Origin of the sequence: Nitrincola alkalisediminis (assembly GCF_009821115.1) — a bacterium.
Taxonomy (GTDB): Bacteria; Pseudomonadota; Gammaproteobacteria; order Pseudomonadales; family Balneatricaceae; genus Nitrincola; species Nitrincola alkalisediminis.
This window is the reverse complement of sequence record NZ_VYTY01000008.1, coordinates 1-221,924: the sequence shown is the minus strand read 5'-3', so window position 1 is coordinate 221,924 and position 221,924 is coordinate 1. Positions and strand designations below refer to the sequence as shown.

The 221,924-nt window shown below is 46.8% G+C and carries 194 protein-coding genes, 5 tRNA genes and 1 riboswitch; of the genes, 122 read left to right on the top strand and 77 right to left on the bottom strand.

What is annotated here, in order from left to right; translation table 11 throughout:
- A partial coding sequence (locus F5971_RS13655) for a choice-of-anchor K domain-containing protein (protein ID WP_193495420.1) occupies positions 1 to 2,921 on the top strand: 2,921 nt, incomplete at its 5' end.
- A gap of 112 nt (positions 2,922 to 3,033) precedes the next feature.
- On the opposite strand, the gene F5971_RS13650 is transcribed toward F5971_RS13655, so the two are convergent.
- The 4 genes from F5971_RS13650 to F5971_RS13635 form a co-directional block, all read right to left on the bottom strand.
- Complete coding sequence (locus F5971_RS13650; protein WP_193495418.1) at positions 3,034 to 4,755, bottom strand: proline--tRNA ligase; 1,722 nt, start codon at positions 4,753 to 4,755, stop codon at positions 3,034 to 3,036.
- A gap of 85 nt (positions 4,756 to 4,840) precedes the next feature.
- A complete protein-coding gene (locus tag F5971_RS13645) occupies positions 4,841 to 5,317 on the bottom strand; it encodes a 2-thiouracil desulfurase family protein (RefSeq protein WP_036510347.1) in 477 nt (158 codons plus the stop codon).
- Positions 5,318 to 5,416: 99 nt separating this feature from the next.
- On the bottom strand, positions 5,417 to 6,043 hold the full coding sequence (locus tag F5971_RS13640) for a response regulator transcription factor (protein WP_036510350.1): 627 nt from the start codon (positions 6,041 to 6,043) through the stop codon (positions 5,417 to 5,419).
- Positions 6,027 to 7,556, bottom strand: a complete 1,530-nt coding sequence (locus tag F5971_RS13635) for a sensor histidine kinase (RefSeq protein WP_036510353.1) — start codon at positions 7,554 to 7,556, stop codon at positions 6,027 to 6,029. The genes F5971_RS13640 and F5971_RS13635 overlap by 17 nt, the downstream gene beginning before the upstream one ends.
- A 122-nt stretch (positions 7,557 to 7,678) precedes the next feature.
- On the opposite strand from F5971_RS13635, the gene F5971_RS13630 reads away from it, so the two are divergent.
- Complete coding sequence (locus F5971_RS13630; RefSeq protein WP_193495417.1) at positions 7,679 to 9,322, top strand: acyl-CoA synthetase; 1,644 nt, start codon at positions 7,679 to 7,681, stop codon at positions 9,320 to 9,322.
- Between the two features lie 51 nt (positions 9,323 to 9,373).
- Here F5971_RS13630 and gdhA read toward each other — a convergent pair whose 3' ends face one another.
- On the bottom strand, positions 9,374 to 10,726 hold the full coding sequence (gene gdhA / locus F5971_RS13625; protein WP_036510357.1) for an NADP-specific glutamate dehydrogenase: 1,353 nt from the start codon (positions 10,724 to 10,726) through the stop codon (positions 9,374 to 9,376).
- A gap of 554 nt (positions 10,727 to 11,280) precedes the next feature.
- Here gdhA and nrdA point away from each other — a divergent pair.
- From nrdA to yfaE, 3 genes are all read left to right on the top strand, one after another.
- Positions 11,281 to 13,545, top strand: a complete 2,265-nt coding sequence (gene nrdA / locus F5971_RS13620; RefSeq protein WP_036510360.1) for a class 1a ribonucleoside-diphosphate reductase subunit alpha — start codon at positions 11,281 to 11,283, stop codon at positions 13,543 to 13,545.
- 112 nt (positions 13,546 to 13,657) lie between these two features.
- Positions 13,658 to 14,788: a class Ia ribonucleoside-diphosphate reductase subunit beta gene (gene nrdB, locus F5971_RS13615; protein ID WP_036510363.1), complete on the top strand. Its 1,131-nt coding sequence runs from the start codon at positions 13,658 to 13,660 to the stop codon at positions 14,786 to 14,788.
- 8 nt (positions 14,789 to 14,796) lie between these two features.
- Complete coding sequence (gene yfaE, locus F5971_RS13610) at positions 14,797 to 15,063, top strand: class I ribonucleotide reductase maintenance protein YfaE (RefSeq protein WP_036510366.1); 267 nt, start codon at positions 14,797 to 14,799, stop codon at positions 15,061 to 15,063.
- A gap of 234 nt (positions 15,064 to 15,297) precedes the next feature.
- On the opposite strand, the gene nth is transcribed toward yfaE, so the two are convergent.
- The 12 genes from nth to cysD form a co-directional block, all read right to left on the bottom strand.
- Positions 15,298 to 15,936, bottom strand: coding sequence for an endonuclease III (nth, locus tag F5971_RS13605; RefSeq protein ID WP_036510369.1), 639 nt, complete (start codon positions 15,934 to 15,936; stop codon positions 15,298 to 15,300).
- Positions 15,937 to 16,908 (bottom strand): sensor domain-containing diguanylate cyclase, encoded by a 972-nt coding sequence (locus F5971_RS13600; RefSeq protein ID WP_036510371.1) that lies wholly within the window; start codon positions 16,906 to 16,908, stop codon positions 15,937 to 15,939. It abuts the gene before it with no gap.
- On the bottom strand, positions 16,905 to 17,915 hold the full coding sequence (locus F5971_RS13595; protein ID WP_036510374.1) for a response regulator: 1,011 nt from the start codon (positions 17,913 to 17,915) through the stop codon (positions 16,905 to 16,907). Before F5971_RS13595 ends, F5971_RS13600 begins: the two co-directional genes overlap by 4 nt.
- A 96-nt stretch (positions 17,916 to 18,011) precedes the next feature.
- On the bottom strand, positions 18,012 to 20,282 hold the full coding sequence (locus F5971_RS13590) for a mechanosensitive ion channel domain-containing protein (protein ID WP_081763801.1): 2,271 nt from the start codon (positions 20,280 to 20,282) through the stop codon (positions 18,012 to 18,014).
- A 14-nt stretch (positions 20,283 to 20,296) separates the two neighbouring features.
- Positions 20,297 to 21,004, bottom strand: coding sequence for an electron transport complex subunit E (locus F5971_RS13585; protein ID WP_193495416.1), 708 nt, complete (start codon positions 21,002 to 21,004; stop codon positions 20,297 to 20,299).
- Positions 20,994 to 21,647: an electron transport complex subunit RsxG gene (rsxG, locus tag F5971_RS13580; protein WP_036510377.1), complete on the bottom strand. Its 654-nt coding sequence runs from the start codon at positions 21,645 to 21,647 to the stop codon at positions 20,994 to 20,996. The genes F5971_RS13585 and rsxG overlap by 11 nt, the downstream gene beginning before the upstream one ends.
- Positions 21,647 to 22,705, bottom strand: a complete 1,059-nt coding sequence (rsxD, locus tag F5971_RS13575; protein WP_193495415.1) for an electron transport complex subunit RsxD — start codon at positions 22,703 to 22,705, stop codon at positions 21,647 to 21,649. Before rsxD ends, rsxG begins: the two co-directional genes overlap by 1 nt.
- Complete coding sequence (gene rsxC / locus F5971_RS13570) at positions 22,705 to 24,408, bottom strand: electron transport complex subunit RsxC (protein ID WP_193495414.1); 1,704 nt, start codon at positions 24,406 to 24,408, stop codon at positions 22,705 to 22,707. The genes rsxD and rsxC overlap by 1 nt, the downstream gene beginning before the upstream one ends.
- Positions 24,405 to 25,004, bottom strand: coding sequence for an electron transport complex subunit RsxB (rsxB, locus tag F5971_RS13565; RefSeq protein WP_036510379.1), 600 nt, complete (start codon positions 25,002 to 25,004; stop codon positions 24,405 to 24,407). The genes rsxC and rsxB overlap by 4 nt, the downstream gene beginning before the upstream one ends.
- A gap of 12 nt (positions 25,005 to 25,016) precedes the next feature.
- Complete coding sequence (gene rsxA / locus F5971_RS13560; RefSeq protein ID WP_036510382.1) at positions 25,017 to 25,598, bottom strand: electron transport complex subunit RsxA; 582 nt, start codon at positions 25,596 to 25,598, stop codon at positions 25,017 to 25,019.
- A 168-nt stretch (positions 25,599 to 25,766) separates the two neighbouring features.
- Positions 25,767 to 27,434, bottom strand: coding sequence for a sulfate adenylyltransferase subunit CysN (cysN, locus tag F5971_RS13555; RefSeq protein WP_193495413.1), 1,668 nt, complete (start codon positions 27,432 to 27,434; stop codon positions 25,767 to 25,769).
- A 12-nt stretch (positions 27,435 to 27,446) separates the two neighbouring features.
- Positions 27,447 to 28,364 carry a sulfate adenylyltransferase subunit CysD gene (gene cysD, locus F5971_RS13550; protein WP_036510389.1) on the bottom strand — a complete coding sequence of 306 codons (918 nt, stop codon included), beginning with the start codon at positions 28,362 to 28,364 and terminating at the stop codon, positions 27,447 to 27,449.
- A gap of 458 nt (positions 28,365 to 28,822) precedes the next feature.
- Between cysD and F5971_RS13545 the strand changes: the two genes are divergently transcribed.
- The 8 genes from F5971_RS13545 (at position 28,823) to F5971_RS13510 (ending at position 36,070) form a co-directional block, all read left to right on the top strand.
- Positions 28,823 to 30,481 carry a nitrite/sulfite reductase gene (locus tag F5971_RS13545; protein WP_193495410.1) on the top strand — a complete coding sequence of 553 codons (1,659 nt, stop codon included), beginning with the start codon at positions 28,823 to 28,825 and terminating at the stop codon, positions 30,479 to 30,481.
- A complete protein-coding gene (locus F5971_RS13540; protein ID WP_193495408.1) occupies positions 30,465 to 30,950 on the top strand; it encodes a DUF934 domain-containing protein in 486 nt (161 codons plus the stop codon). The genes F5971_RS13545 and F5971_RS13540 overlap by 17 nt, the downstream gene beginning before the upstream one ends.
- A gap of 13 nt (positions 30,951 to 30,963) precedes the next feature.
- Positions 30,964 to 31,695 (top strand): phosphoadenylyl-sulfate reductase, encoded by a 732-nt coding sequence (locus F5971_RS13535; protein WP_036510398.1) that lies wholly within the window; start codon positions 30,964 to 30,966, stop codon positions 31,693 to 31,695.
- A gap of 55 nt (positions 31,696 to 31,750) precedes the next feature.
- A complete protein-coding gene (gene cysG / locus F5971_RS13530) occupies positions 31,751 to 33,160 on the top strand; it encodes a siroheme synthase CysG (RefSeq protein ID WP_193495405.1) in 1,410 nt (469 codons plus the stop codon).
- Positions 33,161 to 33,168: 8 nt separating this feature from the next.
- Positions 33,169 to 33,438, top strand: coding sequence for a GIY-YIG nuclease family protein (locus F5971_RS13525; protein ID WP_193495402.1), 270 nt, complete (start codon positions 33,169 to 33,171; stop codon positions 33,436 to 33,438).
- A 203-nt stretch (positions 33,439 to 33,641) separates the two neighbouring features.
- Positions 33,642 to 34,343: an MlaA family lipoprotein gene (locus F5971_RS13520; protein WP_246187807.1), complete on the top strand. Its 702-nt coding sequence runs from the start codon at positions 33,642 to 33,644 to the stop codon at positions 34,341 to 34,343.
- A 72-nt stretch (positions 34,344 to 34,415) separates the two neighbouring features.
- Positions 34,416 to 35,582: a PP2C family protein-serine/threonine phosphatase gene (locus F5971_RS13515; protein WP_193495395.1), complete on the top strand. Its 1,167-nt coding sequence runs from the start codon at positions 34,416 to 34,418 to the stop codon at positions 35,580 to 35,582.
- Between the two features lie 2 nt (positions 35,583 to 35,584).
- Positions 35,585 to 36,070, top strand: a complete 486-nt coding sequence (locus F5971_RS13510; RefSeq protein WP_036510406.1) for an STAS domain-containing protein — start codon at positions 35,585 to 35,587, stop codon at positions 36,068 to 36,070.
- An 84-nt stretch (positions 36,071 to 36,154) separates the two neighbouring features.
- Here F5971_RS13510 and uca read toward each other — a convergent pair whose 3' ends face one another.
- The 6 genes from uca to F5971_RS13480 all read right to left on the bottom strand — a co-directional run bounded on the left by uca (position 36,155) and on the right by F5971_RS13480 (position 43,938).
- Positions 36,155 to 39,745, bottom strand: a complete 3,591-nt coding sequence (gene uca / locus F5971_RS13505; RefSeq protein ID WP_193495392.1) for an urea carboxylase — start codon at positions 39,743 to 39,745, stop codon at positions 36,155 to 36,157.
- Between the two features lie 90 nt (positions 39,746 to 39,835).
- On the bottom strand, positions 39,836 to 40,480 hold the full coding sequence (locus tag F5971_RS13500; protein WP_036510408.1) for an urea amidolyase associated protein UAAP2: 645 nt from the start codon (positions 40,478 to 40,480) through the stop codon (positions 39,836 to 39,838).
- 11 nt (positions 40,481 to 40,491) lie between these two features.
- A complete protein-coding gene (locus F5971_RS13495; protein ID WP_036510411.1) occupies positions 40,492 to 41,211 on the bottom strand; it encodes an urea amidolyase associated protein UAAP1 in 720 nt (239 codons plus the stop codon).
- The gene (locus F5971_RS13490; RefSeq protein WP_036510414.1) at positions 41,204 to 42,007 is read right to left on the bottom strand and encodes an ABC transporter ATP-binding protein; all 804 of its coding nucleotides are present in this window, start codon (positions 42,005 to 42,007) and stop codon (positions 41,204 to 41,206) included. The genes F5971_RS13495 and F5971_RS13490 overlap by 8 nt, the downstream gene beginning before the upstream one ends.
- Positions 42,007 to 42,825 carry an ABC transporter permease gene (locus F5971_RS13485; protein WP_036510417.1) on the bottom strand — a complete coding sequence of 273 codons (819 nt, stop codon included), beginning with the start codon at positions 42,823 to 42,825 and terminating at the stop codon, positions 42,007 to 42,009. Before F5971_RS13485 ends, F5971_RS13490 begins: the two co-directional genes overlap by 1 nt.
- 60 nt (positions 42,826 to 42,885) lie before the next feature.
- Positions 42,886 to 43,938, bottom strand: coding sequence for a putative urea ABC transporter substrate-binding protein (locus tag F5971_RS13480; protein ID WP_193495389.1), 1,053 nt, complete (start codon positions 43,936 to 43,938; stop codon positions 42,886 to 42,888).
- Between the two features lie 55 nt (positions 43,939 to 43,993).
- Positions 43,994 to 44,095, bottom strand: a riboswitch (guanidine-I (ykkC/yxkD leader).
- A 425-nt stretch (positions 44,096 to 44,520) separates the two neighbouring features.
- Between F5971_RS13480 and dusA the strand changes: the two genes are divergently transcribed.
- The 8 genes from dusA (at position 44,521) to F5971_RS13440 (ending at position 53,662) form a co-directional block, all read left to right on the top strand.
- Complete coding sequence (gene dusA / locus F5971_RS13475) at positions 44,521 to 45,552, top strand: tRNA dihydrouridine(20/20a) synthase DusA (RefSeq protein ID WP_081763792.1); 1,032 nt, start codon at positions 44,521 to 44,523, stop codon at positions 45,550 to 45,552.
- 16 nt (positions 45,553 to 45,568) lie between these two features.
- Positions 45,569 to 46,519, top strand: coding sequence for a transaldolase (gene tal, locus F5971_RS13470; protein ID WP_193495386.1), 951 nt, complete (start codon positions 45,569 to 45,571; stop codon positions 46,517 to 46,519).
- A gap of 151 nt (positions 46,520 to 46,670) precedes the next feature.
- On the top strand, positions 46,671 to 47,621 hold the full coding sequence (gene corA, locus F5971_RS13465) for a magnesium/cobalt transporter CorA (protein ID WP_036510420.1): 951 nt from the start codon (positions 46,671 to 46,673) through the stop codon (positions 47,619 to 47,621).
- Positions 47,622 to 47,876: 255 nt separating this feature from the next.
- Positions 47,877 to 48,887, top strand: a complete 1,011-nt coding sequence (gene cysP / locus F5971_RS13460) for a thiosulfate ABC transporter substrate-binding protein CysP (RefSeq protein WP_036510423.1) — start codon at positions 47,877 to 47,879, stop codon at positions 48,885 to 48,887.
- Between the two features lie 24 nt (positions 48,888 to 48,911).
- The gene (cysT, locus tag F5971_RS13455) at positions 48,912 to 49,769 is read left to right on the top strand and encodes a sulfate/thiosulfate ABC transporter permease CysT (protein WP_193495383.1); all 858 of its coding nucleotides are present in this window, start codon (positions 48,912 to 48,914) and stop codon (positions 49,767 to 49,769) included.
- A 2-nt stretch (positions 49,770 to 49,771) separates the two neighbouring features.
- Positions 49,772 to 50,629 (top strand): sulfate/thiosulfate ABC transporter permease CysW, encoded by an 858-nt coding sequence (gene cysW / locus F5971_RS13450; protein ID WP_036510426.1) that lies wholly within the window; start codon positions 49,772 to 49,774, stop codon positions 50,627 to 50,629.
- Positions 50,626 to 51,777 (top strand): sulfate/molybdate ABC transporter ATP-binding protein, encoded by a 1,152-nt coding sequence (locus F5971_RS13445; RefSeq protein ID WP_193495380.1) that lies wholly within the window; start codon positions 50,626 to 50,628, stop codon positions 51,775 to 51,777. Before cysW ends, F5971_RS13445 begins: the two co-directional genes overlap by 4 nt.
- Positions 51,778 to 52,003: 226 nt before the next feature.
- On the top strand, positions 52,004 to 53,662 hold the full coding sequence (locus tag F5971_RS13440; RefSeq protein ID WP_036510429.1) for a methyl-accepting chemotaxis protein: 1,659 nt from the start codon (positions 52,004 to 52,006) through the stop codon (positions 53,660 to 53,662).
- 28 nt (positions 53,663 to 53,690) lie between these two features.
- On the opposite strand, the gene F5971_RS13435 is transcribed toward F5971_RS13440, so the two are convergent.
- Positions 53,691 to 54,632, bottom strand: a complete 942-nt coding sequence (locus F5971_RS13435) for a DNA/RNA non-specific endonuclease (RefSeq protein WP_081763793.1) — start codon at positions 54,630 to 54,632, stop codon at positions 53,691 to 53,693.
- A gap of 155 nt (positions 54,633 to 54,787) precedes the next feature.
- Between F5971_RS13435 and F5971_RS13430 the strand changes: the two genes are divergently transcribed.
- Positions 54,788 to 57,037 (top strand): bifunctional diguanylate cyclase/phosphodiesterase, encoded by a 2,250-nt coding sequence (locus tag F5971_RS13430; RefSeq protein WP_051514362.1) that lies wholly within the window; start codon positions 54,788 to 54,790, stop codon positions 57,035 to 57,037.
- A gap of 8 nt (positions 57,038 to 57,045) precedes the next feature.
- Here the strand turns inward: F5971_RS13430 and F5971_RS13425 are convergent, their stop codons facing one another.
- Positions 57,046 to 58,131 carry a GGDEF domain-containing protein gene (locus F5971_RS13425; protein WP_081763794.1) on the bottom strand — a complete coding sequence of 362 codons (1,086 nt, stop codon included), beginning with the start codon at positions 58,129 to 58,131 and terminating at the stop codon, positions 57,046 to 57,048.
- Positions 58,132 to 58,367: 236 nt separating this feature from the next.
- On the opposite strand from F5971_RS13425, the gene F5971_RS13420 reads away from it, so the two are divergent.
- A complete protein-coding gene (locus F5971_RS13420) occupies positions 58,368 to 58,919 on the top strand; it encodes a phosphoribosyl-AMP cyclohydrolase (RefSeq protein ID WP_081763795.1) in 552 nt (183 codons plus the stop codon).
- Between the two features lie 66 nt (positions 58,920 to 58,985).
- On the opposite strand, the gene F5971_RS13415 is transcribed toward F5971_RS13420, so the two are convergent.
- The 6 genes from F5971_RS13415 to F5971_RS13390 form a co-directional block, all read right to left on the bottom strand.
- A complete protein-coding gene (locus F5971_RS13415; protein WP_036510432.1) occupies positions 58,986 to 59,669 on the bottom strand; it encodes a response regulator transcription factor in 684 nt (227 codons plus the stop codon).
- A 3-nt stretch (positions 59,670 to 59,672) separates the two neighbouring features.
- Positions 59,673 to 61,280 (bottom strand): sensor histidine kinase, encoded by a 1,608-nt coding sequence (locus tag F5971_RS13410; RefSeq protein WP_036510435.1) that lies wholly within the window; start codon positions 61,278 to 61,280, stop codon positions 59,673 to 59,675.
- 224 nt (positions 61,281 to 61,504) lie between these two features.
- Positions 61,505 to 62,461, bottom strand: a complete 957-nt coding sequence (locus F5971_RS13405; protein WP_036510438.1) for a Bug family tripartite tricarboxylate transporter substrate binding protein — start codon at positions 62,459 to 62,461, stop codon at positions 61,505 to 61,507.
- Between the two features lie 46 nt (positions 62,462 to 62,507).
- The gene (locus F5971_RS13400) at positions 62,508 to 64,022 is read right to left on the bottom strand and encodes a tripartite tricarboxylate transporter permease (RefSeq protein WP_193495377.1); all 1,515 of its coding nucleotides are present in this window, start codon (positions 64,020 to 64,022) and stop codon (positions 62,508 to 62,510) included.
- On the bottom strand, positions 64,023 to 64,472 hold the full coding sequence (locus tag F5971_RS13395; RefSeq protein WP_036510442.1) for a hypothetical protein: 450 nt from the start codon (positions 64,470 to 64,472) through the stop codon (positions 64,023 to 64,025).
- Between the two features lie 291 nt (positions 64,473 to 64,763).
- Positions 64,764 to 66,197 carry an alanine/glycine:cation symporter family protein gene (locus tag F5971_RS13390; RefSeq protein ID WP_036510445.1) on the bottom strand — a complete coding sequence of 478 codons (1,434 nt, stop codon included), beginning with the start codon at positions 66,195 to 66,197 and terminating at the stop codon, positions 64,764 to 64,766.
- A 183-nt stretch (positions 66,198 to 66,380) separates the two neighbouring features.
- On the opposite strand from F5971_RS13390, the gene F5971_RS13385 reads away from it, so the two are divergent.
- The gene (locus tag F5971_RS13385) at positions 66,381 to 67,445 is read left to right on the top strand and encodes a GlxA family transcriptional regulator (RefSeq protein WP_051514363.1); all 1,065 of its coding nucleotides are present in this window, start codon (positions 66,381 to 66,383) and stop codon (positions 67,443 to 67,445) included.
- On the opposite strand, the gene F5971_RS13380 is transcribed toward F5971_RS13385, so the two are convergent.
- The 4 genes from F5971_RS13380 to F5971_RS13365 form a co-directional block, all read right to left on the bottom strand.
- The gene (locus tag F5971_RS13380; RefSeq protein WP_193495374.1) at positions 67,431 to 68,648 is read right to left on the bottom strand and encodes an FAD-dependent oxidoreductase; all 1,218 of its coding nucleotides are present in this window, start codon (positions 68,646 to 68,648) and stop codon (positions 67,431 to 67,433) included. The two genes, F5971_RS13385 and F5971_RS13380, sit on opposite strands and share 15 nt — an antisense overlap.
- Positions 68,645 to 69,364 (bottom strand): gamma-glutamyl-gamma-aminobutyrate hydrolase family protein, encoded by a 720-nt coding sequence (locus F5971_RS13375; RefSeq protein WP_193495371.1) that lies wholly within the window; start codon positions 69,362 to 69,364, stop codon positions 68,645 to 68,647. Before F5971_RS13375 ends, F5971_RS13380 begins: the two co-directional genes overlap by 4 nt.
- A gap of 208 nt (positions 69,365 to 69,572) precedes the next feature.
- Entirely contained in the window at positions 69,573 to 70,190 is a 618-nt protein-coding gene (locus F5971_RS13370; RefSeq protein ID WP_081763797.1) for a redoxin domain-containing protein, read from the bottom strand.
- A complete protein-coding gene (locus F5971_RS13365) occupies positions 70,153 to 71,073 on the bottom strand; it encodes a pirin family protein (protein WP_193495367.1) in 921 nt (306 codons plus the stop codon). The genes F5971_RS13370 and F5971_RS13365 overlap by 38 nt, the downstream gene beginning before the upstream one ends.
- Before the next feature lie 183 nt (positions 71,074 to 71,256).
- Here F5971_RS13365 and F5971_RS13360 point away from each other — a divergent pair, with 183 nt between their 5' ends.
- Positions 71,257 to 74,514, top strand: coding sequence for a putative bifunctional diguanylate cyclase/phosphodiesterase (locus F5971_RS13360; protein ID WP_193495364.1), 3,258 nt, complete (start codon positions 71,257 to 71,259; stop codon positions 74,512 to 74,514).
- A gap of 69 nt (positions 74,515 to 74,583) precedes the next feature.
- Positions 74,584 to 75,384: an enoyl-CoA hydratase gene (locus tag F5971_RS13355; protein ID WP_193495360.1), complete on the top strand. Its 801-nt coding sequence runs from the start codon at positions 74,584 to 74,586 to the stop codon at positions 75,382 to 75,384.
- 58 nt (positions 75,385 to 75,442) lie between these two features.
- Here the strand turns inward: F5971_RS13355 and F5971_RS13350 are convergent, their stop codons facing one another.
- The 6 genes from F5971_RS13350 to F5971_RS13325 form a co-directional block, all read right to left on the bottom strand.
- Entirely contained in the window at positions 75,443 to 76,627 is a 1,185-nt protein-coding gene (locus tag F5971_RS13350) for an MFS transporter (protein WP_193495358.1), read from the bottom strand.
- A complete protein-coding gene (locus F5971_RS13345) occupies positions 76,624 to 77,313 on the bottom strand; it encodes an aspartate/glutamate racemase family protein (protein ID WP_193495355.1) in 690 nt (229 codons plus the stop codon). Before F5971_RS13345 ends, F5971_RS13350 begins: the two co-directional genes overlap by 4 nt.
- A gap of 4 nt (positions 77,314 to 77,317) precedes the next feature.
- Positions 77,318 to 78,607, bottom strand: coding sequence for a TRAP transporter large permease (locus F5971_RS13340; RefSeq protein ID WP_193495353.1), 1,290 nt, complete (start codon positions 78,605 to 78,607; stop codon positions 77,318 to 77,320).
- Complete coding sequence (locus tag F5971_RS13335) at positions 78,607 to 79,128, bottom strand: TRAP transporter small permease (protein ID WP_036510469.1); 522 nt, start codon at positions 79,126 to 79,128, stop codon at positions 78,607 to 78,609. The genes F5971_RS13340 and F5971_RS13335 overlap by 1 nt, the downstream gene beginning before the upstream one ends.
- Before the next feature lie 23 nt (positions 79,129 to 79,151).
- Positions 79,152 to 80,150 (bottom strand): TRAP transporter substrate-binding protein, encoded by a 999-nt coding sequence (locus F5971_RS13330; RefSeq protein ID WP_193495350.1) that lies wholly within the window; start codon positions 80,148 to 80,150, stop codon positions 79,152 to 79,154.
- Positions 80,151 to 80,297: 147 nt separating this feature from the next.
- Positions 80,298 to 81,173: a MurR/RpiR family transcriptional regulator gene (locus tag F5971_RS13325; RefSeq protein WP_193495347.1), complete on the bottom strand. Its 876-nt coding sequence runs from the start codon at positions 81,171 to 81,173 to the stop codon at positions 80,298 to 80,300.
- A 397-nt stretch (positions 81,174 to 81,570) separates the two neighbouring features.
- On the opposite strand from F5971_RS13325, the gene codB reads away from it, so the two are divergent.
- The 3 genes from codB to codA are packed head-to-tail and all read left to right on the top strand — an operon-like array spanning position 81,571 to position 85,294.
- Positions 81,571 to 82,827: a cytosine permease gene (codB, locus tag F5971_RS13320; protein ID WP_193495343.1), complete on the top strand. Its 1,257-nt coding sequence runs from the start codon at positions 81,571 to 81,573 to the stop codon at positions 82,825 to 82,827.
- The gene (locus F5971_RS13315) at positions 82,824 to 84,032 is read left to right on the top strand and encodes a PucR family transcriptional regulator (protein ID WP_036510478.1); all 1,209 of its coding nucleotides are present in this window, start codon (positions 82,824 to 82,826) and stop codon (positions 84,030 to 84,032) included. The genes codB and F5971_RS13315 overlap by 4 nt, the downstream gene beginning before the upstream one ends.
- An 11-nt stretch (positions 84,033 to 84,043) precedes the next feature.
- The gene (codA, locus tag F5971_RS13310; RefSeq protein ID WP_036510481.1) at positions 84,044 to 85,294 is read left to right on the top strand and encodes a cytosine deaminase; all 1,251 of its coding nucleotides are present in this window, start codon (positions 84,044 to 84,046) and stop codon (positions 85,292 to 85,294) included.
- Between the two features lie 55 nt (positions 85,295 to 85,349).
- Here codA and F5971_RS13305 read toward each other — a convergent pair whose 3' ends face one another.
- A complete protein-coding gene (locus F5971_RS13305) occupies positions 85,350 to 86,234 on the bottom strand; it encodes a LysR family transcriptional regulator (RefSeq protein ID WP_036510484.1) in 885 nt (294 codons plus the stop codon).
- A 125-nt stretch (positions 86,235 to 86,359) separates the two neighbouring features.
- Here F5971_RS13305 and F5971_RS13300 point away from each other — a divergent pair, with 125 nt between their 5' ends.
- Positions 86,360 to 86,998, top strand: a complete 639-nt coding sequence (locus tag F5971_RS13300) for an NAD(P)-dependent oxidoreductase (RefSeq protein ID WP_036510487.1) — start codon at positions 86,360 to 86,362, stop codon at positions 86,996 to 86,998.
- A gap of 60 nt (positions 86,999 to 87,058) precedes the next feature.
- Here F5971_RS13300 and F5971_RS13295 read toward each other — a convergent pair whose 3' ends face one another.
- Positions 87,059 to 87,241 (bottom strand): DUF6435 family protein, encoded by a 183-nt coding sequence (locus F5971_RS13295; protein ID WP_036510490.1) that lies wholly within the window; start codon positions 87,239 to 87,241, stop codon positions 87,059 to 87,061.
- A gap of 173 nt (positions 87,242 to 87,414) precedes the next feature.
- Between F5971_RS13295 and F5971_RS13290 the strand changes: the two genes are divergently transcribed.
- Both F5971_RS13290 and F5971_RS13285 read left to right on the top strand, forming a co-directional pair.
- Positions 87,415 to 87,648 (top strand): hypothetical protein, encoded by a 234-nt coding sequence (locus F5971_RS13290; RefSeq protein WP_036510493.1) that lies wholly within the window; start codon positions 87,415 to 87,417, stop codon positions 87,646 to 87,648.
- Complete coding sequence (locus F5971_RS13285) at positions 87,635 to 87,898, top strand: type II toxin-antitoxin system RelE family toxin (RefSeq protein WP_193495340.1); 264 nt, start codon at positions 87,635 to 87,637, stop codon at positions 87,896 to 87,898. The genes F5971_RS13290 and F5971_RS13285 overlap by 14 nt, the downstream gene beginning before the upstream one ends.
- Positions 87,899 to 88,099: 201 nt before the next feature.
- Here F5971_RS13285 and F5971_RS13280 read toward each other — a convergent pair.
- Positions 88,100 to 88,175 (bottom strand) — tRNA-Ala (locus F5971_RS13280).
- Positions 88,176 to 88,288: 113 nt separating this feature from the next.
- Positions 88,289 to 89,779 carry a glutamate--tRNA ligase gene (gene gltX, locus F5971_RS13275; RefSeq protein ID WP_036510496.1) on the bottom strand — a complete coding sequence of 497 codons (1,491 nt, stop codon included), beginning with the start codon at positions 89,777 to 89,779 and terminating at the stop codon, positions 88,289 to 88,291.
- A 578-nt stretch (positions 89,780 to 90,357) separates the two neighbouring features.
- On the opposite strand from gltX, the gene F5971_RS13270 reads away from it, so the two are divergent.
- The gene (locus F5971_RS13270) at positions 90,358 to 90,885 is read left to right on the top strand and encodes a hypothetical protein (RefSeq protein ID WP_051514367.1); all 528 of its coding nucleotides are present in this window, start codon (positions 90,358 to 90,360) and stop codon (positions 90,883 to 90,885) included.
- A 47-nt stretch (positions 90,886 to 90,932) separates the two neighbouring features.
- Here the strand turns inward: F5971_RS13270 and F5971_RS13265 are convergent, their stop codons facing one another.
- The 6 genes from F5971_RS13265 to gloB are packed head-to-tail and all read right to left on the bottom strand — an operon-like array spanning position 90,933 to position 97,401.
- The gene (locus tag F5971_RS13265; RefSeq protein ID WP_036510500.1) at positions 90,933 to 91,400 is read right to left on the bottom strand and encodes a hypothetical protein; all 468 of its coding nucleotides are present in this window, start codon (positions 91,398 to 91,400) and stop codon (positions 90,933 to 90,935) included.
- A gap of 14 nt (positions 91,401 to 91,414) precedes the next feature.
- A complete protein-coding gene (locus F5971_RS13260) occupies positions 91,415 to 92,446 on the bottom strand; it encodes an ABC transporter permease (RefSeq protein WP_036510503.1) in 1,032 nt (343 codons plus the stop codon).
- A 3-nt stretch (positions 92,447 to 92,449) separates the two neighbouring features.
- A complete protein-coding gene (locus tag F5971_RS13255; protein WP_036510505.1) occupies positions 92,450 to 93,532 on the bottom strand; it encodes a microcin C ABC transporter permease YejB in 1,083 nt (360 codons plus the stop codon).
- Positions 93,532 to 95,334 (bottom strand): extracellular solute-binding protein, encoded by a 1,803-nt coding sequence (locus F5971_RS13250; protein ID WP_193495337.1) that lies wholly within the window; start codon positions 95,332 to 95,334, stop codon positions 93,532 to 93,534. The genes F5971_RS13255 and F5971_RS13250 overlap by 1 nt, the downstream gene beginning before the upstream one ends.
- A gap of 6 nt (positions 95,335 to 95,340) precedes the next feature.
- A complete protein-coding gene (locus F5971_RS13245; protein ID WP_193495333.1) occupies positions 95,341 to 96,564 on the bottom strand; it encodes a transglycosylase SLT domain-containing protein in 1,224 nt (407 codons plus the stop codon).
- A gap of 60 nt (positions 96,565 to 96,624) precedes the next feature.
- Positions 96,625 to 97,401: a hydroxyacylglutathione hydrolase gene (gene gloB, locus F5971_RS13240; RefSeq protein WP_036510508.1), complete on the bottom strand. Its 777-nt coding sequence runs from the start codon at positions 97,399 to 97,401 to the stop codon at positions 96,625 to 96,627.
- Positions 97,402 to 97,527: 126 nt separating this feature from the next.
- Here gloB and F5971_RS13235 point away from each other — a divergent pair, with 126 nt between their 5' ends.
- The 4 genes from F5971_RS13235 to nudC are packed head-to-tail and all read left to right on the top strand — an operon-like array spanning position 97,528 to position 100,120.
- The gene (locus F5971_RS13235) at positions 97,528 to 98,304 is read left to right on the top strand and encodes a class I SAM-dependent methyltransferase (protein WP_036510511.1); all 777 of its coding nucleotides are present in this window, start codon (positions 97,528 to 97,530) and stop codon (positions 98,302 to 98,304) included.
- 40 nt (positions 98,305 to 98,344) lie between these two features.
- Complete coding sequence (gene rnhA / locus F5971_RS13230) at positions 98,345 to 98,800, top strand: ribonuclease HI (protein ID WP_036510514.1); 456 nt, start codon at positions 98,345 to 98,347, stop codon at positions 98,798 to 98,800.
- 11 nt (positions 98,801 to 98,811) lie between these two features.
- Positions 98,812 to 99,537: a DNA polymerase III subunit epsilon gene (dnaQ, locus tag F5971_RS13225; RefSeq protein WP_036510517.1), complete on the top strand. Its 726-nt coding sequence runs from the start codon at positions 98,812 to 98,814 to the stop codon at positions 99,535 to 99,537.
- Positions 99,530 to 100,120 carry an NAD(+) diphosphatase gene (nudC, locus tag F5971_RS13220; RefSeq protein ID WP_157682294.1) on the top strand — a complete coding sequence of 197 codons (591 nt, stop codon included), beginning with the start codon at positions 99,530 to 99,532 and terminating at the stop codon, positions 100,118 to 100,120. The genes dnaQ and nudC overlap by 8 nt, the downstream gene beginning before the upstream one ends.
- On the opposite strand, the gene F5971_RS13215 is transcribed toward nudC, so the two are convergent.
- The gene (locus F5971_RS13215; protein WP_089503620.1) at positions 100,110 to 100,433 is read right to left on the bottom strand and encodes an SCP2 sterol-binding domain-containing protein; all 324 of its coding nucleotides are present in this window, start codon (positions 100,431 to 100,433) and stop codon (positions 100,110 to 100,112) included. The genes nudC and F5971_RS13215 overlap by 11 nt on opposite strands.
- A 97-nt stretch (positions 100,434 to 100,530) precedes the next feature.
- Between F5971_RS13215 and sohB the strand changes: the two genes are divergently transcribed.
- From sohB to F5971_RS13180, 7 genes are all read left to right on the top strand, one after another.
- Positions 100,531 to 101,598, top strand: a complete 1,068-nt coding sequence (gene sohB, locus F5971_RS13210; RefSeq protein WP_202806842.1) for a protease SohB — start codon at positions 100,531 to 100,533, stop codon at positions 101,596 to 101,598.
- 94 nt (positions 101,599 to 101,692) lie between these two features.
- Complete coding sequence (locus F5971_RS13205; protein WP_036510519.1) at positions 101,693 to 102,349, top strand: TetR/AcrR family transcriptional regulator; 657 nt, start codon at positions 101,693 to 101,695, stop codon at positions 102,347 to 102,349.
- Positions 102,349 to 102,831, top strand: a complete 483-nt coding sequence (locus F5971_RS13200; RefSeq protein ID WP_036510522.1) for a L,D-transpeptidase — start codon at positions 102,349 to 102,351, stop codon at positions 102,829 to 102,831. Before F5971_RS13205 ends, F5971_RS13200 begins: the two co-directional genes overlap by 1 nt.
- Before the next feature lie 24 nt (positions 102,832 to 102,855).
- Positions 102,856 to 103,842 (top strand): beta-N-acetylhexosaminidase, encoded by a 987-nt coding sequence (gene nagZ / locus F5971_RS13195; protein WP_193495330.1) that lies wholly within the window; start codon positions 102,856 to 102,858, stop codon positions 103,840 to 103,842.
- Positions 103,843 to 103,890: 48 nt separating this feature from the next.
- Positions 103,891 to 105,627, top strand: coding sequence for a thiol reductant ABC exporter subunit CydD (cydD, locus tag F5971_RS13190; protein ID WP_193495326.1), 1,737 nt, complete (start codon positions 103,891 to 103,893; stop codon positions 105,625 to 105,627).
- Entirely contained in the window at positions 105,624 to 107,270 is a 1,647-nt protein-coding gene (gene cydC / locus F5971_RS13185; protein ID WP_193495323.1) for a thiol reductant ABC exporter subunit CydC, read from the top strand. The genes cydD and cydC overlap by 4 nt, the downstream gene beginning before the upstream one ends.
- Positions 107,271 to 107,285: 15 nt before the next feature.
- Positions 107,286 to 108,101 (top strand): amidohydrolase, encoded by an 816-nt coding sequence (locus F5971_RS13180; RefSeq protein ID WP_193495320.1) that lies wholly within the window; start codon positions 107,286 to 107,288, stop codon positions 108,099 to 108,101.
- Positions 108,102 to 108,182: 81 nt separating this feature from the next.
- On the opposite strand, the gene mfd is transcribed toward F5971_RS13180, so the two are convergent.
- Positions 108,183 to 111,623: a transcription-repair coupling factor gene (gene mfd, locus F5971_RS13175; RefSeq protein WP_193495436.1), complete on the bottom strand. Its 3,441-nt coding sequence runs from the start codon at positions 111,621 to 111,623 to the stop codon at positions 108,183 to 108,185.
- A gap of 246 nt (positions 111,624 to 111,869) precedes the next feature.
- On the opposite strand from mfd, the gene F5971_RS13170 reads away from it, so the two are divergent.
- From F5971_RS13170 to sthA, 9 genes are all read left to right on the top strand, one after another.
- Entirely contained in the window at positions 111,870 to 113,306 is a 1,437-nt protein-coding gene (locus F5971_RS13170) for a glyceraldehyde-3-phosphate dehydrogenase (protein ID WP_036510533.1), read from the top strand.
- Positions 113,307 to 113,664: 358 nt separating this feature from the next.
- Positions 113,665 to 115,005, top strand: a complete 1,341-nt coding sequence (locus tag F5971_RS13165; protein WP_193495317.1) for a Na(+)-translocating NADH-quinone reductase subunit A — start codon at positions 113,665 to 113,667, stop codon at positions 115,003 to 115,005.
- An 11-nt stretch (positions 115,006 to 115,016) separates the two neighbouring features.
- Positions 115,017 to 116,225: an NADH:ubiquinone reductase (Na(+)-transporting) subunit B gene (locus F5971_RS13160; protein ID WP_036510536.1), complete on the top strand. Its 1,209-nt coding sequence runs from the start codon at positions 115,017 to 115,019 to the stop codon at positions 116,223 to 116,225.
- A complete protein-coding gene (locus tag F5971_RS13155; protein WP_081763800.1) occupies positions 116,215 to 117,051 on the top strand; it encodes a Na(+)-translocating NADH-quinone reductase subunit C in 837 nt (278 codons plus the stop codon). Before F5971_RS13160 ends, F5971_RS13155 begins: the two co-directional genes overlap by 11 nt.
- Before the next feature lie 2 nt (positions 117,052 to 117,053).
- Positions 117,054 to 117,713, top strand: a complete 660-nt coding sequence (locus tag F5971_RS13150; RefSeq protein WP_036510539.1) for an NADH:ubiquinone reductase (Na(+)-transporting) subunit D — start codon at positions 117,054 to 117,056, stop codon at positions 117,711 to 117,713.
- 3 nt (positions 117,714 to 117,716) lie between these two features.
- Entirely contained in the window at positions 117,717 to 118,325 is a 609-nt protein-coding gene (nqrE, locus tag F5971_RS13145) for an NADH:ubiquinone reductase (Na(+)-transporting) subunit E (RefSeq protein ID WP_036510543.1), read from the top strand.
- Positions 118,326 to 118,363: 38 nt separating this feature from the next.
- Positions 118,364 to 119,590 (top strand): NADH:ubiquinone reductase (Na(+)-transporting) subunit F, encoded by a 1,227-nt coding sequence (gene nqrF / locus F5971_RS13140; protein WP_036510546.1) that lies wholly within the window; start codon positions 118,364 to 118,366, stop codon positions 119,588 to 119,590.
- Between the two features lie 95 nt (positions 119,591 to 119,685).
- Positions 119,686 to 119,931: a (Na+)-NQR maturation NqrM gene (gene nqrM, locus F5971_RS13135; RefSeq protein ID WP_036510549.1), complete on the top strand. Its 246-nt coding sequence runs from the start codon at positions 119,686 to 119,688 to the stop codon at positions 119,929 to 119,931.
- A 95-nt stretch (positions 119,932 to 120,026) separates the two neighbouring features.
- Positions 120,027 to 121,427, top strand: coding sequence for a Si-specific NAD(P)(+) transhydrogenase (sthA, locus tag F5971_RS13130; protein WP_036510552.1), 1,401 nt, complete (start codon positions 120,027 to 120,029; stop codon positions 121,425 to 121,427).
- 51 nt (positions 121,428 to 121,478) lie between these two features.
- On the opposite strand, the gene F5971_RS13125 is transcribed toward sthA, so the two are convergent.
- Both F5971_RS13125 and F5971_RS13120 read right to left on the bottom strand, forming a co-directional pair.
- The gene (locus tag F5971_RS13125) at positions 121,479 to 121,796 is read right to left on the bottom strand and encodes a hypothetical protein (protein WP_193495313.1); all 318 of its coding nucleotides are present in this window, start codon (positions 121,794 to 121,796) and stop codon (positions 121,479 to 121,481) included.
- Positions 121,786 to 122,352 (bottom strand): PilZ domain-containing protein, encoded by a 567-nt coding sequence (locus F5971_RS13120; RefSeq protein WP_193495310.1) that lies wholly within the window; start codon positions 122,350 to 122,352, stop codon positions 121,786 to 121,788. Before F5971_RS13120 ends, F5971_RS13125 begins: the two co-directional genes overlap by 11 nt.
- Positions 122,353 to 122,456: 104 nt before the next feature.
- Between F5971_RS13120 and F5971_RS13115 the strand changes: the two genes are divergently transcribed.
- Together F5971_RS13115 and F5971_RS13110 are read left to right on the top strand one after the other, a co-directional pair.
- Positions 122,457 to 123,704 (top strand): lipoprotein-releasing ABC transporter permease subunit, encoded by a 1,248-nt coding sequence (locus F5971_RS13115; RefSeq protein ID WP_193495307.1) that lies wholly within the window; start codon positions 122,457 to 122,459, stop codon positions 123,702 to 123,704.
- Positions 123,697 to 124,395, top strand: a complete 699-nt coding sequence (locus F5971_RS13110; protein WP_193495304.1) for an ABC transporter ATP-binding protein — start codon at positions 123,697 to 123,699, stop codon at positions 124,393 to 124,395. The genes F5971_RS13115 and F5971_RS13110 overlap by 8 nt, the downstream gene beginning before the upstream one ends.
- Here F5971_RS13110 and F5971_RS13105 read toward each other — a convergent pair.
- A complete protein-coding gene (locus tag F5971_RS13105) occupies positions 124,380 to 124,916 on the bottom strand; it encodes a DUF2062 domain-containing protein (protein WP_036510566.1) in 537 nt (178 codons plus the stop codon). The two genes, F5971_RS13110 and F5971_RS13105, sit on opposite strands and share 16 nt — an antisense overlap.
- 78 nt (positions 124,917 to 124,994) lie before the next feature.
- On the opposite strand from F5971_RS13105, the gene F5971_RS13100 reads away from it, so the two are divergent.
- The 7 genes from F5971_RS13100 (at position 124,995) to murB (ending at position 131,371) form a co-directional block, all read left to right on the top strand.
- Positions 124,995 to 127,238: a DNA internalization-related competence protein ComEC/Rec2 gene (locus F5971_RS13100; protein ID WP_193495301.1), complete on the top strand. Its 2,244-nt coding sequence runs from the start codon at positions 124,995 to 124,997 to the stop codon at positions 127,236 to 127,238.
- 61 nt (positions 127,239 to 127,299) lie between these two features.
- Positions 127,300 to 127,920 (top strand): MotA/TolQ/ExbB proton channel family protein, encoded by a 621-nt coding sequence (locus F5971_RS13095; protein ID WP_193495297.1) that lies wholly within the window; start codon positions 127,300 to 127,302, stop codon positions 127,918 to 127,920.
- 12 nt (positions 127,921 to 127,932) lie between these two features.
- Positions 127,933 to 128,364, top strand: coding sequence for an ExbD/TolR family protein (locus tag F5971_RS13090; protein ID WP_193495295.1), 432 nt, complete (start codon positions 127,933 to 127,935; stop codon positions 128,362 to 128,364).
- Positions 128,364 to 129,389, top strand: a complete 1,026-nt coding sequence (lpxK, locus tag F5971_RS13085; RefSeq protein ID WP_036510572.1) for a tetraacyldisaccharide 4'-kinase — start codon at positions 128,364 to 128,366, stop codon at positions 129,387 to 129,389. The genes F5971_RS13090 and lpxK overlap by 1 nt, the downstream gene beginning before the upstream one ends.
- Positions 129,379 to 129,567, top strand: a complete 189-nt coding sequence (locus F5971_RS13080) for a Trm112 family protein (protein WP_036510575.1) — start codon at positions 129,379 to 129,381, stop codon at positions 129,565 to 129,567. Before lpxK ends, F5971_RS13080 begins: the two co-directional genes overlap by 11 nt.
- 5 nt (positions 129,568 to 129,572) lie before the next feature.
- Positions 129,573 to 130,346: a 3-deoxy-manno-octulosonate cytidylyltransferase gene (kdsB, locus tag F5971_RS13075; protein ID WP_193495292.1), complete on the top strand. Its 774-nt coding sequence runs from the start codon at positions 129,573 to 129,575 to the stop codon at positions 130,344 to 130,346.
- Positions 130,346 to 131,371, top strand: a complete 1,026-nt coding sequence (murB, locus tag F5971_RS13070) for a UDP-N-acetylmuramate dehydrogenase (protein ID WP_193495289.1) — start codon at positions 130,346 to 130,348, stop codon at positions 131,369 to 131,371. The genes kdsB and murB overlap by 1 nt, the downstream gene beginning before the upstream one ends.
- A gap of 103 nt (positions 131,372 to 131,474) precedes the next feature.
- Here the strand turns inward: murB and rne are convergent, their stop codons facing one another.
- Entirely contained in the window at positions 131,475 to 134,666 is a 3,192-nt protein-coding gene (gene rne / locus F5971_RS13065; protein WP_193495287.1) for a ribonuclease E, read from the bottom strand.
- 478 nt (positions 134,667 to 135,144) lie between these two features.
- Here rne and rluC point away from each other — a divergent pair, with 478 nt between their 5' ends.
- The 7 genes from rluC (at position 135,145) to F5971_RS13030 (ending at position 142,383) form a co-directional block, all read left to right on the top strand.
- On the top strand, positions 135,145 to 136,116 hold the full coding sequence (rluC, locus tag F5971_RS13060; protein WP_193495284.1) for a 23S rRNA pseudouridine(955/2504/2580) synthase RluC: 972 nt from the start codon (positions 135,145 to 135,147) through the stop codon (positions 136,114 to 136,116).
- Between the two features lie 28 nt (positions 136,117 to 136,144).
- Positions 136,145 to 137,758, top strand: a complete 1,614-nt coding sequence (locus tag F5971_RS13055; protein ID WP_193495282.1) for an ATP-binding protein — start codon at positions 136,145 to 136,147, stop codon at positions 137,756 to 137,758.
- Positions 137,755 to 138,456, top strand: coding sequence for a response regulator (locus F5971_RS13050; RefSeq protein ID WP_036510589.1), 702 nt, complete (start codon positions 137,755 to 137,757; stop codon positions 138,454 to 138,456). Before F5971_RS13055 ends, F5971_RS13050 begins: the two co-directional genes overlap by 4 nt.
- Positions 138,457 to 138,594: 138 nt before the next feature.
- The gene (locus tag F5971_RS13045; protein WP_425489348.1) at positions 138,595 to 139,599 is read left to right on the top strand and encodes a Bug family tripartite tricarboxylate transporter substrate binding protein; all 1,005 of its coding nucleotides are present in this window, start codon (positions 138,595 to 138,597) and stop codon (positions 139,597 to 139,599) included.
- Positions 139,600 to 139,667: 68 nt separating this feature from the next.
- Positions 139,668 to 140,144 (top strand): tripartite tricarboxylate transporter TctB family protein, encoded by a 477-nt coding sequence (locus tag F5971_RS13040; protein ID WP_036510592.1) that lies wholly within the window; start codon positions 139,668 to 139,670, stop codon positions 140,142 to 140,144.
- A gap of 46 nt (positions 140,145 to 140,190) precedes the next feature.
- A complete protein-coding gene (locus tag F5971_RS13035) occupies positions 140,191 to 141,681 on the top strand; it encodes a tripartite tricarboxylate transporter permease (protein ID WP_036510596.1) in 1,491 nt (496 codons plus the stop codon).
- A 75-nt stretch (positions 141,682 to 141,756) separates the two neighbouring features.
- Positions 141,757 to 142,383: a MiaE family protein gene (locus F5971_RS13030; protein ID WP_036510661.1), complete on the top strand. Its 627-nt coding sequence runs from the start codon at positions 141,757 to 141,759 to the stop codon at positions 142,381 to 142,383.
- A gap of 1 nt (position 142,384) precedes the next feature.
- Here the strand turns inward: F5971_RS13030 and F5971_RS13025 are convergent, their stop codons facing one another.
- Genes F5971_RS13025 through F5971_RS13015 form a run of 3 tightly spaced genes read right to left on the bottom strand, consistent with a single transcriptional unit; the run spans position 142,385 to position 144,987 of the window.
- Positions 142,385 to 143,131 (bottom strand): UDP-2,3-diacylglucosamine diphosphatase, encoded by a 747-nt coding sequence (locus F5971_RS13025; protein ID WP_036510599.1) that lies wholly within the window; start codon positions 143,129 to 143,131, stop codon positions 142,385 to 142,387.
- On the bottom strand, positions 143,131 to 143,631 hold the full coding sequence (locus F5971_RS13020; protein ID WP_036510602.1) for a peptidylprolyl isomerase: 501 nt from the start codon (positions 143,629 to 143,631) through the stop codon (positions 143,131 to 143,133). The genes F5971_RS13025 and F5971_RS13020 overlap by 1 nt, the downstream gene beginning before the upstream one ends.
- A 60-nt stretch (positions 143,632 to 143,691) precedes the next feature.
- A complete protein-coding gene (locus F5971_RS13015; protein WP_223116329.1) occupies positions 143,692 to 144,987 on the bottom strand; it encodes a BaiN/RdsA family NAD(P)/FAD-dependent oxidoreductase in 1,296 nt (431 codons plus the stop codon).
- A 251-nt stretch (positions 144,988 to 145,238) separates the two neighbouring features.
- On the opposite strand from F5971_RS13015, the gene F5971_RS13010 reads away from it, so the two are divergent.
- From F5971_RS13010 to F5971_RS12875, 28 genes are all read left to right on the top strand, one after another.
- Positions 145,239 to 147,326 (top strand): type VI secretion system Vgr family protein, encoded by a 2,088-nt coding sequence (locus tag F5971_RS13010; protein ID WP_193495280.1) that lies wholly within the window; start codon positions 145,239 to 145,241, stop codon positions 147,324 to 147,326.
- 3 nt (positions 147,327 to 147,329) lie between these two features.
- Positions 147,330 to 147,587, top strand: a complete 258-nt coding sequence (locus F5971_RS13005) for a PAAR domain-containing protein (RefSeq protein ID WP_036513591.1) — start codon at positions 147,330 to 147,332, stop codon at positions 147,585 to 147,587.
- A 41-nt stretch (positions 147,588 to 147,628) separates the two neighbouring features.
- Entirely contained in the window at positions 147,629 to 148,927 is a 1,299-nt protein-coding gene (locus F5971_RS13000; protein WP_051514612.1) for a DUF4123 domain-containing protein, read from the top strand.
- 108 nt (positions 148,928 to 149,035) lie between these two features.
- Positions 149,036 to 151,843 (top strand): toxin VasX, encoded by a 2,808-nt coding sequence (locus F5971_RS12995; protein WP_193495279.1) that lies wholly within the window; start codon positions 149,036 to 149,038, stop codon positions 151,841 to 151,843.
- Positions 151,844 to 151,862: 19 nt separating this feature from the next.
- Positions 151,863 to 152,819 carry a hypothetical protein gene (locus F5971_RS12990; RefSeq protein ID WP_193495278.1) on the top strand — a complete coding sequence of 319 codons (957 nt, stop codon included), beginning with the start codon at positions 151,863 to 151,865 and terminating at the stop codon, positions 152,817 to 152,819.
- Between the two features lie 329 nt (positions 152,820 to 153,148).
- Positions 153,149 to 153,562: a hypothetical protein gene (locus tag F5971_RS12985; RefSeq protein ID WP_193495277.1), complete on the top strand. Its 414-nt coding sequence runs from the start codon at positions 153,149 to 153,151 to the stop codon at positions 153,560 to 153,562.
- Positions 153,563 to 154,114: 552 nt separating this feature from the next.
- On the top strand, positions 154,115 to 154,615 hold the full coding sequence (locus F5971_RS12980) for a DUF2271 domain-containing protein (protein WP_223116328.1): 501 nt from the start codon (positions 154,115 to 154,117) through the stop codon (positions 154,613 to 154,615).
- Positions 154,612 to 155,433, top strand: a complete 822-nt coding sequence (locus F5971_RS12975; protein ID WP_193495276.1) for a DUF4198 domain-containing protein — start codon at positions 154,612 to 154,614, stop codon at positions 155,431 to 155,433. Before F5971_RS12980 ends, F5971_RS12975 begins: the two co-directional genes overlap by 4 nt.
- Positions 155,434 to 155,447: 14 nt before the next feature.
- Complete coding sequence (locus F5971_RS12970) at positions 155,448 to 155,750, top strand: hypothetical protein (RefSeq protein ID WP_036513610.1); 303 nt, start codon at positions 155,448 to 155,450, stop codon at positions 155,748 to 155,750.
- Entirely contained in the window at positions 155,737 to 156,264 is a 528-nt protein-coding gene (locus F5971_RS12965; protein WP_193495275.1) for a DUF6162 family protein, read from the top strand. Before F5971_RS12970 ends, F5971_RS12965 begins: the two co-directional genes overlap by 14 nt.
- The gene (locus F5971_RS12960) at positions 156,261 to 157,139 is read left to right on the top strand and encodes a metal ABC transporter solute-binding protein, Zn/Mn family (RefSeq protein WP_193495274.1); all 879 of its coding nucleotides are present in this window, start codon (positions 156,261 to 156,263) and stop codon (positions 157,137 to 157,139) included. The genes F5971_RS12965 and F5971_RS12960 overlap by 4 nt, the downstream gene beginning before the upstream one ends.
- Before the next feature lies 1 nt (position 157,140).
- The gene (locus tag F5971_RS12955) at positions 157,141 to 157,857 is read left to right on the top strand and encodes a metal ABC transporter ATP-binding protein (RefSeq protein ID WP_193495271.1); all 717 of its coding nucleotides are present in this window, start codon (positions 157,141 to 157,143) and stop codon (positions 157,855 to 157,857) included.
- Complete coding sequence (locus F5971_RS12950) at positions 157,857 to 158,735, top strand: metal ABC transporter permease (protein ID WP_193495268.1); 879 nt, start codon at positions 157,857 to 157,859, stop codon at positions 158,733 to 158,735. Before F5971_RS12955 ends, F5971_RS12950 begins: the two co-directional genes overlap by 1 nt.
- The gene (locus F5971_RS12945) at positions 158,732 to 159,502 is read left to right on the top strand and encodes a hypothetical protein (protein ID WP_036513619.1); all 771 of its coding nucleotides are present in this window, start codon (positions 158,732 to 158,734) and stop codon (positions 159,500 to 159,502) included. Before F5971_RS12950 ends, F5971_RS12945 begins: the two co-directional genes overlap by 4 nt.
- Positions 159,503 to 159,633: 131 nt before the next feature.
- Positions 159,634 to 161,316, top strand: a complete 1,683-nt coding sequence (locus tag F5971_RS12940; protein WP_193495265.1) for a glutamine--tRNA ligase/YqeY domain fusion protein — start codon at positions 159,634 to 159,636, stop codon at positions 161,314 to 161,316.
- 8 nt (positions 161,317 to 161,324) lie between these two features.
- Complete coding sequence (locus tag F5971_RS12935) at positions 161,325 to 162,353, top strand: hypothetical protein (RefSeq protein ID WP_193495263.1); 1,029 nt, start codon at positions 161,325 to 161,327, stop codon at positions 162,351 to 162,353.
- A gap of 99 nt (positions 162,354 to 162,452) precedes the next feature.
- Positions 162,453 to 163,847, top strand: a complete 1,395-nt coding sequence (cysS, locus tag F5971_RS12930) for a cysteine--tRNA ligase (RefSeq protein WP_193495260.1) — start codon at positions 162,453 to 162,455, stop codon at positions 163,845 to 163,847.
- Positions 163,848 to 164,011: 164 nt separating this feature from the next.
- Complete coding sequence (gene hemP / locus F5971_RS12925) at positions 164,012 to 164,206, top strand: hemin uptake protein HemP (RefSeq protein ID WP_193495258.1); 195 nt, start codon at positions 164,012 to 164,014, stop codon at positions 164,204 to 164,206.
- A gap of 221 nt (positions 164,207 to 164,427) precedes the next feature.
- A complete protein-coding gene (locus F5971_RS12920) occupies positions 164,428 to 166,584 on the top strand; it encodes a TonB-dependent hemoglobin/transferrin/lactoferrin family receptor (RefSeq protein WP_193495256.1) in 2,157 nt (718 codons plus the stop codon).
- A 56-nt stretch (positions 166,585 to 166,640) separates the two neighbouring features.
- Entirely contained in the window at positions 166,641 to 167,156 is a 516-nt protein-coding gene (gene hutX, locus F5971_RS12915; RefSeq protein WP_193495254.1) for a heme utilization cystosolic carrier protein HutX, read from the top strand.
- On the top strand, positions 167,146 to 168,054 hold the full coding sequence (locus F5971_RS12910) for a heme/hemin ABC transporter substrate-binding protein (RefSeq protein WP_193495252.1): 909 nt from the start codon (positions 167,146 to 167,148) through the stop codon (positions 168,052 to 168,054). Before hutX ends, F5971_RS12910 begins: the two co-directional genes overlap by 11 nt.
- The gene (locus F5971_RS12905; RefSeq protein WP_223116327.1) at positions 168,042 to 169,076 is read left to right on the top strand and encodes a FecCD family ABC transporter permease; all 1,035 of its coding nucleotides are present in this window, start codon (positions 168,042 to 168,044) and stop codon (positions 169,074 to 169,076) included. The genes F5971_RS12910 and F5971_RS12905 overlap by 13 nt, the downstream gene beginning before the upstream one ends.
- 1 nt (position 169,077) lies before the next feature.
- Positions 169,078 to 169,866, top strand: coding sequence for a heme ABC transporter ATP-binding protein (locus F5971_RS12900; RefSeq protein ID WP_193495250.1), 789 nt, complete (start codon positions 169,078 to 169,080; stop codon positions 169,864 to 169,866).
- 22 nt (positions 169,867 to 169,888) lie between these two features.
- Positions 169,889 to 170,410 (top strand): heme utilization protein HutZ, encoded by a 522-nt coding sequence (hutZ, locus tag F5971_RS12895; RefSeq protein WP_193495248.1) that lies wholly within the window; start codon positions 169,889 to 169,891, stop codon positions 170,408 to 170,410.
- A 232-nt stretch (positions 170,411 to 170,642) separates the two neighbouring features.
- Positions 170,643 to 172,856 carry a TonB-dependent receptor domain-containing protein gene (locus tag F5971_RS12890; protein ID WP_223116326.1) on the top strand — a complete coding sequence of 738 codons (2,214 nt, stop codon included), beginning with the start codon at positions 170,643 to 170,645 and terminating at the stop codon, positions 172,854 to 172,856.
- A 139-nt stretch (positions 172,857 to 172,995) separates the two neighbouring features.
- Positions 172,996 to 175,287: a TonB-dependent receptor domain-containing protein gene (locus F5971_RS12885; RefSeq protein ID WP_193495245.1), complete on the top strand. Its 2,292-nt coding sequence runs from the start codon at positions 172,996 to 172,998 to the stop codon at positions 175,285 to 175,287.
- 176 nt (positions 175,288 to 175,463) lie between these two features.
- Positions 175,464 to 176,723: an efflux RND transporter periplasmic adaptor subunit gene (locus F5971_RS12880; RefSeq protein WP_202806893.1), complete on the top strand. Its 1,260-nt coding sequence runs from the start codon at positions 175,464 to 175,466 to the stop codon at positions 176,721 to 176,723.
- A 4-nt stretch (positions 176,724 to 176,727) separates the two neighbouring features.
- Positions 176,728 to 178,665 carry a MacB family efflux pump subunit gene (locus F5971_RS12875; protein WP_193495243.1) on the top strand — a complete coding sequence of 646 codons (1,938 nt, stop codon included), beginning with the start codon at positions 176,728 to 176,730 and terminating at the stop codon, positions 178,663 to 178,665.
- 29 nt (positions 178,666 to 178,694) lie between these two features.
- On the opposite strand, the gene F5971_RS12870 is transcribed toward F5971_RS12875, so the two are convergent.
- The 5 genes from F5971_RS12870 to folD all read right to left on the bottom strand — a co-directional run bounded on the left by F5971_RS12870 (position 178,695) and on the right by folD (position 182,346).
- The gene (locus F5971_RS12870; protein ID WP_193495241.1) at positions 178,695 to 179,564 is read right to left on the bottom strand and encodes an energy transducer TonB; all 870 of its coding nucleotides are present in this window, start codon (positions 179,562 to 179,564) and stop codon (positions 178,695 to 178,697) included.
- On the bottom strand, positions 179,561 to 179,986 hold the full coding sequence (locus tag F5971_RS12865) for an ExbD/TolR family protein (protein ID WP_036513636.1): 426 nt from the start codon (positions 179,984 to 179,986) through the stop codon (positions 179,561 to 179,563). The genes F5971_RS12870 and F5971_RS12865 overlap by 4 nt, the downstream gene beginning before the upstream one ends.
- A gap of 3 nt (positions 179,987 to 179,989) precedes the next feature.
- On the bottom strand, positions 179,990 to 180,388 hold the full coding sequence (locus tag F5971_RS12860) for an ExbD/TolR family protein (RefSeq protein ID WP_036513638.1): 399 nt from the start codon (positions 180,386 to 180,388) through the stop codon (positions 179,990 to 179,992).
- Positions 180,378 to 181,298 carry a MotA/TolQ/ExbB proton channel family protein gene (locus tag F5971_RS12855; protein ID WP_193495239.1) on the bottom strand — a complete coding sequence of 307 codons (921 nt, stop codon included), beginning with the start codon at positions 181,296 to 181,298 and terminating at the stop codon, positions 180,378 to 180,380. The genes F5971_RS12860 and F5971_RS12855 overlap by 11 nt, the downstream gene beginning before the upstream one ends.
- Before the next feature lie 193 nt (positions 181,299 to 181,491).
- Positions 181,492 to 182,346, bottom strand: coding sequence for a bifunctional methylenetetrahydrofolate dehydrogenase/methenyltetrahydrofolate cyclohydrolase FolD (gene folD, locus F5971_RS12850; RefSeq protein WP_193495236.1), 855 nt, complete (start codon positions 182,344 to 182,346; stop codon positions 181,492 to 181,494).
- Between the two features lie 239 nt (positions 182,347 to 182,585).
- Here folD and F5971_RS12845 point away from each other — a divergent pair.
- The 6 genes from F5971_RS12845 to F5971_RS12820 all read left to right on the top strand — a co-directional run bounded on the left by F5971_RS12845 (position 182,586) and on the right by F5971_RS12820 (position 185,145).
- Positions 182,586 to 182,662 (top strand) — tRNA-Arg (locus F5971_RS12845).
- 30 nt (positions 182,663 to 182,692) lie between these two features.
- Positions 182,693 to 182,768, top strand: a tRNA-His gene (locus tag F5971_RS12840).
- Between the two features lie 19 nt (positions 182,769 to 182,787).
- Positions 182,788 to 182,872 (top strand) — tRNA-Leu (locus tag F5971_RS12835).
- 24 nt (positions 182,873 to 182,896) lie between these two features.
- A tRNA-His gene (locus F5971_RS12830) sits at positions 182,897 to 182,972 on the top strand.
- A gap of 251 nt (positions 182,973 to 183,223) precedes the next feature.
- Positions 183,224 to 184,486, top strand: coding sequence for a sensor histidine kinase (locus tag F5971_RS12825; protein WP_036513640.1), 1,263 nt, complete (start codon positions 183,224 to 183,226; stop codon positions 184,484 to 184,486).
- Positions 184,486 to 185,145: a response regulator transcription factor gene (locus F5971_RS12820; protein WP_036513643.1), complete on the top strand. Its 660-nt coding sequence runs from the start codon at positions 184,486 to 184,488 to the stop codon at positions 185,143 to 185,145. Before F5971_RS12825 ends, F5971_RS12820 begins: the two co-directional genes overlap by 1 nt.
- A 32-nt stretch (positions 185,146 to 185,177) precedes the next feature.
- Here the strand turns inward: F5971_RS12820 and F5971_RS12815 are convergent, their stop codons facing one another.
- Together F5971_RS12815 and F5971_RS12810 are read right to left on the bottom strand one after the other, a co-directional pair.
- On the bottom strand, positions 185,178 to 185,825 hold the full coding sequence (locus tag F5971_RS12815) for a pentapeptide repeat-containing protein (protein WP_036513645.1): 648 nt from the start codon (positions 185,823 to 185,825) through the stop codon (positions 185,178 to 185,180).
- 76 nt (positions 185,826 to 185,901) lie between these two features.
- Positions 185,902 to 187,764, bottom strand: coding sequence for a PQQ-dependent methanol/ethanol family dehydrogenase (locus F5971_RS12810; protein WP_281348322.1), 1,863 nt, complete (start codon positions 187,762 to 187,764; stop codon positions 185,902 to 185,904).
- A gap of 497 nt (positions 187,765 to 188,261) precedes the next feature.
- Between F5971_RS12810 and tig the strand changes: the two genes are divergently transcribed.
- The 3 genes from tig (at position 188,262) to clpX (ending at position 191,680) form a co-directional block, all read left to right on the top strand.
- Positions 188,262 to 189,581: a trigger factor gene (gene tig, locus F5971_RS12805; protein WP_193495234.1), complete on the top strand. Its 1,320-nt coding sequence runs from the start codon at positions 188,262 to 188,264 to the stop codon at positions 189,579 to 189,581.
- 116 nt (positions 189,582 to 189,697) lie between these two features.
- A complete protein-coding gene (gene clpP, locus F5971_RS12800) occupies positions 189,698 to 190,339 on the top strand; it encodes an ATP-dependent Clp endopeptidase proteolytic subunit ClpP (protein WP_036513650.1) in 642 nt (213 codons plus the stop codon).
- A 66-nt stretch (positions 190,340 to 190,405) separates the two neighbouring features.
- Positions 190,406 to 191,680, top strand: a complete 1,275-nt coding sequence (gene clpX / locus F5971_RS12795; RefSeq protein ID WP_193495232.1) for an ATP-dependent Clp protease ATP-binding subunit ClpX — start codon at positions 190,406 to 190,408, stop codon at positions 191,678 to 191,680.
- Between the two features lie 55 nt (positions 191,681 to 191,735).
- Here the strand turns inward: clpX and F5971_RS12790 are convergent, their stop codons facing one another.
- The 9 genes from F5971_RS12790 to F5971_RS12750 all read right to left on the bottom strand — a co-directional run bounded on the left by F5971_RS12790 (position 191,736) and on the right by F5971_RS12750 (position 201,711).
- On the bottom strand, positions 191,736 to 192,290 hold the full coding sequence (locus F5971_RS12790) for a DUF4124 domain-containing protein (protein WP_157682409.1): 555 nt from the start codon (positions 192,288 to 192,290) through the stop codon (positions 191,736 to 191,738).
- Between the two features lie 108 nt (positions 192,291 to 192,398).
- Positions 192,399 to 194,087, bottom strand: a complete 1,689-nt coding sequence (locus F5971_RS12785; protein ID WP_193495230.1) for an AMP-binding protein — start codon at positions 194,085 to 194,087, stop codon at positions 192,399 to 192,401.
- A gap of 66 nt (positions 194,088 to 194,153) precedes the next feature.
- A complete protein-coding gene (locus F5971_RS12780; protein ID WP_193495227.1) occupies positions 194,154 to 194,729 on the bottom strand; it encodes a peroxidase-related enzyme in 576 nt (191 codons plus the stop codon).
- Positions 194,719 to 195,630, bottom strand: a complete 912-nt coding sequence (locus tag F5971_RS12775; protein WP_193495225.1) for a hydroxymethylglutaryl-CoA lyase — start codon at positions 195,628 to 195,630, stop codon at positions 194,719 to 194,721. The genes F5971_RS12780 and F5971_RS12775 overlap by 11 nt, the downstream gene beginning before the upstream one ends.
- The gene (locus tag F5971_RS12770) at positions 195,627 to 197,621 is read right to left on the bottom strand and encodes an acetyl/propionyl/methylcrotonyl-CoA carboxylase subunit alpha (RefSeq protein WP_193495222.1); all 1,995 of its coding nucleotides are present in this window, start codon (positions 197,619 to 197,621) and stop codon (positions 195,627 to 195,629) included. The genes F5971_RS12775 and F5971_RS12770 overlap by 4 nt, the downstream gene beginning before the upstream one ends.
- Entirely contained in the window at positions 197,611 to 198,429 is an 819-nt protein-coding gene (locus tag F5971_RS12765) for an enoyl-CoA hydratase-related protein (protein ID WP_193495220.1), read from the bottom strand. The genes F5971_RS12770 and F5971_RS12765 overlap by 11 nt, the downstream gene beginning before the upstream one ends.
- A gap of 10 nt (positions 198,430 to 198,439) precedes the next feature.
- The gene (locus F5971_RS12760; protein WP_193495218.1) at positions 198,440 to 200,047 is read right to left on the bottom strand and encodes a carboxyl transferase domain-containing protein; all 1,608 of its coding nucleotides are present in this window, start codon (positions 200,045 to 200,047) and stop codon (positions 198,440 to 198,442) included.
- Positions 200,048 to 200,069: 22 nt separating this feature from the next.
- Positions 200,070 to 201,236 carry an isovaleryl-CoA dehydrogenase gene (locus tag F5971_RS12755; RefSeq protein WP_193495216.1) on the bottom strand — a complete coding sequence of 389 codons (1,167 nt, stop codon included), beginning with the start codon at positions 201,234 to 201,236 and terminating at the stop codon, positions 200,070 to 200,072.
- 22 nt (positions 201,237 to 201,258) lie between these two features.
- Positions 201,259 to 201,711, bottom strand: coding sequence for a MerR family transcriptional regulator (locus F5971_RS12750; RefSeq protein WP_193495214.1), 453 nt, complete (start codon positions 201,709 to 201,711; stop codon positions 201,259 to 201,261).
- Positions 201,712 to 202,062: 351 nt separating this feature from the next.
- Between F5971_RS12750 and F5971_RS12745 the strand changes: the two genes are divergently transcribed.
- The 8 genes from F5971_RS12745 to F5971_RS12710 all read left to right on the top strand — a co-directional run bounded on the left by F5971_RS12745 (position 202,063) and on the right by F5971_RS12710 (position 211,752).
- Entirely contained in the window at positions 202,063 to 203,709 is a 1,647-nt protein-coding gene (locus F5971_RS12745; protein WP_193495211.1) for an AMP-binding protein, read from the top strand.
- Between the two features lie 178 nt (positions 203,710 to 203,887).
- On the top strand, positions 203,888 to 204,661 hold the full coding sequence (locus F5971_RS12740; RefSeq protein WP_193495209.1) for an ABC transporter ATP-binding protein: 774 nt from the start codon (positions 203,888 to 203,890) through the stop codon (positions 204,659 to 204,661).
- Positions 204,661 to 205,383 carry an ABC transporter ATP-binding protein gene (locus F5971_RS12735; RefSeq protein WP_036513671.1) on the top strand — a complete coding sequence of 241 codons (723 nt, stop codon included), beginning with the start codon at positions 204,661 to 204,663 and terminating at the stop codon, positions 205,381 to 205,383. The genes F5971_RS12740 and F5971_RS12735 overlap by 1 nt, the downstream gene beginning before the upstream one ends.
- Positions 205,384 to 205,491: 108 nt before the next feature.
- The gene (locus F5971_RS12730; RefSeq protein WP_193495207.1) at positions 205,492 to 206,703 is read left to right on the top strand and encodes an ABC transporter substrate-binding protein; all 1,212 of its coding nucleotides are present in this window, start codon (positions 205,492 to 205,494) and stop codon (positions 206,701 to 206,703) included.
- 89 nt (positions 206,704 to 206,792) lie between these two features.
- On the top strand, positions 206,793 to 207,680 hold the full coding sequence (locus F5971_RS12725; protein ID WP_036513675.1) for a branched-chain amino acid ABC transporter permease: 888 nt from the start codon (positions 206,793 to 206,795) through the stop codon (positions 207,678 to 207,680).
- A gap of 79 nt (positions 207,681 to 207,759) precedes the next feature.
- Positions 207,760 to 208,677 carry a branched-chain amino acid ABC transporter permease gene (locus tag F5971_RS12720; protein ID WP_246187808.1) on the top strand — a complete coding sequence of 306 codons (918 nt, stop codon included), beginning with the start codon at positions 207,760 to 207,762 and terminating at the stop codon, positions 208,675 to 208,677.
- 55 nt (positions 208,678 to 208,732) lie between these two features.
- A complete protein-coding gene (locus F5971_RS12715; protein ID WP_193495203.1) occupies positions 208,733 to 209,911 on the top strand; it encodes an acetyl-CoA C-acyltransferase in 1,179 nt (392 codons plus the stop codon).
- Positions 209,912 to 210,015: 104 nt separating this feature from the next.
- Entirely contained in the window at positions 210,016 to 211,752 is a 1,737-nt protein-coding gene (locus F5971_RS12710) for a sensor domain-containing diguanylate cyclase (protein ID WP_036513683.1), read from the top strand.
- A 6-nt stretch (positions 211,753 to 211,758) separates the two neighbouring features.
- On the opposite strand, the gene F5971_RS12705 is transcribed toward F5971_RS12710, so the two are convergent.
- The gene (locus tag F5971_RS12705) at positions 211,759 to 212,658 is read right to left on the bottom strand and encodes an AraC family transcriptional regulator (protein ID WP_193495201.1); all 900 of its coding nucleotides are present in this window, start codon (positions 212,656 to 212,658) and stop codon (positions 211,759 to 211,761) included.
- Positions 212,659 to 212,886: 228 nt separating this feature from the next.
- Here F5971_RS12705 and F5971_RS12700 point away from each other — a divergent pair, with 228 nt between their 5' ends.
- The 8 genes from F5971_RS12700 to F5971_RS12665 all read left to right on the top strand — a co-directional run.
- Positions 212,887 to 214,380: a CoA-acylating methylmalonate-semialdehyde dehydrogenase gene (locus F5971_RS12700; protein WP_036513685.1), complete on the top strand. Its 1,494-nt coding sequence runs from the start codon at positions 212,887 to 212,889 to the stop codon at positions 214,378 to 214,380.
- Positions 214,381 to 214,424: 44 nt separating this feature from the next.
- Positions 214,425 to 215,579 carry an acyl-CoA dehydrogenase family protein gene (locus F5971_RS12695; RefSeq protein ID WP_193495199.1) on the top strand — a complete coding sequence of 385 codons (1,155 nt, stop codon included), beginning with the start codon at positions 214,425 to 214,427 and terminating at the stop codon, positions 215,577 to 215,579.
- A 9-nt stretch (positions 215,580 to 215,588) separates the two neighbouring features.
- Complete coding sequence (locus tag F5971_RS12690) at positions 215,589 to 216,365, top strand: enoyl-CoA hydratase (RefSeq protein ID WP_036513691.1); 777 nt, start codon at positions 215,589 to 215,591, stop codon at positions 216,363 to 216,365.
- 23 nt (positions 216,366 to 216,388) lie between these two features.
- Positions 216,389 to 217,492, top strand: a complete 1,104-nt coding sequence (locus F5971_RS12685) for an enoyl-CoA hydratase/isomerase family protein (RefSeq protein WP_036513693.1) — start codon at positions 216,389 to 216,391, stop codon at positions 217,490 to 217,492.
- 66 nt (positions 217,493 to 217,558) lie between these two features.
- Entirely contained in the window at positions 217,559 to 218,443 is an 885-nt protein-coding gene (gene mmsB, locus F5971_RS12680; RefSeq protein ID WP_193495196.1) for a 3-hydroxyisobutyrate dehydrogenase, read from the top strand.
- 72 nt (positions 218,444 to 218,515) lie between these two features.
- On the top strand, positions 218,516 to 220,432 hold the full coding sequence (locus F5971_RS12675; RefSeq protein ID WP_193495194.1) for an AMP-binding protein: 1,917 nt from the start codon (positions 218,516 to 218,518) through the stop codon (positions 220,430 to 220,432).
- Between the two features lie 34 nt (positions 220,433 to 220,466).
- Positions 220,467 to 221,228, top strand: a complete 762-nt coding sequence (locus tag F5971_RS12670) for an SDR family oxidoreductase (protein ID WP_036513698.1) — start codon at positions 220,467 to 220,469, stop codon at positions 221,226 to 221,228.
- A 65-nt stretch (positions 221,229 to 221,293) separates the two neighbouring features.
- Positions 221,294 to 221,924 (top strand): electron transfer flavoprotein subunit beta/FixA family protein (locus F5971_RS12665; protein ID WP_193495191.1); only part of this gene is annotated, 631 nt, incomplete at its 3' end.

The window sequence follows — 221,924 nt, the reverse complement described above, 5'->3', positions numbered from 1 at the left end:
AAGCGAGCAATGCATCGCCGATTAGCATCACCACACCAGAAGGTAACTTGGTTGAGATCGTTGGCTTTACACAAGTCAACGATAACGCTTACCAAGTTGATTACACGTTTGAGTTGTTAAACCCAGCGTCACATCCTGAACAAGGAACAGATGAGTTGGCCAAAGAGCCAATCAGCTTGTCAGTCACGGATCAACGTGGAAATGTGGAAGGTTCTGAGGTAGAAGTCTCTATTGTTGACGATATTCCTGCAGCGGAAGATGTAAAAGAAAACATCGGTGTAGCCCTGACTGAAGCTGGAATTTCTGGTTTCAAAGCAGGCTTCTTGCTCGAAGAAACTACCGCTGTTAATGGAAGAGTATCAGGTGAGGTCCTTGATGCAGATGCATACGCGGATCGCTTAACTTGGGGTACGCCTGCAAATGGTTCCCAAGGTTCGAACTATGTATTCGAGGATAATGAAGACTTCCGTACAGGTGACACGATTTTCACTGACCAATTGATTGAGTTGGGAACCTTTACCCACAACAACTTCCCAATTCTGTCGTCGGGCTCGATCCTGACAAGCACCGTATTGGAAGTTAAATTTACGTTGGTGATTGATGGTGTTGAACAAGAGATTTCGGGTCAAGTGTTCCTTGAGCACGATGAAACACCGAATACAAACTCGGATCCGCAAGCACCTGAAAATGATGACATCATCAAGATCACGAATATTGATTTTGTTCAAACTTATGAAATCAATGATCGCATCTACGAGTTCCGAATTAAGGGCTTCTTAGATCAAGACGGTAATATTGTTGATGAAATTAGAACAACCGAACAGGCGTCTAACTCATTTAAACTCTTTGCCGAATTGGCTTCAACGTCTGATCTCCCTGTGTTTGAGGGGCAGGTTGACTACTTCTGGGGTGCCGATGGCGCCGCTGATGAAGATCCCGTGATTTGGAAGGATATTGATGCTGCATCCGGTGTGATTGAAACGGATCTTGGTATTTTGACTATCAATCCAGATGGCAGCTACAGCTATGAAGTCAAGACGGAGGCTCGCAATAAGCTGCAGTTAGGTGAAGTCTTAGTTGATCGATTCACATACGTGCTGAAGGATGCAGATGGTGATTTGGTTGAGTCCTCATTGGAGATTCATCTAAATGGTGTTTCTAACTTCATCACAATGCAGGTTACAGCGCCAACGGTACAAGAGAAATTCTTGCCGGAAGGATCAGCGGCTGGTGAAGGGTCAACTTCAGCCAGTGGCCAAGTAGTGATCACATCTGCAAATGCAATTACGTCAATCTTGATTGATGGAGCTTTGTTGAATCAAGAGCAGCTAAATAACCTTGCAGATACACCTTTTGTGTTGACCACAGCGGCTGGAAACACGGTGACACTGACAGGCTTTGAAGAGGGGGCATCAGGTATCTACAAGTTAAACTACGAGTTTGATTTGACATCACCTGAAGCACATTCTGCACAAGGTGCAGACGAACTCTCTAAAGGGTTGTTCGACATTACCGTAACCAGTGCGAGTGGTGCTGAAGCGACGACTCAGCTTAAAGCCAATATCATTGATGATGTTCCAGTTGCAGCTGAAACTGAAGTATCACTTGACGTGAATCTCGTGGAGGCAAAAATAGGCTCCTTTGAAGCTGGTTTTGAGTCTTTCGGCGCAGCGACAGGTACAAATGTCGATCAAGATACTTTCGTTGATAAGCTTGAATGGGGTACACCAACGTCTGGTTCGCAACGCTCTGGTTATACCTTTGTCGATAATGAGGAGTTGCGTGTTGAGACTGATATTGCACTTGATCAGTTGATTACATTGGGTGTCTTCACACACAACAACTTCCCAATCTCGTCGGGTTCAAGCAACTTTACGGGTACGGATTTGATTGTTCGCTTTAATCTTGTTATCGAGGGAGAGCTGCAGGCAGTCGAAGCGAGAATCGTTTTGGATCATAATGAGACGTCAAATACGAACTCGACGCCAACACATCCGGATAATGATGATATTGTCACCATTACGAATGTGGATGCTACACAGACGTTTATCGTTAATGGTCGTGAATACCAGTTCCAAGTGAAAGGGTTTATTGATCAAAATGGAAATGTGGTTGAGCAAATTCGTACGACTGAGACTCGTTCTAACTCGTTTGAACTTGTTGGACAGCTCGTCTCAACCTATGCGCTGCCGTCGATTGAGGGTCAAGTTGACTACAACTTCGGTGCCGATGGTGCTGCCGTTGCAGATGCTGTGAAATGGTCTGGTATCAATGCCGCATCTGGCACAATTGATGGAGTGTACGGTAGCCTGACTATCCAAGAGGATGGTTCGTATACCTACATTGCTAAACCTGATGTGCTATCGACACTGAAGCCAAATGAGTTAGTTCAAGACTCCTTCACTTACGTCTTAACAGATGCGGATGGAGATCAGGTTCAGTCTGTACTTACCATTAACCTGAATGGTAAAACAGCGCAAGCCGGTGAAGTGTTCAGAGGGGATGAAGGCGACAACACGATTGTGGGTGGCAGCGGCAATGACCTGATTATCGGTGGTCAAGGCAATGACATTCTCTTTGGTGGGGAAGGCGATGATGTCTTCAAGTGGGAACTCAATGATCAAGGAAGTGTGGGTGCCCCAGCAGTTGATGTTGTTAAAGACTTCTCAACAGGCAACAATGTGTTGGATTTGAAAGATCTATTGTCTGGAGAGTCTGAGTCAACCATCAATGACTTTATCTTGGCAGAGCAGGACGGTGATTCTACGGTTCTATTCATCAAGACAGATGGAGGCTTATTAGGTAATCCAGAGAATGCCGATCAGAAGATTGTCTTGGAGGGAGTGCAAATGAACGGTGAAAGTTCGGCTGAATTCCTGAATGACTTGATTAGTAAAGGTATGCTAAATATCGATAACTAAGCTAGAGCAATCCGGCTACTCGATGGATCGAGTAGCCGATGTCTGATCATGAAGTTGGCATAAAAAAAGAGGCTCTAAATAAGCCTCTTTTTTTTGCTAAAGCGATATTAACTTATGCGTTGCGAATATTGTTAACAAGCAACTCAAAAATCTTGCTGAGATTGATATCCTGAGATTCCGCATCCTGTCGCGCTTTATACTCAACCATACCATTTGTTAAGCCGCGGTCAGAAATAACCACACGATAGGGAATACCTATTAACTCCATATCCGCAAACTTAACACCGGGTCTTTCTTTGCGATCATCTAACAGTACATCAATGCCTGCCGTCGTCAATTGCGCATAAAGTGCATCCGCTTGCTGACGAACATCTTCAGATTTGTCGTAGTTTAATGGCACGAGGGCAACGGAGAAGGGGGCCAGTGCAACAGGCCAAATGATGCCTTTGTCGTCGTGGTTTTGCTCGATGGCTGAAGCAACGACACGTGTGACGCCGATACCATAACAGCCCATCTCCATGATAACGGATTTGCCGTTTTCATCTAGGACGGTCGCATTCATGGCTGCAGAATAACTATTACCGAGCTGGAAAACATGACCTACTTCGATACCACGTTTGATTTCAAGCTGTCCTGTGCCACAAGGGCTTGGGTCACCGGGTACAACATTGCGTAGATCTGCGACTTCAGGTGTAGGCAAGTCTCTGTCCCAATTGATACCAAAGTAATGTTTATCTTCAATATTTGCACCAGCACCAAAATCAGACATACGCTCTACCGTGCGGTCAATGATGCACGGAATAGGGAGGTTGATGGGGCCTAAAGAGCCTGGGCCTGCACCGAGTAGTGCACGAATCTCATCTTCTGTTGCAAAGCATAAAGGTGCAGCAACGAGCGGATGTTTTTCCGCTTTTATTTCATTGAGTTCATGATCACCGCGAACCAATAGCGCTACAAACTCAGCATCGGTTTGATCGCTGGCTTTGACGATCAGTGTTTTCACCGTTTTCTCAATGGGGAGATTAAACTGCTCGACCAGTTGCGCAATGGTTTTTGCCTTAGGTGTATCGACTAAATGCATGTCTTGCGTGGCTTCTGCGCGAGGGTAGCTTGGAGCCAGAGCTTCGGCTTTTTCAATGTTGGCGGCATAGATTCCTGTATCGGAAAAAGCAATATCGTCTTCGCCCGATTCGGCAAGAACATGGAATTCATGAGATGAGTTTCCGCCAATAGATCCGTTGTCGGCTAAGACAGGTCTGAAATCCAGCCCCATACGCGTAAAAATACGCGTGTAAGTATCGTACATGAGCTGATAGGTGTCTTGAAGCGACTCTCTGTTTGAGTGAAACGAGTACGCATCTTTCATGATGAATTCGCGTGAGCGCATTACACCGAAACGGGGCCTGATTTCATCACGGAATTTTGTTTGAATTTGATAGAAGTTGGCAGGAAGTTGCTTATAACTTTTAATTTCACGGCGGATCATGTCCGTGATCACTTCCTCATGCGTTGGCCCTACGCAAAAATCACGGTTGTGGCGATCATTGACGCGCAACAGTTCTGGGCCATATTTTTCCCAACGTCCTGACTCCTGCCAGAGTTCGGCTGGTTGAATTGCCGGCATTAGCACTTCATGAGCACCCGATGCATCCATTTCCTCACGAACAATACGCTCTGCTTTGCGTAATGTACGAAGACCCATAGGGAGCCAAGTGTAAAGTCCAGAGGCAAGTTTACGTATCATGCCAGCTCTAAGCATGAGTTGATGGCTGATCACCTCTGCATCTGCAGGTGTTTCTTTTAGCGTTGAGATTAAGTATTGACTGGCACGCATAAGGCTGATGTTCCGTAGTTGACGAAAATAGCCACCATTTTAGGTGGCTATGCCAAGTGTAACAAGTATTGAGAGGGGATATTTGCTAAGCGGCGAAGCTTGCCTCTTCGACAAATTTAATTAACTCATCAATTTGGTGTTCATTAAAGACAGGGATGCCATTGCGAATGAGTTCATTCGCTGCAACGCCGGGTGACCTTATCAGAGTGTTAGAAAAGTTTCCGTCGTAAATTTCGTTATTGCCACAAGAAGGACTTTTTGATTTCATGAGTGCGCAGCATACGTGGTGCTTCTTGGCAATATCCAGCGTTGCTTCAGCCCCTGCTAAAAACTCAGGTGTTACATCGTCACCTTTATCCGTTGTAATCAGAATTGGAAATCTGGATTGGGTTTCTGCAGGAGGTCTTGGCGTTGGGAGACCTCCAAGCGTTTCGGGGCAGGCCATAACAAGCCTGCCTTCAGTTTGCCAAAGCCGTAACGTTGGATGTTGAAGAGGGCAGGTTTGGCCATCATAGCGAACTTTAGCGCCCAAAAGGCAGGCGCTTACAAGAATTTTTAACATATCGTAAACACTTTGGATGATTTATCGTTATTTTAGAGCGTGTATTTTACGATTTTTTGACACCTTTGACTAATCGGTTGCTTGCTAAGTTGATCAAAGTCAAGAAAGTAGAGATCCGTATTGTTTCAGCAAAGTGCTCATGTTCACCAGTTCTGGGAGATTCTCTGCATGCATTTTGCTCATAACTCTGGCCCTATGCACTTCAACTGTTTTGGGGCTGATTTTGAGAATCTCAGCAATTTCACGATTGGCATTGCCCGCCGTAACTAAGGACATGACCTCTTTTTCACGTCCACTTAGTTGATCATAGTGCTGAAAAATCTTTTGTTCTTCTTTGTATGAAGCAAAACGTTGCTGTGCTTCCGTGAGCCCTTTTTCGACAAGGCTTAATAGTAATTTGTCATCAAAAGGCTTTTCAATAAAGTCTAAAGCACCTGCTTTAATTGCGTTTACTGCCATGGGGATATCGCCATGGCCGCTAATTAAAATAATGGGCAGTGGAATGTGCTTTTCAGCGAGTATCTGTTGTAAGGCTAAGCCATTGGTTCCCGGCATGCGAACATCAAGCAATAAGCAACCCATGCTGAGGTCGTATTCATGTAGAAAACGATCAGCTGAATCATAGTGTTTAACGATATATCCGGCTGACTCAAGCAGCCAGCACATGGAGTCACGGAAATCTTGATCATCGTCGACTAAAAAAACCGTTTTATTGTTTTGGCTCATGTCGGGCCCTCGTAGGAAGTTTAAATAAGAAGTGACTGCCGGCAACGCCGTTAGGTTCTAACCAGAGTTGGCCTCCATGGCTTTCGATTAAGCTGCGAGCAATCGAAAGTCCCATGCCAAGCCCACTTGTTTTGCTCGTGGTAAACGGATCGAATAAAGTGCTTTGAAGGCCTGGATCAATCCCTCCCGCATTGTCAGAAACTTTGACTATTATGAAGTTTTTTTCAGTGAATGTGCAGAGTATGACATAACGCAATGCAATGTTCTTATGAGAGTAAGCTTCAATGGCATTTCGTACTAAATTCATAATGACCTGCTCAATTTGTACGCGGTCACCTTCAACCTTAGGTGCGCTTGCATCCAACTCAAAAATAAACTCAATTTTTTGATCAGTTGCCTCTTGTTTCAAAAACTCTGCCACCTCGTGACAGCAGTCGTTGATCGAAAAAAGGGTCCGCTGATAGTCTGTTCTTTGCACGAAACGACGAATACGTTTAATAATTTCAGCGGCGCGATGGGCTTGGCGCGAAATAAGCTTAAGCGCATGTTTAGCATGCTCAAGCTGAGTGATTTGTTGTTCCTCAATTTGTCTGAGCGTCCCGTTACTGTAATTTAAAATAGTAGCGAGCGGTTGATTGACCTCATGTGCAAGCTCAGTGGCCATCTCACCGACGGATAGTAGTCGTGACAAATGAGCCATTTCTGTTTGCTGTCGTTTTGCTTGCTCTTCCGCTTTCCTTTCAAGGGTGACGTCACGCCCAATCAGGGTATAGTACTCAACTTGAGTGCGATTGTTTCTGTCACGATGAGCAATGATCTCCCGTAACTCAGCCATGCATTGGCTGTCTTTTGGTAAGTCCAGTATTAGGGTGCCGTTCCAGTTGCCTGTGTTTGCAGCGCTTTCCAGTGCCGTTATCACCTGTGACTTGAAATAGTTAGGCTCAAAAAATAGCGATAAAGCAGGAAGGTGGCCTGTGTCCGCGTTGATTGATAAGGTGCGTTGTGCCGATTCATTTACATACGTGAGTTCAAGGCCTTGCTGGCTGCAAAATAGGATGATATCTGATGAAGCCTCAACGACGCGTGCAAGGCGTCTTGTGGCCTGTAAGGCCAACTCTCGCTCTGTTACATCTCTGGAAACGCAGATGACCTCGACGGGTTGATTGTCGTCGTCTTTGATGGTTCGACTGGTTGTCTCAAACCATACGTAATGCCCATCCTTATGGCGATAGCGATATACATTGGTGTATAGGCCGTCGCGGTATCTGACACTGTCCGCACGGTTTTTCAGGTTGTCAGCATCCTCGGGATGAAATAAAGCGTAGCCTGATGTGCCTATGATTTCATCTGCAGTGAATCCTAATAAGGGCTCAATTGCTGGATTAACATCAATAAAAACCCAATCCGGGGTTGCACTGTGGCGAGAAATTAAATCAGTCGACTGCTCTGCGAGTAATCGATAGCGGTCTGCTTCTTTGAGGAGTTCGTTATAGGTGTCTTGATTGGGGGTCATGCGAGCGTATCCTTATTGTTTTAAGCGCATGTCTCTATTTATAAGACTAACAGACGTCTTGTCAAATAAGGGAAAGTACGTATGATGAGAAAAGGATGTCAGGGATACTACCGGAGAATAAAATGTCCAATTCAAATCATAATCCTTATGTGTTAGGGCTTGAGCAAAACCAAGCCAACTATACACCATTAAGCCCTTTGAGTTTTATTGCAAGAGCTGCAGACGTGTATCCAAATCGGCTTGCTGTTGTGCATCATACCATACGCCGAACTTGGTCTGAGACGTATCAACGTTGTTGTCAGCTTGCCAGTGCATTACAGAAGAGAGGAATCGGTAAGGGAGATACCGTAGCGGTAATGGCACCTAACCTGCCAGAACTCTTTGAGGCGCATTTCGGTGTGCCAATGGTAGGGGCCGTACTGAATGCGTTAAATGTTCGTTTGGATGCAGAGGCCATTGCATTTATATTGCAGCATGGTGAAGCAAAGGTCGTGATTACCGACCGTGAATTCTCAGAAGTCATACAGCGTGCTGTACGAATGATTGCTCATAAGCCAATCGTCATTGATATTGATGATCTTTCATATGAAGGTGGAGAGCTGATCGGTGAAATGGACTATGAGGCCTTTATTGCTGACGGTGATACGTCATTTAACTGGGCGCTTCCTGAAAGCGAATGGGATGCCATTACGTTAAATTACACATCGGGTACGACAGGTGATCCTAAGGGAGTTGTATACCATCACCGTGGTGCGTATTTGAATGCAATCAGTAATGTGGTTTCGTGGGATATGGGAAGTCATCCGGTTTATTTGTGGACCTTGCCCATGTTTCATTGTAACGGTTGGTGTTTTCCATGGGCACTAGCTGCGACGGCTGGCATTAGCGTGTGTTTGCGTCATGTGAGAGCTGATGCGATATACGGCGCAATTAAGTCTGAGAAGGTCAACCATTTCTGTGGTGCGCCAATTGTGCTGAATATGTTAAACAATGCGCCAGACGAGATGAAAGAGGGAATTGCGCATCAAGTGAAAGTGATGACCGCAGGTGCCGCACCGCCAGCTTCGGTTATTGAAGGAATGGAAGCGATGGGCTTTAAGGTGACCCATGTTTACGGTCTGACAGAAACCTATGGACCCAGTGTTGTTTGTGCATGGCATGACGAGTGGGATGAAAAATCTGCAACGGATAAGGCTCGCTTGAAATCAAGGCAGGGCGTGAGAGCGCCAATGCTTGAGGCATTGATGGTGGCGAATCCTGAGACGCTTGAGCCTGTTGCTAAGGATGGTAAAACCCTCGGCGAAATTTTCATGAAAGGCAATTTGGTTATGAAGGGTTATCTTAAAAATCCTTCAACGACAGATAAGTCATTTGAAGGGGGGTGGTTTCACTCGGGTGACTTGGCTGTCTGGCATGAGGATGGCTATATCGAGATTAAGGATCGCTCAAAAGATATTATTATTTCAGGCGGTGAAAATATTTCCTCGATTGAAGTGGAGGATGTGTTATATCGTCATCCAGCGATTATGGAAGCGGCCGTTGTTGCGATGAACGATGAAAAGTGGGGAGAGGTGCCCTGTGCCTTTGTTGCACTCAAGCCATCGGCTTCAGTCGTGCCTACGGAAGAGGATGTGATTCAGTTTTGCCGTGAAAATATGGCAAGGTTTAAAGCGCCCAAAAAGGTTATTTTTTGTGACTTGCCAAAAACATCTACTGGAAAAATCCAGAAGTTTGTTCTTAGAGATCAGGCAAACCAGAAGGCTTAACTTGTTTGAGAGGTGTTCCACGAGCCCATTCAAGGGCTCGTGGAGTGGCGGTTACATCAGGCCTTGCTCAATCATGGCGTCAGCGACTTTTCTGAAGCCTGCGATGTTAGCACCGAGCACTAGATTGTGTGGGTGATCGAATTCACGCGCGGCTGAAACACTTCGTTCATAAATGCCGGCCATAATCCCTTTCAAACGCTGATCAACGTCTTCAAATGTCCATTGCGTCATGCTTGCATTTTGAGCCATTTCGAGCTGGCTGGTTGCAACGCCACCTGCATTGGCGGCCTTGCCTGGGCCATAGCAAATGCGCGCTTGGATAAAGCGATCAACGGCCTCAGCGGTTGATGGCATGTTTGCGCCTTCACTAATACAGGTGACGCCATTCTCTAATAAACACAGCGCATCGGCTTCTGTGAGTTCATTTTGTGTTGCGCTTGGGAAGGCAGCGTGAGCCTTGTAGCGCCAAACGGCATGCCCATCTTTAGGATAATGTGAGGATGGCGTGTATTCAGCGTCAGGGTGGAATTCAAGATAGTGCTCTAGGGAGACGCGGCGTTGTTCTTTGAGCTCTTTTAATGCAGCAAGGTCAATTCCATTTTTATCATAGATTGTGCCTTGCGAATCTGAGCATGTAACAGGAAGAGCGCCCAATTCATAAAGTTTTTCAATGGTGTAAATGGCAACATTGCCCGCGCCTGACACTAGGCAGACTTTGTCCTTTAAGTGATCACCTTTATCAGACAGCATGTTTTGCGCGAAATACACAGCCCCATAGCCTGTGGCTTCTTTGCGTGCCAATGAGCCACCCCATTTTAAACCTTTGCCAGTCAGAACACCTTCGTAGCTGCCTGTCAGACGTTTGTATTGTCCGTACAGGTAACCTATCTCACGCGCACCCACACCTATGTCGCCTGCAGGGACATCGACCGTTGCGCCAATATGGCGATAGAGTTCCGTCATGAAGGCTTGGCAGAATCGCATGATTTCATTGTCCGAGCGGCCTTTAGGGTTGAAGTCGGATCCACCTTTACCACCCCCAATAGGGAGGCCTGTCAGTGCATTTTTGAAAATTTGTTCGAAACCTAAAAACTTGATGATGCCAGCGTTAACACTTGGGTGAAAACGAAGACCGCCTTTATAAGGACCAAGAGCTGAATTAAATTGAATGCGGTAGCCTTTATTAACTTGAACGCGTCCGGCATCATCATGCCATACGACTCTAAACATGATTTGGCGCTCAGGCTCAACAATGCGCTCGATGATGCCTTCTTCTCGATAGTGCTTATCTTTATCGAGAAGTGGGCGAATTGAGTCTAAGACTTCTTCAGCGGCTTGATAGAACTCTGTTTGAGCTGGGCTGCTTCTTTGTAGGCGCTGGAGAGTGTCGTGTACGTAAGGCATGGTAAGAAAATCCTAAAGAGTTGATGCACTAAATTAGTACTAATGATATCGTTTGTGCACTAATTTGGTAAATGTCTATTGGTATGATTTTGATGAAAAGGTGCGCATAAACAGGATTTTTCTATATTTATTATTTGTTTGTGGTGTTTTTTATCGTTTTTGACTTGTTCCAATAGAGTGCGCTATTGGTTATTTTTTGTTTTATTTTAGTGCGAAATATCTGTTTTTGCTCCTTGTGGTGTTGTTGCTATTCAATCCTCGCGTTTTGTAGCGTGCAGCTATGCTCAGTTTATGATGAAAAAAAATCACCTAAGAATTCTGGCTATCGACGCGTTCTTCAAAGCCGCATAAACGCTGGTTTTCCGTTCTTTTTTACCCCGTCTCTACACCCTAATTGCTGCTAAATCAAGAGTTGAAAAAATCTTCAAAACAACTATATTTGGTGTCGTGTTTGTCCAAGCACACAATATATAGTGTTTTTAGTTTAAAAAATGACCAGGTGTTGTTCGCGTCTGGTGGTCTACAGTAATGATCAAAAACGGAAGAGTACGACGATGCAAAAAAATCTGATGGTGACTAAGCGAAACGGGCGGCAGGAACCTATAGATCTTGAAAAAATACACCGTGTGATCATCTGGGCCGCTGAAGGTCTACAAAATGTATCTGTCTCTCAAGTTGAGTTAAGTGCTCATATTCAGTTCTATGAGGGCATAAAAACCTCTGATATTCACGAAACCTTAATCAAGTCGGCAGCCGATTTGATCTCTGAAGAAGCGCCTGACTATCAGTACCTGGCTGCGCGTTTGGCAATCTTTCATTTGAGGAAGCGTGCATTTGGTTCATTTGATGCACCGGATCTTTACACTCATGTGCGCTCAATGGTTGAACTGAATCGTTATGATACTCATTTATTAGAAGACTATTCTCAGGCTGAGTTCGATGAGTTAAACGACTATTTAGACCATGGTCGTGATATGAACTTCAGTTATGCTGCGGTTAAGCAGCTTGAAGGTAAGTATCTTGTTCAGAATCGTGTGACGGGACAAATTTACGAGAGCCCACAGATATTGTATATGCTCGTGTCTGCGTGTTTGTTTGCCTCCTATCCTAAAGAGACACGTTTAGACTACGTTAAGCGTTTTTATGATGCGACGTCTTTATTTAAATTATCACTGCCAACACCGATTATGGCGGGGGTTCGTACACCTACGCGTCAATTCAGCTCATGTGTCTTGATTGAGGCGGACGACAGCCTTGATTCAATAAATGCGACGGCGTCGGCGATTGTTAAGTATGTATCACAACGTGCTGGTATTGGTATTAATGCGGGTAGAATTCGTGCGATAGGCAGTCCTATTCGTGAAGGTGAGGCCTTCCATACGGGTTGCATACCCTTCTATAAGCACTTTCAGACAGCGGTTAAATCCTGTTCGCAAGGCGGGGTTAGAGGGGGAGCAGCAACGCTGTTTTACCCTTTATGGCACTTAGAAGTCGAGTCTTTGTTAGTTCTTAAGAATAACAGAGGTGTTGAAGAGAACCGTGTTCGTCACTTAGATTACGGTGTACAGATCAATAAGCTGATGTACCAGCGTTTGATTAAAGGGGAGTTTATTACTCTTTTTAGTCCGCATGAAGTGCCAGGTTTATACGATGCTTTCTTTGCGGATCAAGATGAGTTTGAGCGCCTGTACGTTAAGTATGAGCAGGATCCGTCCATTCGTAAGCAGTCGATAAAGGCTGTGGAACTGTTTGGGATATTAGCCGCTGAGCGTGCATCGACAGGGCGTATCTATATACAGAACGTAGACCATTGCAATACTCACAGTCCGTTCGACCCTGCGGTTGCTCCAGTGCGTCAGTCGAATTTATGCCTTGAGATTGCATTGCCGACTAAACCATTGAATGACATTAATGATCCTAATGGTGAGATAGCACTGTGTACCTTGTCCGCGTTTAACCTAGGTGCACTTGAAAACTTGAATGAGCTTGAGAATTTATCCGATTTGATCGTGCGGGCACTGGATAATCTTCTTGATTATCAGGATTACCCCATTTTGGCCGCTAGAAACGCCACGATGAACCGCAGAACCCTAGGAGTAGGAGTTACGAATTTTGCCTACTACCTTGCTAAAAATGGTGTTCGCTATTCGGATGGTTCTGCTAACGGTTTGGTACATCGTACGTTTGAGGCCATTCAATATCACTTATTAAAAGCGTCAAATCAGTTGGCAAAAGAAAAAGGGCCCTGTCCGAAATTTAACGAGACAACCTATGCAAAAGGCCTTTTGCCGATAGATACGTATAAGCGCGATGTTGACAGTTATTGCGAAGAGCCGCTGCATTATTTCTGGGAAACACTGCGTGAAGATATACGTGAGTTTGGCTTACGCAACTCGACGTTGACCGCATTGATGCCTTGCGAGACCTCATCGCAAATTACGAACTCAACAAATGGAATTGAGCCTCCAAGAGGATTTGTATCCGTTAAGTCGAGTAAAGATGGCATCATGAAGCAAGTTGTGCCGGAGTTTGTTGAGCTGAAGTCTCAATATGAGTTGTTGTGGAATATTCCAAATAACGAAGGCTACTTGCAACTCGTGGGTATTATGCAAAAGTTTGTGGATCAGGCAATTTCAGCCAATACCAACTATGACCCGACCCGTTTTCCGGGCGACAAAGTTCCAATGAAGCAATTGCTTAAGGATTTGTTGACGGCGTATAAGTATGGTTTAAAAACACTCTATTATCATAATACTCGAGATGGTGCCTCTGATCAGCAGGATGATGCTGGGTGTGAAGGCGGTGCTTGCAAGCTTTAAACTCAAACGCTTAGCCAGGCTCTAAAGCTCAGCTATTTCCGTAACTGTGGTGTCTAACGACTCCGCAGTTTTGTACTTTATTGGTGACCACTTTTTCAAGGTTATTCACTTTATGTCTTATTCTACTTTTAATCCTAGCGACCATGATGCGACGATGGAACCGATGTTTTTCGGGCGGAGTGTCAATGTTGCTCGTTACGACAAGCAAAAGTATTCAATATTTGAAAAGTTGATTGAAAAGCAACTTTCGTTCTTTTGGCGTCCAGAAGAGATTGATCTTACAAAAGACCGCAAAGACTTTAATGATATGCCAGATCATGAGCGTCATATCTTTTTAAGCAATTTAAAATATCAGACGCTATTGGACTCTGTTCAAGGTCGTTCTCCCAATATCGCATTTTTACCCGTAGTTTCTTTGCCTGAGCTGGAAACTTGGTTTGAAACTTGGGCGTTTAGTGAAACGATACACAGTCGCTCTTACACCCATATCATCCGCAACATCATCACTGAGCCTTCGGTTGTGTTTGATCAGATTGTGACAAACCCAGAAATTGTCAAACGTGCAGAGTCTGTTACGCGTTTGTATGATGAGTTCATTGAGTTAGTCACTGTGTACAGTTTGTATGGTCCTGGTAAAAAGTTGATCGGTGACAGAGAGCTGGATGCGTCCATGTACAATTTAAAGCGAAAGCTTTATCTGACGTTGGTGTCAGTCAATGTATTAGAAGCGATACGGTTTTATGTCAGCTTTGCGTGTTCTTTCGCATTTGCTGAACGGGCTATTATGGAAGGCAATGCAAAAATTATTCGTTTGATTGCTCGAGATGAAGCGCTTCATCTGACCGGTACTCAGCAAATGTTGAATATCTTAGCGTCTGGACGTGATGATCCTGATTTCAAGGCAATAGCACAAGAGTGCAAGCCTGAGGTGTATGAGATCTTTAAGGAAGCTGCGCAGCAGGAAAAAGACTGGGCCGTCTATTTGTTCAGCCAAGGTTCTATGATTGGTTTGAATGCTAGAATTCTGGGCGATTATGTCGAGTACATTACAAATGTTCGGATGAAAGCGTTGAATCTCGATGAAATTTTTCCTGCCAGACAAAACCCATTACCATGGATGAATGCATGGTTGGTGAGTGACAATGTCCAAGTAGCGCCTCAAGAGTCTGAAATCAGTTCATATTTGGTTGGGCAGATTGATAATGATGTCGAAACTGAAGACTTTGATGGATTCGATCTTTAGGAGATAGAATGTCTGGGATTCCACGTATAAAAGTGAATAATTATCATACTTTTTATTATCAGTATGAGTATTCCTTACTCGATGCGTTAGAGGCTCAGTCTATTCCTGCACCTTACAATTGTCGCGGTGGCTACTGTGGTTGTTGCAGGGTGCGTTTGTTGGATGGAGAGGTTGAGCAAGTTCAAGATGCGTTAGTTGATGTGGCTGAGGGTGAGGTGCTTGCCTGTTGTTCTCGTCCGCGCACTCACATAGAGATTGAAATTCCAGATTCTTGATATCTATGCACAAGTCCCCAGCCGTTGTTGGGGCTGTAAATCCTTTTTTGTTTTTGGGTTTGCAAATGACTGTCAAGAAGTATATTCTTGATTTTTAAAAATGTTTTCGCTGCATGTTTTTTTATCAATTCGCTGCACGCTTAGAAGCACGTGGCTTCCAGTGATTCATCCAATATAAATTCACAGCTTTATCCACAGATTGTGTGGGTAAGTCATGAAGCCTAGGCCGTTAGACTAGGCTTCTTCTGTTTTGTCTTTATATTCACATAAATCTTCAATAATACAAGCACCACATTTGGGTTTGCGTGCTACACATACATAGCGTCCGTGGAGGATGAGCCAGTGATGGGCATCTAATAAAAATTCTGTTGGTATGAATCGTACAAGTTTATTTTCAACCTCAAGAACATTTTTGCCCGGAGCTATGCGAGTGCGATTGGATACGCGAAAAATATGCGTATCGACCGCCATAGTGGGTTGCCCAAACGCAGTATTTAACACAACATTCGCGGTTTTGCGTCCAACACCGGGAAGTGCTTCTAATGCTTCACGGGTGGAGGGTACGGAGCTGTTATGGTGTTCAATCAGCTGTTGGCATGTTTTAAGAATGTTTTCTGCTTTGCTGTTGTATAAGCCAATGGTGCGAATATAGCTTTTTAGCTTTTCAAGCCCAAGGGCCAAAATGGACTCTGGCGTATTGGCAACAGGAAATAATTTGCGGGTTGCTTTATTGACGCCGACGTCGGTCGCTTGCGCAGATAAAATAACTGCAATTAGCAATTCAAAGGGTGTTGAGTATTCCAGCTCTGTCGTTGGATGCGGGTTTTGCTCGCGAAGGCGAGAAAAAATCTGGTGGCGTTTGCTAGCGTTCATTTAATCGTAATCGGCAAGGGTGACTTGATTGCGCCCGCGTTCTTTGGATCGGTAGAGCGCTTGATCTGCATCGTTAAGCCATTGATTGTAGTCTGTGTAGCCCTTGTCAGATACAGAAATACCAAGGCTAACCGTGACATAGAGATCAAGGTTGTCGACTTGGATAACTGTGTTTTCGATAGCTTCTCTGAGTCGCTCGGCGAAAATCTTTGCGTTACCTATAGGTGTATTGATCAGCAGAATAGCAAACTCTTCTCCACCATAGCGTCCAGCAAGATCTGTTGTGCGAGTAAACATGGTAATGCATTTAGATATTTTCCGAATGACTTCGTCGCCAACAAGGTGGCCATGCGTGTCATTCACTTTCTTAAAGTAATCAATATCCAGCATGACAAGCGAGCTTTTTTGTTGTGTTCGACAAAAACGTTCAAATTCACTTTTAATGCAGCTTTCAAGATAGCCGCGATTGCTAAGCCCTGTCAGCTGGTCTGTGATGCTTAAGCGGGACAGCTCTTGATTGGCATTGAGTAAACTTAAGCGGTTTGTAGCGGCATCGGTTACGTCGTAGATGATGATTGCAACGTGATCGACTTCTCCCTGAGCATTTTTGAGCGGAAGCAGTGTTGCATTCTGGTACATATGTCGAGCACTGCCCGTAATGGGCCGATAACTCTTGAACTTAAACAGCCATGGCCTTTCTTCCCAAGTTGTGAATGCACTGTTGTCTAGCATGATGACTGTCTGAATTTTTCGGCGCAGCCAGTCCTCAGGCAGGTCAGTAAACTTGGAGAATAAATGCGCATTTAGCATATGTTCTGCGCTAATCCCCGAATGGTTCACCATAAATGTGTTCCAAAGCCTGACAGTGAATGCTTTATCTAAAACAACTATGCCAACATCAAGGTGCTGAATCAGATTTAACTGCCACTCCAAAGAATTGTCTTGATTGAAGGTCGGTAGGCTGTGGATCATGTAAGTTGCTCCATGCGTTCAGAGAGTGATGACAGCGAGTCCTCAGTGAATAATACCAAAAGATCACAACTAATATTGGTGTTTTCAATCGTATACTCAATTTCGATAGACAGCGTATTTTTCCACTCGGCTGGATTTTGTTGAAGATTAGGGGCGTGGCAATGCAACCCTAGTATCTGAGGTGTTCCTTGGCTGAACTCAACATTTATTAATTGACCAAAGTTGCGGATAAAGGCGCCGACAAGCACATTACTGATATCCATGATAAGTTCACGCTCTGCTGCTTCATTAATGTCACCATCATATTTGAGCAATTGAGCAATTTGTGAAATATTGGACTCTTTAAACATGAGCAGGGCTTCGCCTGCTATGCTTTTGCCGATAAAACCTTGGCATACTGTGGTGATTGGGTCATAGCCACTGCTGGCTTGCAGTGCCATATCAACTTCAGCAATGCTTATTAATTGAACTTTAGGTACAGGCAAGTGCACAAATACATTTAAAAGCTTTGCTAATAAGCCTGCCGCTCGACCCATGGCAACGTTTGCTGTTTCACGTGCAAGGTCAAACATATCCTTAGGGATATCTTCGGCGGATGCAGAAAATTGAGTTGAGGTGGAGGTTCGGGCTTGGAGTTCATCCAGCAGTCCGTAAGCTTTTAACGACTCGCAAAGGATGTGTTCGTTGATGGGCTTATTGATAAAACCGATTGCCCCAAGTGACATGACGCGAATTTGTGCATCCTCTTGGATGTCACCTGATACAACGATAACCAAGCAGGGTAGATCATCACGACGGACACGCTCAAGAACCTGATAGCCATCCATAATCGGCATGTTGAGATCGAGGAACATAATATGCCCTTTACCTGCACGAATGGCTTCGAGTGCCTGAAGTCCATGTTCAGCTTGAGTAATCTCAACGTTCCAATGAGAAAGGGCACGAGCCATTTGCTTTCTAGCTAAGCGAGAATCATCGCAAATGACAACGGGTATTGATTGTGCCACGTAAAAAGCTCCGATTAAGATATTTTATTCTTCTAGATAATGAGAGTAACCAAAATTTAAGCGTCATGCAATTTGATTACCCACATTCAAAATCAGCTAGTTATCCGGTTCTTCATAATCACCACGAGCGTCTGTATTGGTGCGTGCTCTGTCAGCATCAATATCGCTGTTCAGGGAGCGCTGCTGTGTTGAAGGCATTTTCACAATATTAATAGGTGCTGGCGGTGCTGATCCATCTTTGTTTTGGCCAAAATAAACAGTGAGGTGCGGGAAGGGGATTTCCACGCCTGCAGCATCAAAATGTCGCTTAACTAGACGATTATAGGCCCGGCCAACGCCCCATTGTGAACCTGGTAATGTTTTGATTCGAACTCGTATGTTAACCGCATTATCACCAAACTCGGTAATACCCTGCACTTCAAGCTCACCCATGATAACGGCTTGCATCTCGGGATCGGTCATTAGCTCATCAAAGGCTTCTCGTAAGCGGACAACGACTTCGTCAGTATCTTCACGATAGGCAACGCCATATTCGCCCACGTGGTAGCCAAAACCTCTCATGTAGTTCGATACGCTCGTGATGGATGAAAAGGGGATGAGGTGATATGTACCAAAACGGTCTCGTAAACCGAGTGAGCGAATGGTCAGGTTTTCGGCGGTGCCTGTGATCCCATCTGCAGTAACAACATCGCCCGTATTAATGGCGTTTTCTAACTGGATAAAGACGCCAGTGATGACATCCTTAACTAGGGTTTGGGCGCCAAAGCCTATGGCTAAACCAATGACACCAGCACCTGCTATTAATGGCCCAATATTAATGCCGAGTTCGGCTAGGGTTATCATAGCGGTTAGAACCGTTAAGCTGATCATGACGGCGTTGCGAAAGAGCGTAAGCAGTGTTTTTTCTCGCGCACTGGGTTCGCCTGAGCCTGTGTTAGGGTTTAATCGATGTTCAACCCAGCTGGCAAACGCAATCCAAAGTAATTTAGAAACAATTAGAATTAACGCAACGCTGAGCAGCATGCTAACAAAACGCGTACCGCCTGTTGAGGCTAGCCACAGGTTCAGGTTGAACAACCCCCAAGCATCTAAAACCAAGGCCATTACAATCAGCATAATGACTAAGCGAATGATTTTCAGCGATGTCGGTATAAAACCATTTAAACGTGCCTCAAGTGCCGGAAATCGTAATTTTGTTTCTTCGGGAATCCGAATTTGTCTGGAAATAATTTGGGTTAACAATGCGGATATAAATAATCCAGCACCGACGGCAATCAATGTTTGCAAGCTGGCTTGTAACATAATAGGAAGTGCATCGTCTGGTCGGATAACCGTTACCAGCAAGAGACCTGCGAAATACGCAATTGAAATCACATGCCAACTGCGTGCCAGCATATTGAGTAATACGGTTGTAAATGCGAAGTCGGCTTCTTCTGCGCGAGCTCTAATCTGCGTTGATACACGTGCTTTATTTTGCATGATGATGACAAAGGCATAAGAGAAGGCTACTAGCATAATCAGCAAGCTGACGAAGCGCCCTAAAACAGGAGTTAAGTGAAAGTTGATAACCGGAACCAGCAGAAGCATACCATAGCCGATAAATCCGCTTAAACGGGCGATCCAAGTGTTCCAGTAAGCAGAGGTTTCAGCGCACATAGGTAAAAGGCGTAAACCATCAAATCTTGATGAAAACACCATCCTAACAATGGCTTTAAAGGCTTCAATTAAAAGAAACGCATTTAAAAATAATGACTGGGTTGAGTCCATGCCCCCGAGTTCACCAACAAGTAAAAGCGCTACTCCGTAACCCGCAACCCAAGCCACGCCAACTGCAAATAGATCCGCGATTGCGGCAAAAATGACTGCAAACAAACGCATTAATAGAGGGGCAAAAGCATGGCTTTGCGTTGTCCAGCCATCGGCCATTCTAAAGAGAGGGGTTAGAAGGCGACGAAGAATAAAAAAGGTTAACAGGGTTGCTAAAATAACATAGCCTAGATTCAAGACGCTTAGTGTGATCGTACTCCAATCAACCGATGAGCCTTCATCCGTTAAGCTATTGAGGGCGCCTACGCCTGATATAATTTGGCTGATCAGCTCTTCGGCAATAAATTGTGTTTGATTGGCTATTTGGCGTGCTAGCGAAACGTTGTCACTTGATGTATCGATGGCCGCCGCGTCTTCGTGCGGTGAGGCCAGTGTGCGTAAGTCTTGAATAAGCTGCGCCCTAAGCGCATCGTTTTCAAGTAAAGCCGCTAAGGCTTCATACGATTGGCTTTCTTGCGTTTCAGCGTTTACGGATGAAAAAGTAGCCAGTATCAGTGCGAAGAATAAAAAGCAACGACGTAGCCAGATATTGATATACAAAACACCCTCCAAGATCAGCCTGTTATTCGCACTCGCTTAGAACCGGCTGAAGTAGTTTCGAGACTTTGCGCCGTAATTGCGCGATTTTTTATATGCAAATCAATTTTATTCTTCAAAGCGATTAGTAAGCCAAGCCCGACAAATGCACCTGGCGGCAAGGCTGCAAAGAGGAAGCCGCGATACTCTTCAATTAGAGTTATTTGCCAGTTTCGTGCTATGTCACCGAAGATGAGATGCATGTTGCTAAAGAGTGTACCAAAAGCAATGGCTTCACGCATGGCCCCCAGTAAAATTAGTACAAGTGTGAAGCCGACCCCCATCATTAATCCATCAACTGTAGAGTCAAGGATGGTATTTTTTGAGGCGAAGGCATCGGCTCGACCCATGATGGCGCAGTTGGTGACGATTAATGGTATGAAAATTCCCAAGATCAGATACAGCTCATAGGTAAAGGCTTGCATCAGCAGCTCGATTGCCGTTACAAAAGCGGCGATGATCATGACGAATATAGGTAAACGAACAGACTCAGGAACCTGATTACGAAAGGCTGAGACCGTTAAGTTGGAGCCAATCAGTACGACAATGCTTGCAATTCCTAAGCCAATTGCATTCACGACTGTCCCTGTAACGGCAAGTAAAGGGCATAGGCCTAAGAGTTGCACTAACGCTGGGTTGTTTGTCCAGAGTCCATCTTTAACAATTTTGTTCAAGTCAGTTGCCATTGCGAGTCTCGCTTAATTGGGTGTCTTGAGTAGGCAAGGATAAAAAATCGATACGTCGTTGTTCGAAGGTTTGTAGCGTGCGCGAAACCATACGAACAACGGCTCTTGGTGTGATGGTGGCTCCGGTAAATTGATCGAAATCACCGCCATCTTTTCGAACATTCCAGCGATAGGCTTCCTGAACTTGGTACTGCGCATCGTCAAAATCAAGAATCCAGTTCGATTTTGCCAGTTCGATTTTATCTCCAAGTCCGGGTGTTTCTTTGTGTGACAAAACACGAACACCTGCTGTGCGACCATCTTGCCAGATGCCGACCAGCATTTCGATATCACCACTGTAGCCATCCTGAGCAATGACTGGAATAATCACGGCCTTAACCTCTTGATCCTCAATGGCTCTAAAAACGATAACAGGATTGGAGGCACCTAACTCAGGTAAGTTCATTTCCCACGTATTTAAATGTAAATTTTCATCAACATGCCGTGGAATGATTTCGTACAAAGCGCGTGCTTGGTGCTCTTGGTGATTGGTCTCGATTCTATCCCGCGTTAACACGTGTGTGGTTGCAATCAGTCCAGCCGTTACCGCTGCAAAAATTGAGATGCCCAGAACGCTTTTGCGAATGCTATGGCGTAAATCCATTAGCGATGACCTCCGCGAGTGGGTGAAGAGTGTTTATGACCATAGCTACGTGGCTGAGTGTATTGATCGATAAAAGGCGCGGATAGATTCATTAATAATACAGCAAATGCCACTGCATCAGGGTAGTTGCCCCAAGTTCGAATGACATAAATTAAAATACCGAGGCCAATGCCAAAGACGACTTTACCTTTATTGCTGGTTGCACCTGAGACCGGATCTGTGGCGATAAAAAAGGCTCCCATCATCGTTGCGCCTACACCAAGGTGCACAAAGGGATCTGCAAAGTTTGAGGGATCGCCACCGTAAAACAGGCTGGCTAGGATAAATAACGTTACGAGCATGGACAAGGGGGCGTGCCACGTCATAATTTTTCGATAAATAAGAAAAATTCCACCCATCAACCACGCAGCGCTGACGCCGTACCATGCAAACACACCCTGGTTGAGAACATCTGAGGAGCGCCAAATTTCTTCGGTCGTGAGGCTGCCTTTATGCTTTAACACTTCTAAAGGAGTTGCGCCAGTATACGCATCCAGTGCTAGTGCCTGAGACGAGTTAAAGATAATGGCAAGTGTTTGTGAGAGGCTAGGTAGCGCTTGCCAAGAATCACCTATTAGCACAAAAGGGGCATTCCATTGTGTCATTTCGACTGGAAATGAAATTAATAGCAGTGCGTATGCGACCATGGCAGGGTTAAACGGATTTTGTCCCAACCCACCATACAAGTGTTTGGCAATAACAATTGCACTGAACATCCCAACGGCTGTTATCCACCAAGGTGCCATGGGTGGGATGGCAAGCGCGAGCAGGAGCGCCGTTACCAATGCGCTGCCATCACTAAGAAAAAAGCGTAATGAACGTTGTCGTAAGTATAAAGCACAGGCTTCAAAAATGAGTGCAAACGTACAGGCTAAAAAAATCTGTATTAAGCTTCCCCAACCAAAAAAGAACGTGAGCGCCAATACTGCTGGGAGCGTTGCCAGCAATACGAGTCGCATGACGCGAGCGGTTGAGTTAGCCTTGGAGACATGGGGGGAGCTTAAATGAATCAGTGCCATTAGTTTTGCTCCCCGCCAGCGTCTATCCAGGCTTGTTGTGCCTCATTGGCTTTTTGTTCCAGCAGCAAAATGGTTGCTTCCAACTTATCTATTCCTTCTAAGCCTTTTTCTCGCGCATTTTTTAAGGCGTCATTCGCTTTTTTCAGTTTTGTTCGGGCAACGGATGCTGCTGTTTTAAGCTGCTTAAGTTGAGTCGCTTTTTCCTCATCAGTACTCACTTCTTTCGGTGCTGCCTCGGCAAGTTTACGTTCGGCTTGCTGTTTTGCCGCGGCCTCTGCTCGCTCTTTTCTTCGTAACTCTTTTTCGGCTGCTTCTCGTTCTAGGCGAGCTTGTCTAGCTTCAAAGCGAATGCGTGCATGGGAGGCTTTTTGTTGTTCAAACTCTTCAGTACGTATCTCAGATTTTGCAAAACGATAATGTTGAACCAATGGAATGTTGCTTGGGCAAACATAGGCGCAGGCGCCACATTCAATGCAGTCAAATAAATTGTGATGTTTGGCTTTCTCGAACTCACGCCCCTGAGCAAACCAGAAGAGCTGTTGGGGGAGAAGTGAGGCTGGGCAAACCTGCTCACACATGCCACAGCGTATACAGGGTTGTGCTGGTTGAGCGGGTGGCATTTCATCTTTAGTTGCCGCAATGATGCAATTGGTCGTCTTGATGACAGGTATGCGTTCATCATTGACGCTAATGCCCATCATCGGGCCACCCATTACAAGTCGAAATAGAGCCTTGCGGTTGACTTCAGCGGCCTCAAGCAGTGTCGTAAACGGTGTACCAATCAGGGCTTCATAATTTTGACGATGCCCGAGCGCATATCCCGTGAGAGTGACCACGCGCGAAATTAAAGGTTCGCCTTTAAAAATCGCTCGGTAAATTGCTGCAGTGGTGCCTACATTCTGGCAGACAATACCTATGTCGGCCGGAATTGAGCCTGAAGGAACTTCAATTCCTGTGAGTAGTTGAATAAGTTGTTTTTCGCCACCGGATGGGTATTTCGTCGGTACAACGCAGATGTCGATATTTAATGTTGATGTGCGCAGGGCGTGGTCAAGTGCTTTTATTGCTTGAGGCTTATTGTCTTCAATGCCGATCAGGATATGGCTTGGCTTGAGAAGGTGCGCAATAATTTCAATCCCTGCTAAAACCTCATCACTGCGTTCTCTCATCAGAGCGTCGTCAGCGGTAATATACGGCTCGCACTCGGCCGCATTAATGATTAGAGTGTTGACGATGTGATCATCACCTAAATGCAGTTTTACATCGGTTGGAAATCCGGCTCCACCCAGTCCTGCAATGCCTAAGTCTCGAATGTGATTAATCAAATCCATTTTATTCATGGATTGATAGTCCAGAATCGGCGATAAGGCGGTCCATTCGTCCAAGCCATCGGTATCAATGACAATACAGTCTGACTCCAGACCCGAGGCGTGCGGGACGGGTTGGGGGCCGATGTAGGTGACGATGCCTGAGCTTGGCGCGTGGAGTGAACTGCTGATTCGTCCATTCGCTTCTGCGATTTTTTGGCCCTTGAGCACGCGCTCACCTATTGTTACACACGGAAGAGCGGCTTTTCCAATGTGTTGCTGTAAGGGCAAAATGAGCTGAGTCGGTATAGGGGCTAAGCGTATATCAGCGCCTAACGATTGTTTTTTATTTTCGGGTGGATGGATGCCACCATGAAAGCTGAAAATCCGGCTCATTGGCTTGCTCCCTGAAGAAGTTGACCGCGACCTCTGTCTGTCAGAATAAGGGATGGATCTGAGACCGGAGCTGGCCACTTCCAGTTGGCAGGTGTGACGGGTAAAGGAATCATATCAATGCAGTCGACAGGGCAAGGTTCTACACAGAGATCGCACCCTGTGCATTCACTGACAATCACCGTGTGCATTTGTTTGGCAGCACCCAAAATCGCATCGACAGGGCAGGCTTGAATGCACTTTGTGCAACCTATGCATTCATCTTCACGGATGTAGGCGACTGTTTTGGGCTTTTCTTCTCCATGCTCAGCATCGAGAGGAATGGCGTCTACATCCAGTAAGTCGGCCAAGGCATCAATGGTGCTTTGGCCGCCAGGTGGGCATTTGTTGATTGCATCTCCATCGGCAATGGCTTGTGCATAGGGCTTGCAGCCTGGGTAGCCGCATTGACCGCATTGTGTTTGAGGGAGTAGAGCATCGATTTGTTCGACAATTGGGTCGCCTTCCACACGGAAGCGAACTGCTGCAAAACCCAAAATAATGCCAAAAACGGAGGCTAAGACCAATAAAACCACTATTGCTATAAGTATAGAGCTCATCGTGTGTCTGCCTTAAAATTTGACCAAGCCAGTGAAGCCCATGAAAGCGAGGGACATTAGACCTGCGGTGACCATACCGATTGCCGCACCTCGGAAAGTGACAGGCACATCAGCAACCGCAATACGTTCGCGCATGGCAGAGAATAAAACCAAGGCAAGAGAAAAGCCGACAGCCGCTCCAAAGCCATATGCAATTGATTGAATGAAGTCGTTTTGCTTTTGAATGTTGAGCAGCGCAACGCCCAGAACGGCACAGTTGGTTGTAATGAGAGGCAAGAAAATACCGAGTAGCTTATGGAGTAAAGGGCTGGTTTTGTGGACAACCATTTCAGTAAATTGCACAACCACTGCGATGACGAGGATAAACGAAATTGTGCGTAAATAAACAAGATCAAAGGGCATTAGCAGGTATTGATACACTAGGTAACTGCAAACAGATGCTAAGGTCAGGACGAAGGTGGTTGCAAGTGACATGCCCATGGCTGTTTCAAGCTTATTTGAGACACCCATGAATGGACATAAGCCCAAGAATTGCACCAATACAAAGTTATTGACTAACACTGTGCTAATCAAGATAAGCAAAAAATCAGTCATAGTGGTTATCAGCTAATCCGAAAGTCGAGAAGTAAAGTGTGATGTTTGTATCAAATCAATAGTAACGTTTTACCAAGTCGATGCATTGATTTTACGCAGGCTTTATTGCGTTTGCTGGCAGATTATACCGTATCAAGGAGGCCAACTCATCCCTGATACGGATTTAAATCACACAATCAATTGTAAGATGTTCGTTACTTGAGTTTCTAACGGACTGTCCGAATCGAGTGTAAGAGTGGTGGCTTGATCAAGTGGTATGTCAATGTTGGTTAAAACAATGAAACCTGTTTCAAGCAGAGATGATGCCAGAAGTTTTATGGCCTCTGGGGAGGCAGGGTGTGTGTCTGCGTCCAGTAGATACACAAAGTGCCCGCGCTCAAAAAGCGCTTTTTCCAATGTGAAGAGTACACTCTGAGCGGCCTCTTTACTTTGGCTGTTCAGCTGAATCAGCTGAGCTGATTGTCCTAAACGCTGGGTCCACAACTCAGGCGTGAGTGTGCGCGTGTGCGTGAGGTTAAACTCAGGGCTTTCGTTGTCTGAAGAGAGAATCATACCTGCCGCAACAGTGCGATGAGTCAATCTGTCGACTAGAATAAAAGAGCCTGTTCCTTTGTGCTGACGATAATCGTCAGCTACTGTGCTTTGTTCAAGCTGAACTTCAACCTTGGCAATCTCATTGAGCTCAAGCCCTGCTGCAGGGGAGTGAACCATGGTGTTTACATCGATTTTATGATGTATGCGAGTCACTTTGCCCGTTTGGCGACGAGTTGCCAGTTTGACCTCATAGTCTTTCAGCGTATTAAGAGGTGTTTCATCCATCCAGACCAGGTGTGCACTAAACGCTTGACGCGCCTTAGGGGCGTTGTCTGCGAGGACTAATAAGTCGCCTCTGGAGATATCGATCTCATCTTCTAGAGTCAGGGTCACAGCCATGGGTGCAAAGGCCTCTGATAACTCGCCATCCCAAGTCACTATGGATTTGACTCGGCTGGTTTTGCCAGAGGGTAAAACAGCGAGTTCATCACCGACACGCACCACGCCTGAGGTTAGGGTTCCGCAGTAGCCACGGAAGTTCAGATTTGGGCGGTTGACATACTGGACAGGAAAACGCAACTCAGCAAAGTTTTGATCCTGTGCGATCTCAATGGACTCCAGTTGCGCCATCAATGGCTCACCTGTATACCAAGGCATGTGCTCTGACGGGTTGACCACGTTATCGCCGTTTAACGCAGATATGGGGGCGAAGTGGATATCCGGCAGGTTTAGATCTTTGGCAAAAGCTAAATAATCCGCTTTGATTTCGTTGAAACGTTCTTCACTGTAATCCACTAAGTCCATTTTGTTAATGGCAACAATGGTGTGACGAATACCCAGCAACGAAACGATAAAACTATGACGGCGCGTTTGCACTTGAACACCGTGGCGCGCATCAATCAAAATAATGGCGAGGTCGCAAGTGGATGCGCCAGTTGCCATGTTACGCGTGTATTGCTCGTGGCCAGGTGTGTCCGCAATAATGAACTTACGCTTAGACGTGGAGAAGTAACGGTAAGCAACGTCAATGGTGATGCCTTGCTCTCGCTCTGCTTGCAAACCGTCGACCAGTAGGGCTAAGTCGATGGCTTCGCCCGTGGTGCCTACTTTTTTGCTGTCGTGCGTAATGGCCGCCAGTTGATCTTCGTAGATCATTTTGGAGTCGTGAAGCAAGCGTCCTATTAGGGTTGACTTGCCATCGTCCACACTTCCGCAAGTGAGCAGTCTGAGCAGTTCTTTGTTTTCATGCTGATGAAGGTAGTGCTTGATATCGGTGGCAATTAAATCGCTTTGATGACTCATTTCATAATCCTCTTAGAAGTAGCCTTCCATTTTCTTTTGCTCCATTGACCCAGCGCCATCATGGTCAATTGCTCTGCCTTGACGCTCGGACGTTGTCGCTAGAAGCATTTCTTGAATGATTTCCTCCAGTGAGTCGGCTTCTGACTCAACGGCACCGGTCAGTGGGTAGCAACCGAGTGTTCGGAAGCGCACGGATTTCATCATGGGCGTTTCATTTGGATTAAGTGGCATACGGTCATCGTCAACCATTATCAGCATGCCATCGCGGTCAACAACGGGTCGTACCGCCGAGTAGTACAAAGGAACGATGTCAATTTTTTCTAAGTAAATGTATTGCCAGATATCGAGTTCGGTCCAATTGGACAGAGGGAAGACGCGAATGCTCTCACCTTTATCAACGCGGGTATTAAAAATATTCCAAAGTTCGGGACGTTGGTTTTTGGGGTCCCAACGGTGGTTTTTGTCGCGAAATGAGAAGATTCTCTCTTTTGCACGTGATTTTTCTTCATCACGACGCGCTCCGCCAAAGGCTGCATCAAACTTGTACTGATTTAGTGCTTGTTTAAGGCTTTGAGTTTTCATAATGTCGGTGTGCTTTTTAGAGCCATGCACAAATGGGCTGATACCCATCTCAACACCTTCAGGGTTGATGTGAACAATTAAGTCCATACCGGCTTCTTTTGCCATTTTGTCGCGAAATTGAATCATCTCACGAAATTTCCACGTTGTGTCGACGTGCAGTAATGGAAAAGGTGGGTTGCCGGGGTAAAATGCTTTGCGTGCTAAATGAAGCATGACAGAAGAATCTTTACCGATGGAATAAAGCATGACAGGGTTGTCAAACTCAGCGGCCACTTCTCGGATGATGTGAATGCTCTCAGCCTCAAGTTGTTTGAGGTGAGTTAGTCGGTATTCAGGTAATGCTGGCATAGCAAGACTCTTCCCTTGGTTAAAAAACGGGTATTAGAAGTGTGCGATTATGGTGTAAGTTGGATAAAATAAAAAAGAATAAATAGATATTTTTATATATCTTTAAGTAATATCAAGTGCTTTGATATGCGCGTTGTTTGTATGTCAAGCCTTGTTCATCGCTGTATGATCGCAAAGGGTTTTGGTCGGTGAGGGTGGTTGGCGAGAGAGTGGGCTGTTGAACTGCTCGAGAGTTGGTCGCTAGCCATTAGCTACTATTTTATACTAGCTACTGTTTTATAAGACCTGCTGTTTTATAAGGCCTGCTGTTTTATAAGAGTTGGCTGCTAACTACTAAATGATCTAATAAAATTCATAATTATTATTTAAAGTTATATTGCTTTCAGAGTACACTGCGCAACTGTCTGCTCATTTGAAAGCCTGTCAATGAATACGGGTGTCAGAGGAAATGTGTAATCATGTATCAGTATAATCAGGTCGATCAACAGATCGTTCATGAACGCGTAGAACAGTTCAGGGATCAGACGCGCCGCTACTTGGCGGGCGAGTTATCGGCTGATGAGTTTTTAGCTTTGCGTTTAATGAATGGTCTTTATATACAGCGCCAAGCGCCGATGTTGCGAGTGGCGATTCCTTACGGATTAATGTCGGCTGAGCAAATGCGTATGCTGGCGCATATTGCTCGTAAGTACGATAAAGGTTACGGTCATTTTACGACACGCACCAATATTCAGTTTAATTGGCCCAAGCTTGAAGAAGTGCCCGATATCCTAGCAGAGTTGGCTACTGTGCAGATGCATGCCATTCAAACATCGGGTAATTGCATACGCAATACCACGACTGACCATTTTGCGGGCGTTGCCGAAAATGAGCTTGAAGATCCAAGACCTTGGTGTGAGATTATTCGTCAATGGTCAACCTTGCATCCCGAGTTTGCTTACCTGCCTCGTAAATTTAAGATTGCGGTCACTGGTTCAAAAGAAGACAGGGCAGCGAGTCAGGTGCATGACATTGGACTGCATTTGGTGCAGAACGCTGAGGGTGAAGTCGGTTTTGAAGTCTTAGTGGGCGGGGGGCTCGGTCGCACGCCTGTTATAGGAAAAGTGATACGCGAGTTCTTGCCAAAAGAAGATTTGTTATCCTATCTCGATGCGATCTTACGTGTGTACAACCTTAAAGGTCGTCGTGATAACAAATATAAAGCACGCATCAAAATTTTAGTTGAAGCATTAGGTATTGATACCTTCAGAGATCTTGTTGAAGCTGAATGGCAATACACTCGCGATACCGAATTAAAGTTAACGGCTGAGGAAATTGCACGCGTTAAAGGTTTCTTTACGCCTCATGCGTATGAACTAAGTGCAAAAGACGATGTTAGCTTAGATCAACAATTAGAGGCCGATGCAGATTTCCGAGTTTGGTTTGAACGTAATACTCGGGCACACAAGGTTGCTGGCTATCGCTGTGTTGTGGTGTCACTCAAGCCTTTGCTTGGCCCGCCAGGCGATATCACCGATTTACAAATGGATGTCGTTGCTGATTTGGCGGATCGTTACAGCTTTTCAGAAATCCGCTCAACGCATGATCAAAACTTAGTGTTAGCCGAAGTTCGCCAAACGGATCTGTATGCTGTATGGAAGGTTTTGTCTGAGCATAATCTTGCCAGAGCAAACATTAATACCCTAACGGATATGATTGTGTGTCCAGGTTTTGATTTCTGCTCTTTGGCCAATGCTAAAACATTAAACATCTCTGATGCCATCAATGCTGAATTTGAAAATTTAGATTATTTGTATGATCTCGGTGATATCCAGTTAAATATGTCAGGCTGCATTAATGCCTGTGGTCATCATCATGTTGGACATATCGGTATTTTAGGTGTCGACAAAAAAGGTGAGGACTGGTACCAAATTACACTGGGTGGTTCTGGCCGTGAGGATGCATCCTTGGGTAAAGTACTGGGTAAATCGGTTGCTGCAGATGAAGTGCCCTCCGTCTTGCGCAAGATACTAGAGACGTATATTGAACAGCGTACTGAAGAAGAGCGCTTTTTAGACACCGTTCGCCGTGTTGGTTTAACCCCTTTTAAGGAGAAAGTCTATGCCGCTGATCATTAATCGGGAAAGGGTTCAAGATTCTTGGGTGTTGGTGAGTCCTGAGGACGGAGCTGATTTTGTTGAACAAGCATCGGGTCATGAGCTTCTATTGGTTCCATTTGAATACATTGAAGCGGCTGATGCTTTGAGTCCAAAGCAGTTGGGTGTACAGGTGACTGGGGATGTCGAGGTTGGGCAGATTGTACCTTGGCTTTCCAAGCTTTCTTTAATTGCCATTGAATTTCCTGTGTTTCGTGATGGACGTGGATTTAGTTTAGCGCGTCAACTGCGTCGAGTGGGTTATACGGGTGAGTTGCGTGCGGTCGGTGATGTTGGGCGAGACCGTTTGGGGTACCTTGAGCGTTGTGGGTTTAATGCTTTCTTGATAGCAGATGAGATCTACTCCGATGAGGCTTTGCATGCCTTCTCTGAAATCAGCGTTCATTATCAGGGGTGTGCGGATGACCCGCGCCCGATTTATCATCAATGAGATGGGGTGAAGTGTGACTGATAGCTTAACGCCAGAGTTACAAAGTAAAGTCGATTCGGTTGTCGCCCGTCTTCAAGAAGCAAGCTCGCTTTACGACGGCAGTCTTGTGCTGGCCAATAGTTTAGGTGCTGAAGATATGTTGCTGGCCGACCTCATTGATCGCCATGCATTATCGATACCTCAGTTTGTGCTAGACACAGGGCGTCTTCCAGAAGAGACCTTAACCTTGTTGGCGACGATGACCAAGCGTTACGTTGCGTCAAAAGTCGATGTTTTTTATCCTGATGCCGCCTCAGTAGAAGCCTATGTTCGTGAGTCTGGAATTAATGGTTTTTACGAGTCGCAAGCACTCCGTAAACAATGCTGCGCTGTGCGTAAGCTTGAGCCACTAGCGCGGGCGCTTAAAGGACGTAAGGCGTGGATTACCGGTTTGCGTCGGGAACAGTCGGTTACCCGTGATGCAGTGGAGTTTTCGGAGTGGGATGCTGGGAATGGGCTTCAAAAGCTTAATCCGTTAGCTGATTGGAAAGAGTCCGAGGTATGGGCGTACTTGCGTTTCTTTGAGGTTCCCTACAATGAATTGCATGATCGTCATTACCCAAGTATCGGTTGTGCACCCTGTACCCGCGCAATCTCGGTAGGTGAGGACTTGCGTGCGGGGCGTTGGTGGTGGGAAAATCCAGAAAACAGAGAGTGCGGGTTGCATGCAGCCGCCTCCTCATTAATACCTCTAAAACCCAGATAAAATTTGTTATCAGCTCGTATTCGTGAGCTGATAACCTCGATCTAGGATCTTAACCATGGAATATCTACCTCTTTTCTTTGATCTCAAGGGTCGTCAAGTTTTGCTTGTCGGAGGGGGAGATGTTGCGTTGCGTAAAGCGCGATTGCTGGTAAGAGCTGGTGCTCAAATTACGGTGGTATCTTTAGATGTCCATCCTGAATTGCAAGCCTTGCTAGAGGAATCGCACGGGCAAATCATTATTGGTGAGTATGCGTCGGGTTTGATTCTTGGCAGAACCCTGGTGCTCGCGGCAACCGATGACGAGCAGTTGAATGAGCAGGTATATCACGATGCGGTGGCGGCGAATGTGCCCGTTAATGTTGTTGATAATCCACCACTCTGTACATTTATTTTTCCAGCGATTGTCGATCGTTCGCCGATTGTTATCGGGATTAGCTCAGGGGGGCAGTCTCCAGTATTGGCGCGCTTATTGCGCTCAAAACTAGAAAGTCAAATTCCGGTGAGCTTTAGTCGTTTAGGTCAGTTGGTTGGGCGTTTGCGTGACAAGGTCAAAGCACGTTTTAACTCCGTCAATGAGCGCCGTGTTTTTTGGGAAAAAGTGTTGAATGGTCAAGTGGCTGAGCGTGTGTTTGCAGGGCAGGATGCTGAGGCCGAAGCACTCTTGTTGGCACAAATTGAAGCGGGGAACCCTGACAGTCAAGTGGGTGAGGTTTACTTGGTGGGTGCAGGCCCAGGCGATCCAGAGCTTTTGACGTTTAAAGCATTGCGGCTCATGCAGCAGGCCGATATTGTCCTTTACGATCGCTTGGTGTCAGCTGAAGTGCTCGAAATGTGTCGCCGTGACGCCGACTTAATTTATGTAGGCAAGAAGCGAGATCACCATGCGGTGCCTCAGCAAGATATTAACCAGCTCCTGATTGAGCATGCCCGTGCCGGAAAGCGGGTTGTGCGCTTGAAGGGTGGAGATCCGTTTATCTTCGGTCGAGGCGGTGAAGAGTTAGAAGAGTTAAAAGCTGCAGGAATTCCTTTTCAAGTGGTGCCGGGGATTACGGCCGCAAGTGCGTGTTCAACCTATGGCGGTATACCCCTAACGCACCGAAACTATGCGCAATCGGTTAAGTTTGTGACAGGTCAATTAAAAAACCGAACAAGCGATCTGAATTTTGAAGAGTTGATTCAGCCAAATCAAACAATTGTTTTTTATATGGGGCTGCATACGCTAGACGTGTTGGTCAGTGGCTTGCTAAGTCATGGTAAGCCTGAAAACACTCCAATTGCGATTGTTTCTCAAGGGACTTCAGTCCAGCAAAAAGTGCTGACAGGGGTTCTGTCAAATATTGTTGAACGACAAAATCAAGCTCAGTTAGAAGCGCCCGCCATTATTATTGTTGGAGAAGTGGTGTCGCTCCAAGAAAAGCTTGCTTGGTTTGGCCAGAAAGCGCTTGTGGGGCCACAGGTTAACTAATCATTTAAATGTCTGATGCGAAGCCCATCTGGTACGTGTATTTGTTACGCTGCTCAGATAACTCACTCTACACTGGCATCACCACGGATCTGGAGCGTCGTCTTCAGGAGCATAACGCCTGTGATAAGCGCGGAGCCCGCTACACGCGCTCAAGACGACCGGTTCAGCTTGTGTATTTTGAACAGCAGGCCAACCGCAGTTTGGCATCCAAGCGTGAAAGTGCCTTAAAAAAACTATCGCGTTCGGGTAAGGAGCGCTTAATGCTCAATACATCATGAGTTGATTAATACGCCGAGTCTAATCACTTTTCCGTTATTTTCGATTTTGCCCTTCTCAATGAGTCGCTTTAGCCTATTGGCTGTTAGGTAGTCCCTATGTTTTAAATAATTATAACTTGAGAATGCTTTATTCGCAGCGCATCAATGACTACAATAACGAAATTACGTCCATGTACGTCTGGCATAGTAAAGGATCCATAATGGTGTCAAATTTATCAAAAAAGCTGGCCGTCGCCAGTCTGGTTACGTTTGTGTCGATTGCTCCACTTCACGCACAAACCGAGAGTGATCCATGGGAAGGCTTCAATCGTGCAATGTTTTCATTTAATGAAACAATTGATCGTGCGGCGATAAAACCCTTAGCACAAGGGTACAAGTTTATAACGCCTGAACTGGCTCAGACAGGTGTCAGCAACTTTTTTGATAACCTAAAAGGGCTGCGTACATTTGCCAACAATCTGTTGCAGGGCAAGGTTCATAATGCGTTTGAAGACGTAGCACGCTTTACGTTTAATACAACCTTTGGTTTGGCAGGTCTGATTGATGTCGCAACTCCTATGGGAATTGCGAAACACGATGAAGATTTTGGACAAACGCTAGGGTATTGGGGAATGCCATCAGGTCCTTATGTTGTATTGCCATTCTTTGGTCCTAGCTCAGTTAGAGATACAGTGGGAATGGTGCCTGATTGGTATCTAAATCCAATTGTTTATGTTGATGATCGTGCCACTCGTAATTCATTGCAAGCATTACGTCTAATTGACACTCGAGCGCGTTTACTTGAAGCTGAGCGTATGATTTCGGGTGATCGTTACTCGTTTATTCGTGACTCATATTTGCAACGTCGTGAGTTCCTTGTTCGTGATGGTGATGTTCGTGTCAGCTTTGACGAAACGGATTTTTAAACGCTAGCCATGTTCAAGCGTATTTCAAGCAGGGTGTTCATGAATCATAAAAACAGCAGGGGTTACTGATGTATGATTCGCCCTAGCCATACGGTGTTAGTGGTTTCATCGTCTGTCATTGTGATTGAGCGCCTACAATCGCTATGTGAGCAGTGTGGTTTGCCTGACCTGAGTATGGTTGTGTGTGAGCACGTGGCAGACGCCGAAGCGATGTTGGAGCATAAGTCGTTCTCCTTGACGCTTCTGGATCTTGCGAATGGCGTGAGCTTAAGTTTTCTTGATTATGCCTCGTCGATTCTCAATCCTAAACCCGTTGTTGCTATCATTGGAGAGGGGAGTTCAACGACGATCATCAATGCTTTGCGCGCCGGGGCCGATGATGTGTTTGTGGTAGAGGATTTGGACCTCAGTCCGAAGCTGTTTATCTACTCGATGAAGCGTCAGTTGCGAAGAGCCTTGTACATAGAGGAGTCAAAGCGTTTAAAGGACTCGCTTGAACGCAGTTTAGATGAGCTCAGAGCAGATCATCATGCCGCTCAACATGTTCAACAAAACCTTTTACCTCCCCGTCATCAAACTATTAATGGTTTAGTGGTGGAATACACTTTAAAACCTTCCTTGTTGCTAAGTGGCGACTTTGTCGATGCGATAGAAATAAATGACCACTTAATTATTTTCTATTTGGCAGATGTTTCAGGTCATGGCGCGTCTTCGGCATTAGTGACAGTGTTATTGAAGAATTTAACGCATCGCTTATTAAGAAATTATAAGCGTCATTCGAGTTTTGATATTTTATCGCCCGTGTTAACGCTTGAACGTATCAATCGAGAAATGTTACTCACGGGTATGGGTAAGCATATGACCATGTTTGTCGGCTTATTAGACACGCAAACATCCAAGCTGACCTATGCAACGGGTGGTCATCATCCTATGCCAATCTTGAGCTGTAATGAAAGCAGTTCTTTTTTAAAAGGGCGCGGAATGCCTGTCGGATTGTTTGAAAAGCCTGAGTTTGAAGAGCACCAGTTGGATTTGCCGCAGGTGTTTAGTTTGACCCTGTTTTCAGATGGTGTTCTTGAGATCCTAAAAGGTAGCTCATTGAAAGAAAAAGAAAACTGGCTATTAAGTACGTTGCAGCCGGGATATATCGAGTCTTCTCAGTTGACAGAAATGATTGAGGAAGGCTTTGAGGATGTTCGACCTGATGATGTCGCAATTATGACTGTATCTAGAGCCTGATCATGAGTGATGGTGAGATTTTTTTTGCATGCCGTGATGGGCATTATGTTTTAAAGTTTGTGGGTGAGGTGCGTCTGACCCTTTGCTCTACGATTGATCAGCATTTGGCGTTTTGTCTCGCTAAAGAAGACATTAATGATACGCTGATCGATTTAACTGAAACCCATAACATCGACAGTACGTCCTTGGGGCTGATTGCGAAGCTGGCAATTAAGTGTTCCGAGCGAAACATGCCTAAACCAACAATCGTTTCAACGAATCCAGATATTACTCAGATTCTGCTTGCCATGGGCTTTGATAAAGTATTTGTGTTACTGGATGTGTTGCCCACCAGCGTTAGCGATCTAAAGCAGGTTCCGTTCGTTTTAGAGTCTGAAGACGAAGTTCGTTTACGAATTATTCAGGCGCACAAGGTTCTGATTGATCTTAATGAGGCGAATCGTGATGCCTTTAAGGGATTGGTTGAAACATTAGAAAAGTGCTCATAAGCACGACTAGAGACCTCGCTGTCTAGGTGCCTCACTGTGCTGTATATGGCCTAGTGGTGATAGTATCCCACTAGGCCATATAAGCTATTGCATCACTACCAGTGCTTGTCCCGGTCGAACGCGCGCCCCGCTTTTTATGAGGACTTGCGTCACTTCGCCCGCTTCTTGTGCAAAAACAGGGATTTCCATTTTCATGGATTCCAAAATGACGAGTAACTGTCCTGGCTGAACCTTATCCCCAATATCGACCTTGATCTCCCAGACACTTCCCGACACAGGGCTGTCTGCGATGAGGCTGTCCTCTGGCCAAACCTGTTCCTCTTGAAGCGTTGTTGTTTCTTCTGAGTGAAAGTCAAACTGATTGGTCGCATGCCAATGCGAAAGCTCAGCTTCAAAGGCCGCTTCTCGTTGCTGATTAAAGCGTGCAATGGATTCGCTTTCAGATTCAATCCAAGTCTGATAGTCAGCTAAGCTAAATTCCTGCTCTTCAATTGTGAGCGGGTACTGGCCCTGAGGAAAATCTTGACGTATTTTGATCAATTCCTCAGCACTGACTTCATAAAAACGTATTTGATCAAAAAATCGCAATAGCCATGGGGATTGGAACTCAGGGGTTTTGCGATAGCGATTCCACATTTGCAAGGTGCGTCCGACAAACTGATAGCCACCTGGACCTTCCATGCCGTATATACAGAGGTAGGCTCCTCCAATACCAACGGAGTTTTCGGCTGTCCAAGTGCGTGCTGGGTTATACTTGGTTGTGACCAATCGATGGCGTGGGTCTATAGGTGTGGCAAGTGGCGCCCCTAGATAGACATCACCGAGTCCCATCACCAAATAGGAGGCTGAAAAAACGATGTCTTTAACGGCCTCTAATGAGGGGAGTCCATTGATCCGACGAATAAACTCCAGATTACTTGGACACCAAGGTGCGTTTTTTCGCACAGACTGGCTGTACTTATCAATTGCTAACTGGCAAGCATCATCATCCCAGGATAAGGGTAGATGAACGATGCGTGATGGCACTTTCAATTCGTTAAGATGACTTCGCAGCCGCTCTTCACCTCTTGTTAACTGCTCAACCAGTTGAGCTGCACTTATCACCTGTGGGTTATAGTGTATTTGCAGCGAGCGTACACCTGGAGTGAGCTCTCTGATCCCGTCTAAATGCTGGTCGTGGAGCCATTGCATGAGGGCGTGGACTTTAAAGCGTAAGCCGAGATCGAGGTGTTGCTCACCATACTCCACCAGCATGAAATGATCACCGGCAAGACGAATGATCGCTTCATCTTTTCGATGTTTGGCCGGGATCTTGGCAAAGATGGCTGTCTCTGGCAAGAAGGTTTGCACCTCTAGGCTGCTCGGTATTAAGTTAGAGATACTGGCTGTTTGGAGAGCTTCAAGACTGACGGCATCGGCTAAGGCAATGGGAATGAACCGGACCTTGTCTCCCGAGCGGAGCTGACCCAGTTTCCAAAGGTCGGCTGTAATGACGGTTGCAGGGCTGACAAACCCACCGAGGGAGGGGCCGTCTGGACCCAAAATGACGGGCATATCTCCTGTAAAGTCGACAGCACCAAAGGCATAGGCGTTATCATGAATATTTGAAGGGTGTAGGCCAGCTTCCCCTCCATCACGTCGTGCCCATTGTGGCTTAGGGCCGATTAAGCGAACACCTGTTCGGCTTGAGTTGTAATGCACCTCCCATTCGTTTGCAAAGAAGGTTTGAATATCCTCTGGAGTGAAAAAATCAGGCGCGCCTTGTGGGCCATAAATGACACGAAGATCCCACCTAGACTGAATTTGAGGCTTAAGTGTTTTTGCTAATGAGGCAGGTGTTTCTATTGGTGTTACATCCGCGGATAGCGCAAGTACATCGCCCACTTGCAAAGCTCGACCATTGTGGCCGCCAAACTGGCCAAGAGTAAAGGTTGAGGCCGAGCCTAAATAGTCAGGGCACTGGATTCCGCCTCGTACACATAGATAGCATCTCGCACCCGTAGCAATACGTCCTATGTTAAGTGTATCTCCAGCTTCAAGATTGATGACTTCCCACAACGCCACGGATGTATCGTTATGTTTGACCTCAACCTCTGCCCCCGTAATGACGACTTGTGTGGGTGCTGAAAAAACCAAACTTGGACCTTGTAAGGTGATTTCTAGGCCGACTGCCGATTCTGGGTTGTTGAGAAGGCGGTTACCTAAACGAAATGAGTAGCTGTCAAAAGGGCCTGACGGTGGAATGCCGACGTGCCAGTACCCTTGACGTCCGGGAAAATCTTGTAAGGTGGTTTGTGTGCCTGCATGGAGCACATCGATTCTATGGCACTGGTGTGTAAAGTGATTCAAATACTGGGTGGTCACTTGGCCCGCTCGAAGTTGCGAGTCAGCAGTTAACGCGCGTAAATAGGCTAGATTGGTTTCACTGCCGTAAAGTTTAATCTCGTGCAATACATGATTGAGTTTGGCAAGTGCGGCTTCACGACTGGTATCATGGACGATCACTTTGGCCAGCATCGGATCAAAGTAGGGTGGAATTTCCATACCACTTTCAATCCAATGATCAATGCGTATTCCTTCACCCTCTGGGAAGAACACTTCAGATAAAAAGCCAGGGCAGGGTTTGAATTGTAAATATGGGTCTTCAGCATAGAGTCTGACTTGAACGGCATGACCGGATGCCTGGAGTTCTGAGGCTGCGTGCGTTAAATCGAAGGTGTCTCCACTGGCTTGGCGCAGCATCCATTCGACCAGATCAATACCGAACACGGCTTCTGTGACGCCATGTTCGACCTGTAGGCGCGTGTTCACCTCTAAAAAATAAAAATCCTGTGTGTCGGTGTCATAGATGAATTCAACAGTGCCCGCATTGCGGTACTGGACACTGGCCAATAAGGTTGCGGCGGTGTTGTGGAGTGCCTGTCGAGTCGCATCGGATAAATGGGGAGCAGGGCATTCTTCAACCACTTTTTGATTGCGACGTTGGCTTGAGCAATCACGTTCGCCAATCGCAATGGCGTTGCCTTTTCCATCACCAAAAACCTGGACTTCGATATGGCGAGCATGCTGGACAAACTTCTCCAAAAAAACACCATCATCCGAAAAGTTATTGGCACCAAGGCGTTTGACTTTATCAAAGGCGTCTCGTAGGGCTTCTTCGGAGTGACAGAGTTGCATGCCAATACCTCCTCCACCTGCAGTGGATTTAAGCATGATGGGGTAGCCAATACGGTTTGCTTCTGTACACGCATGGTTTACATCGCTTAACAGTTCCGAGCCAGGTAATAAGGGAACGCAGGCGGCTAAGGCTAGGCGTCGAGCTTCATGTTTCAGACCAAAGCGATGCATTTGCTCCGGTGTAGGGCCAATAAACACAATCCCCTCACGTTCGCATAAGGCCACAAACTCGGTATTTTCACTTAAAAAGCCGTAGCCCGGATGAATCGCCTGTGCGCCGGAGGCCTTACAGATTTGCAGAAGTTTGTCGGTGTTTAAATAGGTCGTAGCTGCGTTGCCGTCTCCCAGTGAGTAGGCCTCATCGGCTAAACTCACGTGTAAACTCTTGGCATCACATTCAGCATAAACGACAACCGAGGTGATATTAAGCTTTTTGAGTGTTCGGAGAATGCGCGTTGCGATGGCGCCACGGTTTGCAATAAGCACTTTAGAAAACATAGTCTATCCTGTGTGCGGGCCGTCCCGACAAACGTTTCTATCACAGTGGTCGTCCACTGGCGTTATAGGTGAGTCAATTGAACTCTGCGCTTACGACGCATCCCAGACCAAGAGTTCGATTGGCGTGGGGTTGTATCCATTACAAGGGTTGTTCAGTTGTGGGCAGTTTGATATGAGCACCAATACATCCATTTTTGCCGTCATTTCAACGTATTTTCCGGGAGCGGAAATACCGTCGGCAAAGGATAATCCGCCATCCGGTGTTACCGGTACATTCATGAAAAAATTGATATTATGGCCAATATCACGTTTGCTGAGTCCCAATTGCGGATGCTCGTTAATGGCAAGCATCCAACTGTCCCGACAGGCATGCATGCAGCGCTTTTCAAGGTCGTAGCGAACGCCGTTGCTTTCGGTCGCACAGGCTCCCCCCAGCGTATCGTGGCGGCCGCAGGTGTCAGCGACAATGACGAGCATTTCATGTTGCAAGTTGGACATTAAGCGGCTCCCTGTCGTGAGATAGAGTGCTTGCTGCGCTAGCAGCGTATCGCTCAGGCTGTAACGTTCAGAAGGATCGTTTGCATTGTAAAACAGCGTATCAGCGGCTTGATTTCCTTCCAAGTCGACTAAGCGCAGGGTTTGCCCTTCCTTGACTAAACCTAGGTAATAGTCACCCGAATCAATCGTTAGGCGTGTGACAGCTGTTTGGGGTTGACGTTGGCTTTCAGTGATCATGTGTTGTCTCCTTAGCGTCCCAAGTAATACAAGGCATTGTTTTCAAAACCCCGACGGTTTTCGGGACACGCGTTCAAGCATAGGTCATCGTCTTGCATTGCTTGTGCCATACCGAGCTCGATCAATATTGGACTGGCTGGATAGGTTTCAGCGTTATTGAGTGGGTGAGGGCAGGTGTGAAGAATTACGAGGCTATCCATTTCAAAGCGCAGCGTGACGTGAGCGGGTTGTGCATTGGGTTGTGTTACCCATGATAAGCGGCCATCTTCCTGTGTTATCACTTTGCTAAACAGGTTGAGGTTGGCAGGCATGTCGGCTTGGCTGAGTCCATATTTAGCCAATTCAACTAAAAAGGCATCCTGACCATTTTGGTGCCATTGATTTCGGTGGGATTGGTAGTCACGCTTCCCCCAGCGCTTGTCAATATCCACGGCCGTGCTGTTACCGCACAGGGTGTCATGCCAGCCAAAGGTGTCTTCTGTAACAGAGCAAAAGATACGCCCCATGTCCGAGTATAGACAGTGACCTTGCGTGAGTTTAAAGGTGTGTTGGCATTTTAAAGTGTCTGGTGCATTGTAGCGTTCCAGTAAGTTTTCTGGATTATAAAACAGCATGCCGACATTACCCGTGCCTTCCAGGTCGGTTAGGCGCATGGCCGTGCCTTTAGCCATACGCAAAGACCAGTGTCCGCCACCGGGAATTTGGGTTTTGTAGAGGGATTCTTTAATCATGCGTGGGTGTCTCCATTGATGGTTCGTCAGGGATGATGACTGGGCGCAGTTGGTTATCGATTTGCTCATAGAGCGACGTGTCAATTTTGCCAATGGGCAGATCGTAGGTAATGGTGGCACCATAGGCGCTTGGTGCTTGAGGATCGTGGCGTACCTTATCAAACACCCATAGACGCGTTCCTAAATAAAACCCTTCTTTTAGATCATGGGTCACCATGAAAACGGTTAGTTTGTAGGTGCGCCACAAATCTAAAACTAACTGGTGCATATCCGCGCGTATGCCGGGATCGAGAGCGCCAAAAGGTTCGTCTAATAGCAAAATTCTGGGTTTACCCAGTAAGGCTTGAGCAATGGCAAGGCGCTGGCGCATGCCTCCCGATAATTCATGCGGGTAGCGTGTTATGGCATGGCTTAGCCCAACCTGCTCAAGGATTTCGAGAGCTGCTGTGCGCGCGTCACGTTTGGCTTGACCGAACAAATATCCGCTAAATCCTTTGCGTGCAAACGCGCGTGCGGCCATCACATTTTCGAGAACCGTCATATGCGGAAAAACAGAGTAATGCTGAAAGACAATACCGCGATCTGAATCTGGCTCGGTGCGTATCGGTTGATTGTCGAGCAGTAAATCCCCCGTGCTTGGAGACTCGATGCCTAGGAGCATTTTTAAAAATGTACTTTTGCCACAACCCGAAGCCCCCACTAAGGTTACAAATTCACCTTCGTTCACGGAGATGTTAATGCGCTCCAACACCACTTGATCGTTATAACGCTTCCAAATGTTTTTTGCGGTAATCATCAATGGCCTCCTTTCACATGCCAAGGGAAGAGCTTGCGACTGAGCAGTGCCAATACTTGATCTAGGATAAAAGCAAGACAGGTAATCCAGGCGACATACGGAAGAATGACGTCCATCGACATGTAACGTCTGACAAGGAAAATGCGATATCCCAAGCCATCGGTTGATGCAATTGCCTCGGCGGCGATCAAAAAGAGCCAGCCAGCTCCCAAGGATAAGCGCACTGCATCCAGTAGTTTGGGCATCAGTTGGGGCAAGAGCACTCGAATTAACACTTGAGCGGTGTTGGCTCCGAGCGTTTGTGCTTTAATTAATTGCTCAATTGGGATTTCTTGAGTGCGGCGTTGGATGTCGCGTGCAATAAAAGGGGTGATGCCGATTGCAATCAGCGCCACTTTCGACAACTCCCCTAGGCCAAAGACAATGAATAAAATGGGTAGCAGTGCTAAGGGTGGGATTAAGGATAAGACAGTAATTAAAGGTGAAAACGTCGCGCCCATTAAAGGCAGGGCACCCGTGAGTAAGCCAATTAAAAGCCCAACGCTGGCCGCAATCAACATGCCGAGAAGTAAGCGTTGCAGGCTGCTCCAGGTATCCACCCAGAAAATATACTCTCCTGTGCGAACATTGGGCGTGAGTGCCATGCGTGACCACGCCTCGCCCATTTGGCTAAACGAAGGCAAGAGCTTGTCATTTGGATTGGCCTCTAAGCGCAGATCGGATGCGATCATATAGATCACCACACAGATCAACAGAGGTAATAGTCCCAAACAAAGTGCCGAAAACCGACTGGGCTTTATGTTCAATATGCGTTTCATAGTGTGTCCCGTCGGGTGCAGTGCACCCGTTAGTCAAAAGACAAAAAATAGAAGAGCAACTTACAATTCGTTGTCTGCAGCCAGCTGCATAACGCTTGGGTCGAAGCGTAATTGAACATAATCGGGGTTGCCGACAATGGCAGAGGGTGTTTGGATACCGATATACCCTGCGTCAGGAGCGCCATCACCCAATAATCCATGCGCAAAGGAAAACTCAGCCACCTTTTGCATGGTGTTGGGCAGGGTTTCACTTAATGCAAATTCAACGGCTTCTTGCGGGCTGTAAAACATCAGCGTGCTGGCGAGTTGTGCTTCATATCCGGCGAGGTCGGTGCCAGATGCCTCGGCCATCGCAGTACGAGCAGTAGTGGCTGTTTCAGCACCTTCTTGCATCATTGCAAGAGTTTCATACCAAGCGCCGACTAAGGCTTTACCCAGTTCAGGGTGCTGGTTGAGGGTGTCGGTGTTCACGACCAATAGGTCAATGATTTCACCCGGAATCTTTGACGAGTCAAAGACAAGGTTCATTGAGTCTTGGCTAAGGATTTCATTGAGTAAGGGGTTCCAAGTGGCAATGGCTGTAACAGAAGGGGTGGTTGAGATGGCGACCATATCCGCATCTGAGGTGTTCACAACACGGATATCACGCTCGGTGAGTCCCACTGTTTCAAGGCCACGGGCCAACATGTAATGGGATACGCTTAATTCGACCAGGTTCACGGATTGGCCTTTAATCCCTTCTAAGCTATCCACACCTTTTAACACAATGCCATCATTTCCATTCGAAAAATCACCAATAATCAGTGCTGTCGAATCAACGCCACCTGCTGCAGGAATGGTTAATGCATCCATATTGGTCATGGTGCAGGCGTCAAATTCGCCGACGGTGTATTGATTGATGGACTCGATGTAATCGTTAATTTGCACGACATCAATGGTGATACCGTATTTGTCGGCCCATTTGCTGACGATGCCTTCATCAGCCGCGTAGCCCCATGGCATCCAACCAACATAAATGGACCAGCAGATTTTAAAATGATCACGTGCCATGGCAGGCGACGACATCACTAAAATCGCGAGAGAAAAAAGAACTAAGCTATAAAAACGCTTCATAGGACACCTCACAGTTGTCACATTGGATGGAGTACTCTCGGCATTATCGCCGATCATCTCCCGGGCTTTTGTCCCGCCGTGTGACCTTCACTGTGAAGGTTGAGTGCTCTCGGACCAGTCATTGCAAGGTGCAATCGGAACCCTAGCGCTCTATTAAGGTAAATTGTGTGCTTTTCAGCATTACCGAGAATACTGTCAAGTTTACTCAATAGGCTTAGCAAACATGATGCCAACTTTATAATTCTTTTTAAATCATGGGATTAATGTTCTATGAATTAGAGTCTTGTGCTTTCAGTGCACCAAAATAGTCAGAGTGTGTTAGACAATGGGGCAAAAAGAAGGGGGTGTTAATCTATCGAGGTGTTTTCTGACTTCAGTTTTGCCGTCTGGTTGTCTGCCAAAGGTGCTGGATTCGCGTTATACTAGCGCCTTGCCTTTAAGTTCACTGATCATGTCGCGATTATACATTTCTCGCTTGCACTTTCTGTTGAGTCACTTCCTTTTGGATTTAATGGATAGGCTGCATCAAGTCTTGAGCCCGTGAGGCATGTGCAATTAATTTATGATTGGAAATAACCGAAAATGATTCAGACACCAAACCCTCTAAATGCAGTTGAATTGGCTGCTACAGTGGATAAGGGGATAACACTCAAAAACCATCGCTTCTCCGTTGCCCCCATGATGGACTGGACTGATAAACATTGTCGGTATTTACACCGTCTTATTTCAAAGCATACGGTTCTTTACACGGAAATGGTGACAACAGGGGCTTTGATTCACGGAGATACCAAGCGTTTCTTGGCCTATAACCCTGAAGAGCATCCTGTCGTGCTGCAACTCGGTGGTGGTGATCCGAGTGAGTTGGCCCTCTGCGCTAAAATGGCTGAAGATTATGGATACGATGAAGTTAACTTAAATGTTGGTTGTCCGAGTGATCGTGTTCAAAATAATATGATTGGCGCGTGTTTAATGGGGCATCCAGATCGTGTTGCAGACTGCATCGATCAAATGCAACAAGCGGTTGATATTCCAGTGACCATCAAGCATCGTTTGGGGATTGATGAGCTTGATAGTCAAGAATACTTGCTTGAATTTGTCAGAAAAGTACGCGACACAGGCTGCAAAACCTTTATCATTCATGCTCGTAAGGCAATTTTGCAAGGACTCAGCCCCAAAGAAAATCGTGACATTCCTCCACTTCAATATGAAAGAGTGTACGATGTGAAGCAGGCATTCCCCGATCTGGATGTTTGGATTAATGGCGGTATTCGAACCCTTGACGAAACGCAGCAGCATCTTCAACACGTGGATGGTGTCATGGTGGGACGTGAAGCCTATCAAAACCCATTTCTCTTGAGTGAAGTCGATGCATTGCTTTACTCTGATTCATCATCCATTAAAAGTCGCTTGGATATTGCGCATGCGTTTGAGCCCTATGTTGCGGAACAGTTGGCGAAAGGGATACCTCTTTATGCCGTGGTTAAGCACATGTTAGGGCTGTTTCATGGGCAGCGAGGTGGAAAGCAGTTCAGACGACACATTAGTGAAAACGGACATAAACAGGGTGCAGGGCTTGATGTTTACAGGCAAGCGCTTGAATTAGTCTCCTCTTAGCTTGGGATAGGTATTAATGAACCAATTAGAACAACTCAAACTCATGACCACCGTTGTAGCGGATACAGGCGATATCGATGCAATACGTCAGTTTTGCCCCGTTGATGCGACGACCAACCCATCCTTAATGCTGAAAGCAGCACAAGATCCCAAATATCAATATTTGTTGGACGAGTCACGTTCGTGGGCGCTTCAACAGGGTGGGGATAGCCAAACGCTTTTGGATAATATGAGCGATTATCTGGGGGTAAAGCTTGGCGCTGAAATCACGTCAATAGTGCCAGGGCGTATTTCAACCGAAGTGGATGCGCGTTTATCTTTTAATACGCAGGCCACCCTTGAGCGGGCCAAGCGTATTATGAGCCTGTATGAGGAGCAAGGGATTACGCGTGATCGAGTGTTGATTAAAATCGCATCGACATGGGAGGGTATTCAAGCAGCAAAGCAACTTGAAAAAGAGGGAATTCAATGCAACCTCACGTTGCTTTTTGGTTTTAGTCAGGCAAAAGCCTGTGCTGACGCAGGTGCTTTTTTGATTTCGCCGTTCGTTGGTCGGATACTCGACTGGTATAAAAAGACCCAGCCCGAGCAAGACTTCACGGGGGCAAATGATCCCGGTGTGCAGTCCGTCTCACGTATCTACGCGTTCTATAAGCAGCATGGCTATTCCACGATTGTCATGGGCGCAAGCTTTCGAAACATTCATGAAATCCAGTTGCTCGCGGGTTGTGATCGCTTGACCATTAGTCCCGCGCTGATGCAAGAGTTAGCCAACACTGATGCAACACTGGAGCGTCAATTGCATCCGCATCAAACAACGCAAGAGGACCCGTCGGGTGAGCTGAGTCAAGAGATCTTCCGCTGGGAGATGAATGAAGACGCCATGGCGACTGAAAAGCTAGCGGAAGGCATTCGCAATTTTGCAGCCGATCAGCGTAAGCTTGAAACACTCTTAAGCCAAGGTTGATGTGTAAAGAGAGTGGGGCAGGCGCTCCACTCAAAGAAGACTTTTTAGGTAAGTGAATAGTGTATAGCCTTTATTTCAAATACATGGGGCTCTAGTCACACATTCGTCATCTCTGTCTGTATAATCTCACTTATTTACCTGAGGCAAAGGCATGATCCGTAGTTACACGCTTCAAAATGAGCGCCTTATTGAGCAGGCATCAAAAACAGATGCTGAGGTAGATTTAAAGCAAGCCAGTTGGATTGATTTGCATGACTCATCCGATGAGGAGCGCAGTTTAGTTGATCAGCTTCACCCAAACAGCCTCCCCGAAGCCGATGAAGTTGAAGAAATCGAGGCCAGTGCGCGTTACTTTCTTGAAGGCCAAGATTTGCATGTGCATTCACTTTTTTTATATCAATCTGAAGGCCGTCATAAAACTGCAACCGTCGCATTTACACTTAAACCCGATGTTTTGTTGAGCGTTAGGGATGTGGATTTAGCCGACTTTCGGCTCTTACGGTTACGCTCCCGTCGTGGTTGGGTTGAAGCGGCATCACCTCTGCACATTATGACCGCTATTTTTCAGTTAAAAGTGGATAATTTGGCGGATCAGCTAGAAGACCTTTTGGGACAGCTTGATGATGTCAGCAGCCACATTTTGGAAAATCGAGATGAAGAGCTTGGCAGCCAAATGGATAAGTTGGCGAAGTTAGAAGACAGTAACGGTAAAATCCGCCTGTGTCTAATGGATACCCAGCGTTCTGTATCCTTTTTGTTGCGCAACATTCGTCAAAATGAAGAAGCTCAGGGAGAGTGTCGCCAGATCCTGCGCGATCTTGATACCCTCATGGCCCATGCCGCGTTTATCTTTGAAAAAATTGATTTTTTGATGAATACCTCGCAGGGCTTTATCAATATCCAGCAAGCTAAAATCATTAAAATCTTCTCGATTGCGGCTGTTGTCTTCCTTCCTCCAACCATGATCGCCAGTATCTACGGTATGAACTTTGAGTTTATGCCTGAGTTGGCGTGGACCTATGGTTATCCCTTTGCACTGGGAATGATGTTTTTATCGGGTATTACCCCTTATATGTTCTTCCGCTACAAAGGGTGGCTCTAAAGAAAAAGGGCATCTGTCTGTTTCCTCGCAACAACCAGTTGAGCTTTTTCGCAGTAGGTCAGTTCTAAGTCCGACAGTCTGCTAGACACGGCTTCTGCTTCATTCATATAGAGAGTGAAGCAGATAGATATTCAAGTTTTCTGTATATTCCAAAATAATATATTAAAATTTGTTGTTATAACTATTGTCTTGATATAATCTCCTCACACATAAAATCACTATAGATTATTTATTCTGTAAATAGATGGAGCTCATATGAAGCTAGTTAAACACGCCAAATCGGTTGCACTTGCTCTGGCCATAGGTCTGAGCTCTAGTCACTCCTTTGCTGCGGATCAAACCCTCCTGAACTCGTCTTACGATATCGCAAGAGAGCTATTTGCCAGCTATAACGAACATTTCGCGAGTGTTTGGAAGGAAAAAACAGGTAAGACGGTTGAAGTACGTCAATCACATGGTGGGTCTTCACGTCAGGCTCAGGCCATTATTGAAGGCTTACGTGCAGATGTTGTGACCTATAACCAAGTCACCGACGTGGATATTCTGCATACACGTGGAAAGTTGATTCCTGCAGATTGGCGTGACCAGTTACCGAATGCAAGCTCACCCTATTACTCAACCATGGCGTATCTGGTGCGTAAGGGGAATCCAAAGGGCGTCAGTAACTGGGATGACTTGGCGCGTGATGATGTCAGCAGCGTTTTCCCTAATCCCAAAACCTCAGGGAATGGTCGTTATACCTACTTAGCGGCCTATGGTTATGCGCAAAAAGCCTTTGAAGGTGATGAAGCGAAAGCAGACGAGTTTGTAAAAACCTTCTTATCACGTGTGGCTGTGTTTGATACAGGCGGTCGTGGAGCGACAACAACCTTTGTCGAGCGTGGCATTGGCGATGTCCTGATCACGTTTGAATCAGAAGTGAACAACATTATAGCTGAATTCCCGGATCATGGTTTTGAAGTGGTTGTGCCTAAAGTGAGCTTCTTAGCTGAGTTCCCTGTTGCTGTCGTAGAGCGCCATGCTACACGAAACGGTAACCTTGAATTGGCTAAAGCCTATTTAGATGAGTTGTACTCCGAAGATGCTCAACGTCTATTGGCTGGATTTAATTACCGCGTTCATAACGAAGTGGTTCAAGCCGAGTTTGCTGATCAGTTCCCAGCAGTAGAACTGCTGACAATTGAAGAAATTGCCGGTAGCTGGGACGACGCGATGAGCATCCACTTTGCCAATGGCGCAAAGCTTGATCAATTACAACGTCGTTAATTTTCGGAACAGGATAGTATAGGTATGTCACTGGCAATTGCCTCGTCATTGCCTCAGAGCCCCGGTAAGCGCGTCTTACCGGGTTTCGCTTTGAGCATGGGGATTTCGTTGTTGTTTATCAGTTTAGTGCTGCTATTGCCTATCACTGGGTTAATCGTGCAGACGGCTGGAATGACTTGGCAGGAATACTGGTTTGTTGTTAGTGATCCTCGAGTGGTCGCCTCGTATAAAGTTACTTTGTGGGCGGCACTTATTGCATCCTTATTTAACGGTGTTGTCGGTCTCTTATTGGCATGGGTCTTGGTTCGATACGAGTTCCCCGGAAAACGTATCGTGGATGCTCTAATGGATTTGCCGTTCGCGCTGCCTACAGCGGTTGCTGGGATTACACTATCGGCATTGTTTGCTCAAAATGGTTGGTATGGCTCAATGCTGGCCGAATTAGGCATCCAAGTAGCCTACACGCCAGTAGGGATTATTGTGGCCATGTCCTTTACCAGCTTGCCATTTGTGGTTCGGACGGTACAACCTGTACTTGAAGATTTGGCACCTGAGGATGAAGAAGCGGGTATCACCATGGGTGGAACGGACTGGACGGTGTTTCGCCGAATTATTTTCCCATCTCTGTGGCCGGGTCTATTAACAGGCATAGCACTTTCGTTTACGCGTAGCCTTGGTGAGTTCGGTGCGATTATTTTTATCGCAGGCAATATGCCGTACATCAGTGAAGTGACAAGCCTAATGATATTTGTACGTTTACAAGAATATGACTATGCCGGAGCCAGTGCGATTGCATCGGTGGTGTTAATGGCATCATTGGTTCTGTTGTTTTTAATTAATATATGGCAAGCGCATTATTTGCGTCGAATTCATGGTCGATAAGTATGCAAACACGAGCAAGTTTACGCGTCGGTGATCAACCTTGGGTTAAATGGAGTCTGATTAGTCTGGCTCTTTTTATTGTGGGTACTTTGCTCATCGTCCCCTTAGTGGCCATTTTTGTACAAGCCTTCGGTGATGGTGTTCAAGGGTTCCTGGCCAATATAACGGATACCTACACCCTTCATGCCATTAGTCTCACGTTGTTGGTTGCGGCTCTGACGATTCCCCTTAACTTAGTATTTGGGGTGTTCTTGGCATGGCTCGTCACACGGTTCGAGTTTCCAGGGCGTAAGTTGCTAATCACGTTAATTGATATCCCGTTTGCGGTATCTCCGGTGGTGGCTGGCTTGCTCTATTTGTTGTTGTATGGATCCAATGGTTGGTTGGGCAGTTGGTTGATGGACCATGATGTGCAATTGATGTTCTCCTGGCCGGGCATTTTGATGGTGACTGTGTTTGTGACCTGTCCATTTGTGGCAAGAGAGCTAATCCCCTTAATGCAGCAGCAGGGTAAAGAGGAAGAGGAGGCGGGTGTTACCTTGGGCGCGAGCGGTTGGCAGTTGTTCAGGCGAGTGACTCTGCCGAATATTCAGTGGGCACTTATTTATGGTGTTGTGTTAACCAACGCGAGAGCAATGGGTGAGTTTGGTGCTGTTTCGGTCGTGTCTGGAAATATCCGTGGTGAGACCAATACACTGCCATTGCATGTTGAATTGCTGTATCAAGATTACAATGCAGTGGGTGCCTTTACGAGCGCATCATTACTGGCGGGCATAGCCTTAATTACGTTGTTTGTGAAATCATTTGTCGAGTGGCGTCAAGCGCGTCAACGCAGAGTGCTGGATGAGGTGAGTGAATGAGTATTCGTGTTGAAAATATCAGCAAGCGCTTTGGACAGTTTCAAGCGTTGCAACCCTTGACGCTGGAGATTCCTGACGGCGAGCTCGTTGGTTTGTTAGGCCCGTCTGGATCAGGCAAGACAACCTTGTTGCGAATTATCGCAGGGCTTGAAACCGCGGATACGGGGCGCATCCTTTTTCATGGGCAAGATGTAACAAACGTACATGTTCGTGATCGTCGTGTGGGCTTTGTGTTTCAGCACTATGCTTTGTTTCGCCATATGACCGTCGCTCAAAATGTGGCGTTTGGTTTGGAAGTTCTACCTAAAGCGGAGCGTCCAAGTAATACTGAAATTTACAAACGTGTCGCTAACTTGCTGGAAATGGTGCAACTAGGACACTTAGCAAAACGCTATCCATCGCAACTCTCCGGTGGGCAAAAGCAACGTGTGGCGTTGGCGAGAGCCTTGGCAATGCAACCACAAGTCTTATTGTTGGATGAACCCTTTGGGGCATTGGATGCAAAGGTGCGCAAGGATTTAAGACGTTGGCTGCGAAGCTTGCATGATGAATTACACTTCACCAGCGTATTTGTTACGCATGACCAAGAAGAAGCTTTGGAGCTTTCCGACAAGGTTGTGGTGATGAGTGCTGGCAAGATTGAGCAGGTTGATAGTCCTCAAGAGCTATACTCGCGCCCAGAAAGTCGTTTTGTGTTTGACTTTTTAGGTCACATCAATGTGCTGGATGCGCAAGTGAAGGGCACACGTCTACAACAAGGCGATGCATGGGTTGAGTTGCCTAAGCCTATCACAGTGCCTGTGGCTCAACTCTATTTACGTCCTCATGAAGTTCATCTGCAACAGGTACCCGTGGCCCATGCAAACCTGCCTTTAACAATTAATGCTGTGAGTTTAATCGGAGCCGAAGTCCGTTTAGAGTTGCAACCTGATGGTTGGCAGGCGGATGAGCCCTGGGAAATCGGAATTAGCCACGCGCAATACAATGCATGGCAGCCGATGAGAGGGGATCGTTGCTACGCTGTCCCAGACATTGGGCACTTGTTTATGGAAGGCGTAACAGAGCCAGAGACCTTAACTTGGGCATCAACTTTGATTCAGGATCCGAACTTCCCAAAGCGTAGCGCGCATCTGGCTGAGGTCAGTTAAGGCATCTTAAAAAGGTGCGCGAAAGGCAGAGGTTAAGTGTAGATTAGCATTAAGCCGTGTTTAAAAAGATGAACCTGCAGGTTAAAATGAATATTAGGGAATTCCTATAATAGGAAAGTTATCAACACAGATAATGTGTCTCGGTGGATTGTAGTCGGTGCTGAGCGTTCAACCTTATCAGTGGTTCTTTAAAACATTTAATTCATTTTACCTGTAGGTGTGATCGATGTTCTTTAACGTACATTCTGTAAAAAATCAGATGCGTTTGCTCGTCTTAGTGTTTTTAGTTGTCGTGTTAGCGTTGCTTTCCTTTGCACTTTACGGGTTTAAATACAAAGCGTTTCAATTTGAAGATAACTACAATCGTCGAATGGTCCCCTTATATGAAGTGGAACGGATTGGCGGTTTAATGGAGCAAATTCGTACTGAGTTGCTCTTGTCGATTCAGCACAATCCAACGGGACAATTTGCGTCTATGCACGATCATGCAACCTCGTTGCATACGGGGCGCGTTAAAGCCAGCATTGCCGAAATTGATCGTCTTTGGTCGCATTTTATGTCGGTCTATCACGGCACAGAAGCAACGCAATTGGCAAATCAGTTTCAAACAGCCTATCAACAATACTTAACGGATGCCGTTCAGCCAACGGTTGGTTTTTTAGAATCTGGCGAATATGTTAAAGCTAACTTACATATTTTGCGCTCGGTTAACCCGCTCTATGCCCAAGCGGATAAAGCGAGAGATGCACTCAGTGATCGAAAACTTCGCGGTGCCCAAGAGGCCAAAGAAAATTTAGATCAATTGTCGTCAAGGTTGACTACGCAGTTGATCGTTCTGAGTTTAACAGGATTACTTATTGCACTTTTTGTGGCTTGGAGGGTTATCTCTCGCTTCAAAAAAGGAGTGGCAGACTTGGATTCAATCGCCGACTGCTTAGCCAATGGGGATTTCAGAGATCATCCGTCCTCACACCAGTCGGCCTCTGATGAGTTTGGTGAAATGATCCGGCGCTTTATTGCAACACGAACCAAATTGAGTCAAATGGCACGTCAAATCGGTGAAGCTGGCTTGTCACTTGCGGAGTTAGCCGATCATGGTTCTGTGGTTGCAGAGCAAGCCAGTCGCGGTATTCAAAAGCAACGCATGGAAACAGATATGGTCGCGACTGCAATGTGCGAAATGAATGCTACTGTTCATGACGTCGCTAAAAATGCAGCAAACGCAGCGGCGAGTGCCAATGAAGCAGACCGGAAAGCGAAAGAGGGGCGTGCTGTTGTCACTGAAACGGCGCAGGGAATGGAGCAACTTGCTCAAGAAGTAGAGTCCGCAGCTCTGGTTATTAATGACTTGTCTGAAGATGCTCGCAAGATAGGCTCTGTTGTTGATGTGATTCGAGATATCGCAGAACAAACTAACTTACTGGCTTTAAATGCAGCGATAGAGGCGGCGCGTGCGGGTGAGCAAGGTCGAGGTTTTGCTGTGGTGGCGGATGAGGTTCGCTCGCTGGCGAGTCGTACACAAGACTCCACGAGGGAGATTCAATCGATGGTGTCGCACCTACAAGAAGCGGCTCTGAGATCGACACAGGTTATGAGGAGCGGTGAAACGAAAGCGCAAGAAGGTGTTGTGCACTCCACTAAGGCGAGAGAAGCACTTGATGAAATTATGTCAGCTATCGATGCAATTAACGATATGAATACGCAAATTGCAAGTGCGGCTGAGGAGCAAAGCGCTGTTGCCGATGAAATGAACGAAAATCTAAATCGGATAAATACAGCCGCTGATGAAACGTCTCAGGCGTCTGAATTAACAGCACAGTCCAGTCGACAGATAGCCGAGTACGCTGACAAGCTTAAATCAATCGTAAATCAGCTGAAATTCTAGGGACACGTACAAGGCGCTATTCGATCCGTTAGTCTGAATAGCGCCCGCGCTGGTTTTTAACCTTATCCAACTGCCAAGGCTCGGGTTGTATGGTGGTTTCCACTCGCTCCTGAAGGTCCTCGGGAAGTCTATGTAAGAAGTTCAGTCCGGTCTTGTCTTCGATTTCCCGCACAGTGACCAAAAATTGATCCAAGGGCTCATTGCCTTTAACGTTTTGAGGGACGATAAAGGCTAATACGCTCAATGGGCGCTCAGTGGTGGCAGGCGCTATGAATATTTTGTAAAACGCATCTGGAATTTCAACCCAGCTACTATTCAGTCGTTCCACATCAGGGCCGAGCAAAAAGCCTGAAAAAATCGGACCCGTTATGACCCAGATATTTTGTTTAATTGGAATAAAGTGGTCCATGGCGGCCGCTTCAATTCGTTGCCAAACTTGGCGATTTAACTCAGGGGTCTGTGGGCTAATATTGGTCATCAGAAAACTCTTGAGTTGCGCTTCTCGCCCATGAACGCGTGCCATTGCATAGTTGGGCGCTAAGTGACCTCTGTCGTAGCCGCTCCCCGTATAGTCTTGGTGTGCAACACGAATGATTGTCCGCCAGTCTGTCGAAAAGGTTGAAGGTCTTGGTCCTATGCTGCCTAAAGTGCCTTCATTTAACTGATAGGTAACCCATAAAGGATTCATCCTTGCATCTGAATAGCCCACCATGAATCCGGGATTGCGTAAGACGCGATGCCATGTATGGACCTGTAAGCTGTTCTGAGGGATGGGTAGCCCCGCATAGGCATACTGTTCACGTATTTGGCGCTCAATAAAGTAGGCGGTTGATGCGAACATCAGGATGCAAACGAGCAACCAGGTTGGCAGCTTTAAACCTGATTTAATTAAGGCTTTTGTGGCTTTTGTGGCTTTATGGCCGTTCCTTTTTTTAGAACGGCGGCGAGTCGGACGGAGGGATTTAAACATTGTTACCAATCGTTAAGGTTCACTAAAACGCCGGATAATACGCATCTGAGAATAGCTAAACAATAGTTGAATGCCGCTTTGCACAGGTTAAATGTTGATTTTGAGCAGCCTGTCCTATACTGATTTCTTAAACAGCATGATGAGAATGCAAGCAAATGGAATCAGATAGCAATGATCGGTTGTTAAGTCAGCGCTACAAGTTAGAGCGCCTGATCAGCCGTATTTCATCGAAAATTGTCATGAGTTCTGACACTAATCTTGATGAAAACATTGAGTGTTGTTTACGCTGGCTGGCAGAATTTACTCAAAGTGATCGCAGTTACTTATTTCAAATACGAGAAGAGGTCTTTGCCGATAACACTCATGAGTGGTGTATGCCCGGTATTACGGCGCAAAAGTCGGAGTTACAAGGGCTAGAGCTGAGGGAGGATCTGCATTTTGTTCGCCAGATGCGAGCACAACAAGAAGTTAATTATTCGGATGTTCCTGCGTTACCGGATGCCTATCAGATCGAAAAAGAAATCTTAATGAGTCAAGGTATTCTATCCTTACTGACGGTGCCGATGGTATCCAACCGTTCATTTGTTGGGTTTATTGGCATAGATGCTGTGGTAACAAAACGGACTTGGTCGCAAGATGAAGTGTATCTTCTCAAGTTATGTGGGGAAATGTTTACACATGCCCTTGAGCACAAGCGATCTGCAGAGATAATTAAATCCAGTGAAGCACGTTTGCGTTGTATTTTTGAAAAAATACCCACGATTGCTGTGCAAGGCTATGATCATCAACGTCGAGTGTTTCTATGGAATAAAGCCAGTGAGTTACTCTATGGTTATTCACACGATGAAGCCGTAGGGCGTCGTTTAGAGGAACTCATTATTCCTGTTGAAGCAAGAGAGGCGGTTATTGAAGAAATCACGCGCTGGCTTGATCAGGATCAGGAAATACCCTCGGGTGAGTTAACCTTATTGCACAAAGATGGCTCTCCTCTTCGCGTGTTTTCAAGTCATGTGATGCATACCACTGTAACGGGTGAAAGAGAGCTGTATTGTGTTGATGTTGATTTAATGCCCTTAAAAAATGCGCAATTAGAATTGGAAAGGTTGGCACATTTTGATCCACTGACAGGCTTGCCAAACCGTATTTTGTTATCGGATCGTTTGGCGCAAATGATGACAAGTTCTCGACGCACACACCAGATTCTTGCGGTTGCATATCTCGATCTAGATGGATTTACGCTAATTAACGATCAGTACGGACACTCTGTAGGCGATCGGATGCTGCAGTATTTGGCCGAGAAAATGAAGGAGATGCTGCGGGAAGACGATACGTTAGCAAGAATTGGTGGTGATGAATTTGTCGCGGTATTAGGTGGCATGAGCGAAATCCAGGATTGTGAGCCAGTACTCAGGCGTTTGCTTGCAGCTGCCTCCGAAACTGTTCGAGTGAATGAGCATCAACTGAGCGTATCTGCCAGTATTGGCGTTACTTTTTATCCACTCGACGATGTGGCACCTGATCAGTTACTGCGTCATGCGGATCAGGCGATGTATCTTGCTAAGCAAGCCGGGAAGGATCGTTACCAATTGTTTGATATTCAGCTTGAAGCGGCCATTCGCCAGAAACAAGAGACACTTAAAGCGATTAGCAAGGGCTTGAAGTCAGGTCAGTTCGTTCTGTATTACCAGCCAAAAATCAATATGCAGACATTAGCATTCGAGGGTGCCGAAGCCTTGATTCGTTGGCAGCACCCTCAAGATGGCTTGCTGACACCTTATGCCTTTCTACCAGTCACACAGGGACATCAATTAGAGCTTGAGATAGGTGAGTGGGTTTTAAATACAGCCTTGCAACAAATGCAGGTGTGGAGCTTGAATGGGTTTGATTGCCCACTCAGCATTAATATAGCGGCACAGCAAATACAGTTCCCAGGCTTTGTTGATCAGTTGAAGTTGGCCTTAAAAAAATACCCACATGTACCGCCACAGCATGTGCAATTAGAAATATTAGAAACCAGCGCGCTGGAGGACATTGCGTCTGTTACACCTATTCTTTCCCAATGTCGGGATTTGGGGGTAAGTCTTGCACTGGATGATTTTGGTACAGGCTACTCTTCTTTAACCTACTTGAAACGTTTACCTATCGATTGCTTGAAAATTGATCAAGGTTTTGTTCGTGATATTATTGGTGATGCTGATGATCTTTCGATTATTCAGGGTGTGTTGGGGTTAGCGAAGGCGTTCAATCTGCACGTGATCGCCGAAGGAGTTGAAACCTCCGCTCATTGTCGTCAGTTATTGGCGTTAGGGTGTCTATCGGGTCAAGGCTATGGCATTGCTCGACCTATGCCTGCATGCGAACTGCCAGGTTGGGTCTGTAACGTCTTACCGACCTTGTGCTTCTGAGCTCTATTCTACGCAACCTCATAGCGATCACGCCCCGCATCTTTTGCCGAATAAAGAGCCTCATCGGCTCGACGAATTAAGTCAGATTGATTTTCGTGTGGTTTTAATACCGCAATCCCAATGCTGGTTGTGAATCCTACCTTTTCTCCGCTGGGGACAGCAACACTGGTTTGGCGGCAGCTTTCGCCAATGGCTGTAGCAACCTGAATGGCCGCTTCTTTATCCATACCCGGGAGAATCATAAGAAACTCTTCTCCACCAAAACGGCCTGCAAGATCCAGTTTTTTTCGCGTATGTTTTCGAAGGATGCTAGCAAATTGCTTCAAGACAATATCACCTGCAGCATGACCATAGGTGTCGTTAAAACCTTTGAACTTGTCCAAGTCAAATAATAACACGGCGAGAGGAAGCGAGTTTTCGCGGCATGTTTCCATATCACTATCGAGTTGTTCAAGTATCAGGCGACGGTTCGCTAAACCCGTCAGTGCATCACGCGTTGCCTGGCGATGTAAGACAAGCAGCATATTGAGTTGATTAACAGTAGCCCACGCCGCGACTATCGCTAATACCAGTAATAACCAGACATTATTGATCGAGTTAACATCACCCAAAACGCCGCGTGTTAATTGAGTCACCAGTTCGGCGCTAGTGAGTAGCAGGGTTAATCCAAGGACTTCAATAATGACCAACGGAAAGATCGCCATCATGCTGATAATCATAAATGGAAAAAATTGATAACCCGCAACACTTTGATCGTATCCATGAATGAGGAGCAGAGCAGAGCTAAAGGCATGAAAAGCAGTGAGTCCTGTAAACAGCAGCAAGAGTCGTAAGAGGGCTAGGCGACGACTATAAGGACGAGTTTGCCAGAAAAAAATTCCTAAAAAGAATAGACTGCTGATCATACGGGCAATTGCAATCGGCCACTGAACATTTGCTGGCAATAACCATTGATCCACAAGTATCCATGCGCTTTGCAAAATAGCTAATAGAAGCGCAATAATTCGTACTCGTCTGAAAATATAATACGAGCGCGTGTGTTGAAAGTAACGTGTGTGGCTGCCAGCTGAGAACAACTCTTGCAACGGATACATGAATGACTCCTTATTCCGCTCATAAAGGCAGACATTTTTTGACTGAGTATAAAGTAAACAGTCAAAACATACTGATTTTTTAGTTTCAAAACCATAATCTACATCAGTGAAAGCCATTTATTTAATCGAATATTCATCTTTTTTTAATCTTCTTTGCAGTGTTGTTTTGATGAACAGTCACTAATATAAAGTCACAGGTTAACAACAATACTTTTCATAGCTCAAGGAGTTGCATCATGATGCGCAAAAATATTCTTTTGATCGGATTCACCACAGCATTGGTATCTGGTTTTGCGTTAGCGGCACCCGTCCATAACACCAACATTACTGAGGAAGAGGTACGACAAGCGCAGGATGCTTGGGGAGCGGCTCTCATTCAAATTAGCCAAGACTACACTGAAGGAGGGTTAGAAAAAGCCAAAGCAACTGCTGAGGCTGTACTGAATCAGGCATACGGCTATCAGCAGGGTCCCGTGCTGTTTAAGCCGACCCTTGCCAGTGGTGAAACAACCTTTAGAATTACCCATGACGGAGCCTTATCCTACTTTGTAGGTGATAACCCTGATTTTGATGACAGTGGCTTTGCCTTGAAAGGTTGGGAAAAATACAGCTTTGAAAATGCTGCTGTGTACATTAATGGCGATCTTGCATTGACCATGGGGCATGTACATATGACAAATTCCGCCGGTGAAACCACCACCGTTGATAAAACCTGGGGCTTTAAAAAAGATGAGCAGGGTGACGTGCGTATTGTTTTGCACCACTCTTCGTTACCCTATAGCCAGTAATCTGGTACTAGCTAACACGATTTAAAACAAACAGCCTAACGTTTCCTCGATCCTTAACTAGGATCGTTAGGCTGCAGTTCGATCACTGAGTAAATAGCCGAGTCCTCTTCGTGTTCTAATGAGCTTCAGCTCAAAATCGGCGTCTATCTTTCGGCGCAGCCTTGCCATGTAAACATCGACTATATTTGTCATGGGGTCTTCAAGTACACCCCAAACATGACTCAAAATTCGCTCTCGACTTAATACACGTCCAGGATTTCGCAGGAGCATTTCCATTATGCGTAATTCTTTTGCGGTTAATTCAATGAGTTGTCCTGCACGTGTGAGTTCTAAGTGGTCAAGATTTAAGCTCAGGTCTGCATAACTCAATCGGTTTTCAGCTTTCGAAAAATGATCCCGTTGTGATAGGGCTTCGATGCGGGCCAAGAGCTCTTCAAAATGAAAGGGCTTGCCGAGATAGTCATCTGCACCACCTCGAAGTCCTGACACGCGATCTTCAACCTCCGATAAGGCTGACAACATCAATATCTTACAGGGAAGTTTAAGATGACGTATGTCTCGGCACACTTGAAGTCCATCTCCATCTTCAAGTAAGCGATCAAGTAAAATCAGGTCGGGCTGATGGGTGCGTACGTAGCTGAGAGTGTCGCTGACTCGGCTGACAATATCAGTTGCGTAGCCTTCAGCTTGCAGGGCTCTGTTTAAAAAATCAGCCAATTTTTGATCATCTTCAACGATCAGTATTTTCACGTTTTATTCGCTCTCTAAGTCAAACAGTGGGAGATAAATGTCGGCGCGGGTGCCTTGAGGCTCATTGGCCGTAAAGACCAAGCATCCATCGTGGGCATCTAAAATATTTTTGGCCAAAGAGAGGCCTAGGCCTAGGCCATCCGGTCGAAGAGCTTGTGCTTTTTTGCCCCGATAATGTCGATTAAATACTGCGTGCCTCTCATCTTCCTCAATCCCTATGCCACGATCCATGACGGAGAATAACACTCTATTTTCTTGAACCTCACAAGCGACTCCTAAATACAGAGTTCCGCCTTGATAGTGAAGGGCGTTTTCTATTAGGACTTTAAACACCAAATCAAGTTTCGCATGGTCAACGAATAAATGTAGCTTAGAATCGATTTGTGGATTGAGTCCCACAGGTGCTTGAACATCAAGTATCACTTGATGATGGCTGGCGAGCAGTAAGCCTTGGCGTTTTAGGTGCTCATAGGTGTCCAAAATAGATGAAGGGGAGAGTTGCACGGACACCAGCGCATGTTGGCCTTTGCTTAACATGATGAGGTCGTCGATACGGGTTGACAGTGATTGACAGCACTCCACAATTCGACTGAACGTGGCGTGTTGTTGTGACTCAGTTAAGGGGTGCATTCTGAGTGCGAGTTCTGCTTCACCCATCATAATGGTCGTCGGTGTTCTGAGTTCGTGGCTTACCTCAGCGATAAAGTTCTTTTGGCGTATTTCTGCATCATGCAGTTGATTGACGACATGTTGGAGTCGTGCGGTGCGTTCTTGTACTTTTTCTTCAGTCGCATCTTGCAGGCGTTGCTGCTGATCACGAGCATTTTTCAAATTGTTGGCCATTAAGTTAAAACCTTGGGCAAGCTCCGCAAACTCTTTGGCACCTGTTTCGGGAATTGTGTTTGAGAAATCACCGCTACTCAAGCGTTGAACACCCTTCAGAAGGTGAGAGAGCGGGCGGGTAAAATGCCGAGTTAAGAAAAGACTTAAGCCAATAAACAACACCAAGCTGATTAGGGTTAAGCTCGCCAGTAAGCCATAAAGAAGGCGTGTCATTTTTGCCGCATCGAGTTCGGCCTGCTGCGTTTTGGCTTTGTGTAAGTCAATTAAGTCATGCACTAGGCTTGCGATATCGGACCCTTGGAATTTATCAAAGAGGGAGATGAGTGTTTGCCAACGCTGAGCATCTGTTTCCAGTTGAATGATTTCACGTGTTTGTAAGGCATGCTTGAGTGCATTCATATTGGTCCATAAAAAGTCGATCTGCTGACTGACTTGCTGGGCAAATGCGGGATCAGAATTGTATTGAGAGCGAGCAAAGAGTGATGTGTTGAGGTTGTCGACATTCTGTAGTTGAGTACTCATCCGATCAAATAGCTCATCACGTAATTGCGTGTCGCGCTTTTCCGTAATGATGAAATCGGCTAACCAAACTTTAAGCCGTTTTGCATCGGCACGAAAATGAACAATCTCGGTGAGCATCAATTGCGCGGATCGGCTGCGTTCGTAATGAAAGCTATTCTGTTGGAAGGCCCAAAACGTGCCCAGTGCTTGAAGCAAAATCAAAACGAAAAAAATACTCAAGGAAATAACGAGTCGTTGTCGATACATCAAGTAGCCTACCTACTTTGCGAGCTGAAGAGGAGTACTTTACGGAATTGGTGCTTTGGGAGCAAACTCGATGAGGCGTCGTAAAAACAGTAGACGATGAGACCCTGTTGCTAAACGGAACGCATGGGTTTTAAAAAAGACAGGCGGCGGTGATCAGTAGGACGCATCACCTCACCCAAGAGAATTAGATGGCTTGGGTGAGGTGTGCATTCTATGGCGCTGTATTAAGAGCTTAGACCACCAAGCTCTTCGATAATGGCTTTAAATCCTTCAACCTGATTGCTCAGGTTCTCATGGACTTCATCACCATCCATATACACGACGGGCATCAAAATACGCTCTTCAGTGATTTCGATAAAGCGTGGATCTTGAGTTGCAAGCTTAAGAACTTCGGCCAAACGCTCTACTTGATTCTCAGGAGTATTCTTCGGAACCATCACCACACGTATTTCACCTGGATCTATCTCGTATCCAAGCTCACGCAGTGTTGGTGCATCAGGGAAAGCGACTAAACGATCATCCGCTAAGCTCGCCAGAACAGGCATTTCACCTGTTTTAGCATAACCCGAATGGGTGCCGCCGCTGTACGCAAAGTCAACATCGCCAGAGAGAATCAAAGGCGCCATGCCTGCACCACCGGAGGTCGGAACGATGCGTAAATCCAATCCTTCTTTTTTCGCAATATAATCGATTAAGAGACGATCAAAGGGGAGTTGCGAAGCATAGCTTGTGCCTGGGTTGGCTTTTGCGTACTCAAGAAACTCCGCCCAGTTACTATACGGCTTGTCTGCACCAGTGACGATTGCAGATTGTCCTAACGTGACGCCTGCAACATAGGTAAAGCTATCGACATCAAAGTTGGTCGGTGTTGCCAATGGGCCGAAGGTCACTGACATTGAGGTGCCAAATACAAAGGTATGGCCTTGATCGCGGCTATTAACCAATTGTTGCAGCGCAACGGCACCGCCTGCACCTGGACGATTAATGACGTTGACTGGCTGTCCTAAGTGTTCACTCATCACATTTGCCAGCACGCGTCCCTGAATGTCAGTACTCCCACCTGCACCCCAGCCAATCACCATGCTTAAGGGCTTAGATGGAAAGTTATCTGCCAAGACTGAACTGCTTACAGCAAGTGCGCCCGTAATCAATGCGGTTTTCAGAAGGCTCTGTAATTTCATTGTGTTCCCCTCAGTTTATAGTATTTTGCTGAATTGAGTCTAAGGCTCAATCTGCATTCGGAAGTGATTTCTTCCGTTGTTGTATGCCTGTCCAGGCAAATCGAACCAGTAAGATGATCGTTAGCACGACAAAAAAGGCCGCAATGGGTCTGTCGAGCAAAATGCCAACATCGCTACCGGATAAAATAATGGATTGGCGTAGATTTAACTCCAACATGGGTGTAACGATAAATGCGACTAAAAACGTCACAAACGAGTAGTCAAACTTTTTCAAGAAGAAGCCAAGAATGGAAAAACCAAACACCACTAATAAGCCAAAGGTGCCATAGCCTTGTACTTGAATACCGGCAAGGCATAAAAAGATGACGATAGGGATGACTATATGTGATGGGATATTGGTGATTTTTGCAAAAATTCGCAGACCATACCAGCCAATTGCCAGCATCAATAAGCTCGCCACAATCATTCCTGAGAAGAGGGAAAAGAGCATTTCGGGCTGTTCACGCAGCATTAAAGGCCCTACGGTAATGCCATGAATCATGAACGCGCCGACGAGAAGCGCCGCAGATACACTGCCGGGAATGCCTAAGCCAAATAACGGAATATAGCTTGCTGGAATAACAGCATTGTCAGCGGATTCTGAGGCCGCGATGCCTCTAGGATCACCTTTACCAAAGGTATCTGGATTTTTGGCGGAACGCTTGGCGGCACCATACGACATAAACGAGCCCACAGATGGGCCGAGCCCTGGGAGTGCACCAACAAACGCTCCGATTGCTGTACCTTTAAAAATGGTGGGCAGGGTGGTTTTAAATTCCGACCATTTTAAGTCGTCATTTTGATTCTCGGTAAGATTGATGGCCGATTGGCCTTTATTGCGTCGATATTCATCCAGTTGAACAAACATCTCGGATAAGGCCAGTGTGCCAATGACCAGTGGTAAAATAGGGACACCTTCCATCAACTCCATATAACCGAAGGTTAGGCGCATGGCTCCAGTTTCAGGATCCATTCCCACGGTTCCGAGCACGATCCCCAATCCACCTGCCGCCATGCCCTTTAAGAAAGAGCCGCCCGCCATACCTGCAATAAAGACTAGGGCGAAAATGAGAATGGCCGCCAGTTCATAGGGGCCAAATTTTAGCGCAACGGACGCAAAGGGAATCGCAACTGCAATCAACAACAAAGTCGCCAGTAGGTCACCGATGACCGATGCTAAGAGACCAATTTTTAATGCTGTTCGGGGGCGTCCATCTCGTGCCATCGGGTAGCCATCCAAGCAGGTTGCTGCAGAAGAGCTTTCACCTGGGGTGTTAAGAAGAATGGCGGATACGGCGCTACCAGCTGCAGTGCCTTTGGATAAACCAATTAAAAATGAAATGGCGGCATAAGGTGACATGTAAAAGGTTAAGGGAATCGCAATGGCGATTGCGACCGCACGATTCAAGCCTGGGATAACCCCGACAATGTAACCGAGTAAAACTCCACCCAGTATAACGGTGATGGACTCCCAGCTGAGCGCCGTTGCAAACGCACTGTAAAAAACACTGAATTCGGGCATTTACACGACTCCTATGCGCATGAGGTACACCGTCAAAATGTATAGGCCTGCGGTGGGTGTAAGGGTGCAGATAAGGTAAATGGGCCAGCGCTGCTCACCTAGAATGAACAGCAAACCACCAATAAGCAGGGGAGCAATCCAAGTCAGAGGAAGATAAATTGCGAGAATGATAAAGAGTAAGACATAGAGGAATGGCCAGACTTGGTGCCAGATCTCGTTAAAATTAACACTGGATATCAGTGACTCTTTTGAGCTCACCAAAGCAATACTAGATAAAATCACGAGGCTGCTAGCGCTTAAGAGCATGATCCAAGCGCCAATTGTCGCGACAAGCTGAGGGGGTAAGCCGAACGAAAAGCCGCCACCGCCGAAGGTGGGGATAATCCAAACCAGAAGTGTCACAGAAAATGCAACGACCGCTAATCCAGACCAGAAATTGATTCTGAGCATGGTAATGTTCCCAACTAAATTAAATCATGGGCACTGAGCGTCTCTTAGTGATCCGCCCTGTTATTGTTATTCTTTTATTTCAACATAAAATGAACAGGGATGTAACTTAACGACTAGGTGATGCTTGATGTGACCTGTATTCATTAAAGCATCAACTAGCGCCAAGTTGCTTATCCCTCTGTATTTTTTAAAACGTGAATTCAATTACCTACCTGAAAAACAAGGTGCAGATGAATAATTGAATTTTTTAATCTAAGCGGCTTTTGAAGCCACTTAATGGTTCAGGCTTTGCTATTTTCGGATACTTTGTTCAGACCAAGCTGTTGCATCTATGTCTAGATCTGAAAACATCTCTGGATTTAGCACGGGTCTTTGTATACCTCGGCTCAACTGTCCTTGATAATCCCTTAGAATACGAAGGCAGGTTGGGAGAAGCATCATAATTGCAACAAGGTTCACGACAGCTAGAACTCCCATCATCGGATCGGAGAAGAAGAAAACAGCCGTCGCTCCCGGCGCAATTGCACCTAAGAAAACGACGGCAACAATGACAATGCGTAAAGCCAGCGTTGCCATCGGATGTTGGGTCATAACCGCTATGGCATTTTCACCCAAATAGTAGTTATAAATGATAGAGCTAAATGCAAACAGCAGGATCATGAGTGACAAGAGATATTGCGTCCAATCACCTAGATGATAAGCAAGGGATTGTTGTGTCAAGACAACACCATCGATACCGTTAGCTCCCGGGCTGTAAATGTTCCCGAGTAAGATAACAAAGGCTGTGCATGAGCAAATGACCAGCGTATCAATAAATACGGAGAAAGACTGTGTAATTCCTTGACTAATAGGATGACGAACATCTGCAGCTGCAGCAACATTAGGGGCCGAGCCTAAACCTGCTTCGTTGGAAAATAAGCCTCGACGAATACCTTGTGCTATCGCGGCCCCCATGCCACCACTGACAGCTTCTTCAAAACCAAAGGCATTAGCAAAAATGCTGGCAAGTACGCTTGGAATTTCAGTGATGTTGAGCAGAATAATCACGACGGCCATCAGGATATAAATCATTGCCATGAGTGGCACAACCACTTCAGACACTCTGGCAATACGACGAATCCCGCCAAAGACAATGGCAGCGGTCACAATCGCTAGGAGCACTCCCGTTATATAACGGTTGATTCCCAAGCTGCTTTCAACAGATCCTGCAACGGTATTTCCTTGAAATGCATTGAACCCCAACCCAAATGCCGCAAGTAAACAGACCGCATAGACAACGGCTAACCATTTATATTGAGCCCCTAATCCATGAATAATTGTGTTTGCAGGGCCGCCTCTGAAGGTTCCATCCGGCTGTTTTCGTTTAAAAAGTTGAGCAAGTGAGCATTCGACTAAACTCGTTGCCATGCCGATAAATGCAATCGCCCACATCCAAAACACAGCACCGGGTCCACCAAGCGTGATGGCGACCGCAACCCCTGCGATATTACCACCCCCTACACGCCCACCAACGGAGAGCATCAATGCGGCTCTCGCGGAGACATTATTTGGGTCTGCTGATTCATTCTTAGGTGATAAAACAGCGAACATCCGCTTAAAGTATCTGAATTGTACACAGCCTGTCATAAGCGTTATGAAGGCGCCAAAAATAACAAGAAGTGGAATTAATGACCATCCCCAGGTCAAATCATCCAGAACGCAAAAAAAATTTTCGACAAAGGTCATTATTCATTTCTCCGTTTTTAATCCGAGATTTTTCGCCCGGGCAATTGGCAGTTACGAAATCATCTCGTGTTGTTATTGTTTTATTTCCTAGCGTCAGAGTAATAAGGCTCAGAGGTAGATACTTGTATATTTCAGCCAATATGTTTATTTTTAAGACTTGCTTGTTAATTGGATATTTAAACAATGAGTTCCAGTCCTATTGAAGACACGCCCGAAGCCTATATCGCTTGGTTGGATGAAGTTTGGTCTCGTCAATTGAATCAAAAAAAGGATCAGGGCCTTGTTGTTGGCATCTTGCTGTGGCCTGATTTTCCACTCATGTCCTTGACGGGAATTATTGAAAGTTTGCGTCATGCCGGTGATTTTGGTGATCAATCCAGGCAAATCGAAGGTCGATGGGAAATTCTGGGGAATCCGAATGTGCCAATAAAGGCCAGTTGCGGTTTAGAGTTTAAACCCACTTGCCATTACACCCATCCGGCAGAGTTTGATTACATTTTTGTCATAGGTGGTTTGCTGAGCCAATTGAGCAAAGCACCCTTAAGACACCGTCAATATATTCGCCTTGCTCGCCAGTCAGCCTGTACGCTGGTGGGGGTATGTACAGGCAGTTTCATCCTAGTGGAAGAGGGGTATTTAGATACTGTAAAGGCCTGTATACACCCTTATCATCAACGTGACTTTGAGCAGCGCTTCCCGAAGTTCTTGTATACGACACATAAAGATTTCAGCATAGATGATGGTGTAATTACGGTTCCGGGTGGTACCTCTATTCTTGCCCTTATGTCGCATATCATCTCAACGCATTATGGTGCTGATCGTTCAGCTAAGGTCTCTCATCAAATCTCTTTGCCGGAAAGACGTGGCGTCAGTCATTTTGAGCGATCCGCGATTATTCGCCATATGGAAGTCAAGGATCCAAGAATTCAAAAAGCCATCGCGATCATTGAACATGCCCAAGAGACACCTTTAAGTGTCTCGGAGCTTGCTAAGCAGCTGGGTATGAGTGAACGCCATTTTTCGAGGTTATTTTCGGCTGAGGTTGGTGTCTCGCCGAGAGAATACCTGCTTAAAATGCGTTTGAAGCTGGCGGTATGGTTGCTACAGCATACGTCTAAACCGATCACCTCCGTGGCCTATGATGCGGGGTTCTCAAGCGTTGCGCACTTATCAACGTTGTGTAGCAAACGCTTTGGAATCACCCCATCAGAAATACGTAAAGGTGGCTCCATATCAAGAGTTGATTAGGGAGGCGACCTGCTCCGCAGCGCCCAGAGATAGGGTCCAGCCTAAGGTGCCGTGCCCTAGATTCAGATACAAACCCGCCAGACTTCCTCTTCTAATAATCGGTTGAGAGGAGGGGGTGACGTAACGGGCACCCGACCAAACACGCTTAGGTGGCCCTTGGTCTTCACCGAAAAAATGTGGGAAGGCGGCTTGTGCTGTTTGCATCAGTGTCTCAAAGCGATGGGACATAAACTGAAATCTGTGTTGACCAATGTCCGCCAGACCCGCAACGCGTAACTCCTTGCCTAAGGGTGCAAATACCAGTTTGCGTTTAACATCCGTAATAGAGGTCTGCATCGCCTGCGGGTGTGCATCGGCGGTAAATGAATAGCCTTGCACAGGCCACATATCTCCGAGTGAGCGATCTTTGCTAGGGAGTAGGTCACAGGATTGTCCCGTAGTGATCACTAATGTATCGCACTCAAGGGGAGCTGAGTCTCTAAAGCTCACGCCTGTCGCCCGGTCTTTAGTGTGATTAATACGTTGTACTTTCTGATTGAACTGTGTTTTTAAACCGTATTCATGTTGGAGTGACTCTACCAGCTTTTGACAAAATACATCTGGGCGTCCAGCCGCATCTCCTGGGCTGTAAACGACGGAGGCAATCGGGTCTGGATAATGCGCCAGTGCAGGTTCAATCACGGTGGCCTCCTCTCGTGTTAAGACTGACAGTTGAAAACCTTGTTGTCTTTTTTGCTCCAGTATTTTTGCGTGTTTTTGGCAACTTTCCAGCGTTGGATAGAGCAGCATTTTGCCATTTATCTCGTAATCAAACTCAATTGGGTGCTTTTCAAGCAGCTCCAATAACAGTGCGTGGCTTCGTAAGGCTATGCGAGATAGCGTTAAGGTATTGTTTGAAAAACGAGCGGACGTTGAGTTGATCAAAAAGCGCAAACCCCAGGCTAAAAAATCAGGATCGGCCTGCAGTGTACAGCGGTATGCTGGATCTCTTTTCAGTAAAATGCCAGGCAGTTGAGCCAGTAGAGAGGGTGATGCGAGCGCATCACAGTACGCATAACTAAGCTGTGCGCCATTCTGATGGCTTGACCCCATGGCGGGAGCGGGTTTTTCATCCAGCAGGGTGACAGCAAAGCCTGCTTTACATAGCATATAGGCGGATGCGACACCTGCCACGCCTGCGCCGATAACAATGGCTTTTTTCATTTTAGCTCGTCTGTAGTTGTGTATTCGTTTGCACAATTGGAATATTCAGCAGCGGCTTGGACAAACCCCCGCAGCAGATTTTTATCAAATTCAGATAACTGAAATTCAGGGTGCCACTGCACGCCAATGCATAAACTGTCTAAGTGCCCTTCAATGGCTTCGACGACACCATCAGGCGATAAAGCGGTAACATCAAAGTTGCCTGAGCCAACCAATGATTGACGGTGAAAACTGTTTACCCAAGCGGTCTCTGAGTCATGTTGTGCTCGTAGCCATGAGTCATGACGCAACTGCACTTCATGTGCAAGACGGTTCGGTTGTGAAAAGGGTAGGTGCAGGCTTTGAACTTCGGCATCTTGAATATCGTCAATCTTGGCACCGAGGAACTCACCGATGATTTGCATGCCGTGACAAATACCCAAAACAGGAATGCCATGATCAAATGCAGCGGCAAGCAGCTTTTTTTCAAAATCAGTACGTATCGATGATGAGCCATTTCCTGGCGCCGATCCCGAAAATAGAATTCCGTCCGATTGATGAATCAGGTGTGGAATTAAGTCTTCAATAAAAGGGGCCAATAAGGGCAAAGCACCCGCTTGAAACAGTGCTTGTGCATAGTTGGCATTACAGTGATAGATGTGTTCATTTGCCGTTACGTTTAGGTCTTGAATCAACAAGATGGTTGGAGCTTTTTTATCTGTAGTCAATTCGTTCATAAGGATCACGCTATAGGTATGGGTAACGATCAAGACGTTACCCCTTTAGAGATAGCCGTAGAGTATCGTGTGTATAGGGATATTGATTATATAAATGAGACGGATTTTTCAAATTTAAGACATCGTGGTTGGGATGGTCTAATACAGGCTTTGCATATGTGTTGGGGGCATATAAGCAACAGGTTTGCGAAGGATTCGATGTTTTATCTCACCCCTTTAATGCAGCCCACCACATACGCGCCTTAATTCCCCAGCGACTGGTCAACCCCACTTCTGAAAATGCAATTTCACCCTGTGAATCTAATACAAACAGAGTTGGTAATACGCTCACTCCTAAGCGCTGAGCGAGTTCGCCACTTGGGTCATTAATGACGGGAAGCTCTACGAGATTATTTGCCGTTAAAAAGGCCTTTACGTCGTTATCGGACCCAGATTGCATAGCTAGGGTTATCACGGGATAGTCTTGAGTCAGAAGATGGATCGTCGGCAGTTCTATCCGGCAAATACGGCACCAGTCTGCCCAAACCACGACTAACAAGGGTTGGCCAGCATAGTCTCCAAGAGCAATATTCCCTCCACTAAGAAGCTGAGACTCTGGAAGTGGAAAATAACCAGAATCAACGCTAGGTGCTTGATACGCTCGGACACCCGCTATCAGCAGGATAAACAGAAGGGCTTCGACACTCCAGCGATAGCGTCTTGGCAGTTGGGCATAACGGTTAAACAAACGCTTCATCAATACGGGCTTTTCGTCATTTAATAGGAGAGGGGTATAATACGGTTTAACGTTAGTCGACAGTAGGGTAGGGAATGAACTCGTCTTCATCTCCCGGCACTTTTGCAAAACGCCCTTGCTGCCAGTCTTGCTTGGCTTGTTCAATGCGTTCTTTGCGGCTGGAGACGAAGTTCCATTCCATATACCGTTTGCCAATTCCTTGCCCGCCAATCAAGGCTATGCGAGTTGCTGAGCTGGCCGTAATTAAAATATCCTGATGTTGGGTCAAAACTGCCATTTGATGTGCTTTGATCGGTGTTTCGGATAGACAAACTTCTCCGCTAGCAACATAAAGACCGCGCTCATCCGCGTAGGGTAATCTTAGTGTTTGGCCTTCGGCTAGGTCGGCTTCGATGTAAAGTGTTTCAAAGAATGTTTTCACAGGTGAAGAGACACCATAGGCAGAACCTACCAGAACACGTACCTTGACACCCTCAAGGTTAAGTGCCGGGATATCAGGCGAGGGGTAGTGATAAAAAGCGGGATCAATTTCTTCATCGGCATCCGGCAAGGCTAGCCAAAGTTGCAAGCCATGAAGCGAGTGCGGCACAGCGTTGACTTCATTACGCTCGCGTTCGGAATGCACAATGCCTTTTCCGGCGACCATCAGGTTGATATCACCGGGGCGGATGGGTTGATGGCTGCCTAGAGAGTCGCGATGCAATATCTCACCTTCAAATAAATAGGTAACCGTCGCTAGATTGATGTGTGGATGAGGGCGTACATTAACCCCTTTACCTGGTGGAAAATGCGCCAAGCCCATTTCATCAAAAAACACCCAAGGGCCGACTGAGCGACGTTCACGAACGGGTAAGCAACGACGAACGGAAAATCCACCTAGATCTTTAGGCCGTGGATCAATGATTAGATCAATGGCATCACAGCCTTGATTGGTTGTGCATTCAGCTTCAGAGAAGGAATCGTTTGTGCTCATAGCAAGGCTTCTTTACTCAAATGAAAAGGTTAGATTCATTCAGACTAGGTCATTGGCGATAGGATCTCAAGCAAAGTGCGGTGAGAGCACTAGCGAATTTACCTTTCCACGCCTATATTGAGAACTCAAAGACCGATATAATCCGCTGTATTTCCTATTTTTTTGCTTAAGAGTAATACTAGAATGCAAATAGGAATCCGAGGCAAACTCGTCCTGTTGTTTGTGGTGATGAAGGTCATTCCTTTACTGTTGTTGGGCTGGTTGGCTTGGACGCAGGCGGATAATCTTGGACGACATTTGACTGTTGGCGTTGAACAATTACTCGGAACTGCGACTCGATCAGTGAATGAAGTGGGCCGCGTGGCCATCGCCGATGCTGTAGAGGCCTTAGATGCGCGGGCTAAAGAGGATATAGAGCGTCAAACCACGGATGTTGCAAAAGCCATTGCCGCCTTTTTGTATGAACGAGACAGTGATATACGGATGGCGGCGGCATTGCCTGTTGACGCGGCTATTTATGAGCAGTTTGTCAACAGCCGGACACGCCATTTAGTTCGCCATGGTCAATGGCAGCTTTCGGAGGATCAACGTGAATGGGTACCCCAAGACATACAGGCATTAGAGGCGCCGACTGTAGACTGGGGTAGTGATGACAATGCGCGAGCCTTTAATTACGTGCCACCTTTTTCGTTTAATCGAGTCAACACGCCTCTTTATTTGGAAATGACCTTTATTGATCTTCAGGGACAAGAACAGGTCAAGATAACGACATCAAATAGAATGAGTGCCCAACGCCATAATGTCTCTGATCCAGCCAATACTTATATCAAAGCCGAAGGGTATTTTGCCGAGCTTAAACGACTAGCACCGGGTGAAGTGTATGTTTCCGAGGTCATCGGCGCGTATGTTGGCACGTCAGTAATCGGCCCTTATACGCCGGAACGCTCAGCAAAAGCGGGGATCGAATTTGCACCTCACGAAAGTGCGTACTCAGGAAAGGAAAATCCCGTTGGAAAGCGTTTTGAAGGGTTAGTGCGCTGGGCAACCCCCGTGATGAACGATGGCAGGATTATTGGTTGGGTCACTTTGGCGTTGAATCACGATCATATTATGGCCTTTACCGACTTTATTGTGCCGACCCCTGAGCGCTATACCGATATTACAGATGCCGCATCGGGTAACTACGCCTTTATATGGGATCATAAAGCACGCAGTATTGCCCACCCTCGACATCATTCCATTGTAGGATACGACCCTGAAACAGGGCAGAGAGTGCCGGCTTGGCTTGAAGAGGGTCACTATGAAGCATGGCAAGCCAGTGGTCTGAGCTATGATGCGTTTATTGATCAGCTCCCGCCATTTTTATTACAAAGTCATAATAAACGGCCTTCACTGGCGCAGGTACGTATTGGACAGGTTGGATTGGACTGTCGTTATCTGAATTTTGCTCCACAGTGTGTCGGTTGGCACAATTTGACTGAACAAGGAGGCTCTGGTTCCTTTGTAATTCTATGGAGTGGGTTATGGAAGTTGACCACGGCGGCGGCAATCCCCTATTACACGGGACAATATGCAAAGACACCGAGAGGTTTTGGTTTTGTCACCATTGGTGCGAATGTTGATGAGTTTCATAAGCCCGCCAATGACTCAAAAGAGCGACTTGATCGGATTGTCATGCATGCCGATGGACAGATGCGGGAGCTCAGCGATGCGACACTCATCGCGATTGATAAAAATCTTAACCAAACCGCGAGAAGTTTAACATTCTCCACGCTGGTCATGATTCTATTGGTGGTGCTGATCGCCATCTGGATGGCATCCTATATGTCAGGGCGCATCCGTCGGATGGTGAAAGGTATCTCGCAGTTTCGCCAAGGAAAACGATCTTTTCGCTTCAAGGAGGTGAGTCGAGATGAACTCGGGGAACTTGCGAGCTCATTTAATGACATGGCCGATACCGTGAGCAGTCATCTTGTACATCTTGAAGATGAGGTGACACAGCGTCGTCAAACAGAGGCAGAACTACTGGCCATTCAGGAAAACCTTGAGTATCTCGTCGCTGAGCGTACTCAAGAATTGACTGACGCCAATGTGCGTATGAGAAATGAAATTCTTGAGCGACGCTCCGCGCAGGAGCGAGCACATTTTCTAGCGTGCCATGATTCACTTACCGGACTTGCCAATCGTTTCGAATTTAATGATCGACTCCAGGATGCGGTCAAACTGTCAATTAGACAGAACCATTTCTGTGCGCTGTTATTTTTTGATTTGGACAAGTTTAAGTCAGTGAATGATCATTATGGGCATGGTGTCGGTGACGAGCTTCTGATTGCGGTCGCCGATATGTTGCGTGAGGTTGTTCGTGATACCGACACGATTGCCCGATTAGGTGGCGATGAGTTTGCTATTATTTTAAATGATCTCACCGAGCCAGAAAGCGCAGCGTTGGCAGCCCAAAAAGTGATCGACTTATTAAGCCAGCCGCTGCAGGTCGCAGGACATTTCATTCAGACAGGCACCAGCATAGGTATTACAACTTACCCGGGCGACACGCAAGATCCTGATGAGTTATTGTTGCATGCTGATCTGGCGATGTACCAAGCCAAGAGTGAAGGCGGCAATGGTTATCATTTCTTTATGCAGACGATGCATGATGCAGTCAAACTGCGCAGGCAACGAGAAACGGAATTAAAGCGTGCCTTAGATGAAAAACAATTCATTGTTTACTATCAACCTCGGCACTTCTGTGATCGGGAAGGAATTTATGGGGTGGAGGCTTTAGCGCGTTGGCTGCACCCAGAGGAAGGTCTTCTATTGCCGAATCAGTTCTTGGAGATCGCAAGTCGTTCGGGTCTTCTGCCCGCGATTGATGAGTTCGTTATGATGACGGCCTGTATGCAGGCCAAAGAGTGGTTGGATCAGGGGCTTAAATTTGGCCGCATTGCCGTGAATGTATCTCCAACGGAAATCGCCCATCCGAATTTCGTGTCGCGGGTTCTAGGCGTACTGTCGTCCAGTGGACTCCCTCCCATCTGTCTCGAATTAGAGATTACCGAAAGGGCAATACTCACGAATAGTGATGTAGCCATCGCAAACTTGTTAGAGTTGCGTAAGGAGGGAATTATTATTGCAATCGATGACTTTGGAACCGATTACTCATCGCTTAAGCGCTTGATAGATTGTCCGATTGATGTGATTAAAATTGATCAATACTTTGTCAGTAATATGGAAGATGGGAAGTCGGTCGCGGTGATTAAGGCGATTGTTGCAATGGCAAAGTCAATCGAGTTAGAAATTGTAGCCGAAGGAATCGAGCTGCCCAAGCAGATGATGGATTTGCGTGGGATGGGATGTGAGGTGATGCAAGGTTTTTATTTGGCGAAACCCATGCCGCCAGAGGAGCTGCTTGAGCATATTCGACTGAATACACCAGAAAATTAACCTGTGCACTTATTTGTTTTGGGGCGGGTTAAGCGTTTTTTCAATGCAAGATAAAAATAAGGAAGCGATATGTTATCCAACTCAAATGATACCCCTGCACAGTTACTTCGCGAAGACCATAAAGGTGTGGCTTGGTTAACACTGAATCGCCCAAAGGCCAGAAACAGCCTGTCGAGTGAGCTAATTGATTTACTGCAAACGGAGTTAAACCAAATCGCAGAAACGCCCTCTATTCGAGTGGTGGTGATTTCGGCCAATGGCCCGGCATTTTGTGCAGGGCATGATTTAAAAGAGGTGACGTGCTCCGATCAAGCGTTTCATGAGGTGTTGTTTGCCCGTTGCAGTGAGTTAATGTTGAGTATACGACAGATGCCTCAACCCGTGATTGCATCGGTGCAGAGTTTGGCAACGGCCGCCGGCTGTCAGCTGGTGGCGACCTGTGATCTGGCGGTTGCAGCACGCTCTGCCCGTTTTGCCACCCCCGGTGTTCATATTGGACTTTTTTGCTCAACCCCCATGGTTGCCTTAACACGTAATGTCAGCCCAAAACAAGCCATGCAATTGCTGTTGACGGGGGATCCGATTGATGCCGATACCGCCTTGGCGTATGGCTTAGTGAGCCAGGTTGTGGATGACGAAAAACTACATGACGAAACCCTCGCCCTCGCGTTGAAAATAGCATCAAAATCCGGCCAAACGCTGCGTATAGGCAAAGAGGCGTTTTATCAACAGCTGCATCTTAACGAAGCCGATGCCTACCGATATGCCAGTGACGTTATGGTGAAAAATTTACAAATTGTCGATGCAAAAGAAGGAATTGCCGCATTCGTTGAAAAGCGTCACCCCATTTGGGAGCAGGATAAAGAGTGAGCGTGATCGGTGAGTTTGCTGCGTTGACAAACTCACCGTTTGGACGTGTCCTTAAAGGCTAATTTACCGCATGACCAAATCTTAAGAGGCCAATGGCGAAGAGCATCATACTGGCCATTAGCAGCGCAAACCCCCATGTTCCGGCTAGATCAAACACTAAACCAAATACTAGAGGGGCGATGACTCCGCCTAGATTCGTTACCAGCATGGTGTAGCCGATGGCAGTGCCCGTATACGAAGGAGGTGCTAGGGCAAGGGTTAAGGTGATGTGTAGGCCCGTCGCCGAACAGGTTGAAAAACCAAGCAAGAGGGCGGCGATGGGAGCGAGTGCCCAGAGTTGCAGTTCGGCTTGCAGGATTAACAGCAGAGCGCCGAAGAAGGCTACCGCACAGATCCATTGTAGCGTCTTGGCTGGATTTTTGCCGAACATGTGATCATTCATGACGCCCCAAAAGAGACGCCCGATCAATGTACCAAGTTGTAATAGCCCCATGCATAACGTGATTAACGATGCACTTAATGTCGCTGACTGTCTGAGCACTTCAGCTAAAAAGGCCCAAAGCGTGAATTGACCGCCATTTGTGAGTCCTGATGCCAAATTTGCGCGACTTAGATGCGGGGTTTTTAGCACATTTCGAATAGGCTGAGACGAGAGACCTTGAGAGAGAGCAGGAGACCTGCCCTCATTTTTAGGTAAAAACAGCCAAAATAAACTGCCAAGACAGGCAGCGAAGATCGCAATCAATATCACGCCGAGTTGCCAGCCGTAGACAATCCCTAAGCCAGCAAGTCCAGTGCCGATAGCGCCACCGACGGGCACTCCTGTTTGCTTTAAGCCAATGAGAGTGCCGCGCCAATCCGGTGAGAACCAGAGAGAAATAGCGCGGCCTGCGGCTGGGTTAATCATCCCATAGCCTGCACCACAAATGGCCATGCCGATACAGAGTTGGAGATAGCTTTGCCCCAGCCCAACCCCCAGCATGCCAAGTGCCATTCCCCAAGCCGAAAGTGTCAACGCATGCCGGGTTCCGATTTTATCCGTTAACATTCCGGCTGGAAAAGAGGCGGCCGCCAATGTAGCAGAATAGGCACTGGCAAGTCCCCCGACCTGCAGTGCTGAAAGGCCCAATTCACTCATCAGTTGAGGGCCTGAGGCCAGTACGCCCAGAACACAAAGAGCGCCAAGTGCCTGAGCTGCAAAAATAAGTGAAAAATGAAGCTTTTGCTGTGTTGGTATTTTCATGCCCTTACATTCAATGCATCCACTTTAGATGACGGGTGAGCCATGAGTGCGACTCGAAGAGTTGCAATGGCGGCGGTTGTGCCATCAATTACGGGTACACTAACATTCGGCTGAAGTCGTGCAGCCAGACCCGCTAAGGGGCCGCCGCCCAGTACGATGCTATGCACCTTATCCTTCTGTGCAGATAAACAGCAGAGTGCTAAAAGCTCATCGGCAAGCGCCTCTTGGATGGCGCCTGGATCCTCCCAGTGAGCATCCTCAACCATGTGCATGGCGACGAGGTTGCCACCGTAACCATAGCTTTCGGCTGTTTTGCGCAGCGCAGAGGCCATGGTCGGAGAGAATGAGACAATCGACATACGTGTTCCAATGACGGAGGCCATGGCGTAGGCGGATTGAGCGATACCGACGACCGGTACACCGCATTGTTTGCGCACCACAGCCAATCCGGTATCGCCAAAGGACGCGAGAATAATGCCATCGATTGGAGTGCTCCAGTTAGCTAAGGTTTGTGTAACGGCTTTCTCTGCTATGAGTGCATCCTCGGGGGTGACAATTAACTCAGGCGCACCTTCTGCACAGATCGTCGTGATTGACTCATGAGGTAGGCGTGCAGCTTGTGCTGCGGCGTCTATTCGAGCCGTAACAGAGGGGGATGAGTTTGGATTAATAATTAATAATTTCATAGTATTAGCCTAATAAAACCGAGGGTAACCAAAGCGAAATAGCGGGAAAAACATTGATCAACAAGAGTGCAATCAGCATTGTGCCAATAAACCACATTAGAGGTGGAATAATTTGCATAATGGTGATGCGTGCAATCGAGCAGGTGATTAACACCACGGAAGCAACCGGAGGCGTTTGCTGACCGATACCGAGATTGATGGTTACAATTAAACCGAAGTGGACGCGATCAATGCCCAGTTGGTCGGCCAGCGGTAAAAAGATTGGCACCAGCATTAATATGGCCGGCGTACCATGAACGATGGTTCCGGCAAGCAAGAAAAATACGTTAATGGCCAATAGAATAACCCAGTAGTTATCCGAAATTCCGAGGATCGCCATTGCGATGTCTTGTGGGATGCGCTGATTGGTCAAGTACCAACCCAATAGTGTTGAGGTTGCCACGATGAACATGAGCATAGCGCTGCGTTTACCGGAAATACGCAGGGTATCAAGGAAGTTTTCCCAAGTGAGTGTCCGATAAAACAGTGAGGCCATTAAAATTGCCCAAAGAGCTGCCACGGCACCGGCTTCAGTGGCGGTAAAAATGCCGCCTAAAATACCGAATAGGATCAAAATAGGCAGGGTTAGGGGTAAGGCTGCATCTTTACCTGTGTCGAGTACGCGTGAGAAATTAAATTTACCTTCCGTAGGGTATCCTTTCCAAACGGCGAGCCCATAGGCCGTCATTACCAACAAAAAGCAGACCAAAAAGCCCGGTAATATCCCAGCCGCAAAGAGTTCCGCAATGGATGCATTGGCGACATAGGCATAGAGAATTAAGTTGAGTGAAGGGGGAACGATAATCGCCATGGTCGCAGACGTCGAGGTGACGGCCGCCGCAAATGCAGCCGAGTAGCCGCGTTTTTTCATTTGCGGAATCATCACGGACCCGATAGCTGCAGCATCGGATGTTGCCGTCCCTGAAATTTCTGAGAAAAATAAAGAGGTTAAAATGTTGACGTGTGCAAGGCCACCACGAATATGGCCCACCAAAGAGGATGCAAAAGCGATGAGCTTTTCGGCGATTTTGCCTTGGTTCATCACCTCTCCTGCGATCATGAATAACAACGCTGCCACGAGCAGGTAATTATTGGCCCCGCCAAAGGGGATTAGTCCCATAATCATGGGCATGACCGCCGGATCAAGAAAGATCATTAGCATCGCCGTGATGCCCAACACATACGCAATGGGGATGCCGATGGTGAGCAACACCACTAAAAGAATTAAGATTAAATAGCCCGGTTCAATTAACATCAGCCGTCTCCTTCAGGCAGTAAATCGTTTGGGTTGATGCGCCCTAGCAACAGTCCAAAAAAACGCACGGTGCAAATCATTAAGACGAGCGCGCCGCCGACGGGAACGGCTCCCCGAAATAAAATCACAGGCAAGTCGACGGATATCAGCATACGTCCAGAAAAGCTTAAGGCCGCTTTGCCGCCATACCACAAGAGGGCGAGTGCAAAGCTCGCCATCAGGAGTTGGTTGATGCAGGCAAGCACGCGTTGTAACTGAGCAGGTAAGCTACGAGCGACGCCATCAAAGCCCAGATGCTCGTTTGTACGTGTGAGGTAAGCCGCACCGATAAACGTTAGCATTGCTAAAATATGGGCGGGAAGCTCCTCGCCCCAAGACACGGATGCATTTAACACAAACCGTGAAAAAACAGCGTAGTTGAGTAAGATCAACAGGACGGCGGCCACGGTGATCGTAAAAACATCCAGAGCGCGACACATCCAGCGATCAAGCCAGAGAATACTTTTACCCAGGGTTTCCATGGGCACCTCCTGTTAATTAGGGTTTAGTTGAGGCCAAGAACTTCGCGGGTGACCTGAATCATGTCAGCGCCGATGGCATCAACAAACAGAGGGCTGTCATACAAGGGTAAGGCTGCGGCCTGGAAGGCTTCAAAATCCACCTCATTAATGGCAATTTTTTCAGCTAACTCCTCCAGAACACGTGCGTCGGTTTCTTCACCCCAAGTAAAGGTCCAGGGTGCGGTTTCCGCTGCGATGCGTAAAACAGTGTCACGAATTTCGGGTGTCTGAGCATTTAACCAAGGCTGGCCAAACAGCATAAACGTGGGTAGGTAGACGTGGTTAGACAGCGAAAGGTATTTTTGCACCTCATAGAGCCGAGCACTTTCGACGATTTGAGCGGGGTTTTCTTGTCCGTCAATGACGCCTTGATCTAGACCTGAGTAAACCTCACCAAAGGAGAGTGGTGTCGCATTGGCACCCAGCGTATTGAACATAGCAACCCGCTGCCGACTGGTCGGAGTGCGAATTTTTAGGCCATTTAAATCGGCAGGTGTGACCACTGGGCGTACTGAATTGGTGATGACCCGAAACCCGTTATCCCATAAGGCTGAGAGCACAATCCCTTTGCCAGAAAAGCCTTCAGACAACATGTCAAATGCGGGAGAGGCGGCAAACTCTTGGACTTTATCTCTGTTTTCAAACAGGTAAGGCAGGTCAAACACCGCTGTACGGGGGTTGACTTGTACCACGGCTGATGCGGATAACGAAGCATGGTGTGTGCCAAAGCCCATGCCTTGTAGCACATCCTCTTCTGATCCTAGTGTATTGCCCATGAAAATTTGTACGTCGATTTTGTCCGGCAACTCGGCTTCGACTCTGTTTTTGAACTCCATTAAGAACGTATGAGCAAAGCTACCATTCGGTAGAGATGAATTTATTTGCAGAACAACGGGTCTTGCCAATGCAGTGACCGGAAGAAGTGCGCCCAGTGCTAAGACTAGGGCTGCTTTACGCAGGGTTGTTTTCGTCAATAAAGACATAGCAGTACCTCATTAAGTTGATTAGCCGATTAGGCGATTCTTATTGAGGGGCAATTTGTTTTTTGTGATAATTATTTTTCATTAAAAGATATCACAAAAAATATTTTTCACAACAGATCGAACGAAATTTTTTTAAAAAAATAAACATTAAATTTCGTCGAGTGTGTCGTGTAGCGCTTCAATGCTCAGTAAGCGGCGGCGTCCGGCGGGGCCTGATAGCTCCAGAAGTCGTGTGGACACTAGATGGCAGAGGGCCAGTACAGCCGCGTGATTGAACAAGGGGCCAGGCGCCGTGGTTTGCACCCGCAGTGTCCAAGTAGGATTGAAACGAGTTTCAAAGGGCAGGGACGTGCTGTCTTGGCTGAGTGTGGGGGTGTCGGTAATGACAAGGCTTGATGCTTCGCTGTTAGCAAGCTCGCGAAAAATATTTTCCAGCTGCTTGATGGGACGACGCAGTGAAAAAACTAAAACAAGATCATGTTTATCGATGCTGCAAAGGCTTTCGGCCAATGTTTGGCCCGCTTGAGGTAAGAGGGTGATATTTGGCAGGATTTGGCCCATTTGAGCCCCTAAATACACCGCAAATGCATGCGCGGTTCGAAATCCAATAATCCAAACACGATTTGCTTTTAGCATTGCCGAAGCAATATTGTCTATTTCAGCCAGTGTAATGCCTGCAAACGAATTTTCAGTATTAATTCGACTTTGTTCAATATGTGCCGCGAGCGCTGATTCAGGGCCTTGTTTCGAGACTAGACTTTGAAACACGGCAGCACCGCTTTGTTGTGTGAGTCTTGCCGCTTGTCGCGCCTCATCAAAACTGGAATAGCCCAAGCGTCTGACGAAGCGAGTAACTGTTGCATTTGATACATTGGCGAGTTGTGAGAGCTCTGTGGCGGAATAGCTGGCAATTTCGCCAGGAAACGACAATAAGGTGTCGGCTAAACGCCGCTCGCTTGGATGAAGATCAGGTAGGGCCGATCGAATGCGAGAAAGAAACGTTGGCGCTTGAGTCGAAGGCATACCGTATCCAGAAAAATCAATTTGATGAAATTATATTTTCATGGGCGTTGTAGGTCAAAAAAGATTTGTTCTATTTGGCGTGATTCCAATATTTAGCACCCTAAATGGGCCATTGAAGCGCTAAATTCACACAGAATTGATGCACACTACCCAGCTTACGGGCTATTTTAAGGCACCGCTATCCGCACTTCGCTATATACAGTATGCCTCACTGTGCAAAATGCACACTCAGTGCAATTAAGCGGTGTTCAATCAGCACATGAGTCTATGAGCGTCCTCTTTTTTGAAACGTCTGGCATATCCATTGCAGTTACTGTCTGAGTGCTTAGATGATTGAGTGGTTTGCTTATCCGATAGGCGCTGGGATGTTTATCCAAAATTAACTGGGGATAGGATTATGAACGAAACAGATTATCCACTAAGTGAAGTACCCGCCGATGCGCGTAAAGGCTTAGTATCGACGTCATTAGTATTGCTAGGCTTTACCTTCTTTACTGCCACCATGTGGGCGGGTGGATCGCTGGGAGCAGCATTTAGCTTTTCTGAACTGCTTTTTGTGATTTTAATCGGCAATTTGTTACTGGGCACTTATGCGGCCGCTTTAGCCTATATTGCCTGTAAGAGTGGTCTAAACTCAGTATTGATGGGGCGTTTTTGCTTTGGAGAAAAGGGCAGTAAACTGTCTGATTTTATTTTAGGTTTCACTCAGATAGGTTGGTATGCTTGGGGAACCGCCACGTTATCGATTGTATTGATTAAAACAACGGGCTTGCCAGAAGCGCTGGAAATTCCCTTGATGATTGTATTTGGTTTTGCGTTTTGTGCCACGGCTATGATTGGCTATAAAGGTCTGGATTGGCTTTCACGCTTCGCTGTGCCAGCCATGATGGTGTTTATTTTGATCAGTCTATACAAAGGACTGATTGATGTAGGAGGGCTTGGTGTGCTGGCAGGCCAATCAGGAAGTGGCAGTATGAGTTTTGCTGCAGCCGTGACCGTGATTATTGGCACCTTTGTGAGCGGCGCGACACAGGCCACAAACTGGAGTCGCTTTGCAGCCAGTCCAAAAATAGCCGTTATTGCTACGTTGGCAGCTTTTTTTATCGGTAACGGTTTGATGGTGTTGACGGGAGCACTTGGCGCGCTTATCTACCAACAAGCGGATATTGTTGATGTCATGTTGGCGCAAGGGTTTGTTGTACTCGCGGTCTTAATGCTCTTTCTCAATATTTGGACGACACAGGACAATACGATTTATAACTTTGCTGTTGCAGGCTGCAATCTATTGAGAACGGATCGTCGTCGTTTGGTAACCGTGAGCGGTGCTGCTATAGGCACAGTGCTAGCCGTGGGTGGAATGTACAATTTTCTAATTCCCTTTTTGATTCTACTCGGCACGTTTATTCCGCCAATCGGTGGGGTGATCATGGCCGATTATTGGCTTCATCATAAAGGAAAATACCCCTTACTCAGTAGCGTGACGCTGCCTGATTTCAATTGGCATGGTTTAGCCGCGTATGCCATTGGCTCAGGAATGGCTTACTATTCACCAATACTTCCACCCGTTGTCGGTGTTGTCGGAGCTGCAGTAGCTTACACTTTACTGCTTAAGGTTTCGGTTCCACAGGTTAAAATGAGATCGGTTGAACAATGACAATACGCTGTGCCGATATACCTAAACTACCTGGGCTCGAGAGCATTCGCTTTCGAGCTGGGTTACAGGGGGCTTCACGCATTGTGCGTTGGCCTTATATTGCTGAGAATGAATCAATTTCTCCTTGGATTAAAGGCGGAGAGTTGGTTTTTGTGACGGGAATTAATCTATTGCGTTCCGAGTCGAGCCTTTGTGCTTTGTTGCATGAATGTATTGATCATCAGGTTGCGGGATTGGTGATTCTAACGGGTGATGAATATATCAAGACAATACCCAAATCTCTGTTGAACTTAGCGAACCAAATGAATTTTCCGGTTTTCGAACAGCCTTACGCATTGAAAATGGTGACAGTGACCGAGGTGATCAGTAATGCGATCGTGCAAGACAATTTGATCGGTCAATCGATACATATGTTCCTTACCCGATTAATGAATGGCTATGCCGATGCGCCGGAATTGATTCACTTACGCTCGCAAGAATTGGGACTAAGCCAGTTAAACTGTTTTTCGGCCATAGCGCTGTCTACAAGTGTGTGCCAAGAAGACGATGCTGCGCTTTCACGTTTGCAACAACCGCATTTGCTTGAGCAGTTGATTAGCGATCTTTTGCAGCGTCGCGATAATCCTTGGCCTGTGCTGGTGTGTGAGTCTGATTTTATTTTACTTTGGCCCTGTGAAAGTGCAGGAGCTGAGCGCTTAGATGAAGCGGAACAAATTTTAGTGCGTCTTAAACACAGCTTACCTCATAGTCGTATTTTTATGGGGTTAAGTAGCGTTCATAAGGAGTTAACTCAGTTTGGGGCCGCTGTTGAGCAAGCACGGCAAGCGCTGCGTTTTGCCCAACAGCATCCAGAACGATCCATTTTTTTACACGAACAGTTGGGTGTCTGCCGTTTGTTTGCCGCGATTCCACAACGTCATTTATTGGCTGACTTTTGCCAAGAAAACCTGCGTGAGTTGTGTTTTGCGCGCGACCCTAATTCGCAAAAACTCAAAGCCACACTCAGTGCATTTTTGAATCATGCTGGGCATTTGCAAGAGACGGCGGAAGCGCTCGGCATCCATCGAAACACCCTCAACAATCGCATAAAGCAGATTGAGCGCTTAACCCATTGTTCACTCGCGGATGCTTTTCAGCGGCTTAACTTACAAAATGCATTATTAATCGAACAAATGTTATTTCAAAATCATACGATTACAGATTAGGTAGGTAGTTTATGGACATTATTAATGCCCGATTACGTCACTCGAATGAGTTGCATCACTTAACCATTCGTGACGGTCGTTTTAGTCAGATTCACGTGCAGTCAGGTGTTAAGGCCCTTGAAGAGGGGCAGATTGATGCTCAAGGCTATTTAATCTGCGCCCCTTTTATCGAACCTCATATTCATTTGGATGCAGCCTTGACCGCAGGTGAGCCCGATTGGAATCACAGTGGTACCTTATTTGAAGGCATTGAACGTTGGGCACAGCGTAAACCGTTATTAAGCGAAGCAGATCTACGAAGTCGTGTGCTGAAAACCGTGCAAATGCTGGTGGAGCGGGGCGTTCAACACATACGTACCCATGTGGATACAACCGATCCCAGCTTGTTGGGGTTGCATACCTTGTGTGCGTTGCGCGATGAATTACGCGATTGCATTGATATTCAGGTGGTCGCTTTCCCTCAGGAAGGCATACATTCCTTTCCTAAAGGTGAAGCGCTTCTGGAAGCTGCTATTGAGGCAGGGGCTGATGTTGTAGGGGGGATTCCTCATTTTGAGTACACACGTGAACTAGGTGAGGCATCGGTTAAAACGCTCGTAAAATTAGCGATCAAGTACGATAAGTTGATTGATGTACACTGTGACGAAATAGATGACCCAGGATCACGCTTTCTAGAGGTGTTAGCAGCGGAGGCATTGTTTAATGACATAGGAGAGCGCGTGACGGCGAGTCATACGACCGCGATGCATTCATATGATAACGCCTATTGCTCGAAATTATTTCGTTTATTAAAACGCTCGAATATTAATTTTGTATCTTGTCCGACAGAGAGTATTCATTTGCAGGGGCGCTTTGATACTTTTCCAAAGCGAAGAGGGGTCACACGCGTCAAGGAGCTTACGGCGGCTGGCATGAATGTGTGTTTTGGGCAGGATTCAATATTCGATCCTTGGTATTCCTTAGGCAATGGCAGCTTATTGCGTACTCTCGACTTTGGTTTGCATATCTGTCAAATGATGGGCTATAAGGACTTTCAAACTTCACTGAATTTTATAACTGACAATGCCGCTAGAACCTTAAATCTAGGGGAGGAGTATGGTATTGCCGTTGGAAAACCAGCCAGTTTTATTCTCCTGCAAGGTGAAGATGATTACTCAGTGCTACGACAGCAAAGTGATGTGCTGCTGTCTGTGCGTAAGGGGAAAATCTTAATGCAAAGAGAACCATCACGAGTGATAACAACATTAGACCTGCCCGCTTAGGCATGTATAAGGAATCTAGCCTTCTGTGTACCTGCTAAGAGCCCTGAAGCCAAGGTTAAATTAAGTCTTGGCTCCAGCGTTCGGCTAAAAAATCAATAAATTGCCGAACCAGTGGCGTTTGATAACTGCGCGATAAGTAAACGGCCCAAATAACGCTGCTGGGTAAATGGTAGCGAGACAAAATAGGCATTAGCGCACCCCTTTTCAAGAGAGGGTTGGCTAAGTCACGAGGAAGGCGCAAGACGCCTTTATGGTGAAGCGCGGCGCGACATAAAATGCCCATATCATTGGCCCGAAGATTGCCTTTTACGGTGATGTTGATGGGTTGATTGTCATAGAAAAACGTCCATTTATTACCGCTCGTATGAACTAAGCAATTGTGTTGTAACAGGTCATTTGGGTGGTTGATCGGAGGGTGCTGTTCAAGATACGTCGGCGTTGCTGCGACAACCATGCCCACTTGCATGAGCCTGCGTGCAATGAGATTTTCATCGGGTTGATTGACGAAGCGCAATGCGATATCGACTCGGTCATCAACAAGCTGTGCGAGTTGATCCGACGCAAGAATATCAATCATGACCTGAGGGTGTGCATCCACAAAGTGCTCGACTGCATCCAGTAATAGGTTTTGTGACAGACCAATCGGTGCTGAGATACGAATCGAGCCGCTTAGGGATTGAGCGCCTTCGAGCGCCTGCATTTCCAGGGCAACGGTCTGATTTAAAATTTGTTCGCATTGACTTAATGCTATCTCACCTGCTGCCGTAAGGCTGACTTTGCGTGTAGTTCGATGCAGTAAGCGTTGTTTTAGCCAATCCTCAATTTCTTGCACATGACGCGAAACCTGCAAGCGACTTAGGTTTAAGTTTTCAGCTGCATGCGTAAAGCTTGCAGTATTTGCGACCTCAACAAAGCTGCGCATGGCAGTTAAGCGATCCATAGGGCTTTCCTAGATTGTTTCAAAATTCGATATAATCTACATCATTTTTTGTTATTTATCGCCATAAGTTGAACAACTAAACTGGCTTCATTCAATAAACGTCTCATACAGAGCAGGAGAGAAAAATGAAAGTTGCAGTATTAGGTGCATCGGGTTGGATCGGTAGTCATATCCTTGCGGAAGCGAAAGCACGAGGCCATGAAGTGGTTGCCCTTGTGCGTGATCCTTCGAAGGTGGCAGAAGAAGGCGTTGAAGTGCGTCAATTTGATGTGTTAGATGAAAGCGCTGATCTTGCTGCGGCGCTTGATGGAGTTGATGCGCTGATTTCAGCTCTGGGCGGTAGAGCCGCAGGGAACCATGAGTTGGTTGTCAAAACAGCGCATTCTTTACTGAATGGTTTGCCAGCAGCAGGAGTTACACGCTTGCTGTGGGTTGGTGGCGCTGGATCTTTAGAGGTGGAACCTGGTGTCGCACTCATTACACTTCCTGACTTTCCAGATGAGTATAAGGCTGAAGCTCAGGTAATGGTTGAGGCATTGGAGGTTTTCCGCAATTACGAAGGTGATGTGAACTGGACATTTGTCAGCCCAGCGGCTGATATTTTCCCCGGTGATAAAAAGGGTGAGTATCGAATTGGTGGCGACAGTTTAGTCAGTGATTCGGAGGGGAACAGTCGTATTTCTGTTGCAGACTATGCTGTTGCGATGATTGATGAACTGGAAAAAGCAGCGCATCCAAGCCAGCGTATTGGTGTTGCGTATTAAGTAAGCATCGCTTAAACGAACGATCACGCCAGAGCCAATTGTGTTGGACTGGCGTGATGGTTACGCTTCTTTTTTTGCGAGTTCGAGTTCTTTGAACAAGGCATTGGCCTGTTCAGACAGCTCCGAGTAACCACGAATGTCGCCATTGCGTTGTGCGAGCATTGCCTGTCCCAGCTTTTCTTCATAAGCCTTTTGAAGCTTTTTTAACTTACCCGTATCTGAACGTTTGAATAAATTGAACATAGCCACCTCTGTGTATGAGTTACTGTATCTTACGGATAGGGCTACGTTTGGTTCACTTGTTTTAGGGGGAGGGCAATGATGCTTGAGCCGTTCAAACATTCGACTCTCCGATTGATCGCATTAAAACGTTATGATGCTATAATGTCGTAAGTGTCAGTAGAGGAGTGAATCAAATGGCATTATTATCCAAGAGATCAACTGTTTACTTTGATCCAGTAATACACCAAGCACTGAAGCTGCGAGCAGCATCAACTGAAAGCTCTGTATCCCAGATTATTGATGAAGCAGTTCGTTTATTAATGACAGAGGATCAACAGGATTTGGCTGCGATTGCTGAGCGAGTTGAAGAGCCTGAGATTAGCTATGAGGCGCTGATTAATGAGTTGAAAGCGCATGGAAAAATATGAAATTGTTTTCAAAGCATCGGTAGCAAAAGATTTTCGAAGCATACCCAAAAGTGATGTTGAGAAGATAATCTCCAAGATAGATACATTAAGCCTGAACCCTAGAGGGGAAGGTTGCATTAAGCTATCTGGCGACAATAAGTATCGAGTTCGCCAAGGTATGTATCGAATTATTTATGAAATACGAGACATGCAGCTAGTCGTAAGTGTTATTAAAGTAGGGCATCGTTCGAGTGTGTATAAAGGTAAGTAATTAGGTGGGATTACACCCTCTGGAAGGATAGCTGTTAGTGTGAGGTGCACAGACTGCTGGGCAGCTATAATGAACGAGTGACGAACAAGATGCTTTTAGGTGTGGACTCTTATTCAGTTTCGACACTTTTTCGACAACTTTAAGAAATCCTGAATTTTAGGCATAAAAAAACCTTCTAAATGAAGGTTTTAATAAAATTCTTGGTGGAGTCTAGGGGGATCGAACCCCTGACCTCAACGCTGCCAGCGTTGCGCTCTCCCAGCTGAGCTAAGACCCCATGTCTCTAGGACGGTGCAAATAATAAGGCGGCATGGAGGTGGTGTCAACACTTTTTATTAATTTTTTATGCTAAAAATCAAATTGTTAAGTGTTAACACCGAATATGCGCCGTTAAATCGTCTGCGTTAAGTCTGCAAACTCTTTTTCCCAGCGCTTCGCTTCCTTCTTCGAAGGGCCGCCAACTGCATCTAGCGCAAAACGAACGCGAGCTCGGCTCATGTCTGGCCCTAAGATTTGCATGGCATCAACAACCGAAACACTTTGTGCAGTGCCAGAAATGGCGACGAACAACGGGAATAAAAAGTCGCGGATTTTAATGCCCATGCCATCTGCAAGTGTCTTGAGTCCTTGGAACAAGGTGTCTTTATTCCATTCGCTTTGGCGATCCAGGTACCAGGACGCAAATTGTAAGATCTTTTTAATTTGCTCTTCGTTCAGCGATTTATGCTCAAAGGATGCCGGTGTGATATTGAGCATCCCTGATAAGAAAAAGGAGGCCAGAGGGGCAACGTCTGAAAACTTCTCAACACGCGGTTGGATTAACGGAATGATTTGCTTGAGATAGGTGGGGTTTAACGCCCATTTCATCATCTCGGCAGCAAAGGCGTCGGTGTCGAGCTCCTCGCGAATCCACATCCCATTGAGCCAGCTGAGTTTAACCTGATCAAATACAGGGCCACCAAGCGAGACTCGGGATAAATCAAAATGTTCGAACATCTCTGCACGAGAGAACTTTTCGCGCTCATCAGGCATCGACCAGCCCATACGGCCGAGGTAGTTCAGAAGCGCTTCTGGTAAGTAGCCCATGCGCTGATAATAGAGAATGCTGGTTGGGTTCTTGCGTTTCGACAGTTTTGACTTATCTGGGTTGCGCAGTAGCGGCATATGGCAAAGTTGCGGCATATCCCAACCAAAGTATTGATACAGCAGCTTGTGCTTAGGTGCTGAGTTGATCCATTCCTCACCTCGAATAACGTGAGTAATCTTCATTAAATGGTCGTCAACCACATTTGCCAGATGGTAGGTGGGCATACCATCGGATTTTAGCAAAATTTGAGCATCGACCTGGCCCCAATCCATTTCAATTGGGCCGCGTAATAAATCATCTATAACGCAGATGCCTTCTTCTGGCACACACATTCTTACAACATATGGCATGCCCTGAGCCATACGTGATTCAACTTCTTCAGCAGGTAGAGCAAGATCACTTTGCTTTAAGGCGGTGTGTTTGCCATCAGCCTTACGTAGTTCTCGGAGCTCGTCAAGTTCTTCAGAAGTGCGGAAGCATAAAAACGCATGACCTTCTTCAACCAAGCGCATGGCGAAGTCTTTGTACATGTGTTTACGTTCACTCTGACGGTAAGGACCGTGTGGACCACCGATATCTGGGCCTTCATCCCACTCTAATCCGAGCCAGCGTAATGAGTCCAAAATGGCTTGTTCAGATTCGGGGGTGCTCCGAGTTTGATCGGTATCTTCTATACGAAGGATAAACTCACCACCATGCTGGCGAGCAAATGCAAGATTAAAGAGTGCAATGTATGCGGTTCCAACATGTGGATCTCCCGTTGGAGAGGGCGCGACTCGGGTACGAACTGTCATGGGTGCCTTACTCAAAAAATTAGGTCATTAAAATGGAATTATAACGTGTTTAGCTAGGGGTGAGCTATGTTTGTTCATCTTCTCTCGCTGACGCATAAATGCACCAATATGGTTCGTTTGTGTAAGGTTGTGAAATATATTGGTGCGATTATGGGTGTGTTTTAATGAGGGCTGATTGAGTCTAAAAATACTATATTATTGATTTTAAATGGTTTTTAAAAGTTGGCATCTTGATTGCTTTATATAAAGTAAGTGTGAAACGATCTAAACCTAGTTTAAATTTGTTTCATAACGTTTTTCGCACTCGAGGGGCACTGCGAGACCGCCGCATTCAATGAATGCGGCGTTTTTTTTTGTGTTTTCTCAGGTATCTAGCGTTACTTCAGTGATTTAAGCATAGGCTTGAATGCACACTCAATATTCATTTAGACGAAACGATAGTTTGGCATTTTTCTAGGGCATGCTGGATCGTTTTTGCCCTATTATGATGCATTGTTTAGGGTTGGGTGTGTATTTGATAAGTTCAGCTGAGCTTCATCCTCCGATAGTAAACTTAGAAAAAAATGGAGGATGCTACTATGCGTAAATATTTGATAGCGGCGATGCTTGTTGCCGTGCCGAGTCTGCCTATGTCAGCACAAGCAAACTCATCGGCGGTGAATCAAATCCTTGATGGATTGGTGGAGTATCGCTTGGCCGAGCAGCGACGCCAGTCACATGTTGACTTGCCCAGTGCCTTGACGCCGAGAGAGCGTGATAGGCTTTTAAGTGTTTTGTTAAATGATTACATGAGTGATAGAGAGCGGTCTGAGCATCGTCATAGCAATCGTCATAACAAATATCGTGATTTGCCGCCGGGGTTGCAGCGCAAGATGGCGCGTTCTGAACGTCTACCAAGAGGTTGGCAGCGGAAGTTGGTTAGAGGTGAGGTGATGCCTCAGGAGTTATATCGCTATGCAACGCCTTTACCAGCAAATTATCGGACACGAGCAAGAATTGATGGTCGTAACACGGAGTTGGTATTGCTAGGTGATAAAGTGGTGCGTCTAGTTGAGGGGCGAGGCACCATTGTTGATGTCATTGATATCGCCAGTGTTTTATTGTAAGTCCAATAAGCCTCTAAGTTTAGAGGCTTATTTTGTCATCACGTCTGCTAAGAACTCACTTCGTTGCACGAGATAATGTTGCGAATCTTTTTGAACCAAACCGAATGGTATCCTTGGACTTTGCATTGGTAGGTTGCACCAAATTTGAGCCTGCCTTGCAGAGTAGATGAGTTACGTTTGAGTCTTAGTAAGGAGTTTTGATTGAGAAAAATGCCTTCGGACGTATAAATTTCGTAACGATCTTCCACTGATGCGTCAGCAATTCGGTCTCTTCCTTCCATCACAAACGTGACTTGGCTGCGGCTAATGTTCCAGATGAGTGAGGGGGCAAAGCTGTACAGGATAATGGCGGCAATGACCGCGTATGTGATGCGTCGAGTGCGTTGGCTAACCCGTTTGGCAAATTGTGAGTCAATAAAACGAATTTTACTGAGCAGTAGGTTGGCAAGAACACTGACGCCCTTAAATTTGAGTTTAAGAATTTTCAAAAAAGTTGAATCAGATTTACTTTCCATAACGAAACACTCCATTAATGTTGATCGGAAAAGCCTTTGCGAGGATTAAAGGCATCTCGAACGGCTTCTCCGATAAAGATCAGTAAGGTTAGCATGATTGATAGGCTAAAGAATGCGGTTAACCCTAACCAGGGCGCGTGAAGATTTTCTTTACCCTGTGCGATCAGTTCCCCAAGGCTAGGCGAGCCGGGGGGCATACCAAAGCCTAAAAAGTCTAAGGCGGTGAGCGTGACAATGGAGCCGTTAAATATAAACGGCATAAAAGTCAGTGTAGCAACCATTGCGTTGGGCAATACGTGTCGAAACATGATAAGGCGATTGCTGAGTCCAAGAGCTCTTGCAGCACGCACATATTCCAGGTTACGACCGCGCAGAAACTCTGCACGCACAACATCCACCAGACTCATCCAAGAGAAAAGCAGCATAATGCCGAGCAGCCACCAAAAATTCGGTTCAACGATGCTGGCTAAGATGATCAATAAGAAGAGAACGGGTAATCCTGACCAAATCTCGATGAAACGCTGAAATAGTAAGTCAACTTTTCCGCCATAATAGCCTTGCACGGCGCCCGCCGCGACACCGATAACAGAGCTTGCCAGCGTCAAAACCAGGGCAAACAGGACGGAGATTCTGAAGCCGTAGATGACTCTTGCCAGCACATCTCGGCCTTGGTCATCTGTGCCTAACCAGTTTTGCAGGCTCGGGGGGGAGGGAGCCGGTGAGGGTAGGTCGTAATTGATTGTTTTGTAGTTGTAGCGTAGCAAGGGCCAAATCATCCAGCCGTTGGCGTCTGCAATAAGATCTTGAATAAATGGGTCGCGGTAGTCGGTGGCGATGTCGAACTCTCCGCCAAACTCAAGCTCTGAATAGTCTTTAAAGACAGGAAAGTAAAGCGAGCTATTGAAGCCTACGACAATCGGTTTATTGTTGGCGATCAGTTCCGCGCAAAGAGAAAGTGAAAATAAGACCAAAAATATCCAAAAAGACCAGTAGCCACGACGGTTTTTTCGAAAAGTAGCGAGCCTGCGCTGCATGATAGGAGTCATGATTTAGTTTTCCCTACTCGAAAAATCAATCCGAGGATCAACAAGTGTGTAGGTGATATCGCTGATAAGTTTTAAAAGTAATCCTACAAGCGTAAAGATATAGAGTGTGCCAAAAATGACAGGATAGTCTCTGCGAATAACGGCTTCATATCCGAGTAGGCCTAAACCATCGAGTGAGAAAATCACCTCAATCAACATCGATCCAGTGAAGAATATTCCAATTAGCGCCGCAGGCATGCCCGCAATAATGAGCAGCATCGCGTTTCTGAACACATGGTTATAGAGCACTTTGTTTTCAGTCAAGCCCTTAGCGCGTGCTGTTAGAACGTACTGTTTATGTATTTCATCTAAAAAAGCGTTCTTGGTCAGCATGGTTAGCGTGGCAAAGCTTGAAATCACCGAGGCTAAAACGGGCAGGGTGATATGCCAGAAGTAGTCTCCGATCTTTTGGAGCAGTGTCATTTCATCGAAGTTAGGAGAGGTTAAACCGCGTAGGGGAAACCATTCTAAGTAAGTGCCGCCAGCGAATAGAACAATCAGGAGGATTGCAAAAAGAAAGTTGGGTATAGCGTAACCAATAATAACCGCTGTGCTTGACCACATATCAAACGCAGTGCCGTCTTTAACCGCTTTGCGTATTCCTAAAGGAATGGAGATCAAATAGGTCAGCAGCGTGGTCCAGAGGCCTAAGGAGATTGAAACAGGCATTTTTTCGACAATTAACTCAATAACGGTTTTGTTGCTGTAAAAGCTGCTGCCAAAATCAAATCGCAAATAGTTAACCAGCATTTGAAAAAAACGCTCATGGGCGGGTTTGTCAAAGCCATACATACGTTCAATTTCAGCGATCAAAGACGGATCGAGTCCTTGGCCGCCGCGATAGCCGGATGTATCAGAGGCTGCGATGTCGGTTCTTGCAGAACTGCCAATACGATCACCGGCATCCACTCCGATGCCTTGAAGTTGTGCAATGGTTTGCTCAACAGGGCCTCCGGGTGCAAGCTGTATTATCAAGAAGTTAAGCAGGAGAATCCCAAACAGTGTTGGAATAATCAGTAACAGTCGACGAAGAATATAAGCGCCCATTAAGGTTCAACCCACCAAGTATCGAAGCCCAGCGCATACTTAGGACGGACTTCTGGAATGCCAAATTTGTTCCAATACGCGACGCGGTAAGCATTAATGTGATACTGCGGAATCACATAGTGATTCCACTGCAAAACGCGATCCAGTGCCCGGGCTCTCAAAACCAGTGATTCACGATCCGGTGCTTGGATAAGTTGTTCAACCAAATGATCAACGGCGGGGTTTTTAATGCCAATTAAATTGCGACTTCCTGGACGATCGGCGCTCTCGGAATGCCAAAACTCCCGTTGCTCATTACCAGGAGAGTTAGATTGACCAAGGCTACTAACGACCATGTCAAAATCATAGTCCCTTAGGCGGTTAATGTACTGGGAAATATCGACAACTCGAATAGTAACGGTGATGCCCATGCGTTCAAGGTTGCGAATGAATGGATTCACAATACGCTCAAACTCACGTTGAATAAGCAGAATTTCAAAGCGAAACGGCTCGCCTTGAGCGTTGCGCAAAACGCCTTTATCGAGCGTCCAACCCGCGTCGGCCAGAAGATGAAGGCCTTTGCGTATTTGGAGTCTCATTTGCCCATCGCCTTCCGTTTGTGGAGCTTGATACACCTGTTCAAATACTTCGGGCGGAACGAGATCGCGTATTGGCTCAAGGATTTCAAGCTCTTCCGGTGTGGGTAGCTCTGTGGCCGCCATTTCTGAATTTGAGAAGAAACTGTGGCTACGGCGATAGGCTCCATAAAATATGGCGCGGTTTGTCCATTCAAAGTCAAACGCGTGAGCGAGTGCGTAGCGAACTCTAGGATCACTGAACTGAGCGCGACGAGTGTTCATAATGAAGGCTTGCATGCCGGTAGGGTTTTCGTGCTTTATTTCTTCGCGAATAATTCGACCCTGATCAAAGGCTGCACCTGTGTAGCCAGTCGCCCAGTTTTTTGCAGCATGTTCTTGTCGAAAGTCGTAACGGCCTGCTCTAAAGGCTTCTAAGGCAATAGTTGCATCGCGATAGTATTCGAAGCTCCATAGATCAAAATTGTTGCGTCCCTTGTTTACGGGTAAATTAACGCCCCAATAATCGGGATTTCGACGATAGGTAATCGAGCGGCCAGGGTCATAGCTATGAATTAAATAGGGACCTGATCCAATCGGAATATCTAGGCTTGGCTCAGTAAAGTCACGATTTTCCCAGTAGTGTTTAGGCAGGATGGGGACTTCGCCGACAATTAAAGGGAGTTCACGGTTTTGGGTGTCGGCAAATTCGAATCGTACCGAGCGTTTATCAAGCGCAATGATATTGGTAATGTCAGCATAGTAAGCTCTGAAAAAAGGGCTCCCTTGCTCTCTTAGCAGTTTAAAGGTGTAAACAACGTCTTCTGCCGTAACGGGTACACCATCGCTAAATTGGGCTTCTTCACGAATATCAAACTCTATCCAGCGTCGATCTTCCGGCAAGCGTATATGCTTTGCGAGCAGGCCGTATTCCGAAAAGGGTTCATCCTGGGCCTTTGTTGTTAAACCGTCGTAAATGAGGCCAATGCCATCCGCGGGTGTGCCTTTGACGATAAATGGATTAAAACTGTCAAAGCTCCCCATTGATGACTGAACAACTCGACCGCCCTTTGGGGCATTGGGATTTGTATAGTCAAAATGCGTAAAGTCCGCGGGGTATTTAAGATCACCATGCATGGCGATGCCGTGGACAGATTCGACTTGTGGAAGGGATTCACTGTAGGCTGGCAAACCCATTAAAAAACAAATTAAAAGACATCCAACTAAGCGGTAAAGCGAATTTAACATTATAGACTAACTCGACCCAGACTGAATTGACTTTGACGCTAGAGTAGATGATGTTGAAGGAATCAGCAATGTTTGTCCCACTCGAATTTGCGTATTTTTCAGCTTGTTAGCATCGACAATATTTTTTACGGATGTGCTGTGGCGGTGAGCAATACCCCCAAGCGTGTCGCCGGATTTAACCGTATAACTCGCGTAATCGATCCGATCTTCGATAGGGAGTTCGTCTAAAGCGGTTTGTAAAAGTTCGGCTTGAGTGGTTGGAATTAAAACCCGATGGGGGCCGTCTGGAGGGGTGGCGCCTTGGCTTAAACCTGCATTTAATTGCTCCAGTTCCTGAAGGTCAACCTCAGCTAACTCAGCCGCTTGTTGTAAGCCAATTGGGCTGTCCACAATCACTTCAGTGAAGTAAGGTTCGGCAGGAATCTCGGATAAGTTTTGCCCTAGATCGTCCGCGTCACGTATCGCACGCGCTGTCGCGAGTAGTCTCGGAATGTAGCGCATTGTTTCAGCGGGAAGGTCTAAAGACCAAAAATCCGTTGGAAGGTTTTTCATTTCGTTTTGTTTGATCGCGCGTGCAACACGGCCTTCGCCAGCATTATATGCAGCAAGTGTCAGTAACCAGTCACCATCAAAAAGGTTATTTAAATAGTTTAAATAATTTAATGCTGCATCGGTGGATTCGATAATGTCACGTCGACCGTCATACCAGCGCGTGTTTTTGAGGCCAAAATTGCGCGCTGTTGTTGGCATAAACTGCCAGTGACCGGCTGCATTTGAAGGTGAGGTTGCTTGAGGGTTGTAGCCACTTTCGATCATCGGGATTAGCGCCACTTCGGCTGGCATTCCGCGTCCGATCACTTGTTCAAAAATGTAGTAGTAGTAAGGTTGGGCTTGTTCGCTGATCTGGCTAAGGTGGTTTGGATTACGAGTGAGCCAGTCAAGATGGTCTGTAAATTCGGCGATATTAAGATCGAGGTCTAGACGTAGGTTATCACGCGTTTGGCCCCAAGCATCATCAGTGTGTTCAGTTTCGTTATTGCTACTGCCTTTAAACCCTATGTAGTCTTCATCGCCTAAGGGTGGGTGGGTGGCCATACGTAGCTGGTGTAGCTGCAGGCTTCTGGCATCGATGCGCGTTTTATAATCAACATACTCAGTGGGTTTGGTTGGCGTACAACCACTTAAGAGGAGCACTACAGGAATGCCCAGAATCCAGTCATATTTTCTCATATCCTAACCCAAAGCTTAACGTTAACTTAACGACCTATCATACCAGCTTTATGTTTAGGGTTAAAAGTTGTTTTTCCATTCCCTTAGAGCGGCAAGTACTTCAACAGGAGAATTTAAGACTTTATCTTGGTGTCGAGTTGCCGCATGAACCACACTTGGGTGTAGTGTGCGCATAAAAGGGTTAATTGCTTTTTCCAAGCCGATTTTAGACGGCAGTGTTGGAATCGATGCGTCTCTTAAGGTAATGCATTTTTCGAGCACCATTTTGATGTCTGTATTATCAGGCTCGACCGAGAGGGCAAAGGCCAGATTGGCAAGCGTGTACTCATGCGTGCAGTAAACACCAGTGTCATCGGGTAGAGTGGCGAAGTAGTTCAGTGCTTTGTGCATTTGTTCTGCTGTGCCCTCAAATAAACGACCGCAGCCTGCCATAAACAGCGTGTCACCGCAGAGTAAAATTTGAGCAGAAGGGGAGTAGTAGCTGATATGATCAAGCGTGTGTGCGGGCACTTCTTTAATTTCAAAGTCGGTATCTAGGAGATACACTAGGTCACCTTCGTGGAGCGGTTGCGTGATACCATCAAAGGGGGATTTGGCAGGTCCATACACAGGACATTCATAGGTCTCATGTAAAACTTTTACCCCTCCTGTGTGGTCATTATGATGATGTGTTAGAAAAATGGCTGTTAAGGTTTTTTTCTGTTCAGAAAGCCATGTTTCGGCAGCTTCGGCACTGCCTGGATCAACAAGGATGCAACTATTATCAGAGGCGTCTTCGCTGTAAAGGGCCCAAATATAATTGTCATTAAATGCAGGAATGGGGGTGATACGTAGCATGCTAATCTCCAGAGAGTCAGGCCGGGAGCCGCTGTTTAAACAGAATTACTGATGTGCAGTGTACTAGGCTAAGATTATTTTAAATACCCATAGTAATCAATTTTATAGATCGTTAAGGAGGCAACCATGGAAATGAAAAATGTCACTCAGCCTCATGAAACTATCTCGAATTTATGTGCTTGGTTTAAAAGCCCTTTGGGTCAAGAGATTGTGGAGTGTGAGAAGGCCCTGGTTGATGAGTTGATTCCTTGGTTGTTTGGCTATCATCTTGTGCAAATAGGTTTCGATGCGTCGACTTGTTTGTTTAAATCGAGTCCCGTATCCAATAAAATCATGGCCGTGCCTTCACTTAAGCTGGGTGTGCCGCAAAATAGTGTGATTGCTCAGCCGCATGAGTTGCCATTCTTAACCAACGAAATTGATGTTGTGATTTTGCACCATACCCTTGATTTTGCTGAGCAGCCTCATCAGGTTTTAAGAGAAGCCGCAAGGATATTAAGACCTGGGGGGCATTTAATTATTATTGGTTTTAACCCAGCCAGTTTCTGGGGAATTTGTCGAAGAATTCGTCGATCAAAATCAGTGCCTTGGAGTGCGAGAGGGTTGAGTCATTGGCGTTTGCAAGATTGGTTAAGTCTGTTGGAGTTAACCGAAATCAAAGCCAAAAGTGGGTATAATCATCCGCCATTGCCGTCGGCGCGTTGGCGAAGGCGTTTATCTTTTCTAGAGTCGATTATCCGCAAAGCGCCCACACATAATGGTGTTGTATTAACGGTTCTGGCACGAAAGGATGTGGTGGGGATGACCCCTCTAAAACCTGCTTGGAAGCGCCGTGCGCTGATTACCTTTCCGGTGGCGGAGCCGACAACACGAGAGTTGTCTGGTAATCGGTCGATGAATTAATCTGAGTGGAAGTGTTTGTTTTTCATAATTAGGAGTTTGAGTGACAAGTCATTCTAAAGTTGTTGAGATCTATACCGACGGTGCTTGCAAAGGCAATCCAGGTCCTGGTGGTTGGGGAGCTTTGTTGCGTTATGCAGGAAAAGAAAAGGAGCTGTACGGTGGGGCAACGAACACGACGAATAATCGTATGGAAATGATGGCAGCCGTTGAAGCGTTGGGTCTCCTGAAGCGCCCCTGTAAGGTCATTCTTACGACGGATTCAGAGTATCTGCGTAAGGGGGTGACGGAGTGGTTAAAAGGCTGGAAAAAAAATGGTTGGAAAACCGCTTCAAAACAACCTGTGAAGAATGCAGATTTATGGCAGGCATTAGATGAGGTGATTCAGCAGCATGAGATCGATTGGCGCTGGGTTAAAGGGCATAGCGGCCATGCTGAAAATGAACGAGCGGATCAGTTAGCCAATCGTGGTGTTGAAGAGTTCGGGCAGTCAAGTTAAAAGGTAGTCAAATGCGTCAAGTTATTCTGGATACTGAAACGACCGGTATAGACCCTGCGCAAGGGCACAATATTATTGAAATAGGTTGTGTAGAGCTGGTTAAGCGTCGTCTAACCCATAATCACTATCATCAATATATACGTCCGGATCGAGAGGTTGAGGCTGAAGCGATTGCCGTGCATGGAATTAAGAATGAATTCCTTGCGGATAAGCCCTCTTTTAAACTCATTGCAGATGAGTTTATAGAGTACGTTCGCGGGGCTGAGCTGATTATTCACAATGCAGCGTTCGATATTGGCTTTTTGGACACAGAGTTGGCCCGCAATGGCTATGATTTTAAAATCCAAGATATCTGCCCCAAAATCACCGATACATTGCTGGTGGCTCGGAAAAAATTCCCAGGTCAGAAAAATAGCTTAGATGCGTTGTGTCGGCGCTATGGAATTGAGCATTTTGATCGAGAGTTGCACGGCGCACTGTTAGACTCGAAGATCTTGGCCGAAGTCTATCTCATGCTGACGGGTGGGCAAACGGCTTTGCAGTTGGGCAGTGATTTGGATAATTCGGATGAGGTTGGCGCTGTCATTAAGCCTGTGGTTCAAGGTGCAGCGTTGCCCGTTATCCAGTCAACACCAGACGAAATCGAAGCCCATGAAAAAATGTTAGCCTTGTTGGATAAAAAATCAGGTGGGATTTGTCTTTGGAAGCAATTGGAGGGAGTTAATGCAGATGGATGACGTACGAACGGCTTTATCAAATGCGGCCACAGAAGAAGAGTTTTCAGTCATTTCGCGCCAAGTACAGCTGGAGCGTTGGAATCGAAACGCGTCCTTCTGTTCTTTATGTTCAGCTGTCTTGCAGCCTCACGCAGACGAAGAAATAGCGAAAGTATGCTCTGGTTGTGGTCATGTGCATTACCCGCCCATTTCGCCCTGCATTATTGTGTTAGTCACGCGAGGCGAATATTGTCTTTTAGCACATGCTGCAAAGTTTAATGCAAAGCGCTACAGCACCTTGGCAGGCTTTATTGAGCCCGGCGAGACGGCTGAACAGGCTGTAGTGCGAGAAGTGAAAGAGGAGGTCGGTGTTAATGTCTGCAATATTCGGTATATGGGCAGTCAATCTTGGCCTTTCCCACATTCGCTGATGTTGGGATTTTTTGCCGATTATGAGTCGGGAGAAATAGTCCCTGATGGCGTTGAAATACTCGAAGCCGATTGGTTTCATCGCAATGCCTTGCCGGACATTCCTGCACCCGTGTCAATATCCAGACGTTTAATTGACACGTTCGTTGCAGGGAAAACGTCCTTTAGCGATTAAACAGTTTTCCAAGTCGAGTGGCTAGCATCACGTTGCCTTCCGCTCTGAGTTGGCCTTTCATAAACGCACTCATGCCGTCTTGCTCACCGCTAATGACGCGAAGAAAGGTTTCTTCGTTGGTAATTATCGTAATATCAGGGTCTTCATGCTGGCCAAGGTGACTGGTGCAGGATTGGTCTTTAATCGCCAAGTAAAACGCCTCGGCATCATCAAAGTTAAACTGAAAAACGGCATTTAAGTCAGACGCTTGCTCGGGTTGAAATTTCTGAGGCAGCTTTATCCGAACCTTTTCAAGTGTAATATTCTGAGTCATTTGTAACATCCTGCGATCCAAAAACAATCCAATATGGTACATTACCCCGCCGGGAAAACGAACCCGTGCATATTGATACGTAAAAGCGGAGAGCAGCGTGATAGATTTCCTGACAGAGTATGGTTTGTTTTTAGCCAAAACCTTAACCTTGGTATTAGCGCTGGTGCTGATTGTCGCAGGCATTGCGGCGGTTGCGTCTAGGCGTAAACAGCTCCAACACGAAGGGCATATTGAAGTTCGAAGCCTGAATGAAAAGTATGAAGACATGCTTCATGCGATGGAAGATGCAGTTCTTGATGAGTTGGTTATCAAGCAAAAAATTAAGGCTGAGCGAAAAAAAGAAAAAGCTGAGCTCAAAGAGCGAAAAAAGGCAGCCAAGTTAGGTGAGTTGGATGAAGACGAGGGCAAAAAAGTATTTGTTCTTGATTTTGATGGTGATATTGCGGCATCCGATGTCGATAAGCTGCGTGAAGAAATTACGGCCATTCTGTGCATTGCTCGTCCTGAAGATGAGGTGGTGTTGCGTTTAGAAAGTGCAGGCGGGATGGTGCATGCCTATGGTTTAGCATCTTCGCAGTTAGAAAGGTTGCGTAGAAAAAATATCCCATTGACCATCTGTGTTGATAAAGTGGCAGCCAGTGGTGGCTATATGATGGCTTGTATTGCGAATAAACTCCTTGCCGCTCCTTTTGCGGTGGTTGGCTCCATCGGGGTTGTCGCTCAGTTGCCCAATTTTCATCGACTTTTGCAAAAGAATGAAATTGATTACGAAATTCTAACCGCTGGAGAATACAAGCGAACGCTGACCATGTTTGGTGAAAATACAGATAAAGGTCGCGAAAAGTTTGTAGAAGAGTTAGAAGAGACGCATACCTTATTTAAAGACTTTGTTGTTGAGTATCGCCCAGAGTTGGATATGTCGGTGGTTGCAACAGGTGAAATTTGGTATGGGTGTCAAGCGGTTAAGCAAAAGTTGGTGGATGATCTGATGACCAGTGATGAGTACTTAGTAGAACAGGCACAGGAAGCCGATGTCTATGAAGTTCGTTACGAAGAGAAAAAGGGTCTGCAGGATCGTATAGGTGAGATGGCCGTCAATTCGTCAGATTCTCTGATGATGCGTTGGTGGCAGCGGCTCAATAATAGACATTTTTTTACACGTTAATCACCACGGCTGACAAAGAGTTGATAATCAGTATAATAGCCTTATACATAGTTTCAAACGCTGGTTCATGGAATGGATACACAGGAGATAGTTTATGAAACGTCGTTCTGATACGGCATTGAAAATCATATTGGCAGCGGAAGCCCTCTTTGCAGAGCAGGGCTTTACTGAGACTACGATGCGTCAGATTACAGCGGCTGCAGATGTAAATTTAGCAGCCGTTAATTATCATTTTCGGTCGAAACAGGGCTTGGTTAATGCCGTGTGTGAACGTTTGATGGAGCCGCTGTGTCAAGAAATAGAGTCGGCTCTAGATGATCGTTTGGCCAGTTCAAATCGCATTGATCTTGGTGATTTGATCGAAATACTGATGCGCGCCTTGTTGAATATTAGCCAAATTAATACGCACTCGTTGGCTGTGTTTATGCGGATGCTTGAATTGGCCTACATGAAAAATCAAGAAGAGTTGCGTGAGTTTTTTAAGCTGGAATATTCTCATCGTCTTGAAGCGTTTCTTCGGTATTTACGCATAGATTCTGCACCGATGGAGGATAGCGAGTTTTTCTGGCGCTTGCACTTTATGTTAGGTTCGGTGGTCTTTACGCTGTCTAACTATCATATGTTACTGACGTTAGAAAAAGAAAGTCTCAAAAACAACGCTGAAATTGAGCGTGTTTTGCATCGTTTGGTGCCCGTTTTAACAGCGGGTATGCAAGCACGGCCTGAAACTGAGCTTTTTTCACGTGTATAATGACGCATATTGAAATATCGATCCCTGCCCAAACCTTGACGTTGAAAACACAGGATGGTGTTCAGCAGTATCCCGTTTCTACAGCACTGCGTGGTGTTGGGCAGCAGATGAATACAGGCTGTACGCCTAGAGGTCGGCATTATATACGTGCAAAAATAGGTGCCGAGTTACCGCTAAATGCGGTGCTGGTGGGTCGACGTCCTACGGGTGAGATCTACTCTCCTGCCTTAGCAGCAGAGTTTCCAAACAGAGATTGGATTCTAACGCGGATTCTATGGCTGTGCGGTTTAGAAAAAGGTCTTAATCGTTTGGGGTCGGTTGATACTCAGCGCCGTTACATATACATCCATGGCACACCGGACTCTGAACCTATGGGAGTTCCACGTTCGCATGGCTGTATCCGCATGCGAAATGAAGATTTAGTCGACGTGTTTGAAAAAATTCAGGTGGGTTGCCTGGTTGATATTATCGCGAATGAGTAAAAAAGAATGGCGTTAGGAACACTTATGCTTGATTTGGTCGGAACAGAGTTGTCGGCCAAAGAAGCGTCTTTACTACAAAACCCGCGTGTGGGTGGCTTGATCCTTTTCAGTCGTAATTATGTGAATCCAGATCAGCTTAAGCAACTTATTGCGTCTATAAGAGCGGTTGCACCGAATATTATTATTGCCGTTGATCAAGAAGGGGGGAGGGTTCAGCGGTTCAAAGACGGCTTTACGCGTTTGCCCGCCATGTCTGCCCTCGGAAAACTCTATGATACATCTCCCGATGAGGCGATTCATGCGGCCCATGAGCTGGGCTGGCTGATGGCGCTAGAGTTAAGAGCGTTTGACGTAGATATCAGTTTTGCCCCTGTATTGGATTTAGACTGGCAACAAAGTTCTGTTATTGGTGATCGTGCTTTTTCGAGTTCAGCTGAGCGGGTCGCATTGCTAAGCGGTGCGTTTTTAAAGGGTATGCACGAAGCTGGCATGGCCGCTACAGGTAAGCATTTCCCAGGTCATGGCTGGGTCCAAGCCGACTCGCATTTAGAGCTTCCCTATGACGAGCGTTTGGAGTCTGCTATTCGTCAAGATGACTTACAGCCTTTTGCGAGTTTGATTGAGGAGGGGCTGGATGCAATCATGCCGGCACATGTGGTGTACAGCCAAGTGGATACGGCTCCGGCAGGCTTTTCCAGCTATTGGCTTAAGGACGTTTTACGCCAGGAGCTGGGCTTTGATGGGGTCATTTTTAGTGATGACCTCACGATGGAGGGCGCCAGTATCGCGGGTGATTATGCATTGCGTTGCCAGAAAGCCTTGGCGGCGGGATGTGATATGGTATTGGTCTGTAACCAGCCGGAGGCTGCCTTGCAGGTTTTAGAGTATCTAGGCACTTTACCTGAGTTGGATAATCCGCGTATCGCTAAAATGCGCGGCAATCCCTGTGTAAATCGGGACTCCCTTCGAGAGGATGCCGCCAGAGCCATTGCTGCCAAGCTTTGTCAGTAACAGCCAGTCACATTAATTTTGCTCGTTGAGTTTCTACGGTACTGAGATATGCAGCCCTTATCACGCGAAGTTGCGCGAGAAAAGTCCAAGTGGCTAAAAAGCCTCTTGGGTGAGGACAAAATCTGGTTGAAGCTGAGTGTGCTGGCTGGTTTAGTCGCTGGACTCATGCTGATTTTGCAAGCACATTTGCTCGCACGTGCAGTTGATGCAACTCTGTTCCATGATGCGAGTGTCATGGATCTTACACCGCTTTTGATCGGTGTTTTTGCAGCATTGTTGATTCGAGGCGTCATGGTGATGCTGCGAGAGTGGGGGGGGCAGAAAGCGTCGTCTGGCGTTAGGACGCGCTTGCGTGTTGCGTTATTAAGTCGGCTTGCCGAATTGGGACCGTCCTATACACGTAATCAGCGTGCTGGTGAAATCAGTAGTCTTGTCATTGAGCAGACAGAAGCCTTGGATGCTTTTATCGCCCGCTACCTTCCACAAATGTCCCTAGCGGCGTTGCTGCCTCTGGTTATTCTCGCATTTGTGTTTCCAATTAATTGGGTTGCAGGGTTGGTGTTTCTGTGTACTGCACCTTTAATTCCCTTGGCCATGGCGCTGGTTGGTATGAAAGCAGCTGACGCCAATCGTCGAAATTTCAAAGCCTTAGCGCTCTTAAGTGCGTATTTCTTAGATGTTGTTCAGGGGTTGACAACCCTAAAGCTTTTTTCGAAAAGCCGTGAGCAAACGCATATCATCGGTAAAAATGCTGAAGAGTTTCGTATTCGAACGATGCAGGTACTGCGGCTTGCTTTTTTATCATCGGCCGTTTTAGAGTTTTTTGCATCCGTCTCAATTGCTATTTTGGCTGTCTATCTCGGTTTCAGTTTTTTGGGATTGATCGAGGTGGGTTCTTGGTCGGGAGGGGTGACCCTTTACCATGCCTTGTTTATATTGATTTTAGCGCCTGAATTCTATCTTCCATTGAAAGAATTGGGCACGCACTATCATGCAAAACAAGAAGCGATTGCGGCAGCCGAGCGTTTAATGGATATTTTCGATGAGCTGGATCGAGCCGAGACAGGCGGTGATCAAGAGCCGCCTACCGGAGCGCCGACAGTTCATTTATCCAACATTGGTTTTAGCTACGCAGCACATTTGCCCCCTGTATTGCGAAACCTTAACTTAACGCTGAACTCAGGTGAGTGTGTGGCGCTGGTGGGTCCTAGTGGTGTTGGTAAATCAAGCTTGCTGAGTGTGTTGGCAGGTTTTGACCGTCCTCAGGAGGGGGCAGTCTTGATTGAGGGGATTCCATTATCAGCACTTAAGCGTTCATCTTGGATGAAACGAATCGCCTTGGTCAGTCAGCACACGACCTTATTTCCTGGCAGTATTCGTGACAATTTGCTCATAGCGCGTCCTGATGCTACTGATGCTCAGTTGGATAGGGCCTGTGAGCAAGCGGCATTGACAGACGTGATTGTGCAGCTTTCAAAAGGGTTGGATACTCCTGTTGGTGAAGCGGGTCTTGGGTTTTCGGGTGGACAGATACAGCGTCTTTCGTTGGCAAGAGCGTTTTTAAAAGATGCGCCGATTGTATTGTTGGATGAGCCGACGGCGAGCCTTGATGCAGAGAGTGAGCAGAAAGTATTGGAGAGCCTAACGCTTCTATGCAAAGGCAGAACAACTTTGTTGGTCACACACCGTCCCGCTTCGATGGCCATTGCAGATCGAGTCTACCGTTTGGTTGACGGCCGCTGCGAAGCGGTCGACGATGTGAAAATGGCTAAGGGGGAAATATGAAGTCTTTGTTACCCTTTGTTCGCCTAATGAAGTTTCACTTAGGCTGGGTGGTGTTAGGCAGTACCTTGGGGTTATTGACGCTGTTATCCAGCATAGGTCTCTTGGCGCTGTCGGGTTGGTTTATTGCCGCTGCAGCATTAGCGGGCGTCTCTCTGGCAAGTGCGCAGGCGTTTAATTATTTAACCCCTGGAGCAGGCGTTCGTGCCTTTGCAATGGTTCGAACCGTCGGGCGATATTTCGAACGAATTGCGACGCATGAAGCAACATTTCGGTTGTTGGCTCAATTGCGGGTTTGGTTCTATCAGCACTTAGAGCCGCTGAATCCTGCGCGATTGAAACACTATCGCTCCTCAGATTTGTTAAACCGCATTATTTCGGATATCAATTCGCTCGATAATTTGTATTTGAGAGTGATATCGCCGACGTTGATTGCCGTGATCACATCTATCTTGGTTGCAGGTTTTCTGGCGTGGGTGTCACCGATGTTAGGATTGTTGTTGCTAATCTGTTTGTGCGTAGCTGGGTTTTTGATTCCGTGGCTGGGCTACCGTTTGGCGTCGGGCGTGGGTGAAGCTCAGGTTTCCGCTACCTCTCAGTTACGTCAACGCGCCATTACCTATGTTCAGGGAATGAGTGAGTTGCATGTCTACTCGGCGCTTGATTCTGAACACGCGAAGTTTGTTCAGGAGCAAAAGACGTTAACGGATGCACAATTGCGGATGAGTTTAATTTCGGGTTTGACCTCTGGAATGATGGCTTGGGTGGCAGGGATAGCGACGCTCTTGGCGTTGATCGTCGCCGTCAATATGGTGCAAGCCGAAGTGTTAGCACCTGCATGGTTAGCGTTAATTATGTTTTGCGTATTAGCCAGCTTTGAAGCTGTCGCTCCTTTACCGGTTGCGTATCAGTTTTTAGGTAAAACCCGTGCATCGGCTGCTAACTTGCTTGAAATTGCTGAGCAAACCTCTGATATTCATTTTCCTGATGGGGCTGTAGAAGTTGTTCACCCTGGAGTCGTTTCGTTTAAACGCGTTAACTTTGCCTATGCCGAGCGCAGGGTGCTTGACGACTTTAATATGAATGTTGAAGCCGGAGAGCGAGTGGCAATTATGGGGCATACGGGCAGTGGAAAAAGCTCGTTAATCAATATATTGGCACGCTTTTGGGAGGTTCAGGCCGGTGAGGTTGAGGTTGGCGGTGTTAATCTTCGTGCCTACCCTGAGTCACAGTTGCGGGATCAGTTCTCCGTCTTGTCCCAGCCTGTGCAATTGTTTGCGGGCAGTGTTCGCGATAACTTGCGGTTATCAGGTGAGGATGTGAGCGATGAGGGCATGTTAGATGTTCTGGAGCGCTTGGGGTTGCTGGATATGCTAGGCTCAGAGGGTTTGCAGCGTGAAGTCGGAGAAGGGGGCAGTAAATTGTCAGGAGGGCAGCGTAAGCGGTTAGGAATCGCGAGAGCCTTGCTACGCAATGCGCCTATTCTGATTTTGGATGAGCCCACTGAAGGGTTGGATGAGGCAACTGAAAAGCAAGTGTTGGAGGTTGTTTTGACCTATCGCCCCACACAAACACTCCTGATGATCACGCATCACGACCTGTTTTTAGATAGATTTGATCAAGTTGTGCGAATTGGACCTCAGTGAGTTAGGAGAACAGCAATGTCATTAGACGCCTCAAATGATCTACGTGTGACCCTCGTTCAGTGTGATTTACGCTGGGAAGATCCGGCTACTAATTGCGCACATATTGATAGGCTGTTGGGCGACTTAGGAGGTGAGCAGACGGATTTGATCGTTTTGCCTGAAATGTTTGCCACAGGTTTTACCATGAATTCACAGCAAATGGCGGAGGACTGGGGGAGCAGCCCTGTCGTGGATTGGATGGTGTTGCAGGCAAAAAAACGTAGGTGTGTTGTCACTGGAAGTGTCGCAATTAAAGACAAGGGGGAGTGCTATAACCGTTTGGTTTGGGCGCTGCCCTCCGGTGATGTACAGGTGTACGATAAGCGCCACCTTTTTAGAATGGCGGGCGAGCATCTGCGCTATGCGATGGGGCAGGAAAGGGTCATTGTTGAAATTAAAGGCTTCAAGGTACTCTTGAGTGTTTGTTATGACTTACGTTTCCCTGTTTGGATGAGACAGCAGCCGGACGCAGAGGCCGCAACGGAGTATGATGCGATCGTCTGTGTTGCCAATTGGCCTGCGCCTCGACGCACGCCTTGGCGAGTCTTATTGCGGGCGCGTGCCGTTGAAAACCTAGCCTATGTTGTAGGTGTGAATCGGGTGGGAGAAGACGCGAAAGGCAACCAATACTCAGGCGACTCTCTGTGTGTTGATTTTAAAGGGGATCTCGTGTGCGATTACCCAGAAAATACTGCGTTTATTGAAACCTGTACTTTGTCTTACAGTGCCTTAACGTCCTTTCGTGAAGCCTTTCCTGCTTGGCAGGATGCCGATCCATTCTCGCTCAATTAAAGGCTAAGAAGCGTGTTCAGCATCACACTATCGATTGCTGAACACGTCGTTTTTAACGTCTGCCTCAATTCCTGTCAGGAGTCAGGTGCTTAAATGCTCAATGAGTGCCTCTAGGTGCTTAAAGCGCTCCTCCACAGAGTTCATGGGTAATGTGAAACGCAGACCTGATGAACCGTCTAATTTAAAGACCTTGGGTTGACGTTGAATCATGCTGATTAACTTCATTGGCTCAACCTTGGGCTCCGCGTCAAATTCAATCTTGCCACCTTTTGCGCTTGCTTCAAGTTTTATGATGCCCAGTTTCTCGGCATGTAATTTGAGTTCAGTTTGACGAATCAGGTGCTTAGTGGGTTCTGGGAGAAGCCCAAAACGGTCGATCATTTCGACTTGTATTTCGCGAAGCTGATTCGCGTCTTTAGCGTTTGAAATTCGCTTGTAAAGCATCAAGCGGTTATGCACATCAGGTAAGTAGTCATCGGGAATAATGGCGGATAGGTTCAGGTTGACTTCACAGCCGTATCGAAGTGGTTTATCCATGTTTGGTGTTTTGCCCTCACGGATCATTTGCACCGCTTGCTCAAGCATTTCCATATACAGACCAAAGCCTATTGTTTGCATTTGACCGCTTTGTTCTTCCCCAAGCAGCTCCCCTGCGCCTCTGATTTCAAGATCATGTGTTGCAAGGGTAAAGCCTGCACCTAACGTAGAGGCTTCACTGATGGCTTCTAAGCGCTTTTTGGCATCTTCTGTTATATTGCGTGGGTCTGGCGTCATCAAATAAGCATACGCTTGGTGATGCGAGCGACCGACGCGTCCTCGGAGTTGATGCAATTGTGCTAAGCCAAACTTATCGGCTCGCTCGATGATAATGGTATTGGCATTAGGAATGTCGATACCCGTTTCAATGATGGTGGTGCACACCAGCAAGTTAAACCGTTTGTGATAAAAATCACTCATCACTTGCTCAAGTTCACGCTCACGCATTTGACCATGCCCAATGGCCACTCGCGCCTCTGGAACCATTGCATCCAGTTCAGCGGCCACTTTTTCAATGGTCTTCACTTCGTTGTGCAGATAGTAAACCTGTCCACCTCTAAGCAGTTCACGCAAAATAGCTTCTTTCAGAAGTGCTGGATCTGATTGGCGGACAAATGTTTTAACAGAGAGGCGGCGTGCAGGCGGCGTTGCAATGATTGACAGATCACGCATGCCTGACATCGCCATATTGAGTGTTCTTGGAATGGGCGTTGCTGTGAGTGTCAGAATGTCGACTTCTGCACGCAATGCCTTTATTTTCTCTTTTTGTTGAACACCAAAGCGGTGCTCTTCATCGATGATGAGTAGGCCTAGATTTTTAAAATGTAAGCTCCCCTGAATTAGCTTATGAGTGCCAATCAGGATATCGACTTGCCCCTCGGCTAATTGTTTAGCGATCATAGTTTGCTGTTTCGCGCTGCGAAAGCGTGAAATCAATTCGATATTAACTGGCCAGTCGGCAAAGCGATCACAGAAATTATCGTAGTGCTGCTGTGCCAAGAGGGTAGTGGGTACTAAAACCGCAACTTGTTTGCCAGATTGAGCCGCAATGAATGCAGCGCGCATAGCCACTTCTGTTTTTCCGAAACCGACGTCGCCACACACCAAACGATCCATTGGTTTAGCGGCGCGCATGTCTCGAATAACGGCCTCAATCGCATTGAACTGATCCGGTGTTTCCTCAAAAGGGAAGGTGGCCGCAAAGCGAGCATAATCCTTTTCTGGAAACTCGAACGAAAAGCCTTCACGCGCGTCTCGTCGTGCGTAAATATCCAGTAGTTCCGCTGCTGTGTCTCGAACCTTTTCCGCGGCCTTTTGACGAGCCTTGCTCCATTGCTCAGTGCCCAAGCGGTGCAAAGGAGCGACGTCATCACTGGCGCCTGTGTAGCGGCTAATCAGTTGCAGTGAGGAGACGGGGACATAGAGCTTCGCTTCATTGGCATATTCTAGCGTTAGAAACTCGTTGATTTGACCCTCAACTGAAATGCTTTGAAGCCCCCGATAGCGTCCGACACCGTGATCGATATGCACAACAGGAGCACCCTCAGTCAACTCAGACAGGTGGCGTATCGCTTGGTCTGATTGATCTTTTTCACGTTGGCGACGGCGTCGCTGAAAAATTTGACGGCCAAAAAGCTGGGTTTCGGTGACTAAATGCAGGACGTTTGGGATGGAAATGCCACGATCAAGCGGAAAAACCGTGAGTCCTAAGGGAGCAGGAGCGGCACAAAATGCATCCCAAGATTCAAATTCCTTGGCTTTCAGTTGGCTGCGGCGCAACAGCTCCGATAGAGCTTCTCTTCGGCCAGCCGATTCCGCGCACAAGAGAATTGGGGTTGAATCCCGCTGTATTAATTCAATGAGCTTTTCAAGGGGGGACTCGCTGCCATGCACAGAGGTTAAGTCAACTGGTGCAATACAAGGCAAGTTGTCGCGCCCGGGTTTAAGGGTTTCCGCCGCTTCTTGAATGCGAATACGTGGATAGTTATTTAGCGTACTAAACAAATCATCCGGTAGTAAATACAGCTCTTGCGGAGAGTGGAGTGGACGACGAGTGTCGTAAGCACGCTCCTCATAGCGCACATCAATTTCGCGTTTGAAATTCTGAGCGGCTTCAAATACACCGGTTTCTTCAACAATCAGAGTCGTTGCGGGCAGGTAGTTAAACAGCGTTGCTAGGGTGTCGAAGAATAAGGGTAAATAGTATTCGATGCCTGCAGGTGTTACACCATCCGATACATCTCTATATACAGGGCAAAGGTTAAAGTCTACATCAAATCGTTCGCGCCAACGTTGCTTAAACTGACGTATTGAATCGGTATTAAATGGAAACTCTTTTGCTGGTAGTAATCGGATGCGGTCTATGTGCTCGATGGAACGTTGCGAGTCGGGTTCAAAGGTTCGAAGGGTATCTATGTCATCATCTAATAATTCGATGCGGAAGGGGGTGTCGCTGCCCATGGGAAAAATATCAATAATAGCACCACGAACCGCAAACTCACCGTGTTCGTATACGGTATTGACCGCCTGATAGCCTGCTGCAATGAGTTGGTGACGAAGTCGCTCAGGGTCCAGTTGCTGTTTTTTTTCAAGGTGGAGACTGTGGCCGGTAATGAAGTTTTCAGGCGCAATACGTTGCATTAGGGTGGAAATGGGGACGATCAAAATGCCCCGTTTTAAGCTGGGTAGGCGATAAAGCGTTTCGATTCTCTGAGAAATAATGTCTTGATGGGGTGAAAAATTATCGTAGGGAAGTGTTTCCCAATCAGGAAAGAATAAAATATTTTCAGATGTGCCAGAAAAAAATTCCGTTTCTTGACGAATACGAAGGGCCATCTCATTATCGCGGCAGATCATCAGAATAGGCCCCTGAGTGTGCCTAGACGAGAGTTGTTGCAGGAGCAGTCCTGTGCTGCTGCCACAGACTTGTCCAAGCCGCTTTAAATCGCCTGCTTTGTGAGGCAAGGGATGAGAAAAGGTTGCCAGCAAAATCGATCTCCTTAAAAAGAGTAAAACTAAACTTGCCGGTTCGAATGTTACTTCGCAGCCAACCAAGGCAAGATTAAAAGATCTAAAATATAAAAGTACGTAAATAATCTACATTGGATTCATTAATACGCTAATCTTGCGACTTGTTCGGACGAAAGTCTATCCATCTTCGTTTGATCCGAAGGAAAGAAATGAGGATAATGCGCGCACGCAAATTGAGCCTTTACAATTTCGGAGTGAACTGTGAGCCAAGAACTGATTTTAGCGGACTGGAATGCGCGTGAGTCTATTACAGAGGCAATGATCCCCCTGATCGGCCGTCTGTATCGTGAACGCAATGTAGAAATATCTGTTTACGGTCGTGTGATCGTTAAACGCTCTGTCATTGACATCATCAAGGCGCACCGCTTTGTACGTCAGGTAGAGGGTGAAGAGTTATCCGTTGTTGATACCTTCCCTGTGCTTGAGATCGTAAGTGAACTGGATGTTCACAATGCCCATATAGACATTGCTAAGTTAGCCATTAAGTTCCGTGCTGATGCGCAAGGGCGTGATCTGAAACAGTTTGTATCAGACGAGCTTGCAGTGACAACGGGCCCTGCAGATGACCGTAATCCAACAGATGTTGTTCTGTATGGTTTTGGTCGCATAGGTCGTATTTTGACACGTCAGTTGGTAGATCGTGCAGGTGTTGGTCATAGCTTAAGGTTGCGTGCGATTGTTGTGCGCAAAGGTAAAGCGGATAACGATCTCGAAAAGCGTGCAAGCCTGTTGCGTCGTGACTCTGTTCATGGCTCTTTCAAAGGGACAATTCAGGTTGATGAAGAGAACCAAGCTATTGTTGCGAATGGTGTCTCTATCAAGGTCATTTTTGCAGATAAGCCAGAAGACATTGATTACACAGCCTACGGCATCGACAATGCATTAGTGATCGATAACACGGGTATGTTCCGTGATGCCGAAGCTATGTCACGTCATTTGCAGGCAAAAGGGGCGGCTAAGGTTCTTTTGACTGCGCCTGGCAAAAACATGAAAAACGTTGTGATGGGTGTTAACCACAATGATATAGCGCCAGAAGATACGATTCTGTCTGCTGCATCTTGTACAACCAATGCCATTGTTCCTGTTTTAAAATCGCTTCAGGATAAATATGGTATTGAGAATGGCCATGTTGAAACGGTCCATTCCTACACCAATGATCAAAACTTAATTGATAACTACCACAAGGGTAGTCGTCGTGGTCGTGCTGCTGCGCTTAATATGGTTTTGACTGAAACCGGTGCTGCAAAAGCCGTTTCGAAAGCCCTGCCAGAGCTTGAAGGTAAGCTGACCGGAAATGCTATTCGTGTTCCTACACCGAACGTGTCGATGGCAATTCTTAACTTGAACTTGAAGTCTGAAACCAACCGTGATGAGTTGAATGACTATCTGCGCTACATTGCGTTGCATTCAAACTTGCAAAAGCAAGTGGATTACAGCAATTCACCAGAAGCGGTTTCAACTGATTTTGTTGGTTCGCGTGCAGCAGGTGTTGTCGATGCGCTGGCTACAATCGCCGAAGGCAACCGTTGTGTTCTTTACGTTTGGTACGATAACGAGTACGGTTACAGCTGTCAGGTTATTCGTATGGCACAGCATATTTGCCAGTGCACATTGAAAACCTTCCCAGTTGAAGCTTAGTCGTTTTTTGTTTTAGTTTAAGAGTCGGCGTAGAATAGGGATGCTTTTATATCACCCTGTTTTACGTCGGCTTTTTGCGCTATATCCTGCCTAAATATTATAGTTTCCATCTAGTTATAATTTTATTCCAAATTCTTCTATGTCTTTGTCTTCATTTAACACTTAAGAAGGGTTTATCCATCTAAGTGTTTGGTAGAAAAACGACACGTCTCTCAGGTATAATGAAAAAGTTTTTAGGTGGGTTTTTTGTTTTTTCTGTAAATGCGAATCACTCTTGTTTTAAAACAGGTTTTTGTGCATTTGCGCGATCAGATAATAATAAAAATCCTAAAATTTTTAGTTAGATTGGGTGAGGCGAATGATCAAGATCAAAAAGGGTCTGGATCTACCAATTACGGGTGAACCAGAGCAGGTGATTCACGACGCTGCGAAGGTGCGTTCTGTTGCCTTGATTGGCTATGATTATGTGGGGTTAAAACCCACCATGGCTGTCAAAGTAGGCGATCGTGTTAAGCTCGGACAGGTGATCTTTACCGATAAAAAAACAGAGGGTGTTCAGTACACTTCTCCCGGTGCTGGTGTTGTTAAAGAAATTAATCGTGGTGATCGTCGCGTACTGCAATCGGTTGTGATAGAGCTGGATGAGCAAGAAGAATCAGTAGAATTCGCTCGTTATGAAGCATCGCAATTAGGTTCACTTTCGCGTGAGCAGGTCCAGGATAATTTAATCAAATCTGGCTTGTGGACGGCGTTCAGAACACGCCCTTATAGCAAAGTACCGCAGTTGGGCTCCGTTCCCAATTCTATTTTTGTCACAGCAATTGATACCAACCCCTTGGCTGCAAGCCCAGAAGTTGTTTTGGCTGGTCAGGAAGCTTTGTTTCAGCAAGGTCTTGAATTGCTGACAAAATTGACTGACGGAAAAGTTTACCTTTGTAAGGCTGCGGGTTCGACTATCACAGGCACTGCAAACGTTGTGACTGAAGAGTTCAGTGGGCCTCACCCAGCCGGTAATGCAGGAACCCACATACACTTCCTTGATCCGGTTTCTCAGAAGAAAACGGTCTGGAGTATTGGTTACCAAGATGTTGTTGCTGTTGCAAAGCTTTTTACAACGGGTCATTTGTCCGTCGAGAGAGTGGTTGCATTGGCTGGTCCTCAGGTTGAAAAGCCAAGTCTCGTTCGCACGCGTTTGGGTGCTGACTTGAATGAGCTAACCGCTGGTAAGCTGCGTACAGGTAAGAACAGAGTCATCAGCGGTTCTGTTTGGAAAGGCTTTGCCGCAAACGGTCCACTGGCCTATCTCTCCCGCTATGCTAATCAAATTAGCGTGTTGCTTGAAGGCGATAAACGTGAGTTTATGGGCTGGGTTGTGCCGGGAACAGAGAAATTCTCTGTGTTGAATATGTTTGCTTCAAAGCTGAATCCTGCTAAACGTTTCAACTTTACGACGACGACCAATGGCTCAGAGCGTGCAATGGTACCTGTTGGGCAGTTTGAAGAGTTGATGCCTCTGGATATTTTACCCACACAGTTGATGCGTGCATTGGTAACGGGCGATATAGTGTTAGCTATGCAGCTCGGTTGCCTTGAATTAGATGAAGAAGATGTGGCACTTTGTAGTTTTGCTTGTACTGGCAAATACGAGTACGGCCCAATTCTTCGCGATAATCTAACGCGCATCGAGAAAGAAGCGTAAGAGGGGCTGTCATGAGTTTAAGAACTGTTCTCGATAAAATGGAACCGCATTTTCACAAAGGCGGTAAATATGAAAAATGGTATGCGCTTTACGAAGCCGTCGATACAATTTTTTATACCCCAGGGCAAGTGACACGAGCGGGTGCTCACGTCCGCGATGCGGTCGACCTGAAGCGCATGATGATTCTTGTGTGGATGTGTACGTTCCCAGCTGTTTTCTTCGGTCTTTACAGTGTGGGCTTACAAGCCAACACGGCGATGGCTGATTTGGGTATCACGGCAGCGCCAGGTTGGCGTGGAGCGATCTTGTCTACTTTGACAAGCTACGATGCCAGCAGTGTTTGGGATAATATCCTGCACGGTGCCGCGTACTGGCTGCCAATCTACGCAGTCACCTTTATAGTGGGCGGCTTCTGGGAAGTCCTGTTTGCTATGAAGCGTGGGCATGAAGTGAACGAAGGTTTCTTCGTGACCTCCATCCTTTTCTCACTGATCCTTCCAGCCACCATACCCTTATGGCAAGTTGCCTTAGGTATCACTTTCGGTGTGGTCATTGGTAAAGAAGTGTTTGGTGGTACAGGTAAAAACTTCCTGAACCCGGCGCTGACAGGTCGTGCCTTTCTGTATTTTGCGTATCCAGCGCAAATTTCAGGTGATGCAATCTGGACCGCGGTTGATGGCTTCTCTGGAGCGACTCCGTTAGGTCTTGCGGCAATGGGCGGCGTAGATGCAATTTTAGCAACTGATATCAGTTGGTTCAGTGCATTTATAGGAACGGTTCAAGGCTCCGTGGGCGAGGTCTCGACCTTGGCGATCATGATAGGCGGTGCCATTATTATGTACGCCAAAATAGCGGCTTGGCGAATTGTGGCCGGCGTTGCATTGGGTGTGATTGGTACTACTTTGCTGTTCAATGTGATCGGATCAGAGACTAACCCGATGTTCGGTGTTCCGTTCTGGTGGCATTTCGTGATTGGTGGCTTGGCGTTTGGTATGTTCTTTATGGCAACCGACCCTGTTTCAGCTTCAATGACCAATACAGGTAAGTGGGTGTTTGGTGCTCTGATTGGCGTGATGACCATTTTAATTCGTGTTGTCAACCCAGCATTCCCAGAGGGGATAATGCTCGCCATTCTGTTTGCCAACCTGTTTGCACCGCTCATTGACAACTTTGTTGTTCAAGCGAATATCAAGCGGAGGATGTTACGCAATGTCGTCTAATAATGACTCGATTAAAAAGACAGTCACGGTAGCCGTTGTACTCTGCGTAGTATGTTCGGTTGTCGTGTCAGCGGCTGCGGTTTTGCTCAAGCCCATGCAGCAGTACAACATGGATCAAGATCGTAAGTCGAATATACTCAGAGCAGCGGGTATTACTGATCCGAGTAAGACAGTTGATGAGTTGTTCAGTCAGATAACCACGCGTATTGTTGATATCAATACAGGTGAGTTTGTCGATGCGCCTGAAGCTGAAGACTTCCGTCGCGCAGCGGGTGATCCGTCGCGTTCGGTGGCTTTGGATCGTCGCACGGATATCGCGTCAATCAAGCGTCAGCCAAACCTGATGCCTGTTTACATGGTTGAAAGCGATGCGGGCGGTATTGAGACTCTGATTCTGCCTGTATATGGCTATGGTCTTTGGTCAACCATGTATGGCTTCTTAGCTCTAGAAGGCGATCTGAACACGGTTGCTGGTCTTGGGTTCTATGAGCATGCCGAGACACCGGGCTTGGGTGGAGAGATTGACAACCCTTCGTGGAAAGCATCTTGGATAGGCAAGCAAATTTATCCAAATGTTGAGACCACGCAGCCTGCGCTCCGCGTTGTGAAAGGGTCTGTTGATCCAAGTCTTGCGGGTGCAGAGCATCGTATCGATGGCTTGGCAGGTGCAACCCTAACAGCGAATGGTGTGACTAACATGATTCAGTTCTGGTTGGGCGAAACTGGCTATGCGCCTTTGATTGCTAACTTGCGCGCTAAGACAGCCGTTGAAGACGTGCAGTTGAATGATGATGCAGCTGAGCTGGACTCAGCGGAGGAGGTGTAAGCATGTCGAACACTAAAGAAATTGTCATAACGCCGATCTTTAAGAACAACCCCATCGCTCTACAGGTATTGGGGGTGTGTTCAGCTCTGGCGGTTACAACCAATATGAACAATGCTGTTGTTATGACCTTGGCGGTTATGGCGGTTGCAGCCTTTTCAAACTTGTTCGTATCCATGATCAGAAGCCACATTCCAAGTAACATCCGTATCATTGTGCAAATGACGATTATTGCTTCCTTGGTTATTGTGGTTGACCAAATCCTAAAAGCAGTTGCTTACGATGTATCGAAGCAATTATCCGTTTTCGTGGGATTGATCATCACAAACTGTATCGTTCTTGGACGTGCAGAAGCCTTTGCAATGAAAAATCCACCACTGCCAAGTTTCATCGATGGATTGGGTAATGGTTTGGGTTATGGCATGGTTTTACTATTTGTTGCGTTCTTCCGTGAACTTCTAGGTGCTGGTTCTTTGTTTGGTTTCGAGATCCTGCCTTTGGTGACGAACGGTGGTTGGTACTACAGTAACGGTATGTTGTTGTTGCCGCCAAGCGCATTCTTCCTGATCGGTATCTTGATTTGGGCGATTCGGACTTGGTATCCAGAACAAGTTGAGAAGCCTGAGTTTGTGATTGCACCCAACACCAGTAAGGAGGCGGTGTAAACTATGGAACAATATATTAGCCTTGCCGTTCGTGCCATTTTCATTGAGAACATGGCCTTGGCATTTTTCTTGGGAATGTGTACCTTTTTGGCCATCTCTAAGAAAGTACAAACCTCTTTTGGCTTAGGTGTTGCGGTTGTTGTCGTGCTGGTCATTACAACGCCAGTCAATAACCTCATCTATAACTATTTGCTACGCGAAGGGGCATTGAGCTGGGCGGGTTATCCTGATGTGGACTTGAGCTTTTTGGGCTTTATTTCCTACATCGGTGTAATTGCGGCATTGGTGCAAATCCTGGAAATGTTCCTAGACAAATACGTACCCGCACTTTACAACGCGCTGGGTGTATTCTTGCCATTGATTACCGTTAACTGTGCCATCATGGGTGCTGCACTGTTTATGGTTGAGCGTGATTACACCTTTGGTGAAAGTATTGTGTACGGTGCAGGTGCTGGCATAGGTTGGGCGTTAGCGATTACTGCATTAGCGGGTATTCGTGAGAAGCTCAAATACAGCGATGTTCCTGCGGGTCTGCGCGGTTTAGGTATCACCTTCATTATTGTTGGTTTGATGTCATTGGGCTTTATGTCGTTCTCCGGCGTATCGCTTTAATCCGCTGGGTATGAATAGCAGAAGGGTGGAATAAGCTGATGAATGCAGAAATTATTCTGGGCGTGGTGATGTTTACAGCGGTGGTGCTTGCACTGGTTGCTGTAATCTTGGCCGCTCGCTCAAAACTGGTCAGTTCCGGATCTGTTACTATTGATATCAATGGTGACCCGGAAAAAAGAATTACTGTCCCTGCGGGCGGTAAGTTATTGAATGCTTTGGCTGATAAAGGTGTGTTCCTCGCATCAGCCTGTGGTGGCGGCGGAACATGCGCACAGTGTAAATGTCAAATTTTGGATGGCGGTGGCTCAATGCTGCCGACAGAGGAGTCACATTTTACACTGCGCGAAGGTAAAGAAGGCTGGAGACTTTCTTGCCAGGTTGCCGTTAAGCAAGATATGAAAATTCATGTCGAAGATGATGTCTTTGGTGTGAAAAAATGGACCTGTACTGTCGACTCTAACCCGAACGTTGCTACCTTCATCAAGGAGTTGACCTTGCGTCTACCTGAAGGTGAGAACGTTGACTTCCGGGCCGGTGGATATGTGCAGTTGGAGTGCCCTCCACACGTTGTTAACTACAAAGACTTCGATATTCAGCCTGAGTATCGTGGAGACTGGGATAAGTTCAACATGTGGCGTTATGTTTCGAAAGTGAACGAAACAACGATTCGTGCATACTCAATGGCGAACTATCCTGAAGAGCGCGGCGTTGTTAAATTCAATATTCGTATTGCATCTCCACCGCCGGGCACTGATCTACCGCCTGGAATCATGTCATCTTATGTGTTTAACCTGAAACCAGGTGACAAGATTGATGTGTATGGTCCATTTGGTGAATTCTTTGCTCGCGATACTGACAATGAGATGGTTTTCATTGGTGGTGGTGCGGGTATGGCGCCAATGCGTTCACATATCTTCGATCAGTTGAAGCGCTTAAACTCAACTCGTAAGATTACCTTCTGGTACGGTGCGCGTTCATTGCGCGAGGCCTTCTACGTTGAAGAGTTTGATAAGCTGGCTGAAGAAAATCCAAACTTTACATGGCATTTGGCTCTTTCAGATCCTCTTCCAGAAGATAATTGGACAGGATACACGGGCTTTATTCACAATGTGTTGTATGAGCACTACTTACGTGATCATGATGCACCTGAAGATTGTGAATACTACATGTGTGGACCACCAATGATGAATTCAGCGGTTATTAAGATGCTGTTGGATATGGGTGTTGAGCAAGAAAACATCATGTTGGATGATTTCGGCGGCTGATTGAGCTGATTAATTAGCCAAACAACCCAATTGTTCGTTAAAATGGTCGGTAATTTAGGTTCCGGCCATTTTTTTTGATGGGCAAAGGAGGATTTATGGAAACATTTGCAATTACCTTAACAGTTCTTTTGGTATTAACATTGGCGATGTCCGTGGGCGTATTAATGGGGCGTAAGCCTATAGCTGGCTCTTGTGGCGGAATGAGTGCTTTGGGTGTCGTTAAAGACTGTGATATTTGTGGCGGTGATAAAACGATTTGTGATGAAGAACAATTAAAAAAATCGACAGTTGAAAAAGCGGTAGCAGACGATCTGGCTTACGAAGTTAAGTCTAAAGGTTAAGATCCATTTGCTTGCATCTAGCGCTTGTCTGGCAGATGCTGTACGCGTTTTGATAACTGTCCTAAGTGCATACACTAATGATTAAGGGGATAAGAATGGCTGAGTATGACTACGACGTCGTCGTAATCGGTTCTGGACCGGCAGGCGAAGGTGCTGCAATGAATGCAGCAAAAAAAGGACTGCGGGTTGCGGTGGTTGAAGAGCAGGATACTGTAGGCGGTAATTGTACGCATAAAGGGACCATTCCTTCCAAAGCGCTTAGACATTCAGTCAAACAAATCATTGAATTTAATACCAACCCTATGTTCCGTGATATCGGTGAGCCGCGTTGGTTTTCGTTCCCCAAGGTTCTGCGTCGCGCTGAAAAAGTCATCTCAAATCAGGTGATGTTAAGAACAAATTTCTATGCTCGTAATCGTATTGACGTTTTTTTTGGTATAGCACGTTTTGAAGAAAAGGGCGTCATTATTGTTAAAAGCAGTAAAGGTGAGGGTGAAATTCTTCGCGCCAAGAATGTGATTATTGCGACGGGGTCAAGCCCGTGGTGTCCTTCCGATGTTGATTTTAAACATCCTCGTATTTACAACTCCGATTCAATTTTGAAACTTAACCACACCCCGCGGACCATGGTGATTTATGGCGCAGGTGTTATTGGCTGTGAGTATGCCTCTATCTTCAGCGGTTTAGGTGTGAAGGTGGATTTGATTGATAATCGTGATCGGCTTTTGTCGTTCTTAGATGCTGAAATCTCAGACGCGCTTAGTTACCATCTCCGGAATAACGCTGTAAAGATTCGTCATAACGAAGAATATGCATCTATAGAAGGTGATGCAAAAGGTGTGACAATTGAGTTTAAATCTGGAAAGCGTATGCGTGCCGATGCATTTCTCTGGTGTGCTGGTCGGACAGGTAATACGGCTGATTTGGGGCTAGAGAAGATAGGTTTAAAAGCGAATTCGCGTGGTCAGTTGGAGGTTAATGATCACTATCAGACAGCATGTGAAGGCGTTTATGCTGTCGGTGATGTTATTGGGTGGCCAAGTTTGGCATCTGCTGCGATAGATCAAGGGCGTGCAGCGGCATCGGATTTACTTCAGGCAGATGATTTCCGCTACATTAATGAGGTTCCGACGGGTATTTACACCATTCCGGAAATCAGTTCGATCGGTAAAACAGAAGAAGAGTTAACGCGTGATTGTGTGCCTTACGAAGTGGGGCAGGCTTTCTTTAAGGATACGGCGCGAGCACAGATTTCCGGTGAGCCTGTCGGCATGTTGAAAATTCTCTTTCACAGAGAGACATTTGCAATATTGGGTATTCATTGCTTTGGTGATCAGGCATCAGAGATCATTCATATCGGTCAAGCCATTATGAGACAGGACGGAGAGGCGAATACCTTAAAGTATTTCGTAAACACAACTTTCAACTACCCAACAATGGCCGAGGCCTATCGAGTTGCTGCAATTGCTGGCATAAATCGAGTTTCGAATTTGTAAGTTGATTGGATTGTTTGAATACACGACCCCAGTTTTTACTGGGGTTTTTTATTAGGACGGAGAGTTTGGTTTTGTGTCATCTTTTTTGGGAGCATCCGCAAATGCACCCTCTTCGTAGTAGCGTCCGGTAATCTTGAGCGTTCGCTCGATAAATCGATTAGCAAGTTTCCAGATAAAGAAAGCGGGTGTCATCATGAGCATGATGGCCAACATCAGCGCTGCGCCAGCATGGCTTTCGGGTGAATAGCTGACAAACCAGTCTAAGAAACCTAAGCTTCGTCCCGCATAAAACCAAAGTATCAAAAAGCCAAATAAAACACCGCTGGCGATATGGTGCAGAATTTTTGCATGGTGAGGTTTAATCGACATGTTGGTGTGTCTTAATCTCATGTGTTTGCGATTCAATAATGAGTCTTGCTAACTGCGTGCGGCAGGTCTCCGGCATGCGTAAGAATGAGATGCCGATATCAAAGCCTTCCTCAATTGCTTCGCAGCGTTGAACATTTGCGTGTAATAAAAGTCCAAGACAGGCGTCAGGGAAAATGAGCTTAACTAGCATGAGCGAGTCTTTTGCAATCGCAGAAGAATTGGTAAACGAAAGTCCTCCCTCGCTTAAGTTGACGAGCTCTGTCTTCACGTCTTCACCCATGCGGTTGTTTGCGGCGAGTGTTTGGCTAATGATGTCAATTTTGGTGTTCATTAACTTCAGGCAAGCGGCTACAGAAGGTGCTGTTTTCGTTAGCACTTTGAGCAGTTTGTTTGCTTCAGCATCAATCTCTCGAAGTTGGGTTTGAAGCATGAAGTAAGGAGAGACTTTAAATGCGGATGGAGGATGAGATGCAAAATCGTCATCGTTTTCTAGAATGCGGAACTCAAGTGCAACGCGCTTCTCTATGCGGTAGAATTGCCGACGATCTTGATTCACTGCTGTTCTCCGTTGTACTTGTTAAATATATGATGGAATTATAGCGAATTTCTTCTTTAATCTGTTAGGGGCTGTACTCTTAAGAGTGTAGATTTCTGCCAAATATGTTTAAACCTTTTTCAATTTTTGTTGGTTTACGTTACACCGCCGCAAAACGAGGCAATCATTTTATTTCATTTATCTCAATGATATCGATTCTTGGATTGATGTTAGGGGTTGCCGCCTTAATTGTTGTCTTGTCGGTAATGAATGGTTTTGACCGAGAACTTAAGCAACGTATTTTGGGCATGGTTGCCCATGCTACGATTACCGAATATGGTGACACCATGTCTGATTGGCAGCGTGTGTCCGAACAGATTGAGCGTTCCCCTGAGGTCGTTGCAACAGCCCCCTTTGTTCAAGCCCAGGGTATGCTGACACACAATGGGCAGGTACAGGGTGTGATGATTAATGGCGTGGATCCTGAGCTCGAAAAACGTGTTTCTATTATTCAAAACCACATTAAAGAAGGTCGCTTTGAATCTCTGGAAGCCGGTGAATACAACATCATGTTGGGTGAGTTGTTAGCACGTTACCTAGGGGTGACCGTAGGCGATAAAATTACCCTCGTATTGCCAGAAGCGTCCGTCAGTATTGCTGGGATTATGCCACGGATTAAACGCTTTAATGTCTCTGCCATTTTTTCGGTGGGGGCCGAGCTAGATGCAAGTCTTGCGTACATTCATATTGAGGATGCTGCTCGTATTAAGCGTATGCCCGCTCAGCATGTCGATGGCGTACGCTTACAGTTTAAAGATCTATTTGATGCGCCTGTACTGGTGCGCAGTTTGGCCATGAATCTGGAGCGACCTGTGCAAATCTCGGATTGGACGCGTACTCAAGGCAATCTCTTTCAAGCGATTCAGTTAGAAAAGCGCATGATCGGGCTTTTGCTGTTTTTGATCGTTTTTGTCGCTGCATTTAACATCGTGTCTACGTTGGTAATGGTGGTGACGGACAAGCGTGCGGATATCGCTATTTTAAGAACGATGGGTGCCACTCCATCAATGATTATGAGAATTTTCATGGTTCAAGGTATTGTGATCGGTACCATCGGTACAACCTTGGGGCTCATTTTAGGCATTATTCTTGCGCTGACGATCAGTGACTTAGTCGAAGCGTTTGAGCGTATGGCAGGAATACAGTTTTTGTCAGCGGATGTGTATTTTATTAGCTACTTGCCATCGCAACTGCAGTTGAATGATTTGGTGACCATCGTATCAACAGCCTTTTTGATCAGCTTCTTAGCAACACTTTATCCCGCATGGAAGGCATCTAGAACTCAGCCAGCAGAGGCTTTACGTTATGAATAATTTAGATTTCGTATTGCAGGCTCAGCAAGTGTGTCGTTCTTATAGCGAGATCGGACAAACGATTAACGTTTTGAATCAGTTGGACTTGGCCGTTGCTGCTGGAGAGAGGGTTGCGATTGTCGGCAGCTCTGGAAGCGGAAAAAGTACATTGTTGAATATTCTGGGTGGTTTGGATAAGCCGGATAGTGGTGATGTGATTTTGCGGGGCGAATCTTTATACAGCGTTTCAGAAAAGAAGCGCTGTGTAATGAGAAATCGATTGCTGGGTTTTGTTTATCAGTTTCATCATTTGTTAAATGAGTTTACGGCGCTTGAGAATGTGGCCATGCCTCTATTGATTGGAGGTGGGAATGTCGACAATGCGCGTGATGAAGCAAGGTTCCTGCTTAAGCAAGTAGGGCTTGAGCAGCGTTTACAACATAAACCCGGACAGCTGAGTGGTGGTGAGCGTCAGCGAGTAGCCATTGCCAGAGCATTGGTAACGCGACCTGCCTGTGTGATGATGGATGAGCCAACCGGTAATCTGGATCGTCATACAGCTGACGATGTTCAGGGGTACTTGGATCATCTGAATCAGGAGTTGGGGATTGCCTTTATCGTGGTAACTCATGATTTACAGCTAGCAAAGCGTATGGATCGTGCCTTGCAGTTAATTGACGGCGTACTTGAACCTGTTCAGTCAGATTTTTGATCGCGACGTTTACGAAGTTTGGAGCGCTTGCTCCAGCTTCGTCTCACGCTGATCAGCCACGCCAGTCGCAGTGTAATATAGCCAACGGAACCTGCACTCAAGCCACAAATCAAACAGCCTAAAATTAAAGGTTTCCAAATCGCTTTTGAGTTTTCGTACAGGGTGTCTAAATGCCAAGATACCAGGTTGTGCGATGCTTCAATTCCTAATATCCAGAGCCCAACGCGATAGCAAAAATACAGAATTGCAGGCATGGTGACGGGGTTTGAGATCCACACTAATGCAACCGAAACGGGTAAGTTACACCCGACAATGACAGCAATAATGGCCGCAACCACCATTTGAAAAGGCATGGGTAAAAACGCACAAAAGATCCCGACAAAGGCAGCAACCGAAACCGATCTATGCGATAGATGCCATAAATTAGGATTTTTGATATGCTCACCCAACCAATTCAGATTTGGATGGTTTTTGATCCAGTGAGGATCAGGTAAGAACTTCTTCAGCGTTTTACGGGGCATTTAGCACTTTATTGTGAGGGTTTAGAGGCCGCTATTATGCCTTTAGGGAAAGATTAAACCAAGTCATAGAGATCACGGATGATCGTATATTCTTTAGGGATACTGGCTGTGAGCCAGTTGCCAAGCTTACGTTGGGCGCTTTTGCTATTTGCATGCTTGCCCCTTGTCTATTTTCCTCGTTTCCGGCGCTTGTTTATTGCGCTGGCATTGGGTGTTGCCGCTGCATCTATTTATGGGATTTGGCAATTGCATCATCAATTGCCTGATGCGTATGACCGCTCGTTGATTGAAGTTACAGGTCGCGTTATAGGCTTGCCTAAAACGACTGATCAAGAGGCTCGTTTTTTTCTTCAGTTAACGGAGGTACAGCATTTTTCGTCGGATCCCCATCAACGTTTAAGGCGTCTTAGTCTCGTTGACTATCGCCCCGAAACACACTACAGCGCGGGTGAAACGGTGACCCTGAGTGTGAGTCTTCGTGCTCCACGGTCTTTAAAAAATCCTTATGCTGCTGATCTTGAGGCATATTATCTTTATTCAGGTATTGATGCGCGTGGAGTTGTGCAGTCTTTTATGCGCAGCGAAAGCCAAGCTTTTACCTTGTCAGCAATACGTGAAGCGTTAAAACGAACAATTTATCAGCAGATTCAAGACGAAGTGTCCGCTAAGTTATTGGTGGCGGTTGTGCTCGGTGATAGAAGCGATTTGCGGCCAGAGGATTGGTTGGTTTTGCAGCGAACAGGAACGGCTCATTTGCTGGTTGTGAGTGGGTTGCACATCGGTGTTGTTGCCGCATTGGGTTTGTTAATCGGGCGGATGTTAACGTCTGTGTTTATTCTAATTCAGAGTCCTTCATTGTTAACTCGGGTTCTTCCTTTATTATTCGCGTTTTTATTGGCGATAACCTATGCCTGTTTAGCAGGTTTGAGCTTACCTGTTCAGCGCGCTTTAATCATGGTGTGCGTGTTTTTGATCGGTGAGTTTCGATTTTTACAGTTGAGTGCGTGGCAGCGGTTAAAATGGGCCTTAGTCATTATCATCACGTTGCAGCCGTTGGCGGTGATACAAGCCGGTGCCTTGCTGTCGTTTGTTGCCGTTGCTTTATTGCTGTGGGTTTCGGACAGTTGGAAGTCGTCAGGGACGTCCAACCTGGTTATGTTGGCCCGTGTACAGGGGTATATATTTATCGGAATGCTGCCTTTGGTGGCTGTTTTTTTTCAGCAAATCAGTCTTATTGCGCCCATTGTCAATTTTGTCGCTGTTCCCATTTTTTCTTTGTTTATTATGCTGTTGCCTTTTTTGATCGTCTTGCAAAGTGTTGAAGTTCCGTTTGTATCGGATTCTGTCCAGCTGTTTTTGAGTGGGTTTTGGTGGTGTTTAGACTTGGCTTCGAGTGTTGATTTTGCGACAGTGATCCTTCCTGTGGCGACGGAAGGGGTTATCGCGTTGGCGGTCGCGGCAGTCGGATTGTGTCTGCTGCCTATGCCAGTGGTGTGGAAGCTGCCTTTGGTCATGATGGCTATAGTGCTGTTCTTTCCTGATCCTAAGCGACCCGAGCAGGGTGAGTTTCGAGCCGTTGTATTTGATGTAGGGCAGGGGTTGTCTGTTCTGGTGCAAACCCATTCTCATCAACTTTTGTTTGACACAGGCCCGGGGTTTTTTAGTGGAGGTAGTGCGTGGTCGTATACGGTGTCTCCTTGGTTTAAGGCAAATACCATCGATCATTTACAGCATTTGGTTATTAGTCATAACGATCTTGATCATTCAGGTGCGCTTGAGGATCTCTTTACCGATTTGAACGTGTCGATCAAAGAGTCAGGCAGTCCATATTTGCAGGCTCAGGGATTTGATTCGTGTCATTCGCGTCGCTCTTGGTCATACGATGGTGTTGATTTTCGTTACTTAACGCGTGAGCCTAATGATGAGTGGAGTGAAAATGATCGTTCCTGTGTGCTAGAAGTGAGAACGCAACATTGCTCTTTATTATTGACAGGTGATGTGTCCAAGCGAGTTGAATATGATTTGGTGCGTCGTTCTGAAGTTGCACCCGTCACATGGTTGGTTGCGGGTCATCATGGCAGTGATACCTCCTCTTCCGATGTGTTTATTGAGCGAACGCAGCCACGCGCTGTTATTTATACAGCGGGTTTTAATAATCGCTATGGACATCCGGCACCGGCCGTCCGATCACGTTTTCAACGTGTTTCAATACAAGAGTTGAATACGGCTTGGAGTGGAGCATTGCATTTATACTCTGAGCGTGGAGAATGTCACCAAGATTCCGAGCGTCAGCGTAAAAGACGTTATTGGACAAGGCATTGAGTGACTACTTTCGTACTCGGTGGTGTGGTAAAGTTAGACCCTTTAAAGGGAGGTTTAGGCAGTGTTTGAACTGATACGATCTGGCGGCTGGTTGATGGTTCCGATCATCTTGTGCTCAGTTGCTGCAATGGCAATATGTTTTGAGCGCTTATGGTTTTTAAAGCGAAGCCGAGTCTTGCCGGCGGGGCTACTTTCCGAAACGCTGGAGCTGATTCGCAGTGGTGAGATGACACCCGAGCATCTTAGGGTGATTAAAGCGAGCAGTCCATTAGGCACTATCATCGTTGCAGGCATCAATAATTCTCGAAGCGGTCGTGTGATCATGAAGGAAAGTATTGAAGAGGCAGCGGGACATGTTGTCCATGACTTAGAGCGCTTTTTAACCAGTTTAGGTACCATTGCCGCGATTACCCCTTTATTGGGGTTGTTGGGTACGGTTGTTGGAATGATCAAGGTTTTCACCGAAATCATGATTCTGGGCACAGGAAATGCCAGTGTACTGGCCGGCGGGATTTCAGAAGCCTTGATTACGACGGCGGCAGGTTTATCGATTGCCATCCCGGCACTTGTGATGCATCGTTATTTTCAGCGTAGAGTGAATACACTCGTTTTAACCATGGAGCAAGAAGCGGTTAAATTGGTTGAAGTTATTCATGGTGAACGTGAGGTCAACTATGAGTAAAGAGATGCGTGTATGAAATTTCCTCGGCAAGTGCAGGAAGAGGTAAATATTAACTTAACACCTCTGATCGATGTGGTATTTTTACTGCTTATCTTTTTTATGATTACCACGACCTTTACCCGCGAATCGCAATTGACCGTTGAACTGCCTGAGGCTGCTTCAGCCGTGCAATCGAATACTGAAGAAGTGGAGCGCATAGATGTGGTGATTACGGCTGAGGGGTTGTACAGCGTCAATGGGCAGCACCTCGTCAATACTCAAGCGCTTACATTGCGTCGTGCAATCACTGAGTTGGTTCAGGATCAGCGCAACATGCCCTTTGTGATTACCGCCGATGCTAAAACGCCGCATCAGGCCGTCGTAACAGCGATGGATGTGGCTGGGCAGTTAGGATTTTCGCGTTTGAGCATAGCGACACAGGAAGGCGGTCAGGTAGAGTTTTAATGAGTGGAGTGCTTGAGCGTGCTTGGTATAAGAGTGCTAAGTGGTTAGTCCTTTTCCGGCCCTTATCGCTTTTTTACACCGCGATGGTGACGCGACGCAGGGCGCAATGGTTGTCAGGGGGGCGTGCTGTGTATCAAGCCCCCGTGCCTGTCGTCGTTGTTGGTAATATTAGTGTGGGGGGGACAGGTAAAACCCCCGTTGTTTTGGCTTTGATTAAATTGCTTCGTGCTCAAGGCTACTCTCCAGGAGTTGTCAGTCGTGGTTACGGTGGGCGTGCGTTAGCATATCCGCTACGGGTGACGCCCTCGACTCCGCCCGATCAGTCAGGCGATGAGCCTTTACTGATTACCTCTTTGTCAAATGTGCCTCTGGTTGTTGATCCGGATCGACCTCGGGGTGTTCGGGCCTTGTTAGAGCATGCTGCGTGCGATGTCGTAATTAGTGATGATGGTTTGCAACACTATGCTTTGGGACGTGATATTGAAATCGCGGTGGTGGATGCGGCGCGGGGGTTAGCGAACGGTCGCTGCTTACCCGAAGGCCCTCTTCGAGAGCCTCCAGAGCGTCTCGAAACAGTGGACTTTGTGCTTTTAAATGGTGAGTTATCCTCGCCTGCTTGGCACAAGGCGCATCACTTCATTTTAGAGCCACGCTATGCCGTCTGTTTATCGGATGCTCAAGTGCTGAATCTGGCTGATGCCTTGATTAATTTGCAATCAAGTCAAGTGCATGCTGTTGCTGGAATTGGCAATCCACAGCGTTTTTTTAACACGTTGAAAGCGCTTGGTTTGGACGTTATACCACATGTTTTTCCAGATCATCATGCGTTTTCTGCGCAAGATTTCGAGTTTGGTGACGATTATCCAATAATCATGACCGAAAAAGATGCCATAAAATGTAAAGGATTTTCGTTACAGAATGCGTGGGCCTTGGGTGTTGAGGCCTGTTTTAGTGAACAATTTTTGAAGCATTTTCTGTCTCGCCTGGACAGTGTGCAAAGTGAGGTAAAACATAATGGATCATAAACTGTTGGATATTCTGGTCTGTCCAGTGTCTAAGGCACCTTTGGTTTGGAATAAAGAAACGCAGGAGTTACTGTGTTATGCCAGTGGTATGGCTTATCCTATACGTGATGACATACCTGTGCTGCTTGAAAGCGAAGCGCGTACCTTGACTGCAGAAGAACGTCTTAAAGAGAAGTAAAAACCATGGCATTTACCGTCGTAATTCCGGCGCGTTTTGCGTCGACCCGTTTTCCAGGTAAGCCGCTTGTGGATGTGCTGGGCAAACCTATGGTTCAACACGTATACGAGCGTGCCCTTGAGAGCGAAGCTAAGCGTATTATCATAGCCACTGATCATGAACAAATTGCTGAGGTTGCAGCGGGTTTTGGTGCAGAGGTCTGTATGACGTCAGCGTCTCATCAATCTGGGACAGATCGCTTGCAAGAGGTGGTGAGCACGTTAGGTTTTGATGACTCTGAAGTGGTGGTGAATGTGCAAGGTGATGAGCCTCTGATACCCCCAAGAATTATTAACCAAGTCGCCAAAAACCTGATCGAGCATGCCGATGCAGGTATTGCGACCTTGTCGGAGACGATACATTCGGTTGATAGTTTGATCAATCCAAATGTTGTCAAGGTGGTTTGTGATGAGGCAGGTAGAGCGCTGTACTTCAGTCGTGCAGCCATGCCTTGGCCACGTGATGCCTTTATGCAGGGTGTCACGGCCTCGATGCCTTCTGGTTATGCTTGGCAGCGCCATATTGGCCTCTATGCTTACCGAGTGAGTTTGTTGAATGATTTTGTGACCTGGCCTGTTGCGGCCATTGAGACAACCGAATCGCTTGAGCAGCTCCGAGCGCTTTGGAAAGGCGTGCGCATTCAAGTCGCAATTGCTGAGGAAGCGCCGCCTACAGGAGTCGATACCCCTGATGATTTGCAGCGTGTAATTGAAATCTTGCAGGCAAAGAGTCGCACTTGATGGTGGATTGGCTACAGAATGCCTCTTTGACGGCATCGAACACCTTTGGCTTTGAAGTGGTGGCAGAAAGATATGCTGAAGTCTCTGATGCGGCCCAAATCCCCTCGTTATTGGCAATCATAGAACAGCAGAACTGGCCGCTGCTTATTTTAGGGGGTGGCAGTAATTTAGTGTTATCTTCTAAGTTGCCTGGCTGTGTATTGCGAATTGCGCTGCGTGGATACGATGTGCTAGAGGATCACGTAGATCATGTCATTATTAGGGTTGCTGCAGGAGAGGAGTGGCACCAATGTGTCACTCACTGTTTGCAAAACGAATGGTATGGTCTTGAGAACCTGGCGCTGATTCCGGGAAGTGTCGGAGCGGCACCCGTTCAGAATATAGGTGCTTACGGTGTTGAGTTGAAAGACGTTGTGTCTAAGGTTGATGTGTATGACCGCAGGGCTAAGCAGTTCGACTCTTTATCAGTGGAGCAATGCCACTTCGGTTATCGTGACAGTGTTTTTAAGTCCATTCATCCTGATCGCTATCTGATCACGCATGTGTGCTTTAAATTGTCAAAAGTCCCTCGTGTGAGTGTGGCGTATGCGGCTTTAGAGAGTGCTTGTAGGCATTTATATCCAAATGCAGCGTCCTATTCCCCTCGGCAGGTCTTTGATGCCGTTTGTTATGTTCGTCGTTCTAAATTGCCTGATCCTAGCAAGCTTGGTAATGCGGGTAGTTTTTTTAAAAACCCCGTTGTTTCCTCAGATGTCTTTTTTGAGTTGAAGGAAGCCTATCCAGAGTTGGTTGCTTATCCGGATGTGCAGGGCTACAAGCTGGCGGCTGGATGGATGATTGATTATCTGGGCTGGAAAGGTCGTCGTATAGAAAGTGTCGGGGTGCACAAGGATCAGGCTTTGGTACTTGTCAATCATGGAGGAGGCTCTCGAGAAAGCATCGAGTCTTTGTCCGCACAAATTCAAACTGATGTTATGAAGTGTTTTCGTGTGTTTCTTGAAGTGGAGCCACGATTCTATCCGTAAAGTGTGATTGTTTTTCTAATGTCGCTGTCATCCATCAAATGCGTCCCTAAGCAATAAAAAACCCGCCAAAGTTGCCTTTGGCGGGTTTTTTGTACAGGGTCTGTTATTCTTGGTTTTCTTGAATATCCAGAGATTGCTGTGACGCAAGTTGCGCAAGGCGTCGTTTCTCGCGTGGGTCGTTAGGTGCCCTACGAGTGCGTTTTGCTTTGACGGGTGCGTTTGTGTCGGTTTCTGCCGTAGTGACAGCCGCTTCGGTGCCTTTTGCTTCGGTCTCATCCTGTCCATTGGAGAAGGGCAGTTCGGATTGATGCCTTGGTGCTTGAGGCGGAGTTGGCTCTACAGGTTCGGCCTGAACCACCTGTTCCGCTGCTGCATCAGGGCGATGTGAAACATCTAAAGAGACCTCTTCTGTTGGCAAGATATCGACAGATGTTGGCACTTCATTCGTTGTGATTGCGGACTCGGTAGCCGTTTCTGTATCCCCGGCGCCCAGTGCCGAATCAGGTTCTTTTTCAGTCTCTGTCGGTGCCTGCTGAGTAAGCGATACTTCCGATAGAGCCGGTGCATCTTGAGGCTGCTCGGTAGTCGCTACTTCGGATGCCACTACTGTTGCAGAGGTGTTGGTATCTGCAGAGGTGCTGGACTCTGTGACGGCTGATGCATCACGTGTGTCGGTGGCCTCAATGCTGTGAGTGATTGATGGGGTGTTCACCTCAAGCTCAACAGATTTAACGTCTTCAGTTGCTGCCGTTAAAGAAGAGGCTTCAGCCTCAGGCATTGTCTCTACCGCTTCTACTTGCTGAGTGTTTTGCACCTGCTGAGGCGAGCTCTCGTCGATGGCATCTAAAGCGACGGTTGGTTCAGGAGTTGATGTCTCGCTGATGGCCGCAGCAACTGGCGTTACAGAGGCTTCAGTGTTGTTTTCGCTAACCTGTCGAGTAGGTCGCTTATGGCCAGGTGCTTTTTCCACTTTGGCGGGAGGAGTCGCTTCAGATGAATTTTCGTCGCTGAGTGTAAGTTCAGTTTCATTTGCAACGATTGTCGCTGAGGCGTTTGTGGGAGCCGCACCGCTACGCAAGGCTTCGCGTTCATTGCCACGACGACGACGGCCACGGCTTTTAGGTGCGGCATTGTCATCAGTCTGTTCAACAGAGCGAGGCGTCTCAGGTTCTTGTTGAGTGATCGGTGTTTCCACTTCACTACTGGCATTGTCTGTTTTGCCATCGTTGCGGCGGCGCTCATTGCGGCGGCGGCGACGTGAGCGACCGTTTTCATTTTGTGCTTCGTCTTTAGCGTTCTTTTCACCAATTGGCGGTAAGCTTTTCTCGGTATCGACGGTGATGATTTCGTCTTCGCGAGGGTCGCGTTTGCGCTCTTCTTGATTGCGACGATTGTTTCGGCGCTTATCTTGGCCGCTTGCTGAGTTGCGGTTAGATGAGCTGCGTTGCTCTGAAGAGCGCTCTTGACGAGGGTTGACGGGCGGTTTAAGTGTTTGCTTTTCAACAACAGGTTTCGCTTGAGGTTCAGCCGCAGCAGGAGCAGGGCTGGAAAAGAGCGAGCGAAGCCCAGTCACTATGTTGCTGAGCAATGACCGCGGTTCTTGAGCGCTGGCAGTGGTCGGTTTTGTGGATGGCTTAGTTGCAACAGGTGCAGATGCCTCTACAGTCGTCGTTGCGGTTTCCGGTGCACTTTGGCGTTCAGGAAGAGGCAGGCTTTTGATCGCGGCTTCTTCACGTTTTGCTGACTTTATTGGCGCTGTCGTGTGCTCATGTACAGGCGCTTCGGCCTTTATTTCGTAGCTCACGCCCTCGGATGTTGCGACGGTATGGTCATCACGCAAGCGAACCACTTCATAATGAGGTGTTTCCATGTTCGGATTGGGAATGATGACAACGCGAACATTATGCCTGAGCTCGATGTCGTGAACTTCGGCGCGCTTTTCATTCGACAGGAACGTGGCGATGCTAACCGGTAAAATTGCTCGAATTTGAGCGGTGCGATCTTTGCCAGACTCCTCTTCGATTTGACGCATGATGGCCAAAGCTAAAGAGCCTGTGTCACGGATGACGCCAGTTCCTTTGCAGCGTGGGCAGACATTTCCGCGTGTTTCGCTTAAGGATGGGCGCAGACGTTGTCTTGACATTTCAAGAAGGCCAAAGCGCGAAATTCGACCCATTTGAACGCGTGCGCGATCCACTTTCAAAGCATCTCTTAAGCGGTTTTCGACTTCGCGTTGGTTTTTAATGGGCGTCATGTCAATGAAGTCAATGACAATCAGTCCACCAATATCACGTAACCTGAGTTGTCGGGCGATTTCATCGGCTGCTTCGAGGTTGGTGTTGAGTGCCGTTTCCTCAATATCTCCGCCGCGAGTAGCGCGGGCAGAGTTGATATCGATTGAGACGAGTGCTTCTGTTGGGTCAATAACAATTGATCCACCTGAAGGCAGTTGAACTTCGCGCTCAAAAGCTGTTTCGATTTGGCTCTCAATCTGAAAACGACTGAAAAGCGGTGTTTGCTCTTTATACAGACGAATTCTAGATTCATAGCTTGGAATAACATGCTTGACGAACTGAAGTGCTTGTTGATACACCTCGGGATGGTCGATTAAGACTTCCCCGATGTCTGCTCTGAGGTAATCACGAATAGCGCGAATGACAACGCCGCTCTCTTGGTGAACCAAGAAGGGAGCTGGGCGGTTATTAAAGGCAAGAATGGCATCCCAAACAGTGGTTAGAAAGTCCAAGTCCCACTGAAGTTCTTCGCTGCTGCGCCCAATACCAGCGGTGCGGATAATCACGCCCATGTTATCTGGGATGTTGACGCCCGACAGTGCTTCTTTAAGTTGGGTTCTGTCATCGCCTTCAATTCGGCGAGAAATACCGCCTGCGCGCGGATTGTTTGGCATTAAGACCAGATATCGACCTGCAAGGCTGATAAAGGTGGTAAGTGCTGCGCCCTTGTTGCCACGTTCTTCTTTGTCAACTTGAACAATGACTTCGGTGCCTTCTCGGATCACTTCACGAATATTGGGGCGTTGGCCACGTTCCGGTGATTTGACAAAGTATTCGCGAGAAATTTCTTTAAGGGGGAGGAAGCCGTGTCGCTCGGCGCCATAGTCAACGAAAGCCGCTTCTAGGCTGGGTTCAACGCGTGTGATGCGGCCTTTGTAAATATTGGCTTTTTTTTGCTCTCGGCTGTCTGATTCCATATCGAGATCAAACAGACGCTGTCCATCGACAAGCGCAACACGCACTTCTTCAGGCTGTGTTGCATTGATTAGCATTCTTTTCATGTTGTTATGCGTTCTCTAAAACGCAACGTATTCCACCACGTATCGCTGTAACGATTCGTGCTTGTAAAAGTCCAGTCTTTGCGATCGGCTGTCGCTACCGGCGATGCAGCCGTAGGGCAGAAGGGTCTATTCTGCCAGATTAATCGGCGGTGAAGGAAACGTTGACCAATGTGATTATTTTCAATGGCTTGTGTCTACAACAGTTAAGTTATAGTTTCTGGGTCAACGTGCATCTTCACCTCCAACCGGACCTTCGCTGTTGCAAAGGTGGTGAAAGCGTTACTTAAAATTCGGGTTAATTTAACTATTTGTATTCATTCAGTTGCTGCGTGTCTGTGTGTGACAATTGTGATTCAAGGTCTGTAAAATCCTGAGCTATTGTTTTTGATTTGAAAATAGCTAAAGCCAACAGCGAGCAGCAACGCTACAATATAGCAGTAAAGCGATAGTGCATCAATCAGGTAGATAGAATCCCAGCATGACAGAATCCCATGAAAAAAACCGTCCTACCGTTCGTTTTGTAGTTATTGAGCCAGATCGCGAAGGACAGCGCATCGATAATTTTCTTAGAACCGAGCTTAAGGGAGTGCCGAAAACGCTGTTGTATCGAGTTTTGCGTAAAGGTGAAATTCGAGTAAATAAAAAGCGCGTTAAAGCCGACTATAAATTGTGCGCAGGGGATGAAGTTCGTATTCCACCCGTGAGAGTGGCCGAGCAAGGTGAGTCCATTCCTGTTGGTGTGAGTCTTTCAAATCATTTGGCGGACGCTGTTTTGTACGAAACGGATGCTTTAATTGTGATAAACAAACCATCAGGTCTTGCAGTTCATGGTGGCAGTGGAATCAATAATGGTTTGATTGAGGCGTTGCGGCAGCTGCGCCCAGAGGCGCGTTTTTTAGAATTGGTTCATCGATTAGATAGAGATACATCCGGTTGTATCATGGTGGCTAAAAAACGCAGCATGTTGCGTTACTTACATGAAGCTCTACGAGAAAAGCGCGTGCGTAAAATCTATCACGCCTTGGTGTGTGGGCGTTGGCCAAATCGTAAGCAGCGAGTCAATGCGCCATTACTGAGAGATGAATTAAAGTCTGGAGAGCGGATGGTAAGGGTGGACGCCAACGGTAAGGAGTCCATTACGGATTTTCGTGTTTTAAGGCGCTTTAATGATTTTTGTACCCTGGTTGAAGCGAGTCCTTTAACGGGTAGGACACACCAAATTCGTGTGCATTCTCAGTTTATAGGCCATCCAATTGTGGGTGATGTAAAGTATGGGACAGACGCTGATAATGCCCGAATGAAATCGAAAGGTCTGCGTCGCTTAATGCTACATGCCGCTGAGTTGAGTTTGACATTACCTGATGGCACAACCTTAAATGTCAAAGCAGATTATGACTCTGAGATGCAGACGGCGCTGCAGGTGTTGGCATTAGAGTCAGTTGATTCTTGAAGGTTAATGTGTCGATTTAAGTGAAAGTATGTATTTAACAATTAAAACTAAGATGATGATTCTGATAGGATCCTTGGTTGCAGTCGTACTCCTGCTGCAAGGAATCTATTTGAATTTAAACAAAGCAGAGTTGATTAGTGATCAGATAGGATTACGAGCCTTGAACTTGGCAAAAGCGGTTGCTGTGATCCCTGAGTTGATCGATGCCTTTGATCTTGAAGATCCTGCAATTGTTATCCAGCCATTGGCGGAGTCCTTGCGTCAGGCAACGGGGGCTGAATATGTTGTTGTGGGTAATCGAGATGAGATACGTTACTCCCATCCCATTCCTGAGCGATTGGGGCAGCGGATGGTGGGGGGGGATAATTACGCCGCATTAGTTGAGGGTGAGTCCTATGTTTCTCGTGCAACGGGCACCTTGGGTGAAGCGATGCGTGGTAAAGTGCCTATTGTTGATGCAAATGGCGATATCATTGGCGTTGTTTCCGTCGGCTTCATGCTTGATAAGGTCGCTAGCGATGTTGATCGTATGCTGTATTTGGGTTGGTTATTTATTGCGTTATCCTTATTAGTTGGGTTTGCAGGAGCGGTTTGGATAGCCAATCATGTCAAAAAGCTTATTTTAGGATTAGAGCCTCACGAAATTGCTCGATTGGTTCATGAAAAGGAGGCAATCCTGCAGTCAATCCATGAAGGGGTAGTCGCAATCAATCGCGAAGGTCGAATTACGGTTTTGAATCAATCAGCAAAACGTACCTTGGGCGTAGAAGGGGATCAGCCATGTCAAGGGATGCCCGTCGAAGAGTTGGTGCCGAATTCACGTTTATTGGATGTGCTGGTCAGCGGCGAACGTCAGTTTGATCGTGAGCTTTGGATTGGCGATGTCCCAGTAGTTGTAAACCGTGTTCCAATCTTAAATCCTGCTGGCGAGGTTGATGGCGCTGTTTCGACATTTAGAAGCCAAAAAGAGTTGCTTGATGTCTACAGAGCTTTAAAAGAGGCAAGTGCTGATGTTGATCAATTGCGAGAGCAGGCCCATGAGTTTTCCAATAAGCTCTATACAATATCGGGCTTGTTGCAGCTCAATCGTCCTGAAGAGGCCTTGGCACTCATCCATCAAGAAAGTTTGGTGACTCAAAACCAAGTGGCTTTTTTAGTAAGGCATTTAAGCGATCCTGTCATCAGTGCAATGCTGCTTGGAAAAATGATGCGTGCTCGGCACATGGGAATACAGTTTGAAATTGAAGAAAGCAGTTCTATTTCAATGAACTTATCCTTTGAGGGTCAAGATATCTTATTAAAAATAATAAGTAACTTGCTTGATAATGCCTTTGATGCCTCGACACTCTTACCGCCCGTGCTGCCCCAGGTTCGCTTGTTCTTTACGGACTTAGGAGCTCAATTGTTGATTGAAGTTGAAGACAATGGACCGGGTTTGCCTGCAGATCAGTTTGAGTTGATAACGCGACGGGGGTACTCGACTAAAGAGGGACGGCACCGGGGTATAGGTTTGGCGCTAGTCAGGCGCTTAGCTGAAGCAAAAGGTGGTAATATCTATTTAGAAGAATCTGAGTTAGGCGGCGCATGTTTCGTCGTCAGCATTGATAAATCACTCATTAGCCAAAAAGATAATAATCTATGAATGATCGTTCATATAACGTACTAATCATTGAAGATGATTTTAGGGTCGCCGAAATCAACCGTCACTTTATTGAGCAATCCCCTGATTTTGAAGTGATTAAAACCTGTCATTTAGGCAAGGACGCACTTGAATTCTTAAAAAGCCATTCGGATCAAGTCGACCTCGTGCTCTTGGATGCCTATATTCCCGATGTGCTTGGCTTAGAGCTTCTATGGGAGATGCGCAAAGAATACCGCTTGATCGATATTGTCATGATTACAGCTGCAAAGGAAGTGGAAACCATTCAGGAGGCATTAAAGGGTGGGGTGTTTGATTACTTGATCAAGCCAATCGAACAAGCCCGAATGCAGCAAATGCTATCACGCTTTCGGCAGGAACGCGTGCTGCTAAAAGATAAGACTGAATTAAGTCAAGATGAATTGGATCGACAATTAAATCGGAAAATGCGACCCGAAGCATCAATAGATCTGCAAGATAAGCTTCCTAAGGGAATCGATCGTTTGACCTTAGAAAAAGTGTTTAAAGCCTTGCAGGGGGCTACCGAGGCGCAAACTGCAACGGGTTTATCAACCCAGACGGGGGTCAGTCGGTCCACTGCACGCCGATATTTAGAATTTTTGGTCACAGATGGAAAAGTTATCGCTGAGCTTGATTATGGTGAAGTGGGGCGTCCTGAGCGCCGTTATCGACTGCTTTAACGTTCGTGAACAAAATGAACAAAATGACGCTAATGAACATATTTGTATTTATGATCACAAAGTTGTTGAAATAGAAATCTCCGACTAAATTAAGGATGACGTGTTAAATAATGATAAGAAATACTTTGGAGATTCTACATGAATGCTATGTTAAAGCGTCCGATGAAAACCCTGATGGCTGTTGGTGTATCCTTAGGCCTTGCGGTTGGTTTTTCTGCTACGGTTTCTGCAAGTGACTGGAAGCCTACGAAAGCAGTTGAATACATCGCACCAGCGAATCCAGGTGGTGGTTGGGATACTTTGGTTCGTACCACTGCGAATGTGATCCGTGCTGAAGGGTTATCTGATCAAAACTTCGCAGCGATTAACGTCCCAGGTGGCGGTGGCGCAATTGCGTGGGCACAAATCGCGCGTGACAGCAAAAATGACCATAAGCTGTTCGCAACCAGTCCTCCAATCATTCTTGTTCCTTTATCTGGAACGTCTCGTTTCAACCACAAGGATTTTACACCAATCGCACGTTTGATTACCGATTATTCAATCGTTTTAGTGCGTGCTGACTCTCCATATCAAACCGTAAATGACCTGTTCGATGCAATCAAAAACAACTCTCGACTGAGTGTTGGTGGTGGTTCTGCTGCAGGCTCTATGGATCATATTTCCATTGCAGGCGCCGCGTCCGTTGCAGGTTTGAAAGCGAGCGATGTCAACTACATTGCCTTCTCAGGCGGTGGTGAAGCCATGACTAACTTGCTAGGTGGGCATGTTGAAGCCGTTATTACGGGGGCGGGTGAATCCCTCGGTCAGTTAGAAGGAAGTCAATTGCGCGCTTTGGCGGTGTCTTCACCTGAGCGTATTCAGGGAGCATTGGCTTCTGTACCGACTTACCAAGAGCAGGGTATTGATTACACCTTCGATATTTGGAGAGGTGTCATGGGACCTAAGGATATGTCACCTGCAGCCGTCACTTACTATCAAGACTTGTTCGCTAAAATGATGGAAACCGATTCTTGGACTGAAGCAACCACTCGTTTAGGTTGGTTGGATGCGTATCAGAACAGTGAAGAATTTGGCGTGTTTCTTGACGAGCAGTTAGAGCAGTTCAGTGCTGTCTTAGGTGAGTTAGGCCTTTTACGTCAGTAAACCTATCAGTCATCATTACCGATACAGGGTGACCTGTATCGGTTACGTTCTTTTGCTCGGGTGATCCTATGACTCAACTAAATCCAAACCGCATCATTGCGATATTCCTCTTTTTAATGTCGATTGGCTATTTATGGATGGCTTTTCAGATACCGACGTTTCCAATACCTAGGCCGGTTGACTCAGATGCATTTCCAAAGCTACTAGGGTGCGTCATGATGCTGTTATCTGTGTTCTTGTTCTTTGAAAAGCCAGCCGTGTCTGCAAATCAACAAGAAGAGCCAGAGCAAGTTCTCAGCTTTACGAAGCGCCCAGCGGTACAAGTTGCGGGCACCGCAGTAGCGGTTGTGATCTATGCTTTCACAATTGAGCCCTTAGGCTTTTTACTCTCATCAATATTGTTGGGGTTTGGTTTGGCTTTTTGGTATGGGTATCGTAAGCATACCGTTAATCTAGCCACGATGGCGACGATTGTTCTGTCGCTGTATCTACTGTTAAACAAGGTGATGGGTATTCATTTGCCACAGGGTATTTTGCCACTGTAAGCCAATGCCTGTTGTATGACTTTAATTCAGGTGGACATCTTTCATCATGGAATCACTTAACGATCTTATCTATGGGTTTGGCATTGCGCTGGATCCAATGAATCTTATGTATGTGTTTGTCGGCGTATTTGCCGGAACACTTATTGGTATGTTGCCAGGTTTGGGGCCCATCAGTGCATTGGCTTTGATGATTCCGATTACCTTTAATATGTCGCCTGCCAGCGGTCTTATTTTAATGTCGGGCGTCTATTATGGAGCGATCTTTGGCGGCTCCACATCATCCATTCTATTAAATGCGCCCGGTGTTGCGGGGACTGTTGCTACCTCATTTGATGGCTATCCAATGGCAAAGCAGGGGCTGGCAGGTAAGGCACTGGCTATTGCTGCTTATGCCTCGTTTGTGGGCGGTACAATTTCTGTTGTTGGGTTAATGTTAATTGCGCCATTACTGTCGAAAGTTGCGGTCAGTTTTGGCCCAGCAGAATACTTTGCGCTAATGGTTTTGGGATTAACGGCGGTTGTCAGTCTGTCAGACAAGTCGTTAGTGAAAGGACTGATCGCAGCGGTTGTGGGTATCATGATTTCAATCATGGGCATGGATTTGCAAACCGGGACTGAACGCTACACATTTGATAGTATTCACATGCTTGAAGGGATTGATTTTCTAGTCGTGGCCTTGGGAATTTTCGCCCTTGCAGAGGTGTTTTATATGCTTCTTAAGGGCTCTAATAAACCACAAGAGCGCAATGTGATTGGTTCTCTAAAGTTATCTAAAAGTGAAGTTAAAGAAATTGCAGCCCCCATTGGCCGTAGCTCTATTTTAGGATTCTTTACGGGTGTTCTGCCTGGTGCGGGTGCAACCATAGGCTCTTTCCTTGGCTACAGCATGGAAAAGCGTTTGGCAAAAGACGGTGATACCTTCGGTAAAGGGAATATTAAAGGTGTTGCGGCGCCAGAAGCTGCAAATAATGCCGCGTGTGGTGGTTCATTCGTACCTTTATTGACACTAGGTGTGCCCGGCTCAGGCACAACCGCTGTTCTTTTAGGTGCTTTGTTGGTCATGGGTGTAACACCAGGTCCTATGATGCTTGAACAGAGACCAGACGTGTTCTGGGGCGTTATTGCCAGTATGTATATTGGTAATATTTTCCTACTGGTGCTAAACCTACCCTTGATTCCATACATTGCGCGTATATTGGATGCGCCAAGACCCTTGCTTTTAGCCTTGATCCTAATCTTCTGTATGATAGGTGTGTATGGCATTAGCTTTAGTACATTTGACTTACTAATGCTGCTATTGTTCGGTTTGATAGGTTTGGTCATGAGACTCTATGGTTTTCCGGCAGCGCCACTAATTCTAGGCTTGATTTTGGGTGCTTTAATGGAGGAGTCAATGCGCCGTGCATTACAAATTTCAGGTGGTGAGTGGTCAATTTTTATCGATAAGCCTATTTCACTGACTTTGCTTGCGATTGCGTTGTTTTCATTAACGGCACCTATGATTAAAACGGCAATTAAGCGTGCTCGCTCTGCATAACTGATCCAACTCAATAGAAGAACCTTTCTCTTGGCGTTATAATAACGCCATATAGAGAAAGGTTTTTTTATGACTATGAAATCCGCTTTAGACGAAATTAATCAGTTCTTACCTTGTGAAACCCCCGATGCTTGGATTGAAGAGGCCGCTAAGCCAGAAAACCTGGCCTTGCTTTTGACCGATCACGCCCACTGTGAGAAAAAAGCCGCTTCAACTGCCATGACGCTAATGTTTCGTTACGTTGATCGCCCTGATTTGCTGAACAAAATGTCACGTCTTGCTCGTGAAGAGTTAATTCACTTCGAACAAGTTTTGGCGATCATGCATGAGCGAGGCTTTGAATACGGTCACATGACACCTGCTCGTTACGCTGCAGGTTTAAGGCAATATGTTAGAACGTCAGAGCCGGGTCGATTAATTGACGTGTTGATTATTGGTGCTTTTATTGAAGCAAGGTCATGCGAGCGGTTTGCCAAATTGGCACCTTATTTAGATGAGCCTTTGGCAAAGTTTTATCGCTCTTTGCTAAAATCTGAGGCGCGCCATTATCAAGACTATCTATTCTTGGCGGAAAGTTATGCAGGTGAGCCAATTGATGAGCGAGTGGCTTTTTTTGCGCAGGCTGAAAAAGAATTGATAGAGGCGCCTGACGAGGAGTTCCGTTTTCATAGTGGACCTCTAATTCGCCAAGACGCCGCTTAACTTAAGCCGATACCGGAAATTCAAAGCGGATGAGTTGTAGTTGTTGCTCATCCGCTTGTAAATACCATCCTGCTTGATCCCAGTCTCCTAGCACCCAGCGTTCTCCTTGGCCATCTTTAACTTGGTTTGGGTGGTGTGCAGGCCGGTGGGTGTGGCCATGAATGAGATGATCGACGTCAGCGCTAACAAACGTTTCTCTAACGGTCTCTGGACTAACATCCATGATTGAGTAAGCCTTTTCAGCGCCTCGACTTTGGCTTTCGGCCCTAAGTGATTTTGCAATTGCAATCCGTTCCTGCAAAGGCTTGCTTAGAAACGCATGTTGCCAACTTGGATCTCTAACCACAGACCGGAACTGCTGGTACTCGGTGTCTTCAGTGCACAGTTGATCGCCATGCATGAGTAAAGCCATTTGACCATTGGCAAGCTGAAGGGGATATGACTCAGGCAATAAGTGGATATTGGCTTGGTCTAACCATTGTGTTTGCACCAAGAAATCTCTATTGCCATGTTGGAAAAAAATGGCGATATTTTGGTGCTCTTGTAACGCTTGAAGCGCAGCGATCAATTTCTCGGCCCCCGGGAGGGGGGCGTCATCGCCAATCCAATATTCAAAAATATCGCCCAGCAAATATAACTCAGTTGCATCTTGCGCTACTTTGTCAAGAAACCACAGTAGCCCTTCAAAGATATCTGGGCGCTCAGGTTGTAAATGCAGATCTGATATAAAAAGCTGTTTCTTTGGCATTAAGACTTTTCAATCACAACGGCTTTGGTGATGATGACATCTTCAGTCGGTACATCTTGGTGTCCTGCTTTAGATGCGGTTTTAACTTTCTTGATTTTATTAACCACTTCCATTCCATCAACGACTTTGCCAAATACTGCATAACCCCAGCCTTCCATTGTTTTAGCGCTGTGATCTAAGAAGGTGTTATCCGAAACGTTGATAAAAAACTGAGCAGATGCAGAATGCGGATCCATAGTACGCGCCATGGCTAAGGTTCCCGTTTTATTGGATAAACCGTTATCGGCTTCATTTTCAATGGATTCGCGTGTTTTTTTAGAAATCATGCCAGGCTCAAAACCACCACCCTGAATCATAAAATTATCAATAACACGGTGAAAAATGACACCATCATAAAAGCCTTCTTTAACATACTGCTCAAAGTTTGCTGCCGTTTTTGGCGCTTTTTCGTGGTTCAGCTCAATGGTGATATCGCCATGGTTTGTATGCAGTAAGATCATGTTCGTATTCCTGATGGGTTATTAGAATCTATAATTATACCTAAGTCGTGGATATCTGCATTATTTTGATGGCTGTTGTGTCCGAATCCAATTTAATGCAGAGCGTCCAGCATGTTGTCCTGTAGCAAAACATGCCGTTAACAGGTAACCGCCTGTTGGCGCTTCCCAGTCGAGCATTTCACCTGCACAGAAAAAGCCGGGACATCTAGACAACATAAAATCCTCATTCACGTCTGAAAGTTTGACTCCACCCGCTGTGCTGATGGCTTCATCTATGGGGCGAGGAGTGGTTAACTGAATAGGGTAATGCTTTAGACAAGCTGTGATTTCTTGCGCATTTCGCATGGCTTCCGTACTTAAACGGTCTCTCAGTAGATCGATAAAGACGGGTTTCAGCCCTAAGCGCTTGAGGTGGCTATTGATGGATCGAGAGCCTTGAGGTTTGTTCATATCTTTTAGTAGATCTTTGAATGGGCGGTCTGGCATGAGGTCTAAATAAAGGTCAGCGACGCCCTTAGCAATAATTTTTTCGCGCAGAGGCGAGGAGGCCGCATAAATTAAGCTGCCCTCAAGTCCATATTTAGCAATCAGCAGTTCACCTTTACGTTGCCACTTAATACCCTTGTTATCTTCAAATGTCAGAGTCACACCCTTGAGTGGAGTGCCAGAGTGGCGGTCTTGAAGAATAGAGCTCCACTTGCATTCAAAGCCGCAGTTGCTGGGTTTAAAGGGGGCGATTTCAATCTGTTTGTCTTTTAGCAACTCAACCCACTGGCCATCTGAGCCCAGCTTGCGCCAACTGCCGCCACCTGTCGCTAGAATGACAGCGTTTGCAGAAACATGTTGAGTACCCTGTGGGGTTTCGAAGCGAAGCGCCTGCTTTGTGTCATCCCATCCAACCCAGCGATGACGTGTGTGAAACTCCACCCCTTGATGCTTTAGACGCTCTATCCATCTTCGCAGAAGGGGGGCTGCTTTCATCTCGCTTGGAAATACCCGTCCAGATGAGCCCACAAACGTTTCAATACCAAGACCATGACACCAATTAACCAGATCATTCGGAGTGAATGCATTTAACGCGGTTTGAAGATTCGGTTGAGCTTCTGCATAACGCTTGCAGAATTGCTCAAAGGGTTCCGAGTGGGTGATGTTGAGGCCACCGCGACCTGCCATCAGAAACTTTCTTCCAACCGTTGGCATGGACTCATAGAGACTCACTTTCAAGCCCTGAGTTGCCAGCGTTTCCGCTGCCATAAGTCCAGCAGGGCCGCCGCCTATAACAACGGCTGTAACAAACGCACTCTCTGTCACTTTTGTATCCATATAAATTAACTGATAATTTAAGAGCGCTGTCATCGCAATACTCGCTTAATGGCGCCTCTATTGAATGAGATTAAAACACAAATTTGCTCGATAATGAGTATGAAAATCCCAAAAAACGCTCACGTTGGGTTGACCTTCCAACGCATTAATTGTTTTAATGCCCGTTTTACAACAAGGAAGTCGTCGTTGCTTCATGGATGAGCACTCTATTTTTTGCTGAGCCTAATCGCTGCCAGCCCCGCTTTTCCATGAGCATCAGTCCTGCTAAACAGTAGGTTACATTGATGTATTCACAAAAAAACCGCTTACTCGCCATCGATACACCTCTCGGTGAAGACGCTTTTTTATTGACTCGAATAGAAGGCGAAGAGGCGATGTCGAGCCTCTTTTCATTCGAAATCGAACTCTACTCCGAACGCGCATCGGTGAAGGCCGCCGACATTGTCGGCCAAAATGTCACGCTTAAAATCATGCAGACCGATGAGGAGGGGCTAAAAACGGATGCCTACACCTTTATCAATGCTCATGTTCGACGCTTTCGGGAAGAGGGTCAGCAACTCCAACATCTGCGCAGTTATCGTGCAGATGTGGTGCCTTGGCTCTGGTTTTTAACGCAAACCAGTGACTCAAAAATATTCCAAAATAAAGACATACGTCAGATTGCCAGTGAGGTCTTTGCGGACAATGGCTTTAATGATGTTGAGTTTCGCTTATTCGGCCAACACCCAGTACGAGAGTACTGCGTTCAGTATCAAGAAAGTGACTTTACCTTCCTCTCGCGTTTGTTTGAAGAAGAGGGTATCTATTACTTTTTCAAGCACGAAGCGGGCAAGCACACGCTGGTGCTGTCCGACCATTTCATTGGAACGGATGTCTGTGAAGAACGTAAGGTCAGTTACCGCAGCAGCGGTTTGAGCGAAGATGCCATCTATGCGTGGTCACACCAGCATGAGTTTCGCACAGGGCGTCTTGCCCAGCGTGATTATGACTTCACCAAGCCTTCGGATCGCATGGAAACCTTTGATAAAGCCATGATGGACGTGCCGGGTGTTGAGCGTTTCGAGCAGTTTACTTATCCGGGCCGTTACAAGAGCAAACTCTTGGGCGAACCACTGATTCGCCTGCGCACCGAGCATAACGAAGCCCTGCATGATCAAGTCTTTGGCAAAAGCCACTGCCGCAGTTTTCGCAGTGGCCATCAGTTTGAATTGGTGCGCCATGATGACGCTGCCCAAGAACTCGACACCTACTTACTGGTCAGCGTTCAGCACCGAGCTGAAGATTACAGTTACACCAGTCGCGATGAAGAAAGTCGCGGCTACGAAAACGAATTCGTCTGCATGCCCGCTTCGCGTGTCTACCGCCCACCACTTAAAACCGGCTGGCCAAAAATGCTCGGCCCACAACATGCCAAGGTGGTCGGCCCTGAGGGCGAAGAGATTTACACCGATGAGTATGGCCGTGTCAAAATCCAGTTTCCTTGGGACCGTTACGGTCAAAACAACGAAAACAGTTCCTGCTGGGTGCGTGTCAGTCATCAATGGGCCGGTAAAAACTGGGGCTCAATCTACATCCCGCGCATAGGCCAAGAAGTCATCGTCGACTTTTACGATGGTAACCCGGATCGTCCGATCATTACCGGGCGAGTGTACAATGCTGAGCAGATGCCGCCGAACAGCCTGCCTGCCAATAAAACCCGCTCTACTATTCGCAGTAAAACCCATAAGGGGAAGGGGTTTAATGAGTTTTCGTTTGAGGATAGCGCGGGTAATGAAGAAATCTATCTTCATGCCCAAAAAGACCATAATACAGTGATTCTCAACGATGAAATGCATCAGATCGGACACAATCGGTCTAAATCTGTTGGCAATGATCAAACCGAGAGTATCGAAAACAATAAGACCATACATGTTGGAAATGATCATCAGGAATCCATCGGACAGGATGCACATTACTCAATAGGGCGTGATGTTCACTACTCTGTGGGCCGTACCCAGCACGAACAGTATGCTAAAGATCGTATTGAAAATGTTGGAAATATCTTAAAACAAGGCATTCATGGCGATCATTTATATCAAGCAGGACGCAATTTTGATGGTCAGGTTTCCGGTGCTTATAAGCTTGATGTCGGCAGTAAAATCACAACGAATACAGGCGTGCATCATTTGATGGCGTTTGAGAGGTTTATTATTTCTGGGCCCGCTGGCAGGATTATTCTTGATGGCTCAGGTATCACATTAGAAGCGCCCAATATTCGCCTTAAGGGGGCTGTATCCATGGGGGGAAGTGGTGGCTCTCAAGTTCCTACGTTGAACTTAGCTGCAAATGAAGTTCAACCGATATGTGAAGAATGTGAAGAGAAGAAGGATTAAGTTATGCCAGCGATAGCACGGGTTGGGGATTCACATATTTGTCCTAGAAAAGGGCACGGTAGGGGAGTCATAGTGAGTGGTGGTTCTGCAATTGTTGAAGGCAGCCCTGTGGCGCGTGTCGGAGATAGAGCCTCTTGCGGTTGCGTGATTGTTCAGGGGGCGGCCCATGCATTAGATGATGGCAAGCCCATCGCCTATGTTGGTTGCCGAACATCGGGTGGCGGACAAATTACGTCGGGAGCTTCTCAAAGTGAGGTTTAATTGACATTGGTAGCAGATCTGACGGTAAAGGAATGCGTGTTATGAGCTATCTTGCTTGGGTTGGTCAATGTTTCGTAAAAACCGTAACCCCCGATGGGCAAAACCAATGTGTTGTTTTAGTTGCGATTTGGGCGAAAGACCTTGAGGATTACACAGAGGTCGCGCGCGAATCTCTGCTAAACAAAGGTTACATTCTTTACTCCGTAGAGAATGCGATGCCTGCGATTCAATGGCTTGCCCAGCGGGGTGTAAACTCTGCTGCGATTGCGCTGGCTCGGCAAATCTCATCGGAGCATCCAGTCGAAATCGGCGAATTTAAAGAATATGTGCCGAACCCTGATGATTTTGACGTTGATGATTGGCTTACACAACACCTGTTGAGCGATATCAGTCCGCTCGGTTTGCAAGAAGGCGTACTGGATAAACTCAGTGTGCCAGAATCTCTGCGCCCTTATCTCTTTGCAGAAATGGAGGCTTCTTTCATAGACATTATGCAATATTCTAAAGATGAGCAGATACCGCCAATGCGAACCTATGCAATATTAGATGCAGCGCGCGTGCCTTTACTCCTAGATCGCTTAGAAAGTTCTGATTTAGACTATCAATGTCTGTTTAAAGGTGATGCCGAGCAGAGTTTAAAATCGGCAGCACCCTATCTGGTCGAATTGCGTGAAGATAACCGATTCACACGTCAGTTGTTTAGTGTCACAGGGATGGCTTCCGATCTATGGGATAAGTACCCAGGCGTATATGTTCGTTCACGCGCCTTGATTGATGAATTAGCCAATCACTTTAGGCGCTTTACTAAGGTAAAAAACGAGGAAGGAAAATGGCTTTTTTTCCGCTTTTGGGAAAGTAATTTCTTTTTAATAGTATTAATGCATGTATCGGCTGCTAAGGGGCTTGCATTGATGCCTCCTAATCTAATTTCTTCAATGCTATGCATTTCGATGGATCGTATCGATTTTGTTACCACTCAGCCTATCGAAGGGATGCCAAAAATGGGCTGCGAATTGACGTTTGATCGAAGGTTAATTGACCCATTGAATCGTCGTAGCACAGAGCTTTTTGTTTTCCGGCTACGGCAGCAGTTCGTCGAACAGGAAGGAATGTCTGTTGAACTGTTTGAGTCCGTCATGAGTTCCATAGAGAAGCATCAATTTCAAGATCGGAATACAATTCGACAACTCTTGAGCCTTTGCTTATCTGAAAATGACAACCTGCTTGATCGCGATGAACTTGCTGATGAGCTAGAGCAAAGCTGTATCATGCCTGACTCTACACGCTTGAACCGATTGGTGAATGTTGCGAGCCTAAAGCTGTCCAGTGATACAACGTAAAATAAGTCGATTAATTAAATGTTCATCCTGTCATAGGGCAATCGTTAAAGAAATCGCGTCATCAATCAAATGTAGTTTTGCAAGAAAAAGCAGGGAAGGTCAGAGGATATGTCATCAAACAGTATCGCTCGTTGCGACTCAAGGGAAATCATTCCCATTTATCCATGTCGTTACGTTATTTCAGACGATATATTGTTGGAAGATACGGAAAAATTACCCCAAATATTGACTCGGCCAGCGGGTATTACTCAAGCTCCCCACCATCAGTTGGCCTCTATGCGCCAAGGGTATCTGTATATCTACGGTAATCTAAGCATTGATGGGCGTGGTGTTACAGATAAAGGATATTGGTTAGTTTTTCGTTATCAAACCCGAGCAGATGATTGCAATTCGCCAAACGAAACAACGGCCTGTGCAAAAACATTTCAGTATTATCAATTTACCTGGAGAGATGGAACAGCCCGAGGCCGTTGGGACGCTCAACTCATGGAAGCGGAGCCGTTTGCCTATGTTAATACCTGTGCAATTAATACGTACATTGCCTACAGCGAGGAACGCTGGCCAGCATTTATGTTCGAAACTCTAGAGCGTGATGAAACCTGGCGTAACAAGGTGATGCAGTCCATTGATTTGCATGGCGAAGATCCGCACACGATGTCGTTTGACCAATTGGCCAACATCGAGGACTTTAAACATATTAAACCAGAAGAGCGGGAAGCCAACGTCCTGCGTCACACCCCCATTGGCGACTTGGACATTACGCCCTTTGAACGTATGAAAGACACCCATCAAGAGCGTTATTCCCGAGCCCGTATTGTTGCTATTGAGGATACTCTCGGGGAAGCAAAAGACCTGCTGCGTTTAGCTGAGGTCCTTGAAGCGAATATTCAAGCCTACGAAACTACCCATTACTATGCTCTAAGTACCGCGAAGGCAATCGCAGCCGTTCCATATTTTGAAAAAGATGTTGAGCGTCGCTACCGTAAGCGAGGTATTTTTCTTTGGGAAAACGTGACCTATGCGGCTCGCAATATAGTCAGTTCGGACCCTTTCAACCGTGCCGCCGATGAGCAGCGACATCGTTTTGCGAAGTTCGGGCCCAGTGAGCGCGAAAAATCTCAAAATAAAATCATCGAGCTCTGGTCGGCGTTAGACGTAACCAATCGTCCGCGCTGGCATGATGAGGTCCGGCTCGCGTTAAAAGGTGCGAAAGAGGAGGGCTGTGAAAAGTGCATTGGGTTTGTTGCCAGTGAACTCGGCCATTATGTCTCCGGAATCAAGCTCAACTCACAAGCACCTGCAACCGTGTTGGACAAACTAAAAGACAATAGTGAAGAAGATTCGATTTGGGCGAATTTACTTTCAACCTTTGTTGGTGTGGCTTCCGAAATGGTCGAGAGTATTGGTGATGCACAGGTGCTGGAGCGCATGAACAAGCTGTTTTTTGAGCTGCACACTGAAATTGCTACCACGTTTTACGAAGGCAATAGCCGTATCATTGTTCGTGAGATGGAGACCCTATCAGGCGTAGTTAGACGTACACAAAAGATATCAACGGGTGATTTATCAAACGTTGCTGCCCAGCACTATGAAGTCTTTTTACGTGGACATATGTCCAATGTTTTTGAGAAAGCTGTATCTGCGCAAACGGGTTCCGGTATGTCAAACGCCAGTGTCAAGCAAAGCATGTCACAGCATTTAACGCTGGACTATGTGGCTTACGAACATGTGAGAGACATGAGCAAAGGTAACCTCAGTTTGGGATTGTCGGGAATGTCTTTGGTGTTTGCAATGTATGGAGCGTTTGATACGGTTCAGAAATGGCATCAAGCCAATAATTTCAGGGCTCGCTCCAAACTGAGCGCTTTAGCAAATTTACCGGCAGTGCAGCTGAGTGTTGCCTTGAGTGGTGTCGTTTCTGCGGCAAGCGCCCTGTACGCATCACCCACCCTTATTCGTTTGGTTTCTGATTCGGGGCGGCTAAGTGCACGTTTGGCAGCAAACTTACCCGGGGCTAGAGTTGTCATTCCCGAGCGTCCAACGGTTGGTGTGTCTAGTGGGGATATGTCACGTCGTGCTTTTATAGCTTCAGTAACAGGAAGTGTCGCTCTTGCTGCTGGTTTGTTAATTTCTATCGCGCAAGGTTATGAGGGCTATAAGCGTTCGGACTATGCCTTGATGACGGGTCATGCACTGCAGGCAATTGGCAGTATTATGATGTCCTCGGGACTAATCGGTGGATTTCTTTCAGGCTCTAGCTCTGCTTTACTTGCTATGGTTGGCGCTAAACTTTCTTTAGTTGCACTCCCTTTAGCCATTATCGGCGGTGTTTTACTCGCGTTTGGTATTTTATTTGCTTCTGTTAGGCGCTCAGAGTTAGAACAATGGGTCTATGAGGGGTTTTGGGGGAGTAGTGATCAGTATTGGGGGATGAGTAGGATTCAAAGGTTTAGTATCCAGTTAGATGAGTCAACAAAGTTAATGGAGTTCGACGCTTCGAAATTAGATGAACAGATGAAGCTTAAAAAGCTCTTCCATGATGAGATGCGCACCTTTGAGCAGGCTATCTGGTATATCGAGGTCGAGAATATTAAATATCGGGATGGGTATTTAAAAATATACTTCCCAGGGTTAACGGATCCCGATGCAGTAAGGCAGTTATCCATCAAGGTTGAACGATCACAAGGCTTATTCCTTTCTTCTTGGGAGGATACAGCTGATCCACAAAGAGTAGGAGGGGGGTGCATAACGGCAGAATGGATGGGGCCGGGAGTTGCGGCGCTCAACCTGTCTTCGTATGCAAATCAACCGAGACTCCGCTTGGGTATTCGCTATGAGCGGATTCTCTCTAATGGGGAGAAGCAGAGTTTTAGCATGGTTGAGCCTTTAATAATCGAAGACCCAAAACAGCTTTAATAACGAATAGGATTTTTAGATGCAATTACCCCCTTTACGACTTATCCCCAATCCAACGGAAAACCCAGATGTGATTGAAGCCATGAACTTATCCATTACACGGATAGATGAGGATGTGATAGAGGTGCCTTCGATGACCTCTATGGGGTTAAATACATGGTTTAAGCTAATCTTTTTTGCCATTATGTTAGGAAGTGCTCCAGCCTATGATCCGGGGTGGTTTTCAAAGGATGGGGAGCCAGGGGTTGCGTATAAGGCAATTCATAAGATGTTATACCGTGAGTCATATATTATCTCAACTTTTGAGTTTTATGAAGACTCCGACAATCCTGGCTTTCTACGTGATGGAACGCCTTATGATCAATTCAAAATCGAGCAGTTGGATTTTCACGGCCGTGGCATTGTGGCTGGTATTGTTTGCATAAGCTTGATAGTCCTGCCTTGGATCTTGTTAAATCTGGCCGTTGGCAATCCCTATCGAATCGATCGTAAACGGCGCATTATATATACGTGGATTAGGGGGAGTTTTGTTTGTATCCAGTTGCCGGAAGGAACAGATGACCCTTTGCAAGTCGTAGAAGCGCATATTCCCATGCGTAATGACATATGTGATCCCTACAATATGAATGGCCCTTTGAATCTTTGGCTACCCATCCCAAGGTATCAAAAAAATGGTGTGCTCAGCTTAGGTGCAAACTGTGCTATTGTTCGATCGCTCGTGAAATACCAAGCCTACTATTTACGCGACTTTATTAACGATTTTATTGCCAACCCAAATGCGCAATGGGTCGATCAGTTAGGGCCAAAGCGCAAGCCAAAGTATGTAAATTATCTCGATTATGTTCAGTTTCACTTCGCTCGCCTGCAGTTTTTACCCCAGTTTCCATTTAAAAAGCGTAAGACGGAAGCAGCGATAGAAGCATTTATGAAAAATCCACGCACGGAGCTTTACCCGGATTATTTGCCCTATGCGTGATACTGACATTTTCATTAAAAATATCATAAGTAGATCGACTGAAATGCCTTCCACCTCTGGATCTTCGGCACGTTTGCCAGACACTACTGGTAAGAAGGTTAGTAAAACAGCTCTACTGCAAAAGCCTCAACCGCACTAAGCTTATAGGTTGACAACTCACGCTTACTTATGTGATTTTTGTATTTGGTTATAGCATTAACATGGAAGCTATATCATATGGACATAAAGCGCCTCATTTTCGCGTCATCTAGGCTTGTGATCTCAGCACACAACGCTTCTTCGCCATTAAGATTGGTTTCTTTTCATACTCAGCGTTTCACTATTTTCCCATGATGCCTTTACTTGGTTTCTGTCGCGCATCCCGTGAGGGGGAGCTGTTCGAGCTTATTGCCGCTGTCCAGTGCTCGGGTGCTCATGAGTTCGAGGAGCAGGTAAGAGCGGAAATTGCGCTTGATGGCTATTGGCTGCATTGGGCTTCTAAGATTTTACCAGCGGATGTTTGGATAAAAGAGTATCCCGAAGAGTGGGGGGAGGTTCTATTTCAAAGCATTCAGGCAGGCTGTCCCGTGGTGTTAGGCCTGATCCAGCGCATTTCTGTTAAGCCTGAAGTCTTTCTTGACAGATTGAAGATAAAGCGAATGCAAGGGATTGAGCCGCTTGATGCTCAGTTTGGGCAAGAGCCTAAAAAACGTTACCTGATGAGCTTCATACTGACTTTTTTGGTGAGGTGTCGCTTCCAATAAATCCAGGTTTTGAGCATCAGCCCGCGTTTGATTCCAAGGCGGCCCGACGTTTAACCAAGGAGTGGTTGTTTGAAATGGTAGAAGAGCAGCTATGAGGTTGTAATATCATTTGATCAATGCTCGTTGAGCAAGACAATATTTAATCCCCCAATATTCACTCAACCGTGAATGACTTCCAGTAAATCAAAAAATCAGGTTTTTTAGCAACTTAGATTTAAGTTAACGTAACTTTACAATTCATTAACGCTAACGTTGTTGACAACGATTATCATTAATAGTAACTTTCTGCTTATTAAGTGCTTGTTTTTCTGTGTGGATTTATTTCTAACCAAAAAATCACTCGTATGTGAGTGGCGAGAAGGCTCTTGGGCTGAGTCAATATTGCCTTTTCTGCGCTTGATCAGTGCTAAGTCCAGCACCCTTCCAGTCTCGAAGGTTAAGCTTTCTTGTTTTAGTCAAAATGAGTGGCGGTATTGAGCTGTGTTGCGAAGTGCAGAATGTTGCTGAGTTGAGCGGGTTTAAATATTTCATTACATCTTTGGAGTGATAAACGTGAAAAGTAAATGGGTGCTTGGGGTCTGTCTTGTTAGTGGATTGGCATTTAATTCACATGCACAACCCGTTGATATTGAAGTGACCATCCCAGCAATTGCCGGACCGATGTATTACCGTCCTTATGTTGCAATTTGGGTGGAAAATGATCAGGAAGAAACGGTCAGAACCATTGAAGTATGGCGCAAAGAGCCTGATTGGTTAAAAGACATGCGTCGTTGGTGGCGAAAAGCTGGTCGCTATGATCAGGGTGAGTTGGATGCCGTGACAGGCGCGACTAAACGCCCAGGCACCTACACCGTCACTTGGGATGGGGTAGATCAAAAAGGCCAACCTGTTCCTGCAGGCACTTACTACATTAATGTTGAGGCGGCACGTGAGCACGGAAATCGCAGTTGGGTCAGAGGCGCGATTGAGTTAGGGGTTGCCAATCAACGTATAGTCATTGATCCGACTGAAGAGTTGGGCGAAATTATTCTTTCTACAGGAGACGCTAAGTGAGTAAAGCAAAAAAACTATTGGGTGCCGCTGTGTTGTCAGCGGGTCTACTTGCAGGGCATGCGGCTGCTCACCCTATGTGGATGCTGCCAAGCGAATTTAATTTGTCTACTGATGAAGGGCATTGGATTACAGTGGATGCCACGGCATCTCACGGTGTTTTCAGCTTCGACAAGCCCATCGGTGTCGATAATGTTGCTATTTACCGCCCAGGTGGTGAGCGTGAGCGCGTTGGGCCTTATTTTAAAGGTCAGCGTCGTAGCGTCTTTGATGTTCAGCTGAATGAGCAGGGTACGTATAAAGTCGAGTTAGTCACTCCGGTTCGTTATATGACAAGCTATGTGGTAGGCGGTCGTGATACGGCGCGTCGCATCATGGGGAATAAATTAGAGATAGCCTCCCAGCTGCCTGAAGATGCACGCGATGTACGTACCACTATGGTTCAGAACATTATTCAATTTTATGTCACTCAAAAAGCACCAACACGTACAGTGCTAGAACCAACTGGTGAAGGTTTCGAGTTGAATGCGATTACTCACCCAAGTGATATTGTCATCGGTGAAGAGGCAAGCTTTAAGTTTACCTTCAATGGTGAGCCTGTAGCGGATCTGGATGTTGAGGTGGTTCCAGGTGGCACTGCATGGCGTTCGTCTCGCATGCAAATGGACCTTAAAACAGACAGTGAAGGTGTTTTGCGCTTCACGCCTGAGAAGACAGGACCTCACTTGCTCAGTACAAATATGCGTCGCTCCATTGAGAGCCCTTTGGCGGATCAGGCAGGCGTGACTTACATGCTTTCGTTTGAAGTGATACCTGAATAGTTTTGGGTGGTTTAATGCTAAGTAAATATTGTTTTGCGGCGGTGTTGGCTGTCTGTTCGGTGAATGTATGGGCACACTACCCGTACATTGATTGTCAGAAAACAACGCAGGGTGTTGAGTGTGAAATTGGTTTTAGTGATGGCAGTGATGCGATCGGTAGCGAAGTCGTTATGTATACCTATGACGATGACGTAATTGCTCGTGCAAAAGCGGATCAATTCTCAAAGGTCCACTTTGACTGGTCTGATGAGGAATTCTACATTCAGTTTGATGCAGGTCACGAAGACCCTGCAGAGTATGATTATGCTGAATTCTAGTCACAACACGTCCCGCAACGAAGCCTTAGGCTTCGATGCGGGTGCTTCCTCTGAGTTCATTGAAACTGTTCGCCCAGATGATGGTCGTCTTGAAACCCTGTGGGTTTGGCTTTTTATTGCGGCTGTTTTAGTCATCGGGGCGATAGGTATTTCGATACGAACAGAGCCTCATGTCCATATGCCGAGTGTTCAACTTAACCCGCTTGAACAACAATTACTGACGGAGTTATCCATAGCGATTCAAGAAATTGAATTTGTTACGGGGAATACAGGTGATTGGCCTAATATTGATCAGCTGATGATGGCACAAATTCCTCCGTTTACGCATCAATCTCAAACTTGGCGAACGATTGAAAAAGGCTGCTACTTGCTTGTTGAAGCCACTGGTATGCATGGCCACTTTCTACTGGACTTAAATGAAGAAGCACGGATTTTATTTCATGAAAGTCCGATTCCCATGATTAGTGAATGCCATGATGTTTCAGATTGGCACCGTTTGGATACTCTCAAATGAAATGGTTAGTTGTTGTTTTCAGTGTTTTATTGTCGACAAGCAGTGCATGGGCAAAGCCCTTGGTTGTGGGGATTACCTTGCACCCTTATTACAGTTATGTCAGCCAGATAGTCGGCGATAAGGCCGAAATACTGCCCTTGATTTCCAGTGGCTTTAATCCACACAGTTATGAGCTACAGCCTTCTGATTTGAAGCGTTTACTGGAAATGGATGCGCTGGTTTTAAATGGGATAGGGCATGATGAATTTGCATCGCATGCATTAGAGGGTTTAGATCTACCGAACCTGCATGTTGTATATGCGAATAAAGACTTGCCACTCTTGTCCTCTGGACGAGGAAGTAACACCTATAACCCGCATACCTTTGTTTCAATAGATGCGGCTATACGTCAAATCTATACAATTGCCGCTGAGTTGGGGCGGCTTGATCCCGATAATGCAGCGTATTTTCAAGCCAACGCATTGCGCTATGCCCGAGAGTTGAGAGGCCTAAAAAATCGCTATCAGGCCAGTATTATGGATCTTGATTTAACTGGGGTTCGAATCGCAAGTACGCATAATGCGTATGGATATTTTTTGCAAGAGTTTGGTATAGGTGTTGATACCGTGATTGAACCCGCTCATGGTGTCGAGCCAAATGCAAGCCAATTGCAAAATACCATTGATCGAATCAAAGCGGCCAACATTCAGGTTTTATTCACTGAGTTGAATATGGAAAATCGTTACGTTGACGTTATAGAGCAAGCAACGGGTATTGGTATTTTTCACTTCTCGCACATGACGCACGGGGAATATGATGCTGAACTGGTTATGCGCGAAATGGAGCATAATTTACAAACCCTAGTGTTGGCACTCACTAAAGCCGCAGGGGGCTAAGATGTCCGTTACACTTCAGCTCAAAGAGATGTCCCTTTCGCTAAATGATGTCGAAATACTTCAGCCCATTTCGGCAACCCTGCAGGCAGGTCGTTTGCATGCAATCACCGGACCGAATGGGGCTGGTAAGTCATCTTTCCTCAAGTGTTTGCTGGGGTTAATGCCGCATAAAGGTCAAATTAAACGTCATTGGCCAGATAAAAATAAGGGTGTGGCGTATGTGCCTCAGCAACTTGCTTTTGAGCCATCCTTACCGATTACGATAGACGAGTATTTGGCCACGACATTAACGTCCAGAGCGCTTTTTTTTAAGCGCGCATCGAACATTCGTGCGCAGGTTGAAGGTTTGCTGGAGCGGGTAGGGTTGGAAGGAAAAAAACACCTTAGGCTTGGGCAATTGTCGGGCGGAGAGCGCCAGCGATTAATGTTTGCCCAAGCACTGGGTCAAAAGAGACATTTGTGGTGTGTCGATGAACCAATGACAGGGCTAGATGTCACGGCTCAAGCATTAATTACTCAGGAACTTCTCGCCTTGAGGACTGAAGGCGTTACGCTATTAGTTGTGCATCATGATCCCGATTGGGTTTCAGACTATGCAGATGAGGTGTGGTCAATTAATGGCGGCTTGGCGGGTCATCAAGTGAACTTACATGCCATGAGTACGGTGAGACGTAAAACATCCAAAGTGATGCGCTGTGATCAAGAGGAAGTTGCGTAATGGAGTTTATTCGTCAATCGGTGTTTGGCCTCTATGAAATCGGCGTGCTTCCGTCTATGTTTCAATATGCTTTTTTAACCAACGCGTTGGTTGCGGGTTTACTAATAGGACCTCTATTAGGTGCGCTCGGGCCCTTGGTGATTGTAAAGCGCCTTGCTTTTTTTTCGGAGGCGGTTGGGCATGGCGCATTAACGGGGGTGGCGTTAGGGATTTTGTTGGGTGAGCCTGCAACCCAGCCCTTTGTTGCCCTTTTTTGCTTCTGCATTCTGTTCGCCATGTTATTGCATTGGATTAAGAGTCGAACCGATATTCCCTATGACGCACTGGTGGGTGTGTTTTTATCCTTTGCAATTGCATTAGGCGCGGCTTTGATTCTCTATGTTGCCAAAAAAGTCAATGTCCATATTTTGGAAAATGTTCTTTTCGGTTCTATTTTAACCGTTAAGGATATGGATATTTGGGTGTTGTTGCTCATCACGGCCGTTTCAGCTGTGCTTATTATCAAGGGGGCTAACCGGGCTCTGTTGGCCAGTCTTTCCCCTGATCTCGCGCGTGTCAGAGGTGTGAATATACGTTTGTACGACTATATTTTTATTTTGCTGATTGCTTTAGTGACCGTGGCCTCGGTGAAGGTGGTCGGGGCAATTCTTGTGGGGGCGCTCTTGCTTATTCCGGCGACGTCGGCGCGAATGATCAGTCGTAATGGTCGAGAGTTTTTTGCCTATTCCGTTTTGTTTTCAACCCTGAGTTGTATTTTGGGTATTTTGCTGCCGATGGCTGGAGCCTTACCCATTCCATCCGGTGCTGCCATTGTCATGATTGCATCGCTAGGTTTTGTCTTATCGTTAATTATTCGTCGTTGGAGAGTGATTCAATGAAGTGTGTAAAACACGTCTGTATTGGGGTGTTGTTGTCTAGTATTGCGGCTGTTTCTCAGTCCGCGTCTGTCGTGACTGTCGCCCCTATTACGTTTGCTTTAAGTGAGTCATTGCTGCAATCGACGGATATAGAAACTCTGTACTTGCCGCCCGAACGCTTACCGATGAACCGAATTGCTGGTTGGCTTGCACGTGCCGATCAAGCGAGTTTGCCTGTGGCGGATGCCGTATTGACGATTGAGTCGGTTGTGCCGACATTGAGTCTCTATCCTGTATTGCGCCAATCTTCAATTCGAACAATCCCAATAGATGCTGCTTACGAATTGTCACCGGGGGGGGCTAAAGTTAGTTTGCGTCCTGAAGCAGATGAAGACTTCTTTTGGCTAGACAGCAATAACTTAACCGTAATGGTCAATATCTCGGCGCGAGATTTAAGTCGTGTGTGGCCGGAGTCGGCTGGAAGTATTGAAGAGCAGCGTCGGAAGTTGCAACGTGAAATTCAAAAAATGACATTGGCCGTCGATCAATTACTGTTAGAGCAGGATGTGTCTAGGTTGGCTGTCACAGATGATCGGTTGCTGCCCTTGGCGATGTCTCTGAGTTTGCCGATTGTAGAGCGTGATGAGGCCGATTTAGTGTTGAGCTTATCTCATCAGGAATCTGACCATCAGATGATTTGGGTCGTTGATCCCTTAATTCGCAAAACAGATGGGTTAGAAGGGTGGTTAAACGATCAGCTAGCGTCCTTGCAAAAAGCAATACGATAATTGTCGATCATTTCTTGATGAATTAGCGGATGATAGCCGTGCTTTAATCGGTAAACTGCGTTTATAATAGTGGTTTATTGTTCAGTGCGGTTGTTTCCCGCCCGTTAATTTAGCCTTCATAAGTTGCCTATATGACCAAGAATGACGCTCCTAAGTCCACCAATTTTATTCATCAGATCATTGAGCAAGACTTACAGCAAAATCTGAATGACGGTAAAGTCGTGACCCGTTTTCCGCCTGAGCCAAATGGCTACTTGCACATAGGACACGCTAAATCGATTTGTTTAAACTTTGGCACGGCGCTTAAGTATGGTGGTGAGTGCAATCTGCGTTTTGATGACACCAACCCCGAAAAAGAAAGCCAAGAGTATATCGACTCCATTATACGTGATGTCCGGTGGCTGGGGTTCGAGTGGGCTGGAGAGGTTAAATATACCTCTGATTATTTTCAGCAACTCTATGATTGGGCCGTTCATTTGATCAAAGAGGGTAAAGCCTATGTTGATCACCTGAATGCTGCCGAAATGCGCGAATACCGTGGCAGCTTAACCGAACCCGGTCGTAACAGCCCTTATCGTGATCGTAGTGCTGACGAAAACCTAGCCCTTTTTGAACAAATGAAAAAAGGCGAGCTAGAAGAGGGTACCTGTTCATTGCGTCTTAAAATTGATATGGCATCCCCCAATATTAATCTTCGAGACCCTGTTATTTACCGTATTCGCCATGCGCATCATCACCAAACAGGCAATGACTGGTGTATTTATCCGTCTTACGACTTTGCACATGGTCAATCGGATGCACTTGAAGGGATTACGCATTCTATTTGTACCCTGGAGTTCGAAGATCACCGTCCTTTGTACGATTGGTTGATAGAAAATTTACCTGTCCCAGTTGTTCCGCGTCAGTATGAGTTTGCACGCTTGAATCTGAACTATACCATCACCAGTAAGCGTAAGCTGAAGCAACTGGTGGATGAAAAGCATGTAACGAACTGGGACGATCCACGCATGCCAACGATTTCGGGCTTGCGTCGCCGTGGGTACACGCCTGCTGCGATTCGTCAGTTCTGTGACATGATCGGCGTGACTCGTTCAAATGGCACCGTGGATATGGCGATGTTGGAGTCTGCGATTCGTGATGACCTCGATGCAAACGCACCACGCGCCATGTGTGTTACCCGTCCTTTAAAAGTCACCTTAGTCAACTATGAAGAAGGTAAAGAGGAGTGGTTTGAACTACCTGCTCATCCAAAAGATGAGTCAATGGGGGTTCGCAGCGTTTCGTTTGGTCGTCATTTACTGATAGAGCAAGAAGACTTTGAAGAAGTTGCACCGCGCAAATGGAAGCGACTTGCAGCTGGTGAGGCTGTGCGTTTACGTGGAGCCTATGTGATTCGTTGCGAAGAAGTGATTAAAAATGCGGAAGGCGAAATTGTTGAGCTGAAGTGCAGTTACGATCCCGCAACGAAAGGTGCAAATCCAGAAGGGTACAAAGCCAATGGTGTTATTCATTGGGTGAATGCGGAGCGCTCTGTTCCCTGTGAAGTACGCCTGTACGATCGGTTGTTCACCGAAGCCAATCCCGAAGCCGATAAAGACAAAAGCTTTTTGGAGTTTATGAATCCTGAGTCTTTAGTTGTGCTAACGGATGCACGTGCGGAGCCTGGGCTTAAAGATCAAGCGGTGGAAACCAATTATCAGTTTGAGCGTTTGGGTTACTTTGTCGTTGATCCTGACTCAACTGATGAAAAAATGGTGTTTAATCGCACGGTTACGCTTCGCGACTCATGGGCGAAAGTTCAAAATAACGGATGAGTTGTTTTGTGAAAGTGGTGATGCTGTCAGTGCTGGTAACGCTGTTACTGGCCTGCAGTGTAACCAGTAAAGAGAGTGTTGTATCAGCGGATCGATTAGAGGCGCCAGACTCTTCAGCGTTTTCAATACTGGACTCAAGCCGTGATGATCCAGACCGATCCGATTTGCTAGATCCAGAGGATCTGGATCAGGTGTTTGAGACGATTGCTGAAGCCAGTTATTCTCCTCTGCCCAATAGACTCAACGCTGAGCCGATTGCCACTCTAGCCACTGAGCTGAATGAAACATCAGGACTTGCATTTCATCAAGGCACATGGTGGACGATGAATGACAGTGGCAATAGTGCAGCCCTCTATGAAGTTTCCCAGCAAGATGGCACTGTTCTCCGTAGAGTTCACCCGTTAAATAGCGAAAACCGAGATTGGGAAGCGCTGGCACAAGATGATCGGCAATTGTATATTGCGGATTGTGGCAATAATCGTGGTGATCGGCACTCTTTCCAGATTTACTCTGTTCCTTGGTCGGATTTACTTCAATCGAAGCATCGCGGCGTTGTCTCCTCTGCTCAAATGGACATCAGGCTGTCCGATACACGTCCGGAATCTAAGCTTCACGCACACAATAATGACTGCGAAGCCCTCGCGCATGTCGATGGTCAGCTTTGGTTGTTTACCAAAAATTGGAAAGATCAAGCAACGCGCTTGTATCGAGTGGATACGCGTAAATCTAAACAGTCACTAACGGCGAGAGCAACCTATCCCGTTAAAGGGTTGATAACGGCAGCGGACTTTGATCCAGAGTCAAGACGTTTGGCTCTGCTTGGTTATCGAATTGGATTTTTATCGGTGTCTTCCTTTATCTGGATTTTGCCCGTGCCTGAAGAGGGGCAATTGCCGGATTGGGACAATGCCAGCTATCACCGTTTAGACCCCGCCGGGCAGTGGGAGGCGATTCTTTGGCACCAGGGTGATCTTTGGTTGACGCGGGAACGCAGTGTTCTGGGTAGTGCTCAACTCGCTAAAATAACCTTGCCGTAAGGGATCTGGGTTTTTGGTATTTAATTAGTCTATAATCTACAGCCGTTTGGTATAAAGTAACATTTATACTGCCTTATTCATTATCCAAGAGTTCACTCCATGTTACAGATATACAATACTCTGACTCGAACAAAAGCACCCTTTACGCCTTTACAAGAAGGTAAAATTGGCATGTATGTGTGTGGTGTGACAGTCTACGATTATTGTCATATTGGTCATGCACGGGTGATGGTGTCGTTTGATGTCATGACACGCTTTTTGCGTTGGCAGGGATGGGACGTCAATTACGTCCGCAATATTACCGATGTTGATGACAAAATTATGAAGCGTGCAGCAGAACGAGGCGAGTCTGTTGAGTCGTTAACCCATCGCATGATTGCCGCCATGCATGAAGACGAAAAAGCATTGTTTGTTGAGCGGCCTGATCATGAACCGCGTGTGACCGGAAATATGGACAACATCATCGCTTTTATTGAGCGCTTGATTGCAAAAGACTACGCCTATGCGGCGTCCAATGGCGATGTCTATTATCGCGTTGAGAAGTTTGAAGGCTATGGCAAGCTCAGTGGTCAACAAACTGAAGAGTTGCGTTCAGGTGCAAGAGTTGAAGTGGGGGATGTTAAAGAAAGTCCCTTAGACTTCGTGCTTTGGAAGGCCGCTAAGCCCGGTGAAGAGTGCTGGTCATCGCCTTGGGGTGATGGGCGCCCAGGTTGGCATATCGAATGCTCCGCAATGTCACTCTGCTGCATCGGCAAGACGCTTGATATTCATGGCGGGGGGCCTGATCTTCCGTTTCCGCACCATGAAAACGAAATAGCTCAGTCGGAGGCGGCGAATGGCTGTACCTATGCTAACTATTGGATGCATGCAGGCCCTGTTAGAGTAAATCAGGAAAAAATGTCTAAGTCGTTGAACAACTTTTTCACGATTCGTGAGGTTTTGAAAGACTATAATCCTGAAGTGGTTCGGTATTTTCTGACGAGTGCTCATTATCGCAGTTATATTGATTACTCGGAATCAAGCCTAAAAGAAGCACGCTCTGCGCTTGAGCGTTTTTATCAAGCCTTACAGGGGATTGATACACGTGTGGTTGCCGATAGTGTGGCGCCTGAATATGAGCAGCGTTTCGTTGATGCAATGGAAGACGACTTCAACACACCGAAGGCCTTAGCCGTCTTATTTGATTTAGTCAATGAGTTGAATACGCACAAGCGATTAGGTGTGGCACAGGCGGCACCCTATGCCGCTGAATTAAAACGTTTGGCAAATGTACTGGGTTTGCTCCAGCAAGATCCAGACGCTTTTTTGAAAGGGGCTGATAAAGAGGGGATGATTTCTGCAGAGGAAATCCAAGCCCAAATCGAGGCACGTAATCAAGCGAGGCAACAAAAAGACTTTGCCGGTGCGGATGAGATACGACAATCCTTGCTGGCACAAGGTGTTGTGTTAAAAGACAGTCGTGAAGGAACCACTTGGTACCGTGAATCTGAGTAATGCCTGATCGTCTGCTTCCTAGAAAACGCCCAAGTTTACCCTTGGGCGTTTTTTTATGCTCTATGCCTCCCTTTTTCACTGAAGCCAATCTTTGATAGGGAATAGTTGTTGACAATTCATTAATGATAACGATAATGGTTGTTATTAGTGTTAAGGAGGAGTGTATGGCATTATCAGGAAATAAGTCTGTCAATTCGACAGCGGGAGTTGTGAGTCCTTTATTGTCAAAGGTCACAGCAGTCAAGAGAATAAACAGTAAAGAGCTTTTATCAGAGCAAGGTCGTTTAGAGATCGAACATGACACTGAGATCTATCGCTTAACTCGAACCAAAAATGGCAAGCTTATATTAACCAAGTAAAAGCGATGTGCTCAGTTGTAAAAGAGTTGTTGTATCCCGCACGTTTAGCCAGCCACCTAACGCCCCCAGGCAGCCAGCTTCGCGGATAACATCCATGATGTGTCCTCGGAGAATATTGATAGGCTGCTCATCCCGATAGAATCCTTCCGGATAACGTTATGAGACTTGCCCGTGAATACCATCCGGTTTGAATTTGTATTTATATCCGTTAGGAACTCTGTATGCGTACGTCCCATCATTTTCCAAAGAAGTTGCTTGTTTTATCCGTGAGTTTATCCGTGTCCACTTGGGCGCTAGGTCAGGGAGTGACGAACTTAAAAGAAATAACCGTTACGGCCTCGCATACAGAGCAAGATGTGCTTGATGTTGCCAACACATTAACGGTGATGACAACAGACGATATCGAGCGGCTGCAAGCATCGGATATTAAAGACTTACTTCGCTACGAAGCGGGAGTCTCTGTCAAAGCGCAACCTATGCGTTCGGGTGCGGCGTTAAGCAGTATTGGTCGTGGAGGTAACGAAGGGATCAATATTCGGGGGCTTGAAGGGAATCAGGTCATGTTGCAAACCGATGGTGTGCGACTTCCGGCGATTTATACCTTTGGACCTATGCTGACTGGACGAGGCGATTATTTAGAGCCTGAAGGGTATAAGCGAGTCGAGGTGCTTAGGGGGCCAAGCTCAACCTTATACGGTAGTGAGGGTTTAGCGGGTGCTGTAAGTTTTGTCACGAAAGATCCTGTTGATTTGCTGACATTAGGGAAGGACCAACAAGTCACTCTTCGGGCAGGCTATGCGTCTGAAGATAAAAGCTATTTTGTCACTCCCGCTTTCGCTGGCCGAAATGAAAAGCTTGCCGGCATGTTATTGTTTACAGCGCGTAATGGGGAGGGGCTCAAAAACCAAGGCTCTATTGAAGGTACGGGAAATGCAAGAACCTTACCGAACCCTCAGGATAAGTCGGCTGAATATTGGCTATCTAAACTCGTGTACGATGTGACGGATGAGCATCAAATTAAGCTGACAGCCGAGAAAATTAATCGGCTAACGGCCACGGATGTGCTCACAGGAGTGACGGGTACGACCACGGGTTTAACTGCCAATGATCGTGTGCGTCGTGATCTTTACAAGACTGACTATGTCTATCAGTCTGAGTTGAATCCTTGGTTGCAATATGCACGGGTGAGTGCGTATCAACAAGACTCAAGCAATCGTCAGTTTAGCGATGAACGAAGAAGTATTGGAGATAGGACGCGTGATAACGCGTATTTGGAACAGATACGCGGCCTTAATGCAGTTATGGAGACCAATATCGAGGGGCAGGTAAGTCATCGTATTAACTATGGCGTTGACTTTTCTGTTACAGATATAAGTGCTTTACGCAATGGCGATCCTGCAGGAACCAGTTTTCCTGATAAGCCATTTCCAGATACAGATTACAGGTTGTTAGGTGTTTTTGTTCAAGATGAAATGAGTGTCGGTCGGCTGAGTATCATACCGGGGTTACGTTATGACTCCTACAAGCTGTCCCCTAGTTCGAATGATCCCTTGTACCGCGGCTTATCGCCAGTTGAGCTTTCAGACAGTGCACTTTCTGCCAAAATGGGCCTGGTCTGGAAACAAGCCCCACTGATGAATTGGTTTGCACAATACTCTGAGGGTTTTCGTGCACCCACGCCGGGTGATGTGAACAGTGGCTTTACGAACTTAAGCAGTCCATTTTTTGCCTATAGAACGATTGCCAATCCTGATTTGAAACCAGAAAGCAGTAAGATGTATGAAGTGGGGCTGCGTGGTCGAGATGAAACACTTAACTATAGCGTTAGTCTTTTCCGCTCAGACTATAAAAACTTTATCGAAAATGCTGAAGTGTCTGGCACAGGGAGGCCTTCTGATCCTCTAACCTATCAAAGTGTGAATCGCGATGGTGTAGAAGTGACGGGTATTGAGGCCAGTTTGCGTTGGAAATATCACCCAAATTGGGCTCTGTCAGGCACCTATGCTAAGCATCGTGGCCATCGTAAGGAAGACGGTGAGAAGGTGAACTTGGATACAATCGACCCGGCGAAGCTAGTGGCTGGTTTGCATTTTGATAACGGGCGCTATGGGTCTGAGTTGATTATGACGCATGTTGAAGCCAAAAGACGAAATTCCAGAGCGGATGGATTTAATCCAGGTCGCTATACAACGTTCGACTTGTTGGGTAGTTATCAGTTGAGCCGCAATGCATCCTTACAGGCGGGTATTTTTAATCTAACCGATGAGAGTTATACCCATTGGGCAGATGTTCGCAGCCTTAATGCCGATAGTCAGGTCGTTGATGCGTTTACTCAGCCTGGGCGTAACTTCAAAGTCAGTTTTACCTATCAGTTTTAGAGAGACTGAAGAGGGCGAGGGTAACCTTGCCCTCAATTTACTAACAAAGGTGATGTATGAGTTCTGAATTAACGCTATCGGATCGTATTAGCGAACTTTTAGCCTCGCAGCCAATGGTTCGACCTGTGGAAATGGCAAGGCAGCTAGGTGTGTCGGAGTGGGAGATTGTTAGCCAGTTTGGTGCCGATGAGTTTGTGGCTTTGCCCGGTCTAATGGCGCAGTCCATTCTGGAGAGTATCTCAGATTGGGGTAAGGTGACCACAATAATAGAGGTAAAGGGGTTTGTCTTTGAATTCAAAGACGCTTTTCCCAAGGGCAAGCTTGGTTTTGGCTATTACAACCTGCAAGGAGGTGGTGGCGGTTTGGAAGGGCATTTAAAACTTGATGCCGTAACGGATATTGCCTTGTTGAGCCGACCATTAAGGGGAAAAGAGACACATGCCATTTTATTTTACGCAGAGGATGGTGCATGTATTTTTAAAATCTATTTGGGGAGAGATGATAAAGGAGATATTTTCACTCATCAAATCGCCGCTTTTCATGCGTTGAAGGAAGGTCAGAATGTTGCTTAATAATCGTTTAACAAAACAGCTTCCGATGATGCTTTGTGCTGTATTGGTCAGTTTGAATGCGTATTCGGACTCGTACCAAAAAATTGTCTCAGTTGATGGGTCCATCACTGAAATTCTGTATGCATTAGAGCAGCAGCATCGCTTGGTTGGGCGAGACACGACGAGCATTTGGCCAGAAGCGGCCAAAGAGTTGCCTGATGTTGGCTACATGAGACAGCTCTCTTCAGAAGGCTTGTTGTCTTTGCAGCCGGATTTAATTTTAGTTACGGCTGACGCTCAACCTCAATCTGTGCTTGATCAATTAAAAGCAGCAGGTGTTAATGTTCATATAATCGAGAATGATTACTCTTTGCAAGGTGTTCAACAAAAGATCCTATCGGTTGCACGCATTGTTGAACAATATGAAAAGGGTGTTGAACTGGTTGCATCACTAGACGCCGAGATGATGCGGATACAGGATGCAATTACAGCGCAGCACCAGGAACCGGTTAGCGCTATTTTTGTGTTGGGTATTCGAAATGGCAGCATGATGGTTGCGGGCAGTGGCAGCCGAGCGGATGCGTTGTTGCGAATGGCAGGTTTGCATAATCCATTTTCAGATCAGGTTCAAAATTACCAATCAGTATCCGCAGAAGCACTGATACGGGCGAATCCTGACATTATCATCACCATGTCTCAAGGTGCCGACATGGGCGGTGGAATTGAGCAAGTTCTGCAGGATCCTGCCATACGTTTGACACGCGCTGGCCAGCAGAAAAATGTCTTAGTTGTCGATGCACGACTTCTGAGTTTTGGACCAGACTTGCCCGCTCAAATTGAAGATTTGTATCAACAAGTCAATCTAAATTCTTCTAATAACAAAAAGTTACTCGATAGGTTTGCTGCATGGAACGAATAATCACGTCACAGAAATATGCGGCGTATGGTTTGTTGATTGCTTTGATGGTGACATTAAGTCTGTCTTTAACTCAAGGTGCGATCTCGCTCAATATATGGCAAGTCTTGGGGGTTTTAACAGGATCAATTGACGATGCCTTTGCACGCCTAGTCGTTCTGGATATTCGGCTTCCACGGGTTTTGTTAGGCGCTATTGTTGGTGCTGGGTTGGCAATTGCTGGGGCATCAATGCAAGGCTTGTTTCGCAATCCTTTAGCGGATCCTGGCTTGGTTGGTGTTTCCAGCGGGGCTGCCTTGGCCGCCATTTTAGTGATTGTTCTGGGTGGAACCTACCTCAAACAATGGATGAGTTTTTGGGGGTATTTTGCATTGCCGCTAGCAGCGTTTATGGGAGGTGTGCTCGTTACTTGGGTTATCTATAAAGTCGCGACTTTTCAAGGACGAACCGATATTGCGACCATGCTGCTTGCCGGCGTTGCAATTAATGCCATTACGGGTGCGATTTCGGGTGTTTTGACCTATTACGCTTCGGATGAGGCACTGCGTAGCTTAACCTTCTGGTCCATGGGATCTTTAGCCAGTGCATCTTGGGTAGACGTTGCCATGGCAGGAATCCCAATTTTGGTTGCTTGCTGTTGTTTGCCATTTTTTTCCCGTGCCTTGAATGCATTTCTTATGGGTGAAACCGTGAGCCATCATATGGGCTTTAATGTAAAACGTATGAAACAGATTGTGATTGCATTGACGGCATTGGCTGTTGGCTCGGCGGTGGCGGTCAGTGGCGTGATAGGCTTTGTTGGATTGGTGGCACCGCATTTAGTCCGCTTGCTCACAGGGCCTGATCATCGTTGGGTTCTTCCGTTGAGTGCTATGATGGGTGCATTGCTGGTTGTGTTATCCGATATTGTTGCACGTCTTTTGATTGCACCTGCTGAATTACCGATCGGTCTGGTGATGGCATCCGTTGGCGGGCCTTTTTTCTTAGGTCTTCTGTTAAAGCAAAGAGCAAAGTCGGGGTTCTAATATGCTGTGCGCAAATCAACTCCATTTATCGATCGGGCAAAAGATCATATTGGATGATGTCAGTCTGACATTGAAGCCTGGAGAAATGTTAGCTGTGCTCGGGCCAAATGGAGCAGGTAAGTCAACCTTGCTAAAAGCCCTCAGTGGCGATATTTCTGAACTCGCCCATTGCATTTCGCTTAATGGTAAGCGCTTGAAACATTGGACTCCCGCATCCTTGGCTAAGTATCGAGCCGTTATGCCGCAGTTTGTGCAACTCACCTTTGCGTTTTCGGTCGAAGAGGTGATTGAGACCAGTTTACGTCACCCTATGCCAAGCGCATTACGAAATACACATATCCAGCAGATGTTGTCACTTTTTGACGCTGAACACCTGCGCCACCGCAACTATTTGTCGTTATCCGGTGGTGAGCAACAGCGTGTGCAATTGGCCAGAGTCATTTCGCAATTAGAAACACTTCCGATTCAAGAACCCCAATATCTGTTCCTTGATGAATGCACGTCGAGCCTTGATTTAACCCACCAGCATCAAGTGTTTCAAGTGCTCAAAAACATGGCTAAAGAAAAAAATCGTGCGGTGTTGGTTATTCTCCATGATTTGAACCTTGCGGCTCAATACGCAGATCGTATCCTGCTGATGAAGGCGGGTCGCGGTGTTGCGTTAGGAGGGGTGAAAGAGGTGCTGGATGCAACTCAATTAACCGAGGTATATGAGTATCCAATAGACGTTATTGAACATCCCGGTGGATGGCCTTTGGTCATCCCAGCTCACTATTCGTTGGTTGCATAAATTTTAATATAGGTAAATGTAGATGAATGATACAACAGCAAAACTACAAGAACGTCTAGAGCCGGAAATTAGAGACTTTCGAGACAGTTGTAAAACCCTATTGATGGCAACACTGAATGACGATCATCAGCCCAATGTAAGTTATGCTCCCTTTGTTCTTATGGAAAATGGCTACTACATATTGGTGAGTGATATTGCACGTCATGGTCAGAATTTACAGGTGTGCCCAAATGTATCCATTATGTTGATTGCCGATGAAAACGATTCTCGCCAAATCTACGCACGCAAACGTTTAACCTTTGATGCTGTAGCAGAGGAGATCAAACGTGATACCTCGCAATGGTCGCAAGCTATTGAGGCACTTTCGCAGCGCCAAGGCGAGATCGTCGTGAACTTGTCGCAATTGGGTGATTTCCGCTTATATCGACTCATGCCAAAGCAAGGATTGTATGTAAAAGGGTTTGGTCAAGCCTATCAAGTATCCGGTGATGATCTTGTCAGTTTCGTTCACCTAAAAGAAGGCCATCAGCGCAAAGTGTCTTAATCGACGAGGTGCGTTGTCAATCAGAAGATAACGTACCTTACCCCCCCTGTTTCATCTTTTCTAATTAAGTTCCGTGCCGTTACAAATTTATTTGTAAAGTTATGTTAAGTAATGGCTATTATCAGTAAACATGTTTAGAATCTTGAAATGAACGATAAGCATTATCAATACGTATAAATTTATTGTTAGTTTCGAAATTTTAGAATACCTGCTGGTATAATGGAGTTCTTTCGTGAGTCAATTTAAGCTAAAAGCACTGGTTGTAGCCGTGGCATCTACAGCAAGCCTCGTTTCAGCTAACTCAGATGTACGTTTAGATAGCATGGTGATAACAGCATCCGGTTTTGAGCAAAAAATTACCGATGCCCCCGCCAGTATTTCTGTTGTATCTCGTGAAGATTTGGAACAAAAGAATTATTCAAACATCGCTGAAGCCTTGAAAGACGTGGAAGGCATTGATGTATTGGGTAATACTGGTAAAACGGGTGGGCTCAATATCAGCATTCGAGGAATGCCATCCGAATACACTTTAATTCTCATTGATGGTCGCAGACAAGGCGCAGCCGGTAATATTACTCCGAATGGATTTGGTGAAATGTCGACCAGCTTCATCCCTCCCGTGAATGCCATTGAGCGGATAGAGGTAATTCGTGGTCCAATGTCAACGCTTTATGGCTCGGATGCAATTGGCGGCGTGGTCAACATTATTACGCGAAAAGTGGGTGACGAGTGGACGGGCTCATTAACTCAAGAAGTCACGCTTCAGGAAGAGTCTGAGTTTGGGGACAGCCGTAAAACCAGCTTTTACACCAGTGGCCCTTTGATTGAAGGACGGCTTGGTTTGACCCTCAGAGGCAGTTACTTTGAACGCGACGATTACAATTTGACCGCGCAGGGTGTTGCTGGGCAGACTATCCAGCTTAACTCTCGTGGTCAGAGCAAGGTTGAAGGAAAAATCTCCAGTTTTGGTGGGCGCTTGGATCTGTTGGCACACGAGAATCATGACGTGTGGTTTGATTTTGACCTTTCGCGCCAAAAATACGACAACGGTGATCCTAGTAATCGTAAACTGAGTGCGAACGATACGCCAACCAACTGGAGAGGTTACGCCGATGATCTGCGCCATGATCGAGATCAATTTACGATTGGCCACACCAGTCGTATCGGTCAGGGCACCCTAGAGTCCAGTTTGATGCACAATCAAACTGAAACGATTGGTCGTACGATACCCGGAAATCCTAACAATCCAAGCAATACAGGCATTCCTGGGAAGAGTGTTAAAGATGCGCGTGAGCTTGAGTCCACCAATATTGTATTTGATACCAAATACATGCAGGCCATCGGTGACAGCCATTTTTTAACGGTGGGTGGTCAGTATTGGGATGCTGAAATGATAGATGGTGTGGCGCCCAATAAGTTTACTCAGAAAGATTGGTCATTGTTTGCTGAGAACGAATGGGCCGTGATGGATCAGTTGTTAGTAACGCTGGGTGCGCGCTACAATCACAATGAGTTCTTTGGTGGACATATTACGCCTCGAGCATATGCCGTTTACAGTCTTGATGATAACTGGACCGTAAAAGGAGGAATTAGCACTGGGTATAAAACACCGAATGTTGATGATTTATATGCTGGTGTAAATGGAATATCCGGTCAGGGTACGATCGCAACGGTTGGTAACCCCAGTTTAAACCCTGAAAAAAGCACCAATGGAGAGTTGGGGCTCTATTACCAACAAGACAATGGTTTTAGCGCAAATGCCACTGTGTTCCAAAGTCGTTTAAAAGACCGATTCAGCAGCACAACACGCTATAATTGCAACTATACAGGTAGCACCAACCCGATTAATCCCCCCCCGGCTGATTGCTATAATCTAGTCGGCTTTGATAATCAACGTACAGTGGGCTGGACTGAAAACTTAAATAGGGCGCAATCTGAAGGTATAGAGTTGGCGGCACGACTGCCGATTGCCGATAATTGGAATCTGTCACTTAACTATACCTATACTGAAACTGAAATTGAGGATGCAACAGGTCAGGTCGTCGGGAAGCTCAGTGACACGCCTCGTCATATGGCCAATGCGCGCCTCAACTGGCAAGCAACCCCTAAAGCCAACCTTTGGTTAAATGCGAGTTATCGTGGAGAAAGCCGTCGCTTTAATACCCTGCCAGCTGCTGGTACCGATGATCTGGCGCTCTATGAAGCCGTTGGCGACATCAAAGCTTATAGCCTCTTTGATTTAGGTGGCAGTTATCAATTGACTAAAAATCTTCGTTTTAGCGGAACCATCGAAAACCTGTTAAACAAAGATTTTAGATCCTACAAGCCATTTGCTTGCTCAACAGGAACCTGTTACGCAAGTGAGTACAGTCATCAGACCGCATCAACGAAAGGCGCTGTTTTAGATGGCCGCCGTTTGTGGTTGTCCGCCAATTTGACTTTTTAATGTCAAAAAACTTCAACGTGTAGACTTTTCATAGCCGCCCGAATAGGGCGGTTTTTTTGAAAACCTTTATAAAATAATCACAATAAACTGTCGATGAGAATCCTTTGAATTCTGTATTAACTCCGAAAGGAAATTATCCATGAAACGATTCCATCACTCCCTTCTCTTTATGTCCATATCCGTTGCGGCTGGCAGTGTGTATGCAAATCAAGATGTTCGATTAGACAGCCTTGTTATTTCCGCATCAGGGTTTGAACAAAAAATAACCGATGCTCCCGCCAGTATTTCAGTGATTACGAAGGAAGATTTGGCATCAAAACCTTATATGACGTTGTTGGATGCGGTTCGTGATGTCGAGGGTATTGATGTTGGAGAAACATCAGATAAAACGGGCCAAGGCAGTATCAGTATGCGCGGTATGGGCTCGGACTATACCTTGATATTGATTAACGGCAAACGTCAAAACAATGTGGGTGATCTTTATCCGAACAGCTTCGGAGGCAATCAGTTTAACCACATACCTCCATTAGATACGATTGAGCGTATAGAAGTTATTCGTGGACCTATGTCGACCTTATATGGAGCGGATGCCATGGGTGGGGTCATTAACATTATCACTAAACGTGTGTCAGATGAATGGACGGGCTCTATAACCCACAGTCGTACATACGAAACGAACAAAGACTTTGGCAATGACACGACCACTGATTTTAGTGTCAGCGGCCCGTTAATTGAAAATGTTTTGGGTTTGTCTGTACGCGGTAGTTACTATGATCGAGATCAGTCAAATCCGACCTATGCGTCCGTTACGGCTCCAGATGGAACGGTATTTAATCGCACCTCAGGCTTTGGCGGAGGAGGGCGTACAGTTGACAATAACAACTGGACGGGTGGTTTAACCCTTGCTTTTAAGCCCCATGAAAAACACGATATTATTTTTGATTACGATACCTCGGTTCAGAGATACGATAATGACTCCAGTCAGTTAGGTACACTAGACAGCTTAGAGACTGTTTGGCGTGCATCACGTGGTCGCGTGCAGCCACGGGTAGGCTATGTCGATAATCAAGAATTTACACGCGATCAATGGTCGATCACTCATGAAGCAGAGTGGGGTGATATTAATAGTGATATTAGTTTCTCCTATGTGAAGACAAATAATAATGGCCGTACGCTTCCATTTACTGTTGAAGAGCGTGGGCGTCTTCAAGATCTATGGGATGCAGTTGGTGGAAATTTAAATAATCTGACAGAGGTGCAGCGTGCAGAATGGGATGCATTTTTGCCTCGTCCAGCGCGCGTGATGGAAACACGTCAAAAAACACTGGATGTTAAGTTTGATACTGTACAGGGTGATCATTGGCTTATTTTTGGTGGTCAGTATATAGATGCTGAACAAGAAGACGGTGTGTTTGGTATGTACGGTGATGGATTCCGTTCAGGAACGGTGCAGCCCCATAAACAGTGGGCACTCTTTGTCGAAGATAACTGGGATGTCCTAGAAGATGTGACGTTAACAGGTGGTGTTCGTTATGACAATCACAACGTGTTCGGCAGTCAGGTCAGTCCACGTGCCTATGGTGTCTGGAACCTAGCATCTGATTGGACGTTAAAAGGTGGTGTGAGCACGGGCTACAAGACGCCTAAAACCAGTGATTTATTTCCTGGAATTACAGGCTTTGGTGGTCAGGGAACCAGCCCGTTTGTCGGTTCGCCTGATTTGCAGCCAGAGACGAGTATCAATAGTGAGCTTGCCATTTATTGGGACACACCACAAGGTCACAATTTTAATGCAACCGTGTTTGCCAATAAGTTTAAAGACAAAATTGCCCGTGGAGACAGTATTCCAAACTGTGAAGTTGCCTCGCCCGGAGAGCGTTGCGCAAATATTGGTGAGGGTTGGGCAGATTTAGGTTTCACAAGCTTTTCGCAACAGTTTAATATCGATCGCGTGGATATTCGTGGTTTAGAGTTGGCAGGACGCTATAAAATCACACCTCAGTTAACCTTACGTGGAAATTACACCTATACAGACTCTGAGCAAAAGAGTGGTCCGCAAGAAGGCCGTCCTTTAAACAATACTGCCAAACATATGCTCAACACCACACTGGATTGGCAGGTTAATTCGGCGTTAAATCTATATTTAACAATGGAAGCTCGTTCTAAGCGCTACCGCAGTTGGGACACGGCCAACGACGTTGCGCTTTTCTACAAGGATTATGAAGTATTCCACTTAGGGGGAAGTTATAAGTTCAATAAGAACTTAACACTACAAGCGCGGGTGAATAACCTCTTAGATGAGGACTTTACCAGCTATCAGACAAGCTTCACACAGAATGCTGACGGTAGTTATTCGGCCACTTATAGAGATGATTACAATATTAAAGCGAAGTCTCGAAACTTCTGGTTAAGTATGAATTATCGCTTCTGATTTTAATCCCACATTTTTTAAAGCCGCCATGCTCTTTATATTGAGCATGGCGGCTTTTTTGGTTTTAACCTGTATAAAGCAATGTAAAGACATGTAAAGTCAGGGAATTTACATTGTGAAGGAGGTGTCACTACTTGATAATAGGCATCTTCAATTGACTTGGAATGATAAAGGTTATGGTGAGAAAGAAGCGTAAATCTAAGGCCTGGTTGTTTATCTGGGTTGCTTTATTGCTGGGTGGAGCGCTCATTGGAGGATACTATTGGACGCAAAGTCAGAATGGCCAAGCTCAACAGGTCACTGTATCCGTGACGCGTGGAAATATTGAAAATGTCGTGACTGCGACTGGACGTTTACAACCCAGCAATTATGTAGATGTTGGCGCTCAGGTGTCTGGGCAACTCACACATATTCATGTTGAAGTAGGTGATTTTGTTGAAGAAGGACAGTTGTTGGCTGAAATCGATCCGACGGTTTTGAGTGCGGGTGTCGATGCAATCCGAGCTCAGCTTCGTAATCAGCGGGCGCAACTCGAAGATCGAGAAGCCTCACTTACCTTAGCTGACCTTCAGTATAAACGTCAGCAAAACCTGATGACAACACGTGCTACTTCTCAAGAATCACTGCAAATAGCTGAAGCGACTTTGCGCTCAGCGCGTGCTCAAGTCAGTGCCATTAAAGCACAAATTGAACAGACAGAGTCAACCTTGAGAGCGGAAGAGGCGAACTTAAACTACGCCAAGATTTATGCACCTATGAGCGGCACTGTTGTATCCATTTCGGCTCGTCAGGGTCAGACCTTAAATGCCAATCAGCAGGCACCTGTTATTTTACAAATTGCTGATTTATCTGTTATGACGGTTCAGGCTCAAGTGTCCGAGGCTGATATTAGTCGTTTACGCGATGACATGCCCGCGTATTTCACGACCTTAGGCAACCCTCTGCAGCGTTGGTATGGACACTTACGTCGTATTGAGCCAACGCCTGTTGTCGAGAGCAATGTGGTCCTCTACAACGCTTTATTTGATGTTGAAAATGTTCAAGGTCGTTTAATGCCACAAATGACCGCTCAGGTATTTTTTGTGATTGCGTCGGCTGAAAATGTATTGCAGTTGCCTATTTCCGCACTTCAATACAGAAATGAGGGCGCTAGGCCTGAGTCAGCAAGGCAGTCTTCTAACTCTGAAGGTCGCCCTTCACAAACGAGAGAGAGGCAGGCAACTGTGTTGCGGCTAAATGAGCAGGGGGGAGTTGATGAGTTAGAGGTGAAAGTCGGTGTCACCAATCGCGTGAATGCACAGATCATGGACGGAGTACTTAGTGAAGGAGATCAGGTTCTTTTACAGATAAATCGATCGGCTGCACGATCGAATATGAATGCGTCCGCTGGACCCTCCATGGGGCCGATGAATGCCGCGCAACCACGTATGAGGTAGTTTCATGGATGCACTAGACGCTAAACCTATTATTGAATTAAGGAACATCAAGCGATCCTTTCCCAGCGGAGACGGGACTGTGGATGTGCTGAAAGGACTTGATCTTAAAATTATGCCCGGTGAGTTTGTGGCAATCATTGGTTCATCTGGCTCGGGTAAATCAACTCTGATGAATATTCTTGGATGCCTGGATCGCCCGACATCCGGGCAGTATTTATTTAATGGCGTGGATGTGTCGGATTTATCAAAAGATGAGTTGGCGGGTTTGCGACGTGAAGCGTTTGGATTCGTTTTTCAAAGTTACAATCTATTGTCAGGTTCAACAGCGCTGGAAAATGTCGAGGTGCCTGCCGTTTATGCCGGGATGCCCGTCGATGAGCGCGAAGAGCGTGCGTTTGCATTATTGGAGTCTCTGGGTTTGGGGGATCGAGCTGATCATCGTCCCAGTCAGTTATCAGGTGGCCAGCAACAGCGGGTTTCTATTGCCCGTGCCTTGATGAATGGCGGGCAAATCATCTTGGCAGATGAGCCAACAGGAGCTCTCGACAGCCAAACGGGTAAAGAGGTGATGGCACTGTTCGCAACCTTGGCACAACAAGGGCATACCCTGATTCTAATTACACATGATCAGAAGGTGGCGTCACATGCGGATCGAATTATTGAAATCAGTGATGGTGTGATTGTCTCCGATCCGGGAACGAGTCAAGTATTGAATCCAGTGCCGAAGGAGAAATCCGAGTCTTATCACTCAGGGAGCTCAGGTCACTTGGTGGAAGCATTTCGGATGTCATTGAGAGCATTACGTGCCAATCTGTTTAGAACAGCTCTCACCTTGCTAGGGATTGTGATAGGGGTTGCTTCGGTCATTACCATGCTGGGAATTGGCGATGGAGCAAAGCAAGCGGTTGTTGATCGCATTAGTTCGATGGGCTCTAATCTCTTACTGATTAGGCCCGGTGCACCCAATCAGAGGGGGTGGGGAGCGACCTCCTTAACACCGGAAGACGTGGATGCCATTAATGAGTTGCCCGGTATTTTGGCAGCCATTCCAGAATTGAGTGGTTCGGTTACATTACGCGCGGGTGAGCGTGATCACCAAACTGAGGTCATGGCAACATCATCTGCTTTTCCAATTGTACGCGCTTGGAACGTAGAGCGGGGAACCTTCTTTACACCCGACGATGATGTGAATTATTCATCTGTAGCCTTAATGGGGCAAACGGCTGCAAATGCGCTGTTTCCGGGTCAAGACCCAGTGGGTCAGTATGTGATGATTAACAACATTATGTTTCAAATCATAGGCACGATGAGTACGCGGGGAGCTTCTCCATTTGGTCGAGATGAAGATGATGTGGTGATTGTTCCCTACCAAACAGGCAGTTTGCGTTTATTTGGGCAAAGGCACTTAAGAAGTATTACGGTATCGGTTGAAGAGCTGAGTGAGATCGATCAGATGCAAGAACAAGTGCATAATCTCTTATTGTCTCGTCATGGAACGGAAGATTTTCAAATACGAAATATGGCATCAATCATCGAATCGGTTTCAGAAACCCAGAATACGATGACGTTGTTGCTGGGTTCGATTGCCGCTATCTCGCTGTTGGTTGGCGGTATCGGCGTGATGAATATTATGCTGGTCTCAGTGACTGAGCGTACTCGCGAAATTGGGGTGCGAATGGCCACAGGTGCCAGAACCATAAACATCATGCAACAATTTTTAGTTGAGGCGGTACTGGTGTCGGCGTTGGGTGGTTTGATAGGCGTTGGGCTAGGGCTAGGGGTGACCTGGCTGGTTGGTTATTTAGGAACGCCTGTGATGTTTAGCCTGTTGCCAGTGACGATGGCATTTGGATGTGCCTTTTTGACGGGATTATTGTTCGGCTTCTTACCTGCCAGGAAAGCCGCACATTTGGATCCTGTCGTTGCGCTAGCCTCTGAATAAAAGCTGGGGAGGAAAACCCCAGCGACGGGTTAACGTTCGCTGAGGTTGAATGTAACAGGCAGGGTAATCACAAGGGTTGACTCTGTAATGCTGCTTGGAAAAGCCGGTAAGGGGGCGGCTCGAACCAGCATATCGAGAACCTCTTTATCCAAAAGGTTATGACCACTACTGCGTACGACTCGGCTGGCAATAACTCTACCAGTTCGATCAAGTGTGAACTCAAGCTCTGCAGTCCCTTGGCGTTGCTGGCGTCTTGCTGCCATTGGATAGCGTTTATGGCGAGCGAGATGTTGCGCTAAGCTCGAAAAATAGGTGGCTTGTGCAGCGGGGTCGCCACCTGTATCCGTTGTTTTTTGTTGTCCGGGTGCATTGGCTCCAGCCGTTGTTGGCGTGGATGTTTGCTCAGCCGAAACATCCGTGGTTGTTTGCTGAGTGCTTTCGGCTGCAGTGGTCGTTGTCGCTGTGGCTTGAGGTGTTGGCCTTGGTTCGGGTCTGGGCTCTGGTCTAGGTTCAGGTCGTGGCTCGGGTCTAGGTGCAGGTTTAGGCTCAGGCTTCGGTTCTGGTTTAGGCTCTGGAATGGGCTCTGGCTCAGGTTCCGGCTCGGGGGTAGGTTCAGGTGTTGGCTCTGGAGTCGGTTCAACCGCAGGTTCTGGTGTAGGATCAGGTTCTGGTGAGGTCTCCGGAGTTGCTTCCGCTGCCTCAGCGGCCGCGCTTTGTTCCAAGGCAGCCAAGAGATCACCCGCAGAGGCAAGGCTAACAGTAACACCTGCATATCCGGGAAGCTCTGCGCTTTCTTCTGCGACCGTCGTAGATCGATAGGTAATTAAGACCACTAGGCCAACATGAAAAAAAATCGCAAACACAAAGGCGATAAGTCCGTGTCGTTTTTTAAGAGTCATGGTTGAGTCATCACCTGGCGTGTATAGAGCGTTACTTGACTTACTTGGATCTCAGTGAGTGCCGTGAGTAACGGCTTGAGTTGAGCGGCGCTAACATCGGCATCGGCTTTTAATGCCACGTTAATTTCTACATCTTGCTGGCTTTGCTTGCTCTCCGATAAGAGTGATTTAATGTCTTCTAGGGCCATTAGTGTGTTGTTTAAGGCGAGGTCACCATCGGCATTCAACAGTACTTCAAATTCGAGAGCTTCTAAAACGGGGGCCTCGACTAAAGAGGAGGGTGGGGTGACTTTAAAGGCATCGCTAGCGGTGATTTGCCCCGCCAGCATGAAAAAAATCAACATAAGAAAGACGACATTGATCAAAGGGATCAAATTGTCGTCTTTGTCTTTTCGGTTTTGGGCAGACGTAAAGAGTTTCATGGCTTAATCTACGTTAAATGAGACGTTTGTGGCCCCTAAGCGTTGGAAGCGATCAATAAGACTGACGATTTGTTGAATGGAGGCTTCTTCATCTGTTGTGAGCAGTATGCGCGACGGCTCATGTCGATCAATAAAGGCTTTGAGTGCATCGTCTTCATGGCTTAAAAAGGATTCTCCACCCAATGACACCTGTCCGTCGGATGATAAGCGCGCAATCAGAGGTGGGTTGTCTGACGTTGCGACCGATGCGGTAGAGGGAGCAGAGACAGCAAGTTGCATCTGCTGCCATTTTATAAAACTGGACGTCAGCATAAAAAATAACAGCAAAATAAACACGACATCGATCAGCGGTGTCATGCTGATCGTTTTGCGTCGTATGCCTTTGTTGAGATTAAGCTGCATGAATGGCAGCTCCATTCTTATCCCAAGCTTCCTCAGTTTCTTTTACGGTCTCGGGTATATTGCATGCGCAGCTTTCATCTAAGCAGTTGCGTGTGAACACGCAGGTCATCAGATTTTCCATATCATGTCCAATGCGCTCTGTTTTACGCTCAAGAATGCTGTGTGCCATAAATACTGGGATGGCAACAGTCAGGCCCGCAGCTGTTGTTAGGAGTGCCTGCCAAATACCGCCAGAGAGAACACTTGGATCCACTTGATTTCCCGCCATTTCCATTTGCTGGAAGGCGACGATCATCCCCAGTACCGTACCAAGTAGACCAAGTAACGGGCTCAAATTGGCAATGACCTCAAGAGGGCGCAAATAGGCGCGAAGATTTTCCATTTCCATGCTGGCGAGACGGCCAAGCTCTTCGCGAAGCTTAGGTGTATCTCCCTGAGACTTCATGCCGCGCATGGCAACGCCAATCATTTTTGGCAGCGATTGGCTACTATAATTAAGTGCATTTATGGCATCGGAGGTTTTTCCGCGGTTCCAAGCGTCTATCGCTTTAAGGGTTTTGCGCTTGGCCCCAATGTTAGCAACCGACAATTGCCAGAATTTCAAAAGAATGAGGGAAAGGGCAAACACTGAAAATACGGTTAAGACCCAAACAACAGGACCGCCGATTTCGAGTAAGTTGATGATCTGGTCTGCCGTTGAGTCAGGCACAATCGCAGCAACGGCGTCGAGTGCTGATTCAGCTGTTTCGATGTCCGTGACTTCGGCGGAAGCCTCTGCGAGAGGCGTATCAAGTGTGGATTCAATTTGAGCGTCCGTGTTGAAAGATGTCTCAATATCTGGCGTTACGGCTTCATTAACGCTGGCGTCGAGATGAGTTTCTTCACTGTTTAAGGGGGTGGAAGTATTCATAATCGTCTCAGAGTGATCCTTACTAATAAAGAGCTAATGATAAACATTATCGTTTATGTTATCAACAGTGAGATCTTCTAATCAGCGTAATGGGTTAAATGTTGTTTGAATCTATGTTTGGAAGGCGTGCAAGGCTTAGACAGGAGCGGAGCATGCCCCAATGACTAGGGCATGCCATAGGAAGTGGCGGTGATTAAGGGTTTGCGTTAACTGCAGCTTCTAAGGTGTTTTCCATAAGGCTGGCAACTGTCATAGGGCCCACACCTCCAGGGACTGGCGTGATCCAGCCTGCGCGCTCAGCAGCAATTGCATACTCAACATCACCAACGACAGAGCCATCATCAAGTCGATTAATGCCCACATCAATGACAATAGCACCAGGTTTGATCCATTCGCCTTTAACAATTCCGGGTTTTCCCACACCTACCACGACAATATCGGCACGCGCAACATGGCTTTGCAAATCACGAGTGAAGCGATGTGTTGTTGTGGTTGTGCAACCGGCTAAGAGCAGTTCTAGTGTCATGGGGCGGCCGACAATATTAGAGGCGCCCACAATGACGGCTTCTTGTCCGTAAAGGTCAACCCCAGTGGACTTTAGAAGGGTCATAATGCCTTTAGGTGTGCAGGGTCTCAGTGCAGGGATACGTTGAGCAAGTCGGCCAATATTGAAGGCGTGAAATCCATCGACATCTTTTTCGGGCTTGATCGCTTCAAGAATTTCGGTGCAGTCTAAATGAGCGGGCAAGGGAAGTTGTACTAAAATGCCGTCGATCTGCTCGTCGTTATTAAGCGAATGAACCAGTGCTAGTAATTCAGACTGAGTAATGTTGGCGTCTGGCTCATAGCTAACAGAGGTGATGCCGACCTCTTCGCAGGCCATTTTTTTATTCTTAACATAAATCTGAGAAGCCGGGTCTTGGCCAACCAGAACCACCGCCAAGACGGGGGAGCGTTTGCCTTCTTTTACTCTTTGTTGAATGGCCTCTTTGACGTTTGCGCGGACAGATTTAGCAATTTCTTTACCATCGATGATTGAAGCGCTCATTGTTAGAAGGGTTTCCCGAAACATAGTTTGTCTTAATGCGACAATTTTCGCATAAACTGCGCCATGCATAAACAAGGATGAGGCCTTAAGCCACTTAAAAAGCAGGGCTGAAATCGACATTTTCTTGTTTTTGTTAAAAAATTAAAAATAAGTGTTGACGAAGGTGAAAGTCTTCCTTAAGATACGCACCACTTCTGAGGCGCAACACTACTGCAACTTAGTAAGTGTTCAGGCTAAAAGCGCTCGTAGCTCAATCGGATAGAGCAACGGCCTTCTAAGCCGTAGGTTGCAGGTTCGATTCCTGCCGGGCGCACCAGTAACCTGAACAAATTGTATAGATGTTATGGTGGGCGTAGCTCAGTTGGCAGAGCTCCGGATTGTGATTCCGGCGGTCGTGGGTTCAAGCCCCATCGTCCACCCCATTTATACAACGATCAATATGCGGATGTGGTGAAATTGGTATACACGCTGGATTTAGGTTCCAGTGCCGCGAGGCGTGAGAGTTCGAGTCTCTCCATCCGCACCAATTCAAATGTAAAAAATCGCTATGGTGGGCGTAGCTCAGTTGGCAGAGCTCCGGATTGTGATTCCGGCGGTCGTGGGTTCAAGCCCCATCGTCCACCCCATTGTCTTGTGTTTAATCCCTCCATTGTTTAAATAGCTGTCTCAATACATAAATTTACACTTTTTATGTTCTATTTGCCTTTGATTCAGAAAAGGCCGTTGCGCTTTTGAATTCCGCTTCGTGTATTTTCCGACTAAAGTACTAACAATATTCTGCTTAAGTTCACTCCTATGGGTGCCCAGTTCACTTGTTATACTCATCGATTGGTATTTTATCCGAGATGAGTAAGTGGTTATGCCTAGATTCCTAAGAATGTCGATTATCGTCTTTCTGGTGTTTTGTTGTCTGTTTTTTTTAACTTTTTTTGGTTTGGTGCAACAAGGGCGGTCTGATATTCAGCGTGAGCTTTCAGCCGGTCAAGCGTTAGCAGGCTTGTTGTTTCAGTTAGCGGACGATAATCCCCAGCGATTAGCTTTACTTGAAGAGGCACAGGTGCGTCATCTCGTGATTAAAGTCCAGCATTCGTTAACGTTTCAAGATTTTGATGGGCATGATGAAATACCGGCTTGGTTTTATCGGATGATTTGGAGTGAAAATCTATTTCAAAATGCGATTACTGTATCGCTACCCGATGGCCAGCGCATGTGGTTAGTGGCGAACCCTTTTGATGAAGTTGAGGAGGTCTGGGAGTCGGTCGTCTTAGTGTTTGTCTTGTTTGTTGTCGCATTCAGTATTGCTATCTTGGCCGCCTACTATGGTCGACGTATAGGGGTTAAGCCATTTCAGCAGTTACTATCGTCCCTTTATGTGCAGCCAGAAAAGCCCTTTCAGTTTAGTGCCTCCTTAAATGCCTATGATGTACCGGAAGCCCGTCAGTTGGCGGCCTGTTTCTCGCAAATGTCTGATGCCTTGGAGTTGGAGCAAAAAAGTAATCAGCGTTTAACGGAAGAGCTAATGGCGCTTCAGGAAAAAGAGCGCGCCTACCTAGCGCGGGAACTGCATGATGATCTTGGTCAGTACGTGACGGGCATTCGGGCGCAGTCTTATCTTATTTCCCAAGCGCCAGAGAACGCCGCTTTGGTGAAGCAGACGGCGGATCGAATAATCGAGCATTGCCAAGCGATGCAGGAAGGCTTTTTGCGTTTAGTGCGCAGTCTTCACCCAGTGATGCTTGAGCCGCTGGGGCTGAGTCAGTCTTTGCAGGGATTGGTTGTGCAGTGGCAGCAATCCAGTGGCATTAAATGCAGGGTATGTCTTCCAGAGGTTTTGCCACCTCTGCAAAAAGATGCCGCGACGCATATTTATCGTTTGGTGCAGGAAGCGCTAAACAATGTGGCGCGTCATGCGTGTGCCAATAGGGTGTTGGTTACAATGAATTTAACGGAGAAGGGATTAGAGGTTATTGTTGATGACGATGGGCAAGGTTTACAGGCCAATATGGTGCAGGGAGTAGGGTTGCGATCTATGTATGAGCGTGCAAGGTCAATGAATGCTCATTTGCAGTTTGTTTCGAACGCAGGGCAAGGGTTAAAAATCATCTTACAGGTTCCTTGTTTCCAAGAGGGAGTGTCTTAATGAAAATTTTATTGGTTGATGACCATGCGGTTGTTAGGCAGGGGTATTCTAGCTTGTTATCTGCAATGCTTGAGTCATGTCAGATTCTAGAAGCCAGCACGGGCAGTGAAGGCTTTGCTCTATGGCAGCAGCATGCTCCGGATCTGATTGTATTGGATATACATTTGCCGGATTTGACGGGGCTTGAAGTTGGGCGGCGCATCATCGAGCGTAACTCAAGTGCGCGTATTCTGTTTTTTAGCATGTACGATGAATTGCCGATGGTGCAGCAAGCATTAGATGTGGGAGCGTTGGGGTATATTTCAAAAAGTGGATCGCCAAAAGTCTTATTGGAAGCAGTCACGCGTGTCATGCAGGGAAAGCCTTATGTTGAGCACGAACTGGCAATGCGCTTAGCGATGCACCGCCCTGTACAAGAGGGTGGTTTGCCTGATGTGACTCCAAGAGAGTTTGAGATTTTTGTACTTTTAGCAAAAGGAATGCCGCCAAGAGACATTGCCGAGCATTTGTGTGTGAGTGTTAAAACTGTGTCAAATCATACGGCGCTGCTCAAAAGTAAACTGCAGGTGACATCGACTGCGCAGTTTGTTCATTTGGCGATTCAATTTGGCATCATTAAGCTTGGGGAAATACAAAGCGGAAGTGTTTTATCGAGTTGATTTGAGCTCCGCTTTGTAGTGTTTAGGTTGCTTTAGTCTGTGTAGTTTTTAGGAATCATCCAGTCGTGTGGGCAGCCGTCACACCCGTCCATGTAGGTGTTTTGAAAGGTCGCGAAGCGAAAGATAGCGCCATTGAACTTAGCGTTTTCAAGGTTGGCATTATTGAATTTTGCTTCTTGAAGATTGGCATCTTCAAAGTTGGCTCCGACAAGGTCTGCTTTGGTCAACCAAGCCATTTCTAGATTGGCTGCATAGAAACTGGCGTTCTCAAACTTGCCCTGGGTTAAGCGAGCAAAGGTCAGGTCGGCACCGTCTAGTTGTGCGTGCTTGAAAGAGGCGCCTTGGCCAAACATCGCCCAAGCGGATGTAGATTGCAGATTAGCATGGTCAAGTTTTGCACCACGTAGATTGGTTTTTTCTAGATTGGCACGCGTCAGTTTGGCATGACGCAGGTCAGCGCCTTGTAAGTTAGCACCACGTAAGTCGGTATGGCGTAAGTCAGCGTTCCGAAGATCTGCACCGCTGAGGTTGATGTAGCGCAAGTCCTTCCCGGCCAGTTTAATGGATTCAAATTGCCCATTTGCACAGTCGGCGTTTGGGGTAAAGGGGCAGTCTTCGGCGAATGCGATTAGGCTTATACATGAAGAAAATAGAAGGATAGAGGCTGATAGAGGCTTCATAAGATAGCTTCCTGAAAAAAAGAGCCTGTCATAACAGGCTCAAAGCCATGTAAATACTGTGTATACGACTAGGGTATTACTGAGCCCAAGATGGAAGCTTAAAGGCCCAGAAAGTGCCGCCTTGTGGGACAGGGCGTGTTAATACGGCCATGTCACCACCCCATAGAGGTACGGCGCCACCGTAGCCTGACGCAATGCCTATGTACTGTTCGCCATCCATTTCCCACGTCACAGGGCTGGAAACGATGCCTGATCCTGTTTGGAATTTCCAAAGCTCTTCACCTGTTTTGGCATGGAAGGCTTTGAAATATCCATCACTGGTGCCCGTGAAAACCAAGTCTCCTTTGGTGGCGAGTACACCCGACCAAAGCGGAAGGGCTTCTTTGTGTTCCCATTCAATCTCACCCGTCAGAGGATTCATTGCCCGTAAAATGCCGACATGATCGTCATACATTTTTTTGATGCGGAAGCCTTGGCCTAAATAGGCTGATCCTTTTTTGTAGGTGACTTCTTCGGTCCAGTAATCCTCTTTCCAGTGATTGCCAGGCACATAGAACCAGCCAGTATCTTGGCTGTAGGCCATGGGATTCCAGTTTTTGCCACCGAGGAAGGGTGGAGATACTTCAATGGATTCGCCACGCTCTTCACCCGGTGCTGGCGGTGGTGGGCGTTGGCCTTCTACCTCGACTGGGCGGCCTGTTTCAGGGTCTATGTGAGTGGCCCAAGTAATGTTGTCAACAAATGGGAAGGCGCGAATAAAGCTACCATCCTCGCGATCAACAACATAGAAAAAGCCATTACGATCCGCGTGGGCGGTGGCTTTAACGGTTTTGCCATTGTCGTCGTACTCAAAGAGAACCAGCTCATTATTGCCAGAGAAGTCCCACGCGTCATTTGGTGTGTGTTGGTAGAACCATTTGACTTCGCCAGTGCTTGGGTCAACACCTACCTGACCAGAGGTATATAAATTGTCATAATCGAGAGGGTTGCCGCCTTCAGATGTGCGTTTCCAAGTGTTCCAAGGGGCGGGGTTGCCTGCACCGACAATAATGGTGTTGGTTTCGATGTCAAAACTAGCGCTTTGCCAAGGGGCGCCACCGCCATGGCTCCAGGCTTCAACTTTGCCTGTTTCTGTGTTGGGGTCATCCGGCCAAGAGGGGGCTCTTGGGTCTCCGGTTGGTGTGCTGTCTTTGCCGTCAAGACGGCCCATATGGCCTTCTACAAAAGGACGCATCCATACTTCTTCGCCCGTGTTAGGGTCGCGTGCAAAGAGTTTGCCGACGATGCCAAATTCATTTCCAGATGAACCATGGATGAGCAGTGTGCGTCCACTCTCCTGATCTTTAACAATCGTGGGAGCACCTGTCATGGTGTAGCCAGCCGAATGGTCGCCAAATTTCTTGCGCCAGACAACGCGTCCGGTGTTTTTATCTAAAGCAACCATCGCCGCATCCAGCGTGCCAAAGAAAATTTTATCTTCGAAAATTGCAGCGCCGCGATTGACGACATCGCAGCATGGGCGAATGTCATCGGGAAGGCGAGCGGCATAATTCCAAAGTTGCTTGCCTGTTTTGGCATCAATCGCAAATACGCGTGAGTAAGACCCGGTGACATAAATAACGCCTTCATGAACCAATGCTTGTGATTCTTGACCGCGTTGCTTTTCATCACCAAACGAAAAAGACCAAGCGGGAGTTAAGCGGTTTACGTTTTCCGCATTCACCATCGTCATTGGGCTGTAGCGTTGAGCTTTGGGTCCAAAGCCATAACTTAAGACTGTTTGAGTGTTGTCTGGATCATTAACGATGTCGTCCCACGTGACCGATGAAGCTGAGTGAGCCGATACACTACCCAGGCCTATTGCTGTGGATAGAAGGGCCACTTTAATTGCATAGCCTAAAGGAGTGTGACGTGACGTTATTTTTCTTGTATGCATCATAATAATACCCTGTTGAAAGAGGAACTCAGCAGTTGAGTTAAGTTCAATGCCTTAGTGCATGGGTATTATGGTGAGCAGGCAAAATAACAGCGATGGAATAGCACCCTTAATGTTAAGGATAAAGAGAGTTTAAAAAAGGGAAAAAGGAGGGTGATAGGGAATATTTCCCAAATTAAACAATGTGTTATCGTAAAGTTTTACGACTTAAGGACAGTGTATTTCATTCCTGAGCCGTATACTAGCGTTGAGTTTAAAAAAAATCATTTAGAGCTTAAATCAGGCCAGAAACTTCAAAAAAGAAAAGGGATGTAGGATAAAAAAGGAGTCTTTTGTGCATGGACAACGGCAATCACTTGACTATTGAGTAGAGTTCACGGAGAATTTTGCCCTTTAGAATTAAGGTTTGGCATCTTGTCCTTTGGTCTGCTGATTGCAGCAGTCAAAGTGGGTTGCAGTCAAGCCATTATATTATACTGCAATGTACTGTGAGGAATTCCATGCAAGTTTCTGTTGAAACGACTTCCGGCCTTGAACGTCAGGTTACTGTAACTGTTCCTGCTGAGCGAATTGATCAGGATGTAAACAAGCTGGTTCAACAGCAGGCACGTACTCGCCGCTTGGATGGCTTCCGTCCTGGTAAAGTGCCGGTCTCTGTTATTAAGCGTATGTTTGGTAAAGCCATTCGTGAAGACGTTCTGAGCCAAGTAGTACAAGAGACTTTTTACAAGGCTGTAGACCAGGAAAAATTAATGCCTGCGGGTGGCCCTAATATCGAGTTTCGTAAAGATAAAGAGGGTGAAGATCTAGAGTACATTGCAACCTTTGAAGTGTACCCTGAAATTGTTTTGCAAGACTTCTCTGGCGTTGAAATTGAAAAACAATCGGCTGAAATTGCTGAAGAAGATTTGGACAAAATGATCGACACTCTGCGTAAGCAACAAGCCGAGTGGACTGAAGTTGACCGTGCTGCAGCTGAAAATGACCGTGTTCGCATCAACTTCGAAGGTTTCATTGATGGTGAAGCGTTTGACGGCGGTCGTGCGGAAGGCATGGATCTTGTTATCGGCTCAAACAGCATGATTCCAGGATTTGAGGCAGGTCTGGTTGGCGCTGCTGCAAATGCAGACGTTGAGCTGAATGTGACCTTCCCTGAAGATTACCACGCTGAAAACCTAAAAGGTAAGCCAGCACTCTTCAAAGTGACCGTTTTGACTGTGTCTGAGCAAAAATTGCCAGAACTTAACGAAGAGTTCTTCAGCCGTTTCGGCATCGAAGAAACAACCGTTGATGGTTTCCGTGCAGAAGTTCGCAAAAACATGGCACGTGAACTCAAGCATGCTTTGAAAACTAAGCTAAAAGATCAAGTCTTCACCAAGTTGATCGAAGTAAACCAGATCGACGTACCAACTGCATTGGTTGATCGTGAAATTGACGTACTTCGCAAGCAGGCCGTTCAACAGTTCGGTGGTGCTAATGCACAGTTCGATCCAAACATGCTGCCAAAAGAAATGTTTGTTGATCAAGCGAAGCGTCGAGTGACTGTTGGCTTGTTGATTCAGGAACTGATTAAGGTTAATGAAATCAAACCTGAAGATGCTAAAGTTCGTGAAACCATTGAAGAGATGGCAGAGACTTACCAAGATCCACAAGAAGTCATCGACTGGTATTACGGTAACGATGAGATTTTGAATCAAATCAAGGCGCTGGTCTTAGAAGATCAAGTATTGGATCATCTGATCAACAGTGCTAAAGTGACAGAATCTAACGTTAGCTATGAAGAGGCGATCAAGCCAGCTCAGCGTCAGGCGGCTGAATAATTAGCATATTATTGCTTTTATTCTCTGATTCATTATTGTAAAGCGACAGTTAGGCTAGCCTACTGTCGTTTTTCGCTTTACAGGGTTAATACCTTACAGGTTTTAGGAGTTTACGCATGTCGGAGATTTACACCGGACGTTCCAGTGACATTACCAATGCGGGTGGCCTAGTGCCTATGGTTGTCGAGCAAAGCTCACGGGGTGAGCGTGCTTACGATATCTACTCGCGTTTGCTCAAAGAGCGTATTATCTTTTTGGTTGGGCAGGTTGAAGATCACATGGCTAACCTGATCGTTGCTCAGTTGCTTTTCTTAGAAGCTGAAAACCCGGAAAAAGATATACATCTTTATATCAACTCCCCTGGTGGTTCGGTGACGGCAGGTATGGCAATTTACGATACGATGAAGTTCATCCAGCCACAAGTCAGCACCATGTGTATAGGACAAGCGGCCAGCATGGGTGCGTTTCTTTTATCTGCGGGCGAAAAAGGCAAGCGTTATGCGCTGCCTAACTCACGTGTCATGATTCACCAGCCCTTAGGCGGCTACCGGGGTCAAGCAACGGATATCGAAATCCACACGCGTGAAATTTTGAAGATTCGTGAAACACTAAATCGTCTTCTTGCTGAGCATAGTGGTCAATCGATTGAAACTTTGGAGCGAGATACTGAGCGCGACAACTTCATGGATCCGCAAACCGCAAAAGAATACGGCTTAATTGACCAAGTATTGGATAAGCGAGCTGTACCAGGGGTTTAACTAATTTACACACGTGTTCATAAAAGTGTTTGAAGACGTGTTTTTTTGCAAGTTCGAGGTAACCGGATGTCAGACGGTAACACAGGTAAGGGTGATGGCACCAAGCTGTTTTGTTCTTTTTGTGGCAAAAGCCAGGATGAAGTTCGCAAATTAATTGCGGGGCCTTCAGTGTTTATTTGTGATGAGTGTGTTGATCTTTGTAACGACATCATCACCGAAGAGATGCAAGATACCGTTCAGCAAGAAGCAGGGGATAGATTGCCTTTGCCTGCCGAAATTAAGAAAGGCCTAGATGATTACGTCATAGGTCAGGAGCGGGCCAAGAAAGTTCTTGCTGTGGCAGTTTATAACCATTATAAGCGCTTGCGTTACAAGGACAAAAACTCAGATGTCGAGTTAAGTAAAAGTAATATTTTACTGATTGGGCCAACGGGTAGCGGTAAAACCCTGTTAGCTCAGACCTTAGCTCGTATGCTCAATGTGCCTTTCACCATTGCCGATGCAACGACATTAACCGAAGCGGGTTATGTGGGCGAAGATGTTGAAAACATCATTCAAAAGCTTTTGCAGAAATGTGACTATGACGTTGAAAAAGCGCAAGTCGGCATCGTATACATCGATGAAATCGATAAAATATCGCGCAAGTCTGATAACCCATCGATAACGCGTGATGTTTCTGGTGAGGGTGTCCAACAGGCTTTGCTTAAGCTGATAGAGGGAACCGTTGCATCCGTTCCACCACAGGGCGGTCGTAAGCACCCGCAGCAAGAGTTTTTGCAAGTTGATACCTCGAATATCTTGTTTATTTGTGGTGGTGCATTTGCTGGGCTTGAAAAGCTGATTCGTAATCGCAGTGTGAAAAGCTCTATCGGCTTTAATGCTGTGGTTAAGAGCAAAGATGAGAGCAATCTCAGCGATGTTCTGCACGATGTTGAAGCGGACGATCTCGTTAAGTTTGGTTTGATTCCTGAGTTTGTGGGTCGTTTACCGATGATTGCAACCTTATCAGAATTGGATGAGGAAGCATTGATAGAGATTTTGACTCAGCCTAAGAACAGTCTAACCAAGCAGTATGCCGCACTCTTTGAAATGGAAGGTGCAGAGGTTAACTTCCGTGAAGAAGCGCTGCGTGCCGTTGCTCATAAGGCGTTGGAGCGTAAAACAGGTGCTCGTGGTCTGCGCTCAATTCTTGAGGCGACCTTGTTGGATATTATGTACCAGTTGCCATCAATGGAAAATGTATCTAAGGTTGTGATCGATGAGGGTGTTATTCAAGGCACCTCAGATCCGATCTTAATCTATGAAAACCAAGAGCACGCTAAGGCGGCTCCTGATCATTGATGAGACTCCAATAAAAAACCCGGCAAATGCCGGGTTTTTTATTGTCATAAATCCGTTACGGGCGTCGTTGCTTAGACGAGGCGAGCCCATAAAGCGCAGCATCACGTTGTGCTTCAAGTTTGATCAATTCACGAGCCATGAGTTTTTTGTTTTGCCAAAGGCGGGTACGAAGATCTCGGGCTTGGTTGTTAAAGCGCTGATTAATGGCATGCGCATCTTGAGCCACCGATGTTGCAGCGAGTGCGGCTTGATGATTGTGCGATAAGACACTTTGCAAATGCTGCAACTCATGGCGCTCAGAGTAGAGGAAGAAGGCATCTATTTCTCTAGAGAGTTGTGTGTAACGATTATTGAGTTGGTTTCGTTCAGATATGCTGAGCGCTTCGGGCTTGCTATCGGTGGTGGGCTCCGAGCGTGTCGCTTCAGCCGGTTGAGCAAAGGATGGAATTGAGTTAAGGGAGCCTTCCTGTTCCAAGATTTCGGCTTGATCACCACACTGGGTATCAGAGAAAATCAGCCGTCCATCGGGATGGACGCATTTATAAATAGGCTGTGCGCTCAGAGATACGCTTAGGAGGCTGGCACTGACCATCCATAGAAAGTGTTTCACGATTAACTCCTGACATTTAACGCTTGCCTTAAGCTTAAATTGCTTCAGGTTGAACTGCAATACGTTAATGAAAGTGGCCAGGCCTAAAAACAGCCCGGCCTGGACCGTTTAGACGTCTTCGAGTCCCAACTCTTTAATGGAGATCTCTCTCATTTTGAATTTCTGAATTTTTCCGGTGACAGTCATTGGAAACGTGTCGACGAATTTAAAGTAACGTGGGATTTTAAAGTGAGTGATTTTGCCCTTACAGAAGTCACGAAGTGCTTCCTCAGTCACCTCATCGGCACCCGGTTGCAATTTAATCCACGCAATAAGCTCTTCACCATACTTGGCATCTGGAATTCCCGTTACTTGGACTTCTGCAATGCTTGGATGGGTATACAAGAACTCCTCAACCTCCTTCGGATAGATGTTCTCGCCGCCTCGAATCACCATGTCTTTTATCCGGCCAACAATCTGAATATAGCCTTCTTCATCCATGCTGGCTAAATCACCCGTGTGCATCCAGCCTGACTCATCAATGGCTTCAGCCGTGCCTTTTTCATTATTCCAGTATTTCAACATGACACTGTATCCACGTGTACACAGTTCACCGACTTGGCCTCTGGGTAAAATACGCCCAGTCACTGGGTCTATAATTTTGGACTCTAAATGAGGTTGGGTGCGTCCAACCGTTGTCACACGTTTTTCAAGCGGATCATTGGCCCCTGTTTGGGTGGATACAGGGCTGGTTTCTGTCATTCCGTAGGCAATTTGAACTTCCTTCATGTTCATTTTGTGAATGACTTGCTTCATGATTTCGGTTGGGCAGAGCGAGCCTGCCATAATGCCTGTGCGCAGTGATGATAGGTCCGAGTGGGCAAAGTCAGGGTGGTTCAGTTCTGCGATGAACATAGTGGGTACACCATACAACGCCGTTGCGCGTTCTTGATGAACGGCCTTCAAAACGGATCCCGGCTCAAAACCTTCATCTGGATAAATCATGGTGGCACCATGGGTGACGCAGCCAAGATTGCCCATTACCATGCCGAAACAATGATAAAGCGGAACGGGGATAACTAAGCGGTCGAGGTGTGTAAACCCCATACTCTCAGCAACAAAGTAACCATTGTTTAGAATATTGTGGTGCGACAATGTTGCCCCTTTTGGAAAGCCAGTGGTTCCAGAGGTGTATTGAATATTGATGGGGTCATCAAATTGTAGGCCTGATTGAACATCATCGAGCACTTCTTGCGGAATTTCATCGGCCAAGCCCATAAAATCTTGCCAACGCCACATACCTGGATGTTTGACGTTGTCTAGGTTAATCACCCCCTTGAGCTCCGGGAGTTTTTGGGCGTGTAATTGACCCTCTGCACTCATTTTAAGTTCAGGCGCTAGCTCATAAATCATATCGCGATAGTCAGATGTTTTGAATTTATCGGCGGTGATCAAAAAGCGTGCTTCGGATTGGTTGAGCGCATACTCAAGCTCATGTGTCCGATAGGCCGGGTTGATGTTCACCAGAATAGCACCTACTTTTGCCGTTGCAAACTGAGTAAGGGTCCATTCATAGCGATTAGGTGACCAAATGGCGACGCGATCACCTCGACGTACCCCTGCAGCAAGCATGGCTCTTGCACAGATATTGACTTGGTTTTGCAGCTCCCGATAGGTCCAACGTATACCTTGATGCAATACGATTAAGGCATCGTTGTCTGGGTGAAGGGAAGCGGTTGCGTCAAACATATCGCCAATGGTCATGCCCAGCAGAGGTTTGGCGCTTACACCGCTGGTGTAACTCGGTAACGTATTCATCGTACTGACTCCATTATTGTTTTTATAGCCAATAGGCCAGGATATATCTGCCCTGAGTGCTCAGGATTAGCGATGCTGAGCGTGGTATTCGGAATTCGGTTGCATATCGACCGCCAAGGCGACTCGGTTGGTCATGTTGTAAAACCCAACAAGGTTGCAAATATCCCAAATGCCCTGATCACTAAATCCAACAGATCTTAATGTGTCGGACTCCGCAGGTGTGATCAAAGATGGGGTTCGGGTTAGCAACGAAGCATAATCCAGCATGGCTTTGTGGCGTTTTGATAAATCGGCACTGCGGTAATTCATTACTAAGTGCTCGCCAAGACTCGGGTCTTGACTGTACTCTCTGACGGCTGCGCCATGTGCAACTAAGCAGTAAAAACACTTGTTCTCGGAAGAAACAACGACCGCAATCATTTCTCTTTCCAAGGGAGAGAGCTCGCTTTCGCCAAACATCAGTTCGTTGTAAAAGCGACTGAATACTTCAAGTTGCGCCGGGTTGTGGCTATAGGCTTTAAGTACGTTGGGAATCATTCCCAGCTTTTCTTCACATTTCTTGAAGTATCTTTGTATATCGTCTGGAAGGGCGTCCAATGTCGGAATGTTCAGAGCTAATCCAGTGATGGGTTTAGAGGCCATGACACGCTCCTTTTGCTAAAGCGACTTTTGATCCATTGTTCCGTTTCAGCTGCTGAGTAATCCAAAAGCCAGTATTAATTAGTTTTTGTAAATCAATGCCTGTTTCGATGCCTAACCCTTCTAGCAAGTAGAGGACGTCTTCGGTTGCAACATTTCCCGACGCCCCTTTTGCGTAAGGACAGCCGCCTAAGCCAGCAACCGAGGCATCAATAACCTGAATGCCTTCTTCAAGGACGGCGTATAGGTTTGCAACGGCTTGACCGTAGGTGTCGTGAAAATGTGCAGCGAGTTTGTCAATTGGCACGTGTTGAGTCACGGCTTCAAGCATACGCTTTGCTTTTAGCGGGGTGCCTACACCGATGGTGTCACCTAGGGACACTTCATAGCAGCCCATTTCTATTAGTTGCTGCGCGACTTTAGCGACCGCCGACGGTGAAACCTCGCCTTGATAAGGGCATCCCATCACAGTCGACACGTAGCCGCGAACCCGTATGCCATGCTGGCGAGCGGTTTCAATGACGGGAATAAACCGCTCTAAACTTTCTGCGATCGAGCAATTAATATTTTTTTGGGTAAAGGCTTCAGATGCTGCGCTAAAGACAGCGACTTCATCTGCTTTAGCGGCAATGGCGCCCTCAAGTCCTTTTAAATTGGGTGTTAGAGCGGCGAATGTCACGCCTGGACGGCGCTGAATTCCAGATAAAACGTCATGCGCATCTGCCATTTGTGGCACCCATTTAGGTGATACAAAGCTGGCCGCTTCTATGTGTGTTAGGCCTGCATCGGCGAGTCGTTCAATGAGCTCAATCTTGATGGGCGTGGCGATAAAGTCACCAGGCTCATTTTGCAGGCCGTCTCGTGCGCTCATTTCAAACAGGCGCACCGTGCTTGGAAAACTCATGCGCTGACCTCTTCGTTGGCTGTCACGGCAAGCAGTTCGGCACCTTCCGGAACGAGCTCACCTTCATTGAAGTAAATTTCATCAACGGTGCCGTCAACCGGGGAGCGTATTGCATGCTCCATTTTCATGGCCTCCATAATCACCAGGGTTTGTCCTGCCTTGACAATATCGCCGGGGTTGACCATCACGGCGACGACAGAACCATTCATTGGTGCGGTTAAGCTGCCCAGGTTCGTGCTTTCATGTTCGCCAAAGGTTTCTTCATGACGCTCGCAACGGAAGGATTCGCCTTCATGGAATAAGACGAGTTCACGATCATTTAAAGCGCCGTGCACTGAAATCCGGTGGCCATTGATAACGGCTTTTAATTGATCATTGACGAGCTCCGCGTGCAATCGATAGAAGCTTTCACCTATCGAGATCTCGTATGCATGATTCTTTTCGAGTACTTTAAGTTCGTAAAGTTGTTCATCGACACGAAGTAGAAGCGGCTTTGCGTATTCAGAGTTTAAACGCCAGCTATTTTGCTGAGCATAGGGCGACCACAGATCTTGGTTGTGCGGCAAGGTCACTCTGGCTTGTTCAAGCAAAAATCCTGCAGATAGAATTAATGCGCGATGCAAATCCAGGCGTGGAGCAGGGAATAGCAGAGGGCGGTGTTTTTCGATGAAGCCTGTGTCTAGCTGTGCTTCACGAAAGGGCTGCGAGTCTGAAAGCGCATGTAAAAAGCGAATATTGGTTTTAACACCATTAATGCGATACTGCTCTAGTGCTTGGACCATTCGATTAATCGCTTGATCACGGTTTTCGTCCCATACAATTAGCTTGGCGATCATCGGGTCATAATGAATGCTGACTTCATCGCCTTCAACAACCCCAGTGTCCACACGCACATGAGTGCTTTCATCCGGTGTGCGCAAGTAGGTTAAGGTGCCTGTTGCAGGCAAAAAGTCATTATCTGGATCTTCTGCATAGATACGAGCTTCAAGGGCATGGCCGCGAATACGCAGTTCGTCCTGCTGAAGAGGGAGTGGCTCACCATAGGCGACACGCAACTGCCATTCGACAAGGTCTTGTCCTGTAACCATCTCGGTGACAGGGTGTTCAACCTGCAAGCGTGTGTTCATTTCCATAAAGAAAAATGAGCCATCGACATCGTATAAAAATTCAACGGTACCCGCACCGACATAGTTGATGGCTTGTGCGGCTTTAACGGCGGCTTCACCCATGGCTTTGCGAGTGTCGAGTGACAGGCCGGGAGCCGGTGCTTCTTCCAGCACTTTTTGATGGCGGCGCTGAACAGAGCAATCCCGCTCGGCGAGGTAAACGCCATTGCCTTGAGTGTCGCAAAATACTTGGATTTCGACATGGCGTGGTTGTGTTAAATAGCGCTCAAGCAGCATGTCTGGATTGCCAAAAGCATTTTTGGCTTCGCGTTGAGCGGCGGCAAGCGCGTCATTAAACTCCGACATTTGGTTGACCACACGCATCCCTTTACCGCCACCGCCTGCAACGGCTTTCAGTAATAAGGGGAAGCCGCATTTCTCAGCCTCGGCACGAAGAATCTCAACCGATTGCTCCGCGCCATGGTAACCCGGAACCAGAGGGACGCCTGCGCTTTCCATAATGGCTTTCGCCGCTGACTTAGATCCCATGGCGGCAATTGCGCTGGCAGGAGGGCCAATAAAGACAAGATTATTCTTCGCACAGGCTTCCGCAAAGTCGGTATTTTCCGATAAGAAACCATAGCCTGGATGAATCGCTTGTGCACCCGACTGTAAGGCAATGTCGATGATCTTGTCAGCGCGAAGGTAGCTCTCAGCGCTGGGGGCGGGGCCGAGTAAGAAGGCTTCATCAGCCATTGCAACATGGCGAGCATTGGCATCGGCTTCTGAATACACGGCAACGCAACGAATACCAAGCCGATGGGCTGTTTGAATGACGCGGCAAGCAATTTCACCGCGATTTGCAATCAGGATTTTACTGAACATTGTTATTATTCTCCTGTATCCAGTTAGGCTGGCGCTTGTTTAAAAAGGCATTGAGCCCTTCCTGACCTTCAGCGCTGACGCGAATATCCGCAATACGCTTTGCTGTTTCTTCAATTAATTCAGCGTCTATTGCGTGCTGGCTGACTGTAAAAATGAGTGATTTTGCCGCCATCATTGCTTCAGGGCTGTTTAAGCTCAATTGCTGGATGAAGGTTTCAGCGCTATGCGGCAGGTCCGCAGACGTGTCAACAACCTTATGAACCAAGCCAAACATCTGAGCCTCTTCAGCAGTAAAGGCTTCTGCTGTTAAAAAATAGCGCCGAGCTTGGCGCTCACCGATAGCCCGAATCACATAGGGGCTGATCACGGCTGGGATTAAACCAATTTTGACTTCGCTTAGGCAAAAGCGTGCATCTCGACTTGCAATGACAAGATCGCAGCACGCGGCCAGACCGACCGCGCCACCATAGGCTGCCCCTTGTACCAAGGCGAGTGTTGGACGAGAAAAGTGGTTAAGCTTATCCATCAATTTGGCCAGTTGGCGTGCATCGATCAGATTCTCGTTGTGGCTGTTGCCTGCCATGCGCTTCATCCAGCCAAGATCTGCACCTGCCGAAAAATGCTTACCTTCGGATCTGACGACGAGAAGGCGAAGGTGCTCAATTGTTTCCGCTTGATCCAAGAGTGTGATCAGGTTTTGAATCATCGAATCATCAAAGGCGTTGTGCTTTTCAGGACGATTGAGCGTGAGCTCGAAAATCCCGGGACGACGTTCCGTTAGCGTACTGTAGGTGTTGGTGTCTGTCATGATGTCAGTCTCACATGCGGAACACGCCAAAGCGCGTGGGTTCTTGAGGGCGATTTAAGCTGGCTGAAAGACTTAATGCGATGACTTCACGTGTTTGGATAGGGTCGATAACGCCATCATCCCAGAGTCTTGCGCTTGCAAAATAGGGGTGCCCTTGGTGCTCGTAAGTGTCGACGATGGGTTTTTTGAACGTCGCTTCATCTTCGCTTGACCACTCTTTCCCTGCGCGTTCAAGGCTTTCACGGCGCACGGTGGCCAGCACCCCTGCCGCTTGCTCGCCGCCCATAACAGAGATTCGGGCATTTGGCCACATCCAGAGGAAGTCAGGATTATAGGCGCGACCGCACATACCATAATTACCCGCGCCAAAGCTGCCGCCAATTAAAATAGTGAGCTTAGGAACATTGGCGCAGGCAACGGCCATGACCATTTTCGCACCATGTTTGGCTATACCCTCAGCCTCGTATTTGCGGCCAACCATGAACCCTGTAATGTTCTGTAGGAATAATAAGGGAATGTTGCGTTGGCAGCAGAGCTCAATAAAGTGAGCGCCTTTTTGCGCGGACTCTGCAAATAAAATACCGTTGTTGGCAATAATGCCGACAGGGTAGCCGTGAATGTGGGCAAAACCTGTCACTAGTGTGGTGCCATAGAGTTGCTTAAACTCGTCAAATTCCGAGCCATCAACCAGCCGTGCAATCACTTCGCGAACATCAAAGGGTTTGCGAAGATCTGTGCCGACAACGCCATAGAGTTCGGCGGGATCGAATAAAGGGGCTTGAGGTTTTTTAACCGCAAGCAGGAGTTGTTTCTTTTTATTAAGGTTGGCAATACAGCGGCGTGCAATTTGCAAGGCATGCTGGTCGTTTTCGGCATAGTGATCTGCTACGCCAGAGACTTTGCAGTGCACGTCAGCTCCGCCTAGGTCTTCAGCACTGACGATTTCGCCTGTTGCGGCTTTAACTAAAGGGGGGCCTGCAAGAAAAATAGTGCCTTGGTTTTTGACAATGATGGACTCATCTGCCATTGCTGGGACATAGGCGCCACCCGCCGTGCAAAGGCCCATTACCACGGCGACCTGTGGAATCCCTTTAGCTGACATGCGCGCTTGGTTGTAAAAAATACGCCCAAAATGGTCTCGGTCAGGGAAGACTTCGTCTTGACGAGGCAGGTTAGCACCACCAGAGTCGACTAGATAGATGCAGGGCAGGTGGTTTTGCTCTGCGATCTCTTGTGCACGTAAGTGCTTTTTGACGGTGAGAGGGTAGTAGGTGCCCCCTTTAACGGTTGCATCATTGGCAATGATCATGCATTCAATGCCGGATACACGACCCACCCCGGTAATAATTCCGGCGGCAGGGACATCCTCATCATAGACCTGGTAGGCTGCGAGTTGCGATAATTCTAAAAAAGGGGAGCCATCATCAATTAAATGATTGATGCGTTCTCTGGGCAGTAATTTTCCACGTGCAAGGTGGCGCTCTTGGTACGCGGCACCACCGCCTTCTTGAATTTTGGCTACTTTTTCTTTGAGATCTGCAACCACCGCAGACATGGCGTCTGCTTTCGCTTTAAACTCTTCAGAACGCGCATTTATTTTTGTTTGTAGAATTGGCATCTGTAAGCCTCCACGAGCCGGATTAGTTGTTCAGAAAAAGTTCGCGGCCTATCAGCATGCGGCGAATTTCAGAGGTGCCTGCACCGATTTCATAGAGTTTGGCATCGCGTAATAGACGTCCCGTCGGGTATTCGTTGATGTAGCCATTCCCACCCAAAAGCTGGATAGCATCAAGAGCTATTTGAGTCGCCATCTCAGCCGAGTACAAAATGACACCTGCGGCATCTTTACGTGTCGTTTCACCGCGATCAGCCGCGAGTGCGACCATATATACGTAGGATTTAGCCGCATTCATGCGCGTATACATGTCTGCAATTTTGCCTTGAACGAGCTCAAACTCACCGATGGCTTTGCCAAATTGCTTCCGATCACGAATATAAGGTACCGCAACATCCATGGCGGCTTGCATGATGCCTAAGGGGCCGCCAGCGAGAACCAGGCGCTCATAATCCAACCCGGACATCAGAACCTTGACGCCACCGTTCAGTGTTCCCAGTATATTTTCCTTCGGTACTTTGCAGTCTTGGAAAACCAGTTCACAGGTGTTAGAGCCGCGCATTCCCAGCTTGTCGAGCTTTTGAGCCTGAGTGAAGCCTTCGGTGTCGCGTTCAACGATAAACGCCGTAATGCCTTTTGGCCCAGCTTGTAAGTCAGTTTTGGCATAGATAACGTACACATTGGCGTCTGGACCGTTGGTGATCCACATTTTATTGCCATTCAAAACATAGTGGTCGCCGGCATCACGTGCGCTCAATTTCATCGAGACCACATCGGAGCCTGCGTTGGGTTCTGACATGGCGAGTGCGCCGATATGTTCCCCGGAAATCAGTTTGGGTAAATATTTTTCTTTTTGCGCTTGTGTGCCGTTGCGATGAATTTGGTTTACACAAAGGTTCGAGTGGGCTCCGTAGGAGAGGGCAACAGATGCAGATGCGCGGCTGAGTTCTTCCATCGCAATAACGTGTGCCAAGTAACCCATGCCTGCACCGCCGAACTCTTCGCTGACTGTGATGCCGAGCAAACCCATGTCGCCAAATTTTTTCCATAAATCGGCCGGAAAGACATTCTCGTGATCAATATCGGCTGCCCGCGGGGCAATTTCTGCAGCAGCAAAGCTATTAATTTGCTGACGCAGCATGTCCAGTGTTTCACCAAGTCCAAAATTTAATTCTGAGTATTGTGAAATCATGTTGGTTACCTGTTTGTTATTTTTAATGTAAGGAAGAGTTATTTAAATCGTGATTAGCGAGCGGTGTTTGTTCCGAACGCTTTTTTTCTCTTAATTCGTCTAAGGCTGCACGACAGCGTGCTTCTGCACTGTCGATTTCAATTTTTGCCATCTGTATATCGTTTAGCTGCTGCTCAAGATGCGCTTGCTTTTCGGCAAGCGTTTCAAGCATTTTAAGCAATTGTCGTTCGCTGCCACCGGGTGTTTCATCCCAAAGATCAAACAGCTCTTTTGATTCAGCTAACGAAAACCCTAAGCGTTTCCCGCGCAAGATAAGCTTTAGCCGAACCCGATCTTTGGAGCTGTATATGCGTGTTTGTCCTTTTCGATCGGGTTTGAGCAGTCCTTGGTCTTCATAAAAGCGGATGCTGCGGGTCGTGACATCGAATTCACTGGCCAGTTCGCTAATCGAGTATGTTTTCTTTTTTAAGCTCATGTTGTTTACCTCATGCATGTATCAAGACTACTCAAAGTTAACGTTAACGTAAAGTGTATTTTTCACTATAAGTGTAATTTCTATTGAGTGGCGTCGTTGTAGCCCAGTAAGTGAAGGGAGTTGCGCTATATATGGCTTTAATTATACGGCTAAAGTTGTAGGTTTACAGGCGGTTGTTTGTGTTCTACGGGCTAAATTCAGTTAACGTTAGTGATAAATATTGATTTTAAAGGTGTTTCGCTGAGCTCTGCTTGTTTGTGCGTCAATTTCTATAAATTGCACTTTACGTAAAGGTAAAGCTGTGTTATCAATTAGGCAGCAATCGATTATAAAAACAAGAGGCGTGTTGTTATGGGTTTAATGGAGTATTCGAGCTTCATCTCTGATTTTTGCCCCGATCAGTTGGAGAATGAGGTGTTATCGCGATCACTTGAGAGTGGTGTCAATGTGGCCCATGAGATTTGTGATCGCTGGGCGAGCGATCTCGACAAGGTGGCTTTGTATCATGAAGGGGTTGACGGTCGTACGACCTCGATGACCTTCTCAGAGTTGAGTCAAGCGTCGGCTCGTTTTGCAAACTACTTAAAAACAATAGGGGTGGAGCCTGGTGATCGTGTTGCCGGGCTTTTGCCGCGATGTCCTGAGTTGTTGATTGTGGTGTTGGGTGCTTTAAAGGCAGGGGCGGTGTATCAACCGTTGTTTACTGCCTTTGGTTCAGGTGCGATTGCGTATCGTCTGGAGCAGGCCTCTACCCGTTGCATTGTGACGAATCAGGCAAATCTCTCTAAGTTGGTTGAGTTGGAGAATCTCCCGCCTGCACTTTGTGTTGGGTTGAGTGATGGGCTGGGTTTGCAAAATGTATCGGACTTTGAGGCGAGCGTGTCCGTTCAGTCGGATCGATTTGAGCCGGTGTTATTGCAAAGAGACGATCCGTTTTTACAGATGTTTACCTCGGGTACGGTCGGTAAGTCGAAAGGGGTTGCAGTTCCTGTGCGAGCCTTGCTGTCTTTTTATCTTTATATGAAATATGCCATCGACTTGCGGCCTGAAGATCGTTATTGGAATGTTGCTGATCCTGGTTGGGCCTATGGTTTGTATTATGCTGTGGTGGGGCCTTTGTTGTTGGGGCAAGCGACGCACTTTAATGAGCAGGGGTTTACACCAGAAACCACCTATCAAATGATCCAAAAGTATCAAATTACCAATCTTGCAGCAGCGCCCACGGCCTATCGTTTATTGATGGCAAATGACCATTTGCTCGCTCAGGATCAAAGTCTTGGGATTCGAGTGGCGAGCAGTGCAGGTGAGCCGTTGAATCCAGAGGTGATCAGCTGGGTGGGGCGGCGATTAGGTTGTCCTGTCAAGGATCACTACGGTCAGACCGAAACGGGGATGACTTGTTGTAACTACCATCGTCTTGAGCATGTCGAGCGCATCGGTGCAATGGGGTTTTCAATGCCGGGGCATCGAGTGGTTGCGCTGGATGAACAGTTCAATGAGGTGGGAGAGGGTGAGACGGGTCAGTTAGCGGTCGATGTTTCCCAATCTCCGCTGTTTTTCTTCAATGGCTATACTTGGGCGGAGAAGCATCCGTTTCATGGGGTCTATTACTTGACGGGTGATATGGTGTTCTGTCATGGCGATGGCAGCTATTCCTTTACCGGGCGTGACGATGACATTATTACCACGGCGGGGTATCGAGTCGGGCCTGCCGATGTTGAGAGTACCTTATTGGAGCATCCATCGGTTGCGGAGTCGGGTGTTGTGGCTAAGCCAGACGAAAAGCGTGGGTCGATAATCAAGGCCTATGTTGTCATTAAACCTGCGTATGATCCGACTGAAGCGCTTAAGGATGAATTAAAGAATTTGGTGCGTAAACGTTTGTCTACGCATGCCTTTCCGCGCGAAATCGAGTTCGTCGAAGAGTTGCCAAAAACGCCCAGTGGCAAGATACAGCGTTTTATTTTGCGCCAATCGGCTGAGCGTGAAATTGGTTAAAACTTTTTAATCCTTATTTATTAATGAGATGGGTGAGTTGCTAAGGGGTTTGTCAGGTTGTACAACCAAAGTATTACTTGTAAACCCTTAGTGACTATTGATAAGTTAAGTTGACGCTTACGTAAATGTAATGCTTTAAGTCGGCGAATCTAACAATAAAAAGAGGCTGCACACTCCTATGAGTTCCGAATTCGTACTTGAAACCCGCAATCTCGTTAAAGAGTTTAAAGGGTTTACAGCCGTAGACGATGTGAATCTTAAGATTCAAAAGGGTCACATCCATGCGTTGATTGGTCCAAATGGCGCGGGTAAAACCACGGTATTTAATCTGCTGACCAAATTCTTGATTCCAACACGCGGACAAATTCTGTTTAAGGGTGAGGATATTACGGCGATGAAGTCTGCCGCGATTGCCCGTAAAGGCATTATTCGCTCATTTCAGATTTCAGCTGTGTTCCCGCATATGACGGCATTGGAAAATGTGCGCGTGGCTCTACAGCGCTTTGAAGGCAATAGCTTTCATTTCTGGACATCTGAAAAAACGCTTAACCGCTTAAATGATCGTGCATACCAGCTGTTGGAGTCTGTCGGGCTTGAAGCCTTTGCGGATACGGTGACCGTTGAGTTGTCCTATGGCCGCAAGCGTGCGCTTGAGTTGGCAACGACCTTGGCGATGGAGCCTGAGTTGGTGTTGTTGGATGAGCCGACTCAAGGAATGGGTCATGAAGATGTTGATCGTGTGGTTGAGCTGATCCGTCAAGCCGCCGTCGGTCGCACAGTGCTCATGGTTGAGCATAACCTGAGCGTTGTGAGTAAGCTCTGTGACCGCATTACTGTGCTCACTCGAGGAGCAATCTTGACTGAAGGGGATTATGCCACTGTGTCGCAGAATCCTAAGGTAAGAGAGGCCTATATGGGCAGTGAGTCCGCAGCGGTTGAGGGAGCACACTAATGACCGATTCAATCAAACCCAATTATGAACAATTAAAAGTCACGGACTTGCATGCCTTTTATGGTGAATCGCACATTCTTCATGGAATCGATTTACTGGTAAGGCGTGGGGAGTTGGTGACTCTGCTGGGGCGTAATGGTTCAGGCCGCAGCACAACACTAAAATCAATCATGAACATGGTTGGACGTCGAACGGGTTCGATCATGATTAATGGTCGCGAAACCATTGACAGTCCGGCGCATCATATCGCTCATCTGGGTGTCGGTTACTGCCCGGAAGAACGCGGTATTTTTTCAAGCTTGAATGTTGAAGAAAATCTGTTGCTGCCGCCCACTGTGCGCAGTGATGGTATGAGCCTGGATGAGATTTACAGCATGTTCCCGAACCTCTATGAGCGTCGCTACAGTCAAGGTACACGCCTATCCGGTGGGGAGCAGCAAATGCTGGCCATGGCTCGAATTTTACGGACAGGTGCTAACTTGCTGTTGCTGGATGAAATCACTGAAGGGTTGGCGCCCGTCATCGTGCAAAAGCTCGCTGAGGTGTTGATCAAACTAAAAGAAAAAGGCTTAACCATCGTTTTGGTTGAACAAAACTTCCGGTTTGCAGCTCCCTTAGCTGATCGTCACTATCTTATGGAGCACGGTCAGATTGTTGAAGAAATTCAAGCCAATGAGTTGGCCTCTAAGCAAGAATTATTAAATACCTACCTAGGTGTTTAGTTAAAGAAATATTTATTTGTGTAGTGATTATGCAAATAAATGTGTTTTAAAGCGCGTTCTCTTTCATGTAGAAAAAAAATAACAGCCAAAAGGCACTGGAGACACACAATGAAAATAATGAAAAAACTCTTATCAGCCGCAATCGCCTCAGCCCTTATCGCAACGACTGCACAAGCGGCCATCAGTGATAATGAAATTCGAATTGGTTATCTTGCAGATATGTCCGGTACCTACCGTGATTTAGCGGGACCAAATGGATTGGTAGCTTTGCAAATGGCTGTTGAGGATGTGGGCGGGCAAGTCAATGGTGCGAATATTCGTGTGGTGAGTGCGGATGATCGAAACAGCCCTGACGTTGCATCCAGTACGGTGCGCCAATGGGTTGAAAACGATGGTGTTGATATGGTGGCGGGTTTAGTCGCGTCTTCGGTGACCATAGCCGCTACCCGCATTCTAGAGCAAAGCAATCGCTTAGGCATAGTGTCTGGATCTGCCGCATCCAGTATTACCAATGAGCATTGTACGCCGAACCACATTCACTATGTTTACGATACTTACCCGCTGGCAAACGGTACGGCTCAAGCGGTTGTTCAGGAAGGTGGGGACAGCTGGTTTATTCTAACCGCGGATTATGCATTTGGTCATGCGCTGGAAGGAGACGTTGAAAAAGTGGTAACCGCGAATGGTGGCACGATCGTACAAAAGGTACGTCATCCTTTCCCTACCGGTGATTTCTCTTCGTTTATTTTACAAGCGCAAAGCTCGGGTGCAAAAGTTGTGGCGTTGGCGAACGCGGGTTCTGACACCACCAATGCCATTACCACCGCAGGTGAGTTTGGTTTAACGCAATCCGGTCAAACGCTGGCGGCATTATTGCTGTTCCTTACAGATGTGCATGCGTTAGGTGTTCAGGCGGCGCAAGGTATTCAGTTGACGACTGGATGGTACTGGGACATGGATGACGATGCGCGTGCTTGGTCTGATCGCTTTATGCAAAGAACCGGTGTACGTCCAACCATGGTTCATGCTGGTATTTACTCAAGTACTGTGCATTATTTGAATGCAGTTAAAGAAGCCGGTACAGATGAGGCGCAAGCTGTTCGTCAGCAAATGATGAATACGCCGATTAATGACATGTTTGCGAAGGGCGGTTATATCCGTGAAGACGGTCGTATGGTGCATGATATGTACCTTGCTCAAGTGAAAACCCCGGCTGAATCTAAAGATGAGTGGGATCTTTATAAGATCGTGAGAACCATTCCTGGTGATGAGGCTTACCGTCCTCTGTCTGAAAGTCAGTGCAAATTAGTCAATAACTAAGCGCAAATGAGTTCACGTCCTTGCAAAGTAATGAAGGGCGTGAACTTAGTTAGGTCGGTTTAGCCAGTATTTTCAGGTAGGGTCTTACTATGAGTATGATTTTCGGAGTACCCATTGCTGTGCTCTCGGGTCAGTTATTGCTTGGGCTTATTAATGGTGCATTTTACGCCTTATTAAGCTTAGGTTTGGCGGTTATCTTTGGTCTTCTTAAGATTATTAACTTCGCCCATGGCGCATTTTATATGTTAGGTGCGTTATGCACAGTTGTTTTATTTAATACCTTAGGTGTTAATTACTGGGTTGCTTTAATACTTGCCCCCTTAATTGTTGGTGTTTTAGGTGTTTTAATTGAATTTTTCTTGCTTAGAAAAATTGCCAATGAAGACCATATTTACAGTTTGTTGTTAACCTTTGGTTTGGCGCTTGTTATCCAAGGGGTTCTAACCAATATCTATGGTGTGTCGGGCTTGCGTTACCCTATACCCGAGGTGTTTAGAGGCGGCGTGAATCTTGGTTTCATGTTCCTTCCTTATTACCGTGCATGGGTTATCGTTGCGGCCTTGGTGGTTTGTATCGGCACTTGGTTCATGATTGAAAAAACAAAATTAGGCTCCTATCTGCGTGCGGGAACAGAAAACTCGCAATTGATGCAGGCATTCGGTATTAACGTGCCACTGTTGGTGAGCTTGACCTATGGTTTTGGGGTTATGTTGGCGGCATTTGCCGGTGTTCTTGCGGCGCCGATCTACTCAGTTACACCCGTCATGGGGGCCAATATCCTGATTATTGTGTTTGCCGTGGTGGTTATTGGAGGAATGGGTTCAATTCTTGGTGCGGTGATCACCGGTTTGGCGATGGGGATTATCGAAGGCTTAACGAAGGTTTTTTATCCTGAAGCGTCAAGTACGGTTATATTTTTGGTGATGGTGTTGGTGTTACTGGTTCGCCCATCGGGTCTGTTTGGGAAGGAGGCATAGTATGACGACTTCAGTGTATGCAAGTCCTGCGCGTAAAAGTGTGCTTGAGCAGAAGCAGCGTTCTGAGCGAAGAAAGCTAATGCTGTACGGTGCGTTTTTTGTGATCGCGTTAATCGCGCCCTATGTGGTGTATCCTGTTTTCTTGATGAAAATACTCTGCTTCGCACTCTTTGCCGTTGCCTTTAATCTGCTGCTTGGCTATGTAGGATTGCTGTCTTTTGGTCATGCGGCCTTTTTGGCGACAGGGGGCTATACCACTGGCTACCTGCTCAGTACTTATTCGGGATTAACACCGGAGTTGGCTATTTTGGCGGGTATGTCAGCCTCGACATTGTTGGGCTTGGGCTTTGGTTTGTTGGCCATTCGTCGTCAAGGTATTTATTTTGCCATGATTACTTTGGCATTAGCGCAGCTCGTGTTTTTCTTTTACGTGCAGTCTTCTTTTACCGGTGGTGAAGACGGTCTGCACGGTATTCCGCGCGGTAAGTTACTCGGGGTCATTAATTTGGCCGATAATCTGGCGATGTACTATTTCGTGTTAGCGGTGTTTATGTTTGGTTTTGCCGTGGTTCATCGGATGGTGCATTCACCCTATGGTCATGTGCTGAAGGCGATCAAAGAGAATGAACCTCGTGCAACATCGCTTGGCTACAATGTGGATCGCTACAAGTTGGTTGCTTTTGTTATCTCGGCTGCCTTGGCAGGCTTGGCGGGCTCAGTAAAAACCATCGTTTTTCAGTTGGCTTCGTTAAATGACGCACATTGGCATATGTCAGGTGAAGTGGTGTTGATGACCTTGGTCGGTGGTGTGGGGACGTTATTAGGCCCTGTTGTGGGTGCTGCATTTGTGGTGAGTCTTGAGCATCAGTTAGCACAAAGTGCACTGGGTGACTGGGTCAACGTGATTTTAGGTGTGATTTTTATTCTCTGCGTATTGATGTTCCGTGCGGGCATTATCGGCGAGTTTCAAAAATTCTATAAAAAGAACTTTAAATAATCAGGTAGTGGGTGAGGATCGAGCATTCCATTCACCCAAATACATGAGGTAACAAATGAACGATTCTATTGTGATTGTCGGAGCGGCTAGAACGCCCATGGGTGGTTTGCAGGGTGACTTAAGCAGTGTCAGATCTCCTGATTTGGGCGCTGTGGCCATTAAAGCGGCGCTTGAGCGTGCGGGAGTGCCCTCAGATAGCGTTGATGAAGTGATTATGGGGTGTGTTTTGCCGGCTGGATTGGGCCAAGCACCTGCTCGACAAGCGGCATTAAAAGCTGGGTTGCCGATTTCCGTTGGTTGTACCACGATTAATAAAATGTGCGGCTCTGGCATGAAGGCTGTCATGCTAGCACATGATCAGTTGCGTGCTGGCAGTGCGGCGGTCATGGTCGCAGGCGGTATGGAAAATATGAGTCAGTCGCCGTACCTGTTGCCTAGAGTTCGTGAAGGATTGCGAATGGGTCATGGAAAAGTGATGGACCATATGTTTATGGACGGTCTCGAAGACGCTTACGAAGGCGGTTTGATGGGAAGCTTTGCTCAGCGCTCAGCCGATGCCCACAGCATAACTCGAGAGGTGATGGATGACTTTGCCATCGCCTCTTTGGAGAAGTCCTTGGCGGCTATCGAGTCCGGCAGCTTTGCGGATGAAATTGCGCCCGTGGCGATTACAACCCGTGCCGGTGAGCAGGTGGTGGCGATTGATGAGCAACCAGGAAAAGCTCGCCTGGATAAAATTCGTTCACTAAAACCCGCTTTTGCAAAAGACGGTACTGTGACGGCGGCAAACTCGAGCTCAATTTCCGATGGTGCTTCAGCCTTGGTGTTGATGAAAGAGTCCGAAGCGCTGAGTCAAGGTTTAAAGCCTTTGGCGCGTATTGTAGCGCATTCTACGCATGCACAATTGCCTGCTGAATTTACCCTGGCGCCGATTGGTGCGATTGAGAAAGTGCTCAAAATGGCGGGCTGGGATAAAGACAGTGTAGATCTTTTTGAAATCAACGAAGCCTTTGCCGTCGTGACCTTGTTGGCTCAGCAAGCGTTAGGGTTGGATGAGCACAAGGTCAATGTTAACGGCGGTGCTTGTGCATTGGGTCACCCGATTGGCTCTAGTGGCTCTAGAATTCTGGTGACGCTGCTTTATGCGCTTCAGAAGCGTCATTTAAAACGTGGGGTTGCTTCTTTATGTATTGGTGGTGGTGAAGCTACAGCCGTTGCATTGGAAATTTGCTAGCTTTTTGGTCCATCTAAGATGTGATCCTAGATGGACATACAGCTTTCAGCTGTTTATTCTATTACGCCTTAAAAACAAGATCAGGGCGAGGGGTAATAAAGGGCATGTTAAAAGCTAAACGCAAAGGTGTCCTGTCGCTTCGCTCTGTATTAACGATTCCCTATGTTGTTTTGGTTGTATGTTTGGCGCTGTCCATTGGTGGCCTTTCATATCAGGCTGGAAGCAAGGCCATTAATACCCTTATAGATCAGCTGTTGCTTGAAACGGTTGGTCGAATCACCCAGGCAATAGATCGTCATATTATTGGTTCCGGCGCTGTGCTCGAAACGGCCTTCCCTATAGGAATGCCGGCACCGATTCCAATTGAGTCTGATATGGCCAATCTTAAAACACGATTTTGGATTGCCACCTCTCTTCATACAGATCCTAATGACTATGTCTATTATGGCAATGAAGCTGGGCAGGGGATTGGTTTGCAGCGCTTATCTGACACTAAGGTAGAACTGCGTTTAAAATTAGAGGCCTCCGAGTATCGAAAAATCTATCATTATGAAGGGATCGATGGGGAAATGCAGCAAGTGCGCGAAGAGGAGCGTTTGTTTGATCCTCGTGTGCGGCCTTGGTATCTGGATGGTAAGGAGTTGCGCGGCCATACGTGGACGTCTATTTACATTGATTTTGGCACGCGACAGTTGATTGCAACGCGCGCGCGTCAAGTTTTGTCGCATGAGGGTGTTTTTGAGGGGGTTGTTGCTACCGATGTTTCCCTTCGTGCTTTAAATGAGTTCGTCGGTCATTTGCGTGTCTCGCCACACGGAATTGCCTTTATTGTTGAGCCGAATGGAAAGCTAATTGCAGCATCCAATACGCCGAATGTGCTTCCAACCGGTGATGGTGAGTTTGTTCGTGTGGCCGTTGAAGATGTAAACGTGCCGATTATGTCAGACGTTTATAGGGCTGTCATTGCCAGCATTGAAGAGCAAGGTGTGCCAGATGAAACTCGGCCTCTGTCTCTTGTTTTTGATGACCAGCTAATCCACGTCGCATTTGATCGTGTGCGAGATGATGCCGGGCTGGATTGGTTGTCGATAGTTGCAGTGCCAGACAGTGACTTTATGTCAGGCATTACCGAAAATATTAAGCGCAGTGTTTATATCGCTGTGGTGGCCATCATTCTTGCCATATTGATTGGTCTGGCTATTCTGAACTGGGTTGCGGCGGATCTGCGTAAGTTAAAAGAAGCCTTAGTGCGAGTGGGTGATGGTGAGCTGGATGCGCCGGTGAATATTTATCGTCGGGATGAGTTGGGTGAATTAGCACGAGGTGTTGAGCAAATGCAAAAGCGCCTGCAAACCGATCCGCTAACAGGCCTGATGAACCGTGATGCCTTTACACTCAAATTACGTAAATTAATTGAAGGGGATCAGCATTACCGTCGTCAGCAGTCGATGGCAGTGCTGTTTATCGACATTAATCGATTCAAGCATATTAACAATGCCTGGGGGCGCGATGCGGGTGATTTGGCGCTGAAAGAAATAGCCACCCGAATCTCGAACGTGATTGAGGCGGATGACTGTCTTGCCCGTTTCTCTGGCGATGAGTTTGTTATTTTGCTTCGCAGTGCTGAGCGTCCGGACAGGGTTAGACGGATAATGGACCAGATAAATCAAGCTCTTTCCGAGCCGCTTGTGTGTTTAAAAATGGATCCATGGCTGTCGTTAACTGCAGCCATGGGGGTCTCATATTATCCCACAGACTCCATTGATGCAGATGGGTTGGTGCGTTTGGCAGACTATGCCATGTACCGTGAAAAAGAGTCGACTCCAATGCATTCTTCTTAAAGTGGGTTACTCCTTATAAGTCGCTTTGCCTAGGCGAATGCTTCGATATTGGCTCGGCGAGATGCCCATGACGTTTCTAAAGGCTCGAGAGAAGTAGTAGGCATCTTCGTAGCCGAGTGTCCAGGCAATCTCACCGATCCGTTGATCGGTGATGTCCAGCAAATGACAGGCGCGTTCAATTTTCATTCGAATAAAGTCATTGATGGGTGTGCTACCCGTCAAGGCTTTGTAACGTTTAATGAAGTGAAATTTCGACAGGTTGGCCGTCGCCGCTAGCGTGTCTATATCTAATGTTTCATGCACGCATCTGAGCATTAGGCTTTGAATGGCGTCCATATCAAATGTTTTGTCAAAGTGATGGCGTGCTTGTGTGTGGAGTAGCGTGATATGGGTGAGCAGTTGGCGCAGTAAGCTGCTTGAGTGGAGGTAGGACTCAAACAACTGAGTCGATTGTCTAAGATCCAAGAGCGCTTCGAAATCAGAGATGAGTCGTGAATGCAATCCCAGTTGCAATACAGGGTGGCGGCTCATTTTTTTGAGAGGGGTGATGAACTCGTCAATCAGTTGTCCTTCACAATGCAACCAATATATGCTCCAAGGCGTTTTGTTATCGGCAAGGTAGCTGTGAATTTCATCTTTGGGTAGCAAAATAAAGTCGCCAGTCGTGATCTTGTATGACTTTAATCCTGCATTAAGTTTTCCGCAGCCATCAACGCAATATATGAGTAGACAGTCATCGTGACGGCTACGAGACATGCTGTGGCCGAATGCGCGCTTGTAATAGCCCATGGCTATAGGGTACAGATCCTTACTGATCGGATGTTTGCTTAGTTCAGTGACTGTGCGGCGTGGGAGAACAAAGCGTGTACTGCCATTTGGAATAGGCCAGGAAGAGGGTTGGCTCATTGCTTAGTATTTTCACTTGGTTGACGTTAAGGTAAACCTTAGTTGAAAGTCGCAATATAGTCCATCATCTTAACAACTTTATCAATCAGTACTGGCTCAATTTCATGTTACAACATATTTGTATTGAAAAATTCCTGATTAGATATTAACGTTAACGTAAAGGTAATATATTATCTTGTCAGGGTCATGTCGGATTAGACAATAACAATAAAGGTAGAGATCAAACGTATGACACATCAAGTACCCATGTTGATTAACGGTGAAATGGTTCAAAGTCAAAGCACGCATTGGATCCCAGTCACCAATCCCGCCACTCAAGATGTGATTGCGCAAGTGCCCTGCGCAACACCTGCAGAAGTCGATCAAGCGGTGTCCGTCGCAAAAGCGGCTTTTCAAACTTGGAAAGAAGTGCCCGTATCAGAGCGTGCGCGTCTTATGTTGCGTTACCAAGCATTGCTGAAAGAGCACCATGATGAATTGGCGACGATTCTAAGCAGCGAAACTGGCAAAACCTTTGAAGATGCCAAAGGTGATGTGTGGCGCGGAATTGAAGTGGTTGAGCATGCTTGCAATATTGCGTCCTTAAGCATGGGCGAAACGGTTGAAAACGTTGCCCGCAAAGTGGATTGCTACAGCTACACCCAGCCGCTTGGCGTGTGTGTCGGTATAACGCCGTTTAATTTCCCGGCGATGATTCCTTTGTGGATGTTCCCAATGGCGATTGCCTGCGGCAACACCTTCGTGCTCAAGCCCTCTGAACAAGATCCCTTAACACCGATGCGTTTGGCCGAGCTTTTCCAAGAGGCTGGCGCACCTGCAGGTTTGTTGCAAGTGATTCACGGCACAAAAGATGTTGTTAATCAGCTTTTGGTTCACCCAGATACACCAGCCATCTCCTTTGTAGGATCTGTTGCCGTGGGCGAGCATATTTACAAAACGGGCACAGATCATATGAAGCGTGTGCAAGCCTTTGCGGGCGCTAAAAACCATATGGTCATTATGCCCGATGCACAAAAATCCCATGTGATTAATAATCTGGTGGGTGCCTCTGTTGGTGCAGCGGGCCAGCGTTGCATGGCGATTTCAGTTGCCGTGTTCGTCGGTGAGTCTCGTCAATGGATTCCAGAGCTGCGCGATGCATTAGCGAAGGTTCGTCCAGGAGCCTGGAATGATCCTGAAGCCGGTTACGGCCCCTTGATCAATCCTCAAGCCAAACAGCGCGTGCTGGACTTTATTCAAGAAGGTAAGGATGCGGGTGCTGAATGCTTGCTGGATGGCAGTGTTTGCCAAGTAGAGGGCTTCCCGAATGGCAACTGGGTTGGGCCGACTTTCTTTACTCAAGTCACTCGTGATATGTCGATCTACCGCGAAGAAATCTTCGGGCCGGTTTTAATTGCGTTGGAAGTCGACACTTTGGAAGAAGCCATCGCACTGATAAATGAAAATCCATACGGTAACGGCACGTCTATCTTTACTGCATCAGGGGCTGCCGCGCGTAAATATCAGCATGAAATACAAGTGGGTCAAGTGGGCATTAACGTACCCGTACCTGTACCACTGCCTTTCTTCTCCTTCACCGGCTGGCGCAAGTCCTTCTACGGTGATCAGCACGCCTATGGTAAGCAAGCGGTGCGTTTCTATACGGAAACCAAAACCGTGACGGCGCGTTGGTTCGAAGACGATATTGCGTCGGGTCCTAACATGACCATTCAGTTGAAATAAGTTTCACCCTAACTGATTGGGCGCGCAGCCCTGTGGAGGTTTTAATGGATTTTGAATTAAACGAAGACCAAATTGCATTTGCGGATATGGCGACGGCGTTTGCTCGCAATGAGTTAGAGCCCCACGCGGCTGAGTGGGATCAAACGCATTTTTTTCCAGTGGATGTGATTCGTAAGGCAGGTGAAATGGGCTTTGCCTCACTCTATTCACCAGAGGCTGTTGGTGGGCTGGGATTAAGCCGTTTGGATGCAAGTATTATTTTCGAACGCTTGTCGATGGGCTGCACTTCAACCACGGCCTACCTGACCATTCACAACATGGTCACTTGGATGGTGACCAGCTTTGCTAAGCCAGAAGTGGTGGAGGCCTATGCCCCTGCGTTGGTGACGGCTGAAAAACTAGGCTCCTATTGCTTAACCGAGCCAAATGCGGGATCGGATGCCGCGTCGTTAAAAACAACCGCTGTTCGGGACGGCGACGTTTACATACTCAACGGCAGCAAGGTCTTTATATCAGGCGCGGGCAGTACCGATGTATTGGTCGTGATGGCGCGCACGGGAGGTGCTGGCGCACGTGGTGTTTCAGCTTTTGTGGTGGATGCGCAGAGTGAAGGCATTAACTACGGGCGTTGCGAAGATAAAATGGGCTGGAACAGTCAGCCGACGCGGATGATTACCTTTGATAATGTTCGGGTTCCAGCCATTAATCTTCTAAGCGAAGAGGGTGATGGTTTTATATTGGCCATGAAGGGCTTGGATGGCGGTCGCATTAATATCGCGTCCTGCTCGGTTGGCACGGCGCAGCAAGCCTTGAACCAAGCGCGCAATTATTTGCTTGAGCGTAAGCAGTTTGGACGTCAAATAGGCGATTTCCAAGGGCTTCAGTTCCGTTTGGCCGATATGGCCACAGAGTTGGTGGCTGCGCGCCAAATGGTGCGTCTGGCTGCCAGTAAACTTGATCGACAAGATCCAGATGCGACGACTTACTGTGCGATGGCAAAGCGCTTTGCCACTGATGTGGGCTTTAAGGTCTGCGACGAAGCTCTGCAGCTCTTTGGTGGTTATGGCTATATCAAAGAGTATCCGATGGAGCGGTTCGTTCGCGATACGCGCGTACACCGGATTCTTGAGGGTACGAATGAAATAATGCGTGTCATTATCGGGCGTCGTGTGTTGGCCGATACCGATACTGAACTTTAGGAGTTGAGCATGTCTGATGCACTTTTGTTAGAAAAACGTGGTCATGTTGCGATTTTGACCTTGAATAATCTGCCTGCAAATACTTGGACAGCCGAGAGTCTGCAAGCCTTAATTGACATCGTTCATTCGCTCAATGACGATCCTGATGTGTGGAGTTTGGTGTTAACCAGTGCCAGTGAGAAGTTTTTCTCAGCCGGAGCCGATCTTAAGCTCTTTGCGGATGGTGATCGCTCAAGGGCGCGAGACATGGCGCGTCTTTTTGGTCAGGCGTTTGAGACACTCAGCCAATTCAGGGGTGTTTCCATTGCCGCGATTAACGGTTATGCCATGGGCGGTGGTCTCGAAGTTGCCTTAGCCTGTGACCTCAGAGTCGCGGAAGAGCAAGCAAAAATGGGGCTGCCTGAAGCAAAAGTAGGATTGCTTCCATGTGCGGGTGGCACACAAAACCTCACGATACTGGTGGGTGAAGGCTGGGCGAAGCGCATGATTTTATGCGCAGAGCAGGTGGATGCCGCTAAAGCGCTTGAGATCGGCTTGGTTGAAGAAGTGGTTGCAAAAGGGCAGGCATTTACACAGGCCTTGGCTTTAGCTGAACAAGCATGTCAGCAAAGTCCTTCATCAATAGCGGCCTGTAAAGCCTTGATTCAAAACAGCCGAAATGCGCATTATCACCAAGGCTATATCCTTGAGCGTGAGTTATTTGTTGATCTTTTTCAAACCGAAGATCAGCGTGAAGGTGTGAATGCATTTTTGCAAAAACGTAAACCTGAATGGAAAAATCGTTAAGGTTTAACAGCGAGGAGTCGTTTATGAGTTGCGTTGTATTTTCTGAACACACCACCAAGAGTGGGCAGCGAATTGGTGAAATTCATTTAAACGCTGAAAAGAGTTTGAATGCCCTAACGCTTGAAATGATCGATTTGCTGTTGCCTCAATTGGAAAAGTGGCGTGATGACCCAGAAATCTGCGCGCTATTTCTAGACAGTGCGGGTGAAAAAGCCTTTTGTGCGGGTGGCGATGTTGTCAAGCTCTATAAAGCCATCGCTAACGAGCCGGATAGTACTTTTCCAGAAGACTTTTTTACGCGTGAGTACCGTTTAGATTATGCTCTTCATACCTATCCCAAGCCGATTATTTGCTGGGGCAGTGGCATTGTGATGGGTGGTGGCATGGGCTTGCTTAGTGGCTGCAGTCACCGAATTGTGACTGAAACCTCGCATTTGGCGATGCCGGAAGTGACCATTGGCTTATACCCTGATGTGGGGGGGAGCTGGTTTCTCAATCGCATGCCGGGACGAACCGGTTTGTTCTTGGGTTTGACGGGTAACCCCATTAATGCCGCAGATGCGTTGTTTTTAGGATTGGCCGACCGTGCAATTCGTAAGGATCTAAGAGACGCATTGATGACGAGCTTGGTGGCGGCGGACTGGACACATCCAGCAGAAGCGGTTATCCAACCCATCCTTAAAGGCTTGGAGATGGAGTCAGCATCCACGTTTGCTGAGATGCCAGCGCCAATACGTGATCACCAGGCCTTGATACGCAAGGTTACAGATCATGTCTCTGTTGTTGATATGCGAGCGGAGCTGCTGAGCCTAGAGACAGAGGATAAATGGGTGTTGCGGGCACAAAAGGCCATCGGTCACGGTAGCCCCGTCTCGATTCATATGATTGCTCGACAGTTGGATAAGTGCCGCCACTTGTCGCTAAAGGAAGTTTTTCAGGAAGAGTTAAACCTCTCAGTTCAATGCTGTCGACATCGAGAGTTTCCCGAAGGGGTGCGAGCGCTGCTGGTCGACAAAGACAATCAACCTAAGTGGACCTTTGATCAGGTGGAGAATGTTGACTCAGCGTTTATTGATGAGTTATTCGAATCGCCTTGGTCGGGAGAGCATCCGCTACAGGATTTGTAACGACGTATTTAGCGGCCGATGTCGAAAGGTATTTTCAATCGTATAAAAACAAAAAAGGTGAAGCGCATGGCGACGATAGGATTTATTGGATTAGGTAATATGGGTGGCCCAATGGCGGCCAATTTGGCAAAAGCCGGTCACAATGTACAGGCCTTTGACTTATCGGCAGAGGCCTTGGCTAAAGCTGTTGAGGCTGGATGCCAATCAATGTCTTCTGCCGTTGATGCTGCACAGGGCGCTGACGTTGTGATTACAATGTTGCCTGCGGGCAAGCACGTTAAATCATTATTAATGAACGCCGATGTCGCGTTGTTTGATTGCGTTCCTGAAGGCACGTTAGTGATTGATTGCTCCACGATTGATGCGCAAACCGCACGCGAGGTTGCGGCCGCGGCGGCAACAAAAGGCATACACTTTATTGATGCACCCGTGTCTGGTGGTGTTGGCGGCGCGCAGGCCGGAACGCTTACGTTTATTGTCGGTGGGGATGCGCAGCAGTATGCAGCGGCTAAGCCTATCTTAGAGGCCATGGGCAAAAACATCTTTCATGCCGGTGATCATGGTGCAGGTCAAGTAGCAAAAGCCTGCAACAATATGATGTTGGCCATTCTGATGGCGGGCACCTGCGAAGCCTTGAATATGGGCATCAAAAATGGCTTAGATCCAGCCGTTCTTTCCGACATTATGAAGCAAAGCTCTGGCAATAATTGGGCGTTGCAGGTCTATAACCCCGTGCCCGGTGTCATGGAAAACGTACCCGCATCACGCGACTATCAAGGTGGCTTCCAGGTCGATCTCATGTTTAAAGACTTGGGATTGGCAATGGACATCAGCCAGCAAAGTGCATGTGCGACGCCAATGGGCTCTGCCGCGAGAGCGCTGTTTAATCTTCATAAGAGCCAAGGGAATGGTCATTTAGATTTCTCGAGCCTAATTCGCTTGTATCAATAGGGATGCAATACCTGCCCAGTCCAAATTGACTGGGCTCATCTCGGTGTACAAAAACAATAATAGAGGTGATGTATGAGTTATTCGCAGGTGTATGCCGCGAGCTTGAAAGATCCGGCTGCCTACTGGACGGAGCAGGCCCAAGCGCTAGACTGGTTTAAAGCCCCAAGTACAGCCTTGATGGCAACAGAACACGGAACCTACCAGTGGTTTTCTGATGGTGAACTGAATTTAAGCTATCTTGCCCTAGATGCACAAATTGCACAGGGGCGTGCAGAGCAGGTCGCGTTGTATTACGACTCGCCAGTGACTCAGACCAAAGAAGCCATCACATACCAAGAGTTGCTTGCACGAGTTGAGCGTTTTGCCGGTGCGCTGAGCGGCTTGGGTGTTGAGAAAGGCGATACGGTCGTTATTTACATGCCAATGATCCCGGAAGCGGCCGTTGCCATGCTGGCATGTGCGCGAATGGGTGCAGTTCACTCAGTGGTGTTTGGTGGGTTTGCTGCCAACGAGTTAGCAATACGCATTGACGATGCCTTACCAAAAGTCATCCTGACGGCGTCATGCGGCATCGAGTTTGATAAGAAAATTGCCTATAAGCCCTTGGTCGATAAAGCGATTAGCTTAGCGGCTCATAAGCCAAAACATACGATTGTCTGTCAGCGACCGATGCTGGTTGCACAAATGGATGCGCATCGAGATCTGGATTGGTATGCCTTCCAAGAGGGCGCTGTTCCTGCAAAAGCGGTTCCGATGAAGGGATCGGACCCCTCGTATATTCTTTATACTTCCGGCACCACTGGCCAACCCAAAGGCATCGTTCGAGATGTCGGTGGATACGCGGTGGCTTTGAAGTACGCCATTCATCAAGTCTATGGGATGCGTGCAGGCGATGTCTGGTGGGGTGCATCTGATATCGGTTGGGTGGTCGGGCATTCCTTTATTGTATACGGCCCATTAATGGGCGGTTGCAGTTCAATATTTTACGAAGGGAAGCCAATTCGCACGCCCGATGCTGGTGCCTTCTGGCGCTTGATTAGTGAATATAAAGTCAACTCGATGTTCTGCGCACCGACGGCCTATCGAGCTGTCCGTAAAGAAGATCCACAAGGCGAACTGGCCAAAGCCTATGACTTAAGCAGTCTTAAATGGATCTTTGTTGCGGGCGAAAAGCTCGACAGCTCAACCTACCAATGGTTAAGCGAATTGTTGTCTGTGCCGATCCTGGATCATTGGTGGCAAACCGAATCTGGCTGGCCGATGACGGCACCCATGATGGGCTGGGAAGACCCATCGCTTCCACGTTTGGGTTCAACCAATAAGCCGATTCCGGGTTATGACATTCAGGTGTTGGATGCCGAGGGTCATGAACTGCCTGCGAATGAAGCGGGTCATATTTGCATTAAGCTTCCGCTTCCGCCGGGGTTTGCATGGAGCATTTGGAAAAATAATGAGCGCTTTAAAACCTCTTATTTGACTGACTTTCCGGGTTACTACCACACGGGAGATGGTGGTTTTAAGGATGATGACGGCTATGTCTTTATTACTGGGCGCACCGATGATGTGATTAATGTGTCGGGGCATCGTCTATCGACAGGTGAGATGGAAGAGGTGGTGGCGGCGCATGCACAGGTGGCGGAATGTGCCGTTATCGGGGTTCACGATGAACTTAAGGGTCAGGTGCCTGTAGCGCTGGTTGTATTAAAGGCGGGAGCCGATATTGAACCTCAGGATTTAGAAGCTGATGTGGTTAACATGATTCGTGATCAGGTTGGTGCGCTGGCATGTTTCAAGCGCGCCATCGTGGTGTCGCGCTTACCTAAAACCCGCTCAGGTAAAATTCTAAGGGCTGTCCTGCGTAAAATTGCTGCAAGTGAGCAGTATGCGACACCCTCAACAATCGATGATGCCAGTATCTTGCCTGAGGTTGAAGAAGCGCTAGTCGCTGCAGGCTTTATTTCATTAGTTGAAAGCAGTCCGTCAGCCTAAACAATGAGCTGAATAGACTTGGAGAACATACGCAATGCAAATACACAATAAAACCTTTGTGATAACGGGTGGAGCGCGCGGTTTAGGTGCGGGTATGGCTGTTCATCTGGCCAAACTCGGAGCCAATGTCGCGTTGATCGATTTGGATGCCGAGGGGCTGCAGCACACAGCGGACGAACTGGTCGCCTTGGGCGTTAAGTCTCAGGGCTACGTTTGTGATATTACCGACGAAGGTCAGGTTGAGTCGACCTTTGCGAGCATTCGTGCCGATTTTGGTCAGATCCACGGCTTGGTGAACAATGCCGGTCTCATGCGTGATGGCATGTTGATCAAAATTAAAGATGGCAAGCTGGTAGATAAGATGTCTTTGAGCCAGTGGAGCTCAGTGGTGAGTGTCAACCTGACGGGAGCCTTTCTCTGTGGCCGTGAGGCGGCTGCGATTATGGCGGAGCAGGGTGAGGGTGGCGTGATAGTGAATGTGTCATCCGTCTCGCGTGCGGGTAATGCAGGGCAAACCAACTATTCTGCAACAAAATCAGGCGTGGCTACCTTGGTGGTCAGCTGGGCAAAAGAGCTGGCGCGGTATGGTATCCGAGTGGGTGGTATTGCGCCGGGTGTGATTGCAACAGAAATGACCGCACAAATGAAGCCTGAAGCAATTGAGCGCATGTTATCCGCAGTGCCTTTACGTCGTTTGGGTGAAATTTCTGAAATGGCACACACCCTACAATATATTGTTGAAAATGACTTCTTCACGGGTCGTATTATTGAGATGGACGGCGGACTTAGAATTTAAAGTTTAATTGTAGAAGTTGTTTTTAATTAATTGAAAATAAATACTATTTTGTTTGGAGTTTGACGATGAAACTACTCGTCGCCGTAAAACGCGTTATCGACTATAACGTGAAAGTCCGTGTTAAGGCCGACCGCTCAGATGTGGATCTGGCCAATGTCAAAATGGCCCTCAATCCTTTCTGTGAAATCGCGGTTGAAGAAGCCGTGCGTTTAAAAGAACAGGGCGTTGCTTCGGAAGTGGTGGTGGTCTCCATTGGTGGCAAAGCCTGTCAGGAACAGTTGCGTACGGCTTTGGCGCTGGGCGCGGATCGTGCCATTCAGGTTGAAGCTCCAGACAGCCCCGATGCGCTATCGGTGGCGCGCATCCTTGCTAAGGTCGCGGAAACTGAACAGCCCGGTCTGATTCTATTGGGCAAGCAAGCCATCGATTCGGACAACAACCAGACCGGCCAAATGCTGGCGGCCTTACTGAACCGCCCACAGGCCACCTTTGCTTCAGAAGTTAAGGTTGAAGGGGAGCATTTGCTGGTGACACGTGAAGTGGACGGTGGTTTGCAAACACTGAAGCTCACACTGCCAGCCGTCGTGACCACTGATCTGCGCTTGAACGAACCCCGCTACGCATCCTTGCCGAATATCATGAAGGCCAAGAAAAAGCCCCTAGAGGTTAAAACCGCTGAAGACTTAGGCGTAACGG

What these genes read in the sequence shown, in the direction of transcription:
- codB (WP_193495343.1), top strand. Translation starts at nt 81,571, where the DNA reads ATGAACGAAACAGATTATCCACTAAGTGAAGTACCCGCCGATGCGCGT.
- F5971_RS13585 (WP_193495416.1), bottom strand. Translation starts at nt 21,004, where the DNA reads ATGGCAACTGACTTGAACAAAATTGTTAAAGATGGACTCTGGACAAAC.
- F5971_RS13375 (WP_193495371.1), bottom strand. Translation starts at nt 69,364, where the DNA reads ATGAACGAATTGACTACAGATAAAAAAGCTCCAACCATCTTGTTGATT.
- F5971_RS13235 (WP_036510511.1), top strand. Translation starts at nt 97,528, where the DNA reads ATGGAAATGAAAAATGTCACTCAGCCTCATGAAACTATCTCGAATTTA.
- tal (WP_193495386.1), top strand. Translation starts at nt 45,569, where the DNA reads ATGAACCAATTAGAACAACTCAAACTCATGACCACCGTTGTAGCGGAT.
- F5971_RS13080 (WP_036510575.1), top strand. Translation starts at nt 129,379, where the DNA reads ATGGATCATAAACTGTTGGATATTCTGGTCTGTCCAGTGTCTAAGGCA.
- kdsB (WP_193495292.1), top strand. Translation starts at nt 129,573, where the DNA reads ATGGCATTTACCGTCGTAATTCCGGCGCGTTTTGCGTCGACCCGTTTT.
- F5971_RS13495 (WP_036510411.1), bottom strand. Translation starts at nt 41,211, where the DNA reads ATGATTAAAGAATCCCTCTACAAAACCCAAATTCCCGGTGGCGGACAC.
- F5971_RS13365 (WP_193495367.1), bottom strand. Translation starts at nt 71,073, where the DNA reads ATGAGCACAAACGATTCCTTCTCTGAAGCTGAATGCACAACCAATCAA.
- F5971_RS13295 (WP_036510490.1), bottom strand. Translation starts at nt 87,241, where the DNA reads ATGTTCAATTTATTCAAACGTTCAGATACGGGTAAGTTAAAAAAGCTT.
- F5971_RS12945 (WP_036513619.1), top strand. Translation starts at nt 158,732, where the DNA reads ATGAAGTGTGTAAAACACGTCTGTATTGGGGTGTTGTTGTCTAGTATT.
- nqrF (WP_036510546.1), top strand. Translation starts at nt 118,364, where the DNA reads ATGAATGCAGAAATTATTCTGGGCGTGGTGATGTTTACAGCGGTGGTG.
- F5971_RS12745 (WP_193495211.1), top strand. Translation starts at nt 202,063, where the DNA reads ATGGGTTTAATGGAGTATTCGAGCTTCATCTCTGATTTTTGCCCCGAT.
- F5971_RS12705 (WP_193495201.1), bottom strand. Translation starts at nt 212,658, where the DNA reads ATGAGCCAACCCTCTTCCTGGCCTATTCCAAATGGCAGTACACGCTTT.
- F5971_RS13025 (WP_036510599.1), bottom strand. Translation starts at nt 143,131, where the DNA reads ATGCCAAAGAAACAGCTTTTTATATCAGATCTGCATTTACAACCTGAG.
- F5971_RS13395 (WP_036510442.1), bottom strand. Translation starts at nt 64,472, where the DNA reads ATGCTCAGAATCAATTTCTGGTCTGGATTAGCGGTCGTTGCATTTTCT.
- F5971_RS12700 (WP_036513685.1), top strand. Translation starts at nt 212,887, where the DNA reads ATGACACATCAAGTACCCATGTTGATTAACGGTGAAATGGTTCAAAGT.
- cysT (WP_193495383.1), top strand. Translation starts at nt 48,912, where the DNA reads ATGTCACTGGCAATTGCCTCGTCATTGCCTCAGAGCCCCGGTAAGCGC.
- rne (WP_193495287.1), bottom strand. Translation starts at nt 134,666, where the DNA reads ATGAAAAGAATGCTAATCAATGCAACACAGCCTGAAGAAGTGCGTGTT.
- F5971_RS12870 (WP_193495241.1), bottom strand. Translation starts at nt 179,564, where the DNA reads ATGACTCTTAAAAAACGACACGGACTTATCGCCTTTGTGTTTGCGATT.
- F5971_RS12755 (WP_193495216.1), bottom strand. Translation starts at nt 201,236, where the DNA reads ATGATTTCACAATACTCAGAATTAAATTTTGGACTTGGTGAAACACTG.
- F5971_RS13515 (WP_193495395.1), top strand. Translation starts at nt 34,416, where the DNA reads ATGATTCGCCCTAGCCATACGGTGTTAGTGGTTTCATCGTCTGTCATT.
- F5971_RS12710 (WP_036513683.1), top strand. Translation starts at nt 210,016, where the DNA reads ATGTTAAAAGCTAAACGCAAAGGTGTCCTGTCGCTTCGCTCTGTATTA.
- F5971_RS13300 (WP_036510487.1), top strand. Translation starts at nt 86,360, where the DNA reads ATGAAAGTTGCAGTATTAGGTGCATCGGGTTGGATCGGTAGTCATATC.
- F5971_RS13490 (WP_036510414.1), bottom strand. Translation starts at nt 42,007, where the DNA reads ATGATTACCGCAAAAAACATTTGGAAGCGTTATAACGATCAAGTGGTG.
- F5971_RS13335 (WP_036510469.1), bottom strand. Translation starts at nt 79,128, where the DNA reads ATGGAAACCCTGGGTAAAAGTATTCTCTGGCTTGATCGCTGGATGTGT.
- F5971_RS13355 (WP_193495360.1), top strand. Translation starts at nt 74,584, where the DNA reads ATGTTATCCAACTCAAATGATACCCCTGCACAGTTACTTCGCGAAGAC.
- F5971_RS13250 (WP_193495337.1), bottom strand. Translation starts at nt 95,334, where the DNA reads ATGTTAAATTCGCTTTACCGCTTAGTTGGATGTCTTTTAATTTGTTTT.
- gloB (WP_036510508.1), bottom strand. Translation starts at nt 97,401, where the DNA reads ATGCTACGTATCACCCCCATTCCTGCATTTAATGACAATTATATTTGG.
- F5971_RS12815 (WP_036513645.1), bottom strand. Translation starts at nt 185,825, where the DNA reads ATGAAGCCTCTATCAGCCTCTATCCTTCTATTTTCTTCATGTATAAGC.
- hutZ (WP_193495248.1), top strand. Translation starts at nt 169,889, where the DNA reads ATGAATGATACAACAGCAAAACTACAAGAACGTCTAGAGCCGGAAATT.
- F5971_RS13245 (WP_193495333.1), bottom strand. Translation starts at nt 96,564, where the DNA reads ATGAGAAAATATGACTGGATTCTGGGCATTCCTGTAGTGCTCCTCTTA.
- gdhA (WP_036510357.1), bottom strand. Translation starts at nt 10,726, where the DNA reads ATGCCTTACGTACACGACACTCTCCAGCGCCTACAAAGAAGCAGCCCA.
- F5971_RS12865 (WP_036513636.1), bottom strand. Translation starts at nt 179,986, where the DNA reads ATGAAACTCTTTACGTCTGCCCAAAACCGAAAAGACAAAGACGACAAT.
- F5971_RS13055 (WP_193495282.1), top strand. Translation starts at nt 136,145, where the DNA reads ATGTATTTAACAATTAAAACTAAGATGATGATTCTGATAGGATCCTTG.
- F5971_RS12825 (WP_036513640.1), top strand. Translation starts at nt 183,224, where the DNA reads ATGTCGATTATCGTCTTTCTGGTGTTTTGTTGTCTGTTTTTTTTAACT.
- nrdA (WP_036510360.1), top strand. Translation starts at nt 11,281, where the DNA reads ATGCAAAAAAATCTGATGGTGACTAAGCGAAACGGGCGGCAGGAACCT.
- F5971_RS12860 (WP_036513638.1), bottom strand. Translation starts at nt 180,388, where the DNA reads ATGCAGCTTAATCTCAACAAAGGCATACGACGCAAAACGATCAGCATG.
- F5971_RS13540 (WP_193495408.1), top strand. Translation starts at nt 30,465, where the DNA reads ATGCCGCTGATCATTAATCGGGAAAGGGTTCAAGATTCTTGGGTGTTG.
- F5971_RS13500 (WP_036510408.1), bottom strand. Translation starts at nt 40,480, where the DNA reads ATGATCACTGAAAGCCAACGTCAACCCCAAACAGCTGTCACACGCCTA.
- hemP (WP_193495258.1), top strand. Translation starts at nt 164,012, where the DNA reads ATGGCATTATCAGGAAATAAGTCTGTCAATTCGACAGCGGGAGTTGTG.
- murB (WP_193495289.1), top strand. Translation starts at nt 130,346, where the DNA reads ATGGTGGATTGGCTACAGAATGCCTCTTTGACGGCATCGAACACCTTT.
- F5971_RS13165 (WP_193495317.1), top strand. Translation starts at nt 113,665, where the DNA reads ATGATCAAGATCAAAAAGGGTCTGGATCTACCAATTACGGGTGAACCA.
- F5971_RS13260 (WP_036510503.1), bottom strand. Translation starts at nt 92,446, where the DNA reads ATGACTCCTATCATGCAGCGCAGGCTCGCTACTTTTCGAAAAAACCGT.
- F5971_RS12730 (WP_193495207.1), top strand. Translation starts at nt 205,492, where the DNA reads ATGAAAATAATGAAAAAACTCTTATCAGCCGCAATCGCCTCAGCCCTT.
- dusA (WP_081763792.1), top strand. Translation starts at nt 44,521, where the DNA reads ATGATTCAGACACCAAACCCTCTAAATGCAGTTGAATTGGCTGCTACA.
- F5971_RS13040 (WP_036510592.1), top strand. Translation starts at nt 139,668, where the DNA reads ATGACTCAACTAAATCCAAACCGCATCATTGCGATATTCCTCTTTTTA.
- F5971_RS12810 (WP_281348322.1), bottom strand. Translation starts at nt 187,764, where the DNA reads ATGATGCATACAAGAAAAATAACGTCACGTCACACTCCTTTAGGCTAT.
- F5971_RS12685 (WP_036513693.1), top strand. Translation starts at nt 216,389, where the DNA reads ATGAGTTGCGTTGTATTTTCTGAACACACCACCAAGAGTGGGCAGCGA.
- F5971_RS13400 (WP_193495377.1), bottom strand. Translation starts at nt 64,022, where the DNA reads ATGCCCGAATTCAGTGTTTTTTACAGTGCGTTTGCAACGGCGCTCAGC.
- nudC (WP_157682294.1), top strand. Translation starts at nt 99,530, where the DNA reads ATGGATGACGTACGAACGGCTTTATCAAATGCGGCCACAGAAGAAGAG.
- F5971_RS13205 (WP_036510519.1), top strand. Translation starts at nt 101,693, where the DNA reads ATGAAACGTCGTTCTGATACGGCATTGAAAATCATATTGGCAGCGGAA.
- F5971_RS12785 (WP_193495230.1), bottom strand. Translation starts at nt 194,087, where the DNA reads ATGAATACGTTACCGAGTTACACCAGCGGTGTAAGCGCCAAACCTCTG.
- F5971_RS13370 (WP_081763797.1), bottom strand. Translation starts at nt 70,190, where the DNA reads ATGAAGACGAGTTCATTCCCTACCCTACTGTCGACTAACGTTAAACCG.
- F5971_RS13315 (WP_036510478.1), top strand. Translation starts at nt 82,824, where the DNA reads ATGACAATACGCTGTGCCGATATACCTAAACTACCTGGGCTCGAGAGC.
- cysW (WP_036510426.1), top strand. Translation starts at nt 49,772, where the DNA reads ATGCAAACACGAGCAAGTTTACGCGTCGGTGATCAACCTTGGGTTAAA.
- cysG (WP_193495405.1), top strand. Translation starts at nt 31,751, where the DNA reads ATGGAATATCTACCTCTTTTCTTTGATCTCAAGGGTCGTCAAGTTTTG.
- F5971_RS13380 (WP_193495374.1), bottom strand. Translation starts at nt 68,648, where the DNA reads ATGAAAAAAGCCATTGTTATCGGCGCAGGCGTGGCAGGTGTCGCATCC.
- F5971_RS13105 (WP_036510566.1), bottom strand. Translation starts at nt 124,916, where the DNA reads ATGCCCCGTAAAACGCTGAAGAAGTTCTTACCTGATCCTCACTGGATC.
- F5971_RS13445 (WP_193495380.1), top strand. Translation starts at nt 50,626, where the DNA reads ATGAGTATTCGTGTTGAAAATATCAGCAAGCGCTTTGGACAGTTTCAA.
- mmsB (WP_193495196.1), top strand. Translation starts at nt 217,559, where the DNA reads ATGGCGACGATAGGATTTATTGGATTAGGTAATATGGGTGGCCCAATG.
- F5971_RS12740 (WP_193495209.1), top strand. Translation starts at nt 203,888, where the DNA reads ATGAGTTCCGAATTCGTACTTGAAACCCGCAATCTCGTTAAAGAGTTT.
- nqrE (WP_036510543.1), top strand. Translation starts at nt 117,717, where the DNA reads ATGGAACAATATATTAGCCTTGCCGTTCGTGCCATTTTCATTGAGAAC.
- F5971_RS12910 (WP_193495252.1), top strand. Translation starts at nt 167,146, where the DNA reads ATGTTGCTTAATAATCGTTTAACAAAACAGCTTCCGATGATGCTTTGT.
- F5971_RS12940 (WP_193495265.1), top strand. Translation starts at nt 159,634, where the DNA reads ATGACCAAGAATGACGCTCCTAAGTCCACCAATTTTATTCATCAGATC.
- F5971_RS12990 (WP_193495278.1), top strand. Translation starts at nt 151,863, where the DNA reads ATGCAATTACCCCCTTTACGACTTATCCCCAATCCAACGGAAAACCCA.
- F5971_RS13030 (WP_036510661.1), top strand. Translation starts at nt 141,757, where the DNA reads ATGAAATCCGCTTTAGACGAAATTAATCAGTTCTTACCTTGTGAAACC.
- cysD (WP_036510389.1), bottom strand. Translation starts at nt 28,364, where the DNA reads ATGCCAGCATTACCTGAATACCGACTAACTCACCTCAAACAACTTGAG.
- rsxD (WP_193495415.1), bottom strand. Translation starts at nt 22,705, where the DNA reads ATGGCACTGATTCATTTAAGCTCCCCCCATGTCTCCAAGGCTAACTCA.
- rsxB (WP_036510379.1), bottom strand. Translation starts at nt 25,004, where the DNA reads ATGAGCTCTATACTTATAGCAATAGTGGTTTTATTGGTCTTAGCCTCC.
- F5971_RS12900 (WP_193495250.1), top strand. Translation starts at nt 169,078, where the DNA reads ATGCTGTGCGCAAATCAACTCCATTTATCGATCGGGCAAAAGATCATA.
- F5971_RS13360 (WP_193495364.1), top strand. Translation starts at nt 71,257, where the DNA reads ATGCAAATAGGAATCCGAGGCAAACTCGTCCTGTTGTTTGTGGTGATG.
- F5971_RS13385 (WP_051514363.1), top strand. Translation starts at nt 66,381, where the DNA reads ATGAGTTCCAGTCCTATTGAAGACACGCCCGAAGCCTATATCGCTTGG.
- F5971_RS13010 (WP_193495280.1), top strand. Translation starts at nt 145,239, where the DNA reads ATGTATTCACAAAAAAACCGCTTACTCGCCATCGATACACCTCTCGGT.
- F5971_RS13155 (WP_081763800.1), top strand. Translation starts at nt 116,215, where the DNA reads ATGTCGTCTAATAATGACTCGATTAAAAAGACAGTCACGGTAGCCGTT.
- F5971_RS12985 (WP_193495277.1), top strand. Translation starts at nt 153,149, where the DNA reads ATGATGCCTTTACTTGGTTTCTGTCGCGCATCCCGTGAGGGGGAGCTG.
- F5971_RS12875 (WP_193495243.1), top strand. Translation starts at nt 176,728, where the DNA reads ATGGATGCACTAGACGCTAAACCTATTATTGAATTAAGGAACATCAAG.
- F5971_RS13285 (WP_193495340.1), top strand. Translation starts at nt 87,635, where the DNA reads ATGGAAAAATATGAAATTGTTTTCAAAGCATCGGTAGCAAAAGATTTT.
- F5971_RS13645 (WP_036510347.1), bottom strand. Translation starts at nt 5,317, where the DNA reads ATGTTAAAAATTCTTGTAAGCGCCTGCCTTTTGGGCGCTAAAGTTCGC.
- F5971_RS12880 (WP_202806893.1), top strand. Translation starts at nt 175,464, where the DNA reads ATGGTGAGAAAGAAGCGTAAATCTAAGGCCTGGTTGTTTATCTGGGTT.
- F5971_RS12770 (WP_193495222.1), bottom strand. Translation starts at nt 197,621, where the DNA reads ATGTTCAGTAAAATCCTGATTGCAAATCGCGGTGAAATTGCTTGCCGC.
- F5971_RS13425 (WP_081763794.1), bottom strand. Translation starts at nt 58,131, where the DNA reads ATGTATCCGTTGCAAGAGTTGTTCTCAGCTGGCAGCCACACACGTTAC.
- rsxA (WP_036510382.1), bottom strand. Translation starts at nt 25,598, where the DNA reads ATGACTGATTTTTTGCTTATCTTGATTAGCACAGTGTTAGTCAATAAC.
- F5971_RS13045 (WP_425489348.1), top strand. Translation starts at nt 138,595, where the DNA reads ATGAATGCTATGTTAAAGCGTCCGATGAAAACCCTGATGGCTGTTGGT.
- F5971_RS13545 (WP_193495410.1), top strand. Translation starts at nt 28,823, where the DNA reads ATGTATCAGTATAATCAGGTCGATCAACAGATCGTTCATGAACGCGTA.
- F5971_RS13115 (WP_193495307.1), top strand. Translation starts at nt 122,457, where the DNA reads ATGTTTAAACCTTTTTCAATTTTTGTTGGTTTACGTTACACCGCCGCA.
- F5971_RS13100 (WP_193495301.1), top strand. Translation starts at nt 124,995, where the DNA reads ATGATCGTATATTCTTTAGGGATACTGGCTGTGAGCCAGTTGCCAAGC.
- F5971_RS12760 (WP_193495218.1), bottom strand. Translation starts at nt 200,047, where the DNA reads ATGCCAATTCTACAAACAAAAATAAATGCGCGTTCTGAAGAGTTTAAA.
- F5971_RS13650 (WP_193495418.1), bottom strand. Translation starts at nt 4,755, where the DNA reads ATGCGTGCCAGTCAATACTTAATCTCAACGCTAAAAGAAACACCTGCA.
- F5971_RS12735 (WP_036513671.1), top strand. Translation starts at nt 204,661, where the DNA reads ATGACCGATTCAATCAAACCCAATTATGAACAATTAAAAGTCACGGAC.
- F5971_RS13005 (WP_036513591.1), top strand. Translation starts at nt 147,330, where the DNA reads ATGCCAGCGATAGCACGGGTTGGGGATTCACATATTTGTCCTAGAAAA.
- F5971_RS12750 (WP_193495214.1), bottom strand. Translation starts at nt 201,711, where the DNA reads ATGAGCTTAAAAAAGAAAACATACTCGATTAGCGAACTGGCCAGTGAA.
- F5971_RS13325 (WP_193495347.1), bottom strand. Translation starts at nt 81,173, where the DNA reads ATGCCTTCGACTCAAGCGCCAACGTTTCTTTCTCGCATTCGATCGGCC.
- F5971_RS12905 (WP_223116327.1), top strand. Translation starts at nt 168,042, where the DNA reads ATGGAACGAATAATCACGTCACAGAAATATGCGGCGTATGGTTTGTTG.
- dnaQ (WP_036510517.1), top strand. Translation starts at nt 98,812, where the DNA reads ATGCGTCAAGTTATTCTGGATACTGAAACGACCGGTATAGACCCTGCG.
- F5971_RS13215 (WP_089503620.1), bottom strand. Translation starts at nt 100,433, where the DNA reads ATGACTCAGAATATTACACTTGAAAAGGTTCGGATAAAGCTGCCTCAG.
- F5971_RS12970 (WP_036513610.1), top strand. Translation starts at nt 155,448, where the DNA reads ATGCTAAGTAAATATTGTTTTGCGGCGGTGTTGGCTGTCTGTTCGGTG.
- F5971_RS12820 (WP_036513643.1), top strand. Translation starts at nt 184,486, where the DNA reads ATGAAAATTTTATTGGTTGATGACCATGCGGTTGTTAGGCAGGGGTAT.
- lpxK (WP_036510572.1), top strand. Translation starts at nt 128,364, where the DNA reads ATGAGTGGAGTGCTTGAGCGTGCTTGGTATAAGAGTGCTAAGTGGTTA.
- F5971_RS13420 (WP_081763795.1), top strand. Translation starts at nt 58,368, where the DNA reads ATGATGCGCAAAAATATTCTTTTGATCGGATTCACCACAGCATTGGTA.
- F5971_RS13150 (WP_036510539.1), top strand. Translation starts at nt 117,054, where the DNA reads ATGTCGAACACTAAAGAAATTGTCATAACGCCGATCTTTAAGAACAAC.
- F5971_RS13390 (WP_036510445.1), bottom strand. Translation starts at nt 66,197, where the DNA reads ATGACCTTTGTCGAAAATTTTTTTTGCGTTCTGGATGATTTGACCTGG.
- F5971_RS13430 (WP_051514362.1), top strand. Translation starts at nt 54,788, where the DNA reads ATGGAATCAGATAGCAATGATCGGTTGTTAAGTCAGCGCTACAAGTTA.
- F5971_RS13035 (WP_036510596.1), top strand. Translation starts at nt 140,191, where the DNA reads ATGGAATCACTTAACGATCTTATCTATGGGTTTGGCATTGCGCTGGAT.
- F5971_RS13200 (WP_036510522.1), top strand. Translation starts at nt 102,349, where the DNA reads ATGACGCATATTGAAATATCGATCCCTGCCCAAACCTTGACGTTGAAA.
- yfaE (WP_036510366.1), top strand. Translation starts at nt 14,797, where the DNA reads ATGTCTGGGATTCCACGTATAAAAGTGAATAATTATCATACTTTTTAT.
- nagZ (WP_193495330.1), top strand. Translation starts at nt 102,856, where the DNA reads ATGCTTGATTTGGTCGGAACAGAGTTGTCGGCCAAAGAAGCGTCTTTA.
- F5971_RS13640 (WP_036510350.1), bottom strand. Translation starts at nt 6,043, where the DNA reads ATGAGCCAAAACAATAAAACGGTTTTTTTAGTCGACGATGATCAAGAT.
- F5971_RS13405 (WP_036510438.1), bottom strand. Translation starts at nt 62,461, where the DNA reads ATGAAATTACAGAGCCTTCTGAAAACCGCATTGATTACGGGCGCACTT.
- tig (WP_193495234.1), top strand. Translation starts at nt 188,262, where the DNA reads ATGCAAGTTTCTGTTGAAACGACTTCCGGCCTTGAACGTCAGGTTACT.
- F5971_RS12950 (WP_193495268.1), top strand. Translation starts at nt 157,857, where the DNA reads ATGGAGTTTATTCGTCAATCGGTGTTTGGCCTCTATGAAATCGGCGTG.
- clpP (WP_036513650.1), top strand. Translation starts at nt 189,698, where the DNA reads ATGTCGGAGATTTACACCGGACGTTCCAGTGACATTACCAATGCGGGT.
- F5971_RS12855 (WP_193495239.1), bottom strand. Translation starts at nt 181,298, where the DNA reads ATGAATACTTCCACCCCCTTAAACAGTGAAGAAACTCATCTCGACGCC.
- F5971_RS13305 (WP_036510484.1), bottom strand. Translation starts at nt 86,234, where the DNA reads ATGGATCGCTTAACTGCCATGCGCAGCTTTGTTGAGGTCGCAAATACT.
- F5971_RS13480 (WP_193495389.1), bottom strand. Translation starts at nt 43,938, where the DNA reads ATGAAGCGTTTTTATAGCTTAGTTCTTTTTTCTCTCGCGATTTTAGTG.
- F5971_RS13635 (WP_036510353.1), bottom strand. Translation starts at nt 7,556, where the DNA reads ATGACCCCCAATCAAGACACCTATAACGAACTCCTCAAAGAAGCAGAC.
- cysP (WP_036510423.1), top strand. Translation starts at nt 47,877, where the DNA reads ATGAAGCTAGTTAAACACGCCAAATCGGTTGCACTTGCTCTGGCCATA.
- F5971_RS13255 (WP_036510505.1), bottom strand. Translation starts at nt 93,532, where the DNA reads ATGGGCGCTTATATTCTTCGTCGACTGTTACTGATTATTCCAACACTG.
- corA (WP_036510420.1), top strand. Translation starts at nt 46,671, where the DNA reads ATGATCCGTAGTTACACGCTTCAAAATGAGCGCCTTATTGAGCAGGCA.
- F5971_RS13435 (WP_081763793.1), bottom strand. Translation starts at nt 54,632, where the DNA reads ATGTTTAAATCCCTCCGTCCGACTCGCCGCCGTTCTAAAAAAAGGAAC.
- F5971_RS13125 (WP_193495313.1), bottom strand. Translation starts at nt 121,796, where the DNA reads ATGTCGATTAAACCTCACCATGCAAAAATTCTGCACCATATCGCCAGC.
- sthA (WP_036510552.1), top strand. Translation starts at nt 120,027, where the DNA reads ATGGCTGAGTATGACTACGACGTCGTCGTAATCGGTTCTGGACCGGCA.
- F5971_RS13270 (WP_051514367.1), top strand. Translation starts at nt 90,358, where the DNA reads ATGCGTAAATATTTGATAGCGGCGATGCTTGTTGCCGTGCCGAGTCTG.
- F5971_RS13630 (WP_193495417.1), top strand. Translation starts at nt 7,679, where the DNA reads ATGTCCAATTCAAATCATAATCCTTATGTGTTAGGGCTTGAGCAAAAC.
- rluC (WP_193495284.1), top strand. Translation starts at nt 135,145, where the DNA reads ATGACAGAATCCCATGAAAAAAACCGTCCTACCGTTCGTTTTGTAGTT.
- F5971_RS13015 (WP_223116329.1), bottom strand. Translation starts at nt 144,987, where the DNA reads ATGACAGCGCTCTTAAATTATCAGTTAATTTATATGGATACAAAAGTG.
- F5971_RS13090 (WP_193495295.1), top strand. Translation starts at nt 127,933, where the DNA reads ATGAAATTTCCTCGGCAAGTGCAGGAAGAGGTAAATATTAACTTAACA.
- hutX (WP_193495254.1), top strand. Translation starts at nt 166,641, where the DNA reads ATGAGTTCTGAATTAACGCTATCGGATCGTATTAGCGAACTTTTAGCC.
- cysS (WP_193495260.1), top strand. Translation starts at nt 162,453, where the DNA reads ATGTTACAGATATACAATACTCTGACTCGAACAAAAGCACCCTTTACG.
- F5971_RS13050 (WP_036510589.1), top strand. Translation starts at nt 137,755, where the DNA reads ATGAATGATCGTTCATATAACGTACTAATCATTGAAGATGATTTTAGG.
- F5971_RS13340 (WP_193495353.1), bottom strand. Translation starts at nt 78,607, where the DNA reads ATGTTAATTGAACCGGGCTATTTAATCTTAATTCTTTTAGTGGTGTTG.
- F5971_RS13350 (WP_193495358.1), bottom strand. Translation starts at nt 76,627, where the DNA reads ATGAAAATACCAACACAGCAAAAGCTTCATTTTTCACTTATTTTTGCA.
- cysN (WP_193495413.1), bottom strand. Translation starts at nt 27,434, where the DNA reads ATGAGTCATCAAAGCGATTTAATTGCCACCGATATCAAGCACTACCTT.
- F5971_RS12720 (WP_246187808.1), top strand. Translation starts at nt 207,760, where the DNA reads ATGCTGTACGGTGCGTTTTTTGTGATCGCGTTAATCGCGCCCTATGTG.
- F5971_RS12725 (WP_036513675.1), top strand. Translation starts at nt 206,793, where the DNA reads ATGAGTATGATTTTCGGAGTACCCATTGCTGTGCTCTCGGGTCAGTTA.
- F5971_RS12965 (WP_193495275.1), top strand. Translation starts at nt 155,737, where the DNA reads ATGCTGAATTCTAGTCACAACACGTCCCGCAACGAAGCCTTAGGCTTC.
- F5971_RS12780 (WP_193495227.1), bottom strand. Translation starts at nt 194,729, where the DNA reads ATGGCCTCTAAACCCATCACTGGATTAGCTCTGAACATTCCGACATTG.
- F5971_RS13600 (WP_036510371.1), bottom strand. Translation starts at nt 16,908, where the DNA reads ATGATCCACAGCCTACCGACCTTCAATCAAGACAATTCTTTGGAGTGG.
- F5971_RS12675 (WP_193495194.1), top strand. Translation starts at nt 218,516, where the DNA reads ATGAGTTATTCGCAGGTGTATGCCGCGAGCTTGAAAGATCCGGCTGCC.
- folD (WP_193495236.1), bottom strand. Translation starts at nt 182,346, where the DNA reads ATGAGCGCTTCAATCATCGATGGTAAAGAAATTGCTAAATCTGTCCGC.
- F5971_RS12920 (WP_193495256.1), top strand. Translation starts at nt 164,428, where the DNA reads ATGCGTACGTCCCATCATTTTCCAAAGAAGTTGCTTGTTTTATCCGTG.
- F5971_RS12955 (WP_193495271.1), top strand. Translation starts at nt 157,141, where the DNA reads ATGTCCGTTACACTTCAGCTCAAAGAGATGTCCCTTTCGCTAAATGAT.
- uca (WP_193495392.1), bottom strand. Translation starts at nt 39,745, where the DNA reads ATGTTTTCTAAAGTGCTTATTGCAAACCGTGGCGCCATCGCAACGCGC.
- F5971_RS13440 (WP_036510429.1), top strand. Translation starts at nt 52,004, where the DNA reads ATGTTCTTTAACGTACATTCTGTAAAAAATCAGATGCGTTTGCTCGTC.
- F5971_RS13510 (WP_036510406.1), top strand. Translation starts at nt 35,585, where the DNA reads ATGAGTGATGGTGAGATTTTTTTTGCATGCCGTGATGGGCATTATGTT.
- nth (WP_036510369.1), bottom strand. Translation starts at nt 15,936, where the DNA reads ATGAACGCTAGCAAACGCCACCAGATTTTTTCTCGCCTTCGCGAGCAA.
- F5971_RS12695 (WP_193495199.1), top strand. Translation starts at nt 214,425, where the DNA reads ATGGATTTTGAATTAAACGAAGACCAAATTGCATTTGCGGATATGGCG.
- codA (WP_036510481.1), top strand. Translation starts at nt 84,044, where the DNA reads ATGGACATTATTAATGCCCGATTACGTCACTCGAATGAGTTGCATCAC.
- cydC (WP_193495323.1), top strand. Translation starts at nt 105,624, where the DNA reads ATGAAGTCTTTGTTACCCTTTGTTCGCCTAATGAAGTTTCACTTAGGC.
- F5971_RS13330 (WP_193495350.1), bottom strand. Translation starts at nt 80,150, where the DNA reads ATGTCTTTATTGACGAAAACAACCCTGCGTAAAGCAGCCCTAGTCTTA.
- cydD (WP_193495326.1), top strand. Translation starts at nt 103,891, where the DNA reads ATGCAGCCCTTATCACGCGAAGTTGCGCGAGAAAAGTCCAAGTGGCTA.
- F5971_RS13000 (WP_051514612.1), top strand. Translation starts at nt 147,629, where the DNA reads ATGAGCTATCTTGCTTGGGTTGGTCAATGTTTCGTAAAAACCGTAACC.
- clpX (WP_193495232.1), top strand. Translation starts at nt 190,406, where the DNA reads ATGTCAGACGGTAACACAGGTAAGGGTGATGGCACCAAGCTGTTTTGT.
- F5971_RS13485 (WP_036510417.1), bottom strand. Translation starts at nt 42,825, where the DNA reads ATGAAACGCATATTGAACATAAAGCCCAGTCGGTTTTCGGCACTTTGT.
- rsxG (WP_036510377.1), bottom strand. Translation starts at nt 21,647, where the DNA reads ATGGATTTACGCCATAGCATTCGCAAAAGCGTTCTGGGCATCTCAATT.
- F5971_RS13290 (WP_036510493.1), top strand. Translation starts at nt 87,415, where the DNA reads ATGGCATTATTATCCAAGAGATCAACTGTTTACTTTGATCCAGTAATA.
- gltX (WP_036510496.1), bottom strand. Translation starts at nt 89,779, where the DNA reads ATGACAGTTCGTACCCGAGTCGCGCCCTCTCCAACGGGAGATCCACAT.
- F5971_RS12670 (WP_036513698.1), top strand. Translation starts at nt 220,467, where the DNA reads ATGCAAATACACAATAAAACCTTTGTGATAACGGGTGGAGCGCGCGGT.
- F5971_RS12995 (WP_193495279.1), top strand. Translation starts at nt 149,036, where the DNA reads ATGTCATCAAACAGTATCGCTCGTTGCGACTCAAGGGAAATCATTCCC.
- F5971_RS12885 (WP_193495245.1), top strand. Translation starts at nt 172,996, where the DNA reads ATGAAACGATTCCATCACTCCCTTCTCTTTATGTCCATATCCGTTGCG.
- F5971_RS13160 (WP_036510536.1), top strand. Translation starts at nt 115,017, where the DNA reads ATGAGTTTAAGAACTGTTCTCGATAAAATGGAACCGCATTTTCACAAA.
- F5971_RS13110 (WP_193495304.1), top strand. Translation starts at nt 123,697, where the DNA reads ATGAATAATTTAGATTTCGTATTGCAGGCTCAGCAAGTGTGTCGTTCT.
- nqrM (WP_036510549.1), top strand. Translation starts at nt 119,686, where the DNA reads ATGGAAACATTTGCAATTACCTTAACAGTTCTTTTGGTATTAACATTG.
- F5971_RS12960 (WP_193495274.1), top strand. Translation starts at nt 156,261, where the DNA reads ATGAAATGGTTAGTTGTTGTTTTCAGTGTTTTATTGTCGACAAGCAGT.
- F5971_RS12765 (WP_193495220.1), bottom strand. Translation starts at nt 198,429, where the DNA reads ATGACAGACACCAACACCTACAGTACGCTAACGGAACGTCGTCCCGGG.
- F5971_RS13265 (WP_036510500.1), bottom strand. Translation starts at nt 91,400, where the DNA reads ATGGAAAGTAAATCTGATTCAACTTTTTTGAAAATTCTTAAACTCAAA.
- nrdB (WP_036510363.1), top strand. Translation starts at nt 13,658, where the DNA reads ATGTCTTATTCTACTTTTAATCCTAGCGACCATGATGCGACGATGGAA.
- F5971_RS13180 (WP_193495320.1), top strand. Translation starts at nt 107,286, where the DNA reads ATGTCATTAGACGCCTCAAATGATCTACGTGTGACCCTCGTTCAGTGT.
- F5971_RS12690 (WP_036513691.1), top strand. Translation starts at nt 215,589, where the DNA reads ATGTCTGATGCACTTTTGTTAGAAAAACGTGGTCATGTTGCGATTTTG.
- F5971_RS12715 (WP_193495203.1), top strand. Translation starts at nt 208,733, where the DNA reads ATGAACGATTCTATTGTGATTGTCGGAGCGGCTAGAACGCCCATGGGT.
- F5971_RS13410 (WP_036510435.1), bottom strand. Translation starts at nt 61,280, where the DNA reads ATGTATCGACAACGACTCGTTATTTCCTTGAGTATTTTTTTCGTTTTG.
- rsxC (WP_193495414.1), bottom strand. Translation starts at nt 24,408, where the DNA reads ATGAGCCGGATTTTCAGCTTTCATGGTGGCATCCATCCACCCGAAAAT.
- F5971_RS13345 (WP_193495355.1), bottom strand. Translation starts at nt 77,313, where the DNA reads ATGAAATTATTAATTATTAATCCAAACTCATCCCCCTCTGTTACGGCT.
- F5971_RS12775 (WP_193495225.1), bottom strand. Translation starts at nt 195,630, where the DNA reads ATGAGTTTTCCAAGCACGGTGCGCCTGTTTGAAATGAGCGCACGAGAC.
- F5971_RS13020 (WP_036510602.1), bottom strand. Translation starts at nt 143,631, where the DNA reads ATGATCTTACTGCATACAAACCATGGCGATATCACCATTGAGCTGAAC.
- F5971_RS13525 (WP_193495402.1), top strand. Translation starts at nt 33,169, where the DNA reads ATGTCTGATGCGAAGCCCATCTGGTACGTGTATTTGTTACGCTGCTCA.